Genomic DNA, 207178 nt, shown 5'->3' with positions numbered 1-207178 from the left:
CATGCCGCCGCCGGGGCCGCCCTGGCCACCCTGGCCGCCGCCTGGGCCGCCGCTCGGCATGCCGGAGGGGTTGCCGCCGGGCGCGCCCGACGGCTGTGCGGTCGCGTTGCCGGTGGGGCCGCCCGAGGGGGCGCCGCTCGGCATTCCGGAGGCGTTGCCGGTCGGGGCCTGACAGTTCTGCTGCTGACCCGAGTTGCCACTGTTCGAGGTCGACGACGAGTCGCCCGAGCCACAGGCCACCAGGGCGAGGGGCGAGAGCGCCAACAGGGCCACTGCGGGGAGAAGACGCACACGCTTCATGAGAGACAGCTCCAGGGAGGATGAGGAAGTCCTGAGGCCCGGAACTCAACCAACGGCCCTTAGGCCTTTCTTGGGGCCCCACTGTCCCCCGCCTGTGTGCAGGGCAAAGCGCGGCTAAAGCACCCCGTCCGACCTGGGCTTCCCCTGCGGCCTTCGACCTACTCGCTGGTACAAGCCCGTGACACGAGCGGCCACGCGGTCGGAGAACCGCAGGCGCGCCCCCGGGTGGGTCAGGACAACCTGACCCTGGCAAGTTGGCGCGACTGTGCCACCAACCTGTCGGCGCTGTCCCAGACCTCGGCGTCCTCCTCGAGGAAGCCGCCGGCGAGGTTGCGGGTGGTGATGGAGACGCGCAGCGGGCCCGGTGCCGGGCGGCAGCGGATGTGGACGGTGAGTTCGACCGTGGGCACCCAGCCCTTGAGGCCGATCTCGAAGGCGGTGGGCGGAAGCGCGTCCACGGCGAGGAGCAGGGAGAAGGGGTCGGCGTCGCGGCCGTCGGCGAGCCCGAACCAGGACCGCATCTCGCCCTTGCCGGACGGGGCGCCGAGGGCCCAGCCCAGGGTCGAGGGGTCCAGCTTGAGCATCAGCCGGTCGGTGATGGCGGAGCTGCCCTCGACGGGGGCCGGACCGTCCTCGGGGCCGAAGCACTGGTCCACCGGCGGGATCGCGGGCGGCTTCGCCGACGTACGGACGTCGTCGGGAAGGGAGCCGAGGTCGCCGTAGGAGGCGAGGACGCGGATGCGCTCGACCTCCTTGCCCTCCTCGTCGTACTGGAAGAGCGAGGCCTGGCCGGTGGAGAGGGTGCGGCCGGTGCGGACCACGTCCGTGCGGATCACCGCGGGTCCGGGCTGGGACGCGGTCAGGTAGTGCGCGGAGATCGTGAACGGGTCGGCGTGCGGCAGGGCGTCCGCGAGGGCGCGGCCCAGGATGGCCAGCAGATAGCCGCCGTTGACGGCGCTGATGATCGTCCAGCCCGCGGAGAGGTCGATGTCGTAGACGCCGGGTGCGCGGCGGGTGACCGCGGTGTCCCGGTCGAACTCGCTGTCGCCGATGGTGACACGCGTGGCGGAGGCTGCTTCTGGCATGCCTGAACGGTACAACAACAAACTACTAAGCGGTAGCTTTTCTCGCGCTCCCCACAGGCCGGTCCAGGTGAGACCCGGGCAATTCTTCGGTAAGTGTCCGTACTCGTCCGTAAACCCGGGCCCCGGTGTCGCCCTCTACAGGGACATGAGCCTCACCGGGACCGCGTTCCTCTACACGCTGATCGTGCTGTCCGTCGTCGCCCTCGTGCTGCCGCTCGCCCTGTGGTCGCGGCTGCGGGGCCCCCGGATCGCACGCGCCGCCGCCCGTGTACTGATGGTGCTGTTCGCCCAGGGCACGGCCGTCGGACTCGTCTTCGCGGTGGTCAACAACCAGAACAACCTGTACGACAACTGGGCCGACCTGCTCGGCACCGGCAACCACGTCCAGCAGGCCGCGGACCTCGGCGCCGACGGCACCGGCGGTATCTCGCTGAAACGGTTGCCCAGGGTCGAGCAGCACTTCAGGAAGGCCACCGGACCCGGCATGCACGGGGTCCGGGTGACCCAGCTCAAGGGCCGGGTCTCGGGCGTGAACGCCGAGGTCTACGTCTGGCTGCCGCCGCAGTACGGCACACCCGCCTACCGGCACCGCAAGTTCCCCGTGGTGGAGCTGCTGTCGGGCTATCCGGGCTCGGCGAAGGCCTGGTTCGGGTCGCTGCACGCGGTGAACCAACTGCGACCGCTGATGCGGGAGGGCCGGGTGGCGCCCTTCATCCTGGTCGCCCCGCGCATGAACCTGCTGGCCGGGGTGGACACCGGCTGCGCCAACATCACGGGCACGGTGAACGCCGACACCTGGCTCAGCGTCGACGTGCCGAAGATGGTCACCGACAACTTCCGTGCCCAGGCCGGTCCCGCGGGCTGGGCGGTGGCCGGCTACTCGGCGGGCGGGCACTGCGCGACGAAGCTCGCCGTCGCGCACCCCGACCGCTACCGGGCCGCAGTCAGCATGTCGGGCTACAACGACCCGATCGGCGAACGCAATTCGCTGGCCGCCGAGACCCCCGCCCTGCGCCGCGCCAACAATCCCTACGTGCTGCTGCGCGAGGCCCGCACGCCACCCGCGATCGCGCTCTACCAGTCCGGCCAGCCGGGCGACGGCTACGAGGCGGCCGCCGGTCTCGAACAGATCGCCAAGGCGCCGACCACCGTGCACGTCGTCTACGTCCCGAAGAGCGCGGGCGGCCACAACATGGCGCTGTGGCGGCCGCAGGTGGTCCCGGCGTTCCGGTGGCTGACCGAGGAGATGGGGCTGCTGCGCGGCCGGGCGGGCACTACTCCTCACGCACGGTCGAGCGCCGGTTCCACGCCCGCGGAGCTCGCCAGTGGAACCGCATCGCGAGCAGGCGCAGTACGAAGGCGGTGAGGGCCGCGAGCCCACTGGTGAACGGGGAGAGAACGTCGTACCGGATGCACAGGGCGGCCATGGTGGCGCCGACGATCGCCGGGACCGCGTACAGGTCGCGGTCCCACCGCAGCAGCGAGGGCACCTCGTTGGCGAGCACGTCCCTCAGGACACCGCCGCCGACGGCGGTGGCGAGGCCGAGGGTGGCGGACTGGGTGAGGCCGAGCCCGTACTCGTAGGCCTTCGTCGTCCCGGCGACGCAGAACAGGCCGAGGCCGGCCGCGTCGAAGACGTTCACACCGGCCTGGATGCGCTCCACGTGCGGGTGCAGGAAGAAGACCAGCAGGGCGGCGAGCAGCGGGGTGATGAAGTACCCCAGGTCCGTGAAGGCGGCGGGGGGTACCGCGCCGATGATCAGGTCCCGGAACAGCCCCCCGCCCAGCGCGGTGACCTCGGCGAGTACGGCCATGCCGAAGACGTCGAAGTTCTTGCGGACGGCCAGCAGCGCGCCGGAGATGGCGAACACGAAGATGCCGACGAGGTCGAGCGTGTGCTGGACGGAGGGGCTGAACAGTTGCTGGAGCACACCGCATTCTTGCGCAGGGGCTGTTACAGGGCCGGCTTGCCCGTCGTGAAGAGCCAGGTGCGGAACAGGTCGTCCAGTTGCTGTCCGCTGACCTTCTCCGCGAGCCGGATGAAGTCGGCGGTGTCGGCGTTGCCGTAGCGATGGAGCGCGGTCCAGGCCGGCAGCAGCTTGAAGAACGCCTTGTCGCCGATCCGTTCGCGCAGCACCTGGAGGGTCATCGCGCCGCGCTGGTAGACCGCGGACGCGAACATCGTGTCGCGCTGCGGGTCGCCGACGGTGATCTGCCAGAACGCGTTGTCGGCGGGGCGGGCGTCATAGCCGGCGAGGAAGGAGTCGTGGGCGCTGCGGGTGCCCCTGTGCTCGGCCCACAGCCACTGGGCGTAGGTGGCGAAGCCCTCGTTGAGCCAGATGTCCTTCCAGTGCGCGACCGAGACCGAGTCGCCGAACCACTGGTGGGCGAGCTCGTGCACGATGGTGGTCTCGTTGCGCACCGCCGAGTACACCGGCTTCGACTGCACCTCCAGCGAGAACCCCGCCTGCGGCATGTCGTCGACGATCGCGCCGGTCTCCTCGAAGGGGTACGGCCCGAAGACCTGCGACCAGTAGTCGGTGGCCTCGGCGGTCACGCCGTACACGTCGACGTTGTTGCTGTTCTGCAGCACCGGGTCGATGGCGGTGTAGATGGGGATGCCGCCCGGCGTCTTCCCGGTGCGGACGTCGAACTTCCCGATGGTGGCGGTCGCGAGGTAGGTCGCCATCGGCTTCTTCTCGCGCCAGTGGGTGTACGTCGAGCCGCCCTTGTCGTACGTCGACACGAGCCGGCCGTTGGAGACCGCGGTCAGGCCCTTGGGGGTTTTGATGCGGATGTCGTAGGTGGCCTTGTCGGAGGGGTGGTCGCTGGACGGGAACCAGGTGGAGGCGGCGTTGGGTTCACAGGCGACGAAGACGCCGTCGGGGGTCTTCATCCAGCCGTAGTCGGAGCCGAAGACGATCGGGCCGCTGAGGGGTTCGGGGACACCGCCGTAGGTGACGGCGACCGTGAAGTCGTGGCCCTTGCGCAGGGATTGGCGCGGGGTGATGCGTATCTCGTCGCCGTCGCGGGTGAACTGGGCGCGTCTGCCGTTCACTTCGACTCCCGTGACCTCGAGTTTCTGGAGGTCCAGGTCGAAGGACGAGAGGTTCTGGGTGGCGCGGGCGGTGAGTGTCGTACGGCCGTCCAGACGGTCGGTGTCCGGGTTGTACGCCACGTCGAGGGTGTAGTGGCGGGCGTCGAAGCCGCCGTTGCCGAGGAGTGGGAAGTAGGGGTCGCCGATGCCGGGGTCGCCGGCGGCGGGGCCTGGTGAGGCCGCGATCACAAAGAAGGAAGCCGCCGCGGTCGCGACGGCTCCTAAGCGTGCCGAACGGGAGAGTCCCATCGTGTCGTCCCTTCGAGCGTGCGCCGATAAGTCGGACACGGACGACTCTTCACTCTCCCGTTCGGGCATGTGCATGACTTTGCCAACTCGTCATGCGTTACTTGTCGGTTGACTCCTGACCGGGGTCTTCCGGTTCGTCGGTCGGCTGCGGGTTGGTGGGGGCTGGTCGCGCCCGCGCGGCGGTAGCCGCAGATTCAGCTCCGCCCCGCGCCCCTGAGTCGGCCGACTCGCCCGTCGTGAGAGGTGCGGTGGGTGTGGTCTTGGCGCCTGGCCCCGTCTTCGCGGCCACTGCCTCGGTATCCGCCGCGACCACTGCCTCCGGCTTCTCCGCCAGGACCTCCTCCGCGACCAGTTCGGCCGCCTCCTTGGCCACCGACAGGAGCACGGTGTCCTGCGGGGCCTGGTCCGCGAAGTTCTCGGGGTGGTGGCAGGCCACGCGCTGGCCGGGGCGCAGCTCGACCAGCTGCGGCTCCGTGGTCTTGCAGATCTCCGTGGCCTTCCAGCACCTGGTGTGGAAGCGGCAGCCCGAGGGCGGGGAGATCGGGGACGGGACGTCGCCGCGCAGCAGGATGCGTTCCGACTTGGCGCCGCGGCGCTTCGGGTCCGGCACCGGGACCGCCGACATCAGGGCCTTGGTGTACGGGTGCATCGGCGCCTCGTACAGCGAGGTGCGGTCGGCGAGTTCGACGATCTTGCCGAGGTACATCACCGCGATACGGTCCGAGACGTGCCGTACGACGGACAGGTCGTGCGCGATGATCACGTACGTGAGGCCGAGCTCCTCCTGGAGGTCGTCCATCAGGTTCACGACCTGCGCCTGGATCGACACGTCGAGGGCCGAGACCGGCTCGTCCGCCACCACCAGCTTCGGCTTCAGGGCCAGTGCCCGCGCGATGCCGATGCGCTGGCGCTGGCCTCCCGAGAACTCGTGCGGGTAGCGGTTGAAGTGCTCGGGGCTCAGCCCGACCAGCTCGAGGAGGCGCTGGACCTCCTTCTTCACCCCGCCCTCGGGCTCCACGCCCTGCAGCCGGAACGGCGCCGAGACGATGCCGCCGATGGTGTGCCGGGGGTTCAGGGAGCCGTACGGGTCCTGGAAGATCATCTGGATGTCCCGCCGCAGCGGACGCATCCCGGCCGCGTTCAGCCGCGTGATGTCCTGGCCCTCGAAGTGGATCGAACCGCCGGTCGGCTCCTGGAGGCGGGTGATGACCCGGCCCATGGTCGACTTGCCGCAGCCCGACTCGCCGACCACGCCGAGGGTCTCGCCCTTGCGCACCTCGAAGTCGATGCCGTCGACCGCCTTGACCGCACCGACCTGGCGCTGGAGGACACCCTTGCGGATCGGGAAGTGCTTCTGCAGGCCCTCGACCTTGAGGAGGACCTCACGCTCTTCCGGAGCGGCGTCGGTTTTCTTCGTCTCACTCACAGCTTCGGCGCAATCTCTTCGGTCCAGATCCGCGTGCGGTCCTCCGGCGAGAGGTGGCACGCGGAGAAGTGCCCGCCGCCGACCTGCTGGAGCTCCGGGCGCACGGTACGGGTGACATCGCCCTTGGGGATGTCCGCGTACGGGCAGCGGGGGTGGAAGGCGCAGCCCGAGGGGACGTTGATGAGGCTCGGCGGCTGACCCTTGACGGGGATGAGCCGCTCGGAGGTCTCCCGGTCGATGCGCGGCATCGAGCCGAGCAGACCCCAGGTGTAGGGGTGCTGCGGCCGCTCGAAGACGTCGTCGACGCTGCCCCGCTCCACGCACCGGCCGCCGTACATCACCAGGACGTCGTCGGCGATCTCGGCGACCACACCCAGGTCGTGGGTGATGAGGACGACCGCGGAGCCGAATTCCTTCTGCAGATCCCGGATGAGGTCGAGGATCTGCGCCTGGACGGTGACGTCCAGTGCGGTCGTCGGCTCGTCCGCGATGAGCAGTTCGGGGTTGTTGACGAGCGCCATGGCGATCATCGCGCGCTGGCGCATACCGCCGGAGAACTCGTGCGGGTAACCGTCCACGCGCTTGGCCGGCTCGGGGATGCCGACCCGGTCGAGCATCTCGATCGCCCGCTTGCGCGCGATCTTCTTGCTGACGTTGTGGTGGACCCGGTACGCCTCCACGATCTGGTTGCCGATCGTGTAGTACGGGTGCATCGCGGACAGCGGGTCCTGGAAGATCATCGCCATCTCGCGGCCGCGCAGCCGGCGCACCTCGTCCGGGTCGGCGGAGACCAGTTCCTTGCCGTCCAGCCAGATCTCGCCGGACATCCGCACGTGCTTGCCCTGTGCGCCGAGCCGGTGCAGGCCCATGATCGCCAGTGAGGTGACGGACTTGCCGGAGCCCGACTCGCCGACTATGCAGAGGGTCTTGCCCTTCTCCACCTCGAAGCTGAGCCCGTCGACGGACTTGACCACGCCGTCGTCGGTCGGGAAGTGCACCTTGAGGTCGCGGACCGCGAGGAAGGCGTCGGGGGCGTTCCCCGGAGCCGGCTCGCCCAGGGCGGCACCGGTCTTGGAGAGTTCGGTCACGAGAGCCTCACCCGCGGGTCGGCGGCGGCGTACAACAGGTCCACCAGGAGATTTGCGATCACGACGAAGAATGCGGCGAGCAGGGTGACGCCGAGGATCGGGGGCAGGTCGTTGTCGGTGATGCCCTGCACCGCGTACTGGCCGATGCCGGGCAGCGAGAACACCGTCTCGGTGATCACGGCGCCGCCGAGCAGCAGGCCCAGGTCCATACCGAAGACGGTGATGATCGGGGTCAGCGCGGCGCGCAGCCCGTGCCGGGCCACCACGTTGCGCTCCCGCAGGCCCTTGGCGCGGGCCGTGCGGATGAAGTCCTCGTTCATCGTCTCCAGCATGCCCGAGCGGGTCAGCCGCGCGTAGATGGCGGAGTACAGCAGCGCCAGCGAACACCACGCCGGGAAGAGTGTGTTGGCCCACTGGGCCGGATTCTCGGTGAACGGTACGTAGGTTCGCCCGAAGATCGGCCACTGGTAGGTGAAGAGCAGCAGCGCCAGGTTGCCCGTGAAGAACATGGGCAGCGAGACCCCGGCGAGCGCGACACCCATGAAGGAGCGGTCGAAGAAGCTGCGGGGCTTGAGTGCGGAGATCACGCCGATCACCACACCGGACACCAGCCACATCACGGCGGCGCCGGCGGCCAGCGAGATGGTCACCGGAAGACGCGAGGTGAGCTGGGGCCACACCGCCACGTGGTTCTTGAAGGAGTAGCCGAAGCACGGCGCGTCACAGTGCGCCGTCGTGGGGCCCAGGTTGTAGGTGGCGCCGGACACGATCCCCTTGATGAAGTGCCAGTACTGGGCATACAGGGGCTCGTCCAGACCGAGGTTCTGCTTGACCGCGGCGATGTCGGCCTTCGTCGGACTCTTTCCGATGTACTGCTGCGCGAGCTGGTCGGCGGTCTGGCCGGCCATCCGCGGCAGCAGGAAGAAGATCGCGAAGGTGACCGCGGTGACGACCAGCAGCAGGATCACTGCCGCGAACGTCCGACGGAGGATGTACGAGATCACGGGGACCGGCGCTGGTGCCCGCGGGCCGTGAGGCCCACGGGCACCAATGCCTTCACCTGCCTTCCGGGGCTACTTCTTGGTCGTGCCGATGTTGAGGTAGTCGTACTGACCGCTGAAGGCCGACGTGGACACCAGGTTGGTGTAGCCGGACGGGCGGTACAGCAGGACCTTGAAGTAGGTCAGCGGGACGAGCGCCGCCAGGTCCATGGCGCGCTTGTCGATCTGCCCGTACAGGGCGTTGCGGGCGGTGTCGTCCTCGGTGGCGATGGCCTGCTCGAGCATCTGGTTGATCTGCTTGTCGTTCAGATACGAGAGGTTGGTGTTGCCGGACGCACCGATCGCGTCACCGTGCAGGATCTGCTGGAGGAAGCCGTAACCGGAGTTCCAGTCGGCACCCCACTGCATCATGTGCAGGCCGATGTTCTGCTTCTTGTCGAACGTCGGCACACCCGCGTAGTCGGTGAAGTACTTGCCCGACGGGTACTGCTTCAGGCTGGCGTTGATGCCGACCTTCTTCAGCGAGGCGATGATCGCGGTGGCCGCGTCGATCTCCTGCGGGCGGTCGCTGCGCGCCGAGAGGTTGGTGTTGATCGTCGTCTTGCCGCAGGCCTTCAGCTGCTCCTTGGCCTTGGCGACGTCACCCTTGTTGCCGGTGGTCGCGTAGACGTCGGCCTTCGCGTAGCCGGTGATGTCCGGGGGCAGGACGGTGGTGGCGATGTCACCGCGGATCGGGCCGCCCTCGGCGGTCTGCACGGAGACCTTGTCGATGGCGTACTCGACGGCCTTGCGGCACTCGACCTTGTCGAACGGCGCGACCTGGTTGTTGATCGCCATGTAGACCAGACGGCCACCGTAGGTGTTGTCCGTGTTGGCCTTCAGGCTCGCGTCGTTGACGACCTTCGCCTGGGTCGCGGCCTGAACACCGGTACCACCGAGGTCGATCGCGTCACCGGCCTGGACGTCCTGGTCGATCGTCTCGGCGTTGACCTTCAGCTTGACGACGATCTTGTCCGGGTACTGCTTGCGCAGCGGGTCGGTCTTCGCGTCCCAGTTCTCGTTCTTGACGAGGACGGCCTGCTTGCCCTCGTCGTAGCTCTGGAACTTGTACGAGCCCGAGGACACGATGCTCTTGACGTAGTCGATGCCGGTGTCCTTGGCCTGCGGGACCGGCGCCGTCTGCGGCGTCGCGACCAGGTAGTCGAACTCCTGGAAGGGACGGTTGAGCTTGAAGACGATCGTGGTGTCGTCCGGAGTCTGGATGGACTTCAGACCCTCGGCGCTCTTGTCCTTGTAGGGACCCTTGTACGCCTTGCCGCCCTCCATGAACTGCTGGAAGTAGTTCGGGCCGAGGGAGAGCACGTCACGCGCGAAGTTGGAGCGCTCGACGGCGTACTTGACGTCCTTCGAGGTGATCGGGGTGCCGTCCTGGTACTTCAGGCCGGAGCGGATCTTGTACGTCCAGGTCTTGCCGCCGTCGCTCGGCTCGCCCGCCTTCTCGGCGAGGTCCGGGACCAGCTTGTTGCCCTCCTCGCCCGGACCGGGCTGGAAGGTCATCAGCGGGCGGGCGTACAGCCGGCTGAGGTTGTACATGTAGGCGTAGTACGTGTTGCCGGGATCGAAGGAGTCCGGGACGTCGGAGTACTCGTACGTGACCGTCCCACCCTTCTGGGTGGAGGCATTGACGACGCCCTTGGTCGCTGCGTTGGCCCCAGCCGACTTGTTCCCGTCTCCACCGTTGTCATCGGCCTTGCTGCAAGCCGAGAGCAACAGGCTCGCACTGCCGATGGCCGCCACTGCGGCCAGCGCTGACCTTCGCATGATGGTCTGCTTCCCCTTATTGTCGGAAATCTTGTGGACTCTCACCGCGGCCGCGGGTCAGCGGCTGCGCGGGTCGAGAGCGTCGCGGAGACCGTCACCGAGCAGGTTGAACGCAAGGACGGTCACGAAGATGGCCAGACCAGGCACGATCATGAACTGCGGGTCGACCTGGTAGAAGTCGACGGCCTGGTTGAGCATGCCGCCCCAGGAGGCCTGGGGAGGCTGGATGCCGACGCCGAGGAAGCTCAGCGACGCCTCGAAGAGGATGTTGGTCGGGATGAGCAGCGTCGAGTAGACGATGATCGGGCCGACGAGGTTCGGCAGCAGCTCCCGGAAAAGGATGTACGGCCCCCTGGCCCCCATCCCGCGCGAGGCGTCGACGAACTCCCGCTCGCGCAGGGCCAGCGTCTGACCGCGCACGATGCGGCCCAGGTAGGGCCAGTTGAAGAAGCCGATGACGAAGATCAGCACGCTGATGTGCAGCGGCAGACCCTCGAGCCCGAAGGCACCGCCCTGGAGCGTGGCCGAGATGGCGATGGCGAACAGCAGCAGCGGGAACGCCAGGAACGTGTCCATCAGCCGGCTGATGATCGTGTCGACCCGCCCGCCGTAGTAGCCGGCGACCACGCCGAGCACGGCGCCGATCGTGTTGGACAGGATCGTGGCGCCGAAGGCGACGACCAGCGAGACCCAGGAGCCCTCGAGGATGCGGGTGGCGATGTCGCGGCCGAACTTCGGCTCCACACCGAGCGGGTGCGACCAGCTCATGCCGCCGAAGTCGCCCTTGGGCAGCGAGGTGTTGGGGTCGATCAGATCCTGGTGCAGGGCGTTCGGGTCCAGGCCGAACATGGCCTGGATGGGGCGGGAGAGCACCGCGAGGAGGATCAGCAGAATGACGATCACGCCACCGGCGACCGCCACCTTGTCCTTCTTGAACCGGGACCAGGCGATCTGTCCCAGGGAACGGCCCTCGATCTGCCCCTTGTCGACGCCGACGAGGACAGCCTCCGGCTGCGCCTCGGCCTGCGCCCCGGTGGTCTCGATCGGTGCGGTCACAGTGACCCGACCCCTCTCGCCGGTGGTGACCGGCCTACACCTGCCGTGGATTACGGCTTTGTCGACTTGCTCAGCTCGCAGGGAACGTCTGATCCTGCGCCTGCCTGGGGAGTCTTCAGCTTCGCTGCGATCACCCGCCAGGCCTGGCGAAGAAAGTATGCGTAACCGTGATGCAGTACGAGGGATTCCGTTATCCGAACAACGGGTAACGGCCCCCGGACGCATGCTAGCTGGGACATAGCGGTACAATGGGCGATCTTCGTGATGATCTGCCGCTATCTACGCGCGAAGAAATGTGGCCGTTACGTGGACGAGTCGAACGGGCCGTCATAGCTCTCAGTAACCGCCACGGGCCGGCGGGTAGCCGTACCCGGCCGCCGGGGCCTGCGCGGGGGATCCGTGGGCCTCGCGGTCGTAGAAGGGACGGGCGCCGGCGCGCATCCACAGCGCCACGGGGTCGTACTCGTCGGACATCGCCACGGTCGACACCGGGAGCCCGTCCGGGACGGCGCCGATGGACTGCTGCATCATCGCGCGCACCGAGTCCACGGCCGAGGGGCTGGTGTCGTAGACGTCCAGGCCGATCGCGAGATACGGCGCCCCGAGCGCCGGCTGCACCCAGGCCCGGCGCAGTGACCGGACCGCCGGGGTGCGGTGGGCGTTCTGCACGAGCAGTGCGTAGAACTGGGGGATCTCGATGCCGGGTTCCGACAGCCTGAGCGGCCCCGCGGGCTGACGCTCGAGGCCGGTGGCGATGCGGCGCAGATCGAGCCAGGGGATGCCGAGGCCGCCGCCGGGGGCGTGCGGGTTGAGCCAGAGGCCGTACTGGTCGGGGTAGAGGGTGCGGGCCACGTCGATGCCGTCGACCACTTCGTACGAGCGGTTCCAGCCGCTGGCACTCAGCTCCTGGGCCGAGGTCACACAGGGGGCGTAGCCGTAGCCGTCGACCTCCATGTTTCCGTACTGGGCGTCCGGGGAGCCGGCCTGGCCGTGCCACAGGAGCATCCAGATCTGGCCGGAGTTGGGGGTCGCCAGGGCGCGCAGCAGTGCCTCGTAGGCGTCGTAGCGCCCGGGGGTCACCTGGCGCAGCATGTGCTCGACCTGGTCGGTCGTGGTGGCGCTCACCCTGTATCGCCCCTTCTTGAAAGTTGCCCCGAGTACGGGACCAGCTTAAGCGCCCAGGAACCCGGGACCTGTGCGCCGTTGGCGGGTGCGGGTCGCCTGTCCTCGACAGGTTGTCCCACTAGCCCTGGATGTAGAAGGGGCGTACCTGTTCGCGCATCCAGTGGCCCACCGGGTCGTCCGCCACGTCCAGCAGAACCAGGTTGACCGGCCAGGCGACCGGAGTCGTCCCGAGGGCCCGGCCGAGGGCGTCCATCGGGAGCGTGCGCAGATCGCCCTCCCACTGGGAGAGTTCGACGCCCACGAACATCACCGGGTCGGCCGTTTCGATGGCGGCCAGGCAGCGGCGGGCCGTCAGGACCACGCCCGTGGCCGCGAACTCGGCGGACGCCGCTGCCAGGAAGTCGACCGGATCGTCCTGCCAGTCCGGCTCGTAGAGCTTGACCCGGCCACCGGTGTTGGGGCCGTCCAGCGGGGTGCGGCCCACGCGGCAGAGGTCGGCGACCGCGGCGGGCGGAAGGGGGACGCCGACCACCCCGTCGGGGTTCACCGCGATGCCCACGTGCGGGGGCAGGCCGCGGGCGAACTCGACCGCCGGGGCGATGGTGTACGACAGATGGCTGCCGACGACCTGACGGAGTTGCTCCTCGGAGCTGAAGACCGGGACGAAGGCCTGGCCCGCGATCTCCAGGGTGGGCAGGTCGAGGGGACCGCTGTGCGGACCACCGCCGTTCGGCAGGGGGATCCAGACAAAGCTGCGCCCGAGCACCTCGGTGATCCGGCCGCCCGCCGAGGGCATGCCGAGGGAGGCGGAGAGTACCTCCTCCAGTTCGTTGCCGGGCCATCCGCCGTGCGGATGAGGGTGCGGGTGTGCCGGTGCCGGAAAGTCCGCGGGAAGATCCGCCGGGAAGTCCATCTGTCTGACCGCCTGCTGTGAACCTACTGATGTGGCTGAAAGGCTAGCGGGTGCGGTGGAAAGGTGGCTCAGCCCGGCAAACCCGTCCGCCTCAGCCCGTGAAGTCGATCCGCCGCAGCACGTCCGCGGCGTCCCGGTCGATCAGCACCGCCGAACCGCAGCCCTGGGGCAGGTCACCGCGCTCCACGGAGCGGATCAGCCGGGCGGCCGCGCCCCGGTGCCGCAGGAAGGCGTACCGCGAGACGCCCCTGCCGCGCTCGCGCTGGCCCTCCAGCGCGGTGCCGGCCGTGACGTCGAGCAGCAGCAGATGCAGGGTGCCGCCCCGGCGCCGGGCCTCGCGGGCCAGCCAGCCGCGCACCCAGGCCTGGGTCCCGCAGTCGTGGACCACGATCCCCTCGCCGGAGCGCAGGGCGCTGTGGAGTCCGGCGAAGTGCGCGAGCCGCACCAGGGGGCGGTAGACGGCGTACGGCAGTAAGCGGGACAACCGGCCGTCCCAGCGGTCACGGGTGTCCTGGGAGTCGATCCGGATCCCGCCCACCGCACGCTTCATCAGCGTGGACTTGCCGCTGCCGGGCAGGCCGGTGATGACGACGAGGTCCTTGGGACCGAAGAGCAGGGCGTGCGGACTGCGGCCCGCGCGGTCGCGCAGGTCGCGGACGACCGGGGTCCCCCCGCGCGAGCGTGCGCCGCGGAGCTCGACGGCCGGGGCCGTGGGCTGCTCCGGCAGCGCGATGCCCGAGGTCGTGGCGTACGCCGTGGTCCTGTCCACCGTCATCGTCCTCCTCCGGGGTCGGGGTCTCCCTCCCCACCGAGCGTAAAGAGAAGGTAATGGACGATCTCTCGCTTTTCTGTAGTCGAACCGCCACAAGCCGGTTACAGAGACGGCCCTGCCGGACGCGTGCGCGGCGTGCAATGATGTCCGCGCCAACTGCATACCGGCCGCTTGAATCCGCGCGGGAGAGTCCCGGGTACGTGTACCCGGGCGCCGAAGGAGCAAGTCCCTCCCTTGAATCTCTCAGGCCCCGTTACCGCGCGGGCGAGGCACATCTGAAAAGCGGGCCGCCGACTCGAAGGCGGCCCCACCCACGGTGCAAGCCCGGATCATTTCGTGATCAGGGCGAACCTCTCAGGTTCCGATGACAGATGGGGAGGAAAGACCTCGCCCGTCATGCCTTGGATCCTTGGGAGACGACCGTCCGATGAGCAGTACCGAACCCCGTCGTACCGCGCTCGATGCCCTGCACCGCTCGCTGGGCGCGACCATGACCGACTTCGCCGGCTGGGACATGCCCCTGCGCTACGGCTCCGAACGCGACGAGCACAACGCCGTGCGGACGAAGGCCGGGCTCTTCGACCTCTCCCACATGGGCGAGATCACCGTGACCGGGCCGCAGGCGGCCGAACTGCTGAACTTCGCCCTGGTCGGCAACATCGCGTCCGTGGGTGTCGGCCGCGCCCGCTACACCATGATCTGCCAGGCCGACGGCGGCATCCTGGACGACCTGATCGTCTACCGGCTCGGCGAGACCGAGTACCTGGTGGTCGCCAACGCCTCCAACGCCCAGGTCGTGCTGGACGCGCTGACCGGGCGCGCGGCCGGCTTCGACGCCGAGGTGCGCGACGACCGGGACGCCTACGCGCTGATCGCCGTACAGGGACCTCAGGCGCCCGGGATCCTCGCCTCCCTGACCGACGCCGACCTCGACGGCCTGAAGTACTACGCCGGTCTACCGGGCACGGTCGCCGGGGTGCCCGCGCTGATCGCCCGCACCGGGTACACCGGGGAGGACGGTTTCGAGCTGTTCGTGGCGCCTTCCGACGCGGAAGCGCTGTGGCAGGCCCTGACCAAGGCGGGCGAGCCGGCCGGCCTGGTCCCCTGTGGCCTGTCCTGCCGGGACACCCTGCGCCTCGAGGCGGGCATGCCGCTGTACGGGCACGAGCTCTCCCGGGAGCTGACCCCCTTCGACGCCGGGCTCGGGCGGGTCGTGAAGTTCGAGAAGGAGGGGGACTTCGTCGGGCGCGAGGCGCTGGCCGAGGCCGCCACCCGCGCCGCGGAGAACCCGCCGCGCGTCCTCGTCGGCCTGATCGCCGAGGGCCGCCGTGTCCCCCGTGCCGGGTACGCCGTGGTCGCGGGCGGCGAGGTGATCGGCGAGGTCACCTCCGGCGCCCCCTCCCCCACGCTGGGCAGGCCGATCGCGATGGCGTACGTCGACCCCGCGCACGCGACGCCGGGCACGGCGGGTGTCGGTGTGGACATCCGGGGCAGTCACGAGCCGTACGAGGTCGTGGCGCTGCCGTTCTACAAGCGTCAGAAGTAGCCGTCGTAGGTGATGCTGAGCACAGAGTCGCTGCTCACGCGCGCCTTCCGCAGTCCCCCATTCATCAGCACTCCCCCGCGTACAGGAGAATTCAGACCATGAGCAACCCGCAGCAGCTGCGCTACAGCAAGGAGCACGAGTGGCTGTCGGGCGCCGAGGACGGCGTCTCGACGGTCGGCATCACCGAGCACGCGGCCAACGCGCTCGGCGACGTCGTCTTCGTCCAGCTCCCGGAGGTCGGTGACACGGTGACCGCGGGCGAGACCTGCGGCGAGCTGGAGTCGACCAAGTCGGTCAGCGACCTGTACTCCCCGGTCTCCGGTGAGGTCACCGAGGTCAACGAGGACGTCGTGAGCGACCCGGCGCTGGTGAACTCCGCCCCCTTCGAGGGCGGCTGGCTGTTCAAGGTACGCGTCGCGGAGGAGCCGGCCGACCTGCTCTCCGCCGACGAGTACACCGCCTTTTCCGCCGGCTGAGGAGTCCGCACCCGATGTCCGCACTGAACACGCCCCTGCACGAGCTCGACCCGGAGATCGCCGCCGCGGTCGACGCCGAGCTGGACCGCCAGCAGTCCACCCTCGAGATGATCGCGTCGGAGAACTTCGCTCCGCTCGCGGTCATGGAGGCGCAGGGCTCGGTCCTCACCAACAAGTACGCCGAGGGCTATCCCGGCCGTCGCTACTACGGCGGCTGCGAGCACGTCGACGTGGCCGAGCAGATCGCGATCGACCGTGTGAAGGAGCTGTTCGGCGCCGAGTACGCCAACGTGCAGCCCCACTCCGGTGCCTCCGCCAACCAGGCCGCCCTGTTCGCGCTGGCCCAGCCGGGCGACACGATCCTGGGTCTGGACCTGGCGCACGGCGGTCACCTGACCCACGGGATGCGGCTGAACTTCTCCGGCAAGCAGTTCGACGTGGTCGCGTACCACGTGGACGAGGCCGGTCTCGTCGACATGGCCGAGCTGGAGAAGCTCGCCAAGGAGCACCGGCCCAAGGTGATCATCGCCGGATGGTCGGCGTACCCGCGGCAGCTGGACTTCGCGGAGTTCCGCCGGATCGCCGACGAGGTCGGGGCGTATCTGTGGGTCGACATGGCCCACTTCGCGGGCCTGGTGGCGGCGGGGCTGCACCCGAACCCCGTCGAGTACGCGGACGTGGTCACCTCCACCACCCACAAGACGCTGGGCGGACCGCGCGGCGGGATCATCCTCGCGAAGAAGGAGTTCGCGAAGAAGCTGAACTCCTCCGTCTTCCCGGGCTTCCAGGGCGGTCCCCTGGAGCACGTGATCGCGGCGAAGGCCGTGTCCTTCAAGGTCGCCGCCTCGGAGGAGTTCAAGGAGCGCCAGCGGCGTACGGTGGACGGTGCGCGCATCCTCGCCGAGCGTCTGACGGCCGACGACGCCCGGGAGGCCGGGGTCGACGTGCTCTCCGGCGGCACCGACGTCCACCTCATCCTCGTCGACCTGCGCGAGTCCGAACTGGACGGCCGGCAGGCCGAGGACCGTCTCCACGAGGTCGGCATCACGGTCAACCGCAACGCCGTCCCGAACGACCCGCGCCCGCCGATGGTGACGTCGGGGCTGCGGATCGGCACGCCCGCCCTGGCCACCCGAGGCTTCACGGCCGAGGACTTCGCCGAGGTCGCGGACGTCATCGCTTCGGCGCTGAAGCCGTCGTACGACGTGGAGTCGCTCAAGGCCCGGGTGAAGGCCCTTGCCGACAAGCACCCGCTGTACGCCGGCCTGAACAAGTAGTTCCACGGTGGGGGCACCCGACGACGTGTGCCCCCACCCTTTTTGAAGGAGTGCCCGTGGCCATCTCGGTCTTCGACCTGTTCTCGATCGGCATCGGCCCGTCCAGCTCCCACACGGTCGGCCCGATGCGCGCGGCCCGTATGTTCGCCCGCCGCCTGCGCAACGAGGAGCTGCTTGCCTCCGTCGCCTCGGTGCGCTGCGAGCTCTACGGCTCCCTGGGCGCGACCGGTCACGGCCACGGCACCCCGAAGGCGGTGCTGCTCGGACTGGAGGGGGCCTCCCCGCGCACGGTGGACGTGGAGAACGCGGACGACCGGGTGGCGGAGATCAAGGCCGCGGGCGTCCTGAGGCTGCTCGGCGAGCGCGAGATCCCCTTCTCCTTCGACGACGACCTGGTCCTGCACCGCCGCAAGGCACTCCCCTACCACGCGAACGGCATGACGGTGTGGGCGTACGACGCCTCGGGCGCCGAGCTCATGTCGAAGACGTACTACTCGGTGGGCGGCGGGTTCGTCGTCGACGAGGACGCCATGGGCGCGGACCGGATCAAGCTGGACGACACGGCCCTGAAGTACCCCTTCCGCACCGGCGACGAGCTGCTGCGGCTGACCAAGGAGACCGGGCTGTCGATCTCCGCCCTGATGCTGGAGAACGAACGCGCCTGGCGCACCGAGGCCGAGATCCGCACCGGGCTGCTGGAGATCTGGGAGGTCATGCGGGCCTGCGTGCAGCGCGGCATGACCCGCGAGGGCATCCTGCCTGGCGGCCTTAAGGTGCGCCGCCGCGCCGCGGTGACCGCACGCCAACTCCGCGCCGAGGGCGATCCGTTGGCACACTCCATGGAGTGGATCACGCTCTACGCGATGGCGGTGAACGAGGAGAACGCGGCGGGCGGCCGGGTGGTGACCGCCCCGACCAACGGGGCCGCCGGCATCATCCCCGCGGTGCTCCACTACTACATGAACTTCGTGCCCGGCGCCGACGAGGAGGGCGTCGTCCGGTTCATGCTGGCCGCCGGTGCGATCGGCATGCTCTTCAAGGAGAACGCGTCCATCTCCGGCGCGGAGGTCGGCTGCCAGGGCGAGGTCGGCTCGGCCTGCTCGATGGCCGCGGGCGCCCTCGCCGAGGTCCTCGGCGGCTCCCCCGAACAGGTCGAGAACGCCGCGGAGATCGGCATGGAGCACAACCTGGGTCTGACGTGCGACCCGGTCGGCGGGCTGGTCCAGATCCCCTGCATCGAGCGCAACGGGATGGCCGCGGTCAAGGCGGTCACGGCGGCGAAGATGGCCCTGCGGGGGGACGGTTCGCACAAGGTGTCCCTCGACAAGGTCATCAAGACGATGAAGGAGACCGGGGCCGACATGAGCGTGAAGTACAAGGAGACGGCCCGGGGCGGGCTGGCGGTGAACATCATCGAGTGCTGAGGTGGACGATGTTTGCCCCGGCGCGAGCGAGCAGTAGCAACACGCCCCCCTGGCGGCAATTCACTCCATCCCGGTCATGACAGACCAGTACGGCGTGTCCCGCGGTCGGCGCAGGTTGCCGTGCCGCCCGAACCGTCGACCGCGCACAGCCGAGGTTCCGCCGCCACCATGTGGGGCATTATCAACTCCCGTCCCCCCACTCATCCTTCAGGGAGCCCCCACATGCTCCGCGGCATCGATGTCAGCGCCTACCAGTCGTCCACCTTCAGCACGGAGGGCCTCTCCTTCGTCTTCATCAAGGCGACGGAGGGCCGCTCCTACACCAATCCGAAGCTCTCCGCGCAGACCAAGCACGCCCGCGAAGCCGGACTGGTCGTCGGCTTCTACCACTTCCTCTGGCCCGGCAATCTCACCGCCCAGGCCGAGTACTTCGTCAAACACGCCCCCGAGAAAGGGGGTGACATCCTCGCGGTCGACTGGGAGACGACGGGCGACGGCACCCACGCGAGCAACGCGGAGAAGGACAGCTTCATCCGCAAGGTGAAGCAACTGCGCCCGAACAACCGGGTCCTTCTCTACTGCAACCGGCACTACTGGTTGGACGTGGACGACACGTCGTACGCCGGCGACGGCCTCTGGATCGCCGACTACGTCACGGCCGGCAAGCCCCGCATCAAGGCCAAGTGGCGCTTCCACCAGTACACCGACGACCCGGTGGACAAGAACGTCGCCGACTTCGCGAGCAAGGCGGCCCTGCGCGAGTGGGCTACCGACGCCTGACCGGTGCATGACCTGCGCCCTGATCGTAGGCTGTCCCCATGGGCGGGAAGATCGCTGCGGTCAGCAGCAACGGGACGTACTCCTTCACCAAGCCGAACCGCGAGAGCATCACGCTGCTCGCCGGGTTCGGTGTGGAGGGGGACGTTCATGGCGGAGCGACGGTCAAGCACCGGTTCCGGATGAAGAAGGATCCCTCGCAGCCCAACCTCCGGCAAGTGCATCTGATGCACGAGGAGTTGTTCGAGGAGCTCCGCGTGGCCGGGTTCGAGGTGGGTGCCGGGCAGCTCGGGGAGAACGTGACGACGCGGGGCGTCGACCTGCTGGGGCTCTCCGTGGGGACCCTGCTGCATCTGGGCGACGAGGCCGTCGTCGAGGTGACCGGCCTGCGGAATCCGTGTGCGCAGATCGACGGCTTCCGCAAGGGCCTGCTGAAGGAGGTCGTCGGGCGGGGCCCCGACGGGGGCGCCCGCTTCAAATCCGGGATCATGGGTGTCGTCGCGGTGGGAGGCGTGGTGCGTCCCGGGGACACCGTCGGGATCGAGCCGCCGGACGGACCGCACCGGCCGCTCGACATCGTGTGATCGCCCGGGGGCCGGTACGGCGACGGCTCCTCACCGCCGATCAGCCCGCGAACGGGTCCTCCAGCTCCGCCCGGAGAATCTCCGCCGCCCCCTCCGCGTCCCCGTCCGCCACCGCCCGTACCAGTGCCGCATGGGCCTCCTCCGCGGTGTTGGGGTCGTCGTCGCGCATGGCGGTCAGGGCCAGCAACTCGATCAGGCCCTCACGCAGGACGGGCGTGAACTCACTGAACAGGTCGGCGAGTACGGGGTTGTGCGCGGCCGCGACCACCGCCGCGTGGAAGGTGATGTCCGCGTCGACGAAGGCCGCGTCGGAGGAGGCGGAGGCGGCCCGCCGGCCCTCCAGCGCGCGTTCCATCGCCGTCACGTCCTCGGGGGTGCGGCGGCGCGCGGCGAGGCGGGCCGCGTGGACCTCCACCGCCATGCGGACCTCGTAGACGTCCGTGACCGCGGCCCGGCGCAGACGCGTGGGCCAGTCCTCCACCGTCCGTGTCGCGGTGACGAAGACTCCCGCGCCCTGTCTCGGCTGCACGAGCCCCGCCCCGGCCAGCGCCCGCAGCGCCTCGCGGACCGTGGAGCGGCCGACGCCCAGTTCCTTCGCGAGCGTGGTCTCACCGGGCAGCTTGGTGCCCACGGGCCAGTGGCCGGCGGTGATCTGCTCGCGCAGCCGCTCGGCGGCCTGTTCGACCAGGGGGCTGGGGCGGACGGGGCCCAGCGGCATCTGCGGTTCACCCACTCGTGCGAAGTAAGGGACGGTACTCGTGAATTCTCACTTGTCTGAGGACCTGACAGGTGGCTAGCCTACCGGCATGACGCTCAGCGGTCTCCTTCTTCTCGGCTGCCGCGGCGGGGCCTGACGCGACCGGCACCCCGCCGCGGGACGCCGTGCTGCCGGTCTCCGTCGACCGACCGAGCCGAAGGACACACCGTGACCTCCGTCTGGAACCCCCAGCGCCCCAGCCCCATGCCGTTCCACCGCTATCGCCCCTTCGAGGACCGCGTGAACGTACCGGTCGGCGAACGGAGTTGGCCCTCCGCCCGCATCGAGCACGCCCCCCTCTGGGTCCCGGTCGATCTGCGCGACGGCAACCAGGCCCTCGCCGAGCCGATGGACACCGCCCGCAAGAGCCGCTTCTTCGACCTGTTGGTGCGCACCGGCTTCAAGGAGATCGAGGTCGGCTATCCCTCCGCGAGCGGCACCGACTTCGACTTCGTACGGCATCTGGTGACCGGCGGGGCCGTCCCCGACGACGTCACTCCCGTCGTCTTCACGCCCGCCCGCACCGACCTCATCGACCGGACCTTCGACTCGATCGCCGGACTGCCGCGTGCCGTCGTCCATCTGTACATCGCGACCTCACCGGTGTGGCGGGACGTCGTCCTGGGCCGGGACCGGGAGGAGGTGTGGCGGACCGTGCGGGAGGCGGCCGAGCACATGGCACGGCGGGCCGAGGCACTCAAAGGCACAGCCGTCCGCTTCCAGTTCTCCCCCGAGACCTTCAACCTGACCGAGCCGGACTTCGTCCTGGAGCTGTGCGACGGACTGACGGAACTGTGGGACGCGAGCCCGGACCGCCCGGTCACCCACAACCTGCCCGCGACCGTCGAGATCGCCACCCCGAACGTCTACGCCGACCAGATCGAGTACGTCCACCGCCATCTGGCCCGTCGCGACTCCGTGATCCTCTCCGTCCACCCGCACAACGACCGCGGCACCGGCGTCGCCTGCGCCGAACTCGCCGTGCTGGCCGGCGCCCAGCGCGTGGAGGGCTGTCTGTTCGGCAACGGCGAGCGCACCGGCAACGTCGACCTGGTGACCCTCGCGATGAACCTGTACGCCCAAGGGGTGGACCCCGAGGTCGACTTCGGCGATATCGACTCCGTCCGCGAGACGGTCGAGCACTGCAACCGGCTGCCCGTGCACCCCCGCCACCCGTACGCGGGCGAGCTCGTCCACACCGCCTTCTCCGGCACCCACCAGGACGCCATCAGCAAGGGCCTCGCGCACCGGGCCGGGCACCCGGACGAGCCCTGGCAGGTCCCGTACCTGCCGATCGACCCGGCCGACATCGGGCGGACGTACGAGGCGGTGATCCGCGTCAACTCCCAGTCGGGCAAGGGCGGAACGGCGTATCTGCTGCGCACGCACCACGGCCTCGACCTGCCGCCCCACATGCGCGCCGACTTCTCCCGTGTCGTTCAGGAGGCCACCGACACGAGCGGCCGGGAGATGACCCCCAAGGAGCTGTACGAGCTGTTCAGGGCCACCTATCTCACCGAGGGCGAGGTAAGGCTGCACGACGGGACGGCGTACGAGGAGGCGCCCGGCGTCCACCGCTTCGTCGGCACGCTGGAGTGCCACGAGCGCGTCGGCGACCACGAGGGCACGGGCACCGGTCCGCTCTCGGCCTTCGTGGACGCGCTCGCCGGTGCCGGGTACGCCGTCGAGGTCGTCGACTTCGCCGAGGACGGCACGGCGGCCTACGCCGAGTGCCGCGTCAACGGCCGTACGACGGCCTGGGGCGCCGGTGTGGGTCCGGCCGCCGCCGTCCAGGCCGTGCTGTCCGCGCTGAACCGGGCGATGCGGTGACGGAGGTCCTGCGCACCGAGGACGTGCACGTCGTCCGGGACGGGAGGCCGATCCTCCAGGAGGTCTCCCTGACCGTCCGGGCGGGCGAGCACTGGGCACTCCTGGGCGCCAACGGCGCGGGCAAGTCCACCCTGCTCAGCCTGTGCGGCGCCCTGGTCCATCCCACCCGCGGCACGGTCGAGGTACTGGGCCGCAGGCTCGGCCGGGTCGACCTGCGGGAGCTGCGCGCCCACGTCGGTCACGTCGACCCGCGTCATCCCCTCACCGCACCCCTGAAGGTCCGGGACATCGTGCTGACCGGGCTCACCAACTCCGTTGCCCCGCTCCCCCGTTGGCGGCCGACGCAGGGGCAACGGAACAGGGCCGACCGGCTCATCGGCACCCTGGGCCTCGCCGAGTTCGGCGACGCGCGCTGGCCGACGCTCTCACAGGGGCAGCGCGGCCGTACGCTCATCGCCCGCGCGCATGGGGGTACCGCCCGGCTCGAGCGAAGCCGAGAGCTGGGGGAGCCCGAACCGCGGCTGCTGCTCCTCGACGAACCGGCGACCGGCCTCGACCTCCCGGGCCGCGAGCGGCTGATCGAGGCCCTGGACGCCCTGCGCCGGGAGCATCCGGCACTGGCGACGGTCCTGGTCACCCACCATCTGGAGGAACTCCCGGCGGGCACCACCCACGCGATGCTGCTGCGCGAGGGCCGGGTCCTCGCGCAGGGCCCGGCGTCGGACGTCCTGACCGGTGACCAGGTCGGCAAGTGCTTCGACCTGCCGCTGGTCCTGGAGCGCCACGACGGGCGCTGGACGGTACGGATCCGGGGCGGGGCATGACGAAGGGGGCGCTCACCGAAGCGTGCCGAAGCTCGCGGAGCGCCCCCCTCACCGTCGGCTCTACTTGTTCAGGAAGGCCCAGAACTCGTCGAACGACAGGAGCTTGTCGCCGTTCAGGTCGCGGCTCTTGATGATCGCCTCGGCGACCGACTCGGTCACGTTCCAGTCGCCGCCCTGGGCCAGGGCGGACTTGAACTCGGCGGCGGTGATGGTGCCGTCCCCGTCCGCATCGATCCGCTCGAACTGCTTGCGTGCTTCCTCGATGTCGATGTGCGCCACCGGTCCGCCCCTTTTCTTGCCTTTGTCGTGTCTCGCTGGCTTGCTGCCGCAGGTCAGATTAGCCGCCCGCGCCGACCTCCGGTGCGGCGCCCACCCGGGGAAAACCGCGGTGCCGTCCTCGATCGTGTCTGCGAAGGTGGGCCTTTCAGTGGGCGACGACTCGAGGAGCGGTGTGATGGAGACCTTGCGGGAGATTCTCGACGCGGCGGCCCGCGGCGTCTTCCCGCCCGCGGACGGCGGCACGACGGTCGTACCGCAGGAGTGTCACCGGGACGCGGGCGTGCTGTCCTTCACGGCACACTCGGTCGTCTTCACCGACGAGGACCCCGAGTGGGTCCACGCCACCCTGCGCGGCCTGGACTGCGACGCGCTGGCCGCGACGCTGAACCCGCGGTTCCTGGCCGCCTTCCTGGACCGGACCGGTCGCAGGTCCGAGACCATCGACGCGATGCTGGTCGCCGATCCGCTGCCGGGCGGACCGCCGCTCATGCTGAAGGAGATCGAGGACGCGAACCATCCCCGCATCGCCTACGCCCGCAGGCGGCGCGACGGCATCCGTGCCTGGACGGCTCAGGGCGGGGTGCTGGTGACGGGGCGCGGGGTCGGCGGCCGTCTGGAGGTCTCGGTGGAGGTGGACGAGGACGTACGGCACCGGGGGCTGGGGCGGGCGCTGGTGACCGCGGCCAGGCACCTCGTCACGGAACCGCTGTGGGCCCAGGTCTCACCGGGCAACGCCCGCAGCATGCGGGCGTTCCAGGCGGCCGGTTACCGTCCGGTGGGCGCGGAGGCGGTGCTGCTCGCCGCGACCCCGCGGGTGCTCGGCGGCTCAGCGGAAGATGCCGGTGTGACCGAGTGAGTACCGTCCCGGCTGCGGATACACCGCGAGTCCGTGCGGGCCGCTGCCGACCTTGACACGGGCCAGCTGCTCGCCGGTGCGGGTGTCGATGGCGTAGACCTCGGAGTTGTAGCGGCCGGACAGCCACAGGACCTTGCCGTCGGCCGAGACGCCGCCCATGTCGGGGCTGCCGCCCTGGGGAAGGTGCCACTTCTTGGTGAGCTTGTTCTGTGTGAAGTCGAAGACGGAGACGGTCCCTTCGCCACGGTTGGAGACGTACATCTCGCGTGAGTCGCGGCTGACGTAGAGCCCGTGGGCGCCCTTGCCGGTGGGCAGCAGCGTCGGCTTGCCGAACGTGTCGCCGTCCAGGACCCACATCCCGTCGGCCATCATGTCCGCGACGTAGAACCGCTTCCCGTCCGGCGAGACCTTGACGTCCTGCGGCATGGCCCCGTCGAAGGGGAGCTTCTGCTGCCCGATCACCTTCATCTTCTCGGTGTCGACCTTCAGCAGCTCACCGCTGAACTCGCAGGACACGATGAAGTACCTCCCGTCCAGGGAGAAGTCGGCGTGGTTGACGCCGTAGCAGCTGACCGGCACGGTCTTGACCCGCTCCATGGTGTGCGGGTCGCGGAAGACGAGCTCGCGGTCGAGGGAGGCCATCACGACCGCGTACTTGCCGTTGGGTGTGAAGTAGAGGTTGTACGGGTCGTGCACGTCGACCGGCTCGCCCGCCTTGCCGGTCCTCGGGTCGATCGGTGTGAGGGTGTTCCCGCGGTCGTTGTTGACCCAGAGGGTCTTCAGGTCCCAGGAGGGCACGACGTGCTGGGGCTGCCGCCCCACACGGATCGTCTCGATGATCTCGTACGTCTTCGGATCGATGACGGAGACCGTGTCGGACTCGGTGTTGGGCACATAGACCCGCGACGGGAAGTCCTTGACCACCGGCGACAGCTTGTTGGGCCGGTCGGCCGCGTACACGTCCTTCGGATCGAGGACGGGCGGCATGCCGGGCAGCCCCTGGTCCGTTTTCCGCACCGGTTTCACGGGGGCGGGCACGGCCGCCTTGGTGCCCGGGGCCTCGTCCGCCCGGTCCTTGGACTCGGTGCCGCAGGCGGCGAGGGCGACGAACGCGGCGCCCGCGATCAGGGCGCTCTTCACGAGGTGGCGCTTCATGGCAGTGGGAGGCATCAGCTGAACAGCTCCGTGGTGGTCACCGCGGCCAGGCCGCGCCGGTCGAGTTCTTCCAGTACGACGGGGAGGGCGGCGATCGTGTCGGCGTACCCGAAGTGCAGGCTCACCACGGACCCTTCGCGGATCTCGGAGAGGACCTTGCGGGCGACGACGGGGGCGCCGGGCGAGGTGAAGTCGAGGGAGTCGACGTCGTAGGAGAGGACGTGGGGGTAGCCGGCCTCCTGGGCCAGCCGCGTGACGAGGGGGGTGGCGACGGGCGTGCGGGAGGGCCGGAACCAGGTCCCGATCGACCCGGTGAGCCGCTTCAGTCGCTCCGCGCACCCGGTGATCTCCGCTGCGGCGTCGGTCTCCGACATCGCGTTGATGTCGAGGTGGCGCAGGGTGTGGTTGCCGAGGTCGTGGCCGCCGTCGAGAATCCGGCGGGCGAGGTCGGGGTGTGCGTCGAGCCATGTGCCCACGGCGAGGACGGTGACCCGGGCGCCGTACTTCTCGGCTTCGGTGAGCAGGGTGCGGGCGGTCGCGGGATCACCGGCACCGTGGAAGGTGAGGGCGACCCGGGGGCGGTCGCGGGGGCCGTGGGTGAGCTGGGCGGGGAGGGCGGGGAGGGCGGGGGCTGCCGCGCTGGGGGAACGGACTGGATGGGCGACGGCACCACTGCTGCTCGCACATCCCGCGGTCAGCGCCAGTCCGGCGGTGGCGAGCAGCACTGCCCGACGATCGGTAGCGGTCACCCGCCCCATTTAAGTGGTTATGACAGAGAATGCCGCTGATCGACCCACCGACTACCTGTCAGCCACCCGCATCTCGAACCAGGTTGTCTTGCCGCGAGGCAGCAGGTCCACGCCCCACCGGTCCGAGAGCTTGTCCACGAGGAACAGCCCTCGGCCGCTGACATCCATCTCCTGCACCGGCATCAGGCAGGGCAGCCCCCGGGAGGGATCCCGCACCTCTATCCGGATCCACCCCCGACGACGCCGCATCCGAAGACCGAACACCCGCGCCCCGGTGTGCCGCACCGCGTTCCCCACCAGCTCGGACACGAGTAACACGGCGTCCTCGGTCATCTTCGGAGTGAGCCCCCAGTGACGAAGAACGATCACCTGGGTCAAGCGCCGTGCGGCCGCCGCGGACTCCGGCCGGGACGGCAACGGAACCTCGGCCTCGGTGGGATTCCCGAACAGTTCGAGCGCCTTCAGTGCGTGCTCGTCCTCGACCGCCGGAGACCAGCGCGCCGTCGTCGTACGGCTGTCTCCCCGCGGCTGTTCGAAACCCTCCAGCCCCGCCATGCCCCCATCATGGCCGCCGACGGAGCCCTCTGTGGCCGTTCCTGACGAATACGCCCCCCGGAATGCGTCGTTCCGACGGCGCCCATCGGCATATGCCAAAGGCACTTCGGTGCCTTCGACAGCCCTGTTGACCTGCGGCGGAGGCTCACTGGGAGGCAATCGACCGGCTCCCTCGACAAGGCAGACTTAAGGTTGCGTTAAGGCTCCCATAAACAGCTCCTTCGAGGGACCCGGATCAGACACCGCGTCAATTGCAAGCGGTTCAGAGGAATTTCGCCTTGCCGGGGCCCTCCTCGACGAAGCTCTTCATGCCGCGTTCGCGGTCCTCCGTGGCGAACAGACCGGCGAACCAGTTCCGTTCCACCGCGAGGCCCGTCTCGATGTCGGTCTCCAGCCCGGTGTCGATCGACTCCTTCGCCGCGCGCAGGGCGATCGCCGGTCCCTGCGCGAGCTTGGCCGCCCAGGCGTGCGCCTGGGTGTACACCTCGTCGGCGGGCACGACCCGGTCCACCAGGCCCAGCGTCAGCGCCTCGTCGGCCTTGACCATACGACCCGTGAAAATGAGGTCCTTCGCCTTGGACGGGCCGACCAGCCGGGCGAGCCGCTGGGTGCCGCCCGCGCCGGGGATGAGGCCGAGCAGGATCTCCGGCTGCCCCAGCTTGGCGTTCTCCGCGGCGATCCGGAAGTCCGCGCACAGAGCGAGCTCGCAGCCGCCGCCCAGGGCGTAGCCGGTGACGGCCGCGACGACCGGCTTGGGAATGCGGGCCACGGCCGTGAACGCGTCCTGGAGGCCGCGGGCACGCAGGACCATCGCGGTGTGGTCCATGTTCTGCATCTCCTTGATGTCCGCGCCCGCCGCGAACACCTTCTCCCCGCCGTACAGGATCACGGCGCGCACGTCCTCGCGCCGCGTCGCCTCCTCGGCGAGCTCCTTCAACCGGTCCTGGGTGGCCACGTCCAGCGCGTTCATGGGCGGGCGGTCGAGACGGATGGTGCCGACACCTTCGGCGACTTCGAGATTCACGGTCATGCCAGCAGGTTAACGGCGACTAACGGTGACGGGCCGGGTGCGGTCGCTCACATTCGGCCGGGGGTCCGGGGGCTGCCCCCAGACAGACACAGCACGGCGACTAACGGTGACCGGCCGGGTGCGGTCGCTCACATTGCAGCGGCCCCGGTGCCGTGCATCGCACCGGGGCCGCTCATCATCGTAAGAACTACGCCTTCCACTTCTCCCACGACATGTTCCAGCCGTTGAGGCCGTTGTCCGCGGCGACCGTCGCGTCGTCGGAGTTCTGGACCACGACCACGTCACCGATCAGCGAGTGGTTGAAGAACCAGGCGGCCGGCACACCGCTGTCGTAGCCGCCCTTGACGTCACGCAGGCCCACGCAGCCGTGGCTGGCGTTGTAGTTGCCGAAGGCGTCGCCGCCCCAGTAGTTGCCGTGGATGAAGGTGCCGGAGTCGGTCAGCCGGGCGGCGTGCGGGACGTCCTTGATGTCGTACTCGCCGCCGTAGCCGACGGTGTCGCCGTTCATCCGGGTCACCGCGAGCTTCTCGCTGATGACCATCTGGCCGTTCCAGGTGTCGTAACCGGGCTTGCCGGTGGTGACCTTGATGGTCTTGATGGTCCTGCCGTCCTGGGTGACCTTCATCGTGTGCTTCTTGGCGTCCACGACGGAGACCTGGTTGCGGCCGACGGTGAAGGAGACGGTCTTGTCCTGCTTGCCGTAGACGCCGTCGCGGCCCTCGACCCCGTTCAGGTTGAGGTCGACGGTGACCTTGGTGCCTTCCTTCCAGTACTGCTCGGGACGGAAGTCCAGGCGGTCGTTGCCGAACCAGTGGCCCTCGACGTCGACCGCGGGCGAGGTCTTGATCGTGATGGCCTTCTCGACGTCCGCGGGGCTGGTGATGCCCCGGGTGAAGCGGATGGAGAACGGCATTCCGACGCCGACCGTCGAACCGTCCTCGGGCGTGAACGTGCCCGTGAAGGTGTTCTTCGGAGTCAGGGTGGTGAAGCCGGAGTCCTCGGCCGCCGTACGGCCCTTGGCGTCCTTCGCGACCGCGTGCACGGTGTAGGCGGTGCCGGCGGCGAGGTGGGTGGACGGCGTCCAGGAGGTGCCGTCGGCGGATATCTTCCCTGCTATCGCGGTGCCCTTGGCGTCCTTGACCTGAACCTCGGTCAGCTTGCCCTTGCCGGCACCGACCTTGAGCGCGCCGCTGGTGTCGACGGACTTCGCCCCGTCCTTCGGGACGATGGAGACGACGGCCTCGGACTGCTTCGTCTCGGTGGCGGACGAGTCGCCCTTCTCGGCCTTGGCGTCACCGGAACCGGAATCTCCCCCGCCGCATGCGGTGACCGCCAGCAGCAGAACGCCGAGTATCAGCGCCAGCAACCCCTTGGTCCCGCGCCCCCGCGCGTCAACCGACGCCCCCGATATCGGTCGCACGTTCAAGTCTTTCTCCCCTCGAAGGGCCTGGTCAGGCCCGCTCCCCAGCGCGTTCCACGAACGCGTTGGCGAATATTAACCGCAGAGATTTGAGCATCGTGTGAGTCCAAGGTCACCATTCCGTCCCAACTTCAACGGAAAGTTGGGCCGACCCGCCCCCCCCTGCCGGGTTACTTCACCGCACTGCCCGCCTTCCACTCCTTCCATCCCATATTCCAGCCGCCGAGGCCATTGTCAGGAGCGACCTTTTTGTCATTGCTGTGGACGACCTCGACGACGTCCCCGACCAGGCTGCGGTCGAAGAACCAGCCCGCCGGCGTGTCCGAGCTGCCGCCCTTCACATCCCTGAGGCCCACACAGCCGTGGCTGACGTTGACCCTGCCGGGGGCGCTCGGCGCCCAGTAGTTGCCGTGCAGGAAGGTCCCGGAGTCGGTCAGACGCAGGGCGTGCGGGACGTCCGGGATGTCGTACTCGCCGCCGAAGCCGACCGTGCGGCTGTTCATCCGGGTCACTTCGAGCATCTCGGTGACGACCATCTTGCCGTTGTACGTGGTCGTCTTCGGGGCGCCCGCGGTGATCGGCACGGTGGCGAGCAGTTCACCGTCCCGTCTGACCTGCATGGTGTGCCGGGCGGCGTCGACGAGGGAGACCTGGCTGCGGCCGACGGTGAAGGAGAAGGTCCTGTCCTGGAGGCCGTAGACGCCGGACGCCCCTTCCACGTCACGGAGTCCGAGCGCGACCGTCACGCGGGTGCCGGGTCTCCAGTAGTGCTCGGGGCGGAAGTCGAGGCGGCCGTTGCCGAACCAGTGCGGGCGGATCTCGACGGCCGGCTTCGAGGTGACGTGCACAGCGCGTTCGACGGCGGCGCGGTGCTGGATCTCCCGGTTGAACTCCAGGGAGACGATCATCCCGGTGCCGACGGTGGAGCGGTTCTCGGGGCTGACGTACCCGATGAAGCGTTCCTCGGGGACGTAGGTGGTGAACGTCGTGTGCCGGGCCGAGCGGCGGCCGTGGCCGTCCAGGGCGACCGCGTCGACGGAGTACTTGGCGGCCAGCGCCAGCTGTGCCTCGTCGGGTTCCCAGCGCAGGCCGTCCTCGGAGATGCGCCCGGGCACCGGGAAGTCCTGCGCGTCCTGGGACTTGACGACGGTGACCGACTCGAGGCGTCCGCTGGGGACCCGGATCCGCAGTCGCTCCTCGGGCGGCACGCCCTTGGTGCCGTCGTCGGGCGCGACCCTGATCACGTCCTCGGGCGCGGGAGGCTTCCCGAATCCACCGACACCGCCGATCCCGCCACCCCCGTCCGCCGTACAGCCGGCGATCCCGGCCAGCAGTCCTGCCCATGTCATTACGGCGGCCAGAACGGCCCCCGCGCGCCGAGCGCGCCCTTGTCCATGCGTCACGAGGAACCCAACGACCGGCCCCACCCTGGGGAAACGTAAGTACGAGCCCGTTCGTGCACCGGCCTCGCAGGCACCGGGAAGGCGGCCATGAGTCCGCTCTTCACCTTCCCCACTCAGAGTCCGCCCAGCGGCCCTGCCCGGGGAAACGTGAGTGCGAGGCAAGCGCTGGGCAGAACAGTGGGGAGAACGACGCGAGGGGGTGTCGCGGCCGGGACGCCGTGCGCCCTTTTCCGCGTTGCTCCATGAGCCGTGGGAGGCCGACCGGTGTCCAGCGCAGCCGAGCAGGAGGCGGTGACGGAAGCCGCCGAGGAGCGCCCCGCCTCGCTGGTGAACGGCGCGCGGCGCAAGGCGCCCGCCGTGCCGGTGTGGCCCGGTGCGCCGACACCGCTGGGCGCCCGGTTCCGGGTCGGCCCGGATGGGGTGGCGGGGACCAACTTCGCGCTGTGGGCGGGCGGGGCCGAGGCGGTCGAGCTGTGTCTGTTCGACGCGGACGGCAAGGAGACCCGGGCCCGGCTCACCGAACTCACCCATGAGATCTGGCACGGCTTCGTGCCCGGTGTCATGCCCGGCCAGCGCTACGGCTTCCGGGTGCACGGCCGCTGGGACCCGTGGACCGGCGGCCGCTGGAACCCCTCGAAGCTGCTCCTCGACCCGTACGCCCGCGCGGTGGACGGCGACTTCAGCCTGCCGCCCGAGGTGTACGGCCATGTCCGCGACTGGCCCCAGCAGCAGGTCGCGGACACCGTACGGGACGACCGGGACTCGGCGCCGTACGTCCCGAAGGGTGTGGTCGTCCACGATGACGACGACTGGGCCGAGGACCGTCGCCCGAAGACCCCGTGGGCCGACTCGGTGATCTACGAGGTGCATGTGCGGGGGTTCACCGCGCTGCACCCCGGCATCCCCGAGGAACTGCGCGGGACGTACGCCGGGCTGGCGCACCCGGCCGCGATCGAGCACCTCGTGAAACTGGGCGTCACGGCGGTCGAGCTGCTCCCCGTCCACCAGTTCGCGCACGAGGACCACCTGCTGCGGCGGGGTCTCAAGAACTACTGGGGCTACAACTCCATCGGCTACTTCGCCCCCCACGCGGGCTACGCGGCCTCCGGTACGACGGGCCAGCAGGTCGGCGAGTTCAAGCGCATGGTCCGCGCGCTGCACGAGGCCGGGATCGAGGTCATCCTCGACGTGGTCTACAACCACACGGCGGAGGCGGGCGAGCTGGGGCCCACGCTGTCCCTGAAGGGCATCGACAACCGCGGGTACTACCGGTTGCAGTCCGACGCCCGGCGCTACGCGGACTACACGGGCTGCGGCAACACCCTGCACGTGGTCCAGCCCCATGTGCTCCGGCTGATCACCGACTCCCTGCGCTACTGGGTGACGGAGATGGGCGTGGACGGCTTCCGCTTCGACCTGGCCGCCGCGCTGGCCCGTTCCATGCACGACGTGGACATGCTGTCCCCGTTCCTCGCGGTCATCGCCCAGGACCCGGTGCTGCGGCGCGTGAAGCTGATCGCCGAGCCCTGGGACGTGGGCTCCGGGGGCTATCAGGTGGGCTCGTTCCCGCCCCTGTGGACGGAGTGGAACGACCGCTATCGCAACGCCGTACGGGACTTCTGGCGGGGCGCCCTGCCGGACGTCAGGGATCTCGGGTACCGCCTCTCCGGTTCCAGCGACCTGTACGCCTGGGGCGGGCGCCGGCCGTACGCCTCGGTCAACTTCATCACCGCGCACGACGGCTTCACCCTGCGGGATTTGGTGTCGTACGAGCGGAAGCACAACGAGGCGAACGGCGAGGGCAACCGGGACGGCACGGACGACAACCGGGCCTGGAACTGCGGGACGGAGGGGGAGACGGACGACGAGCGGGTACGGGCGCTCAGGCGGCGGCAGTTGCGGAACCTGCTCACCACGCTGCTGCTGTCGACGGGTGTGCCTATGCTGGTCGCCGGCGACGAACTGGGCCGCACCCAGCGCGGCAACAACAACGCGTACTGCCAGGACAACGAGATCAGCTGGGTGGACTGGGGTCTGCTGGAGGACCCCGGCTGGAAGGCCCTGTCCGACCTCACCGCCCGGCTGATCGAACTACGCCACCGGCACCCGGTGCTCAGGCGCCGGGCGTTCTTCTCGGGGCGGGCCCACTCCGCGGACGGACTGCGCGACCTGGCCTGGTTCACGGCCCGCGGCACGGAGATGACGGAGCGGGACTGGTACGCCCCCGCCGCCACGCTCGGCATGTATCTGTCGGGGCGGGACATCCCCGGCCGGGACGAGCGCGGTGCGCCGATCGTGGACGACAGCTTCCTCGCCGTCCTGCACGCCGGGGACCGGCCGACGGGCTTCGTGCTGCCGGGGCCGCCGTGGGCGGAGCGGTACGAGGTGGTCGTCGACACGTCGAGGGAGGAGCAGGAGGAGGCGCCGGGCGTGGTGCACCGGGCGGGGACGTCGATCACGGTTCCGGCGCGGGCGGTGCTGCTGCTGCGGGTGGCCGGGTGAGACGACAGGAGGGTGCCGGACTGCCCGGCTAGCCGAGGATGCCCCGCTCGTACGCCGTCGCCACCGCGGCCGCGCGGTCCTTGACGCCCAACTTGGCGTACAGGTGGGTGAGATGGGTCTTCACGGTCGCCTCGCTGATGAACAGCTCGCGGGCGATCTCACGGTTGGAGGTGCCTTTGGCGACCAGGGCCAGCACCTCGCGCTCACGGGCGGAGAGAGGCTCGTTGCCGGGGGCCCTGGGAGCGCGCACCGCGGAGACCAGACGGGAGGCGACGGCCGGGGACAGGACCGTACGGCCCGCCGCCGCGGCCCGCACGGCCGTGAACAGCTCGTCGCGCGGGGCGTCCTTGAGGAGGTAGCCGGTCGCACCCGCCTCGATGGCGGGCAGGGTGTCGGAGTCCGTGTCGTACGTCGTCAGGACGAGGACCTTCGCGCGGGCCCGGGCACGCGTCAGCTCGCGGATGGCGTCCACCCCGCCGCCGCCCGGCATCCGCAGGTCCATCAGGATCACGTCGGGATCGAGAGCGGTCGCCCGCTCGACGGCCTCGACGCCGTCGGACGCCTCGCCGAGGACGGTGAAGCCGGGCGCGGACTCGAACATGCCGCGCAGACCGTCCCGTACGACGGGATGGTCGTCGACGATCAGCACCGAGATGTCACTGGTCATGGCGGACCAACGGTACGCGAGCCGACAGCGCGGTGCCGTGGCCCGGTTCGGACTCGACGGTGAGGGAGCCCGCGATGCGTTCGGCGCGGGCCCGCATGCCGTCGAGTCCGAAGCCGCCGGTGCGGGAGCGGGGCGCGACGGCGAGGGGGTCGAAGCCGACTCCGTCGTCGCGGATGTCGAGGATGACCTCGTCGCCCAGGAAGGTCAGGGTGACGCCGAGGCGGCCGGCCCTGGCGTGCCTGGAGGCGTTGGAGAGGGCTTCCTGGGCGATGCGCAGGAGGGTGGCGGAGACCTCGTCGTGGAGTTGCTCGGTGGTTCCGGCGACGGTGAACTCGGCGCGGATTCCGGTCCGTTCGCCCCAGTCGGCGACCGTGTTCTTCAGGGCCTGGGGCAGCCCGTCGTGCTCCAGCGCGACGGGGGCGAGGTTGTGCACCGAGCGGCGGGCCTCGCCGAGGCTGTGCCGGGCGAGGTCCATGGCGCGGTGAACGTGCTGGCGGGCCTGGCCCTCGTCGGGCGTGTTCACGACCACCTGGAGCTGGGCGATGATGCCGGTCAGGCCCTGGGCGAGGGTGTCGTGGATCTCGGCGGCGAGCCGCCGGCGCTCGTCCGCGACCCCCGCTTCCCTTGCCTGGACGAGGAGTTGGGCGTGAAGGGCGGCGTTCTCGTCGAGCGCCTGCTGCAGAGCCTCGATGGTCGAGGTGCGCTCGCGGGAACGCTGCTCCTCCTGCTCGGTGATGTGGGCGACCACCGACTGGAGACCGAAGTTGGCGGCCAGGAGCGCGGCGAACCCGAGCCACTGGGCCGTACTGTCCGGCATCAGCCCGCCGGCCTGCGCGCCCGCCACGGTGACCGCGCTCGCGAACAGTCCGAGCCGCCGCCACATGCCCGGGATCAGCTCGTCGGCGTCCATGTAGCCGGTGGCGGCGTAGAACGCGAAGAACGGGTTGAGCCAGGTCAGCACGAAGGCGATGGCCCAGCGCACGGCGTAGTACACGGTGCCGGCCCGGGAGGGGCTGCGGCCGCGCCTGACGCGGCGGTGCCGGGTGCCGTGCCACCACGTCTGGAGGACGATCGCGGCGCCGACCAGGGCCCCGACGAGATACCAGTCGACGGGACCGTCCATGATGCCCGCGGAGACCACCGCGAGGACGACACTCGTGCCCAGCAGCCCGTACGGCCCCCAGACGTGCAGCCGCTCCCAGTACCGGTCGATCCTGGCGTCCGACGCGTTCATCTGCCCAGTCTGCACGGCCCGTTCCTCACTCCCAGCGGAACCAGCGGGACGCGGCGGCCGTGAGCAGCACCGTCCAGGCGACGAGCACGCCCAGGTGGGTCCAGCCCGGCCAGTTTCCGGCCGCGGCCCGGTTCAGGGCTTCGGCGGCCGCGCCGAACGGGGTGTACCCGACGATCCGGGCGAGCGTGTTCGGCATGGTCTGCACCGGCGCCCACACGCCCGCGCAGAACATCGACGGGAAGAACACGGCGGACCCGATGGCACCGGCGATCTTCGTGGTCCGGGACAGCGCGGAGATCACCGCGCCCAGCGCGAGGGCCACCAGCACGGCCAGCACCAGCGCCAGCAGGTAGCCGGCGAATTGCTCGGGCAGTCGTACGGCGAAGGCGAACCGGCCGACGAGGAGGGCCAGCAGCGCGGACGCCAGGGCGGCGCCGCCGTAGACGGTCATCTGCGCGGTGAGCAGGGCGGTCGGGCGGACCGGGGTGGTGGACATGCGGCGCAGGATGCCGCGCTCGCGGTAGCCGGTGAGGGTCTGCGGCATGGATTGCAGGCCGCCGACGATCAGACCGAGGAGCACGGCCACCGGGACGTAGACGTCGATGGTCCTGAGGCCGCCGAGGTCGGCCTCGTGGTTCCGGAAGGACGGGATCGAGCCGAGGATCCCCAGGAGCAGGGTCGGGAACAGCAGGATCCAGAAGAGGGCGCCCGGTTCGCGCAGGAAGAGTCGGACCTCGGTCCGCAGTACGGCGGTGTTCATGCCGCGTCCTCCTGGGTCAGGTCGAGGAAGGCGTCGTCGAGGGTGGCGTCGACGACCCGGAGCTGGTGAGCGGTGACGTGCCGGCGGGCGAGCAGAGTGATCACGGCGTTCACGGTCTCGTCGGTGCCGGACAGGGTAAGGCGGCCGTCCCGGTCCTCGATGGAGGCGAGGGCGGGCAGCGTGTTCAGGTCGTGTGCGTCGAGCGGGGCCGAGGGGGTGAAGCTGATGACGGTGGCGCCGGCCGAGCGGTGGATGAGGCCCGCCGGGGTGTCCAGGGCGGCGATCCGGCCCTTGTCGATCACGGCGATCCGGTCGCAGAGCCGCTGCGCCTCCTCCATGAAGTGCGTGACGAGCAGGACGGTGACGCCGTTGGCGCGGATGTCCTCGATGAGCTCCCAGGTGTCGCGGCGGGCACGCGGATCGAGGCCGGTGGTCAGCTCGTCCAGGACGACGACCCGGGGATTGCCGACGAGCGCGAGCGCGATGAACAGGCGCTGCTTCTGGCCGCCGGAGAGCTTGCCGAACCGGGTGGTGAGCTTCTGGGTGAGGCCCAGGCGCTCGGCGAGCGGGCGCCAGTCGAGGGGCTTGTCGTGGAACGCGGTGTACAGCTCCAGGGCCTCGCGGACGGTGAGCTTGGCCTGGAGTTCGCTCTCCTGCAACTGGGCGCCGAGGACGCGGGCCACGCGCGCGTGGTCGGCGACGGGGTCGAGACCGGTGACCCTCACACGGCCCGCGTCGGGAATCCGCAGACCCTCGACGCACTCCACGGTGGTGGTCTTCCCGGCGCCGTTCGGGCCAAGAATTCCAAAAATCTCGCCCTCCTCGACGGCGAAGGAGACACCGTCGACGACGGCCCGGCCGCCGTAGGACTTGCGCAGTTCGCTGACTTCGATGACGGACATGGCATCAGCGTCCCGGCAGGGGCCCCGCCACCACATCGCCCGTCGCGCTCGACCCGGCATCAACCGATCGGCTGATGCGGCCGTACGACCCCTCGAACATGCAGGTCGTAGGACCAGCGGCCGATTCCGGTCCGGCCAAAACTAGGTGGGCGTTGTCAGTGCCGGTCCGTAGGCTCGCAGCTGATGTCCACGACACGTGCAACCACCAAGGACCGATCGGCGGCAACAACCCTGCTGCGTCTGTGGCCGTATGTGCGGCCGGCCCGCGCGCGGCTGGTCACCGCCGCGCTCGTGGCGATCCTCGCCTCCTGTACGGGGCTGGTGATCCCCCTCGTCCTGAAGTGGATGGTGGACGGCCCGGTCGCCGACGGGGACACGGCGGGCGTATGGCTCGGCGCGCTGTACCTGCTGCTGCTCGGGTTCGCGGAGGCACTGCTGTTCGGGCTGCGGCGATGGCTGGTGGCGAGACCGCTGTCCCACGTCGAGGCGGAGATGCGGGCGGGCCTGTACCGGCACCTCCAGCGCCTCCCGGTGGCCTTCCACGACCGCTGGGCGTCCGGCCAGCTGCTGTCCCGGGCCACCACGGACCTCATGCTCCTGCGCATGTTCCTCGCCTTCCCGCTGACCTTCCTGCTGGTCAACGCCGTGACGATCATCGTCGGCGTGATCATCATGCTGCTCCAGGACTGGACGCTGGGGCTGGTGATCCTGGGTCCGGCCATCCCCGTGATGATCACGTGCATGGTCTTCGAGAAGCGGTACCACAGTGTGGCGCGGCTCGCCCAGGACCAGGTCGGCGACCTCACGACGGTCGTCGAGGAGAGCGTGCTCGGCATCCGGATCATCAAGGGCTTCGGACGCCACCGTTCCCAGGCGCGGGCCTTTCGTGAACTGTCCGGGAAGCTGCGGGGAACCGAGCTGCGCAAGGCGGGACTGCTCGCCACGATCTGGGGCGTCATCACCACCCTCCCCGAGGTGGCCATCGGGGCCGCGCTGGTCCTGGGCTGCGTGCAGGTGGCCGATGGGGACCTGTCGGCGGGCACGTTGGTGGCCTTCCTGTCGACGGCACTTGCGCTCAGGTGGCCGGTGGAGTCGATCGGCTTCCTGCTGGCGATGACCCAGGAGGCGGCGACGGCGACGGAGCGCTATTTCGAGGTGATGAACGAATCACCGGAGCAGGAAGACGCGCCCCTCAGCCCCCACAAATCCGCGCCCGACGACGAAGGCCTCCGGTTCCACCAGGTCCGGTTCCGCTACCCCGACGCCCCCGAGGACTCCCCACCCATCCTCGACCTCATCGACCTCCACATCCGCCCCGGCGAATCCATGGCCCTGGTCGGCACGACGGGCAGCGGCAAGACGACTCTCACCGCCCTCGTCCCCCGCCTCCACGAGGTGACATCCGGCCACATCACCCTGGACGGCGAGGACATCACCGCCATGCCCAGAGAAGAGCTGCGCTCCATGGTGGCCGTCGCCTTCGAGGAACCCACCCTCTTCTCCGCCAGCGTCAAGGACAACGTCCTGCTGGGCATGGACGAAGGGGAACTGGACCGCGCCCTGTCCGTCGCGCAGGCGGACTTCGTGCACGCCCTCCCCCACGGCACCGACACCCAGGTCGGCGAACAGGGCCTCAGCCTCTCCGGCGGCCAGCGCCAACGCCTCGCCCTGGCCCGGGCCGTGGTCGGCAGGCCCAGATTCCTCGTCCTCGACGATCCCCTGTCCGCGCTGGACGTGCACACCGAGGCCGCCGTGGAGGCCGCGCTGCGCGACGTCCTCGCGGACACCACCGCCCTCATCGTGGCGCACCGCCCCTCGACCGTGCTGCTCGCCGACCGCGTCGCGCTGCTGTCCGACGGCCGTATCACCGCCGTGGGCACCCACCACGAACTGCTGCGCACCAACGCCGAGTACGCCCACCTCATGTCCGGCACCGGGGAAGCGGAGGACGACGACCGATGACGGCCCCCACCACCAACGCCCCCACGGCGGACGACGAACCCGAACTCCCCCGTCACCAGGACGCGGGGGACGCCTTCGACCGCGACCGCCTGCCCACTCCCCCGCGCGCCACCTCCCTCCTGCTGCGCTCCCTGCTCGCCCCGATGAGGGCACGGGTCACCCTCACCACGTTCCTGCTGCTGCTCCAGCAGGCGGCCGTACAGGCGGGCCCACTGCTGGTCGCGTACGCCATCGACCGCGCGGTTCCGGCGTTCCGGGACCACGACAACGGCCCGCTGATCGCGGTCGGCGCCGGCTATCTGCTGTCCGCGCTGGCCGCCGGCGGGCTCCAGTACGCGTTCATCCTGGTCTCCGCCCGCGTCAACCAGGACGTGCTGCTCGATCTGCGCGGCCGGATCTTCCGGCACGCGCAGGCGCTGAGCATCGACTTCCACGAGCGCTACACCTCGGGCCGGCTCATCTCCCGTTCGACGACGGACGTGGAGTCGCTGCGCGAACTGCTCAATGAGGGCTTGCAGGAACTCGTCACCGTCATCCTGTCCTTCCTCTACATCTCCGCCCTGCTGCTCTGGCTGGATCTCGCCCTCGGCGCGGTCGCGGTGGCGTCCTTCCTGCCGCTGTACCTGCTCGTGCGGGGCTACCGGCGGCGCGCGGGCCGGGTGTACCGGAAGCGGTCGACCGCGATCGCCGCCGTGATCGTCAAGTTCGTGGAGACGATGAACGGCATCCGGCCGGTGCGCGCGTTCCGCCGCGAGGCCGCCAACGACGCCGACTTCGCCGTACTGAACAGGCGGCACGAGCGGGTCAACGGCGACGCGCTGCTTGAGATGGCCCGCTATGTCGTCAGTTCCCGGCTGGTCGCCAACACGGCCGTCGCGGGGATCGTGCTGTGGGGCGCCTACCGGGTGGCGCAGGACTCGCTGGAGCTGGGTGTACTGGCAGCGGCGGTGCTGTATCTGCGGCGGCTGTACGACCCGATCGACCGGCTCGGGATGTTCCTGAACTCCTACCAGTCGGCGGCGGCCTCCCTGGAGAAGATCGCGGGTCTGCTCGCCCAGACCCCGACGGTGCCCGAGCCGGTGACACCCAGGCAGCTCCCGGCCCTCGAGTCGCAGCACCCGGGCCGCGAGGTCGTCTTCGACGGCGTCCGCTTCGCCTACCGCACCGGCGGCGAGGTGCTCCCCCGGTTCGATCTGACCCTGCCCGCCGGGCAGACGGTCGCGGTGGTCGGCTCGACCGGCGCCGGAAAGTCGACGCTCGCCAAACTCCTCGCCCGTTTCTACGACCCCTCGGACGGCCGCGTCCTCCTGGACGGCGTGGACCTTCGCGAGCTCGCCGTGCCCGAACTGCGGCGCGGGGTGGTCATGGTGACGCAGGAGGCGTTCCTGTTCTCCGGCACGGTCGCCGAGAACATCGCGATCGGCCGGCCGGACGCCACCCGCGAGGAGATCGAGCAGGCGGCGAAGGCGATCGGCGCGCACGACTTCATCAGCGCCCTGCCCGACGGCTACGACACGGACGTACGCAAGCGGGGCGGCCGTATCTCGGCGGGTCAGCGCCAGCTCGTGGCGTTCGCGCGGGCGTTGCTCGCCGATCCGGCGGTGCTGATCCTGGACGAGGCGACCAGCTCGCTGGACATCCCGGGCGAGCGGTCCGTGCAGCGTGCGATGGGGACGGTCCTGAAGGGCCGTACGGCCGTGGTGATCGCGCATCGGCTGTCGACCGTGGAGATCGCCGACCGGGTACTGGTCATGGAGCACGGCAGGATCGTCGAGGACGGCACACCGGCCGAACTCGTCGCGGACGCGGGCCGGTTCGCGGATCTGCACCGGGCCTGGCGGGACAGCCTCGCGTGAATCGACAGGGGGACAGGTGATCGACGCGTACGAGGACCCCGGCACGCCCGACGTCCGGGGCGGCTGGCGGTATCTGTGGTGGCTGGTGCGCTGCCAGCCCGGGCGGTCCGTCGCCGGGGCGCTGCTGGGCAGCTCCTGGATGGTGCTGCTCGCGGCGACGCCGTATCTGATGGCGAAGGCGATCGACGAGGGTCTGGAGCCGGGCGACTGGGCGGCGCTCGCCGGCTGGTGCTTCGCGCTGTTCGCGGTCGGCTCCTTCAACGCCTGGCTGAGCATCATGCGGCACCGCACGATGACCCGGGTGCGGATGGACGCCAACTTCCGCACGGTCAAGGTGGTCGTCGGACAGGCGGTCCGCCTGGGCGCCGCCCTCTCGCGCCGGACCGGGGCGGGGGAGGTCGTCACGATCGGCGTGGGCGACGTGCAGACGATCGCGGGCGCATTGACGGTCGTCGGCCCGGGCGTCGGCGCGTGCGTCGCCTATCTGACGGTGGCCGCCCTGCTGGTCTCGGTCTCCCCGGTCCTCGCGGCCGTGGTCCTGCTCGGCATCCCGGCGATCGTCCTGCTCGTCGGCCCGTTCCTGTCCCGCCTCCAGGGCGCCGAGACGGAGTACCGCGACCGCCAGGGCGTCCTCACCTCCCGCATCGCCGACCTCGCGGGCGGCCTGCGTGTCCTCAACGGACTCGGCGGCAAGGGCCTGGTCGCCGACGCCTTCCACCGCGACAGCCAGCACCTGCGGGCCCAGGGCTACCGGGTCGGCGCGGTCACCAGCTGGGTCCAGGCCCTCGGCGTGGGCCTGCCCACCCTGTTCCTCGCCGTGGTCACCTGGCTCGCGGCCCGCCTGGCCGCCCAGGGCGAGATCACCGTGGGCGAGTTGGTCGCGGTGTACGGCTATGTCGCGGTCCTGGTGGGCCCGGTGGCGTTCTGGGTGGAGTGCGGCTACCAGCTGAGCCGGGGAGTGGTGGCGGCGAGAAGGGTCGTACGGTTCCTGCGCCTGGAGCCGATGGAGGACCGGGGCACACGGGACGCTCCCGCGGAGCCCTCGGTCCTGCACGACCCGGAGTCGGGCGTCCGCGTCCTGCCGGGCCGCCTGACGGCACTGGCCTGCGCGAGGCCCGCGGACACGGCAACGGTTCTGGACCGTCTGGCCCGGTACACCCCGTCAGCGGCGACGTGGGGCGGAGTACCGCTGAACGAGATCCGGCTGCCCCAGATCAGAGAGCACATCCTGCTGGCGGACCACGAGGCGGACCTGTTCGCGGGCACACTGCGCGAGGTGATCACGGGCGCGGACTGCGACCCCACGGCCGCCCTGCACGCAGCCGTGGCAGACGACATCGTCCAAGGTCTCCCGGACGGCCTCGACTCCCCCATGGACGCCCAGGCCCGCAACCTCTCGGGCGGCCAACGTCAACGCATCCGACTGGTGAGAGCCCTGCTCGCCGACGCAGAAGTCCTGCTCGCCGTCGAACCGACCTCCGCCCTGGACGCGCACACGGAAGCCCTCGTGGCCGGACGCCTACGAGAAGCCCGCCAGGGCCGCACCACAGCCGTCACCACCACCTCGCCCCTCGTACTGGACCACGCCGACGCGGTCCACTACCTGGTCGACGGCAAACTCGCGGCGACCGGAACCCACCAGCAACTCCTCACCGAGGAACCGGGATACCGCGCCCTGGTCGCCCGAGACGCGGAGGTCATGAAGTGAGCACGGGTCACCTGCCGGTCGCCGATCCCGTGACCGTGCGGCGGGCCGCGGTCCGGCTGGTACGCGCCGACACCCGCGCCTTCACCGCCGTACTCGCCCTGAACGCGCTCGCCGCCCTCAGCGGTCTGGCCGGACCGTGGCTGCTCGGCCGGATCATCGACGAGGTGCGCGCCGGGGAGGGCGTGGCGGCGGTGGACCGGCTCTCGCTCGTCCTCGTGGTGTGCGCGAGCACCCAGCTCGTCCTCGCCCGCTGGGCCCGCTACGTCGGTCACCGCTTCGGCGAACGCACCCTCGCCCGCGTCCGCGAGGAGTTCGTGGAGCGCACCCTGGCCCTGCCCGCCTCTGTCGTGGAACGCGCCGGCACCGGCGACCTCACGGCCCGGGGCACCGCCGACGTCTCGACCGTCGGCACCACGCTCCGCGACGCGGGACCCGAACTCCTCATCAACTCCGTGCAGTTCCTGTTCCTGCTGGCCGCGGTGTTCGTCCTCGACCCGCTGCTCGGTGCCGTCGGTGTGTTCGGTCTGCTGCCCATCTGGTTCGTGCTGCGCTGGTATCTGCGGCGGGCGAGGGACGGCTACCTGGCCGAGGGCGCCGCCACCTCCGACGTCGCCGAGATCCTCGCGGCCACCGCGTCCGGCGCCCGCACGGTCGAGGCGCTCCGACTCGAGAAGCGGCGCGTCCGGGCGAGCCGGGACGCCCTCGACACGGCCCGCCGCACCCGCCTCTACACCCTCTACCTGCGTAGTGTGTTCTTCCCTGTGGTGGAGGTGGCGTACATCCTGCCCGTGGCCGGTGTGCTCCTGGTCGGCGAGGTGCTGCACGCGCAGGACATGCTGAGCCTGGGGTCGGTCGTCGCCGCTGCCCTGTATCTGCGTCAGATGGCCACCCCCCTCGACGAGATCCTGATGCGGATCGAGCAACTCCAGTCCAGCGGTGCCTCGTTCGCCCGCGTGGAGGGCCTCGCCGCGGCCCCGCGGGCCTCCGCCGAGAACTCCCCCGCCCCCGCCGACGACCGCTTCGACGTCACCGCCGCGCGCTACTCCTACGGCCGCGGCAGTGAGGTCCTGCACGGCGTCGACCTGACCGTGCGCCCCGGTGAACGGCTGGCCGTCGTGGGCCCTTCCGGCGCCGGGAAGACCACCTTGAGCAGGCTGCTCGCGGGTGTCGACGCGCCGACCTCCGGATCGGTGACGGTCGGCGGGGTCCCTGTCGTCGGCCTCGACCCCGAGCAGCTGCGCCGCCAGGTCGTCCTGGTCACCCAGGAGCACCACGTCTTCCTGGGCACGGTCCGCGACAACCTCCGTATCGCCGAACCCGGCGCCGACGACGAGGAGTTGTGGGCCGCCCTGACCGCGGTGGGAGCCGACGGGTGGGTACGGGAGCTGCCGGAGGGGCTCGACACCGCGCTCGGTGACGACGGTTGCCGTACGGACGGTTCGCAGGCGCAGCAACTCGCCCTGGCCCGGGTGGTGTTGGCGGACCCCCACACACTGATCCTCGACGAGGCGACCGCGCTCCTCGATCCCACGACCGCGCGGCACACCGAGCGCGCCCTGGCCGCCGTGCTCGAAGGACGGACGGTGATCGCGATCGCGCACCGGCTGCACACCGCGCACGACGCGGACCGGGTGGCGGTGATGGAGAACGGCCTGCTGACGGAGCTCGGCACGCATGAGGAGCTGGTGGCGGCGGACGGGGCCTACGCGGCGCTGTGGGGGTCGTGGCACGGGGACCGGCCCCCGGTGTCCGGCCAGGGTGGAAAGTCCGTATAGCGAACATGAACTCCCGGACAACGAACGATTTCCGGCCAAGTTCCTGACGCGCTCCTGACAGTACGGGCTTTCCGGTGCCACGCTTCCCACGGCCGCTTCACAGCAACCTCACAGATCTCTCGCTGTGTTCTGATCCGCGGCCTCCGCACCTCGTTCCGCGTACCGCCCGGACGGTCGACCCACCGTCCGGTCTCCCCTGGCCGCGCGATCCGCGGCCGCGCAGAAGGAGTCAGTGTTGAGAGACAGGTCCTCCCACAGACGCACCCCCCACACCCTGCACCGCAGGGCCGCCGCCGTGGCCCTCGTCGGTGTCTCCGCCCTGATCGCCGCGGCGGTCCAGTCGGGCGCCGCCACCGCGGCCCCCGAGAAGGCAACGTCGGCCGCGGGCAAGGTGATCCCGGGCGCCGAGTCCCTCAAGCTCACCCCCGCCCAGCGGGCCGAGCTGATACGCGAGGCGAACGCCACCAAGGCGGACACCGCCAAGGACCTCGGCCTGGGCGCCAAGGAGAAGCTGGTCGTCCGTGACGTCCTCAAGGACGGCGACGGCACGCTCCACACCCGCTACGAGCGCACCTACGACGGTCTGCCCGTCCTCGGCGGCGACCTGGTCGTGGAGACCGCGAAGTCGGGGGCGACCGAGGCGGTCGTCAAGGCCACCCAGAAGGCCATCAAGCCGGCCACGACCACGGCCGCGCTGCCCGCCGCCAAGGCCGAGACGCAGGCGCTGAAGGCGGCGAAGGCGGCGGACGCGAAGATCCCCAACGTCAACCGCGCCCCGCGCAAGGTCATCTGGGCCGGCAACGGCACGCCGACCCTGGCGTACGAGACGGTCGTCGGCGGCCTCCAGGAGGACGGCACCCCGAACGAGCTGCACGTCGTCACGGACGCGGCGACCGGCGCGAAGCTCTACGAGTACCAGGGCATCGAGACCGGCACCGGCACCACCATGTACAGCGGCACGGTCACCCTCGGCACCACTCAGTCCGGGTCGACGTACAACCTGACCGACGGGGCGCGCGGCGGCCACAAGACGTACAACCTCAACCACGGCACCTCCGGCACCGGCACCCTCTTCTCGGGCCCCGACGACGCCTGGGGCAACGGCAGCGCCTCCAACGCCGAGACGGCCGGCGCGGACGCGCACTACGGTGCCGCGCTCACGTGGGACTACTACAAGAACGTGCAGGGGCGTTCGGGTATCCGCGGTGACGGGGTGGGCGCGTACTCCCGGGCCCACTACGGCAACAACTACGTCAACGCGTTCTGGGACGACAGCTGCTTCTGCATGACGTACGGCGACGGGTCGGGCAACACCCACCCGCTGACGGCGATCGACGTGGCCGGTCACGAGATGACCCACGGCGTCACGTCGAACACCGCGGGGCTCAACTACTCGGGCGAGTCCGGCGGACTGAACGAGGCGACCTCCGACATCTTCGGCACGGCCGTCGAGTTCTACGCCAACAACTCCTCCGACGTCGGTGACTACCTCATCGGCGAGAAGATCAACATCAACGGCGACGGCACCCCGCTGCGCTACATGGACAAGCCGAGCAAGGACGGCGCGTCCAAGGACAGTTGGTACTCGGGGATCGGATCGGTGGACGTCCACTACTCGTCCGGCCCGGCGAACCACTTCTTCTACCTCCTGTCGGAGGGCAGTGGCACCAAGACCATCAACGGTGTCACCTACAACTCCCCGACCTCGGACGGCCTCCCGGTCACCGGCATCGGCCGGGACAAGGCGGAGAAGATCTGGTTCCGCGCGCTGACCACGAAGTTCACGACCACGACCAACTACGCGGCCGCCCGCACCGGCACCCTCGCGGCGGCGGGTGAGCTGTACGGCACGACGAGCGCCGAGTACACGGCCGTGGCGAACGCCTGGGCGGGCGTGGCGGTCGGCTCGCGGCCCGGCGGTGGCGGCGGTGGCGGCACCTCGTTCGAGTCGACCACCGACGTATCGATTCCGGACAACGGGGCTGCGGTCAATTCGCCTGTCACCGTCTCAGGGCGTACCGGCAACGCGCCCTCGAACCTCGCGGTCGCGGTCGACATCGTGCACACCTACATCGGTGACCTCCGGGTGCAGCTGATCGCCCCGGACGGTACGGCGTACACGCTGAAGGCGTACGGCACGGGCGGCAGCACCGACAACCTCAACACCACGTACACGGTGAACGCATCCTCCGAGGTCGCCAACGGGACCTGGAACTTGCGGGTCCAGGACAACGCGGCCCAGGACACCGGCTACATCAACAGCTGGAAGCTCACCTTCCCGTAGACCGGCAGGACCGACAGGCACACGGACAGGCGCCGCCCCGGTGGTTCGACTCCCCGGGGCGGCGCCTCTTTTTGCCATCCCATGACTGACGGCTTGTTGGGGCTTTGCCCAGGTCAACCGGGTTTACATCGCTGCAATGTTCACCCACTGGTCGACTTTCGGCCAACATCACTTGAGGGTCATGACATGTACGCGCCTTGATGCCACGCTTCCTCACAACCGCCGCACAACTTCACGACCACCCCGGAAGGCAACCCCACGCCCTCCGGGCTCCCCCACGAAGGAGCTTGTGTGACCCCCCTCTACGCGCGTCACAAGCGCACCACCCTGGCCATCGCCACCGCCGTCGCGGCCGGGGCCCTGCTCGCCACCGGTCTGACCACCGGCAGTGCCGCCGCCGCAACCCCGGCGGAAGGCTCCAGCAAAGCCACTCCCGCGGGCGCCCCGGTCCAGCTGTCCGCGGCCGCACGCACCTCGCTCATCAAGGAGCAGCAGGCCGAGGCCGGCTCCACGGCCCGCGAGATAGGTCTCGGCGCCAAGGAGAAGCTGGTCGTCAAGGACGTCGTGAGAGACGCCGACGGCACGGTCCACACCCGCTACGAGCGCACCTACGACGGCCTGCCCGTCCTCGGCGGCGACCTGGTCGTCCACGAGTCGAAGTCCGGTGCCACCGAGGGCGTCTCCAAGGCGACGAAGGCCACCATCAAGGTCGCCTCGCTGACCCCCAAGGTCACCGTCGCCAAGGCCGAGACGCAGGCGCTGACCGCCGCCAAGGCCGCGGGCTCGGACAAGGCCGCGGCCGACGGCGCGCGCAAGGTGATCTGGGCCGGCTCGGGCACCCCCGTCCTCGCCTACGAGACGATCGTCGGCGGCTTCCAGGACGACGGCACCCCGAACCAGCTGCACGTCATCACCGACGCCGCCACCGGCAAGAAGCTCTACGAGTACCAGGGCATCGAGAACGCGACCGGCACCGGCAAGAGCCTGTACTCGGGCACGGTCAGCCTGGAGACCACCCTGTCGGGCTCGACGTACCAGCTGACCGACGGCACGCGCGGCAGCCACAAGACGTACAACAAGTCCCACGGCACCAGCTCGTCGGCGGGCACCCTGTTCACGGACGCCGACAACACGTGGGGCACCGGGGCCGCCTCCAGCTCCACCACCGACCAGACGGCGGCCGTCGACGCCGCCTACGGCGCGGCGGAGACGTGGGACTTCTACAAGTCCACCTTCGGCCGCAGCGGCATCAAGAACAACGGCGTCGGCGCCTACTCCCGCGTGCACTACGGCAACCAGTACGTGAACGCGTTCTGGGACGACAGCTGCTTCTGCATGACGTACGGCGACGGTGAGGGCAACGTCAGCCCGCTCACCTCGCTGGACGTGGCCGGCCACGAGATGAGCCACGGCGTCACCGCGAACACGGCGGGCCTGAACTACTCCGGCGAGTCCGGCGGCCTCAACGAGGCCACCTCGGACATCTTCGGCACGGGCGTGGAGTTCTACGCCAACAACTCCAACGACGTCGGTGACTACCTCATCGGCGAGGAGATCGACATCAACGGCGACGGCACCCCGCTGCGCTACATGGACAAGCCCAGCAAGGACGGCGGCTCGGCGGACTCCTGGTCCTCGTCGGTCGGCAACCTGGACGTCCACTACTCGTCGGGCGTGGCGAACCACTTCTTCTACCTCCTCTCGGAGGGCAGCGGCGCCAAGACGATCAACGGCGTGTCCTACAACTCGCCGACGTCCAACGGCTCCACGGTCACCGGCATCGGCCGCGCCAAGGCCCTGCAGATCTGGTACAAGGCGCTGACGACGTACTTCACGTCGACGACCAACTACAAGTCGGCGCGCACGGGCACGCTCTCCGCGGCGTCCGCCCTGTACGGCTCCACCAGCACCGAGTACAAGGCGGTGGCCGCGGCCTGGTCCGCGGTCAACGTGAGCTAGTCCGCAGGAGGCTCGACGGGCGGTACCCGGGACGAAGGCAGCTCCGGGTACCGCCCTACTCTTGGGTCCCATGTCCTTCACGTACGACGACGTCGGCGCGACCCGGCGGAGCGGCTTCTGCCCGCCCGGCTTCCACCCCCTGCATGTACGCACCCGCATAGGGGAGGGTCACGACGTCTTCCGGAAGGCCTCCGAGGCGGTCCTGACCTGGGAGATGCACCGCGCCCTGGGCGTGGGCATAGACGCCACCGCGGACCGCGCGGCCCCCGACGTGGACGTCACGGTCACCCTCGCGGGCGTCATCAGGGCTCCCTGCCGGGTCGTCTGGACGGTCGAGGAACACCGCCGCGCGGGCTGGGCCTACGGCACCCTTTCCGGCCACCCCGAATCCGGCGAGGAGTCCTTCGTCGTCGACCGCACGGGCGACGGCACGGTATGGCTGACGGTTTCGGCGTTCAGCCGCGCCGCGAAGTGGTACGCCCGGGCGGGCGGCCCGGCGACCCGGGGCCTGCAGCACGCGTACGCGCGAAAGTGCGGGTCGGTGCTGCGGAAACTGTGCGGCGGGGAGGACGCGGGCTGAGCGAGCCCGCCCGCGCCCCCGCGGTTCACCGCAAGAGCACCCCCGCCCCCTCCACCACGTCCTCCGAAGGCACCGCCACCAGCCCCAGCTCCGCGCCCGACACCAGCAACCGGTGCGAGGGCAGGATGCGGACCGTGTAGCCGAAGGGTCCCGTGCGGTCCAGGGACAGCGGGCCCTCGTAGACCCACCGCCCCTCCGCGTCCGGGCCGCCGACCGACTTCAGCGGGACCGTCGCCGCGTCCGCGATGCGGTCCTCCTCGTCGACCCGGCCGGAGACCGCCTGGACCTCCACGTCGTCCGGGCCCAGGGCGCCGAGGCCCACGTGGACCCTGAGGCCGAGCGTGGTGCCGAGTTCGGCCGTGGTCGTCGCGGCCGTGGTCTCCACGTGGTCGACCGTCACCCCGTGCCACTGCGCCCGCACCCGGGACTTCCACTCCGCGAGCTCGCGCGCCACGTCCGGGGCCATCGTGCGGTGGGCGTGGGCCGCGGGGGCGTAGAGGCGTTCGACGTACTCGCGGACCATGCGGCCCGCCAGGACCTTCGGGCCCAGCAGGGTGAGCGTCTGGCGGACCATCTCGATCCAACGGTCGGGGAGGCCTCCCTGTCCCTGCTCGTAGAAGCGGGGGGTCACCCGCTGTTCGAGCAGTTCGTAGAGGGCGTCGGCCTCTATGTCGTCACGGCGGTCGGGGTCGGTCCCCACACCGTCCGCCGTCGGGATCGCCCAGCCGAAGTCGGGCTGGAACCACTCGTCCCACCACCCGTCGAGGACGGAGAGATTGAGGCAGCCGTTCAAAGCCGCCTTCATCCCGCTCGTTCCGCAGGCCTCCAGCGGCCGCAGCGGGTTGTTGAGCCAGATGTCGCAGCCCGGGTACAGCTTCTGCGCCATCGCCATGCCGTAGTCGGGCAGGAAGACGATCCGGTGGCGCACCCGTGGGTCGTCCGCGAACCGCACCAGCTCCTGGACCAGGCGCTTTCCGCCGTCGTCCGCCGGGTGCGCCTTGCCGGCCACCACGATCTGGATCGGTCGTTCGGGGTGCAGCAACAGGTCCATCAGCCGGTCGCGGTCCCGCAGCATCAGGGTCAGCCGCTTGTACGACGGGACGCGGCGCGCGAATCCGATCGTGAGGACGTCGGGGTCCAGCACGCCGTCGATCCAGCCCAACTCCGCCGTACCGGCGCCGCGTTGCCGCCAGGACGCCCGCAGCCGGTCCCGTACCTCCACCACCAGCTGCTCCCGCAGTGAGCGGCGCAGCTCCCAGACGTCCTGGTCGGGGATGTCGCCCACGGCGTCCCAGCGGTCCGAGCCACCGACGGTCAGCGCGTCCTCGGTGCGCTGGGCGCCGATCTGCCGGGCGCCGAGCCGGAACACCTCGGGCGCGACCCAGGTCGGGGCGTGCACCCCGTTGGTCACGGAGGTGATCGGCACCTCCTCGGGGTCGAATCCCGGCCAGAGTCCGGAGAACATCTCCCGGCTGACCTGCCCGTGCAGCAGCGAGACGCCGTTGGCGCGCTGGGCGAGGCGCAGGCCCATGACGGCCATGTTGAAGAGGTTGGGTTCGCCGCCGGGGTAGGTCTCCATGCCCAGCGCGAGGATCCGGCCCACGTCCATGCGCGGGAGCTCGGCGTCGGCACCGAAGTGCCGGGCGACCAGCTCCCGGTCGAAGCGGTCGATGCCGGCCGGGACGGGCGTGTGCGTGGTGAAGACGGTCCCCGCCCGGACCGCCTCCAGGCCGGCGTCGAAGTCCAGTCCCTGGTCGCAGAGTTCGGCGATCCGCTCCAGACCGAGGAAGCCGGCGTGCCCCTCGTTGGTGTGGAAGACCTCGGGTCCTGCGTGGCCGGTCAGCCGGCAGTACGTCCGTACCGCGCGGACACCCCCTATGCCGAGGAGCATCTCCTGGAGCAGACGGTGTTCGCTGCCGCCGCCGTAGAGCCGGTCGGTCACCCCGCGTTCGCCGAGGTCGTTCTCCTCGACGTCGGAGTCCAGCATCAGCAGGGGCACCCGGCCGACCTGGGCGAGCCAGATCCGGGCGTGCAGCTGCTTGCCGCCGGGCAGGGCCAGCGACACCTGGGCCGGGGTGCCGTCGGCCTCCCTCAGCAGCGCCACCGGCAGTTCGTTGGGGTCCAGGACCGGATAGTGCTCCTGCTGCCAGCCGTCCCGGGACAGGGACTGGCGGAAGTAGCCGTGGCGGTACAGCAGACCGACGCCGATCAGCGGTACGCCCAGGTCACTGGCCGCTTTGAGATGGTCGCCGGCCAGGATGCCCAGACCGCCGGAGTACTGCGGCAGGGCGGCCGTGATGCCGAACTCGGGCGAGAAGTAGGCGACGGCGGCGGGGAGTTCACCGGGGTGGGTCTGGTACCAGCGCTCCCCGGTGACGTAGTCGTGGAGATCGTCGGCGACCGCGGTGAGCCGGCGCAGGAAGCGGCGGTCCTCGGCGAGTTCGGCGAGCCGGGCGGGGCGCACGCTGCCGAGCAGCCGTACGGGATCACCGCCCGACGCGGCCCAGTGCTCCGGATCGACGGACTGAAAGAGATCACGGGTCTCCGTATGCCAGGACCAACGCAGATTGCGCGCCAGGTCGCTCAGCGGCCGGAGGGGTTCGGGCAGGACAGGTCGGACGGTGAATCGACGGATAGCCTTCACTTGCCACCTCAGCGCGTTCGCTGGAGGACGCACGGCGGTGTGCGTCGTCGTCTCCGCCAACGGTATCTGCGTTGCCGTCGCCCGTGGTGAGGGCTGCGCCGCAGGATCGGTCCGGAAATCGCCGCAACCCCCTCACGTCCCCCATAGCCGATATGGCCGATTCCCTCCCCGCAGGCGTCCTTGTGGTACTTCGCACCACACGAGAGGCTTCCCCATGGCGTGCCGGCCGACGCCGGGTGGACCCGGCGGTCCGCGGCTGCCGCACGCCGTGTTGAGGAGGGGAACTCAAGTCATGGCACGGACGCGAGATCGGCGTCTGCGCTGGGTGGGGGGCCTGACCGCGGTGAGCTGCGCTGCCGCACTTTCGGCCATCACCCTGCCCGCGCACGCCGCACCGGAGGGGCGGATACTCGGCGCCGGAGAGCCCGGTTCCGTCAGCGGGAGTTACCTGGTGACACTCAAGGGGGGAACGAAGGCTCCGTCGGCGACCGGAAAGGGCCTCGCCGAGAAGTACGGGGCGAGAATCAGCCATACCTATGGCACGGTACTCAACGGCTACGCGATCCGGGCCGACGCGAGACAGGCCAGACAGCTCGCGGCGGACTCCCGGGTCGCCTCGGTCGTCCAGGACACCCGGGTGACCCTGGAGCGCACCCAGAAGAACCCTCCGTCCTGGGGTCTGGACCGCCTCGACCAGCCGAGGCTGCCGCTGGACAGGTCCTACACCGGGCCCGCGTCCGCGGGCGCCGGGACGACGGTGTACGTGATCGACACCGGCATCCGGATCTCCCACAAGGACTTCGGGGGCCGGGCGTCCTACGGCTGGGACTTCGTCGGGAACGACGGATCGGCGGGTGACGGCAACGGTCACGGCACCCACGTGGCGGCCATCGTCGCCGGCACCGGGTACGGCGTCGCCAAACGGGCGAAGGTGGTGGCCGTACGCGTTCTCGACAACACCGGATCGGGCACGACCGCGCAGGTCATCGCCGGTATCGACTGGGTGACGAAGAACGCGCGGAAGCCGGCGGTCGCCAACGTCAGCCTGGGCGGGATCCACAGCGCCCAGCTGGACGCCGCCGTCCGCGCCTCCATCGCGTCCGGGGTGACCTACGCGGTTGCCGCGGGCAACGACGGACTGTCGGCGGGGCTCTACTCCCCCGCGGACGTACCCCAGGCGATCACGGTCGGCGCGACCGACACGAAGGACACCCGGGCGGGCTTCTCCAACTACGGATCCGCCGTCGACCTGTTCGCACCGGGGGTCTCGATCACCTCGGCGGGCATCACCGGCGACACCGCCAGGGCGACCTTCTCGGGTACGTCGATGGCGGCCCCGCACGCGGCGGGCGCGGCCGCGCTGTATCTCGCCGACCACCCGAGGGCCACTCCGGCACAGGTCGGCAAAGCGCTGGTCAAGCTGGCGGTATCCGGGAAGGTGTCCGGCCGGGGGGCGGGTTCACCGGACAAACTTCTCCAGGTGCCGGGTTCCTAGGGGGAAGCGTCCGCACACCGGCCCCGTTCGGCAAGAACGGGGCCGGTTTGTGTAAAGACATACGCGTGAGTAGTTAACAAAGTGCCGGATTGCCCACCCGAATAGGGTGGGAAGGCTCCTGCGGTACGGCGCTCGGGTAGGTTCACCGGTACGCCACGCAGGACCCCCTCCCCACATCCATCCGCCCACCCGAAGATGACGCGGACAGGAGCGGTCATGCCCGCCACGCACCATTCGTCAGCACCCCCGACGTCCAGCACCGACGCGTCCACCACGCGTCCCGTCGACCCCGGACCACCGCGCCTGGAGCAACCCTCCACACCGCAGGGACCGGCCACGACCGTCGGGCGTATACCCGTCCTCGACGTGCGTCCGGTCGTCCAGCGCGGACGCAGGCCCGCCAAGGCGGTCACCGGCGAAACGTTCGAGATCTCGGCCACCGTGTTCCGTGAGGGTCATGACGCGGTCGCCGCCAATGTCGTACTGAAGGATCCGGAGGACCGCGCCGGACCCTGGACCCCCATGCGGGAACTGACCCCTGGCACCGACCGGTGGGGCGCCACCGTCACCGCGGGCAGCCCGGGGCTGTGGACCTTCACCGTCGAGGCCTGGGGCGACCCCGTCACGACCTGGCGGCGCCACGCCCAGATCAAGATCCCGGCGGGCATGGACACCGAGCTGGTCCTGGAGGAGGGCGCCCGGCTCTACGAGCGCGCCGCGGCCGGAGTCCCCGACGACGGGCGCAACGGCGTGCTCCTCTCGGCCATCCGCGCCCTGCGCGACGAGTCCCGGCCCGCCGCCGCCCGGCTCGCGGCCGCGTTGACGCCCGAGGTGGACGCGGTGCTGGCGCGTCATCCGCTGCGGGAGTTGATCACGGCGTCGGAGACGCTGCCGCTGCTGGTGGAGCGGGAGCGGGCGCTGTTCGGGTCGTGGTACGAGTTCTTCCCCCGTTCGGAGGGCACGCCCGAGCGGCCGCACGGCACGTTCCGGACCGCGGCGCGCCGGCTGCCGGCGATCGCGGCGATGGGGTTCGACGTGGTCTACCTGCCGCCGATCCATCCGATCGGCAGCACCTTCCGCAAGGGCCGCAACAACACCCTGTCCGCGGGCCCGGACGATGTGGGCGTGCCGTGGGCGATCGGCTCACCGGAGGGCGGCCACGACGCCGTCAACCCGGACCTGGGCACGATCGAGGACTTCGACTGGTTCGTGCAGCAGGCCGCCGAGCAGGGTCTGGAGATCGCGCTGGACTTCGCGCTGCAGTGCTCGCCGGATCATCCCTGGGTGCACAAGCACCCGGAGTGGTTCCACCACCGCCCGGACGGCACCATCGCGTACGCGGAGAACCCGCCGAAGAAGTACCAGGACATCTACCCGATCGCCTTCGACGCCGACATGGACGGTCTGATCGCGGAGACGCTGCGGGTGCTGCGGCACTGGATGGACCACGGGGTGCGGATCTTCCGGGTGGACAACCCGCACACCAAGCCGGTGGTGTTCTGGGAACGGGTGATCGCGGACATCAACGCCACCGACCCGGACGTGATCTTCCTGGCCGAGGCGNGAGGCGGCCTCCTACATGCGGCCGAACTTCTTCGCCAACACCCCCGACATCCTGCACGAGTTCCTCCAGCACGGCGGCCGCCCCGCGTTCGCGCTGCGCGCGGTACTGGCCGCGACGCTCTCGCCGACCTGGGGCATCTACTCCGGCTACGAACTCGCGGAGAACACCCCGGTGCGGGAGGGCAGCGAGGAGTACCTGGACTCGGAGAAGTACCAGCTCAAGGCCCGCGACTGGGACACCCCCGACAGCATCGCCCCCCTGATCACCCAGCTCAACACCATCAGGCGGGACAGTCCGGCCCTACGGCAGTTGCGCGACCTCCACTTCCATCACGCGGACAAGGACTCGGTGATCGCGTACTCGAAGCGGAGCGGCTCGAACACGGTTCTGGTGGTCGTGAACCTCGATCCGCACCACACCCAGGAGGCCACGGTCTCGTTGGACATGCCGCAACTCGGCCTGGAATGGCACGAGTCGGTGCCGGTGCGCGACGAGCTCACCGGTGAGACCTATCACTGGGGCAGGACGAACTACGTGCGTCTCGAACCGGGCACTCGCCCCGCGCACATCCTCACCGTCCTGCGACCGTCCACCCCGCAGATCGGAGGGTCACCCACAACATGATCGTCAACGAGCCCGTCCACGACACCTTCGAGGACACCCCTGCCAAGGACCGGGACCCGGACTGGTTCAAGCGGGCCGTCTTCTACGAGGTCCTCGTCCGCTCCTTCCAGGACAGCAACGGCGACGGCGTCGGCGACCTCAAGGGCCTGACCGCCAAACTCGACTACCTGCAGTGGCTCGGTGTCGACTGCCTGTGGCTGCCGCCGTTCTTCAAGTCACCGCTCAGGGACGGCGGTTACGACGTCTCCGACTACACCGCCGTGCTGCCGGAGTTCGGTGACCTCGCCGACTTCGTGGAGTTCGTCGACGCCGCCCACCACCGCGGCATGCGCGTGATCATCGACTTCGTGATGAACCACACCAGCGACCAGCACCCGTGGTTCCAGGAGTCCCGGGCCAACCCCGACGGCCCCTACGGCGACTACTACGTGTGGGCCGACGACGACAAGCAGTACCAGGACGCCCGGATCATCTTCGTCGACACCGAGGCCTCCAACTGGACCTTCGACCCGGTCCGCAAGCAGTACTTCTGGCACCGCTTCTTCTCCCACCAGCCGGACCTCAACTACGAGAACCCGGCCGTGCAGGAGGAGATGATCTCCGCGCTGAAGTTCTGGCTGGACCTCGGCATCGACGGCTTCCGTCTCGACGCGGTGCCCTATCTGTACCAGGAGGAGGGCACCAACTGCGAGAACCTCCCGGCGACCCACGAGTTCCTCAAGCGGGTCCGCAAGGAGATCGACGCCTCCTACCCGGACACGGTGGTGCTGGCGGAGGCGAACCAGTGGCCGGAGGACGTCGTCGACTACTTCGGCGACTTCGAGAGCGGCGGCGACGAATGCCACATGGCGTTCCACTTCCCGGTCATGCCCCGCATCTTCATGGCGGTCCGCCGGGAGTCCCGCTACCCCGTCTCCGAAATCCTCGCCAAGACCCCGGCCATCCCGTCGAACTGCCAGTGGGGCATCTTCCTGCGCAACCACGACGAGCTGACCCTGGAGATGGTCACCGACGAGGAACGCGACTACATGTGGGCCGAATACGCGAAGGACCCGCGTATGCGCGCCAACATCGGCATCCGGCGGCGGCTCGCCCCCCTGCTCGACAACGACCGCAACCAGATCGAGCTCTTCACCGCCCTGCTGCTGTCCCTGCCCGGCTCGCCGATCCTCTACTACGGCGACGAGATCGGCATGGGCGACAACATCTGGCTCGGCGACCGCGACGCCGTACGCACCCCCATGCAGTGGACACCGGACCGTAACGCAGGGTTTTCCTCCTGCGACCCCGGGCGGCTCTATCTGCCGACCATCATGGACCCCGTCCACGGTTACCAGGTCACCAACGTCGAGGCGTCGATGGCGTCGCCCTCGTCGCTGCTGCACTGGACCCGCCGGATGATCGAGATCCGCAAGCAGAACGCCGCCTTCGGCCTCGGCTCCTACACCGAGCTCCCGTCGTCGAACCCGGCGGTGATCGCGTTCCTGAGGGAGTACGAGGACGACCTGGTCCTGTGCGTGCACAACTTCTCACGGTTCGCGCAGCCGACGGAGCTGGACCTGAGTGCCTTCAACGGACGGCACCCGGTCGAGCTGTTCGGCGGGGTACGGTTCCCGGCCATCGGTGAACTGCCGTACTTGCTGACCCTCGCCGGGCACGGTTTCTACTGGTTCCGGCTCCGCAAGGAAGCCGCCTAGCCGACGAGGACCCGGGCGAGGCGGTTTCCACCGCCCCGCCCGGGGCACGCATCAGTAACACCCCGATCAGCCAGCCCGGGGAAAGGACGCCACGCCATGTCGGAAGCCGTCACCCGCACCGCCACGACGAGTCCAGGCCTCCTCGCCTCGCTTGATCCACTTCTGCGCGAGTGGTTGCCGCGGCAGCGCTGGTTCGCGGGCAAGGGACGCCCGGTCACCGGATTCTCGCTGGTGGCGGCCACCGAGCTGCTGCCGCCCACCGCCAAGCTCGGCCTGTACCACCTGCTCGTCCGCGCCCACCAGCCACTCACCATGGGCGCCCCGCCGCACCCCGGGGACTGCTACCAGCTCCTCATAGGCGTGCGCGAGGCGCTGCCGCCCCGGCTGGCGCCCGCGCTGATCGGCCACGTCGAGGAGGGCCCGCTCACCGGCCGTACCGCGTACGACGCCCTCTACGACCCACTGCCCGCCGAACTGCTCCTGGAAGCGATCCGCTCCGGGAACCGGATCGGCGGGCTGTCTTTCGAGCGGGACCCGCAGCAGGAGATCCGGGAGGGTCTGGTGGCCCGGGTGATGACCGCCGAGCAGTCGAATTCGTCGATCGTCTACGGAGATACGTTCATCCTGAAACTCCTGCGCCGGATCGTGCCCGGCGTCAACCCCGACCTGGAGCTGCCACTGGCGCTGGCCGGGGAGGGCTGCCCCCGGGTGCCCGCGCCGACGGGGTGGCTGCGGACGGAGCTGGCCGGGGAGCCGTACACCCTCGCTGTGCTCCAGCCCTTCGTGCAGGGTGCTTCGGACGGCTGGGAGCTGGCCCTGCGGGAGCTCGCCAAGGGCGAGGACTTCGGTGCCGAGGCGCACGCGCTCGGGCGGGCCACCGCCGAGGTGCACACCGCGCTCGCCCGGGCGCTACCGACCGTGACACTCGGCCACCAGCAGCTGCACCTGCTCGTCGACGGCATGATCGAGCGGCTGGAGGCGGCCGTACAGGCGGTCCCGGCGCTCCGGCCGTACGAGCCGGGCCTGCGCTCCGCCTTCACCGCGCTGGGTGATCTTGCCGCCGAGGGCAGCACCTGGACCGCGCAGCGCATCCACGGCGACCTCCACCTCGGCCAGTGTCTGCGCTCGGCCGCCGGGCACTGGTCGCTGATCGACTTCGAGGGCGAGCCGTCCAAGTCGCTCTCCGAACGCCGGCTGCCGCAGCCCACGGCCCGGGACATCGCCGGGATGCTGCGCTCCTTCGACTACGCGGCACACTCGACCGACCTGCCGGTACCGGGCTGGGCCGAGGCGTGCCGGGCCGCGTACTGTTCCGGATACGCCGAGGTCAGCGGCGTGGACCCGCGAACCGATCCGGTACTGCTGCGCGCCTACGAGACCGACAAGGCGATCTACGAGGTCGTCTACGAGGCCCGGCACCGCCCGGACTGGCTGCAGGTGCCGATGGCCGCGGTGGCGCGGTACGCGACAACCGACCTGATCTGACCGACCCGACTCCCGCCGAGGAGGCTCACCCGTGACTCCGCCCACCCCCAGCGGTTCGGACCCGAAGAAGACTGTGAAGAAGAAGGCCGCGGAGAAGGCAGTGACCACGAAGGCCTCGGCGAAGAAGGCTGAGCCGGTGGCCAAGAAGGCGCCCGCGAAGAAGGCCGGTGCCGGGAAGGCCGCTGCCGATGCGGCCGGCATCGTGAAAGCGGTTGCCAAGAAGGTCGGTGCCAAGAAGGCCGACGCCGAGAAGGACGGCGCCCAGCGGGCAGTCACCAAGAAGGCGCTGGTCAAGGATGCGGCCGTCGACAAGCCTGTCGTGAAGAAGGCCACCGCAAAGAAGGCAGCCGTGAAGAAGACGACGGCGAAGAAGGCCGTGGCGAAGAAGGTCACCGCCAAGAAGACCGTGGCGCCGAGCGCGGTCGCCGAGGACACCGTCGTGGAACCGGTCGAGCCGGTCGCTGTCGAAGAGGCCACCGCCCCGGTTCCCGCGTCCGTTCTGCCGACGGAGACACCCGTCTCCCCCGCCCTCGACGGTGGCGACCGCGAACGGTTGCTGTCCGGCACCCACCACGACCCGCACGGGGTGCTCGGTGCCCACCGGGTTCCCGGCGGGGTGGCTTTCCGGACGTTCCGTCCCTACGCCCAGGCCGTCACGGTCGTGGCCGGGGAGGTGCGCGCCGAGCTGCACGACGACGGCGACGGCTTCTTCTCCGGCCTGCTGCCCCTGAGCGAGGTCCCCTCCTACCGGCTGCTCGTGGCGTACGAGGAGACGGTCCAGGACCTGGAGGACGCGTACGGCTTCCTGCCCGCGCTGGGCGACCTCGATCTGCATCTGATCGGCGAGGGCCGGCACGAGCAGCTGTGGACGGCGCTGGGCGCCCGGCCCATGACCCACCAGGGCGTGACGGGAACCCGCTTCACGGTGTGGGCGCCGAACGCGCGCGGAGTGCGGGTGGCGGGCACCTTCAACTTCTGGGACGGGTCGGCGTTCGCCATGCGCTCGCTCGGCGGCACCGGTGTCTGGGAGCTGTTCGTGCCCGGTGTCGGCGAGGGCGAGCTGTACAAGTTCGAGATCACCCGCCCCGACGGTTCGAAGACCCTGCGCGCGGACCCGCTGGCCCGCCGCACGGAGGTACCGCCCAACACGTCCTCGATCATCCATGCCTCGCACCACGAGTGGGGGGACGGGGAATGGCTGGCGAGCCGGGCGGCCGGCGCTCCCGCCCACGAGGCCCCCTTCTCGGTCTACGAGATCCATCTCCCGTCCTGGCGCCCCGGCCTGACGTATCGTCAGCTCGCGGAACAACTGCCCGCCTATGTCAAGGAGATGGGCTTCACCCACGTCGAGCTGATGCCGGTCGCCGAGCACCCCTTCGGCGGCTCCTGGGGCTACCAGGTCACCGGCTTCTACGCGCCCACGGCCCGCCTGGGCACCCCCGACGACTTCAAGTACCTCGTCGACGCCCTCCACCAGGCCGGCATCGGCGTACTGATGGACTGGGTGCCCGCCCACTTCCCGCGCGACAACTGGGCGCTCGCCGAGTTCGACGGGCGCACCCTGTACGAACACGAGGACCCGCTGCGCGCGGCCCACCCCGACTGGGGGACGCTGGAGTTCGACTACGGCCGCCGCGAGGTCCGCAACTTCCTGGTGGCGAACGCCGTCTACTGGTGCGAGGAGTTCCACATCGACGGCCTGCGGGTCGACGCGGTCGCCTCGATGCTCTACCTCGACTACTCGCGCGAGCCGGGCCAGTGGGTGCCGAACGTGCACGGCGGCCGGGAGAACCTGGACGCGGTGGACTTCCTCCAGGAGATGAACGCGACGGTCTACCGGCGGGTCCCGGGCGTGGTGACGATCGCGGAGGAGTCAACGGCCTGGGACGGGGTCACCCGCGCGACGCACCACATGGGACCGGGCGGCTTCGGCGGCCTCGGCTTCGGTCTGAAGTGGAACATGGGCTGGATGCACGACTCGCTGGACTACATGTCCCACGAACCCGTGCACCGCAAGTACCACCACCACGAGATGACGTTCTCGATGGTGTACGCGTACAGCGAGAACTACGTCCTGCCCATCTCCCACGACGAGGTCGTCCACGGCAAGAAGTCACTGGTCTCGAAGATGCCGGGCGACTGGTGGCAGCAACGCGCCAATCTCCGCGCCTACCTGGCCTTCATGTGGGCCCACCCCGGTAAGCAACTCCTCTTCATGGGCCAGGAGTTCGCCCAGGGGGCGGAGTGGTCGGAGGCGCACGGTCCCGACTGGTGGCTGCTCGACCCGGCGTACGGCGCGGAGGCCGACCACCGCGGCGTCCGCGACCTGGTCCGCGACCTGAACGTCGTCTACCGCCACACCCCGGCCCTGTGGCAGCGCGACACGGACCCCTCGGGCTTCCAGTGGATCGTGGGGGACGCGTCCGAGGACAACGTCTTCGCCTTCCTCCGCTACGACGCGGAGGGCTCCCCACTCCTCGCGGTCTCCAACCTCTCCCCGGTGGTCCGCCCCAACTACCGCCTGGGCGCCCCGGACGACGTCCCGGCCTGGCTGGAGTCCCTCAACACGGACACGGCCAAGTACGGCGGCAGCGACGTGACCAACCCGGAGATCGTGAAACCGGACCCCCAGGCATGGCACGGCCGCCCGGCCAGCATCCAGCTCACCCTGCCGCCCCTGGCGACGGTGTGGCTGCGGCCGGCGTAGAGCCGGCCGGGCCGGCCTCGGCGGTCATGGCGGGACCTGTTACGGCTCGGTGATCCCCGGTACGGAGGTGTCGGCCAGCGCCTTCGGCAGCCGGCCCGTGTGCAGCACCCCCAGCCGCTGGGTCGCCCGGGTCAGCGCCACATAGAGGTCGCTCGTGCCGTACAGGCCCGGCTCGACCACGAGCACGGAGTCGAATTCGAGCCCTTTCGACTGACGGGGGTCCAGGAGTACGACGGTCCGCGTCAGGTCCGGCTCCGCACCCGCGGTCACCCCGTCGAGCCGGGCCGCCAGCCTGCGGTGCAGATGGCGCGGGGCGATGACCGCGAGCCGCCCCTCGGCGGGGGTCAGCTCCTTCACCGCCTCCGCGACCGCGCCGGGCAGGTCGTCGGTGGCACGCACCCATGGCCGTACCCCTGTCGACCGCACCGAACTCGGCGGCTCGAACCCGGGGTCCGAGGCGCGCACCACGGCGGCCGCGAGTTCCATGATCTCGGCCGGGGTGCGGTAGTTGACGCCCAGCCTGGCGTGCTCCCAGCGGTCCTCGACGTACGGCTCCAGGATCTTCTGCCACGACCCCACGCCCGCCGCCTCCGCGGTCTGCGCCGGGTCGCCGACGAGGGTCATCGAACGGGTCGGGCTGCGCCGCATGAGCAGCCGCCAGGCCATCGGCGACAGCTCCTGCGCCTCGTCGACGATGATGTGCCCGAACGCCCAGGTGCGGTCGGCCGCCGCGCGCTCGGCGGCGCTGCGGTGGTCGTCCTCCTCCTGCCGCTCGGCGAACCGCTCGGCGTCGATGATGTCGTGCGCGGACAGGACCTCGGAGTCCTCCTCGTCCTTGTCGTCGAACTCGTAGGTCCGCGAGGCGTACGACACGTCCAGCACGCCCTGCGCGTACGCGACCTGCGTCTCCCGCTCGCGTTCGGCCCGGGCCCGGGCCAGCCGTTCGTCCACGCCGAGGAGTTCGGCCGCCTCGTCGAGCAGGGGTACGTCCGCCACCGTCCAACCCCGGGTCACCGGGCGGCGGATGGCGGCCGCGTCCTCGTCGGGGAGGTAGCCGACCGGATCGGCGAGGAAGTCCGCGACCAGCCGCTGCGGGGTCAGACGTGGCCACAACTGGTCGATGGCGGCCCAGACTTCGGGATTCTCGGCGAGTTCGTCGCGGATCTGTGTGATGTCGCTCGGGTCCAGCAGGTTGGTCCCGTCGAACGGATCCGTGCCGATGCGTTCGGCGACCATGTCGGTGAGCGTGTTGAGGATGTGGCCCTCGAAGTGCTCACGGGCCACGTTGTGCGGCAGCCGGGCGGCCCGGGTGCGCTCACGGGCGACCTTCACCAGACCGTCGTCCAGCATGAGGATCTCGCGGTCGTGCTCGATCGCGATCACCGGGTCGGGCAGGGCCTGCCAGTCGCGTACGACATCGGCGAGGACGTCCGCCATGGCGGCGCGCCCCTTCACCGCGGCCGCCGCGCGACTGTCGGTCGCCGTCGCCTTCACACCGGGGAAGAGCTCCCCGACCGTCGCGAGCAGCACGCCGGTCTCGCCCAGCGAGGGCAGCACCTCGCCGATGTAGCCGAGGAAGGCGGGGTTGGGGCCGACGATCAGCACGGCACGCTTGGCCAGCAGCTCCCGGTGTTCGTAGAGGAGATACGCGGCCCGGTGCAGGGCGACGGCCGTCTTGCCGGTGCCCGGACCGCCCTCGACCACCAGCACCCCGCGGTGGGGGGCGCGGATGATCTCGTCCTGCTCGGCCTGGATGGTCTGCACGATGTCGCTCATGCGGCCGGTGCGCGCGGAGTTGAGCGCGGCGAGCAGCACGGCGTCGCCGGTCGGGTCCTCGTGGCCCGTCCGTTCCTGGTCGCCCAGGTCGAGGATCTCGTCGTGCAGGTCGGTCACCCGGCGGCCCTCGGTGCCGATGTGCCGGCGGCGGCGCAGGCCCATCGGGGTGTGGCCGGTGGCCAGGTAGAAGGGGCGGGCGACGCCGGCCCGCCAGTCGATGAGGATCGGGGTGCGTTCGGCGTCCTCGGTGCGCAGTCCGATCCGGCCGATGTGATGGGTGGTGCCCGAGGTGAGGTCGATCCGGCCGAAGCAGAGCGAGCCGTCGACCGCGTTCAGCGCGGCCAGCAGCCCCGAGCGCTCGGCGACCAGGATGTCCCGCTCGAGGCGCGCCTGCTGGGGGGTGTTGCCCTGGGCGAGCGCGTCCGTGACGGAGACCTCGGTGTCGCCGCGCAGGGCGTCCACATGTGCGTACAGCCCGTCGATGAATTCCTGCTCCTGACGCAATTCATCGTCCGGAAAACCGGTGTTTGACAATTCCACTCCCGCCCGGATATACTGTGCTCACTGAACTTCTTTGCGACTCAATTCTCATTAGGTCGCGAATCATTGAATATACGCAGAGAAATCCCCCGGGCGCAATCGCCCGGGGGATTTCTCTGTAATGCGTCAGCTCACAGGACGTCCGTCAGCTCCTCCAGCAGCCGCCGCTTGGGCCTCGCCCCCACCATCGACCGCACCGGCTCCCCGCCCCGGAACACCATGAAGGTGGGCATCGACAGCACCTTGTAGGCATTCGTGGTCAGCGGATTGGTGTCGACGTCCAGTTGGACCACCTTGAGCCGCTCGCCCTCCTCAGCGGCGAGAGCCGTGAGCACCGGCTTCATCTGCCGGCACGGCGGACACCAGTCGGCGGTGAACTCCACCAGCACCGGCAGTTCCGAACCGAGCACCTCCGTCTCGAAGTCCGTGTCGGTCACCTCTGCCACACCCGCTGCTCTGATCACCTGTGGATCCCTCCCAGTTCGCACTGCGGCTCCGGACCCCCCGGAACCTCCGCGTCGGCGGCCAGCCCGTCACGCGCCCGCTCGGCCCGCTCGAGCTGCTGCCCGACCTGGGCGCGCACGGTCTGCAACTCACCGATCAGCGCGTCCAGTTCACCGAGCTTGCGGCGGTAGACCACGAGCGAGGCGGGGCACCCATCGCCCTCGGGGTGACCGGCCCGCAGACACTCCACGAACGGCCGCGTCTCCTCCAGGTCGAACCCGAAGTCCTGGAGCGTCCGGATCTGCCGGAGCAGCTTCAGGTCGTCCTCGTCATAGGTCCGGTATCCGTTGTCGCCACGCCGCGCGGGCAACAGGCCCCGCGCCTCGTAATAGCGCAGCGTCCGCGTCGTGGTCCCGGCCCGTGCGGCCAGCTCGCCGATTCGCATACCTACGAACGTAGTCCTTGACGCCGACGTCAAGGCAAGAGCGGTTCCCACTGCACCGGTGCGTGCGCCGGGCAGGGATCGGTCCGTCGCGGCGCACCAGGTGGGAATCGGTCCGTCCTGGCGCAGGTGACCGCAACTCCCCAGGGGCGCGGGGAACTGCGCGACCAGCCCCCACCGGGCCGCACTCGCCCGGCCACCGAACCCGGCACCCCCGTAGGCGCCCCGCCCAAGCCCAGCGCAGCCACCCGCGGGGAACCGCGCGACCAGCCCCCACCGGCCCGCACTCGCCCGGCCACCGAACCCGGCACCCCCGTAGGCGCCCCGCCCAAGCCCAGCGCAGCCACCCGCGGGGAACCGCGCGACCAGCCCCCACCGGGCCGCACTCGCCCGGCCACCGAACCCGGCACCCCCGTAGGCGCCGCCCGCTCCGGGAGATCACCCGCCCGTGGTCCCAGGGGTGCCCCCGGGACCCCGACCCGATGCGCTGAGCTCGCTCAGTCCGCCCGCCTCCTCCACCTCCAGCAGCGACGCGCTCTGCCGTTCCGCCTCGAAGGCCCGGTGGCCGCCGCGGAGGCCGAACAGGCGCTTGGTCAGCAGGATGTAGAGGACGGCGAGGACGTTGAGGAACAGGGTGGCGATCTTCAACCAGCTGATGTGCTCGGTGAGTTCGTAGATCTCCAGCGGCAGGAACGCGGCGGTCGCGACCACCGTCAGGTACTCCGCCCAGCGCTTGGCGTACCAGAGCCCGACCGCCTCGACGAGCTCGATGAGGGCGTACGCAAGGAGCAGCACGGCCACGAGGACAAGGGTGTGGTGCTCGTACCCGAACGTCTTCTGGACGGTGTCGACGACCGGCGAATGGTCGAGGTCGTAGTGGAAGTGCCTGAACACCGGCCGGAAGACGTCCAGGTACTCGTCGAAGAGCCGGCGCACCGCGTCCTGGCTGTTGCTGAACTTCCACACCGCCACCGCGGCCAGCACGATGAACACCCCGCGCACCGCCCGCTCGATCGCGAGGAAGCGAAGGACGAACAGATCCCTGAGCACCTTGCCGCGCGGCACGAGGGGCGCGTGGTCCGCGGGTCCCGAGCCGTGCGGGTCGCCGAGGGCGAAGTCGCCGCAGCGCAGGCAGCGCCACGCCCCGCCCAGGGCGGTCTCGGCGTACAGCCGGTCCCGGAGGAGGGGTTCGTCCGGCGCGTACGTCACATGACCGCGACGCGCACAGGTGCGCCGGTCCCAGTCGATCTTCATCCCCCGTGTGCCTCCGATGGAAGAGCGTGCCGTCCGGGGACGGCACGCTAGTGGGGCCGGGTAAGAGTTCGGTGAGTCAGCGGGTGCCGACCAGCTCCTTCTCCTCCGCGTCCCGAGATGCGGGCTCCGCGGACTTCCGGCCGGGCAGCAGCACCGCGACCAACACCGTCCCGACGCCCAGCACGATCGCCCCGATGAGGCTGGTGTGCGCGACCGCGTCGGAGAAGGACGAGCCGACCGCGTCCGCCAGCTGCCGGGCACCCGAGGCGAGCTGTCCGGCCTGTGCCTTCAGCTGGGCCGCCTGCTGCGGGTCGGTGGCCCCGGCGGCCTGAGCGGCGACCTGCTGGGCCTTCTCGCCGATGCCCTGCGCGACCGTGTATCCGGCGCCGACCGAGTCCCGCGCCGCGTCCAGCGTCGAGGCGGGGAGCCTGCTGCCCGCGGTGGCGTCGGAGAGGTGGTCCGAGTACGACGTGGCCAGCAGCGAACCGAGGATCGCGATGCCCAGCGAGCCGCCGAGCTCGATCGAGGTGTCGTTCACCGCGCCGCCGACGCCCAGTTCGGACTCGGGGAAGGCTCCCATGATCGCGTCCGTGGCCGGCGAGAGGGCGAGCCCGATCGCCAGGCCCAGCACCATCAGGGGCGCGACGAGATCGCCGTACGACGAACCGGCGTCGATCCGGGTGAGCAGTGCGAGGGCGGCCGTACCGCCGACCATGCCCGCGGTGACCGTCCACTTCATACCGACCCGCGGGGTGAGGAACCCGGTCAGTGCCGAGCCGACGAAGACCGCGCCGGCCAGCGGCAGCATGCGCAGGCCGGTCTCCAGGGCGCCGTAGCCGAGCACGAACTGGAGGTGCTGGGTGAGGTAGTAGAAGGCGCCGAAGACGGCCAGGAAGAACAGGGCGACGGCGAGGTTGGAGGCCGCGAAGCCGCGGTCGGTGAAGCGGCGGACGTCGACGACGGGGCGCGGGTGGCGCAGCTCCCACAGGACGAAGAGCACCAGACCGACGGCCGCGACCCCGGCGGCGACGAGAGCCCTGGCGTGCCAGCCGAAGTGCGGGCCCTCGATGGTCATGTAGACCAGGGCGCCGATCCACACGACCGACAGCAGACCGCCGACGTAGTCGATACGACCGTGCTTCGCGGCCTTGGACGGCGGGACCAGGACGAGCGCGGCGACGACGGCGACGGCCGCGATCGGGACGTTGATCAGGAACGTGGACGTCCAGGCGTGGTGCTCCAGGAGCGCGCCCGCGACCAGCGGACCGGCCGCGATCGCCACGCCCGAGGTGGCGGTCCACACGGTGATCGCCTTGGCGCGTTCACCGCGCGGGAAGGTCGCGGCGAGCAGGGACAGCGTGGCCGGCATGATCATCGCGGCGCCGGTGCCCATCACCGCGCGGGCCGCGATGACGGTCGCGGCACTGTCGGCGAGGTAGCCGAGGACCGCACCGCCGCCGAAGACTCCGAGCCCCAGCAGGAGTGCGCCGCGGCGGCTGTACTTGTCGCCGATCGCGCCGAACAGCAGCATCAGCGCGGCGTACGGGACGGTGTAGCCGTCGATGACCCACTGGAGGTCGGCGCTGGACAACCCGAGGTCCTCGGTCATGTCGGGGGCCGCGACCGTGAGGGCGGTGTTCGCCATCACGATGATCAGCAGGCTGAGGCAGAGGACGAGGAGTGCCCACCAGCGGCGGGCGTAGGGGCGCTCCATCTTCTCGACCGGTTCGGTCATGACGAGTCGCATGGCAGGGGTGGCCTTCCTCGGCAGACTTGCACAGGGGTGTGCATTTGCTCAACACTGTGCAATGTACGCCCTCTGCACAACCATGTGCAAGTTCAGCCGGGAGGGGCACAATGACGCCCATGACCACGGGCCACTCACCTCGCGCCGAAGCCAACCGCCGCCACATCCTGGATGTCGCACTCGCCGAGCTGCTGCGCGACCCCGACGCGTCCATGGACCAGATCGCGCGCGCCGCGGGCGTAGTACGGCGGACCGTGTACGGCCACTTCCCCAGCCGTGAGGCGCTGATCAGCACGCTCGTCGACGGGGCCGTGGAGGCGGTGGCGGCCGCCGACGCGGCGGGACGCGAGGGGATCGACGATCTGGCGCAGGCCGTGGCGGGCTCCGTGCTCGAGGTCTGGAAGGTCGCCGACCGCTATCGCATCCTGGTCTCACTCGCCCAGCGCAGCGTCACCATGGAGGGCATCATCGAGCGGCTCGCCCCCGTGCGCCAAGCGTCCACCGAACTGCTCCAGCGCGGCCTGGACGAGGGCGTCTTCGTCTCACCGCTGCCCGCGCCCGCGCTGGCGTACGTCCACGAGCAGATGATGTTCGCGGTGATGGAGGCGGTGAACCACGGGCTGCTGGACGCGCGGGAGGCGGGCCGCTCCGCCGCGGTCACCGTTCTGACCGCGGCGGGCGTACCCGCCTCTCTGGCCACCGCGCTGGTGGCGAAACTGCGCGACTGATTCCTCTGTGGGGGTCCGGGCGGCCGAGCTACGGGGGAGTACTCGGCCGCCCGGGGCGGGAGCCGGGCCCGGGTTCAGGTCGGGCCCGGCTCGGCTCTGTGTGGCCGTACGGCCGGCGGTCCGCCGCCGCTCAGGCCTTGGCCAGCTCCTTCTCGCCGCCCTGCTCGGGGATGTCCGCCGTGACCTCGTCGTCGTGGTCGAGGAGCGTCTTCTCGTCGAAGGGCAGGTGACCGGCGAGCACCTGGTCGACGCGCTCGCGGTCGATCTCCTTGGTCCAGGTGCCGATCAGGACGGTGGCGACCGCGTTGCCCGCGAAGTTGGTCAGGGCGCGCGCCTCGCTCATGAAGCGGTCGATGCCGACGATCAGGCCGATGCCGTCCACCAGGGCGGGCTTGTGCGACTGGAGACCGCCGGCCAGGGTCGCGAGGCCGGCGCCGGTGACACCGGCGGCGCCCTTCGAGGCGACGAACAGGAAGAGCAGCAGCGGGATCTGCTCGCCGATCGACATCGGCGTGCCCATCGCGTCGGCGATGAACAGCGACGACATGGTCATGTAGATCATGGTGCCGTCGAGGTTGAACGAGTAGCCGGTCGGGATGGTGATGCCGACCACCGGCTTGCTGACACCCAGGTGCTCCATCTTCGCGATGACCCGCGGCAGCGCGGACTCGGAGGAGGAGGTCGACAGGATCAGCAGGAACTCACGGCCCAGGTACTTGAAGAGCGTGAGGATGTTCAGGCCCGCGATGATCCGCAGCAGGGCACCGAGCACGATGAAGACGAACAGGAAACAGGTGATGTAGAAGCCGACCATCAGGAGCGCGAGGTCCTTGAGCGCGTCCACGCCCGCGGAGCCGACGACGGCGGCCATCGCGCCGAAGGCACCGACCGGGGCGGCCCACATCACCATGCCGAGGACCCGGAAGACGAGCCGCTGGATGTGCTCGACACCCCGCAGGACCGGCTGTCCGACCGGGCCCATGGCCTGCAGCGCGAAGCCGACGAGCAGGGCGACCAGCAGGGTCTGGAGCACCTCGCCCTCGGTGAAGGCGGAGACGAAGGTCGTCGGGATGATGCCGAGCAGGAACTCGGTGGTGTCCTTGGCCTCCGCGTCGACCTGCGCATGGCCGACGTCCTTGACCGCGTCGGTCACGGCGAGGCCGGTGCCCGGGTCCAGGATGTTGCCGACGACCAGGCCGATGCCCAGCGCGACCAGCGACATGATCGTGAAGTAGAGGAGCGCGATACCGCCGACGGCGCCGACCTTGGCGGCCTTCCGTACCGATCCGATACCGAGCACGATCGTGCAGAAGATGATCGGCGAGATCATCATCTTGATCAGGTTCACGAAGCCGGTACCGATGGGCTTGAGCTCCACGGCGAAGTCGGGCGCGACCAGGCCGACCGTGATACCGAGGGCGACCGCGACGATCACCGCGATGTAGAGGTAGTGGGTGCGGTCCTTTTTGACTGCGGGTGCCGTATCGGGGGTGCTGGCGGCCACGGCTGCCCTCCTTGACGTCGTCGTCGGCATGACCGGCGTGCGGCTCACGTCCGGGCTTTTGAAGGAATGCCGTGACTATCTCCCGCCCTGTGAGGGCGGTCACCCTTCCGTTCATTTAGTTCACAATCAGCCAGGGAGGCACACTGACGGCATGCGCATCCCCGTACCGAGACCCCGCAGCCTCGCGGCCCAGCTCTTCGCCATGCAGGCCGTGCTGATCGCCGTGGTCGTGGCGGGGTACGCGCTGTTCACGTACGTCAGCGACCGGGGCCAGGCCGAGGACGCCGCGCGCGTTCAGGCCAGGGCGGTGGCGCGGGCGGTCGCGGACTCGCCGTCCGTGCGGGAGGCGATCGGCACGCCGAAACCGACGGCCGAACTTCAGCCCTACGCGCTGCGGGTCATGGCCGACACCGACGTCGACTTCGTCACGATCATGAGTCCGCAGGGCATCCGCTGGACCCACCCCGACCCGGACCAGATCGGCAGGCACTTCCTCGGCAACACCGAGCGCGCGCTCAAGGGCAAGACCTTCACGGAGACCTACACCGGCACCCTGGGCGCCTCGGTCCGCGCGGTCACCCCGGTCAAGGACGACAACGGTCGCGTCATCGGCCTGGTCAGCGCCGGTATACAGGTCGAGAAGATCAGCGAGCGGGTGCAGGGCCAGCTCACCGCCCTGCTCGCCGTCGCGGGCGGCGCGCTCGCGCTCGGTGCCGTCGGCACGTACGTCATCAACGCCCGTCTGCGCCGCCACACCCACGGCATGAACGCGGCCGAGCTCAGCCGGATGCACGACTATCACCAGGCCGCCCTGCACGCGGTACGCGAAGGGCTGCTGATGCTGGACGGGCAGTACCGTGTCGCGCTGATCAACGACGGCGGACGGGAGTTGCTGGGCGTGTCCTCTCAGGACGGGGTGATCGGGCGGTCGGTGGCGGATCTCGCGCTGCCGGCGCCGCTGACGGGTGCGCTGCTCTCCTCGGAGCCGCGGGTCGACGAGGTGCACCTGACGTCCTCGCGGGTGCTGGTCGTCAACACCTCCCCGGTCTCCGGCGGAGAGCAGCGGGGCACCGTGGTCACCCTGCGCGATGTGACCGAACTGCAGTCGCTGATGGGCGAGTTGGACTCCGAGCGGGGCTTCACGCAGGCGTTGCGCTCCCAGGCCCACGAGGCGGCGAACCGGCTGCACACGGTCGTCTCCCTGATCGAACTGGGCCGAGCGGAGCAGGCGGTGGACTTCGCGACCGCCGAACTGGAGCTGGCGCAGGCGCTGACCGACCAGGTCGTGGCGGCGGTGGGCGAGCCCGTCCTGGCCGCCCTGCTGCTGGGCAAGACCGCGCAGGCGAACGAACGCGGCGTGGAGCTGGTCGTGTCGGAGGACAGCCGCCTGGACGACGGGTTGCTGCCGGAGAGCCTGCCGGCCCGGGACCTGGTCACGATCCTCGGCAACCTCATCGACAACGCGGTGGACGCGGCGCAGGGCAGCGTGCGGGCGCGGGTGACGGTGACGGCGTACACGGAGGGCACGGGCGGGCGCGGGCTGGTCCTGCGGGTCTCGGACACCGGCGCGGGCGTCGACCCGGCCCACGCCGAGGCGGTCTTCCGGCGCGGGTTCTCGACGAAGCCCGCGGGTCCCGGCGGGCGCGGGCTCGGCCTGGCACTCGTCCGACAGGCGGTCAACCGCTGCCAGGGCACCCTGACCGTGGCGGAGGCGGAAGGAGGCGGCGCGGAGTTCGAGGTGCGACTGCCCCTGGGAAACGACTCCGGGGCCCCGGAGAACGCCAGGGCCGTCGATGCCCCGACGCCTCCCGTGCATGCCACCACCACGGCGAACGCCAGCACCCCCGGGGACACGACCACTCTCGAGAGCGCCACCGTCCCTGCGGGCACGACCACTCCCGAGACCGCCACCGCCACGGAGAGCGCCACCGTCCCTGCGGACACGACGGATCCCGAGAACGCCACCGCCACGGAGAGCGCGACCATCCCTGTGGACACGACCGCCACAGAGAGCGCGACCATCCCTGTGGACACGACCGCCCCCGAAAGCCTCGCCACCCACGAAGACACGACCACGCCCAAGGCCGCCACCGCCACGGAGAGCGCCACCGTCCCTGCGGACACGACCGCTAAGGAGAGCGCCACCGCTCACGAGGGCATGACCACTCCCACGCACGCCACCACCACGGCGAACGCCACCACCCCCCAGGACACGACCACCCCCAAGAGCCCCACCACCCACGAGCACGCCACCACCCCGCAGGCCGCCACCACCCCCGAGAACACAACGGCCCCCGAAAGCGCCCCCACCCCCGAACACGCCATCGCCCCGAGAAACTCCACTGCCCCCAAGGCCCGCCGGCCCACAGACAGCGCTACCGTCCCCCACGGTGCCGCGGCCCCCGGAGGCGACGTATGACCACTCAGCAGCCCATCCGTGTCCTCGTCGTCGAGGACGACCCCGTCGCCGCCGACGCGCACGTCCTGTACGTCAACCGTGTCACCGGGTTCGCGGCCGTGGGCAAGGCCCACACGGGTGCGGAGGCACGCCGGCTCCTGGATCGCACGGCCGTCGACCTGCTCCTGCTCGACCTGCATCTGCCGGACGGGCACGGCCTCCAGCTGGCCCGTCAGCTGCGCGCGGCCGGACATCAGGCGGACGTGATAGCGGTGACCTCGGCCCGGGATCTGACGGTCGTCCGCGAGGGCGTCTCGCTGGGGGTCGTGCAGTACGTGCTGAAGCCGTTCACCTTCGCCACCCTGCGCGACCGGCTGATCCGGTACGCGGAGTTCCACGCGTCGGCCGGTGAGGCGAGCGGTCAGGACGAGGTGGACCGCGCGTTGGCCACGCTGAGGGCACCGGGCCCGGCCGCCCTGCCGAAAGGGCTCAGCGCGCCGACCCTGGAGCGGGTGACGGTGGCCCTGCGGGACTGCGCCGAGGGGCTCACGGCGACCGGCCTGGCCGAGGTGGTCGGGATCTCCCGGATCACGGCCCGCCGCTACCTGGAACATCTGGTCGACGCGGGCCGGGCGGCGCGCAGTCCGCAGTACGGGACGGTGGGGCGGCCGGAGTTGCAGTACCGGTGGGTCAGGGGGCAGGGGCAGCAGTAAGTCCGAGCCCGTGCACGGTCATTGACGGGACTAGACCACTCCTCTTACGTACAGGCAGCTCGCCGCGTTCTCGATCGTCTACTCGACGTTGGTGATCCTGCTGTACGTGCTGATCGCGCGGCGGCTGGGCGGGGGCTTCGCACTGGGCGGGGCGGTCAAGGGCTGACGTGGCGGTCAAGGGACGACCCGGGGCCGTCTCCCCGACGGCTGGACACGGCTGCCACTCCACACGGAGGGCCGAGGCCACAGACCCGGAGCACGGCTGCCGCCCGACGGACGCGGTCAGGGTTCACGGGGCGTCAGCCGGTCGCTGGGCCGGCGCGTGGTCACTCCGCGGGCAGCACCCCCGGCCGGAACGGCTCCACCCCCACGACCCTGCGCACCCGCACCGGCTCGATCAGCAGCGTCACCCGCCGCTCCCCCTCGATCAGCCAGGGATACCGCTCCTCGCCGATGTACTTCTGTGTGAGCCGGTCCATGGAGCGCTCCGCCTCCTCGCCCTCCACGAACCGCACCACCCGACCCCGGATCTCGACGCGGTCGTAGGGGTTGCCGGGGTCGTGGTGGGAGAGGGAAACGTTCGGATTGCGCCGCAGGTTTTGTTCCTTCACACGTCCGATTGCCGTGTTGACCATGACGTACTCACCTTCGAGATCCGCCCACATGGGCGAGACCTGCGGCGCTCCGTCCGGACCGACGGTCGCCAGATGCCAGAAGTTCGGCGCCAGCAACCGCTCGCGAATATGCCCCTCTACCTTGCCATTCACTTCGTACACGAAGATCACACCTCTTTCCGGCCACCCGTCCGGGCACCCGGCGCCATCCTCGCCACCACGCCCGCACGCCGACAGACGATCTTCGGCCAGCCCGAATACGCGCTCGAAACCGTAGATTCCTACAATCCGTGATCCTGGCCGAACAGACCGTAGTCAGCGGACGTCCGCTTCCCTAACTTGTGGGCCGTGCGCCGACCGCCAGCCCTGCCGAACCAGCCCGGACCGCCCTTCGACAACCTCACCGCCCGCAGACTCCGTGTCGCTCTCGGCATGGGGCCCGAGCACGTGGCCTACGGGCTGCGGGTCTCGTACGGGCTCCCCTACGTCACGCCGGATCTCGTCGTCGCCTGGGAGCGCGGGATCGTCTGCCCCACCAGTCCTGAACTCACCGCTCTCGCGGGCGTGTTGTGGTGCTCACCCGGTGAACTCATCGGCCGCCCCCGCACCCTGCGCGAGCACCGCGTCGCGCGCGGCATCGCCCCCGAGGACGTCGCCCGTGCCGTGGGACTCGAACTGCTCACCTACCTCGGCATGGAGGAGCACGACGAGTGGCGCGGCACCGACCGTCAGTCCGCCGCTCTCGCCGGCCTGCTGGAGCTGAGCCTGCCGGACTTCGTCGCCGTCACGGGACGCGAGAAGCGGCTCGCCGAGTGTCTGCACGGCGCGGTCGGCACCCGCTGGCAGGCCTACGTCCGCCAGGTCGCGAAGATCGTGCCCCTGGACCGGCGCCTGGTGGAGGAGACCCTCATGGATCTGCACCGGCAGTACCAGGGGCAGATGGTGTCCACCCTGAGCTGGGGCGGGGTCGGCGAGCGCTCCGGCCAGGCCGGCCAGGAGTTCCTGGAGGAGATCGTGGAGCGCTTCTGGGAGGCGGTCGAGAGACGGCCGTAGAACAGCGGCCGCCCGGACGTATGCCTAGAAGACCGACTCCGCCTCGTCCATCCGGTCCTTCGGGACCGTCTTCAGCTCGGTGACCGCCTCGGCGAGCGGCACCATCACGATGTCGGTGCCCTTGAGCGCGGTCATCCTGCCGAACTGGCCCCGGTGCGCGGCCTCCACCGCGTGCCAGCCGAAGCGGGTGGCGAGGACCCTGTCGTACGCGGTGGGCACGCCGCCGCGCTGCACATGCCCGAGGATGACCGGCTTGGCCTCCTTGCCGAGCCGGCGCTCGAGCTCGTACGCCAGGGCCGTGCCGATGCCCTGGAAGCGCTCGTGGCCGAACTGGTCGATCTCGCCGTGGCCGTAGTCCATGCTGCCCTCGGCGGGGTGCGCGCCCTCGGCGACGCAGACGACCGCGAACTTCTTGCCGCGGGCGAAGCGCTCCTCGACCATCTTGACCAGGTCGGCCGGGTCGAAGGGGCGCTCGGGCAGGCAGATGCCGTGGGCGCCGGCGGCCATGCCGGACTCCAGGGCGATCCAGCCCGCGTGCCGGCCCATGACCTCGACGACCATCACGCGCTGGTGGGACTCGGCGGTGGTCTTGAGACGGTCCATGGCCTCGGTGGCGACACCGACCGCGGTGTCGAAGCCGAAGGTGCGGTCGGTGGAGGAGATGTCGTTGTCGATCGTCTTCGGAACGCCGACGACCGGGAGACCGGCGTCGAACAGCATGCGCGCGGCCGTGAGGGTGCCCTCGCCGCCGATCGGGATCAGCGCGTCGATGCCGAACTCGTGGATCATGTCGGAGGCGCTCTCGCACGCCTCGCGCAGCCGGTCGCGCTCCAGGCGGGAGGAGCCGAGGATGGTGCCGCCGCGAGCCAGGATGCCGCTGACGCTGTCCAGGTCGAGGGCGCGGTAGCGGCCGTCCAGGAGGCCGGAGTAGCCGTCCTCGAAGCCGATGACCTCGTCGCCGTAATTGTCGACCGCTCGGTGCACGACCGACCGGATCACTGCGTTCAGACCAGGGCAGTCGCCGCCTGCGGTGAGAACTCCGATACGCATCGTGCTGTGTCTCCTGCTCGCTGTTGATACCGGTGAGCCAATTCCGATTGTTTCACGTCCCGCACGGCGCCGACGCACCCCGTGCTGACGGGCGCCTTATCCATCGTCCGGGGTACTGTCAAGAGGGTTTCCGCTCACCTCGGTGGGCGATTTTCATGACAGCGACTTTTCCCAAGGCGATGGAACGGAGATCACGCGTGACCCGCAGCGTGTACGTGACGGGGATCGACCGCGGCGACGGCCGCCAGGTCGTCGAGCTGGGGGTCATGGAGCTGCTGACCCGCCAGGTCGACCGCGTGGGGGTGTTCCGGCCGCTGGTGCACCACAGTCCCGACCGGCTCTTCGAACTGCTGCGCGCCCGCTACCGGCTCACCCAGGACCCCGCCACCGTCTACGGCCTCGACTACCACGAGGCCTCCGCGCTGCAGGCCGAGCAGGGCACCGACGAACTGGTCTCCACCCTGGTCGACCGCTTCCATCTGGTGGCCCGCGACTACGACGTCGTCCTGGTCCTCGGCACCGACTTCGCCGGCACCCAACTCCCGGACGAGCTCTCCCTCAACGCCCGGCTGGCCAACGAGTTCGGCGCCTCCGTGATTCCGGTCGTGGGCGGCCGGGGGCAGGCCGCCGAGTCGGTGCTCGCCGAGACCCGCAACGCCTACCGGGCCTACGACGGTCTGGGCTGCGACGTCCTCGCCATGGTCACCAACCGGGTGGCCCGCCAGGACCGGGACGAGATCGCCGAGCGGCTCTCGGGCCGGCTGCCCGTGCCCTGTTACGTCGTGCCGGACGACCCCGCCCTGGCCGCTCCCACCGTCGCCCAGATCGGACAGGCCCTCGGCGCCCGGGTGATCCTCGGCGACGACTCCGGGCTCGCCCGGGACGCCCTGGACTTCGTCTTCGGCGGCGCGATGCTGCCGAACTTCCTCAAGGCCCTGACCCCGGGCTGCCTGGTGGTCACCCCGGGCGACCGGGCGGACCTGGTCGTCGGCGCGCTCGCCGCGCACAGCGCCGGCACCCCGCCGATAGCCGGTGTGCTGCTCACCCTCAACGAGGTCCCGGGCAACGACATCCTCACCCTCGCCGCCCGCCTGGCCCCCGGCACCCCGGTGCTCTCGGTGGCCGGCACCAGCTTCCCCACCGCCGCCGAACTCTTCGCGCTGGAAGGGAAGCTGAACGCGGCCACGCCCCGCAAGGCGGAGACCGCGCTCGGTCTCTTCGAGCGGTACGCCGACACCGTCGACCTCGCCCGCCGGGTCTCCGCGCCGAGCAGCGACCGCCTCACCCCGATGATGTTCGAGCACAAGCTCCTGGAGACGGCCCGTTCCGACAAGCGCCGTGTCGTCCTGCCCGAGGGCACCGAGCCGCGCGTCCTGCACGCCGCCGAGGTCCTGCTGCGCCGGGGCGTGTGCGACCTCACCCTGCTCGGCCCGGTCGACCAGATCCGCAAGAAGGCCGCCGACCTCGGCATCGACCTCGGTGACTGCCAGTTGATCGACCCGGCGACCTCCGAACTGCGCGACGCCTTCGCCGAGAAGTACGCGGCGCTCAGGGCCCACAAGGGCGTCACGGTGGAGCTGGCCTACGACGTCGTCTCCGACGTGAACTACTTCGGCACCCTGATGGTCCAGGAGGGCCTCGCCGACGGCATGGTGTCCGGCTCGGTGCACTCCACGGCGGCGACCATCCGCCCGGCCTTCGAGATCATCAAGACCAAGCCGGACGCCGACATCGTCTCGTCGGTCTTCTTCATGTGCCTCACCGACAAGGTGCTGGTGTACGGCGACTGTGCCGTGAACCCCGACCCCGACGCCGTGCAGCTCGCCGACATCGCCATCCAGTCGGCCGCGACCGCCGAGCAGTTCGGTGTGGAGCCGCGGATCGCGATGCTGTCGTACTCCACCGGTACGTCGGGGTCGGGCGCCGACGTCGACAAGGTGCGCGAGGCGACCGAGCTGGTACGGCAGCGGCGGCCCGACCTCAAGATCGAGGGGCCGATCCAGTACGACGCGGCCGTCGAGCCGACCGTGGCCGAGACCAAGCTGCCGGGCTCCGAAGTCGCGGGCCAGGCCAGCGTGTTGATCTTCCCCGACCTCAACACCGGTAACAACACCTACAAGGCCGTGCAGCGTTCGGCCGGCGCGATCGCCGTCGGGCCGGTGCTCCAGGGGCTGCGCAAGCCCGTCAACGACCTGTCCCGGGGCGCCCTCGTCTCGGACATCGTCAACACCGTCGCCATCACGGCGATCCAGGCCCAGACCCCGACCCCCGCCACAGAAACGGCCACCGCACAGTGAGTGCCACGCGCGTCCTCGTCCTCAACTCCGGCTCCTCCTCGGTGAAGTACCAGCTGCTCGACATGCGGGACAGCAGCCGGCTCGCGATGGGGCTCGTCGAGCGCATCGGTGAGCAGTCCTCTCGGCTCAAGCACACCCCGCTGGCGACCGGCGGGGACCCGCGCGAGTGGACCGGCCCGATCGCCGACCACGACGCCGCGCTGAAGGCCGTGGCCGAAGAACTGTCGAAGGACGGGCTCGGCCTCGACTCCCCCGAGCTGGCCGCGATAGGCCACCGCGTGGTGCACGGCGGCAAGACCTTCACCGAGCCGACGGTGATCGACGAGACAGTGCTCGCCGAGATCGAGCGGCTGATCCCGGTCGCCCCGCTGCACAACCCGGCCAACCTCACCGGCATCCGCACGGCGCGGGCGCTGCGCCCGGACCTGCCCCAGGTCGCCGTCTTCGACACGGCGTTCCACACCACGATGCCGGAGTCGGCCGCGCGCTACGCGATCGACGTGGAGACCGCCGACGCGCACCGCATCCGGCGCTACGGCTTCCACGGCACCTCGCACGCGTACGTGTCCCGGGCGACCGCGAAGCTGCTGGGCAAGGCACCCGAGGACGTCAACGTGATCGTGCTGCATCTCGGCAACGGCGCGAGCGCCTCCGCGGTCCGGGCAGGCAGGTGCGTGGACACCTCCATGGGGCTGACGCCTTTGGAGGGACTCGTGATGGGTACGCGCTCCGGAGACATGGATCCCGCCGTCATCTTCCATTTGATGCGTGTTGGCAAAATGTCCACGGACGAGATCGACACTCTCCTCAACAAGAAGAGCGGGTTGATCGGGTTGTGCGGGGACAACGACATGCGGGAGATCCGCCGCCGGGTCGACGAGGGTGACGAACAGGCGAAGCTCGCATTCGACATCTACATTCACCGGTTGAAGAAGTACATCGGCGCCTATTACGCGGTGCTCGGCCGCGTGGACGCGATCGCGTTCACGGCCGGGGTCGGGGAGAACGCGGCACCGGTGCGCGAGGCCGCCGTGGCAGGCCTGGAGTCCCTGGGCCTGGCGGTGGACGACGCGCTGAACGCCGTACGGAGCGACGAGCCGCGACTGATCTCGCCGGCGGACGCCCGGGTGGCGGTGGCCGTGGTGCCGACGGACGAAGAATTGGAAATCGCTACACAGACCTACGCGCTGGTCGAAGAAGAAAGCAACTGAGGAGTAACCGCAACTGAGCGCGGCCCCGCCCATTTGTATCTTCCGCCAGACGGAATATTCCGCAGCGAAACAAACCGATAGGATCGCCCCATGCGCCGTTCGAAAATCGTCTGTACTCTCGGCCCCGCGGTCGACTCCCACGAGATGCTGGTCTCGCTGATCGAAGCCGGCATGAACGTGGCCCGTTTCAACTTCAGCCACGGCTCGCACGCCGAGCACCAGGGGCGGTACGACCGCGTCCGTGCCGCCGCCAAGGAGACCGGCCGGGCCATCGGTGTCCTCGCCGACCTTCAGGGCCCCAAGATCCGCCTGGAGACCTTCGCCGAGGGTCCGGTGGAGCTGGAGCGCGGTGACGAGTTCGTCATCACGGCCGAGGACGTCCCCGGTGACAAGACCATCTGCGGGACTACCTACAAGGGCCTGCCCGGTGACGTCTCCCGCGGCGACCAGATCCTCATCAACGACGGCAACGTCGAGCTGAAGGTCCTGGACGTCGAGGGCCCGCGGGTCAAGACGATGGTCATCGAGGGCGGTGTCGTCTCCGACCACAAGGGCATCAACCTGCCCGGCGCGGCCGTGAACGTCCCGGCACTGAGCGAGAAGGACATCGAGGACCTCCGCTTCGCGCTGCGCATGGGCTGCGACATGGTCGCGCTGTCCTTCGTCCGGGACGCCAAGGACGTCGACGACGTCCACCGCGTGATGGACGAGGAGGGCCGCCGGGTCCCCGTCATCGCCAAGGTGGAGAAGCCGCAGGCGGTGGACAACATGGAGAGCGTCGTGATGGCGTTCGACGCCGTCATGGTGGCCCGTGGCGACCTGGCCGTCGAGTACCCGCTCGAGAAGGTCCCCATGGTGCAGAAGCGCCTCATCGAGCTGTGCCGCCGCAACGCCAAGCCGGTGATCGTGGCGACCCAGATGATGGAGTCGATGATCACCAACTCCCGCCCGACCCGCGCGGAGGCCTCCGACGTGGCCAACGCGATCCTGGACGGCGCGGACGCGGTCATGCTGTCGGCGGAGTCGAGCGTGGGCGCGTACCCGATCGAGACCGTCAAGACGATGTCGAAGATCGTCGTCGCGGCCGAGCAGGAACTGATGTCGAAGGGCCTGCAGCCGCTGGTCCCCGGCAAGAAGCCCCGCACCCAGGGCGGTTCGGTGGCCCGCGCGGCCTGCGAGATCGCCGACTTCCTCGGCGGCCGCGGCCTGGTGGCCTTCACCCAGTCCGGCGACACCGCCCGGCGCCTGTCGCGCTACCGCGCGCAGCAGCCGATCATCGCCTTCACCACCGACGAGAACACCCGCAACCAGCTGGCGCTCAGCTGGGGCGTGGAGTCGCACGTGGTGCCGTTCGTGAACACCACGGACGAGATGGTCGACATGGTCGACCAGGAGATCGCCAAGATCAACCGCTTCAACCCGGGCGAGATCGTCATCATCACCGCCGGCTCGCCCCCCGGCGTCGCGGGCACGACGAACATGCTGCGGGTGCATCACCTAAGCGGCGCGGCGCAGTAGGGCCTTCCCCGTACGGCAGTGAGGGCGCCCCCTGTGACGGGGGGCGCCCTCAGTCGTTGCTGGAGACGGGGGTTGGGAACTGCTGCTGGTGTACTGAGCAGGAGTGACTTCTGGTGAGTGTGAGTGCGCGCTGGGGTGCCGTGCGGCGGCTGGGCGCGGTTGGTTCGGGAGGGTCTTCTCCGCTTGAGGGATGCGTTGTGGGCCTTCGTTCTCGCGTGGGAACGGGAGTTCTTGGGTCGAATGGGTGACCTTTGCTGGGCCTGCTCGTTGACTGCCGTGACGGAGTTCTTCGGCCGGGCGGGGGTGACGGGGTGGGCGGGTTGCGGGAGCTGGCGGCGTCGTTCGTGGTGCCCGGTCCGGCCGGGGTGGCCATCCGGGACCGGCTGCGGGTGTCGGATGCGGATGCGGCGGTGCTGGCTGAGGTCGGCGTGTTCCTGGGTTCGCTGGCGGCCGGGGATCTCGCAGAGCGCTCCCGACAGAGGCTGGCACATGATGCGGCCTCCTGGGCGGTGCGCAAAAGGTCGCTGACAGGGAGGTCGTCGGCGCGCTGGGCGGGCAGTATCACCAAGGCCAGCCACGACCAGTGGGCGCTGGCCCGGCGCGGGCAGGCCGCCCACATGGCCTGGCTGCGCAGGCAGATCGCCTCCATCGAGGCGCGGCTGGCCCGGCCCTTGGGGGCCAAGGCCGACAAGCGGGCAGGGCTGGCGCGCGGGTATGCCACGCGGGGCGAGTGGCACGCCAAATCTCGCCGCCTGCAGATGCTCAAGGACCGCCTCGCGGTGATGGAGGCGGACCGGGCGGCGGGCCGGGTACACGTGGTGCGCGGCGGCAAACGCCTCGCGAACACCCGCCACCACCTTGCGGCGGCCGGACTGGACGAGCAGGTGTGGCGGGAGCGCTGGCAGGCGGAGCGGATGTTCCTGGCCGCCGATGGCGAGTCCGGCAAACGCTTCGGCAACGAAACGATCCGCGTCACCGAGACCGGACAGGTCTCCCTCAAGCTCCCGGCCCCGCTGGCCCACCTGGCCAACGCCCCGCACGGCCGCTACCTCCTCGACGCCACCGTACGATTCCAGTACCGCGGCGCGGAGTGGCTGGACCGGGTCACCGTCAACCGGGCGATGGCCTACCGCATCCACCACGACACCGGGCGCGGCCGCTGGTACATCACCGCGTCCTGGCAGCGCGCCGCCGCTCCGCTGCTGCCGCTTCAGGTGGCGCTGGCGCGGGGGGTAGTGGGGGTGGACATGAACGACGACCACCTCGCCGCCTGGCACCTCGATGTACACGGCAACCCGGTCGGCGAGCCGCAGCGCTTCTTCTACGACCTCACCGGCAGCACCCAGCATCGGGACGCGCAGATCCGGCACACGCTGACCCGGCTGCTGCACCACGCCCGGCGTTGCGGGGCCGCCGCGATCGCCATCGAGGACCTCGACTTCACCGACGGCACCAGTCGCGAGCAGCACGGCCACAACAAGCGTTTCCGCCGCCTCCTCTCCCGCTTCCCCACCGCCAAACTCAAAGCCCGGCTGGTGTCGATGGCCGCCGAGCAGGACGTCGCCGTCGTGGCGGTCGACCCCGCCTACACCTCCCGCTGGGGCGCGCAGCACTGGCAGAAACCGCTGACCACCCCTACCCGCAAGATTTCCCGGCACGATGCGGCAAGCATCGCGATCGGGCGACGCGCCCTCGGACATCCGATCCGGCGACGGACGACACCGCCCCACGGCGACCAGAGTGATCGTCGTGGGCATCGGACCGTCCAGGCCCGACCGGACACCCGCAGGCGTGAGGAAACCCGCCCCCGTATCCCCGGACCACGGACGGATCCATGTCACCGGACACGGAGCGAAAGCGGGCGACCAGGACATCCAACACCGTTCGGGATGTCCGCAGTGACCAGATATGGGTCCAAGACCCACTCCTGCTCACTGATTAGAAACGGTTACGGCAGTGCTTCAGCCACCCGTGCCCACTCCTCGACCTCGCTCCAACGGGGATGATCCGCGAGATGCGCGGCCAGCGGCCTCACCGTGGCGAGCAAACGTCGGATCATCCGAAGCTCCAGGATCCGCTCACGGAACGTCAGGATGTCGTCCGGTTTCACCTCCCGCCACCACGAGGCCGATCTGTCGGCCTCCTCCACGCACATGGGCATGGCGGCGAGCGCGCGTTCGAGCACGGCCTCGGGGTCGAGCAATGCGACACCAGCACGCGGCCCCATGTGGTCCAGGAGCCAGGACCGCAGCCACAGGTCCCGTAGCAGCCACTCGTTGCCCTGCTCGCCGACGGACCGCTTGGCAGCCGTCAGCAGCGCCGCCCACGCGTGCCCGATCTCGCCCCACTGCTCCTCGGTCAGCCGGATCGGCCCGTCCGGACGGACCTGAAGCCGGGCGGCGAACTGCTGGGCTGCGGCCATCCACTGGCTCACGTCTCCGTCGACCGTGGCGACGCCCGGCGCCGACCAGCGACGCACATGGCCGTCGAGGTCGAGCCGGTCGAGGTCCTCGAAGGCCCCGGTCACCCGAACATCACCCCCGCCACCTCGAACATCTCCTCGCCGAGCTGTTCGGCACCGCCGCCCGCGGCCCAGAACGGGTCGCCCGGCTTGAAGAAGTACCCGCTGTGGGCGTCGATCTCCAGCCCGAAGTATTTGCCGCCGCCCGCCAGCTGACCCACTTGATCTTTCCGCTGTCCATGTCGATGTACTTGCCCCAGTTCGCGGAACCCGGCTTGGCCGGGCGGATGCCCAGCCGCTCGGCGGCGAGGGCTGCGCCCTCGTTGTCGGCCGCCGTGCCGCCCGCGGCCTGCGCGGCGGCGCCCTCGGCGGCGGCCTTGGCCTGCGCCCCGGCCTCCTGCGCGGCGATGCGCCGGAACTCGGCCTTGGCGGCGTGCGCCAAGGCGCGAGCTGAAGGGGTTTACGGGAGGGACTCGGCGGTCCCCATGGGGCCGTGTACGCGCTGAGGGCGCCCCCTGTGAAGAGGGCACCCTCAGCGTGTTGTGCGGCTCCCGGAAAGGTCTGTGAGGTGGTGGGCGGTGGTCAGCTCTCGCTGTACTGCCTCATGCCGGGCACGGTCAGCGTCCCGCCGTACTGGGCGGCCTGCTGGACCGTCACATTGGTGAAGTAGATCAGCGGGATGTTCAGCGGCGGAGGGCTGTCCGGGCTGAACGTGATCGGGATCAGCCCCAGCAGGTTGCCGGAGATGCTCTCGGTGTACATGATCGTCTTGCCGCCGGTGATCGTGGACGTCGTACCCTTGCCCGCCTGCACGTGGTACGTCGTGCCCTGCTCGGTGACGGTCTGGTGGAGGTCGCCGATGTCGGTGCCGCCGGAGATGACGTACTTCAGCACCTTCTTGGTCTGACCGCTCGCGGTCCTGACCTTGACGACACCCTGGTAGTCGGCTCCCTTGAGCAGCAGCGAACTGGCCTTGAGGGTCCAGGCCTTGTCCGCCACCGTCACACCGGGCTCGGTGTCGCCCACTTCGTCCGTGGCGGCCGGGCAGTCCTCCGGGTCCGTGCCGGCACTCGCCGACGGGCTCGGGGAGGCCGTGGCGTCCGCCGCCGCCTCAGCGGCCGCCTTGGTGGTGTCCTCCACGGCCTTGGTGGTGTCCGTCGCCGCCTTGGACGCCGTGTCGGTGGTGTCCTTCACGGTGTCCTTCACCGTGTCGGTGACCTTGTCGGTCGTCTCCTTGACGGTGTCGTCCGCGCTCTTGGACGCCGAGGCCGAGGGGGTCGGCGTAGGGCTGGCGCTGGACGCGTCGCCGGAGCCGGAACCGCCCGTGAAGATCCCGGTGATCGCGTCGCCGATGTCCGTCAGGAGGTTGCCGTCATCGCTCGCGGAGGCCGACGGGGACGGCGTGGCGGTGTCGGAGCTGCCGGTGCCGGAGGAGGAACTGCTCTCCTCCTTGCTCGGCGAGGCGGAGGCGGACGGCGTGGGCGTGGCCTTGTCGTCGGAACCTGAATCCGACGAGGAGGAGCCCGAGCCCGAGCCGGAGTCCGACCCCGAGCCGGAGGAGGCCGACGGGGACGGTGTCGCCGTGGGGTCGTCGGTGGACGGTGACGAACTCGCCGAGGCGGACGGGGAGGCGCTGCCGCTCAGTGCCGCGACGCAGTCCTTGTACTCGTCCGCCGTCAGGCTCTTCGCGGTCGGCGCGTCGTCGGCCAGCGCGAGCGTCGGCGTGAACCCGATGCCCATGAGCACGGCCGTCGGCATCGCCGCCATGGCTATCGCCTTGCCGGCGGGCACGTGGAACCTGTTGAACAGCGGCTTCTTGGGTGCCGCGTGGCGGGGCCCGGATCTCGCACGGGACGCGTCCACGTCAGCCCCGTGGGTCACCTCGTCAGCCGGCACTGTGCCTCCCGTTCGCCCCGTTGACCGGGCTCGTTCCTGACAGATCGTTCGGCTCGCCCACCGGGTTCACCGGCCGCAGGAGCGTGGTGTCGTAGTCCGTGGCCTCGGGAGCGCCGTCCTCACCGGTCGTGTCCTGCTCGGCCGACTGCTCCGCGGGCGGTGCGCCCGGCGCCCACGCCACGGCCATCGCCCCGCCGAACAGCGCGAGCAGGAAGCCGACGATGAAGCCGCCGAAGTTGGAGACGGGGAGGGACACCAGCCCGAGCATGATCGCCGCGACACCCGCGAAGGTGCGTACGTGCTTCTGGAACCAGAGGGTGATGCCCAGGACGACGAGCAGTACGCCGATGATCAGGGATCCTGCGCCCGCCGTGGTGGCCATGGCGATGGTCAGGCCACCGAGCTTGAGGTGCGCGTACGGGAAGTACATGATCGGGAGGCCGCCGATCATGACCAACAGTCCCGCCCAGAACGGGCGGGTGCCCCGCCAGGCGCGGAACTGCTGCCTCCGGTGGGCGAACTGGCCGGGCGCGGCAGGACTCTCGGCGCTCATGGAAAACAGCTCCCTGGTGCGGCGTTGCTCTTGATGACGGTGTTTCGCGATGAAGAAAGTGGGGGGATGTGAAGGCGACGGGCGGGAGATGGCGGGCGGGGGACCGTAACGGCTCCCCCACCCGTCACTGAGCGCCTAGTAGCACTCGATCCCGGCGCCGCTGCCCCAGCTCAGCCCCATGTGGAGACCGGAGAGCTTGAAGGTGCCGGCCGTGGTGGCCCACGCCGTCTGCTTCACATCGGTCAGCACGGCCTTGTCGGCCTGCTGGGCGAACCCGAACGGGTTGGCCTTCTCCCCGCTCTTGGGCTTCGGGGTGTTCCCGCTGGTGGTCCCAGCCGGGACGCCGATGTTGATGCCCGAGAACACGGCATTATCCGCGTCGAGGTTGGCGACATCGATGTAGATCTGGTCGGCCTCGACGTCCGTGCCCTTGTCACCCGCGGTCAGCTTCAGGGTGACTGACTTGTTCAGGAACGGAACCGGGGTGACCACGGACTGACACATGTCGGTGATGGTGGCGTGACTGAACGCCGAGACCGACACCGGGTGCGCCTCGTCCTTGCCCTCAAGACTCTTGCCCGAGTCTATGGAGCCGTACTGGTTCATGTCGTAGCCGACGAGCTGGCCCGCCCGGACCTTGAACTCCTGCCCCGACACACTGAACGACGCGGCAAGCGCGCCCTGCGCGAGGGCCACACCTATCACTGCCGTGGCGGCAACGCTGGGCACCATCACCACAGCGAACCGCTTCCATCTTGTCCCGCCACGCACCTGGGACTCCATATTTCCTCCTTCTCGGACGTACATCTCCTGGCCCTGACTGCCCCTGTCGAAAGGACGGCTCAGCCGGGCAGGGATGGGAGAAGTGCTACGTCCTCGGGAAGGAGAGCGCCCGCACTCGGAGGCGCGAACCGCGCACCGATCACCGGCGATCACCCCCGAGCGACACAACCACTGGTCGCGCCTGACACGCATCACGCACAACCTTGCTGGACAGGCTCCGCCGGATGGGCGAAGACCCCCCTGTCCAAGAGCCGGCGCACCTGCCGCCGGCCCTGCTCGGTGGGGACCCAAGGAATCCCGCCACCCAACCGGCTGCCGGGGTACGGGAAAGGACCGAGCGTCGCCGATCGTGGTGCATTCTCGCCGCCCGCACAAGGGGCTTCGTTACTCGGTAGTAACGGCCGGATAACCGAACAACGACCCGCTGGTCTCGGTCGACGACGCTGGGTGGCAAACGGGGGGAGGACAAAGCGGTTTATGGATGGACAGAAACCGACAGATCAAGGGCTCTGACTTACTGGAAGTAACAGCGGCCGCGTTTACCAAGTTTTGGTAAAGCGCGGCCGCAGTGACGTTGTCCCGGCAAATCTTTCACTCGGGCAACACATGCTGTCGTGTTTAGCAACTGGTCAGAACCGGGCTCGCACCCCGCTCCGACCCCCGCTCAGAACAGGGCGCGGGAGAGGGCCCTACGGGCCGCCGAGACCCGCGGGTCGTCGGCGCCGACCACCTCGAAGAGCTCAAGTAGCCGAATCCGTACGGTGTCCCGCTCGTCACCGGCCGTGCGTTGCACGGTGTCGATGAGCCGCCCGAACGCGTCCTCGACATGACCGCCGACCAGATCCAGGTCGGCGGCGGCGATCTGCGCCTGTGCGTCACCCGGCTTCTCGGCCGCCTCCTTGCGCGCCTGCTGCGGATCGAGGCTCTGCACCCGCTGGAGCAACTCGGCCTGGGCGAGCCCCAGTTTGGCCTCGCTGTTGCCGGGGTCGTCACTCAGTACGTTCTTGTACGCCTGGACGGCACCGCCGAAGTCCCCTGCGTCCAGGGCGCGTACGGCGGCTTCGAGGAGTGTGTCGTACGGTCCCGCGGGAACGGCCGCGGGCTGCGGGGCGGCGCCCGGCTCGGCGTCCGGGTCGACCGCGAGACCGGTCAGCCCGAAGCGCTCCTCGGCGACCTGCACCAGCTGGTCCAGGGTCTGCTGGATCTGCTCCCTGCCTGCCGCGCCCTGGAAGAGCGGCAGGGCCTGGCCGGCGACGACGGCGAACACGGCCGGGATGCCCTGCACCCCGAACTGCTGCATCAGCATCTGGTTGGCGTCGACGTCGATCTTGGCGAGGAGCAGGCGCCCGTTGTACTCGACGACGAGCTGCTCCAGGAGGGGGCTCAGCTGCTTGCAGGGCTCGCACCACTCGGCCCAGAAGTCGATGACGACCGGGACCTCGGTGGACCGCTGCAGGACATCGCGCTCGAAGCCCGCCTCGTCTACGTCGATGACGAGATCGGCCGGGGAGACGGCACCCGGGCCGCCGCCCTGCCGTGCGGCTTCGGCGCGCGCCTGCTCCGCCTTCGCCTTGGCCTCCTGGGCCGCCTTCACCGCGGCGAGGTCGACGACTCCGCTCATGGACATGTTCCGTGGCTGCATGCGTCTATCCTCCCCCGTGGGAACGCGTCTGTGAAAAGCGATGTGAAAGCCGGTCGTGCAGCGCGGCCCTGACGCCGGGTCCCCACCCCACGCCGTGCGTACCACCACTCGCGTACGTCCGTCGCGAGCTTTCGCTACGAGTCGTAGCGTAATGGCACCGAGTGCCTGCCCGGTACCCCACCCCGGTGATCTCTCTCACTGCGACCGAGAACCGCCGGTTATGGTCGGAGGATGCAGAGCCGCACCCCCGCCCCCCGCGCCACAGGACGCCCGCGCAGCGCCGCCGCGGACACCGCGATCCTCGCGGCGACGAGGGCGGCGCTGGTGGAGCTGGGCTGGTCGAAGCTCACGCTGGGAGATGTGGCTACCCGTGCGGGAGTCGCGAAAACCACCCTCTACCGCCGTTGGGCCGGCAAGAACGAGCTCGTCGTCGACGCGGTGGCCGAACTCTTCGACGAACTCGAACTCCCCGACAGCGGGACCCTCGCCGCGGACATCGAGGGCGTGGTCCTGCAGTTCGCGGCGATCCTGGCGCGACCGGAGGCCCAGAACGGGCTGATGGCGGTGGTGGCGGAGTCGTGCCGCGACGACGCGCTGCGCGAGCGCATCCGGTCGTCGATCGTCGACCGGCAGAAACGTCTGGTCCTCGAGGGCCGGGAACGCGCCCAGGCGCGCGGCGAACTCCCGCCGGAGGCGGACCCCTCGGAAGCGGCCCGCACGGTCGACCTGATCTTCGACATGGTGGCGGGAGCGGTGGTCCACCGCACGCTGGTCAGCGCGGAACCGGCGGACGAGACCTGGGTCCACGGCTTCACCCAGGTGCTGCTGACGGGCTTGGCGGGGTCGGCCGTGGACTGAGGCGCGCGGGCGGGGTCAGAACCCCGCCGGCTCCGTGTACACCCCCCACTCGTCCCGCAGCACCCCGCAGATCTCCCCGAGGGTCGCCTCGGCCCGCACCGCGTCCAGCATCGGCTCGATCATGTTGGACCCGTCGCGGGCGGCAACGAGCATGCCGTCCAGGGCAGTTCGCACCGCCGCCTCGTTACGGGCAGCCTTACGAGCGCCCAGCACCCGCACCTGCTCCCGCTCCACCTCGTGACTCACCCGCAGGATCTCCAGATCACCGGTGACCGAGCCATGGTGGACGTTCACCCCCACGACCCTCTTCTCGCCCTTCTCCAGGGCCTGTTGGTACCGGAAGGCCGACTCGGCGATCTCGCCCGTGAACCAGCCGTCCTCGATGCCGCGCAGGATGCCGGAGGTGACCGGCCCGATGGGGTGCTGCCCGTCGGGGTGCGCCCTGAGCCCGCGCTCCTTGATCTGCTCGAAGATCTTCTCCGCCTCCGCCTCGATCCGGTCCGTCAGCTGCTCGACGAACCAGGAACCGCCCAGCGGGTCGGCCACGCTCGCCACCCCGGTCTCCTCCATGAGCACCTGCTGGGTGCGCAGTGCGATCTCCGCGGCCTGCTCGGAGGGGAGCGCGAGCGTCTCGTCCAGTGCGTTGGTGTGCAGGGAGTTGGTGCCGCCCAGGACCGCGGCCAGCGCCTCGACCGCCGTACGCACCACGTTGTTGTACGGCTGCTGCGCGGTCAGCGAGACACCCGCGGTCTGGGTGTGGAACCGCAGCCACTGCGCCTTCTCGGAGCGCGCCCCGTACACGTCCCGCATCCACCGCGCCCAGATGCGCCGCGCCGCCCGGAACTTGGCGATCTCCTCGAAGAAGTCGACGTGCGCGTCGAAGAAGAAGGAGAGTCCGGGCGCGAACACGTCGACGTCGAGGCCGCGCGACAGCCCCAGCTCCACGTACCCGAACCCGTCCGCGAGCGTGTACGCCAGCTCCTGCGCGGCCGTCGAACCGGCCTCACGGATGTGGTAGCCGGAGACGGACAGCGGCTTGTAGGCGGGGATGCCGGCCGCGCAGTACTCCATCAGGTCGCCGATCAGGCGCAGATGCGGCTCGGGCTGGAAGAGCCACTCCTTCTGAGCGATGTACTCCTTGAAGATGTCCGTCTGGAGCGTGCCGTTGAGGACGGCGGGATCCACGCCCTGCCGCTCGGCCGCGACCAGGTACATGCAGAAGACGGGGACGGCCGGGCCGCTGATCGTCATCGACGTCGTGACGTCACCCAGCGGGATGTCCTGGAACAGGACCTCCATGTCCGGCGCCGAGTCGACGGCGACCCCGCAGTGCCCGACCTCGCCGAGGGACCGGGGGTCGTCGGAGTCCCGCCCCATCAGCGTCGGCATGTCGAAGGCGACCGACAGGCCGCCGCCTCCGTTGGCGAGGATCTTCTTGTACCGCTCGTTGGTCTGCTCGGCGTTGCCGAACCCGGCGAACTGGCGGATGGTCCAGGTCCGCCCCCGGTAGCCCGTCGGATACAGCCCGCGCGTGAAGGGGTACTCCCCCGGCCACCCGATCCGCTCGAAGCCCTCGTACGCGTCCCCCGGCCGTGGCCCGTACACCGGCTCGACGGGGTCTCCGGAGAGCGTGCTGAAGTCCGCCTCCCGCTTGCGCGAGGCGTCGTACCGGGCCTGCCAGCGTCGGCGGCCCTCTTCGATGGCGTCAGCGTCCATACCATCGAAGGTACTAGGACGTCCAAGTAAACGTCGAAGAACGACCGCCGTACGCGTGCCGTACGGCGGTGCGGGTTACGCCTTGACGGGCGCCGGAGCCGCTTCGGTGAACTTGCCCTCCAGCTCGCGGCTGATCTTCCGCTCCACGAAGAACGCGGCCGTCGGAATGGTCCCGGCGAGCAGCACCCACACCTGCTTGAGGATGGGCCACCTCGCCTTGGAACCCAGGTCGAAGGCGAAGACGAGGTAGACCACGTACAGCCAGCCGTGCGCGATGGCGACGACACGGGTGACGTCCGCGGCGCCGTCGATGTCCAGGCCGTACTTGGCGATCATGCTCAGGCACAGCAGGACCAGCAGCACACCGGTGACGTAGGCCAGGACGCGGTAGCGGGTCAGCACGCTCTTTTTCATGCCTACGAGCGTAACCACGCGTTCCGGGCGATCTTCCCGCGGGTCAGTCCTCGTCGAAGTCGTGCGCGGCGACCCTCAGCGGCCGCAGCATCGCGAAGATCTCCGCGCACTCCTCGGCGTCGTACACGCCTAGCCCGAAGTCCATCGCCATGAGGTCCCGCGTGGCGGCCTCGACGGCCTCGCGGCCCTTGTCGGTGATGGAGGCGAGGGTGCCGCGGCCGTCGTTGGGGTTCGGGCGCTTGTCGACCAGACCGGACCTGACCAGGCGGTCCACGGTGTTGGTGACCGAGGTGGGGTGCACCATGAGCCGCTCGCCGATCTTGGACATCGGCAGCTCGCCGGCCTTGGAGAAGTTGAGCAGCACCAGTGCCTCGTACCGCGCGAACGTCAGCCCGTACGGCTTGACCACCGCGTCGACCTCGGCGAGCAGGATCTGGTGCGCGCGCATGATCGAGGTGATCGCGGCCATGGACGGCACGTTTCCCCAGCGCTGCTTCCAGAGTTCGTCGGCGCGGGCGATGGGGTCGAAGGGAAGACTGAGCGGCTTCGGCACGGCAACGACCTTACCGGCCGGTCACATCGTGGTCAGCACCGTCTCGCCTTTCAGACGGTTGCCTCCGGCGGTGGGGCGGGGTGCGGGTCGGTGGGGGCGGGCGTTTTTGCGCAGTTCCCCGCGCCCCTGAATGCCTGCGGCGGCCCGCTGCTGTCCAGTGGGGGCGGGTGTAGCGCGTGCGGGTGTGTGGTGGGTCGGGGCCGGGGTGGGGGGTGTCCGTCCTCGGTCCGGCGGTTGCTGCGTCTTGAGTAGTGCTCGGTAACGGACGCCGGCCGCTGCGGGCGGACACCCCCCACCCCGCCCCCTGCGCGCCGTACGCGGCCAACGGCCCATCGTGGTGCGCGGTGCGGCCAACAGCCCATCGTGGTGCGCGGTGCGGCCAACAGCCCATCGTGGTGCGCGGTGCGGCCAACAGCCCATCGTGGTGCGTGAGGTGGAGATCGGTCCGTTGCGGCCGGGCGACTGCAACTTCCCAGGGGCGCGGGGAACTGCGCGACCAGCCCCCACCGGCCCGCAGCCGCCCGACAACCTCACCCGGCACCCCCGTAGGCGCCCGGCCTAAGCCCCGCGCACGCAACCCGTCACCGACATCACCAGGGAGTACAGGGATGTCGTGGCCGCGACGAACATGCGGTTCCCCTTCGGTCCGCCGAACGTCACGTTGGCCACCCGGTCCGGGACGCGGATGCGGCCGATCAGCGTGCCGTCGGGGTCGTAGCAGTGGATGCCGTCGTCCAGGGCGGCGGCCCACAGTCGGCCCTCGTCGTCGAAGCGGATGTTGTCGAAGTGGACGCCCCCGCGGGCCTCGGCGAAGACCTTGCCGTCCGAGAGTGTGCCGTCGGCGTGGATGTCGTACTCGTGGATCCGGGCCGCCCGCGAGTCGGAGACGTACAACCGCTGCTCGTCGGCGGAGAGGATCACGCCGTTGGGCCCGTCCAGCCCGTCGGCGGCGAGACATACCTCGCCCGTGGCCGGATCGATCCGGTACACATGGCACGCGCCGATCTCGGACTCGGCACGGTGCCCCTCGTAGTCGCTGAGGATCCCGAAGTCCGGGTCGGAGAACCAGATCGTGCCGTCGGAGCGTACGACGGAGTCGTTCGGGCTGTTCAGGCGCTTGCCCTGATAGCGCTCGGCCAGCACGGTCACCGTGCCGTCGGGCTCGGTTCGGGTGACGCGGCGGTTGCCCTGTTCGCAGCTGACGAGGCGGCCCTGGGCGTCGACGGTGTTGCCGTTGGTGTTGCCCGCCGGGGTGCGGAAGACCCCGACCGTGCCGGTGGCCTCGTCCCAGCGCAGGAGGCGGTCGTTCGGGATGTCGCTCCAGATCAGCTGCCGCCAGGCGGGCAGGTACAGGGGTCCCTCGGCCCAGCGGCAGCCGTCGTACAGGACCTCCAGCCTGCTGTCGCCGTTGGTACAGGGACGGAAGCGGTCGTCCAGGATCTCGTAGAGGCTGTCGGAGCCGGGCATGGTGTCCTCCTCGGGTCGGGGGCGGGACGGGTCAGCGGCGGCCGGTCCTGCGCAGGTGGTGGCGCACCGCGCGCTGGGCGACCGGGCCCAGGTCCTCCAGCGCGGCGACGAGCACGCCGAGTTGCTCCAGGGCGTCCAGGGCCGCGGTGGCGCCGGGGGCGTCGACCCCTTCGTACAGCTCGATGCCCACGAAGGAGGCGGCCACCGCCCGGGCCAGGCCCGCGGGGTCGGCGAACTCACCGAAAGGCGTGGCGGCGAGGACTCTGGTGAGGACCTTCTCGATCTCGGCCATCCACAGCTCCAGGCCCGCCGCGGTGGCCGGGCCGAGGGTGGCGTGGGTCTGGGCGCCGGCCAGCAGCTGGCCGAGGAGGGCCACGTGGCCTCCGGCGCGCTCCTCCTCGTGGACCTTGCGTCCCACCGCGAGGAGTTCGGACAGCGAGGTCACGGCGGCCAGCCGCTCCCGGTAGCGGGCCACCGCGCGCTCCGCGCCGTAGCGGCAGGCCGCCGCGAGGAGTTCGTCGACCGAGCCGAAGTGGTAGAAGACCAGCGCCTGATTGACCCCGGCGGCCGCCGCGACCGTACGGGCGGAGGTCTTGGCGATGCCCTGTTCGGTGAGGACACGCAGGGCGCCCTCCAGGAGTTTGGCCTTCGTCTCCAGGGACTTCGCGGACTCGGGACTCACGCGCGCACCTCCTCGCGCACGGGCCGCAGGCCGGGGCGCACTCCGCATGTCGCGATGTCGCTGTACGTCGCCTCGAAGGAGCCCTCGTAACCGAACAGCGGGCCGAAGTACCGGTTGACGACCCGGACCCGGATGCGGAAACGACCTGCCTTGTCGTCGTACGACTCCCGCACCTCCGCCGTCGCGCCGATCAGCTCGGGCACCCGGACGTCCACCACGCCCTCCCGGAACCGGTGCTCCCCGGAGCGGATCAGCAGCGAGCCGTCGGGCTCGGCGTGGAAGTGAAGCTCGCTGGCCAGGTGCTGGTGGGTGCCGAGGTAGTCGAGGACGCGGTCTCCCTTGGGGCTCAGCACCATCTGGGCGTCGAAGCGGTGGGGACGGCCGGGCAGGTGGAAGGTGCGCACGAAGGTCACCGTCTCACGACCGTAGGTGTCCGCGTAGGGAACGTTCTCGATCACGAACGGCACGCTCCGCCCCGGTCTCGGCACCAGGATGTTGCGGGTCGCCCCGAGGGCCAGGAAGGGCTTCACGAAGGCCCCGCCGTGCCAGACGCGGTCCATCACACCCCGGCCGGTGCACGCCTCACCGGTCGTCAGGCCGACCGAGAAGCGGCGCTGGAGCTGGGGGTGCAGGCGGTCGAAGTCGGCGCCCATCACGGTGCGGAACATCGAGGTCATCGCGGGGTCTCCAGGGTACGAAGGACACGCGGCGCACGCACGCGCGTGGCGGGCCGGCGCAGACAGCGGCGGGCGGCCGGGGTGCCGGGCAGGGGTGGCGTGAACAGGGCCAGCGAGATGACGACGGCGAGGAACAGGGGCGAGAGGTAGGCCATCGACGCCGCCAGGGGGCCGAAGAGGTGCAGGAGGCGCTCCAGGCCGAGTCCGGTGGCGCCGGCGATCACGACGAGGGCGCGGACGAGGAGCTCCGCGAGCCAGTACCGCAGCGCGCGCTCCGGGGTGATCCCGCGCTCCAGCCACAGGCGCAGCCGGTCGAAGGACCAGGCCGTCGCCCAGCCGATCAGGGGGCGGAAGAGCAGGCGGTCGGCCACGGCGCCGACACGGCCCCAGCGCGTGCGGTAGTCGTATCCGGTGAGGAAGGTGACGCCGTCGCCGTCGGGGAGGTAGCGCCAGTAGCCGCTGCCCTCCGCCAGGAGCGAGAGCGGGTGCGGGGAGGAGAAGCGCAGGGCGGAGGTACGGGTGCCGTCGGGGCGTTCCCGCTCCCCCGCGGAGACCCCGGTACCGGCGACGGTGAGACCGGGCAGCACGCGCGTGGCGTACCGGAAGCGCTGCGGCTCGCCCTCCGCGCGCGGGAGGTAGGCGATCTGAGTGAAGCGGAGGTCCCAGCGCTGGTGCTGGGACGGCTCCTGCGTCCGGGTCCAGAGATCGTCGAGATCGGCGCGAATGCGTGCCTCGATGTAGAGCCCCATTGAATCCCCCAGGCGAGCCCGCAATTTGAGCGACTGCTCAAACAATCCGAGGACGAACGTACACGCTTTTGAGCGATCGCTCAAACAGGAGGCACGAGAAAACCCCGGCCCGCGCGGGCCGGGGTTCGTGGTGAGGCCGGGTCAGTCGGCGAGGTGCCGCTCCACCGTCTCCACCTTGGAGGTCAGACCGTCCGTCACTCCGGGGCGGACGTCCGCCTTGAGCACCAGCGAGACGCGCGGCGCCCGCGCCTCCACGGCGGCCACGGCACGCTTGACGACCTCCATGACCTCGTCCCACTCACCTTCGATCGAGGTGAACATGGCGTCGGTGCGGTTCGGCAGCCCCGACTCCCGGACGACCCGCACGGCGTCGGCGACATACTCACCCACGTCCTCGCCGACCCCCAGCGGGGTCACGGAGAAAGCGACGATCATGCGCCCACCACCCCTTCCTTCGCCGTGCGGGCGCGCGAGGCGATGACAGCGTCCTCGGCCTCACGCTTGAGCCTGCGCTCGGCGAAGAAGCCACCCGTGGGCAGCACGGAGAGCACGAAGAACCAGATGCCCGTCTTCGCGGACCACTTGGTGCGGTTCCAGGCGTCGAGCCAGAAGATCACGTACAGGATGAACAGGACGCCGTGGACCATGCCCATCACCGGCACGGCGTTGAAGTCCGTGGTCCGCTTCAGCACCGAGCAGACGAGCAGGAGCAGGAACGAGACCGCCTCGGGAGCGGAGACCAGGCGGAGTCGTCGGATGGCGGAGGCTGTCTTGAGGTCCACGGGTCACCTTCGGTGGGAGGTACGTCGACAGTTTGTGAACGCACGCACAAGCGTTCGCCCATTGTGACAAACGATCCCGGAAGCCGCGGCACGGGGTCCGACAGTTCCCCGCGCCCCTGGGTCGGACAGGTGCACGCACGTACAGCCGCGTACGGCGCGCAGGGGCCGGGGTGGGGGGTGTCCGCCCGCAGCGGCCGGCGTCCGTCACCGAGCACTGTTGAAGCAGCCGAACCGCCGGACCGAGGACGGACACCCCCCACCCCGGCCCCGACCCACCACACACCCGCACGCGCTACAAAGACCCCCACCGGACAGAAACAGGCCGCCGCAGGCACCCAGGGGCGCGGGGAACTGCGCAAAAACGCCCGCCCCCACCGACCCGCACCCGCACCCGCACAAGCCGCCGCACGGCACTACGCCCCCTAAGGAACCTCTCAGGGTGCGCCTCCACCCCCAGGTGCTGTCGGCAAGGGCTTGCGCCAGCTACCTTCACTCCGTGGCGATGTTTCGACTTCAAGGCAGCAAGGTGCTCGCCGTCGACATGACCGGGGACGCCGTGAAGGCGAAGAACGGCTCGATGGTCGCGTACGACGGGCAGATGGCATTCAAGAAGATGAGCGGCGGTGGTGAGGGGATCCGGGGCATGGTCACCCGGCGCATCACCGGCGAGCAGATGACCGTGATGGAGGTGTCCGGGCGCGGGACGTGCTGGTTCGCGGACCGGGCCTCTGAGATCAACCTCGTCAGCCTCCAGGGGGACAAGCTGTACGTGGAGTCGAGCAATCTGCTCGCGACCGACGGCGGACTCAGGACCGGCACCAGCTTCACCGGGCTGCGCGGCGCCTCGCAGGGCAACGGACTGTTCACGACCACGGTCGAGGGCCACGGCCAGGCCGCGATCATGTCGGACGGCCCGGCGGTCGTCCTGCGGGTCAGCCGCCAGTACCCCCTGACCGTCGACCCCGGCGCGTACATCGCGCACCAGGGGAACCTGAACCAGTCCTTCCAGTCCGGTGTGACGTTCCGCACGTTCATGGGCGAGGGCGGCGGCGAGGCCTTCCAGATCCGCTTCGAGGGCGACGGCCTCGTGTACGTCCAGCCCAGCGAGCGGAACACGATCGCGGGGGATGTGTGACATGCCCTTCACCGAGATCAACTCCAAGATGGTCGAGGCGACCGTCCTGCCGGGCCAGCGGCTGTTCAGCCAGCGCGGCGCGATGCTGGCGTACAAGGGCGAGGTGTCCTTCACCCCGAACCTCCAGGGCGGCCAGGGCGGCGTCATGTCGATGATCGGCCGCCGCGTGGCCAACGAGGACACTCCCCTCATGACCGTCGAGGGCAGCGGCACCGTCCTGTTCGGACACGGCGGCCACCACGTCCAGATCATCAACCTCACCGGCGACACCCTGTACGTCGAGGCGGACCGCCTGCTCGCCTTCGAGGGCACTTTGCAGCAGGGCACCATGTTCATGGGCTCGCAGGGCGGCGTCATGGGCATGGTGCGCGGCCAGATCAGCGGCCAGGGCCTCTTCACGACCACGCTGAAGGGACACGGCTCGGTGGCCGTCATGGCCCACGGCGGTGTCTTCGAGGTCCCCGTCACCCCGCAGCGCCCGGTCCACGTCGACCCACAGGCCTACGTCGCCCACCACGGCGACGTCCGCAACAAGCTGTCGACGGCGCTCGGCTGGCGAGACATGGTGGGCCGCGGCTCCGGCGAGGCCTTCCAACTGGAGCTCAGTGGGAACGGCGTGGTGTACGTCCAGGCCTCGGAGGAGAAGCTGTGAGCCACTACCCGGGGGCGGGCCCCACCGTGTACGACCCCATGACGCTGCCGTCGGACGACAACGTCAACAACTACACCTTCTGCGTGGAGCTCAAGGGGAGCCAGTGGTTCCTGCAGAAGGGGAAGATGATCGCCTACTACGGCCAGATGGATTTCAACGGCATCGGACACGGCCGCCTCGACGGTCTCATCCGTACGTCCTTCCATTCGCCTCTGCACGCGAGCGACTGGGTCGTGGCGCAGGGCTCGGGCAAGATGCTCCTCGCCGACCGGGCCTTCGACGTGAACTCCTACGACCTCGAGAACGGCAACCTGACCATTCGCTCGGGCAACTTGCTCGCTTTTCAGCCAAGTCTCGCGCTGAAGCAGTCGATCGTGCCTGGCTTTCTGACTCTCATCGGAACCGGAAAGTTCGTGGCCGCCTCCAACGGGCCGGTGGTGTTCATGGAGCCCCCGATCCGGGTGGACCCGCAAGCGCTTGTGGGCTGGGCGGACTGCCCCTCGCCGTGCCACCACTACGACCACGGCTACATGGCGGGCCTGATGGGCGGTCTACGTGCGATGACGGGCCTGGGCGGGGCCTCCGGCGAGGAGCACCAGTTCGAGTTCGTGGGGGCCGGCACCGTACTGCTCCAGTCGACGGAGGTCCTGATGGCCGAGCAGGCCGTCGGAGCGACTCCGCAGCAGGCCGGAGTACCCGGTGGCCAGGGGGTACCCGCAGGCCATCCCCAGCAGCCGGGGGCACCGCGCCTTCCCGGACAGCTGGGGGACCTCCAGCGTCGCTTCGGGCTGTGAGCGGTAGTCTGCGGAGTGTGACATCGAACGCGTGCGCACAGTCACACCACCCTCATTAGTTCGCCTTTCAACCTTTTAGGTAGACTTCATTCATGGAGACCGAGACGGCCACGCGCTGGCTGACCGATGCGGAGCAGTGCGCCTGGCGCACCCACCTGGAGGTCAACAGGCTGTTGACGTATCAGCTCGAAAGGGACCTTCAGCCGTTCGGCCTGACGATGAACGACTACGAGATCCTCGTCAATCTCTCCGAGTCGGAGGGCGTACGGATGCGGATGAGCGATCTCGCCGCCGCCACCCTCCAGTCCAAGAGCCGGCTCTCGCACCAGATCACCCGCATGGAGAACGCGGACCTGGTCCGGCGCGAGAACTGCGAGTCCGACCGCCGGGGCCTGTACGCGGTCCTGACCGAGCACGGCATGGAAACGATGAAGAAGGTCGCGCCCCATCATGTGGCGTCTGTGCGGAGGCACTTCATCGACCTCGTGCCTACTGAGTCCCTGACAGAACTGGACAAGGCCCTCAAGCCGATCGCGGACCATTTGCGGGGGCAGCGAGGGCGCCCCTGACACCGGGGCCCGATCAGGCGATCGGCAGGCGGAGTTCGAACAGAGCTCCGCCTGTCGGCGCGTCACGGACCGTCAGCGTCCCACCGTGCCGGGCGGCGACATCACGGGCGATGGCGAGACCGAGCCCGGCGCCGCCGTCGTCCCGGGCCCGCGCCTCGTCCAGTCGCACGAACCGCTCGAAGATCCGTTCCCGGTCGCCAGCAGGCACCCCGTCGCCGTCGTCACCGACCTCGACCACTGCATGCCGGTCACCGTCCCGTCGTACCGTCACCACGATCGCCGACCGCGCGTGCCGCTCCGCGTTGTCCAGCAGGTTGTCGAGGACGCGCTGCAACTGCCCCCGGGACCCCGCCACTTCGACGGCATCGACCCGCACCGTCACCCCGGCCCGCCCGGCGGCCCGTTCCCGGGCCAGTGCCGCCAGCTCGACCCGCGCGCCGGCGTCCCGCTCCCCCGCGTCCAGGCGGGCCAGCAACAGCAGGTCCGCCGCGAGGTGCTGCAGCCGTACCGTGTCCTCGACCGCCCCGTCCAGGTCCAGCAACCCGGGGTGCGCGGCGGCCACTTCGAGCTGGGTGCGCAGCGAGGCGATCGGGCTGCGCAGCTCGTGCGAGGCGTCGGCGACGAACCGGCGCCTGCGCTCGACGGAGGTCTCCAGCGCGGCCAGCGTCTCGTTGGTGGTGCGGGCGAGACGGGCCACCTCGTCGTGGGTGTCCGGCACCGGGACGCGGCGGGCGAGGTCCTCGGAGGCGGTGATCGCCGCCATTTCCCGGCGGATGGCCTCGACCGGACGAAGGGCGCGACGAGTGACCGTCCAGGTCACCCAGGCGACCACCGCGAGGAGCACCGGCAGGCCTACCAGCATGACGGTGGCGGCGGTGTGCACCGCGTCCTGCTGGGCCTGGAGCGAGGCACCGGCGTACACCCGGACCTTGCGGTCGCTCCGGTCCGTGACCTCGACCTGGGCGAACCGGTACGCGACGCTCGCACCGTCCACGGTGGCCCGGCCCTGCCCGTGCCAGGTGACCTCGCCGACCTCGCCGATCTCCGGGTCGTCCCCGTCGTCCCGCCCCGCGTCGGGGCTCGGTACCGGAGTGACCTCCGGGGCGCCGGTGCCGCCGACGGCCTCCAGATCCTCGCTCACCGCGAGCACCCGCCCGTCCCGGTCGACCACCTGGACCGGATGGTCCTCGTCCAGGTCCAGCTCCCGGTACGGCACGCCCTGCGCGATCTGCGCCGCCACGTCGCGGGCGGCGCTGTCGGCGGCCGTGTCCGCCTGGCCCGCGAGGTTGCTGCGCAGCGACAGCAGGACGACGGCGCCCGCGGCGACCAGGGCCACGGCCACCACCGCGGTCGCGGCCAGCGTGGCCCGGGCCCGGACCGAGCCGAACAGCCGCCTCATCTCGCGGCCTCCAGCCGGTACCCGGCACCGCGGACCGTGCGGATGAGGCCCGCGTCCAGTTTCCGGCGCAGGGTGCTGACGTACACCTCGACGATGTTGGGGTCGCCGTCGTACGCGAAGTCCCAGACGTGCTCCAGGATCCGCGCCTTGGAGACCACCTCGCCGGCCCGCACCGCGAGTTGCTCCAGGACCGAGAACTCCTTGGCGGTGAGCGTGACCTCGTCGCCGTCGAGGAAGACCCGGCGGGCGGCGGTGTCGATCCTCAGCCCACCGAGTTCCAGCACCGGCGACGCCCCGGCGCCCTGCCCGCGTCGACGCAGCAGCGCATTGATCCGGGCCACCAGGACGACGTAGGAGAAGGGCTTGGTCAGATAGTCGTCGGCACCGGTGTCCAGACCCTCGGCCTCGTCGTACTCGCCGTCCTTGGCGGTGAGCATCAGGATCGGCACCTCGTGGCCCGCGGCGCGCAGGGCGGCGCAGATCCGGTAGCCGTTGAGGCCGGGCAGCATGATGTCGAGGATCACCAGGTCGTACGACCCCTCGGTGGCCCGGTGCAGCCCCTCCCGGCCGTCATGGACGACGTCGACGGCGTAGCCCTCGGCCGTCAGGCCCTTGGCCAGGGACAGGGCGAGGCGGCGTTCGTCCTCGACGATCAGCAGGCGCATTCGTACAGGGTGGCAAACGGAACCTGAAGACACCTTCAGGAGGGTTCAGGTCCCCTTCAGCTCCCCTCCCGCAGCTTGGTTGTCGTCCAAAGCGAACGAAGCAGAACGGCTCCGGAGGAATCCTCATGAAGCGCAACATCGTCATCGCCACCCTCACCGCCGCCGCGCTGGCCACCGGCGGCACCGTCGCGGCGTTCGCCGCGGGCGACGACGCGGCGACGGCGACGCAGCGCCACACGAACACGGGCGCCCGGGCCGACGACGACGCCTCCGAGGACCGTACGGCGCTCTCCGGCGGCAGCATCACCGCGGCCGAGGCGATCTCGGCCGCCCTGGGGCACACACCGGGCACCACCGTCTCGGCCGACCTCGACGACGACGGCGCCACCGCGTGGGAGGTGACCGTCGTCAAGGGCGACGGCACCGAATACGACGTGCGGATCGCCCCGGACTCCGGCAAGGTGCTCGGCGCCCAGCGGGACACCGACGACGACAACGACGGCGAAGACCGCGCCGAACTGGCCGCGGTGAAGGGCGCGCAGACCGACGCCCGCGAGGCCGCGCGGGCCGCCGCCGTGAAGGGCACGGTCACCGAGGTCGGCCTCGACGACGACAACGGCGCCATGGCCTGGACGGCGGACACCGTCAAGGACGGCAGGCACAGCGAGTGGAAGGTCGCCCTCGGCTCGGGCAAGGTCACCCAGGACCGCGACGAGGACTGACCCGGACGTCATACGGAGGACCGACCCGGCCGTACGAGAGCCGCACCCGCGCGAAGGGCGCCCCTCCCCCGGGCGCCCTTCGCCATGACCAGCACCGCCGTCACGGCGACCGCCCCGCCCGTCACCGCGAAACACACGGCCACCGGCAGCTGCCCCGCCAGGGCTCCCGCCGCGGCCGTTCCGCCCGTACTCCCGGCGTTCACGGCCGTGTTGACCCACGCGCCGGCCTGGGTGCGGGACTCGGGGGCGACCGCCGCGTCGGCGACGAGATACGCGGTGGTGAGGGCGGGCGACACGAAGAACCCGGCGCCCGCCATGACCAGGGCGAGGGTGCCGAGGCCCGGTGCGAGCCCGGCGCCGAGGAGCGCGAGGCCCAGGCAGGCCGTCAGCAGCGCCAGCCGGGTCCTGGCGGGCGTTCTCCAGTTCACCGCGCCGTTGAGTATCCCGCCGACCGCGCTTCCGGCCGACAGCGCGGCCAGCACCCACGCCACGCTCGCGCCGCCGTGGTGATGCCGCTCGGCGAACACGACGACGAGCAGGTCGAGCACACCGAGCGCGACGCCCACGGCCGCGGCGGCCACGACGGGACGGCCGACCCGCCGCAGGACGCGCCGGCCGCCGCTGGACCGCCGTGGAGAAGAGCCCGCGGGACGCACTGCCCGTACCACGGGCGACCGTACGAAGCCGGTCGTCCCCGCCACCATCAGGGCGGCGCCGGCGACGATCCCCACGGCCGGCGCGGCGGCCCCGACGAGGACGCCCACCAGCAGCGGGCCCGAGACGAAGAGGAGTTCCTCGGCCACCCCGTCGAGGCTGTACGCCCGCTGCAGCAGCGCCTTGTCGTCCTGGGCGAGGCGTGCCCACACGGCCCGCATGGTCGGTCCGAGCGGCGGGACGCAGGCTCCCGCGAGGGCGGTGAGGGTGCCGAGGAGGACAGGGGGCGCGCCGGGGCGCCAGACGGCCGCGGTGAGCAGGGCGAGCAGCAGGACGTGCGCCGAGAGCATGGGGACGAGCGCCCGCGGCGGCCCGAAGCGGTCGATCAGGGCGGCCCTTGCGGGCGCCAGGAAGACGACGGTGGCGCCGAAGAGTGCCATCACGGCACCGGCCACCGCGTACGAGCCCGAGGCGCGGGTCACGGCGAGCATCACGGACAGCGGGACGACGCCGTACGACAGCCTGCCGAGCAGGGCGGTGGCGAAGGTGCTGCGGGCATGCGGAATGCGCAGCACCCGCGCATAGGAGGCAGACATGGGTGAGTTCCTCGACGGAGGCGTGGCAGGGGACACCGAGGAGTCACGGGAGCGGTGTGCTCGAACCGTGGCTCGGTGCGGCCCTACGCCAAGGAGAGGAACATGACGGTCAACGTACCAGGGGCTCAGCCCTGGGTCAGGCCTTCGACCAGCTCGTCCGCCGCGCGGTAGGCGTCCAGTTCGCCGGCGACGATCCGCTCGGCGAGCGCGTCCAGGCGCCGGTCGCCCCTGAGGTCGCCGATGCGTTCGCGCAGGGCGGTGACGGCGATGGTCTCGACCTCGTGGGCGGCGCGGCTGCGGCGGCGCTCGGCGAGGACGCCGCGCTCCTCCATCCAGGCGCGGTGTTTCTCCAGGGCCTCCACGACCTCGTCGACGCCCTCGGCGCGGGCGGCGACCGTCTTGACGATCGGCGGGCGCCAGTCGCCGGGGCCGCGGGACTCCCCCAGGCCCAGCATGTGGTTGAGCTCGCGGGCGGTCGCGTCGGCGCCGTCCCGGTCGGCCTTGTTGACGACGTACACGTCGCCGATCTCCAGGATTCCGGCCTTGGCGGCCTGGATGCCGTCGCCCATCCCGGGGGCCAGCAGCACCACGGACGTGTCCGCCTGGGCGGCGATCTCCACCTCGGACTGGCCGACGCCGACCGTCTCGACCAGGATCACGTCGCAGCCGGCCGCGTCCAGGACCCGGATGGCCTGCGGGGCGGCCCAGGCGAGACCGCCGAGGTGGCCGCGGGTCGCCATGGAGCGGATGTAGACGCCGGAGTCGGAGGCGTGCTCCGACATGCGCACCCGGTCGCCGAGCAGGGCACCGCCGGAGAACGGCGAGGACGGGTCGACGGCCAGGACGCCGACCCGTCTGCCCTGCTTGCGGTAGGCGGTCACGAGAGCCGAGGTGGACGTCGACTTGCCCACCCCGGGCGAGCCCGTCAGGCCCACCACGTACGCGTTGCCCGTGAGCGGGGCGAGTGTCGCCATGACCTCCCTGAGCTGCGGGGACGCCCCCTCCACGAGGGAGATCAGCCGGGCCACGGCCCGCGGGCGGCCCTCCCTGGCCTGGGCCACCAGGGTGGAGACGTCCTGCATCACAGCTCCGTTCAGATGGGCGACGTACGAGGACTCAGGCCTTTGGTACCCGCACGACGAGCGCGTCACCCTGACCGCCGCCACCGCACAGCGCGGCCGCGCCGACCCCGCCGCCGCGCCGCTTGAGCTCCAGGGCGAGGTGCAGGACGAGCCGGGCGCCGGACATGCCGATGGGGTGGCCGAGGGCGATGGCGCCGCCGTTCACGTTCACCTTTTCGGTGGATACGCCGAGATCCTTCATCGACTGGACCGCGACGGCCGCGAACGCCTCGTTGATCTCGATCAGGTCGAGGTCGGAGACCTCCAGGCCCTCCTTCTTGAGGGCGTGCAGGATGGCGTTGGACGGCTGGGACTGCAGGGAGTTGTCCGGACCCGCCACATTGCCGTGGGCGCCGATCTCGGCGATCCAGTCGAGACCGAGCTCCTGCGCCTTGGCCTTGCTCATGACGACCACGGCCGCCGCCCCGTCCGAGATCTGCGAGGAGGTTCCGGCGGTGATGGTGCCGTCCTTGGTGAACGCGGGGCGCAGCTTGCCCAGGGACTCGGCCGTGGTGTCGGCGCGGATGCCCTCGTCCTTGCTGAAGACGACCGGCTCGCCCTTGCGCTGCGGGATCTCGACCGGGGTGATCTCGGCCTCGAAGACGCCGTTCTTCTGTGCGGCGGCGGCCCGCTGGTGGGACAGGGCGGCGATCTCGTCCTGCTCGGGGCGCCGGATGCCGAGGCGGGTGTTGTGCGTCTCCGTCGACTGGCCCATGGGGATGTTCTCCCAGGGGTCGGTCAGGCCGTCGTGGGCCATCGCGTCGAGCATCTCGATCGCGCCGTACTTGAAGCCCTCGCGGGACTTCGGGAGCAGGTGGGGCGCGTTGGTCATGGACTCCTGGCCGCCCGCGACGACCACGTCGAACTCGCCGGCGCGGATCAGCTGGTCGGCCAGCGCGATCGCGTCGAGGCCCGAGAGACACACCTTGTTGATGGTCAGCGCCGGGACGCTCATCGGGATGCCGGCCTTGACCGCGGCCTGGCGGGCCGGAATCTGACCCGCGCCGGCCTGCAGGACCTGGCCCATGATGACGTACTGCACCTGGTCGCCACCGATCCCCGCACGGTCGAGGGCGGCCTTGATCGCGAAGCCGCCGAGGTCGGCTCCGGAGAAGGACTTCAGCGAGCCCAGCAACCGTCCCATGGGCGTACGGGCGCCCGCGACGATCACCGAGGTCGTGCTGTTCGATCCAGACATGAGGTGCGATCCCCTTACCGGCTGCACTGCCGAGGAGTGAACGAGGGTTTACTTCGAATGTACTGAGTGGCACTCCGTGCCGTCATCGCCCCGTCGGTGTGATCGCGCGCACGTTGCGTAACCATCGTAAGAGCGCTGCACTGACAACATGCTGACGCGAATCGACCACATCGGAATCGCCTGCTTCGACCTCGACAAGACCGTCGAGTTCTACCGGGCCACCTACGGCTTCGAGGTGTTCCACTCCGAGGTCAACGAGGAGCAGGGCGTGCGCGAGGCCATGCTCAAGATCAACGAGACCTCCGACGGCGGCGCCTCCTACCTGCAGCTTCTCGAGCCGACCCGCCCCGACTCGACCGTCGCCAAGTGGCTGGACAAGAACGGCGAGGGTGTCCACCACATCGCTTTCGGTACGGCGGACGTGGACGCGGAGGCCGCGGACATCAAGGACAAGGGCGTACGCGTCCTGTACGAGGAGCCGCGACGCGGCTCCATGGGGTCACGGATCACCTTCCTGCACCCGAAGGATTGCCACGGAGTACTGACAGAACTGGTCACTTCGGCGCCTGTTGAGTCACCTGAGCACTGACCCTCGTACATATGGGCCGGTAGGGTTGGGGGCGGTCGCCGCTCTTCCCAGGGCGACCGGGTCCTGCCCATGACGGCAGAACCGAGCCGGGGTCCGGGTTTCGGGGGGCGAGCGGCGGGCAGCAGCCCATGCTCCGCCGTTGATCTGACACCATTCCCCGGGGGCCCCGTTCGGCGGATGGACAGGGCTCGTCAGGAGAGACTTGCGACCAGGGGACGGATGGGACCGCGCAGTGCGGGGCTACGAACGCCAGGAGCGAGAGCCGGCGGCTGACGTCGACCACCTCTCTCGGTTCGAGGCCGAGATGGAGCGGCTGAAGACCGAGCGGGAAAAGGCGATCCAGCACGCCGAGGACCTCGGCTACCAGGTCGAGGTGCTGCGCGCCAAGTTGCACGAGGCGCGGCGCACCCTCATGTCCCGGCCCGAATTCGGCGGCGGGGACATCGGCTACCAGGCCGAACAGTTGCTGCGCAATGCCCAGATCCAGGCCGACCAGTTGCGCCAGGACGCCGAGCGCGAACTGAGCCAGGTCCGCGCCCAGACCCAGCGCATCCTCCAGGAGCACGCCGAGCAGGCCGCGCGTCTGCAGGCTGAGCTGCACCAGGAGGCCGTCACCCGCCGCCAGCAGCTCGACCAGGAGCTGGCAGAGCGCCGGCAGACCGTCGAGTCGCACGTCAACGAGAACGTGGCGTGGGCCGAGCAGCTGCGCGCTCGCAGCGAGTCGCAGGCCCGACGGCTCCTGGAGGAGTCCCGTGCCGAGGCCGAGCAGGCCATGGCGGCCGCCCGCGCCGAGGCCGAGCGGGTCACCTCCGAGGCCCGCCAGCGTCTGCAGAGCGAGGCCGAGGCCGCCCGCACGGAGGCCGAACAGCTGCTGCGCCGCGCCCGCGCGGACGCCGAGCGCCTGCTCGACGCCGCCTCCACGCAGGCCCAGGAGGCCACCGACCACGCCGAGCAGCTGCGCACGTCCACGGCGACCGAGTCGGACAGCGCCCGCCGCCAGGCCACCGAGCTCAGCCGGGCCGCCGAACAGCGGATGACCGAGGCCGAGGAGGCGCTGCGCAAGGCGCAGGCCGAGGCCGAGAAGGTGCTCACCGAGGCGAAGTCGGCCGCCGAGAAGACGCTCGCGAGCGCGGAGTCGGCCAACGAACAGCGCACCCGTACGGCCAAGGAACAGGTCGCCCGGCTGGTCACCGAGGCCAGCCAGGAGGCCGAGGCGACCAAGGAGGCCGCCGAGCAGATCGTCGCGGACGCCCGCGCCGAGGCCGAGAAGATCGTCACCGAGGCCGCCGAGAAGGCCCGCACGCTCACCGCCGAGGAGAGCGCGACCCAGCTGTCCAAGGCGGCCAAGACCGCCGAGGACGTCCTCAACAAGGCACAGGAGGACGCGCAGCGGACCACCAGGGCCGCCACCGAGGAGGCCGAGCGGATCCGCCGGGAGGCGGAGACCGAGGCGGACCGGCTGCGCGCCGAGGCGCACGACATCGCCGAGCAGCTCAAGGGCACGGCGAAGGACGACACCAAGGAGTACCGCGCCAAGACGGTCGAGCTGCAGGAGGAGGCCCGCCGGCTGCGCGGCGACGCCGAGCAGCTGCGCGCCGACGCGGTCGCCGAGGGCGAGAAGATCCGCGCGGAGGCCCGCAAGGAGGCCGTCCAGCAGATCGAGGAGGCGGCGAAGACCGCCGAGGAGCTGCTCTCCAAGGCGAAGGCGGACGCCGACGAGCTGCGCCAGACCGCCACCACGGACAGCGAGAAGGTCCGCACCGAGGCCATCGAGCGCGCCACCGCGCTGCGCCGGCAGGCCGAGGAGACCCTGGAGCGCACCCGCAACGAGGCCGAGCGGCAGCGCGCCGAGGCCGTCGAACTGTCCGAGGAGATCACAGCCGCCGCCGAGCGGGCCGCGGGCGAGCTGCACGAGGAGACCGAGCGGGCCATAGAGGCCCGCCGTGTCGAGGCCGCCGAGGAACTGACCCGGCTGCACGCCGAGGCCGAGGAGCGTCTCGCCGCCGCCGAGCGGGCCCTCACCGAGGCCCGTGAGGAGGCCGCGCGGATCCGCCGCGAGGCCGCCGAGGAGAGCGACCGGCTGCGCGGCGAGGCCGCTGAGCGGATCCGCACCCTGCAACAGCAGGCCGAGGCGGAGGCCGACAGGCTGCGCACCGAGGCCGCGTCCGACGCGTCGGCCTCCCGTGCCGAGGGTGAGGCCGTCGCCGTACGGCTGCGTTCCGAGGCCGCCGCGGAGGCGGAGCGGCTCAAGACCGAGGCGCAGGACACCGCGGACCGGGTCCGTGCGGAGGCGCGCGCCGCCGCCGAGCGGCTCGCCACCGAGGCGTCCGAGACGCTGTCCGCCGCCCAGGAGGAGGCCGACCGGCGCCGCCGGGAGGCCGAGGAGTATCTCGGCTCGGCTCGCCAGGAGGCCGACCAGGAGCGTGAGCGGGCCCGCGAACAGAGCGAGGAGCTGCTGGCCTCGGCGCGCAACCGCGTGGAGGAGGCCCAGGCCGAGGCCGTACGGCTGGTCGAGGAGGCGGACCGGCGGGCCGGCGAGATGGTGTCGGCCGCCGAGCAGCACGCCCAGCAGGTGCGGGACTCCGTCGCCGGGCTGCACGAGCAGGCGCAGGAGGAGATCACCGGGCTGCGTTCCGCCGCCGAGCACGTGGCGGACCGTACCCGGCGCGAGGCTCAGGAGGAGGCCGACCGGGTCCGCTCGGACGCCTACTCCGAGCGGGAGCGGGCCAGCGAGGACGCGGCCCGGATCCGGCGCGAGGCCACCGCGGAGACGGACGCCGCCAAGTCCCTTGCCGAGCGCACCGTCTCGGACGCGATCGCGGAGGCGGAGCGGCTCAGGTCGGAGTCGTCCGAGTACGCCCAGCGGGCGCGCACCGAGGCCTCGGACGCCGTCGCCCAGGCCGAGCAGGACGCCTCCCGGACCCGGGCGGAGGCCCGCGAGGACGCCAACCGCATCCGCTCGGACGCGGCGACGCAGGCCGACACCCTCATCACCGAGGCGCGCAACGAGGCGGAGCGGCTCACCGAGGAGACCATCAACGACACCGACCGGCTGCGGACGGAGACCGTCGCCGAAGCCGAGCGGGTGCGCGCCGAGTCGGTCGCCAAGGCCGAGCAGCTGATCGGGGAGGCCTCCGGGGACGCGGAGCGGCTGCGTGCCGAGGCCGCCCAGACGGTCGGGCAGGCCCAGCAGCACGCGGAGCGGATCCGTGCCGAGGCCGAGCGGGTCAGGGCGGACGCGGCGGCCGCGGCCGAGGAACTGGTCAACTCCGCGCGCGCGGAGGCCGATCGCACCCTCGACGAGGCCCGCAAGGACGCCAACAAGCGGCGTTCCGAGGCGGCCGAACAGGTCGACACGCTCATCACGGAGACGGCCGCCGAGGCGGACAAGCTGCTCACCGAGGCACAGCAGCAGGCTCTCAAGACGACCGCGGACGCGGAGGCGCAGGCCGACACCATGGTGGGCGCGGCCCGCCACGAGGCCGACCGGCTGGTGTCCGAGGCGACCGTCGAGGGCAACGCGCGTGTGGAGAAGGCCCGCACGGACGCGGACGAACTGCTCGTCGGTGCCCGCCGGGACGCCACCGCGATAAGGGAGCGCGCGGAGGAGCTGCGCGACCGGATCACGGGCGAGATCGAGGCGCTGCACGAGCGGGCCCGCCGTGAGGCCGCGGAGACCATGAAGTCGACCGGCGACCGCTGCGACGCGCTCATCAAGGCCGCGGAGGAACAGCTCGGCAAGGCCCAGGCGAAGGCCAAGGAGCTGGTCTCGGAGGCCAATTCGGAGGCCGGCAAGGTGCGTATCGCCGCGGTCAAGAAGGCCGAGGGGCTCCTCAAGGAGGCCGAGCAGAAGAAGGCCACCCTGGTCCGGGAGGCCGAGGAGCTCAAGGCCGAGGCGATCCGCGAGGCGAAGCGCACGGTCGAGGAGGGCAAGCGCGAGCTCGAGGTTCTCGTCCGCCGCCGTGAGGACATCAACACCGAGATCTCCCGTGTTCAGGATGTCCTGGAGGCGTTGGAGTCCTTCGAGGCCCCGTCGGCGGGCAAGGACGGCGGCGTCAAGGCGGGAGCCGCGGTCGGCGCCCCTCGTTCGGGTAAGCCCTCGGACAGCTGACCGACTGGTCGGAATCCGGTCCCGTCTGGGGCCTTTGACCAAGTTTTTGGCAAGCCGTCCCGGGGTTAGCCACTCAAAAGGGGTGTCATTCTCCAGATCAAACACGTATCCGCTCGATGACACACCGCTTAGGCCCCTAGGATTCCCCCTATCACCTCACCGGTCTCATTTGACAGGAACCCCATGAGCGACACTTCCCCCTACGGCTTCGAGCTTGTGCGGCGTGGGTACGACCGCGCTCAGGTGGACGAACGGATCTCCAAGCTCGTCTCCGACCGTGACAGCGCTCTCTCCCGCATCACCGCACTGGAGAAGCGCATCGAGGAGCTCCACCTCGAGACGCAGAACGCCCAGGCCCAGGTCTCCGACGCAGAGCCGTCGTACGCCGGCCTCGGCGCGCGTGTCGAGAAGATCCTCCGCCTCGCCGAGGAGGAGGCCAAGGACCTGCGCGAGGAGGCCCGTCGCGCGGCCGAGCAGCACCGCGAACTCGCCGAGTCGGCGGCCCAGCAGGTCCGCAACGACGCAGAATCGTTCGCTGCGGAGCGCAAGGCCAAGGCCGAGGACGAGGGCGTCCGGATTGTCGAGAAGGCCAAGAGCGACTCCTCTCAGCTCCGTCAGGAGGCGCAGAAGGACGCGCAGCAGAAGCGTGAGGAGGCGGACGCCCTCTTCGAGGAGACCCGCGCCAAGGCCGCGCAGGCCGCCGCCGACTTCGAGACCAACCTCGCCAAGCGCCGCGAGCAGTCCGAGCGCGACCTGGCCTCGCGTCAGCAGAAGGCGGAGAAGCGTCTCGCGGAGATCGAGCACCGCGCGGAGCAGCTGCGCCTGGAGGCCGAGAAGCTGCGTACCGACGCCGAGCGCCGCGCCCGCCAGACGGTGGAGACCGCGCAGCGCCAGGCCGAGGACATCGTGGCCGACGCCAACGCCAAGGCCGACCGCATCCGTTCGGAATCCGAGCGGGAGCTCGCGGCCCTGACGAACCGTCGCGACTCGATCAACGCCCAGCTGACGAACGTCCGCGAGATGCTCGCCACGCTCACGGGCGCCGCGGTGGCCGCCGCCGGCACCCCGGCCGACGACGAGCCGATCTCCCGTGGGGTTCCGGCCCAGCAGTCCCGGTAACACCGCCTGACGGCACATCAAGGCCCGCACCTTCTCCCCCGACAGGTGCGGGCCTTCGGCGTGTCCGAGGGCTCGCAGTGCACGAGGGGAAGGAAGACGTCGTCGACGATCAGGCCGGCCGCCGGGGGGCCGACCGCGCTCGGCCGCCCGCCGTGGCGGTACGGCTTCGACATTATTTGCCTCTCTCGTCGGTCTCCGTTTGCCCATACGATTGGCATCTGCCGACCCCCGCACCTAGCGTGGTCCGCATGATCGAGCTAGCGGGGTTGACGAAGCGGTACGGCGAGAAGGTGGCGGTCAACAATCTGACCTTCACCGTCAGACCCGGCATCGTCACGGGCTTCCTCGGTCCCAACGGCGCCGGCAAGTCGACCACCATGCGGATGATGCTGGGCCTGGACCGGCCCACCGCCGGGGACGTCCGCATCGACGGCAAGCACTACGACCAGCTCAAGGACCCGCTCACGTACATCGGCGCCCTGCTGGACGCAAAGGCCATGCACGGCGGGCGCAGCGCCTTCAATCACCTGCTGTGTCTCGCGCAGAGCAACGGCATCCCGAAGCAGCGGGTGCACGAGGTCCTCGACACGGTCGGTCTCACCGCCGTCGCGAGGAAGAAGGCCAAGGGTTTCTCGCTCGGCATGGGCCAGCGGCTCGGCATCGCGGGCGCGTTGCTCGGTGACCCGCAGATCCTGATGTTCGACGAGCCGGTCAACGGGCTCGACCCCGAGGGCATCCACTGGATCCGCAACCTGATGAAGTCCCTTGCCGCGCAGGGCCGTACGGTCTTCGTCTCCTCCCATCTCATGAGTGAGATGGCGCTGACCGCCGACCACCTCGTCGTCATCGGCCAGGGCCGGCTGCTCGCCGACACCTCCATGGCCGACTTCATCGCGCAGAACTCGCGGTCCTACGTCCGGATCCGCACCCCGCAGCGCGAGCGGCTGCTCGACGTGCTGCACGCGGCCGGGGTCACCGTCGTGGAGACGGGGAACGGCACGCTGGAGGTCGACGGAAGCAAGTCCGAGTACATCGGCGAGCTGGCCGCGCAGCACCAGATCGTGCTGCACGAGCTGAGTCCCCAACAGGCCTCCCTGGAGGAGGCGTTCATGCAGCTGACCGCGGAGTCGGTCGAGTACCACGCCCACAGCGACACACCCGTCGACGCACCGCTGCCGCCCCAGCAGCGGTGGGGCGACGCCTGGAAGGGGAAGTGACCATGGCGGCGACCCAGGTCATCCGCTCGGAGTGGACCAAGATCCGGTCGGTGGCCTCCACGGTGTGGACGCTCTCCCTCGCCGTGGTCGTCACCATCGGGCTCGGCATCCTGATCTCGGCCCTGTCGAAGAACGAGTTCGACAACATGAGCCGCGAGGACAAGCTCTCCTTCGACCCGACCTTCATCAGCTTCGCCGGGATGAGCCTCGGGCAGCTCGCGATGATCGTGTTCGGGGTGCTCGTCGTCTCGAACGAGTACAGCACCGGCATGATCCGGACCTCGCTGGCCGCCGTGCCGCAGCGCGGCAGCTTCCTGGTCAGCAAGATCGCGGTCGCCACCGGGCTCTCGCTGGCCGTCGGTCTCGTCACCAGCTTCGTCACGTTCTTCCTCGGGCAGGCGGTGCTCGGCTCGCACCGGGCGGAGATCGGTGACCCGGGCGTACTGCGGGCCGTGATCGGCGGCGGCGTCTACATGACCCTCATCGCGATGTTCTCGATGGGCGTCGCCGCGATGCTGCGCTCGCCGATGCTGTCGCTGGGCATCCTGATGCCGTTCTTCTTCCTCATCTCCAACATCCTCGGCAACGTCTCCGCCACCAAGAAGATCGGCCGGTTCCTGCCGGACCAGGCCGGCAGCAGGATCATGCAGGTGGTCACCCCGATCGACGACGACACTCCCTACGGCCCCTGGGGCGGGCTCGGGATCATGGCGCTGTGGGTGGCCGCCGCACTGATCGGCGGTTACGTCCTGTTGAAGAAGCGGGACGCGTGACGCGCCGAGCCTTTGCTTTCATTTGAGCGGAACCGTCAGCGCCCCGATAAGCTCCTAACCCTTACGGGGGGCGTGTGCCCCGCTGTCCTGAACCTTGCGATGGGTGCGGAGCATGATCGAGGCAGTCGGCCTGACCAAGCGCTACGGCGACAAGACCGCTGTGTACAACCTTTCCTTCCAGGTGCGTCCCGGTGCCGTCACCGGCTTCCTGGGCCCCAACGGCTCGGGCAAGTCGACGACCATGCGGATGATCCTCGGCCTTGACAACCCCACCTCGGGGCAGGTGACGATCGGCGGCTACCCCTATCGCAGGCTGCCCAACGCGGCCCGGCAGGTCGGTGCGCTCCTCGACGCCAAGGCCGTGCACGGCGGGCGGGCGGCCCGTAACCACCTGCTGTGCCTGGCCCAGCTGTCCGGGATCCCGGCCCGCAGGGTGGACGAGGTGCTGGGCGTGGTCGGCCTCCAGGACGTGGCCAGGAAGCGTTCCAAGGGCTTCTCCCTCGGCATGGGGCAGCGGCTGGGGATCGCGGCCGCGCTGCTCGGCGACCCGCAGGTGCTGCTCTTCGACGAGCCGGTCAACGGGCTCGACCCCGAGGGCATCCTGTGGGTGCGCAACCTGATGAAGGCGCTCGCGGCGGAGGGCCGCACGGTCTTCGTCTCCTCCCACCTCATGAGCGAGATGGCGCTGACCGCCGACCATCTCATCGTCATCGGACGCGGACAGCTGCTCGCCGACATGAGCATCCAGGACTTCATCGCCGCGAACTCCGCGGGCTTCGCGCGGGTGCGGACGCCGGACACCGAGCCGCAGCTGCGCGAGAAGCTGTCCTCCGCGATCACCGAGGCGGGCGGGCACGTCCTGCCGGAGCAGGACGGGGCGCTGCGGGTCACGGGGCTGGCCCTCCCCCGCATCAGCGACATCGCGCACGACACGGACGTACGCCTGTGGGAGCTGTCGCCGCACCAGGCCTCGCTGGAGGAGGCCTACATGCGGATGACGCAGGGCGCGGTGGACTACCGCTCGACCATCGACCAGAAGGCGGGCCTGATGCAGCCCCTCCCGCCGGGGACGCAGCCGCCCATGCCGGTCCCGGGCCAGGGCCAGCCGGGCTGGTACGCCCCGCCGCCGCCCCAGCAGGGCGGTCAGCCGTTCACGGGCCCGCAGGGCCAGGCGCCGACGGGCCCGTACGGCGGTCCCGGCACCGGCACACCCAATCCGTACGCCCAGGCGGGCCCCGCGGCCCCCCAGGGCCAGGCTCAGCCGCCCTTCCAGCCTCCCGCGGCTCCGCTTTCCGCCGCTCCGCCCGGAGCCTTCCCGGCCGCACCGGCGCCGCAGTCGCAGGCCTCCGCACAGAGCGCCGCGCCGGCGCCGCAGGCATCCGCTCCCGCCACCCCGACCAAGCCCGAGGACGTCCGATGAGCACCCCGCAGCCCTCGATGCCGCAGGCCCAGGCCGCCGTGCCGAACCGGCAGCCGGCGAACGGGCCGTCGTACCCCGGCTACACCTCGCCGATCCCCGTCGTGCGCACCCATCTCGGGAACGCCATCGCGTCGGAGTGGACGAAGATCCGGTCGGTGCGGTCGACGATCTGGACGCTGGGCGTGTTCGTGCTGCTCGTGATCGGGATCGGGCTGGGGGTCGCCGCGCTGGTCGCCGCCAACGCCTCGACGGAGAGCATCCGGGACGAGAACCCGCTGTCGTTCGGCTTCTTCGGGGTGCTGCTCGGCAGCATGTGCGTCATCACGCTCGGGGTGCTGACCACGGCCTCGGAGTACGGCACCGGAATGATCCGTACGACGATGGTCGCCTGTCCCTCCCGCGGCCGTATCCTCACGGCGAAGGCGGTCGTGTTCTTCGCCGTCGCCTTCGTGACCACCCTGGTCTCGGTCCTCGTCGTCGCCCTGGCGGACGTGGCGCTGCTGGACGGCGCCCGGACTCCGACCGGCCAGGAGTGGCTGAAGGGCACCATCGGGATCTCGCTCTACATCGCCCTGCTCGGCCTGTTCTCGCTGATCATCGGCTCGATCATCCGGCACTCGGCGGGCGCGATCACCATCATGATCGGTGTCGTGCTGGCCCCGCTGGTCATCGCGCTGTTCATGTTCTCGCAGTCGCTGGAGGGCCTGCGCCAGGGGCTGTTCGAGTACTCCATCCCGAACCAGCTCAGCGTGTTCTACTCCAACTCCCTCACCGAGACCGGCCCCTCGGGCTGGGACCCGCTGTGGATCATCGTCGGTCTGACGGCCGTCGCGTTCGCCGGCGCCTACGCCCTGCTGGAGAAGCGGGACGTGTAGAACAGCCCTAGAACCTAGGCGCGTTACGGGACCGCTGCACCCGCGTGGTGCGGCGGTCCCGTGCGTTCCAGCACGCCTTGTGCCAGTGTCTGCGCTCGTCGACACCCGAGTGGTCCGGCCAGGCCACGACGTGCGGGACACCGTCCGGGATCATCTGGTCGCAGCCCGGACACCGGTACGTCTTGCCCTGCGCGCTCGCCCCAGCCACATGCCGGACGTTCCAGTCCTCGCCCTGCCAGTGCGTCGAGGACTGGAAGCCGCCGTAACGGCCGGAACGGTCGTCCTCGGCACTCCGGCCGGCCGAGTCCGACGAACCGGAACCCTTGGGTCGGTTGCGACGCGGGGACACAGGACACCTCACGGGGCTATACAGGGAGCAGGGACCGTGTCCAGCCTACGCGGCAGGAGGCGGGGTACGCGTAGGGCACCAACCCCCACAAGTGCCCCTCCGGGGCGACTCATTCTGCAGACAATCGGCAAATCTCTCCGCCAGGCCGTGTCCTCGGCACGTGTCAGGAGGTTATGCCGGGTGGGGGAGCTCCGTGTCGGAGCCAAGGAAGCAGGAAGAGCACATGCACGTTGGAAGTTTCGTGTTGGCGGCCCAGTTCCCGGGGCAGGGCCAGGGGGAGGCGCTGCACCGCGCGGTCCGCTCGGCCGAGGTCGCGGAGGAGGCCGGGCTCGACGCGGTCTGGCTGGCAGAACACCACTTCGTGCCGTACGGCACCTGCCCGTCCGCGATCACCCTGGCGGCCTTGCTGCTGGGCCGCACCCGCCGTATCCGCGTCGGCACCGCCGTGAGCGTGCTGCCCACGGCCCACCCCGTCGCCCTCGGCGAACAGGCCGCGCTGCTGCACATGACGAGCGGCGGGCGCTTCTCGCTGGGCGTGGGCCGCGGCGGTCCGTGGGTCGATCTGGAGGTCTTCGGGTCGGGTCTCCAGGCGTACGAGCAGGGGTTCCCGGAATCACTCGATCTGCTGGTGCGCTGGCTGCGCGAACCCTCCGTCGGAGCCGACGGCGAGCGCTTCCGCTTCCGTGAAGTTCCCGTCGTACCAAGGCCGTCGGAGTCGCTCACGGAAGCGGAGGGTCCCGAGGTGATCGTCGCCTGCACCTCCCCGGCGAGCGTCCGGCTGGCCGCCGAGCGCGGGCTGCCGATGCTGCTCGGAATGCATGTCGGGGACGAGGAGAAGGCGGAGATGGTCGCCCTGTGGCGCAGGCACGCGCGCACCGCCGGACACGCGCCGGAGAAGGTCCTGGACGCGCCCCATGTCTCGGCCGGCGTCTGCCAGCTCGCGGACCGGCGCACGGACGCGGTGGAGGCCCTGGTGAAGGCGATGCCGGGCTGGCTCAGGCAGGGACTCGGCGCCCATGTCACGGTCGACGGCCGTGCCCGGCAGATGCGCGATCCGGTGGCCTACACCGAACTGCTCTGCGGGCTGCACCCGGTGGGGACCCCGCGGCTCGCCGCCGACCGCCTCGCGGCGACCAGCGAACGGACGGGTGTCTCCCGCTTCGCCCTGCTCGTCGAGGGCTCGGGCGATCTGGCGGCCACCGAGGAGAACGTACGGCGGCTGGGTGCGGAAGTGCTGCCGCATCTGACCTGAAAGGAACAACCCTGCCCGGCGGGAGCTTGCCGCCCCGGTACTGATGCACCTCCCGCGTACGGAGCGGCAAGCAAGCGGCACCGCCTCAGCAGTCCCGGAACTCCGGAGACTGGTTCAGCAGCTGACTGCGCACCGAGGTGAAGCGGACCAGCGTCTCGTCGACCGAGGAGTCCAACGGGAACACCGCCACCCGGTGGCAGTTCTGGAAGGCCAGCCGCACACCGAAGTGCCGCTGCAGCGCGCCGCGTATCGCGTCACTCGCAAGCGCACGCAGCAGCTGACCGCGTGCCTGCTCGTCCGGCGGGGGCGTCTGGTTGTCGGCGAAGTTGCCGCCGTCCACCTTCAGCTGGGCCACCAGGGAGCTGATCATCTCCCATGCGTAGGGCAGGGAGGTCCGGACGCAGTCGACGAATTCCGCTTCGTCGACCTCGCCTCGCTCGGCCTTCTCGAGTAGGGCCGGTGAGACGTCGAGCGACATGGGTTCTCCTCTCGCACCCCCGATTTCTCAGGGGTTGCCGGACAGATGAGGGAGTTCGCGCTGCCGGACACGCTCAGTACACGCCTCGCGACCTCCCGTTTACTACGGTAGGCAACCGCCGGTGACGGCACCAGGAGAATGCGAACAAAGGGCACTCCCAACAGGCCCACAATCGGCCACAAGTGAACAGGGTTTCTCCACAGCCTTACGGGCCGAATCGCGTGGACATGCGCCCGTCGAGTAGCGTTGCCGACCATGCGTCTCGTCATTGCCCGGTGTTCCGTCGACTACGCGGGCCGGCTCACCGCCCACCTGCCCTCGGCCCCCCGTCTGATCCTGGTGAAGGCCGACGGCAGCGTCTCCATCCACGCCGACGACCGGGCCTACAAGCCCCTGAACTGGATGTCGCCGCCCTGCACGTTGAAGGAGGGGACCGGCGACGAGGAAGGCGTCTGGACCGTCATCAACAAGGCGGGCGAGAAGCTCATCATCACGATGGAGGAAGTCCTCCACGATTCCTCGCACGAACTGGGCGTGGACCCCGGCCTGATCAAGGACGGCGTGGAAGCACACCTTCAGGAGCTGCTCGCCGACCGCATCGAAACGCTCGGCGACGGCTACACCCTGATCCGCCGCGAGTACATGACGGCCATCGGCCCGGTCGACATCCTGTGCCGGGACGCCGACGGCCAGACGGTCGCGGTGGAGATCAAGCGGCGCGGCGAGATCGACGGCGTCGAGCAACTCACCCGCTACCTCGACCTGTTGAACCGGGACCCCCATCTGGCCCCGGTCCGCGGCATCTTCGCCGCCCAGGAGATCAAGCCCCAGGCCCGTGTCCTCGCCACCGACCGCGGCATCGGCTGCCACGTCATGGACTACAACGCGCTGCGGGGCATCGAGGACGACAAACTGCGGCTGTTCTGACAGCGCCACTTCCTCTACGACGACGAGGGCCGGGTCCGATACGTGGACCCGGCCCTCTTGTGTCGCGCTGTGCGTCAGATGACCTGCGCCGAGCTGCTCGGCGAGTTCACCGCGCTGCTCTGCGGGGCACTGGCGGAGCTGCTGGTCTCCACCGGGGTGGTGGAGGCGGGGCCGCTGGCCGAGTTGGAGTTGGTGGGGGTCGTATTGGTCGGGGTGGCCGTGGGCGTGCTCGACGGCGGTTCCGACGTGCCGGACGGCGGCGACGACGGGGACCCGGAACCCGTTGGCGTGGACGGTGTCGACGGCTTCGTCGTCGACGGCTTGGGGGTCGTCGGCTTCGGCGAACTCGGCGTGCCGCTCCCCGGGCGCTGCGTCCCACTCGGCTTGTCCGAAGGCTCCGCCGCATCCGTGGGCGTCGGATCGTCCGAAGTCCCCCACGTCCCATCGGGTCCCGGGTCGGTCGGGCGGGACGTGGCCGTACCCGTGTCGCCCTTGCCGTCGTCGCTCTTCGGGACGTCCGCGCCGAGGTTGCCGTCGTCGATGCCGACGCTGGCCGACGGGTTGACGCCCACCTCGTTGGACGGGGAGTTCGGGTCGTTGTCGGAGGTGGCGCCCAGCGTCACGACCGTACCGAGCACCGCGACCAGCAGCGCACCCGCGCCGGCCGCGACGAGGTTGCGCTTGGCGAGGCCCTTGAGTCCGCCCCGGGCCTTGCGCGAGGGCGCGGGCGTGGAGGGCGAGCGGTGGACGACGATGGTCTGCGACTCGGCCGGCGGCTGGAGCGGCGGGAAGGCCGCGGGGACACCCCCGGGCGGTGAGGCGGACTCGTCGTACCGGGCGTCGGGTATCTCCTCGCCCGCCATCGCGCCGAGGCCGGCCAGGCCGGGCGCGGTGCCGTCCCGGTCGGAGACCAGGGTGAGGGCGCGGCGGCCCGCGACGGTGCCGCGCTTGTCGGCGAGGGCGCCGCGCAGGCCGATGGAGGCCTCCAGCTCGGCGCGGGCCCGGTCGAGCTGTCCGCCGCAGAGCGCGAGGATGCCGAGCTCGTGGTGGAAGTAGGCCTGTTCGGACACCTCACCGGCCAGCCGGGAGGCCTCGGAACCGGCCCGCAGAGAACGCTCCCAGGCCCCCCAGTGGCCGCCGGCGGCGAACGCGGGCGCCGCGGTGCGGGCCAACTGCACGGTGGTGACCTCCTCGCCCTCGATGGGCGCGGTGGTCGCCGGGACCAGGACGGCGAGGGCGGCGAGCAGGGCGTCGGCCTCGGCGCACACCCGCTCGGGGGTGACCGAGGGGTGTCCGGCCCACCAGCCGTAGTGCTGGGCGGCGGTGAGGGCGGGGGTCTGGATGTCGTCGCCGTATCCGGCGGCCTCCAGCTGGGTGAGGACACCGGCGGCGAGCCGGTAGCGGGAGCCGACCGGGGAGACCAGACCGCAGTGCGCGAGCTCGCCGAGTGCGGCGTCCGCGTGGGTGTCGCCGACCAGTGCGGGCAGGTGCGCCTGGTGGGGCACCTCGCCGCCGAGCGCGACGGCGAACCGCAGGGTGGCGCGCGCGGACTCGCTCAGCCGGGAAGCGAGCAGCGGGGCCGGTGCCGCGGCCTCGCCGAGTGCGGGCAGGGGTATCTCCTCGCCCTCGTCGGGAGCGAGCTGGGCGTCGACCGGGGCCGCGTCCGCGAAGACGCCGAACTCGTCGACGGCGTTCGCCCCGGCCCGCATCCGGTCGCGCTGCCTGAGCAGAGCACCCGCCTGGACGAAGCGCAGGGGCAGCCCCTCGGACTCGAACCAGAGGTCGCCCGCCCAGTTCGACTCCTCTTCCGTCAGCACCCGGCCGACGGAACGCTCCAGGAGCTCCACACCGTCGGCGCGCTCCAGGCCGCTGAGGAAGATCTCCTCGACGGCGGAGTCGGCCGAGGGCGCGGGCACGTCGGGCGTGGCGCCGATCACGAACGCGCACTCGGGAGTGGCGTCCAGCAGTTCGTCGAGGGCCGCGCCGCCGAACTCGATGTCGTCGAGGACGACGACCGCGCCGACCTCCCGGACCAAGGCGAGCAGCTCGTCCCGGTCGGGTCGGTGCAGGGGCGAGCTGAAGACGGCGTAGAAGAGGTCGTACAGCAGCTCGCTCGCCGTGCGGTGGAAGCCGGTGAGGCGGACCACTCCGTCGGGGGCGAGGTCCGCGCAGTCCTCGGCGACGAGGTCGAGGAGGCTGGTGCGGCCGGAGCCGGCGGGGCCGGTCAGGCGTACCGAGCGGCCTCGGGCGAGCAGCCGCACGAGTCGTTCGCGCTCGTCCTGGCGGGCCAGGAGCGACAGCGGGGTGCGGGTCGGTCCGGGCGGGACCGGCGGGCGGGCCGCCCGGTCCACCTCGGCGCGTTCGGCGGCGCTGTATCTCTCGGGCCGTCCGGGCCGCTCGCCGGGCGGGCAGGCCTCTATCTCGCTGCCGTCGACGGGATTGACGGTGAGCAGGAAGTCACCGGCGACGAGCTGCACGGTGCGAGCGAGTGCGGGCGAGTGCTGGCCGAAGTCCGATGTGAGGGAGTCCCTGGGAGGCCGCTGACGCGGCGAGCCACCGTCGTCGTCATGGCCGTACTCCTCGGGTCCCCGGTTGTTCGGGTCCATAGGTTCAAGCCCCCCAAAAGCGTCTCGTGTGCCGTCAGTGGCCCCTCCCGGCCTGCAGCACACTGCGCTGTCGCTTCTGGTCCGGGCCCGCTGGAAGGGATGCAGACAGCGGGCGACCGAACCCTAAACCTTCGCTCAGTATCTACGACAGCCCGGGGTCCCGCGCCGTCCGAGACGTCACAGTCTCGTGAGGATTGCGCGCGGGATACGTTTCGCCTGGGTGGCCGGGGTCACACGCGGGGCAGTGACTCCACCCCGATGCCGCCCTCGATCGCCAGGATCCGGTGCAGCCGGGTGGCGACCAGGAGGCGCTGCATCTGCGGCGGTACGTCGCGCAGCACCAGTCGGCGACCGCAGCGGCCGGCCCTGCGGTGTGCTCCCATGATCACCCCGAGCCCGGTGGCGTCCCAGGAATCCAGCTCGGACAGGTCCAGCACCAGGTCTCCGACTCCGTCGTCGACGGCCGAGTGCAGGACCGTACGGGCGTCCGCCGCGCTGCGGACGTCGAGGCGGCCCCCGACGACCAGCTCGGCGTGGTCGCCCCTGATGTACATATGCGCTCCCCGTGAGTGCGTGTAGTACTCCACGATCTGATGTCCAGTGATGACACCTCTGACTGCGTTGGGCGGTCAGAGGTTGCCGTCTGTGAGCGAACCGATACCGAATTCACCCTTCGGTGTGAAACCCGAGGGGCTTGTGCGGTTTCAGTGCTTGTAGAAGCCCTGCCCGCTCTTGCGTCCGATGTCACCGGCGTCCACCATCCGGCGCATCAGCTCCGGCGGGGCGAACTTCTCGTCCTGGGACTCGGTGTAGATGTTGCTGGTGGCGTGCAGCAGGATGTCGACGCCGGTCAGGTCCGCCGTGGCGAGCGGTCCCATGGCGTGGCCGAAGCCCAGCTTGCAGGCGAGGTCGATGTCCTCGGCGGTCGCGACGCCCGACTCGTAGAGCTTGGTCGCCTCGACGACGAGGGCGGAGATGAGACGGGTGGTCACGAACCCCGCGACGTCCCTGTTCACGACGATGCAGGTCTTGCCGACCGACTCGGCGAACTCCCGCGCGGTGGCGAGGGTTTCGTCGCTCGTCTTGTAGCCGCGGACCAGCTCGACGAGCTGCATCATCGGCACCGGCGAGAAGAAGTGCACGCCGACGACGCGCTCCGGGCGCTCGGTGGCCGCCGCGATCTTGGTGATCGGGATCGCGGAGGTGTTGGAGGCGAGCACGGCGTCCGCACGGACGATCTTGTCGAGCGCGCGGAAGATCTCGTGCTTGACCTCGAGCTTCTCGAAGACGGCCTCGACGACGATGTCGGCGTCGGCGGCCGCGTCCAGGTCGGTGGTCGCGGTGATCCGGGCGAGGGCGGCGTCGGCGTCGTGCGCCTCCAGCTTGCCCTTGCTCACGAACTTGTCGTACGAAGCTTTGATACCGTCGGTGCCGCGCTTCAGCGCCTCTTCGGTGACGTCCCTCAGGACCACGTCCCAACCCGCCTGGGCGGAGACCTGGGCGATGCCGGAACCCATCAAGCCGGCGCCGATGACGGCGAGCTTCCGTGCCACTGTTGCGACTCCCCTTTGAAACGCCTTACACCCTGTTTACGTTGCCTCTTCGGCGGACCCTAGCGCTCGTGAGGTGCTGTGTGGCCGGTTAGTAATGCGCGTCACGTCTCATCTGACGGACGTCACACCGGCAGGCGTCACTAGTGGTCTCGTACGGCGTAGTTGAGCACCTTATCGCTCAACAACTCCTCCATGTCGTCGAGAAGCGCGAGCGTCTCTCGTGACACTTCGTCCGGTTTGCGCCCGGCGACCATCTCCCGTCCGATGCTGCCCATGACCGTCTGGTGGAGCCAGTTGATCTGACCGGCGATCAGAGCGGGCAGCGGATCGCCGGGCGCGGCGCCGGTCTCCTCGCGCAGGGTCGTCTCCAGGTTCTCCTGGACCTCCTGCTGGATGCTCCACAGCCGGGAGCGGAGCGTCGGCGCGTCCTGGACGACCCGCATGAAGCGGTCGTAGCCCGCCAGCAGGCCGACCCGCGGCGACACCGCCTCGACCTCGCCGCGCAACTCCCTCAGTACGGCCGCGGCCGCCGACTCCCCGACGTCCCGGCCGCGCACCCAGCGCGAGAGCCGGTCGACGATGCCCTTGCTGCGGTCGAGGAAGAGGTCCTCCTTGGCCGGGAAGTAGTTGTAGACGGTGTTGACGGAGACGTTCGCGGCGTCAGCGATCTCGGCGACGGTCACCGCGTCGAACCCCCGCTCGATGAACAGGCCGGTCGCGACGTCCGAGATGTACTGCCGGGTCTGCCGCTTCTTCCGCTCCCTGAGCCCCTCTGCCATGTCCCGATCCTAACCGTTCTTGGGCTTCCTTGATTTTTGGAGCCATTGCAAAATTTCAGGGACTCTGTTTTTCTGGCTTCATGGCTACCGTCATCAGCGCGGCCGGACTGGCCCGCGCCTTCCAGACCAAGCACGGCCCCGTCGAGGCCGTCCGCGGTATCGATCTCACCGTCCGCGAGGGCGAGATCCTCGGCTTCCTGGGCCCGAACGGCGCCGGGAAGACGACCACCCTGCGGATGCTCACGACCCTGTTGGCACCCACCGGCGGCGCGGCCACCGTCGCCGGCTGCGACCTCGCGACCGACGCCGCGGGGGTGCGGCGGGCGTGCGGATACGTGGCCCAGTCGGGCGGGGTGGATCCCCAGATCTCCGTGCGGGAGGAACTGGTCACGCAGGGGCGGCTCTACCGGCTGACAAAGGACCAGGCCATCGCGCGCACCGCGGAGCTGGCGCGCGACCTCGGCCTCACCGAGCTGCTCGACCGCAGGTGCGGCACGCTCTCCGGCGGCCAGCGCCGCCGACTGGACATCGCGATGGCACTCACGCACCGACCGAAGGTGCTGTTCCTCGACGAGCCGACCACCGGACTCGACCCCGCCAGCCGCGCCGACCTGTGGGAGCTGATCCGCCGTCTGCGCGACGAGTACGGCACGACCGTCTTCCTGACCACCCACTACCTCGACGAGGCCGACGCCCTTTCCGACCGTCTGGTGATCGTCGATCAGGGCGTGGTCGTGGCGGAGGGCACACCGGCCAAGCTGAAGCTGGAGTTCGCGGGCTCGATCGACGCCTCGCTCCAGGACACCTTCCTCGCGATCACCGGCCGCAGCGCCACGCCGACCGACGCCGCCCCCGTAGCCGTATAGGGACCCCATGCTTCTCCAGGACACCGCTCTCATCTACGGCCGCTACCTCCGCCAGTCGCTCCGCTCCCGCATCGCCCTGCTCTTCGGCGTGCTGACGCCGCTGCTGTATCTGCTGTTCTTCGGCCCGCTGCTCACCGATCTGCCGCTCGGCGGACGGGGTAGCTCCTGGCAGGTCCTCGTGCCCGGGCTGCTGCTCCAACTGGGGCTGTTCGGGGCGCTGTTCGCCGGCTTCCTGATCATCATCGAGAAGAGCCAGGGCGTGGTGGAGCGGATGCGGGTCACCCCCGTGAGCCGGCTCGCCCTGCTCCTGGGCCGGGTGCTGCGCGACGCCACGGTGTTCGTCTTCCAGGCAGTGCTGCTGGTCCTCGCCGCGGTGGCGATGGGGCTCCGGGCCCCGCTGGCCGGGGTGCTGATCGGCTTCGCGTTCGTCGCCCTGCTGACCGTCTCGCTGGCCTCGCTGTCGTACGCGCTGGCGATGAAGGTCCGTACACCCCAGGAGTTCGGCCCGCTGATCAACGCCGTGTCGATGCCGTCGATGCTGCTGTCCGGCCTCATGCTCCCGATGACCCTCGGCCCGTCCTGGCTGGACGTCTTCTCCCACGTCATGCCGCTGCGCTATCTGGTGGACGCCATGCGGGACGCGTACGTCGGCTCCTACGCGACGCCTCACATGCTGTACGGCGTCGTGGTCGCCGTGGCCCTCGCGGGACTCGCCGTGACGGTGGGCACACGGGTCTTCCGGACGTCCGGGGCGTAACTACGCTGACCTCATGGTCAATCTGACGCGCATCTACACCAGGACCGGCGACCAGGGCACCACCGCCCTCGGCGACATGAGCAGGGTCGCCAAGACCGATCCGCGGATCTCCGCCTACGCGGACGCCAACGAGGCGAACGCGGTGATCGGCACGGCGATCGCCCTGGGCGGCCTCGAGGAGGAGGTCGTCAAGGTCCTCACCCGTGTACAGAACGACCTGTTCGACGTCGGAGCCGATCTCTCGACGCCGGTCGTCGAGAATCCCCAGTTCCCGCCCCTGCGTGTCGAGCAGTTCTACGTCGACAAGCTGGAGGCGGACTGCGACCGCTTCAACGAGCGGCTGGAGAAGCTCCGCTCCTTCATCCTGCCGGGCGGCACCCCGGGCGCGGCCCTGCTCCACCAGGCCTGCACGGTCGTACGCCGCGCCGAGCGCTCGACGTGGGCGGCGCTGGAGGTCCACGGAGACCACATGAATCCGCTCACGGCGACCTACCTGAACCGCCTGTCGGACCTGCTCTTCATTCTTGCCCGTACGGCCAACAAGAATGTCGGCGACGTCCTGTGGGTACCTGGCGGCGAACGCTAGCAACGACTCCCGTCCGGCCGGGGGTCCGGGGGTCGCCCCCCCCGGAAGATGCAGCATTCTTGCCCGCACGGCCAACAAGGAGGTCGGCGACGTCCTGTGGGTACCTGGCGGCGAACGCCAGCAACGACTCCCGTCCGGCCGGGGGTCCGGGGGTCGCCCCCCCCGGAAGATGCAGCATTCTTGCCCGCACGGCCAACAAGGAGGTCGGCGACGTCCTGTGGGTGCCTGGCGGCGAACGCCAGCAACGACTCCCGTCCGGCCAACAAGGACGTCGGCGACGTGCTCTGGGGCCCGGGCGGGGAGCGTCAGCGCTCGCGCTTGGGGAACAGCGTGTAGTTGCCGGCGATGACCAGGTTGATGCCGATCAGCCAGAGCATGCGTTGCTGCCAGGCGCGCAGCGAGTCGGTCTGCCCGTCGCCGACGCACCAGACCGCGGCTTGGAGCAGAGCCACGGCGACCACCGCGGCGAGGATCCAGCGGCCCGCGACCTTCCACTCGTGAACGGCGCGGGCCGTGCCGTACCTCGGCGGCCGCACCGGCGGCGGGCCACCCGCGAACCGGTGGGCGACCCGGGCGTCCGCCCACTTGATCGTGGAGTGACCGAGGCCCACGGTGAAACCGATGTAGACGGCGGCCAGGCCGTGCCTCCAGTCGGGCTCGGCACCGTTCCTGAGGTCGATCGCGGTGACCGCGAACAGCACGAGCTCCAGCAACGGCTCGCACAGCAGCAGGGCCAGCCCGACGCGCGGCATGCGCAGCCCGTAGCGGAAGGTCAGCCCGGCTGCCAGCAGCACCCAGAAGGCCACCTCACACGCGACGATCAGTGCGACGATCACGACAGCTCCTTTCGTCCGTTCTCCAGGCTCCCGGCGCGCGCGGTCCCTTTCTTCGTCGCCGGTGACGAAACCGCCGTACATCGAAAGATGCAGTCCAGGACCGTTCCCGGGCATCACGCGCGGTGTGCGGACACCGTGTTGGATGGAGTCATGGCCCTCCCCCGCCCGCACCGCTTCGACGTGTACATCGCGGTCGGAAGCCTGCTCGGCGGTCTGCTGCTGGTGGGCATCGGCCTGGGCACTCGGCCGTCCAGTGACCCGATCACCCTCTTCGACGGCCCCTGGCCGGTCCTCGTACCGCTCACCGTGCTGGCCGGTTGCGAACTGATGCGCCGGACGGCGCCCCGCACGGCCCTGCTGACCGGCACCGTGGCGATCTGCGCCGACCTCGTGACCCAGGGCAATCTCGCCACGATCCTGATGTTCACCGACGTCGTCTACGCGGCCGTGCTGTACGGCCCCCTCGCCTCGGCCCGCCGCATCCAGTGGATCACCGGGCTGCTGACCGTGGCCGGGACGCTGGTGCCGTTCGCGGTGTGGCGGGTGCCGGAGGCGCTGCTGATCGGTGTGGTCGTCGGGGTCGTGGCGTACGCGCCCGCCGCCACCGGGTGGATCGTGCGCAACCACCGTGACGCCGCCGAGGCCGCCCGGCTGCGTGCCGAACAGACCGCACTGCTCGCCGAGATGGACCGCGCCCAGGCCGTCACCGCCGAACGCGCCCGAATGGCACGGGAGTTGCACGACATGGTGGCCAACCATCTGTCGGCGATCGCCATCCACTCCACGGCCGCGCTGTCCATCGACGACCCCGCGACCTCCCGGGAGGCCCTCTCGGTGATCCGGGAGAACAGCGTCGACGGGCTCGCCGAGATGCGCCGGCTGATCGGCATCCTGCGCGCCGGCGACCACGAGCCCGCCGCCGTCCCGACCCTCGACGGTCTCACCGCCCTCGTCGACGGCGCCCGCGCCAACGGCCTGGACGCCACTCTGGACGCCCGCCACCACGACGCCGTGCCCGCTCCCGTCGAACTCGCCGCCTACCGCATCGTGCAGGAGTCCCTGACCAACGCCCTCAAGCACGCGTGTCCGGGCCGGGTCACGGTGGGCCTCGCCCAGCGGGACGGCGAGCTGACCGTCACGGTGAGCAGTCCGTACGGCGACCGGGACGGACCCCGCGCCCCCGGCTCCGGCGCCGGGCTGGTCGGGATGCGCGAGCGGGCCGCGTTGCTCGGCGGCACGTTCGACGCCGGTCCCGACGGGCCGCACTGGACGGTACGCGCCACCCTGCCCCTGCGTGAAGGAGTCCCCGAATGATCCGCGTCCTCGTCGCCGAGGACCAGTCCGCCGTCCGCGCCGGGCTGGTCCTCATTCTGCGCAGCGCCCCCGGCATCGAGGTGGTCGGCGAGGCGGCGGACGGTGAACAGGCGGTGGCGCTGGCCCGCGAGCTGCGGCCGGACCTCGTGCTGATGGACGTTCAGATGCCGCGCCTGGACGGGGTGTCGGCGACGCGGCAGGTCGTCGGGGAAGGGCTCGCGGACGTCCTGGTGCTGACCACCTTCGATCTCGACGAGTACGTGTTCGGGGCCCTGCGGGCCGGGGCCGCCGGTTTCCTGCTGAAGAACACGGAGGCCAAGGACCTCATCACCGCCGTGCACACGGTGGCGCGGGGCGAGGGAATCGTCACCCCTGCCGTCACCCGGCGTCTGATCGCCGAGTTCGCCGCCAGGCCGGTCCGCGGGACGAGCGCCGACCCGGCGGTCCTGGACACCCTCACCCGCCGGGAACGCGAGGTGCTGTCCTGTCTCGGGGAGGGCCTGTCCAACGCCGCGATCGCCGGCCGCCTCGACATGGCGGAGGCCACGGTGAAGACGCACGTCAGCCGTCTGCTGGGGAAGCTGGAGCTGCGCAGTCGGGTGCAAGCAGCCGTACTGGCACAGGAGTTGGGCGTCTAGTTGCGTCTTGCACCAGAGTGGTCCAGACCTATTGACCTGTGGTCCAGACCTTTCTATTCTCGCGGCACCGTGGGTGTGAAGGCTCAGTCACGCCCCCAACTCCCCTAGGAGGCGCACCATGCGCTTCAGACACAGAGCCGCGGCAGGGTTCGCGACGCTGTTGCTCCCCATCGCCGGCCTGGTCGGCCTCGCGAGCCCCGCCCAGGCCGCGAGCACCGCCACCGCCACCTACGCCAAGACCCAGGACTGGGGCACCGGCTTCGAAGGCAAGTGGACGGTGAAGAACACCGGGACCACCAGCCTCAGTTCCTGGACCGTCGAGTGGGACTTCCCCTCCGGCACCTCCGTCACCTCCGCCTGGGACGCCGACGTCACCTCCTCCGGCACCCACTGGACCGCCAAGAACAAGTCCTGGAACGGCACCCTCGCCCCCGGCGCCTCCGTCTCCTTCGGCTTCAACGGCACCGGCTCCGGCTCCCCGTCGGGCTGCAAGCTCAACGGCGGCAGTTGTGACGGCGGCTCCACTCCGGGGGACGCGGCACCGTCCGCCCCCGGCACCCCCACCGCCTCCGGTATCACCGACACCTCGGTGAAGCTGGCCTGGAGCGCGGCCACCGACGACAAGGGCGTCAAGAACTACGACGTGCTGCGCGACGGTGCCAAGGTGGCGACCGTGACGACGACCTCGTACACGGACACCGGTCTGACCGCCGGCAGCGACTACTCCTACACGGTCCAGGCCCGTGACACCGCCGACCAGACGGGACCCGCAAGCGGCGCGGTCGCCGTGCACACCACCGGCGGCACCACCGACCCGCCGCCCACCGGCTCCAAGGTCAAGCTCGGCTACTTCACCGAGTGGGGCGTCTACGGCCGCAACTACCACGTCAAGAACCTGGTGACCTCGGGCTCCGCCTCGAAGATCACGCACATCAACTACGCCTTCGGCAACGTCAAGGACGGCAAGTGCGTCGTCGACGACACCTACGCCGCCTACGACAAGGCGTACACCGCCGACCAGTCGGTCTCGGGCGCCGCCGACACCTGGGACCAGCCGCTGCGCGGCAACTTCAACCAGCTGCGTGAGCTCAAGGCCAAGTACCCGAACATCAAGATCCTCTACTCCTTCGGCGGCTGGACCTACTCCGGCGGCTTCGCGCAGGCCGCGGCCAACCCCGCCGCCTTCGCCGCCTCCTGCAAGTCGGTCATCGAGGACCCGCGCTGGGCGGACGTCTTCGACGGCATCGACATCGACTGGGAGTACCCGAACGCCTGCGGTCTGACCTGCGACACCAGCGGGGCCGCCGCCTTCAAGAACCTGATGGGAGCGCTGCGTTCGGAGTTCGGCTCCAACTACCTGGTCACCGCGGCCATCACGGCCGACGGCTCCTCCGGCGGCAAGCTCGACGCCGCCGACTACGGCGGCGCCTCCCAGTACGTCGACTGGTACAACGTGATGACGTACGACTACTTCGGTGCCTTCAACGCCCAGGGCCCGACCGCCCCGCACTCGCCGCTGACGTCGTACGCCGGCATCCCGCAGGCGGGCTTCAACTCGGCCGACGCGATCGCCAAGCTGAAGTCGAAGGGCGTCGCCTCGAACAAGCTGCTGCTCGGCATCGGCTTCTACGGCCGCGGCTGGACCGGCGTCACCCAGGCCGCTCCCGGAGGCTCGGCGACCGGCGCGGCACCCGGCACCTACGAGGCGGGCATCGAGGACTACAAGGTCCTCAAGACGTCCTGCCCCACCACCGGCACCGTCGCGGGCACGGCCTACGCCTACTGCGGCAACAACTGGTGGTCCTACGACACCCCAGCGACCATCGCCGGCAAGATGACCTGGGCCAAGAACCAGGGCCTGGGCGGCGCGTTCTTCTGGGAGTTCAGCGGCGACACGGGCAACGGAGAGCTGGTGAGCGCCATCAACAGCGGACTGTCGTAACCGGGTCGCCAAGCGACATTGACGCTCCCCCAGACTTCGTCCGGGGGGACCCCCACCCAGCGAGTGAATGTGGCTACGCCACATTCACTCGCTGTCCGGGCGGGGCTGCCTCCAGCCACGCGAGGAAACCGGTCAGCGCGTCGTCGCTCATGGCGAGTTCGAGACGCGTGCCCCGGTGCACACAGGTCAGGATCACGGCGTCGGAGAGGAGGGCCATCTCCTCCTCCCCGTCGGGGAGACGGCGGCCGGCGACCTCGATCGCGGCGCGCTCCAGCACCCGGCGCGGGCGATAGGCGTAGGAGAAGACGCGGTACCACTCGACGCGGTCACCGTTGTAGCGGGCGACGCCGTAGCTCCAGCCTTTGCCGCTGGTGTCGGTCTTCTCCGGCACGTCCCAGCGCAGGGAACAGTCGAAGGTGCCGCCGGAGCGCTGGATGAGTCTGCGCCGCAGACCGAAGACGAACAGCCCCAGCACCACCAGGGCCACGACGATTCCGCACACAGTCAGAGCGAGGACCATCGACACCGACCTCCTCGTCTCCTAGGTACCTTCAATAGGTAACGGAACGGAAAAAACATCCAGATCTGCCTCAGCCGCGACCGGCTCCGGATCACTCCGGTGCCGGCCGCGGCTGAGGAACGTCATACGGCTCCGCGCTGGTTCAGCGCGACGTCGCCGCACGCAGTCGTACGTCCGCGCGACGCTCGGCGGCGGCGTCGCCCTCCGCCTTCGCGCGCTCCAGCTCCCGCTCCGCGCGCTGGACGTCGATCTCGTCCGACAGCTCGGCGATCTCGGCCAGCAGCGACAGCTTGTTGTCCGCGAACGAGATGAAACCGCCGTGCACCGCGGCGACGACCGTTCCACCATCACTCGTACGGATGGTCACCGGGCCCGACTCCAGCACACCGAGCAGCGGCTGGTGACCGGGCATGACGCCGATGTCGCCGGACGTGGTGCGCGCGACGACCAGGGTGGCCTCGCCGGACCAGACCTCTCGGTCGGCCGCGACCAGCGCGACGTGCAGCTCAGCAGCCAAGGTGGCTCCTCGGGTCACCACCCGACTCTCATCGCCGGGTGTTATTGGCAAGTCTAGTAGGGCGCCGAGCACCAAGGTGTCGGGGCCCACCCCGGAACGCGGCCGGGGGTCTGGGGGTTGTCCCCCAGGAGATGCGGCAGTGGGCGTGAATGAGGGGGCGGGACGTACCCCGCCCCCTCAAGCGTGAACCACAGGGTTCACTCAGAACTCAGTGGCTTCAGGAGACGCCGAGCTCCTTGGCGTTGGCCTTGAGGTCCTCGATGCCACCGCACAGGAAGAACGCCTGCTCCGGGAAGTGGTCGTAGTCGCCGTCGATGATCGCGTTGAACGCGGTGATCGACTCGTCCAGCGGCACGTCCGAGCCGTCCACGCCGGTGAACTGCTTGGCGACGTGGGTGTTCTGGGACAGGAAGCGCTCCACGCGGCGGGCACGCTGGACGACCAGCTTGTCCTCCTCGCCGAGCTCGTCGATACCCAGGATCGCGATGATGTCCTGGAGGTCCTTGTACTTCTGCAGGACCCCCTTGACACGCATGGCCGTGTTGTAGTGGTCCGCCGAGATGTAGCGCGGGTCCAGGATCCGGGACGTGGAGTCCAGCGGGTCCACGGCCGGGTAGATGCCCTTCTCGGAGATCGGACGGGACAGCACCGTCGTCGCGTCGAGGTGGGCGAACGTGGTGGCCGGGGCCGGGTCGGTCAGGTCGTCCGCGGGGACGTAGATCGCCTGCATCGAGGTGATCGAGTGACCACGGGTCGAGGTGATGCGCTCCTGGAGGAGACCCATCTCGTCGGCCAGGTTCGGCTGGTAGCCCACCGCGGAGGGCATCCGGCCGAGCAGGGTCGAGACCTCGGAACCGGCCTGCGTGAAGCGGAAGATGTTGTCGATGAAGAACAGCACGTCCTGCTTCTGCACATCGCGGAAGTACTCCGCCATGGTCAGACCGGCGAGGGCCACGCGCAGACGGGTGCCCGGGGGCTCGTCCATCTGACCGAAGACCAGCGCGGTCTTGTCGATGACGCCCGACTCCGCCATCTCCTCGATGAGGTCGTTGCCCTCACGCGTGCGCTCACCGACACCGGCGAACACGGAGACACCGTCGTGGTTGTTGGCGACGCGGTAGATCATCTCCTGGATGAGCACCGTCTTGCCGACGCCGGCACCACCGAACAGACCGATCTTTCCACCCTTGACGTACGGGGTGAGAAGGTCGATGACCTTGACGCCGGTCTCGAACATCTCGGTCTTCGACTCGAGCTCGTCGAAGTTCGGAGCCTTGCGGTGGATGCCCCAGCGCTCGCCCTCGTACTTCTCGTCGGTGTTCAGCACCTCACCGAGGGTGTTGAACACCTTGCCCTTGGTGAAGTCGCCGACCGGCACGGTGATGGAGGCACCCGTGTCGGTGACCGCGGCCTGGCGGACCAGACCGTCGGTGGGCTGCATGGAGATGGTGCGGACCAGGCCGTCACCCAGGTGCTGGGCGACCTCCAGGGTCAGCGTCTTCTTCGCGCCGTCGAGGGCCGGGTCGGCCACCTCGACGTGCAGAGCGTTGTAGATCTCCGGCATCGCGTCGACGGGGAACTCCACGTCGACGACCGGGCCGATGACCCGGGCGACGCGGCCCGTGGCAACGGCCGTCTCAACTGTCGTCGTCATTACCTGTCACTCCCCGCGGACGCGTCGGCCAGGGCTGCGGAGCCGCCGACGATCTCGCTGATTTCCTGGGTGATTTCGGCCTGGCGGGCCGCGTTGGCAAGTCGGGAGAGGCTGGTGATCAGGTCTCCCGCGTTGTCGGTGGCCGACTTCATCGCGCGCCGCGTGGCGGCGTGCTTGGAGGCGGCCGACTGGAGCAGCGCGTTGTAGATACGGCTCTCCACGTAGCGCGGCAGAAGGGCGTCGAGGACGTCCTCCGCCGAGGGCTCGAAGTCGTACAACGGGAGGATCTCGCCCTGGGGGGCGGCATCCTTCGCCACGTCTTCGAGGCTGAGCGGGAGCAGACGGTCGTCGAGCGCCGTCTGCGTCATCATCGAGACGAACTCGGTGAAGACGATGTGGAGCTCGTCCACGCCGCCCTCGGCCGTGTCCTTCTCGATGGCCTCGATCAGCGGCGCCGCGACCTTCTTGGCGTCCGCGTACGTGGGCTGGTCGGTGAAGCCGCCCCACGACTCCGTGATCTTGCGCTCACGGAAGTTGTAGTGCGCGACACCACGGCGGCCGACGATGTAGATCTCGACCTCCTTGCCCTCGCGCTCCAGCCGCTCGGTGAGCTTCTCCGCCGTCTTGATGGCGCTGGAGTTGAAGGCACCGGCAAGACCACGGTCGCTCGTCAGGAGCAACACCGCGGACCGCACGACCGTCTCGGCCTGCGTGGTCAGCGGGTGCTTCGTGTTCGAGCCGGTACCGACCGCCGTGACCGCACGCGTCAGTTCCTGCGCGTACGGCGTGGACGCCGCCACCTTGCGCTGCGCCTTGACGACGCGCGAGGCGGCGATCATCTCCATCGCCTTGGTGATCTTCTTGGTCGCGGTGACGGATCGGATGCGACGCTTGTAGACCCGGAGCTGGGCTCCCATGAGTCAGGTCCCTTCCGTCGTCACTTGGCCGTGGCGGCCGGCGCGTCTTCGCCGAGAAGCTTGCCGTCCGAGGTCTCGAACTGCTTCTTGAACTCCGCGATGCCGTCGGCGATGGCGGTGAGCGTGTCGTCCGACATCTTGCCGCCCTCCTTGATGGAGGTCATGAGGCCCTGCTCCTTGCGGTGCAGGTACTCCAGCAGCTCCTTCTCGAAGCGGCGGATGTCGGAGACCGGGACCTCGTCCAGCTTGCCGGTGGTGGCCGCCCAGATGGAGACGACCTGGTCCTCGGTGGCCATCGGCTGGTACTGAGCCTGCTTGAGCAGCTCGACCAGTCGCTGACCGCGCTCCAGCTGCGCCTTCGACGCGGCGTCCAGGTCGGAACCGAAGGCGGCGAACGCCTCCAGCTCACGGTACTGCGCGAGGTCCAGGCGCAGACGGCCGGAAACCTGCTTCATCGCCTTGTGCTGCGCGGAACCACCGACTCGGGAGACGGAGATACCGACGTTCAGCGCGGGGCGCTGACCGGCGTTGAACAGGTCCGACTCCAGGAAGCACTGGCCGTCGGTGATGGAGATGACGTTGGTCGGGATGAACGCCGAGACGTCGTTGGCCTTGGTCTCGACGATCGGCAGACCGGTCATCGAGCCGGCACCCAGCTCGTCGGAGAGCTTGGCGCAGCGCTCCAGCAGACGGGAGTGCAGGTAGAAGACGTCACCCGGGTAGGCCTCACGCCCCGGCGGGCGACGCAGCAGAAGGGACACGGCGCGATAGGCGTCGGCCTGCTTCGAGAGGTCGTCGAAGATGATGAGGACGTGCTTGCCCTCGTACATCCACTGCTGGCCGATGGCCGAACCGGTGTACGGCGCCAGGTACTTGAAGCCGGCCGGGTCGGACGCCGGGGCGGCGACGATGGTCGTGTACTCCAGCGCGCCGGCCTCTTCCAGGGCGCCACGCACGGAGGCGATGGTCGAGCCCTTCTGACCGATGGCGACGTAGACGCAGCGGACCTGCTTCTTCGGGTCGCCGGAACGCCAGTTGTCGCGCTGGTTGATGATCGTGTCGACGGCCAGGGCGGTCTTGCCGGTCTGACGGTCACCGATGACCAGCTGACGCTGGCCGCGGCCGATCGGGGTCATCGCGTCGACGGCCTTGTAGCCGGTCTCCATCGGCTCGTGCACCGACTTACGGGCCATGACGCCCGGAGCCTGCAGCTCAAGCGCGCGACGACCGCTGGTCTCGATCTCGCCGAGGCCGTCGATCGGGTTGCCGAGCGGGTCGACGACGCGGCCGAGGTAGCCCTCGCCGACGGCCACGGAGAGGACCTCACCGGTACGGGAGACCGGCTGACCCTCCTCGATGCCGCTGAACTCACCGAGGACGACGCAGCCGATCTCGCGCTCTTCCAGGTTGAGCGCGAGGCCGAGGGTGCCGTCCTCGAACTTCAGCAGTTCGTTGGCCATGGCCGAGGGCAGACCCTCGACCTTCGCGATGCCGTCGCCGGCAAGGGTGACCGTACCGACCTCCTCGCGCGAGGCCGCGTCCGGCTTGTACGACTGGACGAAGTTCTCCAGCGCGTCCCGGATCTCCTCCGGCCGGATCGTGAGCTCCGCCATCTGGGTTCCCTGCTCTCCTTGTTGGGCCCGAAGTTTCACTTTGGGGGTCTGGGGTCGGCCCCCAGGATTCTTCATGTACGGCCCAACCAGGGCCGTCGTAAGTACGTACTGCTATGAAGTTGCTGTCAGCCCGCCAGGCGGCGGCCGGCGTCCTCGATGCGGTCCGCGATCGAGCCGTTGATGACCTCGTCGCCGACCTGCACCCGGATCCCGCCGAGGACCTCGGGGTCCACGTCGAGGTTGAGGTGCATCTGGCGGCCGTAGAGCTTCGCCAGGGCACCGCCCAGACGCTGCTTCTGCTGGTCGCTCAGCGGAACCGCCGAGGTGACGACGGCCACCATGCGGTCCCGGCGCTCGGCGGCGAGCTTGGACAGGGACTCGAGGCCCGCCTCCAGGCTACGTCCCCGGGGCGCGGCCACAAGGCGCGTCACCAGACGTTCGGTCGTCGCATCGGCGCGGCCGCCAAGCAGGCTGCCGAGCAGCCCACGCTTGGCCGGGGCCGTTGCGGCGCGGTCGGTCAGCGCGGCGCGCAGCTCGGTGTTCGAGGCGACGATCCGGCCGAACCGGAACAGCTCGTCCTCGACGTTGTCGAGCTTGCCCCGCTGCTGCGCGGCGGTGAGGTCGGCGGCGTCGGCCAGCTCCTCCAGCGCGTCCACCAGGTCACGCGAGCGCGACCAGCGGGAGCGCACCATGCCGGACACCAGGTCGGTGGTGGGACCGCCGACCTGCGTGCCGATCAGGCGCCGGGCCAGTTCGGCCTTGGCCTCGCCGGGCTGCGCCGGGTCGGTCAGGACCCGACGCAGCGACACCTCGCGGTCGAGCAGCGCGGTGACGGCGGCCAGCTCGTCGGCGAGCGAGCCGGCGTCCACGGACGTGTTGTCCGTCAGCGCGTCGAGACGCTCGCGTGCGGCTGCCAGGGCATCGCGGCTCGCTCCGTTCATCGCGCGGCCTCGGCCTTCTCCTCGAGGTCACCGAGGAAGCGGTCGATCACGCGGCTCTGCCGGGCGTGGTCCTCGAGGGACTCACCGACGAGCTTGCCGGCCAGGTCGGTGGCGAGCTTGCCGACGTCCTGGCGCAGCGCGGACGCGGCGGCCTTGCGGTCGGCCTCGATCTGCGCGTGACCGGCGGCGACGATCTCCTCGCGCTGCCGCTGGCCTTCCGCGCGCATCTCGGCGATGAGCGTGGCGCCCTGCTCCTGAGCCTCCTGGCGCAGGCGCGCAGCCTCGTGGCGGGCCTCGGCGAGCTGTGCCTTGTACTGCTCAAGGACGCTCTGGGCCTCGGTCTGCGCGGCCTCGGCCTTCTCGATACCGCCCTCGATGGCCTCACGACGCTCGTCCAGAACCTTGTTGATGTTCGGGAGGAGCTTCTTGGCGAGGAAGCCGAAGACGATGACGAAGGCGATCAGGCCGATGACGAGCTCGGGGATCGGCGGGACGAGGGGGTTTTCCTTCGCCTCGGCCGCCAGAATGAGCATCTGGCTCATGTCAGTGCCTTTCGTCTAGTGGGCTGTCGCTGAACGGCAGATCACTGGCCGTAGACGAACGGCATGACCAGACCGATGAGGGCGAGCGCCTCACAGAAGGCGAAGCCGAGGATCTGGTTGGCACGGATCAGGCCGGCAGCTTCGGGCTGACGGGCAAGAGCCTGGGTGCCGTTGCCGAAGATGATGCCGACGCCGACGCCGGGACCGATGGCGGCGAGGCCGTAGCCGATGGAGCCGAGCGAACCGGAGACGGCAGCGAGGGTCTCAGTGGCAGCCATGCTGATTCTTCCTTATCTGTACGGACCGGCGGGGGTTGGCCGCCGGACACCAAGGGGGGTTCGGGAGGCGGTGCTCAGTGGTGCTCGGCGAGCGCGCCCTGGATGAAGGTGCAGGTCAGCAGCACGAACACATACGCCTGCAGGGCCTGGATGAACAGCTCGAAGGCCGTCATGACGATCACCATGATGAACGAGACGCCCGCGTAGGCGATCCCGATGCCGTTGAGCAGGTACCAGCTGGCGATCGTGAAGAGCAGCAGCAGGGTGTGTCCCGCGAACATGTTCGCGAAGAGTCGCACGGCGTGGGTGAACGGCCGGACGAGCAGGTTGGAGAAGAACTCGATCGTCATGGCCAGCGGGAGAACCGGGCCGAGCGACTTGTCGTAGCCGGTGAAGTTCTTGAAGGCGCCGACGAATCCGTGCCGCTTGAACGTCAGCGAGACCCAGAGGATGTAGACGATCGCCGCGAGGACGATCGGGTACGCGATGATCGAGGTCACCGGGAACTGGGCGACCGGGACGATCGACCAGAGGTTCATCATCCAGATGAAGAAGAACAGCGAGACGACCAGCGGTACGTACTTCTCGCCTTCCTTCTTTCCGATGGTCTCGTAGACGACACCGCGGCGGATGAAGTCGTAGCCGGACTCGGCGACCATCTGCAGCTTGCCGGGGACGACCTTCGGCTTGCGGAAGGCGGCCCAGAAGAAGCCGACAACGATGACCGAGCCGATCAGCGCCAGCAGCATCGGCTTGTTGAAGTACACGTTGCTGTCGCCGTCCCCCAGGAGGGGCTCGAACAGGAACGAGTGCAGGCCGGGTGCCGGGAAGCCACAACCGTCGAAGATGTGGCAATCGGTCTCGAAGGCGAGCACCTGCGTCGGGTCAGCACTCACCGCGGGCTCCTTCAGCGTGGCGCATAGGTACGGCAACCTCGTTGTGTCGGCGCGGCGCGCAGCCGCGGTTCGGCACTGGACTGGTGTAACGGATGTGGGGGCGGCCGGGGGGCATCGAGCCTCGCGTTCGAGCAGGCGTCAGCTCGGATGCCCGCGCCCGCGATGCCGCAGTTGGCACCGGACGATAGCAGGGTCTCTCAGTCGCATTTATCCCGGCCCTACCTCTCACGACGAGTGCCCCGTTTTTTCGGGCTTGGTGCCCGAATCGGGTTCGACGTAGAGGATCTTGGACTTCATGTGGGCGCGGGCCTGTGCGGCGATCCAGGTGAGGGTGCCGACGACGAGCGTGAGAGCGAAAGCCTTGGGGTTGAACAGCGTGGTGTTCTTGAACACCGCGACGAAGACGAACAGCAGCAGGATCTGAGTCGTGTAGAGCATCAGGCCCATTGCCTGGAACAGGTGCGGAAGCGATTTGGCAGTGCGCTGCAGGACGTAGAGACCGATGCCCATGAAGAGGATCACGATCAGCGTCGCCACCCCCGCCCCGATCGCACCCTTGCCACCGGCGACCACACCACTGACGACGGCGGCAACAGCGCCGACGGCAGCCGTGGGCACGGCGGCCTGAGCCAGGATCCGGACGTCGTTGGACGGCATGGCGGCAACTCCGCTTTCAAAGGGGGGGTGTGTCGTCATGGACGAGCGTAGTCCCGGGCTGAGGGTGACCCTCACGCCGGTGGACCGTCGCACTAACGGTCCTTCGGCTCCGCCCTGGGTTCTCGTGAACCGTATCACAAACTATTTGATGCGGTCTTTACCTAGAAGGTGTGCTCGCTGTCACACATGAGAGTGAACCTGCGCGTCTGTGCGGAAACGTGGCCGACTTGTCTGATATAAGGGCAGTTTGTCGCCCCGTAGAACTCCCACGCGTTGGCAATGCTTTAGTCAGATTCTTACCTTGCGCGTCAGCGCGAGGTCTCGGCCTTACGCCTCTCCGGAGCGTGCGACCGAGCCCTCAGCGCGGTCGCACCGTTGACACCCGCCACCCCGACGGCGACCGGAGTGCGCTGTTCCACCTCCACGGACTCCACGGAGTCCACGACCACGGGACGCCGACGGCGGTAGCGCGGCGGCACGACGGCCTGGGCCCACATCGGCACGCGCGGGGTGAAGCGCGGCAGCAGGAGCAGCACGAGACCGATCGTGCTGAGGAACACGACGCCGAGCACGATCCACATGGACGCGGAGTTCACCGAGTAGGCGAGCGAGCCGAACGCGATCAGCGCCGACCAGAAGTACATGATCCACACCGCGCGGCTGTGCGAGTGCCCGATCTCCAGGAGCCGGTGGTGCAGGTGCCCTCGGTCGGCGGCGAACGGCGACTGGCCGCGCCAGGTGCGGCGCACGATGGCCGAGATCAGGTCGGCGGCCGGCACCGCGATGATGCTCAGCGGCAGCAGCAGCGGAATGTAGACAGGGACCGTCTGGTGCACGGCCGCCTTCTCGGACCCGGCGAACAGCTTCAGCGCGTCCGGGTCGATCTGCCCGGTGATGGAGATCGCGCCCGCGGCCAGCACCAGTCCGATGAGCATCGAGCCGGAGTCGCCCATGAAGATTCTCGCGGGGTGCATGTTGTGCGGCAGGAAGCCCAGGCACATGCCCATCAGGATCGCCGAGAACAGCGTCGCCGGTGCGGCCGCCTCGATGCCGTACGAGTACCAGATCCGGTAGGCGTACAGGAAGAACGCCGCCGCCGCGATGCAGACCATGCCGGCCGCGAGACCGTCGAGGCCGTCGACGAAGTTCACCGCGTTGATGGTGATGACGACGAGCGCGACCGTCAGCAGGGTGCCCTGCCACTGGGTCAGCGCCACCGAGCCGACACTGGGGATGGGCAGCCACAGGATCGTCAGACCCTGCATGACCATCACGCCCGCGGCGATCATCTGGCCGCCCAGCTTGATCAGGGCGTCGATCTCGAACTTGTCGTCCAGGACACCGATCAGCCAGATCAGGGCCGCTCCGGAGAGCAGGGCGCGCGGTTCGTTCGACTTCTCGAAGACCTCGCTGAGGTTGGTCAGGTGGTCGGCGACCAGCAGGCCCGCGCACAGTCCGAAGAACATGGCGATACCGCCGAGCCGCGGAGTCGGTTCCCGGTGCACGTCACGGGCCCTGATCTCCGGCATCGCTCCGGCCACGATCGCGAACTTCCGTACCGGCCCTGTCAGCAGATACGTCACCGCGGCCGTGATGCAGAGCGTCAGCAGGTATTCACGCACAGGCTTCCCCACAGGTCTCGCTGGCCATCTCAGCCCCACACCCTAGCGACGCACGCATATGGTTGGGGACTTCCGGGTAGAGCCGATGGTTGCACGTGCGGCTGTGCCCACAGGTGCGGATACCCTCGCTCAGGCCGGATACGGCGGAAATCCGCCGACCAGATCCCGCACTTCTTCACGTGCCCTGACGCTCTCGACCTCGCCGCGCACAACCCCCGCGAGCAGGGCGGCGACCTTCTCCATCTCCTTCTCGGCCATGCCCTGGGTGGTGACGGCGGCCGTGCCGAGGCGCAGTCCGCGGGTGTCCGCGTGAGGCAGCGCACAGCAGTCGAGCACCAGGCCGGCGGCCGCGAGCCGTCCCCTCGCCGCGCGTCCGTCGACGCCGAGGGGCGCCGGATCGGCCGTCACGAGGTGGGTGTCGGTCCCCCCGGTGGTGACGACGAGCCCCTCGTCGACCAGCGCGGCCGCGAGGACCCTCGCATTGGCCACCACCTGACGGGCGTACGCGGCGAACGACGGTGTCGCCGCCTCGCCGAACGCGACCGCCTTGGCGGCGATGGTGTGCATCTGCGCGCCGCCCTGCGTGAACGGGAAGACGGCCCGGTCGACCCGCTCGGCCAGTTCACCACCGCAGAGGATCATTCCGCCGCGGGGGCCGCGCAGCACCTTGTGCGTGGTGGCGCAGACGACGTCGGCGTACGGCACCGGACTGGGCGCCGCTCCCCCGGCGACGAGCCCGATGGGGTGGGCGGCGTCGGCGATCAGATACGCGCCCACCTCGTCGGCGACCTCGCGGAAGAAGGCGTAGTCGATGTGCCGGGGATAGGCGATGGAGCCGCACACGATCGCCTTGGGCCGGTGGGTGCGGGCCAGTGTCCGGACCTGGTAGTGGTCGATGAGCCCGGTCTCGGCGTCGACGCCGTAGGGGACGAAGTCGAACCAGCGGCCGGAGAAGTTGGCGGGCGAGCCATGGGTGAGGTGGCCGCCGTAGGGCAGGCCGAGGGCGAGGACGGTGTCGCCGGGGCGCAGGAGGGCGGCGTAGGCGGCCAGGACCGCCGAAGAGCCGGAGTGGGACTGCACGTTGGCGTGCTCGGCGCCGAACAGGGCCTTCGCCCGCTCCACGGCGAGCCGCTCGGCGACGTCGACGATCTCGCAGCCGCCGTGGTGCCGGGCGCCCGGGTAGCCCTCGGCGTACTTGTTGGCCAGCGGGGAGCCCAGCGCGGCCAGTACGGCCGGGGAGCAGAAGTTCTCGGCGGCGATGAGCTGAAGCGTCGACGACTGCCGGTGGAGCTCCCCGAGCAGGATCTCGGCCAGCTCGGGATCCTGCCGCGTGAGGACGTCGGCGGTCTGGGGCGCATGGGTGACCGACATGGTGGACTCCGGGCGTCGACGATGACGTACGTCCAATGTAGGCCCGGTGCCTGTGCGGTGCCCGGTCGTTACGCCCTTGCGGGTACACCCGTGAGCACGGTGACGACAGGCTCCAGCGCCTCGTTCAGCCCCATCCCCAACGCGCCCTGCGTCACGCGCGCGCAGGAACCCCGGTCAGCGCCGTCACCACCGGATCCAGCGCCTCGTTTATCTCGTCCCCGATCGAGCGGAAGAAGGGCAGTGGGGCTCCGTACGGGTCGAAGACCTCGTCGGCCTCGGCGGTCGGGGCCAGGAGCCACCCGCGTAGAGCCGCCGCCGCGCGGACCAGGGCGCGTGCGCGGATCACCAGGCCCTCCTCGAGGGGCGGCAGGGTCGCCGGGTCTATCGCCTTCACCAGACGGGTGAACTCCTTCAGCGTGAAGGTGCGCAGGCCCGCCGAGTGGCCCATCGAGATCACCTGCTGACGGTGGTCGCGGGTCGCGGTCAGGACCAGGTCCGCCATGATCACGTGTTCGTCCAGCAGTTCCCGGCCCATGAAGCCGGAGGGGTCCGCGCCGAACTCGGCAAGCACGGTCTCCGCGTTGGCCTCCATGGGCGCGCCCTCGTGGCCCCAGGTCCCCGCGCTCTCCACAACGACCCCGCCCCACAGCGGGTCGCCGAGCCGGTCCGCCAGGGCATGCCGGGTCAGCCGCTCGGTGATCGGCGAGCGGCACACGTTGCCGGTGCTGACGTGGAGGATGCGGAAGCTGTCACGCGGGAGCCCCGTGAAGGTCCGCGTCTCTTCCCCGTCCCATATGCCACGCCCCGCGTCAGGGGCCGTCAATTCGCCACCTCGAGGTCGGGTACGACCTTCCTGAGCTCGTCCGCGGAGATCGCGCCCGCGCGCAGCAGCAGGGGCACCTCGCGGGTGACGTCGACGATCGAGGAGGGGACGTTGCCGGGGGTCGGGCCGCCGTCGAGGTACACGGAGACCGAGTCGCCGAGCATCTCCTGGGCCGCGTCACAGTCCTCCGGCGCCGGGTGGCCCGTCAGGTTGGCGGAGGAGACCGCCATGGGGCCGACCTCGGTCAGCAGCTCGATGGCGACCGGGTGCAGCGGCATACGGACGGCCACCGTGCCCCTGGTGTCACCCAGGTCCCACTGCAGGGACGGCTGGTGCTTGGCGACGAGGGTGAGCGCGCCCGGCCAGAAGGCGTCGACGAGCTCCCAGGCCAGCTCGGAGAAGTCGGTGACGAGACCGTGGAGGGTGTTCGGGGAGCCGATCAGCACGGGGGTCGGCATGTTGCGGCCCCGGCCCTTGGCCTCCAGGAGGTCGGAGACGGCCTCGGAGGAGAACGCGTCGGCGCCGATGCCGTACACCGTGTCGGTCGGGAGGACCACGAGCTCGCCACGGCGGACGGCGGACGCGGCTTCGCGCAGACCGGTCGTGCGGTCGGTCGCGTCGTTGGTGTCGTATCGCCGTGCCATATCTAGCGGGCCTCCTCGTACACGTACTGCTCTGAAGTCTTGGGAGTGCGGCTCACGGCATCGCCCTGCGGGCCGTCGCGAACCTGGGGCGCTTGTTGAGGTCGGGGTGGTCGGCCGCGTCGGCCCAGCCCCGCTCCTCTGTGAAGATCCACGGCACCTGGCCGCCCTGGGTGTCGGCGTGCTCGATGACGACGACACCGCCCGGGCGCAGGAGCCGGTGTGCGGTCCGTTCCAGACCGCGGATGAGGTCGAGGCCGTCCTCCCCCGAGAACAGGGCGAGTTCGGGATCGTAGTCCCGCGCCTCGGGAGCGACGTACTCCCACTCGGTGAGCGGGATGTAGGGCGGGTTGGAGATGACCAGGTCGACATGGCCGTCGAGGTCGGGGAAGGCGTCCAGGGCGTTGCCCTGCCGCAGGTCGACCCGCGACCCCTCGACGTTCTTACGGGTCCACCGCAGGGCTTCCTCGGACAGCTCCACGGCGTGCACGCGCGAGCGCGGGACCTCCTGGGCCAGGGCGAGCGCGATGGCGCCGGAGCCGGTGCACAGGTCGACGATGCACGGCTCGACGACATCCATCGCGCGGACGGCGTCTATGGCCCAGCCGACCACGGACTCGGTCTCCGGCCGCGGCACGAACACACCGGGCCCCACCTGGAGTTCGAGGTACCGGAAGTAGGCGAGCCCGGTGATGTGCTGGAGCGGCTCACGCTGCTCACGGCGCGCGATGGTCTCCCAGTAGCGGGCGTCGAAGTCCGCGTCCTTCACGGAGTGCAGCTCGCCCCGCTTCACGCCGTGCACGAACGCGGCGAGCTCCTCCGCGTCGTTGCGCGGCGAGGGCACGCCGGCGTCGGCCAGCCGCTGGGTGGCCTGGGCCACCTCTGCGAGCAGCAGGTTCACGCAAGTCCTCCGTGTCGTACTCGGTACTCGGTCGTGCGTAGGTACCTCTTTACGCGGCCGCCAGCTTCGCCGCCGAGTCCGCGTCGACGCAGGCCTGGATCACCGCGTCGAGGTCGCCGTCCAGGACCTGGTCCAGGTTGTACGACTTGAAGCCGACACGGTGGTCCGAGATGCGGTTCTCCGGGAAGTTGTACGTACGGATCTTCTCGGAGCGGTCGACGGTGCGGACCTGGCTGCGCCGGGCGTCGGCGGCATTGCGCTCCGCCTCCTCCTGCGCCGCCGCGAGCAGCCTGGAGCGCAGGATACGCAAGGCCTGCTCCTTGTTCTGCAGTTGGCTCTTCTCGTTCTGGCAGGAGGCGACGACTCCGGTGGGAATGTGCGTGATGCGCACGGCGGAGTCGGTCGTGTTGACGGACTGCCCGCCGGGTCCCGAGGAGCGGTAGACGTCGATGCGGAGGTCGTTGGGGTTGATCTCCACGTCGACCTCCTCCGCCTCGGGGGTGACCAGCACGCCGGCCGCGGAGGTGTGGATACGGCCCTGGGACTCGGTCGCCGGGACGCGCTGCACGCGGTGCACGCCGCCCTCGTACTTCATCCGGGCCCAGACGCCCTGCCCGGGCTCGGTGGCGCCGTTTCCGCCCTTGGTCTTCACGGCGACCTGGACGTCCTTGTAGCCGCCCAGCTCGGACTCGGTGGCGTCGATGATCTCGGTCTTCCAGCCGACGCGCTCGGCGTAGCGCAGGTACATGCGCAGCAGGTCGCCGGCGAACAGCGCGGACTCGTCGCCGCCCGCGCCGGCCTTGATCTCGAGGATGACGTCCTTGTCGTCGCTGGGGTCGCGCGGGACGAGGAGAAGCCGCAGCTTCTCCGTCAGCCCGTCGCGGGCCTTCTCCAGCTCCTTGACCTCGGCGGCGAACTCCGGGTCGTCGGCGCCCAGTTCGCGCGCGGTCTCGATGTCGTCGCCGGTCTGCTTCCAGGAGCGGTACGTGGCGACGATCGGGGTGAGCTCGGCGTAGCGCTTGTTCAGCTTGCGCGCGTTGGCCTGGTCGGAGTGGACCGACGGGTCGGCGAGCTTCGTCTCCAGGTCGGCGTGCTCACCGACGAGTTCCTCGACGGCCTCGAACATCTCAGGGCTCCTGTACTGCGGATGAAGGGGGAAGGCGGGCGACCAAAAACGCCGGTCCCGGCGCACTCCGAGGAGTGCGGCGTGGACCGGCGCTGGTGGCTCGCTACTTCTTGGCAGCAGCCTTGCCGAAGCGGGCCTCGAAGCGGGCCACACGGCCACCGGTGTCGAGGATCTTCTGCTTGCCCGTGTAGAACGGGTGGCACTCGGAGCAGACCTCGGCACGGACGGTGCCGCTCTGGATCGTGCTACGGGTGGTGAACGACGCGCCACAGGTGCAGCTGACCTGCGTCTCGACGTACTCGGGGTGGATGTCGCGCTTCAAGGTGTCTCCTAGTTTCGGGAGGGCGCCGGGTCGCCATCGCGGATTGCGGGGGCGTGAACCGGGACCGACGTACCAGTCTGCCAGCACTGGCCGCATCCCCCAAAACGAGGGGGCCCCGCGATCTATTCCCAGCGCTCGGCAAGCGGTGTCCTACGACGTGACGACGCCCTTGGCCTGGCCCGTCGCGGTGCCTTCGGTGGCCGACTTCGGGATCGTCCGGTCGTTCTCCAGGGCCGTCCAGATCTGCTTGGCCTTGGTCTCCTGCACGATCACGCGGTTCGGGTTCGCCGGGTCGTAGCGGACCGGCATCGTGACCATGGTCATGCCCGACGGGCTGATGTGCTGGAGGCCGCTCGCGAAGGAGACCAGGGAGTTGACCGAGCCGAGGTCGGAGTCGGTGGTGACGGCCTTGGTGGCGGTGTTCGCGAGGTCGTACAGCTTCTTGGGGCTGGTCAGCACGCCGACGCTCTTGACCTGCTTGACCAGCGCCTTGATGAAGGCCTGCTGGAGCTGGATACGGCCGAGGTCGGAACCGTCGCCGACGCCGTGCCGGGTGCGGACGAGACCGAGGGCCTGGGCGCCGGTGAGTTCGTGCGTGCCGGCCTTGAGGTCCAGGTGGCTGTCGGTGTCCTTGATGTTCTTGGTCGTGGTGACCGTGACCCCGCCGAGTTCGTCGACCAGCTTCTCGAAGCCGCTGAAGTCGACCTCCAGGTAGTGGTCCATGCGGATGTCGGTCATGGACTCGACGGTCTTGACGGCACAGGGCGCGCCACCGGTCGTGTACGCGGAGTTGAACATGACGTCCGAGGCGGCGTCGTGCTCCTTGCCGTCGGTGTCGGTGCACTGCGGGCGGTCGATCAGGGTGTCGCGCGGTATGGAGACCACGGTGGCCTTCTTGTGGCCCTCGTACACGTGGATGATCATCGCGGTGTCGGAGCGGGCACTGCCGTCGTCGGTGCCGCCGCCGAGCTTCTTGTTGGAGCCGGAGCGGGTGTCCGAGCCCAGGACGAGGATGTTCTCGGAGCCGTTGTCGGCCTTCGTGGGCCTGTCACTGCCGAGGACCTGGTCGATGTCGACGCTCTTGATGTTGCCGTTGAGCTTGAAGTACAGGTAACCCGCCCCGGTACCGCCCAGCACGACGATCCCCGCGGCGACCCAGGCCGTGATCAACAGGCCCTTTCGCCCCTTGCTGCGGGGTTTGCGACGACGTCCCTTGCCACTGCCCTCGACTGACATGCGCTCCTCGAATCTCGTCCGGTCGGTTACCCCCTGTTTTCAGGGTCAGGCGCGGTCAGTACCGCTCCATCTTCGCTCCGCCTGGTCAGACGGCGAAACTCGACAAAGGGTTGCACAACGCAGAGTGCCCATCGCGTACGGCGATGAGCACTCTGCGTAGTCGCGTGAGTGGGTCAGGCCGCGCTCACCTGCTGTTTCACCCGAAGATGTCGTACTGCTGGAAACCGGTGCCCAGTGACTTCGCTGTGCCGAAGATCTCGCTGGTGGCCTTCCCGGTGCCCGGGTAGACGTAGAGCGAGCCGCTGGCGTTGCGGATCAGGAGGTCCGCCTTGCCGTCGCCGGTGAAGTCGCCGACCGCGTCGAACGCGTTGTAGCTGGGCCAGCTGCGCACCTTGACTCGGGCCGCGAAGGCGCCCGTGCCGGACTTGCCCGCGCCCTTGTACAGGTAGACGGCGCCGGTGCTCTTGTTGCGGGCGATCAGGTCGGCCTTGCCGTCACCGTTGAAGTCGCCGTGGCCGACCAGCGCGTTGTACTGGCTCCAGCCCCCGCCGACCCGCGACGGCGAGCTGAAGGTGCCGTTGCCCTTGCCCGGGTAGATCCACAGGACACCGGAGCTGTCGACCGAGATCAGGTCGGGCAGGTAGTCGCCGGTGACATCGCCGGGGGCGATGATCCGGGTGCGGGTCTTCCAGTTGGTGAAGATCTTCGTGCTGACCCAACTGCCGTCGTCACGCGCGCTGTTGAGCACGAAGTGATCCCAGTAGACCGCGCCGGCGGTGGTCCGGTAGACCCAGTCCTGGAAGCCGTCCCGGTTCAGGTCGGCGGACCGGACCAGGTTGACGCCGCTCCAGTCGCCCAGGGACTGGCGGGTGGCCAGCGAGGTGCCCTTGGAGTCCAGCTCGTAGCCCACCTTGGTGGAGGACTTGCGGGCGTAGATGTCGGCCTTGCCGTCGGTGTAGCTGAGGTTGCCGTCGTCGATCTGCGTGTAGGCCGCGCCGACGTACGCGCTGACCTTGGCGAAGACGCCGTAGGAGCCCTCGACGACACAGTCGTGGCCGGGCACGCCGTCGTCGGCGCTCCAGGAGACGACACCGACGATCCGGCCGGCGACGACCAGCGGGCCGCCGGAGTCGCCGTTGCAGATGGCCGTCGTACCGGTGTCGCTGCCGGTGGCGGGCTCGCCCGCGCAGACGTTGTGGCCCTTGATGTACATGCTGCCGTAGGCGCCCGCGCAGGTGGCGTCCGACTGGATCGGCAGCGAGGCCGTCTTCAGCGTCTCGGAGATGTCCTGCGTGGTGGAGCTGGTGCGGCCCCAGCCGTAGACCTTGGCGGTCTTGGCGGCCGTGCCCGTGTACGAGGTCGTGTCGGTGTTCGTCGTCAGGCGGATCGGGGTCGCCTTGACGGGGGCCGCCAGGGTGAGGACCGCCACGTCGTTGTCGATCGTGGTCGCGTTGTACGACGGGTGGTTCCACTGGCGCAGGACGGCGGTGGCCTGGCCGCCGTGCAGGTCGGTGTTGTTGTCGGCGTCGGTGGTCGGCAGCACGGTGGCGCTGGTGACGACGACGCCGTACTTGGCCCAGTTGTAGCCCTTGACGCAGTGCGAAGCGGTCAGGATCTTCGTCGGCGAGACGACCGAACCGCCGCAGAAGAAGCCGAGGTCGTCGCTCTCGTCGGTGGTGCCCTTGTCGTCGTAGTACCAGAGCTGCGTCATGTACGGCGCGCTGCTGATGGTGGTCGTCGTACCGCCGATGATCTTCGGGCCGGCGGTCGTGGCGGTGGTGCTCGCGCTGCGGGACGACTTCTTGGTCGTCTGGCCTGCGATGTCGTCGCCGGCCTCGGCGCCCACGATGCGCTTCTTCAGCGTGGCGAGCGACGGCTGGCTGACGACGGGCTTCGCGGTCGGTGTCGGCAGCGCGGTGGCCGCGCCGGCGGACGTCGTCAGCACCGCGGCGGTCACGGCGGCGGCGATGCCGGCCGCGGCGACGGGCAGGGCGAAACGTATCCGGCGTCTGTGCCGACCGGCTCCAGGCATGGGCGTACCCACTGAAGTCCCCCCTCGGGATCAGAAGTTCGGACGAATGTCGAATGCGAGTCCGAAGAGCGCGATCGTACAGCGACCCACTGACAACGCGGAGGGCCGCCCCCTGACAGCAGGGGGCGGCCCTCATTCCGAACGCTTGACGTCAGTCGCCGTTGCCCGGCGTCGGCGTCGTCTTCTGGATCTGCATCAGGAACTCGGCGTTCGACTTCGTCTGCTTCATCTTGTCGAGAAGCAGCTCGACCGCCTGCTGCTGGTCGAGGGCGTGCAGCACCCGGCGCAGCTTCCATACGATCCCGAGCTCGTCGGGAGCGAGCAGGATCTCTTCCTTACGGGTACCGGACGCGTCGACGTCCACCGCCGGGAAGATCCGCTTGTCGGCGAGCTTCCGGTCGAGCTTGAGCTCGGCGTTGCCGGTGCCCTTGAACTCCTCGAAGATGACCTCGTCCATGCGGGACCCGGTGTCCACCAGCGCGGTGGCGAGGATGGTCAGCGAGCCGCCGTCCTCGATGTTGCGGGCCGCACCGAAGAAGCGCTTCGGCGGGTACAGGGCGGTCGAGTCGACACCACCGGACAGGATGCGGCCGGAGGCGGGCGCGGCGAGGTTGTACGCACGGCCCAGACGCGTGATGGAGTCGAGCAGCACGACCACGTCGTGGCCCAGCTCCACCAGACGCTTGGCACGCTCGATGGCGAGCTCGGCGACCGTGGTGTGGTCCTCGGCCGGGCGGTCGAAGGTCGAGGAGATGACCTCGCCCTTGACCGACCGCTGCATGTCGGTGACCTCTTCCGGACGCTCGTCGACCAGGACGACCATCAGGTGGCACTCGGGGTTGTTGTGCGTGATCGCGTTGGCGATCGCCTGCATGATCATGGTCTTGCCGGTCTTCGGCGGGGCCACGATCAGACCGCGCTGGCCCTTACCGATCGGCGCGACGAGGTCGATGATGCGGGTGGTGAGGATGCCGGGGTCCGTCTCCAGACGCAGGCGGTCCTGCGGGTACAGCGGCGTCAGCTTGTTGAACTCCGGGCGGCCACGGCCGTGTTCGGGCGCCATGCCGTTGACGGAGTCGAGCCGCACCAGCGCGTTGAACTTCTCGCGGCGCTCGCCTTCCTTGGGCTGACGCACCGCACCGGTGACGTGGTCGCCCTTGCGCAGGCCGTTCTTGCGGACCTGGGCGAGGGAGACGTACACGTCGTTGGGGCCCGGCAGGTAGCCCGACGTACGGATGAAGGCGTAGTTGTCGAGGATGTCCAGGATGCCCGCGACCGGGATCAGGACGTCGTCCTCGTTGATCTGCGGCTCGCCCGCGCCACCGATCTCGTCACGGCCACGACGGCCACGACGGTCCCGGTAACGGCCCCGACGGCCGCGGCGGCCGCCGTCGAAGTCGTCGTCGTCCTGCGGACCGTTGTCACGCTGCTGACGGTCCTGGCGGTCGGGACGGCCGCCGCCCTGCTGCTGGTTCTGCTGCTGGCGCTGACCGCCCTGGCCCTGCTGGTCGTCGCTCTTGCGGCGGTCCCCGCGGTCTCCGCGGTCGCCACGCTCCCCGCGGTCACGGCCGCGGTCGCGCTCACGGCGGTCGCGGCGGCCACGGCCTTCGCCGTCACCGGCGTCGCCCTGCGGCTGCTGCGCCGGCGTCTCGGCCTTGGGCTCGCTCTTCGCCTCGGCCACGACCGTCTCGGGGCTGCCCCCGGGGGCACCGGCCTCGGCGGTGGCACGGCGACGACGGCGCTCGGTGGGAGCGTCGTCCCCCCCGCGCTCGGCGGCCGGCTGTCCGGGGATCTCGATCTGCTGCTGGGCCACGGCCTTCTCGGCGGGGGCCTCGGCCTTCGCCTCCGCCTTCTTCTCGGCGGCATCGCCCGTACGGGCCTTGGAGGTGGCGCGGCGCTTCGGCTTGGTCTCGGTGGCGTCCCCGGCGGCGGCCGATGCGACCTTGGGAGCCGCGGCACCTCCCCCGGCCTGCGCCTCCTTGATGACCTCGATCAGCTGGCTCTTGCGCATACGCGCGGTGCCCCTGATGCCGAGGCCGGATGCGACCTGTTGCAGCTCGGCCAGCACCATGCCGTCGAGGCCGGTACCGCGGCGCCGCCGGGAGCCGGCACCGGTGGCAGGCGCGGAGGCGTCCGTGGAGGGCGCGGCAGCGGTCTCCTCGACACGTGCGCCCATCAGATCGGTGGTGTCGCTCACGAAGGGTCCTTCCCTGGAGCGGACGTCGGCCTGTCTGGCTCGGCGACCGTTTGTGCTGTCCGACGTCGGTCCCATCCTTGTGGACCGTGCCGGGGCGGTGGTCCGCCTGAGTGGCGGAGGAATGTGGTGACGGCGCTTCCGAGAGCCGTGGCACTGAGTGTCCGTGTCACGTGGCTTGGTCACACCGGTTCCGGAGCGTGCCCGGCAAGTCGCTCAGTGCTCGCGTACGAGGTACTGCCCATGTACGTCGTACGGAACGCTGTGCGGCTTGGGAGGCTCCCGGAAGAATGTCTGTCCCGGACGGGGACGTGAAGCACCTCGCCATGGTGGGGTCGGGTGCAGACTTGAGATTAACACTACCGGATCCAACAAACATTCCCCCTCTCGAAATCCGGCACACGCCGGATCTCACATGTCACTGGCGGCCGCGAGCGGGAGCACACAGGCCCCCTGGGCGTCGAGCTCCAGCCGGTTGGCTGCCCAGCCCCCGCCCGCCAGATGGGCCACCTTGTCGGCGCTGTCGGCGTCGACCAGCGCGAGCACGGTGGGCCCTGCACCTGAGATGACTGCCGGGACTCCGTCGGCCCGCAGCCGCTCCACCAGCGCGGCGCTCTCCGGCATGGCCGGAGCGCGGTACTCCTGGTGGAGACGGTCCTCGGTGGCCGGCAGCAGCAGCTCGGGGCGCCTGGTGAGGGCCTCTACGAGCAGCGCGGCACGGCCGGCGTTGGCGGCGGCGTCGACGTGCGGCACGGTGCGCGGGAGCAGTCCGCGCGCGGTCTCGGTCAGGACGGGCTTTCCGGGCACGAAAACCACCGGAACGATGGAATCGTCGGGCTCCAGCCTGATCGCCCGGGCGGCACCGGCCTCCATCCAGGCGACCGTGAAGCCGCCCAGCAGACACGGGGCCACGTTGTCGGGGTGGCCCTCGATCTCGGTGGCGAGCTCCAGGAGCGCGGTGTCGTCGAGCCGGGCCTCGCCGCCTATGGTCACGGCGCGCGCGGCGACGATTCCGGCGCAGATGGCGGCCGAGGACGAGCCGAGGCCCCGGCCGTGCGGGATGCGGTTGGCGCAGACGATCTCCAGGCCGCGCGGCTGGCCGCCCAGCAGGTCGAAGGCGGTGCGCAGGGAGCGTACGAGAAGGTGGTTTTCGTCACGCGGGAGCGTCTCGCTCCCCTCCCCCGCGATGTCGATGTGCAGCCCTGAGTCGGCCACCCGGACGACGACGTCGTCGTAGAGCCCCAGCGAGAGGCCGAGGGCGTCGAAGCCCGGGCCGAGGTTGGCGCTGGTGGCGGGGACGCGCACCCGGACGGCGGCGGCGCGGAATGCGGGACCGGCCATCTCTCGATGACTCTCCTTGAGCTGCGTGATTGTCGAATGACATTCGATGACGTACGAAGACCCGGCCGACCGCGGAGACGACGCGGCACCCCGCTGTACGCGAGGGCATATGCAGCGGGCGGGTTCGGTACAGCCTATCGAAGGAAGGTTCTGTGGCGACATAGGGCGCACAGGAGGCGCACGATGCGTGTCGTAAGCCCCCTGTGCACCCCTCCTGGGGATTCCCCGCTCGGACGACGCGGACCGGCTTCTCAGGCGAGCCCGAGGCGCTCGGCCGCCGTGGCCGCGTCGACCGGGACGGTGACCGGCTGCGGGGCGCCCGCGACGGCCCAGTCCGGGTCCTTGAGGCCGTTGCCGGTGACCGTGCACACGATCCGCTGGCCCGGGTCGACCTTGCCCTGCTCGGCGGCCTTCAACAGACCGGCCACGGACGCGGCGGAGGCGGGCTCCACGAAGACACCCTCCTGAGCGGCCAACAGCCGGTAGGCGCGCAGGATCTCACGGTCCGTCACCTCGTCGATGAACCCGCCGGACTCCTCCTTCGCCGCGAGGGCGTACTGCCAGGAGGCCGGGTTGCCGATACGGATGGCGGTGGCGATGGTCGAGGGGTCCTTGACGATCTCGCCGCGCACGATCGGGGCACTGCCGGAGGCCTGGAAGCCCCACATCCGGGGCGTCTTGGCGGCCACCCCGTCGGCGGCGTACTCCTTGTAGCCCTTCCAGTACGCCGTGATGTTGCCGGCGTTGCCGACCGGGAGGACGTGGATGTCGGGCGCGTCGCCGAGCATGTCGACGATCTCGAAGGCGGCGGTCTTCTGGCCCTCGATGCGCACCGGGTTGACCGAATTGACCAGCGCCACCGGGTAGTTGTCGCTCAGCGCACGGGCCAGGGTGAGGCAGTCGTCGAAGTTTCCGTCGACCTGGAGGATCTTCGCCCCGTGGATGAGCGCCTGGCCCATCTTGCCGAGCGCGATCTTCCCGCGCGGAACGAGTACGGCGGAGACCATGCCCGCGCGTACGGCGTAGGCGGCGGCGCTCGCCGACGTGTTGCCGGTGGAGGCGCAGATGACCGCCTTCGCGCCCTCCTCCTTGGCCCGCGTGATCGCCATGGTCATACCGCGGTCCTTGAAGGACCCGGTGGGGTTGGCGCCCTCCACCTTGAGGTGGACCTCGCACCCGGTGCGCTCGGAGAGCACCTGCGCGGGCACGAGGGGCGTGCCGCCCTCGCGGAGCGTCACGACCGGCGTGGTGTCGGAGACGGGCAGCCGGTCCCGGTACTCCTCGATGATTCCGCGCCACTGGTGGGTCATTGCTCGTTACTCTCCTTCAACCCGCATGATGCTGGCGACACCCCGCACGGTGTCGAGCTTGCGCAACGCCTCGACGGTCCCGCCCAGGGCGGCGTCGGACGCGCGGTGCGTGACGACGACGAGGGATGCCTCGCCGTCCTTCCCCTGCTGCCGAACGGTATCGATGGACACCCCGTGCTCGGCGAACACGGTCGCGACCTGGGCGAGAACACCCGGTTTGTCCGCCACATCGAGGCTGATGTGGTAGCGCGTGACGACCTCGCCCATGCCCGAGACGGGCAGGGCGGTGTACGCGGACTCACCCGGTCCGGTCGTGCCGCTGAGCCGGTTGCGGCAGACGGCGACGAGGTCGCCGAGGACGGCGGAGGCGGTGGGGGCGCCGCCCGCGCCCGGGCCGTAGAACATCAGCTGGCCGGAGGCGTCGGACTCGACGAACACGGCGTTGTACGCGCCGCGCACGGAGGCCAGCGGGTGGCTCAGCGGGATCATCGCGGGGTGCACGCGCGCGGTGACGGACTGCCCGTCCTCGGCCCGCTCACAGATGGCGAGCAGCTTGATGGTGCAGCCCATGTTCCTCGCGGAGGCGAAGTCGGCCGCGGTGACCTCGGTCATGCCCTCGCGGTAGACGTCGTCGAGACGCACGCGCGTGTGGAAGGCGATTCCGGCGAGGATGGCGGCCTTGGCGGCGGCGTCGAACCCCTCGACGTCGGCGGTCGGGTCGGCTTCCGCGTACCCGAGCGCCGTGGCCTCGTCGAGGGCCTCCTGATAGCCGGCCCCCGTGGAGTCCATCTTGTCGAGGATGAAGTTGGTCGTTCCGTTGACGATGCCGAGCACCCGGTTCACCTTGTCGCCGGCGAGGGACTCGCGCAGCGGACGGATCAGCGGGATGGCACCGGCGACGGCGGCCTCGTAGTAGAGGTCCTTGCCGTGCTGTCCGGCCGCCGCGTGGAGGGCGGCGCCGTCCTGGGCGAGGAGCGCCTTGTTGGCGGAGACGACGGAGGCGCCGTGCTCGAAGGCGGTGGTGATGAGGGAACGCGCGGGCTCGATCCCCCCGATGACCTCGACCACCACATCGATGTCCCCGCGTTTGACGAGGGCGGTGGCGTCGGTGGTGACGAGTTCCTGCGGAATGCCCTCACGGAGCTTGGCGGGCCGCCGTACCGCGACCCCCGCGAGCTCGACGGGTGCCCCGATCCGGGCGGCGAGGTCGTCGGCGTGCGTCGTCATGATGCGCGCCACTTCTGAGCCGACCACTCCACAGCCCAGCAGCGCCACCTTCAGCGGACGCGTACGCATCATCCGACCTCGTTTCCTCATACCGTCTACGGTGGGACCAGTCTCACTCACCGGACGGGAGTTTCTGCCCCTCGTCCGGATTATGAGACATCTATTTCATTTGTCCGGGGGCGGAAGACCGAAGATCTTCCTTCGCCGCTTTCCTTCGCCGCTTTCCTTCTTCGTTTTCCTGCGCCGCTTTTCCCGTCATCCGACGTCGAGCCGCAGAAGGTCCTCCTCCGTCTCACGGCGGACGATGACCCGGGAGGCGCCCTCGTGGACGGAGACGACCGGCGGACGCAGCACGTGGTTGTAATTGCTCGCCATGGAACGGCAGTAGGCGCCCGTCGCCGGTACGGCGATGAGGTCACCCGGTGCCAGGTCGGCCGGCAGGAACGCGTCCTTGACCACGATGTCCCCGCTCTCGCAGTGCTTGCCGACGACGCGGGCGAGCATGGGCCCGGCGTCACTGGTCCTGGACACGAGGGCGACGCTGTACTCGGCGTCGTACAGCGCGGTGCGGATGTTGTCGGACATGCCGCCGTCGACGGAGACGTAGGTGCGCAGCCCGTCGAGGGGCTTGATGGTGCCGACCTCGTAGAGCGTGAAGGCGGTGGGGCCGACGATGGCGCGCCCGGGCTCGACGGAGATCCTCGGGGTCCGCAGCCTGGCGGCCTCGCACTCCCTCGTGACGATCTCGGTCAGCGCCTTGGCGATCTCGTGCGGCTCACGGGGATCGTCGTCGCTGGTGTAGGCGATGCCGAGGCCACCACCGAGGTCGATCTCCGGAAGCTCGACACCGTGCTCGTCACGGACGTCCTTGAGCAGTCCGACCACGCGATGCGCGGCCACCTCGAAGCCGGACATGTCGAAGATCTGCGACCCGATGTGGGAGTGGATCCCGATGAGCTCGAGACCGTCGAGCTGCAGCGCCCGCCGTACGGCCTCGGCGGCCTGTCCGCCGGCGAGCGGAATGCCGAACTTCTGGTCCTCGTGGGCGGTGGCGATGAACTCGTGGGTGTGGGCCTCGACGCCGACAGTGATCCGGATCTGGACCCTTTGGCGCTTCCCCAGGCTCTGGGCGATGTGCGCGACGCGGACGATCTCCTGGAAGGAGTCGAGGACGATGCGTCCGACGCCGCTCTCGACGGCCCTGGTGATCTCTTCCCCGGACTTGTTGTTGCCGTGGAAGGCGATGCGGTCGGCGGGCATGCCGACGGACAGGGCGGTGGCGAGCTCGCCGCCGGAGCAGACGTCCAGGTTGAGCCCCTCCTCGTGCAGCCAGCGCACGACGGCCCGGGAGAGGAACGCCTTTCCGGCGTAGAAGACGTCGGCATCGGCCCCGAAGGCACCGCGCCACGCACGCGCCCGGGCCCGGAAGTCGGCCTCGTCGACGACGTAGGCGGGGGTGCCGTGCTCCTCGGCGAGGGTCTTGACGTCGATGCCGCCGACGGTGACGACGCCGTCCTCGTCACGGCCGACCGTCTGGGCCCAGACCTTGGGGTCGAGGGTGTTGAGATCGGCGGGCGGGGCGGAGTAGTGACCCTCGGGAAGGACGTCGGCGTGCCGGGGCCCGGCGGGGTGTGCGGAACGGCTCATCTTCTTGACTGGCTCTCTAGAGGTGTTCGGGTGCGTCGATGCCGAGCAGGGACAGGCCACCGGCCAGCACCGCCCCGGCGGCTTCGGCGAGCGCGAGCCGGGCACGGTGGGCGGCCGAGGGTTTCTCCGCACCACGAGGAAGGACGACGGCGAGAAAGGGGAGGACGGCATCGGCGACGGTGACGAGGTGCCGGGCCAGGCGGTCGGGGGCGTGGTGCGCGGCGGCCGCCTGGAGGATGCGGGGGTGATCGGCGAGGGTGTGCCGTAGGGCGGTCGTGTCGTGTGTGCCCTGTACGACGGTCTCCGGTACGGCTGCGTCTGTGCCCGGTAGGACCTGTAGGTGCAGGTCCGGGTCCCCGGGCTCGGCGTGGAAGCCCAGGTCGGCGGCGTTGCGGGTGAGGGCCCGGGTGCGGGCGTGGGCGTAACGGACCCGGAAGAGAGGGTTGCTCTCGCGCTGGACCAGGTGGTCGGCGGTGATGCGGGGCCGGTCGTGGAGGGCGGGGTGAAGAAGCGCCCAGCGGGCGGCGTCCCGGCCGAGGGGGGTGGGATCGGCGGGGGCCGCCGGTACGGGACGCACGTTGACGTCGAGGGGGGCGGGGGCGTCGGGGGTGCCGTATGCGTCGACGTCGACGCCGAGGATGTCGGCCCACTCGGGCTCGGGCCTGCCGGCACAGCTGGTGCGGACGAGGGCGCCCTGGGAGCGGAGGATGCGGGCCACGGCGTCCATGACGACGACGGCGCGGACCTCGTGGGGAGCGTGCAGCTGCACGAGCCGGCCGGTGGGCCGGTCGGCGTGACCGTACCGGTGACCGCTCAGCAGGATCTCCCGTACCAGGGCCGTCTCGGTCCCCCGCAGGCTGATGTTGAGAAACCCGGGTCCGGTGACGACGACGTCGCGGATGCCGTCCGTCCGGACGAGGCGCTCCCGGAGGATCTCGGCGACCCGAAGCGGCGGCTGCCCGGCGGGGCGGGCGAGCTGGAGGGCGACGTTGGTGGCGTAGTCACCACAGCCACCGGGCCCGGGGGGCGTGACGCTGGTCCGCCCCGGCACGGCCACGTCCAGCTCCCCGTCATCGACAGCACGACGCACCGCGCGCAGCACGGTACGGGAGAGCTCGACGGGGGTCACGGGACAAGCGTATGGGAGGAGGGGGGTGGGAGGGCGAGCGGGTTTGGGCGGGGGTCCGGGATGTGGACGGTCGACTTTCGCGGGCGGGGGGACAGGGGATGTCCGCCTTATGGGGAGGTCAGTGTGTGTCGCTGGGAACCGCTGCCCCAAGGCGCTGTGATCAGCCGCCGGCGCGACCGGCCCGCTCGGTCTCCCCGCCCCCGAGGACACCACCGACCAGACGACCGTCCTCGACACCGGAACCGGGGGCTCGCCCTTGCGCGCTCTGCTCCATCAACTGCCGTACGAGCTGTACGAGTTCGGCGGGCTCGAAGGGCTTGGCGAGGAAGGCGTCGACGCCGACGTCGAGACCGCTGTCGACCTCGTACTGCGTACAGGCACTGACGATGGCGAGGGGAAGGTGAGCCGTCCGGGGGTCGGAACGCAGCCGCGCGGCGGTCCGCAGCCCGTCCAGCCGGGGCATGACCACATCGAGGGTCACGACATCGGGACACACCTGATGAACGACATCCAGACACTCGACACCATCGGCCGCGGTCACGACCTCGAGACCCTCCAGCTCGAGATTGACCCTGATCAACTGCCGGATGACCTTGTTGTCGTCCACAACAAGCACCCGACCCGACGCGCCTGGCACAACTCGAGAGTAGGTGCGGACCGGCCACCGCGTCCGGGTTTTCCCCACTTCCACCCCGCCCGTGAACCCACACCCGGTGCACCGCCGCGAAACCCGTTCCTGATCACCCCGAGGGAGCTGGTAGTGTTCTACCCGTCGCCGCGAGCCACCAACTCCGCGCCCGACACGCCCCCGTAGCTCAGGGGATAGAGCAACGGCCTCCGGAGCCGTGTGCGCAGGTTCGAATCCTGCCGGGGGCACCCTGTATGAGGTGCCCAAAGACCCCGTCACCAGCGGAAACGCTGAGGCCGGGGTCTTCGCGTATGTGCAGCCGTATGTCGGGGTCCGTGGACTATTCGTGGACACGATCTTGAGGCGTTGTCCCTGGTCAACCTCGGGAACGGCGAAGGCCCCCGGACGCATCCAGGGGCCGCACCGTGCAGAGGTGCCGTTCGCTAGTCGGCCGTGACGCCCCAGTAGCCGATCTGCTCGGGTCGGCCGTCACTGTAGAGCACCGTGCAGTTTCCTTGAGCACGGCCCGGGAAGGCCAGCCGCTCGGAATCGAGGGCGTCGTCCCACTCCTCGTATGTGGGCCGGCCTTGGGGAGCCCACGCGCGCACTTCGTCGTCAGTCAGCGGCCGCATGAACGGACCGTCGTCGGTATCCGTGGCGCCGATCATGAGGGGGAAGTCCAGCACAGTGCACGTGCCGCCAGTGAAGATGTACTCCTGCCACTCCGGGTCGCGCCACAGTTCTTCGACGGATCGACCCACGAAGCCATGGTTGTCCCCTGCCAGGGTCTCTTCCTGAGCCTGCCGGAATGCAACCGCCAGGTCCTGCTGATACGGGCCCGTGTGGCTCCATGCGTTGCCGCCCATCGCCGTCCCCTCCCCATCTGAACTGCTCGAACGTAACCGCAGAGTAGGAGACGGCGCCGACAGCGCACTGCTCTTGATCATTCGTACTCGCGCAACAGCTCTTCGATCTTGCGGTTGGCGACCTCCTGCCGACCGTCGATGCACTTGGCGTAGCGGCTCAGCAGGACCTCAACGCTGTTGCCCGCATGTTCGGCGACCTCGGTTGCGTCGGCCCGGAGTTGAGCCAAGTAGACAGCGCCGAGTGCCGGAGGTCGTACGGACGGGCGGCGAGCGGGGAGGCGAAAGCGGCCGGCAGGAGCGCCAGCGCGCGAGCTTCCTGCCACACCCGGAAGTACGTCGACGAGCCGACCACTCCCCCGCGTTCGTTGGTGAAGAGCCGTCCGTCGTCGGCCACGCCGAAGGTATCGATGTGGTCCCGCAGGATCGCGACGAGGTGAGGCGGGATCGGCACGGGCCGGACCTCTTCCACGGGCCGGTTCTTGAGTCCCCGGTCGTCGTGCGTCTCGCCGGAGTCGGTCCACCGCTTACCGCTGGGACGAGTGTTGTTCAGCAGTGCCGTTCCCCATCCCTTTTCCGGAAGCTTGAGGCCTGCCTCCTCACGGCCCTGGCGGGTGTTGCAGTCCTCTTACTGCGCTGAAGCTAGCCAAGCCGCCAGTGTGCCCCCGACGTGCCTGTTCCTGAAGTGCGTCGGGGGCTACCGCGGGACATCGGGGAGCACGCGCGGAATGCCCAAGTCGGCGTCTCTCCAGTTCAGGCGACATCCGCATACGCGATCTTCCAAACAGGTGCTCTGGTCCGAGCCAGCAAGGGCACTCGTTCATTGAGATTCCTCCGGCCACGAATACGAGATACAGGTCCTGGCGGGGGTGATGCCCTTGGCAGAGAGGGCGGTCCCCTGCCACGATCAAGCCGTGTTCAACGTGGAGAAGATCGCGAGGTGGGCGAAGGCCTTCCTCGACGTAGTGGGTGGTCCTGCACTCGGTCTGATGCTGCTGTCCCTCGGCATTCAGACCTACCGCAACGGTGGATCCGTAGGTTGGCCCATCGCGGGATCCGCTCTGCTCTTGATCAATTTGTGGGTGGCCTGGCGACGAGTCGCCCAACTCAGGAAGCCGACGTCAGCGGCGTAGCCCACGCGCAGATAACCGCCCATCCGCTGTCTGCTGCCCAAGGGACGAAGGTCGCAGAGCCTAGTGCTCCATGTCCTGCTGTCGGGGTCCGTCACGCACACACGACCCTCGTGGACCATCCGTGGACAAGCAACCGACAAGCGCTCAGCAGGGAGGCCGTGACCTGCGCATGCCCGGGACCGAAAAGCCCTCCGGAGCCGTGCCGGCAGGTTCGAATCCTGCCGGGGGCACCTTGGATCAGGTGCCCAAAGACCCCGTCACCAGCGGAAACGCTGAGGCCGGGGTCTTCGCGTATGTGCGGCGGCTGTGTGTCGGGGCTCAGCCGACTTCAGGCCAGGTCTCTGGTGGTTCCAGTTCAGTCTGGCGCTCCACTTGGCGCTCGTTCTCGGTCCGCAGACTCGTCAACCAAGGCCAGAGATCGGGTAGCGGTTGCCCCGAGCAGACAAGGCGGTTCTCGATGCGGCACCCCTACCCCTGGAACGGATCTGGCGGGCAGACGCCGTAGACCGTCACTCGGCCTTCGGACAGCGCGATCCACCGGTACTCCGCCGGCACTGTGTGGGCCAGCGGCTCCATGCCCGGCTCCAGAAGCACCAAGTCATGCTCCCGCGGCGCCACGCGCTCGGTCGGCAGACCGCAGTACTCGCAGCGTGACTCCCTACCCTCCGACCTGCGCGGTCCTTCGTTTGAAGCCCCCGTACCGCGAGGGTCGACAGCCCGGGGTTCCGCCATTCCTGACACCTCGCGCAACGCGGAAAGGTCGAGCCGCAGTTGTCGACCGTCGGTGCGCGGCCCGGAGTCCCCGACCCAGTTCGGCGCGCGGTGTCCGCGCCGGTGCTGGGGTCCGGTTGGAGTACGTCGCCTGGGCGAGCCGCGCGATCCAACCGGCAGCTTGCCTACCCGCGGCGCTTGTCCAGTTCGATGGCCAGTGGTGTGGCGGTGAACATCGAGGAGTACGTGCCCACTGCGAGGCCGATGAGGAGGGCGAGGGCGAAGTCGGTCAGGGTGTCGCCGCCGAGGACGGCCAGGGCGGTGAGGATGAATGCGGCGCCCATGCCGGTGTTGACGGTGCGGGGCAGGGTCTGCAGGAGTGCCTGGTTGGCGATGCGGGCGAAGGGCGTCTTGCGGTCATGGCGGCCGAGTTCCCTGATCCGGTCGAAGACGACGACGGAGTCGTTGACGGAGTAGCCGATGACCGTCAGCAGCGCGGCCAGGAAGACGCCGTCGACGGGTTTGCCGAGCCAGGCGAAGACACCGATGAGGATCACGACGTCGTGGGCCAGGGCGGCGACCGCCGAGGTGCCCAGGAGCCAGCGGAAGCGTGCCGCGAGATAGATCAGTTGGGCGGCGAGGGCGACAGCGAGGGCGATGAGGGCGCCTTGGCGTAGTTCCTTGCCGAGGCTGGGTCCGATGGCCTCGTCGCGGATCTTGTCGGCCCGGTGGGTCAGGGCGGTGATGGTGTCGGTGACGGTCGCCGCCTGGGTGTTGCTCAAGTGGTGGGTACGGACGGTGAGCTGGTTCTCGCCGGAGGTCTGGACGACGGCCCGGGGGAATCCCGCGTCGGCGAGCGCGGTGCGGGCCCGGTCGGCGTCGACAGGGGTGGCCGTGGTGTATTCGATGAGGCGACCGCCGGTGAACTCGACGCCGAAGTCGAGGCCGCGCACCGCGATGCCGCAGGCGGCGAGGACGAGGGTGGCGGCGGAGGCGGCCAGCCATCGGCGCGGGTGGCGCATCAGGTTCGGGTGGGTACGGGCGAGGCGATCGCGGACGGTGCCGGTGTGGGCGATGCCGGTGAGGCGGGGGCGGCGGCGCAGACGGGGGCGGGCGACGGCGTGGTCGGCCAGGGCCCGGGTGATGACCAGGGCGCTGAACATGGAGGCGAGGACGCCGATGCCCAGCGTGACGCCGAAACCGCGCACGGGTCCGGAGGCGAGGAAGAACAGCAGGCCGGCGGCGATGAGGGTGGTGATGTTGGAGTCGGCGATCGCGCTGAAGGCCCTGCGGAATCCGGCGGTCAGGGACGACCGTGGGGTGGGGCGGTGGCGGGAGGCGTACTCCTCGCGGGCGCGTTCGAAGACGAGCACGTTGGCGTCGACCGCCATGCCGATGGCCAGCACGAAGCCGGCGAGGCCGGGCAGGGTGAGGGTGGCGCCGAGGGCAGCGAGGGCGGCGTAGGAGATGAGGCCGTAGCAACCCAGGGCGACGGTGGCCAGGGCGCCCATGAGCCGGTAGACGGCGATGATGAACAGCGAGGTCAGGGCGGTGCCGATGACGGCGGCCCAGGCGCTGGCCCTGATGGCTTCCGCGCCCAGGGTGGGACCGACGGTGCGCTGCTCGATGGTCTCCACCGGCACCGGCAGGGCGCCGCCGTTGATGAGCAGGGCCAGCTCTTTCGCTTCGCTGTCGTTGAAGGTGCCGGTGATCTGGGTGGAGCCGCCACTGATGCCGGACCGGCAGGCGACGGACGGGTCGACCTGCGGCGAAGAGATGATCTTGCCGTCCAGGACGATGGCCACACGGCGGGCCGGGTCGCCGGCCGCGTGGCAGGCGGCCTCGCCGGTCAGGCGGGCCCATCCCCGTTCGCCCGATCCCCTGAAGTCGACGGTGACGTGCCAACCGGCACCGCTGTGCTGGTCGAAGCGGGCGGCTGCCTTCTTGACGTCCTTGCCGGTCAGTGAGGGTGCCTGAAGGCGGAGAAGGCGGCCGGACTCGTCAGCCATGACCTGCTCGCGGGGCCGCTTGGGCAGCGGAGTCGGCAGGTCGTCGGCGTTGGCTGCCGACCCGAGGACCTGGTGGAAGGTGAGTTCGGCGGTGCGGCCGAGCACGTCGGCCGCCTTGCGGGGATCGTGCAGGCCGGGCAGTTCGACGACGATCCGGTCACTGCCGGAGCGGGCGATGCCGGGTTCGGCGACGCCGAGCGCGTCGATGCGGCCGCGCAGCACCTCCACGGTGCGGTCCGTCGCCTCGCCGTCGGCGTCGTCAGCGGCGGTCGGGCGGGTTTCCAGCACGATCTGCGTGCCGCCCCGCAGATCGAGTCCGAGGTGGACGGGCACGGTGAGCGCGACGTACAGGGACAGGGCAACGGCAGCGAGGGCGATCAGCCCTCTGATGTGCGGGGATCGGTTCACAACGGGCCTCCGGCAGGCACACCGCGGCCAGGGCAGTGACTGCGGTGAAGAAAGTGGAGCAAGGAGAGGAAGAGGTTCAGATGCCGGAGAGCGAGGGCGGTGCCCTCATCCCGTGTGGAAGTGCCGGTTGCTCCGACGCAGGTGGGTCTGCCGCCGAAGCCGGGGGCTGTGCGGGCCGGAGCGGGTCGGTCGCGGTGTTGTGTGACGCGCCCGGGGCGGAGACCGGCGGTACATGGCGCTCGCCCGTGGCATCCCGATGGCTCCGGACCGCGGCGGTGGAGACAGCCGGGTCCGGGCTGTCCGCGTACGGCTCACCGTGCGCCGACTCCTGCTCGGCCGCGAGCAGCGCGCCGGCCGGTGCACCGGGGTGTGTACTGCTCAGGGCGGACGGGCTGAGCAGAGCGACGAGGACGGCGAGCAGGACGGCCCACACCAGGCCCGGGCCGGGACCCCGGGTGCGCGAGGCGGTGTGCGCGAAGCGGGCCACCACCGCCCCCTTTCTCAGGCTTGGATGAGGCCGGCGCGGATCGCGTAGCGGGTGAGTTCCAGCCGGTCACGCAGGCCGAGCTTGTGCAGCAGGTTCTCCCGGTGCCGGTGGACGGTCTTGATGCTGATGAAGAGCATCTCGGCGATCTCCTTGGACGAGTGCCCCTCGGCCACGAGCTTGAGGACCTCCTCCTCACGTGCGGTCAGCACCTGGTCGGGCGGCTCCTCGCCGTGGCGGACCCGGTCGAGGTAGTTGCGGATCAGGGCGGTGACCGCACCCGGATACAGGAAGGGCTCGTCACGCATGGCGGCGCGGCATGCCGCCACCAGGTCGCGGTCGGCCACGGACTTGAGCACATAGCCGCCGGCGCCGGCCTTCAGCGCCTGGAAGAAGTACTGCTCGTTGTCGTGCATCGTCAGCATCAGCACCCGCACGCCGGGCTTGAGCGCGACCAGTTCCCTGGTGGCCTGCAGGCCGGTCATCCGGGGCATGGCGATGTCCATCACCGCCAGATCGACCTCATGGGTGCGGGCCAACTCGATGGCCTCCGCGCCGTCCCCGGCCTCGGCGACGACCTCCAGGTCCGGCTCCCGGTCGAGGATGAGCCGCACCCCGCGACGTACCAACGCGTGATCGTCGGCGAGGAGGATACGGATCACGGATGTGTGCGGCGTGGTCATGGCTGCTTCCTGAGGGGCACGGTGAGCCGGACCGTCGTACCGGCCTGCGGCTGGGAGGTGACATCCAGAGTGGCCCCGATCAGCAGGGCCCGCTCGCGCATTCCGCGCATTCCCGCTCCTTCGCGGGCCACCCCGGTACCGCGGCCGTCGTCGACGACGGCCAGCACCACCGTCTCGCCGGTGTGGCGCAGGCTCACCTCGACCCGGTCTGCCTCGGCATGACGGGCCGCGTTGGTCAGGGCTTCCTGGGCGACGCGGTACAGGACCAGCTCCGTCTGATGGTCCAGCGCGGGCAGGTCGGTCCCGAACCGACGCACCACACGCAGGCCTACGTGGGTGGCGAACTCGCTGGTCAGCGAGGTCAGCGCGCTGACCAGACCGAGGTCCTCCAGTACGCCCGGCCGCAGCCGACGCACCAGACGCCGTACCTCGTCCAGGCTTCCCCGGGTGATCTCCTGTACTTGCCGCAGTTCACCGCGCAGGGGCTCGTCGGCGTCGTCGGCGGCCCGCTCCAGCGACAGCAGGATCGCGGTCATGCTCTGGCCCACCTCGTCGTGCAGTTCCTGGGCGATGCGGCGCCGCTCTGCCTCCTGCGCGAACAGGGCGCGGGCACTGCTGGACGCCCGTTCGTGCTCGAGGCGCTCGAGCATGGCGTTGAAGGTGCGGATCAGTTCGGCGGTCTCACCGCGTCCCCCTTCCGGCAGCCGTTGTCCGGGACGCAGCAGATCGACGGTGGCCATCAGCCGGGTGAGCCGGTCGAGCGGGGCCAGGCCGATCCGCAGCAGGGCCGCGTTGGCGACCAGCATGACGACCAGGCCGGACACGAGGATGACCGCCTCGGTCAGTACCACCGGCACGGAGACGGTCACCGGTGCCCACAGCAGCAGCGCGGTGGCGCTTCCCAGTACCACCGCGTTGAGCGCGAAGATCCGCCAGAACAGGGACACCGGGATGACGCCTCTCTCCGTGTGACACGGCGCTGTCTCTACTGTCGGTCACCGCGCACCCCGAGCGTCAGCTGCGTTCACGGGTCCTGACCGGTCTGCCGTCCAGGCTGCCCGCTGCCGGTCCTCACGGCCATGGGCTCCAATGCCCATTTCGTTGCGCCTTGCCTGCCCACGCCGTGATGGGCCACGGGACATGCCACAGATGGGTATCGCGCCCGATGGGTTTTACGCGGCGTCACGGCCACGGTAGAGGCATGAACCGCCGCCCCTGACTCCCTGGCCGAAGCCGCCATCGCCTCGCCCAATCACGGAATCACGGAATCACGGAAGAAGGATCCGCCATGTCACTCGATACGACTCAGACCGAAGCCCATCGTGAGCGGCTGACGGCGCACGAGGCCCTCCAGCGCCTCGAACACGAACGTGCCGCCCGCCTCACCCAACTGCGGGCCATCCGGCAGGCCGGGACGGACGCCGAGGAACAGGTGACGTCCACGCACAAGGACACCTTGCAACGAGTCCTCACCGAGATCGAGGCCGCGTTCGTCCGCGTCCAGGACGGCAGCTACGGCACCTGCCGCAGCTGCACCAGGCCCATCCCTGTCGAACGCCTGGAAATCCTGCCCTACACGCCGTTCTGCGTGCCCTGCCAGCGCGACGCCGTCTGACAACCCCCATCCACCTTCCCTCTCCGCCCTGCCCAAGGGGTGAATCGGTGAACCACCAGATCATCGACGACCGCGACACCGCTCTCTCGATCGAGGACTTCGCCGCACTGCGCGCGAACCTGCACGAACAGCGCCTGTTCCGCCAGGAACAGCTGCAACAGCTCTCTGCCCCCGCACCGACCCGTGCCGACGCGCGTCTCGGCCGGCAGGCCTCCTCACAGATCGAGGTCCGCGTCCAACTCGCCGCCTCCGCCCGCATGGTCCTGGCCGACGTCGAAGCCGCCCTCACACGCATGGACCAGGGCCAGTACGGCAGCTGCCACCTGTGCCGCGGGCCCATCGCCCGCGAACGACTGATGATCGTGCCGCAGGCCCGCTACTGCGCACGCTGCCAGCAGGTCAGGGAGGCGGGCCGATGACCACCGCCCCCAGTCCCCGTCCCGTGGCGGCCCGGCACCGACCGTGGCCCTGGTGCCGACAGTGCACCGGCATCGCCCTCGACCTGGGCAGCGCCCGCACCCGTGCCTGGATGTCCGGACGGCGAAGCATCCTCGACGTGCCCACGGTGACCGCCGCGGGCGACAGCGCCACTCACCCCATCCAGCGCGGCACCATCGTCGACACCCCCGGAACCGCCCGCATGCTGAACCGGCTGCTCGGCCACCGCCTGCCCCGCTTCGGCAGCCCCTTGCTCATCCTGGCCACACCCGTACTGGGCGGCCTGGCCTACCGGGCCGAAGCCCGCACCGCCGTGGAGGTCCTGCGCCCGCGCACGGTACTGACCGTCCCCACCGCGCGCGCTGTGGCCATGGCCGCGGACGCCGACCTGACGCATCCCCTGCTCGTCCTGGACATCGGCGCCCACCTCACCGAGGTCACGCTCCTGGCCGACGGCGCGGTGACCGACGCCCGCCACACCGCCCTGGGCACCGGCGACCTGGACGGCCTCACCCCGCCTGCACGGATCACTGACGCGGTCGTCGCGATGGTGACCGCCATGCTGGACCAGGACCGCACCTCCCAGACGCTCGACGCCCTCCGGCGGGGCGCTCTCCTCGCCGGTGGGGGCGCGCTGCAACCGAACGTCACCTATGCCCTCAGCCACCGGCTCCGCGCTCCCGTGCGGTCCGTTCCCGCTCCGCACACCGCGGCGGTCCGCGGCGCCGCGAGACTCCTGCAAGCGGCCCACGCCCACCCCTCCGCCGCCGGCATCCCCGGCATCACGCACCCTCGGTGACCGGGCCGCGGTGAGCAGGTCGTTGAGTCGAGCGGGTCCGTTCGGCGTCGGGACCGACCGTTCGACGTGTCAAACGGATACGTAGGAGGAGTCGAGCAGGTCGAGCCGCGTGGTCCTCCGTCCACCGCCGACCTTCACGTGTCCCGGCTCGTCCGAGGCCGTCAGGGATGAAGGCGCTGTCAGTGCGTCAGTCCTGCTTTCCGCGGCCGGTGAGCATGTCGCGCAGGCGGTCGACCATGCCGGCGCCGGGTGCGAGGAGTTTGTTCGCGGGCGGAGTGTCCGGCGCGGACGGGTGCGGGCGGGTGGGAGCGTGCTGCTTGGCCGAGCGGACCTTCTCGCCGAGTTCCGCCAGAGCCTCGGCGGAACTGACCTCGGCCAGCATCGGGAAGAGCCTGTTCTCCTCGTCGCTGACATGCGCCGTGACGGAGTTCTTCAGCCGCAGGATCAGGGTGTCGAAGTTCCCGTCGCCGGGCCGGCAGCCTTCGAGTTCCTTGAGCATGCGCTCGACTTCTGCGTGGTCGGCGATCTCCTTGTCGGCGAGGTCGTCTCCCCCGTCGACGTACCGGCGCACCGCCGGGTAGAGGTACTCCTCCTCGGCCACCGAGTGCCGGATCAGCTCCATGGTGAGCTTGTCGGCCAGTTCACGTCGCTTCTCGTCGGCTCCCGGCAGCGCTTCGATCTGCGCGAAGAGGTCGTCCACCTCGCGGTGGTCCGTCGTCAGTTCCTGGATGACGTTTCCGCCGTGTCCCATGGGTTCTCCAGTGCTTGTCGTTTCCAGATACCTGCCACGCGCGTACCGACGGCCTCACGCCGGTCCGCCACTTCACTCCGGTGGCCGAGGCGGAATACCTGCCATCGATCGCCTTGCCGATCTTCGTCATGTGGGCTCGGCTGTGTGCGCCGCTCCTGCCGTGCGGGTACCTGCCGCCGCCCCGCACAAACCGACGACAGCCGACGCGACAGCCTTACCCGGGGCTTTTCGGGTGGTGCGGGGCGGGAACTCGCTGGTTCGTCCGAATCCGCCGGCGTTGAGGAGGCTGTCGTGACCGAACAACAGCACACCCAGCAGGACCCGACGACTCAGCACCCGCGTCCGGAGTTTCCGGCGCAGGACCAGCCGCACCCGGGCTGGACGGGGCCGATGGACCCGCCGCCCGATCATGGCGAGGAGTCCTACCGCGGCAGCGGCCGGCTGGAGGGCCGCAAGACCGTCATCACGGGTGGGGACTCCGGCATCGGGCGGGCGGTGGCGCTGGCCTTCGCCCGGGAGGGCGCCGACGTGCTGTTCACCCATCTGGAGGAGGAGGCGGACGACGCGCGTGAGACGTCCCGCCTCGTCGAGGACGCCGGCCGCAAGGCGGTCGCCGTCTCCTGCGACATCCGTGAGGAGGACAACTGCCGGGCGCTGGTGGAGCGCGCGGTCTCCGAGTTCGGGCGCATCGACGTGCTGGTGAACAACGCGGCGTTCCAGATGTCGCAGCCGGACGGCATCGAGGCCATTACGACCGAGCAGTTCGACCGGGTCATGCGCACGAACCTGTACGGGATGTTCTGGCTGACCAAGTTCGCCGTGCCGCACATCCCGGAGGGCGGCAGCGTCATCAACTCCACGTCCGTGCAGGCGTACAAGCCCAGTCCGCACCTGCTGGACTACGCGATGACGAAGGGCGCGATCGTGACCTTCACCCAGGGGCTGGCCCAGATGCTCGCGGAGCGCGGCATCCGCGTCAACGCGGTCGCGCCGGGTCCGGTGTGGACGCCGCTGATCCCCGCGACGCTGCCCGACACCGTGGAGTTCGGCAAGCAGAGCCCGCTGGGCCGTCCGGCCCAGCCCGCCGAGCTGGCCCCGGCGTACGTCTACCTGGCCTCTCAGCAGGCGAGCTTCGTCACCGCGGAGATCCTCAACGCGACCGGCGGCACGCCCCTGCCGTGAACCGCCGGCGGGCCGGGGCGCCGATCACCCGACGTGCCTGCGCGCACCCAGCGGGGCACAGCCAGCACTCGGATACGGAGTTTGGGCCGCTCCGGATTGGTGAGACGCCCCGGATGCACGAGCAACTTGTCACAGTCGCCCCTCGGGTAAGACCCGCAGCGCAGCGTCCGGCGGAGCGCGACGCCTACTTCGACAACATCAAGTATCTGGCGATCGTGCTGGTCGCTGTGGGACACGCGTGGGAGCCGTTGCGGGACGGGAGCCGGGGTGTCTCGGCGCTGTACCTGCTCGTGTACGCCTTTCACATGCCCGCGTTCATCGTCGTCTCCGGGTATTTCTCGCGGAACTTCGACGCCGGCCCGCAGCGGCTGCGGAGGCTGGTGACCGGGCTGGTCGTGCCGTACGTCGTGTTCGAGACGGCGTACACGTTCTTCACCCGGTGGACGGACCGGGTGCCGGACCGGCCGGTGAGTCTGCTGGATCCGCTGTACCTGACGTGGTTCCTGGTGGCGCTGTTCGTGTGGCGGCTGACCACTCCCCTGTGGCAGCGGGTGCGTCATCCGGTGCCGCTGGCCCTGGCCGTGGCGATGCTCGCCACCCTCACGCCCTCCATCGGCGACGACCTCGACCTTCAGCGGGTCCTGCAGTTCCTGCCGTACTTCGTGCTGGGTCTGTGTCTGAAGCCGGAGCACTTCCGCCTGGTCCGTCGGCGGACCGTACGGCTGGCGGCCCTGCCGGTGTTCGCGGTCGCCCTCGCGCTGGCCTACTGGGCGGTGCCGCGGATGAGCGGGGCCTGGTTCTACCACCGGGACAGCGCCCAGGAACTGGGTGCGCCCGCCTGGTCAGGGCCGGCGATGACGCTGGTCACCTTCGGCTGCTCGCTGGTCCTCGTCGGGTGCTTCCTCGCCCTGGTGCCCGGGCGGCGGACCTGGTTCACGGTCCTGGGCGCGGGCACGCTCTACGGCTATCTGCTGCACGGCTTCCTCATCCAGGGAGCCCGCTTCTGGGGCTGGTACGGGCCCACCTGGGTCCACGACCCGCTCGGCACGGCCGCGGCCGCCCTCGTCGCCGCCGCCCTCGTGACCGCCCTGTGCACCCCACCGGTCCGACGCGCCCTGCGAGGCCTGGTGGAACCGGACATGCGGTGGGCCTTCCGACAGCCCACGGCCCCACCGGGACGAGGTGAGCGGCCATACGCCGCAACGGCGCCGTGACCGCGCGGCGCACCCGGTCACCCTCGCCGCTGTAACCGCGCGACGGGGCCTTCCGACAACACCCGGCCCAAGCCGAGCGCACGCCGCAAAAACACGTGACCGCACGCCGCAACGGCACCACGACCGCACGGCCCGGGCCCGGTCACCCTCGCCGCCGCCTCCACCGTGACCGCGCGGTGCGCCTTCCGACAACACCCGAATCGAGCCGGGCGCACGCCGGAAAACACATGGCCGCACGCCGCAACGGCACCACGACCGCTCGGCAGGCCCAGACGACCTCGCGCCGCCGTGACCGCGCGGTGGGTCACGGAGGAGGACGACTTGGCCGTACGACGGGACGGCAGCTCGGAACGCCGTCCCGTCGTCCGTGGCGGCCCTACTTCGACGGCCTCGTGGAGACCGACGGGACCGGGCTCGGTACGGAGGTCGGCTCCGCCGGGACGGGGCTCGGGACGGTCGAAGCGTGCTGGTCCGGCACGACCGTCGGGACCGTGCTCGGTGCGGTACCCGGCGCGGACGGTACCGGGCTCGGCGCGGTCCTCGGCGCGGACGGTACCGGGCTCGGCTCGGACGGCCGTTTCGACGGCACGGGGGAAGGCACGGGCGAGGGGACGGCCGAAGGAGCCTCGGATGCCGAGGCCGGCGTCGGCTTCGGCGTGGTGGAGCCGGTCGCGGCGCCTGCGACGGCGGCCCAGCCCGCCACGGCCACGGCGCTTCCCGCGACGACGCCGATCACCAGGCGGCGGGTGGTTCGGATGCCATGACGCTTCGTCAAAACTGCTCCTCTGTCGGGGTGTCGGTTGCGTGAGAGGAGTACGGGACACCGGCCGGGACGGGTTGCACGCGGCGCCCGGAAACTTTTCTTCCGGGGGCGTGCAACCTCGCAGCGCCCCTCGCCGTACCTCTCAAGGACAGGTGTGATCGGTTCGGCGGAGGGTCGGCGGGTGCGGGAAGCAGTCCGGGAGCGGGAGTTCCGGGAGTTCGCCGAGGCCCGGCAGGGGCAGCTCAGGCGCAGCGCGTATCTGCTGTGCGGGGACTGGCACCAGGCCCAGGACCTCACCCAGACGACGCTGATGAAGCTGTACGCCTCCTGGGGCCGGGTCCGCCGCGACGGCAACGTCGAGGCATACGCCCGTACGATCCTCACCCGCGTCTTCATCGACCAGTACCGCAAGCGGAGCCGGCGGGAGGAGCCGACGGAGGAGCTGCCCGAGCCGGTGTCCGCCGAGCCACCGGTCACGCCCGAGCTGCGGCTGGTGATGCAGGCCGCGCTGATGGAACTGCCGCCCCGCTACCGGGCGGTCCTGGTACTGCGGTTCTGGGAGGACTGGAGCGTGGAGCAGACCGCCGAGGCGCTGCGCGTGACACCGGGCACGGTCAAGAGCCAGAGCGCCCGCGGGCTGGTCCGGCTGCGCGGGCTCGTCGAGGGTCTCGCGGGCGAGACGAGCGGGAGGTGAGGCGGCAGATGTACGACTCGGACGAGTACGGGGAGAGCGGTCGCGTGCGGGGCGCCTTCGAGGCCATCCTCGACGGCTCGCGGGAGCCGGTCCTGCCCAGCGTCACCGACGCGGCCGTTGCCGGCGGCCGACGGATCCTACGCCGTCGTACGGCGGTCTCGGGCGCCGTGGGAGCGCTGGTGGCCGCCGTCCTCACGGCCGGGGCGGTGGCCGCCCTGCCCGGCACGGAGCCCGACCGCTCCTCGGTCCCGATGGCCCCGGTGAGCAGCCCCCCGCCCACCACCACGGGCCCGGCACCGCCGTCGCCCGTCCCCTCCCGACCGTCGGCCGTTCCGACGCCCTCGGGCAACATGACCGGGAACGCGCCCGGGGACTCCCCCCGGACATCGCCTCAGCCGTGAGGACGTGAGGCCGCCGAGCCGCCGGGCCTGGGCAGCCGTGTGACAAGATGCTTCGGTCATGCCCCACCAGAAAGGGACGATTCCCATGTCCAGGGTCGAGCTGACCACTAATTTCGGCCGTATCGTCCTCGAGCTCGCCGACGCCGAGGCGCCCAAGACCGTCGAGAACTTCCTGAAGTACGTCGGCAACGGGCACTACGACGGCACGATCTTCCACCGGGTGATCAACGGCTTCATGGTCCAGGGCGGTGGCTTCACCCCGGACATGGTGCAGAAGCCCACGCTCGCACCGGTCCCGAACGAGGCCGACAACGGTCTGAAGAACACCGCGTACACCGTGGCGATGGCGCGCACCAGCGACCCGCACTCGGCGACCGCGCAGTTCTTCATCAACGTCTCGGACAACGAGTTCCTCAACTTCACGGCCAAGAGCCCGAACGGCTGGGGTTACACCGTGTTCGCCAAGGTCGTCGAAGGTCAGGACGTCGTCGACAAGATCAAGGGCGTGCGGACCGGCAGCAGCCGCGGTCACGGTGACGTGCCCACGCAGCCGGTGATCATCGAGTCCGCGAAGGCCGTCGACTGACCTCGCCGAAGGACTGACGCGACCTGCGCGGTGCCGACGGCAGTGCGCAGGTCATGCGGTCCGTTTGCGGGCGGTCGTCTTCTTGGCCGCCGTCTTCTTCGAGGTCGTCGCCTTCTTCGCCGACGCCGCCTTCTTCGTTCCCTGTGACGACTTCGCCGTCGTCTTCTTGGCCGCCGTCTTCTTCGTGGCGGACGTGGACTTCTTGCCACCGGTCTGCTTCGGCGCCGCCCGCGCCGACTTGCGCTGCGGCAGCCGAGTGACCTCCCCCGGCTCCTCGCCCCGGGACTCCTTCGCGTCCCGGACACTCTTCTCCAGCGCGGCCATGAGGTCGAGGACCTTGCCGCCCTTCGCCCGGTCGGGTGCCTCCGGAGGTGCCTCGCCCGCGGCCTTCGCGGCGACGACCTCCTCCAGTGCCTCGCGGTACTCGTCGTGGAGTTCGTCGAGGTCGATCTCGCCGAGGGTGTCCATCAGGGCGTCGGCGAGGTCGAGTTCCTTGTCGCTGACGGTGACCTTGGTGTCGGGAGCGAGTCCCTCGGGCGCGCGGACCTCGTCCGGCCACAGCAGCCCGTGCAGCGCGATGGCGTCCTCCACCACCCGCAGCATCCCGAGCCGTTCCCGTCCCCGCAGCGCGAACTTGGCGATGGCCACCTTGTTGCTGCGTTTGAGCGCCTCCCTCAGCAGGGTGTACGGCTTGGCGGCGGGGGCGCCGCCCGCCTGGAGGTAGTACGCGGCGTCCATCTGGAGCGGGTCGATCCGCTCGCCCGGCACGAACGCCACGATCTCGATCGTCTTCGCCGTCGGGAGCGGCAGATGGGCCAGGTCCTCGTCGGTGATCGGGATGATGGTGCCGTCGGCGTCCTCGTACCCCTTGCCGATCTCCGCCTGGCTGATCTCCCGGTCCTCCAGTTCGCAGACCTTGCGGTAGCGGACGCGGCCGCCGTCCTCGGTGTGGATCTGGCGGAAGGAGATCGAGTGGCTCTCGGTGGCGTTCACGAGCTTGATCGGGATGCTGACCAGGCCGAACGAGATGGCGCCGTTCCAAATGGATCTCACCGGCAGCACCCTTTCTGGCGTATTACGTAGTTTCATCTGATATGCGTGAGATTCTCATCGTATGACGCCGATCACAGAGGTGGAGGGGCGACGGCTCGCGCTCAGCAATCTGGAGAAGGTGCTGTATCCGGCCACCGGCTTCACCAAGGGCGAGGTGCTGCACTACTACGCCACGACGGCCGAGGTGCTGCTCCCCCATCTGCGTGACCGTCCCGTCTCCTTCCTGCGCTATCCGGACGGCCCCGAGGGTCAGGTGTTCTTCGCCAAGAACGTTCCGCCGGGTACGCCCGACTGGGTCACCACCGCCGAGGTGCCCCGCTCGGAGGGGCCGGCCCGGATGGTGCTCGTTCAGGACCTGGCGAGCCTGATGTGGGCGGCCAACCTGGTCACCGAGTTCCACACCCACCAGTGGCCGATCGGCACTCCCGACGAGGCCGACCGCCTGGTCCTCGACCTCGATCCGGGGCCGCCCGCGACGATCGTCGAGTGCTGCGAGGTCGCCCTCTGGCTCAGGGAGCGGCTGGCGGTGGACGGTATCGAGGCGTACCCGAAGACCGCGGGGTCGAAGGGGCTGCATCTGCTGGCGGCGGTGCGGGGGGCGTCGTCCGACCAGGTGTCGGAGTACGCCAAGCAGCTCGCCGTGGAGGCGGAGCGGGCGATGCCCCGGCTGGCCCTGCACCGGATGACCCGCAACCTGCGGCCCGGCAAGGTCTTCGTCGACTGGAGCCAGAACGCCGCCCGCAAGACCACCGCCACGCCCTACACCCTGCGGGCCCGGGCCCGGCCCCTGGTGTCGGCACCGGTGACCTGGACGGAGGTCGAGGAGTGCGGCACACCGGCCCAGCTGTCCTTCGAGGCCCCGGACATGGGCCCCCGCCTCCAGGACTACGGCGACCTCCTGTCCCCGCTCCTCGACAGCGAGCGTGCGGCACGGCTGCCGTGAGCGGGGCGCCTATGGGGGTGCCAGGTGCTGTCGTACGGCGGGTGCGGGCCGGTGGGGGGCTGGTCGCGCAGTTCCCCGCGCCCCTGGGGAGTTGCACTCACCCGCGCCACAACGGACCGATCCCCCCGCACCACGACGGACCGTTCGCCGCACCGCACGCCAGGACGGACCGTTCGCCGTACCACGCGCCACGACGGACCGGTCGCCGTACCGTGCGCCACGATGGACCGTTGGCCGCGTACGGCGCGAAGGGGCCGGGGTGGGGGGTGTCCGCCCGCAGCGGCCGGCGTCCGTCACAGGGCACTGTTGAAGCAGCCGAGCCGCCGGACCGAGGACGGACACCCCCCACCCCGGCCCCGACCCACCCACCGAACCCCACGCGCTACACCAGCCCCCACCGGACAGAAACAGGCCGCCGCAGGCACCCAGGGGCGCGGGGAACTGCGCAAAAACGCCCGCCCCCACCCAACCCGCACCGCTCCATCAGACCTTCGTCCACGTGTGCCGGTCCCGCGCCATCGCGTGCAGGGCCTCCACGTCCGCCGGCTTCAGCACGCCGCCGAGGCGGGCGAGGCCTTCGAGGTCCGTGTCGGCGAGGACGCGGACCCCACGGGGCGGCTGGGTGACCGTCACGGCCGTGGGGCCGACGAGGGCGAGGACCGGGTGGACCTCGGCCGTCAGGGCGTAGGAGGCGCGGTCGGCGTCGGCGCGGACGCGGCGCAGCAGCGGCTGCGGGTCGCGGCGGCCGAAGGCGACCATCGGGTCGGCGACCGAGACCCGCTGCCTGCGGGCGTACAGCGCGTGCACCGCGAACAGTCCGGCGGGACCGATCACCAGATGGTGGACGCGGTCGCCGCCGGGCAGCGGAACGGAGTGCAGGGTGTGCCAGCCCGCGCCGTCGAGACCGTCCAGCGCCTCACCCACGGTCTGTTCCGCCTCCAGCGCGCGCCGACGGGGGTCGCGGCGGATCAGGTGCGGGGAGCCGGGATCCCGGTCCAGGTCGACCAGGAGGGCCTCGCCGGGACGGTTGGGCGCGAGGTCGTCGTCCGGGTGGAGGCTGAGCCGGGCCAGTTCGGCCGGCGTCGGCACCGGGGGCGGGCCCACGGCCACCGGGCCGGCCAGGAAGGGCCCGAGGACATCGAGCACTTCCTCCCTGCGGTCCTCGCTCAGCAGATTGATCCGGGCCGCCTCACGGTCGTACCAGGCGATGTTCCTGCCGTCCGTGAGGCAGACGTAGAGCCGCTCCTGACCATGGCGCCAGGTCGGTACGACGCGCAGTCCGCTCATGCACCATCACCCCATGGTCCATGGGAACAGGCGGGGTGCTGCGCAGGCAAGAAGCCGGATACCTTTGGGGTGAGTCACCGTGAGTTGCAGGGCTTGGCGCAGGGGCTTGGGGAGGCGCTGTTGCGGACCCGCAGGAAGCAACCCGACGTACCGGCTCCGGACAGGGCGTGGGACGAGATCGTGCCCGGGCTGTGGATGGGCGGGCACGAGTTCCAGGGCATGTCCGGACAACGCGAGTTCGCCGTCGTACGGGACGAGTTCGAGGTCGTGCAGACGCTGCTGCGGCTGCCGGGCCACGGTCCCGATCCCGGCGTCGAGCACCATGTGTGGCCGATTCCGGACGGCCCGCTGGACGGCACCCAGCTCGCGGGCGTGATGCGTCTGGCGCAAGCCGCGAGCGAGGCGCTGGACGAGGGCCGCACGGTCCTCGTCCGCTGTTACCACGGATACAACCGCTCGGGTCTGGTCGTGGCGCACGCCCTGATCCGCAGGGGGCACACGGCCGACGAGGCGATCCGCCTGATCCGGAGCCGGCGCTCGCCGTGGGCGCTGCACAACGAGCTGTTCGTCGAGTACCTCCGGGCCGGCCTCCCGACGGCCCGGCTGCTGGAGGAGCTGACCGAGTAGGGCCGCCCGTAGGTGCCGGAAGGCAAAGAAGACTTCCACACGAATAATCTGTACGGGGGCCGACCCACGCCCACCGGTCCGACCCCAGGAGCACAGTGCCACCCGCCCGCCGCGCACCCCGTACGACCCGCGCCGTCGCCGCCGTCGCCCTGCTGCTCGCGGCCGCGTCGGGCTGCGGCGACGCGGGCGACCTGGTGGGAGCGGGTTCGACGCCGACCGCGATGAGCCCCGACCGGCTGTGGCCGCAGCTGACGCCGGCCTCCAGCCCGGCGTACACCATCGACGAGGTGGACACGCAGGTCGTCAAAGGCGTCTCCGTGCCCGGCGACGACATCCGCGAGGTGGACCCGGTCGCGGTCGTCCGCGCGGAGATCGGCTCGGACCCGGGCGTCTACACCGCGGGCGGCTACGACCGCACGGCCCGGCTCATGGCCGACTGCGCCAAGAGCGGCGCGGCCCGGCAGTCGTGCCCCGTCCTGCAGCCGTACTACCGCGACCTCACCGGCGACGGGCACGACGACCTGACGCTGGGTTTCCGCCAGCTGCCCGGCGACATCACCGCCGTACGCGTCTACACCGTGGCGAAGCACCGGCTGGTGCGGGTCATGCACTGGGAGGACGCGGTCAGCGGGGTCGAGCTGGCCGGGCGGTCGGTGATCATCCGCTCGCCGTCCGAGGTCGCCGGCTACGAGTACCGGCTGCAGTGGACCTGGGACCCGCAGCAGAAGGCGATGCTCCTCACCCACGACGAGATGCTCCGGACGGGCAAGAGCACCCGTGTCCCCAGCGGCTCGCCCAGCGCGTCCGCGAGCTCGCGATGAGACTCGCGCTGCCCCGCTGGTCCGGCACGCTGGCCGTGAAGGCCGCCGTCTTCATCACCGTGATGTGCTGCGCCCTCGCCGCGCTGCTCGGAGTCCTCGTGCATGTCTCGGTGACGAACCAGACCGTCGGCGAGGCCCGTGAGCTGGCGCTGAGCCGGCTGAAGGACGCGACCGAGGCGTACGAGGCCGGGGACACGCTGAAGTGGGACGCCGGCGTGGATCCACCTGATCTGCCGGGCTCGCTGCGGACGCTGGCGGTGGCCGGGGACCGCGGCACGATGGTCGGCGTGCACCGCGGGCGCCCCGTGATGTGGGCGGCGGGTCCGGCGGACGGGGACCGGTCGCTGGCCGTGGAGGTCGACTACTCGCAGAACGCGCGGACGATCGCCGCGCTCGACCGGGCGATCCTGTGGTCGTCGGCGCTGGCGATCACGGCGACGCTGCTGGTGGGCGCGTTCGCAGTGACCAGGGTGACGAAACGGCTGCACACGACCGCTCGGGTGGCCCGGCGGATCACCGCGGGCGACCTCGACGCACGGGTCGACGATCCCCGTACGAAGGATCCGTCACGGCCGCAGGACGAGGTGGCCGCGGTGGCCGCCGCGCTGGACTCCATGGCGATGTCCCTGCAGGGGAAGCTGCTGACCGAGCAGCGGTTCACGGCGGATGTCGCGCATGAGCTGCGGACGCCTCTGACCGGGCTGCACGCGGCCGCCGAGTTGTTGCCGCCGGGGCGGCCCACGGAGCTGGTGCGGGATCGGGTCGGGGCGTTGCGGACCCTGACGGAGGATCTGCTGGAGATCTCCCGGCTGGACACCGGGCGGGAAACCGTGGAGCTGGACACCGAGCCACTGGGAGCGTTGGCCGAGCGGGTGGTGCGCGCGTCCGGGACCGACACCGAGGTCGTCGTCGTGCGGGACCTTGCCGTGGAGACGGACCGGCGGCGGCTGGAGCGGGTGCTGGGCAATCTGGTGGCCAACGCGCATCGGCACGGCCGGGGTCCGGTGTCCTTGACGGTGGACGGGCCGGTGGTGACCGTTCGGGATCACGGGGACGGGTTCCCGCCGTATCTCATCGAGCACGGGCCGCAGCGGTTCCGTACCGAGGGCGGATCGAAGGGCCACGGCCTGGGGTTGACCATCGCGGTGGGGCAGGCGGAGGTGCTGGGGGCGCGCCTGTCGTTCGTCAACTCGGAGAACGGCGGGGCGGTCGCGACGTTGTTCCTGCGGTAGACGGCCCTGGGCCGGTTCTCCTATGGCTCAGTGTGAAAGGCGACCTGTGTACGGGGCTCCTAACGTGGCGAATAGTCAGGTTTGCACCCCCATCACGGAGGTCCCCCCATGTCCCTGCGCTCCCGTCTCTCCATAGCCGTGGCCGCCGGCGCCCTCGCCGCCACCGCCCTCGCCACGCCCGCCGTCGCCGGTGACGACCCGGACGACCCGCGCGACGACTGGGGACAGACCCAGCCCCAGGACCAGCCGGGCCAGAGCCAGAGCCAGGGTCAGGGCCAGGGTCAGGGTCAGGGCCAGACGCAGAACCAGGGCCAAGGCCAAGGCCAAGGTCAGGGCCAGGGCCAGGGCCAGGGTCAAGGTCAAGGCCAGGGCCAGGGCCAGGGCCAGGGTCAAGGCCAAGGTCAGAACCAGGGCCAGAGCCAAACGCAGAACCAGGGCCAAACGCAGAACCAGGGCCAGGGCCAGAACCCCAACCCCCGCCTGGCCAGAGGCGTCGTGACGGCCAGTTCGCTGGCGCTGCGCAGTTCGCCCTACCGGGGCGGCCGGATCATCCGGTGGGCCGAACGGGGCGAGGTCGTCTCGATCTTCTGCAAGACCAACGGCCGGAGCGTCCAGGGCAACCGCCAGTGGTACCTCCTCACGGACGGCACCTGGGCCTGGGGCCCGGCCCGTTACATCCGGACCATCGGAACGGCGCCACGCTGGTGCTGACTTCCCCGCACGCCAGGAGACATCACGTCCTATTTGGGTAAGTTCCGGACATGACCAAGGTCGGAACCACCGTGGCCCCCGCGGAGACCTCCGCTCCCTCGGTACGCCTGCCCCGGCGCCGTGGCATCGAGCTGGCCCTCATCGTCCTCGCCGTCCTGCTGTCGGTGTACGGCTACTGCGCTGTCGGCCTCGCCAAGAACGGCTCCGTCCCGCCCGGCGCCGCCGGTTACGGCGCCGGGCTCGGCGTGCTCGCGCTCATCGCCCACGGGGCCGTGCGCCTGAGGGCGCCGTACGCCGACCCGCTCCTGCTGCCGATCGGCGTACTCCTCAACGGCCTGGGCCTCGTCCTGATCTACCGCCTCGACCTGGAGACACCCGGGGACCGCGCGGCCCCCACCCAGCTCGTGTGGTCCACGGTCGGGGTGACCCTGTTCATCGTGGTCGTGCTGATGCTGCGCGACCACCGTGTGCTCCAGCGGTACGCCTACGTCTGTGTCGCCGCCGCACTGGTCCTGCTGACCCTCCCGATCCTCTTCCCCTCCGTGAACGGCGCCCGCATCTGGATCCGGATCGCCGGGTTCTCCATCCAGCCGGGCGAGTTCGCCAAGGTGCTGCTGGCGGTGTTCTTCGCCGCGTATCTCGCGACCAACCGGAACGCGCTGGCGTTCGCGGGGCGGCGGCTGTGGGGGCTTCAACTGCCCACCGGGCGGGTGCTGGGCCCGTTGCTCACCATCTGGCTGATCAGCGTCGGGGTCCTGGTCCTGGAGCGGGACCTCGGCACCTCGCTGCTCTTCTTCGGACTGTTCGTCGTTCTGCTGTACGTCGCCACCGGACTCACCGGCTGGATCGCGCTCGGACTGCTGCTGGCCGCCGTCGGCGCCTTCGCCGTGGGCTGGCTGGAGCCGCATGTGCACATCAGGGTGGAGGACTGGCTGCACCCCTTCGCGTCGATCGAGGCGGGCCAGGGGCCGAACCAGCTCGCGCAGTCCCTGTTCGCCTTCGCGGCGGGCGGGGTCCTCGGCACCGGGCTCGGGCTCGGCCACTCCGTCCTCATCGGCTTCGCCGCGAAGTCGGACTTCATCCTGGCGACCGCCGGCGAGGAGCTGGGCCTGGCGGGCCTCGCCGCGATCTTCCTGCTGTACGCCCTGCTGGTGGAGCGCGGCTTCCGGGCGGGCCTCGCCCTGCGCGACCCGTTCGGGCGGCTGCTGGCGATCGGACTCGCCTCGATCGTGGCGCTCCAGGTGTTCGTGATCGCGGGCGGGGTCGGCGGACTGATCCCGCTCACCGGCATGGCGATGCCGTTCCTCGCGCAGGGCGGCTCGTCGGTCGTCACCAACTGGGCGATCGTCGCCCTGCTGCTCCGGGTGAGCGACTCGGCCCGCGACCAGTACGACGGAAAGGAGAACCCGTGACGACGCGAGCCCCCAACATGGCCCGTTACATCCGGCACGCCGCCTGTTTCTGTGCCCTGCTGCTGGTGGCGCTCCTCGTCAACGCCGCCCGCGTCCAGGTCGTCCAGGCCCGCACCCACGGCGAGAACCCGGCCAACCGCCGCGAGACCATCGCCCGTTACGGCCGGGAGCGCGGCGACATCCTGGTCGGCGGGCGGCCGGTCACCGGATCCAGGGACACCGGGGAGCAGCTGCGCTACGAACGGACGTACACCGACGGGCCGTTGTACGCGCCGGTGACCGGCTTCGCCTCGCAGGAGTACGGCACGTCCTTCCTGGAGCACACCGAGGACTCGGTCCTCTCCGGCTCGGACCCGCTGCTGACGCCGTTCCCGCTGTGGAACGACTTCACGCGCAGCCGCAACCCGGGCGGGAACGTCGTCACCACGCTCAACAGGGCCGCGCAGAAGGCGGCCTTCCACGGGCTCGGCGGGCGCAAGGGCGCGGTGGCGGCGGTGGAGCCGTCGACGGGCCGTATCCTCGCGCTGGCGTCCTCCCCTTCGTACGACCCCGCGGCGCTGTCCGGGAACGACCCGCGGGTGGGCCGGGCCTGGGCCCGGCTCAACGAGGACGTGGACAAGCCGATGCTCAACCGGGCGGTACGCCAGACCTATCCGCCGGGTTCCACGTTCAAGGTGGTCACCGCGGCGGCCGCGCTGGACGCGGGTGTCATCGAGGACGTGGACGCGCCGACCGACTCGCCGGAGCCGTACACCCTGCCCGGTACCACCACCTCCCTCACCAACGAGTCCGAGGGCTGCGAGGACCTGTCCCTGCGGGAGGCCTTCCGGTGGTCGTGCAACACGGTGTTCGCGAAGCTCGGGGTGAAGGTGGGGGTGCGTCATATGACGGCCACCGCGCGCGCCTTCGGCTTCAACGACAACTCGCTGCGGATCCCCTTCTCGGTGGCCCGCAGCACCTTCGACCCGACCGTCGACAAGGCTCAGCTGGCCCTGTCGTCGATCGGCCAGTACAACACCCGCGCGACCCCGCTCCAGATGGCGATGGTCTCGGCGGCGGTCGCCAACGGCGGGCAGATCCGCACGCCCTATCTGGTGGAGCGGATGACGACGGACGACGGGGACACGGTGGCGACGGCGGGCTCGCGCCCGGTACGGCAGGCGATGTACCCGGCGACGGCCGCACGGCTGAAGGAGCTCATGGCCCAGGTGGTCACGGAGGGCACCGGCACCAACGCCGCCATCCCCGGCGCGGTCGTCGGCGGCAAGACCGGCACCGCCCAGCACGGCATCGGCAACTCCGGGACGCCGTACGCCTGGTTCGTGTCGTGGGCCCAGGGCAAGCAGGACATGGAGCCGAAGGTCGCGGTGGCCGTGGTGGTGGAGGACGCGTCGGCCGTCCGGGGGGACATCACGGGGGGCGGGATGGCGGCGCCGATCGCGCGGGCGGTGATGGAAGCGGTGCTCAACTCCAAGTAGTGAGACGGGGGTTGAGTCCTCCGGAACAACCGACCTAACGTTCGGTCCATGACTGGAGCCAACGCGTACCAACTCGCCCAGGTGAACATCGGCCGCCTCAAAGCCCCGCTCGACTCCCCGCAGTTGAAGGCCTTCGTCGACAACCTCGATCCCGTGAACGCCGACGCCGACAACGCCGACGGGTTCGTCTGGCGGCTGGAGGACGAGACCGGCGACGCGACGGACATCGCCGTCTTCGGCGACGAATGGCTGATCATCAACATGTCGGTGTGGCGGGACACCAACGCGCTGACGGCGTACATGTACCAGGGCCGGCACCGCGAGATGCTCGCCCGCCGCAGGGAGTTCTTCGAGCGCGTCCAGGAGGCCATGGTGGCCCTGTGGTGGGTCCCGGCCGGCCATCGCCCCACGGTCGCCGAGGCGGAGTCCCGCCTGCTGCACCTGCGTACGAACGGGCCCACCCCGTACGCGTTCACCCTGCGGACGCCGTTCCCGGCACAGGGGGCGGAGCCGGTCACGGCTCTGGAGATCCCGGACGATCTGGGCTGCTCGGTCTAGAGCGGCTTGCGCATCTCCGAGCGGATCCGGGCCGCCGTCGCCGCCGCCTTGTCCAGGTCGACCTCGACCGGGTCCAGGGTCATCGTGGCCGCCGTCAGCTCGGTCATCGCCGCGCCCGTGTTGCCGTCGCCCCAGGCGCAGATCGGAACCGTGATCTCCGTGCCGCCCTGGTCCGTCGTGAGGACCTCGCAGGTGACGGTGGTGTCGGCGCCGTCGGGGTGGAAGTCCTGCGGCGATACGGCGATCTGGGAACCCTCGCCCGCCGCCGCGCCGTTCAGCAGGCTCTCCCGCGCCCGGTCGGGGTTTTTGAACCGCCCGTACATGCCCGAGACCACGAGCGTGCCCTTGGTCGCGTCACCGCCCAGGCTGTACTGCCCGATGGCGGCCTTCGTGTCCTTGTAGCCGGAGGCGCCCTCCGCCTGGTCCTCGATCCTCCGAGTCGGAGAGGTCCTGGGCGAGTTCGTAGCGGCCGCCCAGCAGCGTTTTGGGCACGTCGAGGGAGTACTCGGCGTCCGGATAGCCGGCACCGCTCGACTCCTCCACCCCGCGCATGACCGAACCCGCCACCCCCAGGGCGACGAGTCCGCCCACGATGGCGAGGATCACCACGAGGGGGCGCCTTTTCGGGGGCGGAGCGACAGGCGGCACGCCCCAGCCGTACGGCTGCTGCTGAGGGTACGGAGTTCCGTACGGCTGCTGCTGGGGCGGCACGGGCGGTGCGCCGTACGGTTGTTGCTGACCGTACGGGCCCGGAGCGTAAGGGCCCTGCGGAGGCTGCGGAAACTGCTGGTGGTAAGGGTTCTGCGGCCCGTACGGACCCTGAGGCGTGGACACCTCAGTACGTTACTCCATGTGAGCGGCCCCCTCCTCGATCGCTTCACCCACCTCCGCGACCCGCTCCCGCTCCTCCGCCGCGAAGCGCTCCGCGTCCAGCTTCTCCGCGATCTCCTCGTCCTGGGCCATGAGGAGATCGAGGTTGGAGTCGCCCATCTCGAACACACCCATGTCGACGTAGGCCTGCTGGAGACGCTTGCCCCACAGGCCGATGTCCTTGACGCAGGGGACGATCCGGGAGAAGAGCAACTGGCGGAAGAGGGCGAGGAATTCGGACCGTTCGGCGTACTCCTCGGCCTCGGCCTTCGGGATGCCGAAGTTCTCCAGGACCTCTACTCCGCGCAGGCGGTCACGCATCAGGTAGCAGCCCTCGATGACGAACTCCTCGCGTTCGCGGAGTTCGGCGTCGGAGAGCTGCCTGTAGTAGTCGCGCAGCGCCATACGGCCGAAGGCCACGTGCCGGGCCTCGTCCTGCATGACGTAGGCGAGGATCTGCTTGGGGAGGGGCTTGTCGGTGGTGTCGCGGATCATGCCGAAGGCGGCCAGCGCGAGACCCTCGATGAGGACCTGCATACCGAGGTAGGGCATGTCCCAGCGCGAGTCGCTCAGCGTGTCGCCCAGCAGGGACTGGAGGTTGTCGTTGATCGGGTACAGCATCCCGATCTTCTCGTGCAGGAAGCGGCCGTAGATCTCCGCGTGCCGGGCCTCGTCCATCACCTGGGTCGCCGAGTAGAGCTTGGCGTCGAGGTCGGGGACGGACTCCACGATCCGCGCGGCGCACACCATCGCGCCCTGCTCGCCGTGCAGGAACTGGCTGAACTGCCAGGAGGCGAGGTGCCGGCGGAGCTCTCCCTTGTCCTGGTCGGTGAACTTGGCCCAGTACTTGGTGCCGTAGACGGAGATGGACTCGTCGGGGGTGCCGAGCGGGTCGTACGGGTCGACCTCGATGCTCCAGTCGATGCGCTTCTGCCCGTCCCACTGCTTGTCCTTGCCCTTCTGGTAGAGGGCCAGCAGGCGCTCGCGGCCGTCGTCGTACTCCCAGCTGAAACGGGCCTTGCCCGTCGCCGGTACCTGCCAGTGGGGGTCCCCGGGGTCCGTGGTGTACAGGTCGAAAGTCGGCATGTTCCGCAGGCTGCCCCTTCGTAGACGCCGGGTCAACAAGTCGTGCGCAAGGGATTGACGAGCTTGCTGACAAGCAGTCTCATAAGAGCCATGACGAGTCTGACAGAAGTCGACGCGCTCGAAGGGCTGCGTGACGCGCTCGGTCTGCTCAAGGACCGGGAGCAGGTCGCCGAGCGGCTGCTCGACTCCTCAAGGAAGCACTCCTTCGACCCGGACGAGGAACTGGACTGGGACGCGCCCTTCGAGGAGGGCAAGTGGTTCTGGCCGCCGGAGCTGGTCTCGCTGTACGACACCCCGATGTGGCGGCGGATGAGCGAGGAACAGCGGATCCTGCTCTCGCAGCACGAGGCCGCGGCGCTGGCCTCGCTGGGGATCTGGTTCGAGATCATCCTCATGCAGCTGCTGTGCCGTCACATCTACGACAAGGCGGCGACGAGTGCGCATGTGCGGTACGCGCTCACCGAGATCGAGGACGAGTGCCGGCACTCCAAGATGTTCGCGCGGCTGATCTCCCGGGGCGGGACGCCCTGGTATCCGGTGAGCCGGGGCCATCAGCAGCTGGGCCGGCTGTTCAAGACGATCTCCACGACACCCGGATCCTTCACGGCGACGCTGCTGGGCGAGGAGATCCTCGACTGGATGCAGCGGCTGACGTTCCCGGACGAGCGGGTGCAGCCGCTGATCAGGGGCGTGACGCGGATCCACGTGGTGGAGGAGGCACGCCATGTGCGGTACGCCCGCGAGGAACTGCGACGGCAGATGGTCTCCGCCCCGCGGTGGTCGCAGGAGTTCACCCGGGTGACGTCCGGGGAGTTCGCGCGGGTGTTCTCCGTGGCGTTCGTGAATCCGGAGGTGTACACGAACGTGGGCCTCGACCAGCGGGAGGCGCTGGCGCAGGTGAAGGCGAGCGGGCATCGTCGTGAGGTCATGCAGACGGGGGCTCGGCGGTTGACCGACTTCCTGGACGACATCGGGGTGCTGCGGGGTGTCGGGCGACGGCTGTGGAGGTCGTCGGGGCTACTGGCTTGACGGTCGGGTGCGGGCCCGGTGGGGGCTGGTCGCGCAGTTCCCCGCGCCCCTAACAGGTGGGTATTGCGAGGCACGTCTGACTGCACCCACTCAGGGGCGCGGGGCTGTGACATCAGCGGCTCCGCCGCGGGGCGCGACCAGCCACGACGTATCCGCAGGCGGCCGACTACCCTTCGAGGCATGACCCCATCCGCTCCCGCTTACCGTCGGCTGAGTGTCGAGGAGCGTCGGAGCCAGCTTCTCGAAGCCGCCCTCACCCTCTTCGCGCACCGGGTTCCCGAGGACGTCTCCCTCGACGACGTGGCGGAAGCCGCCGGAGTCTCCCGTCCTCTCGTCTACCGGTACTTCCCGGGCGGCAAGCAGCAGCTCTACGAGGCCGCCCTCCGCTCCGCCGCCGACGAGCTGGAGCAGTGCTTCGACGAACCCCGGGCGGGGCCCCCGCTCATCCGCCTCGCCCGCGCCCTCGACCGCTACCTGGCCTTCGTCGACGAGCACGACGCCGGTTTCAGCGCGCTCCTCCAGGGCGGCAGCGTGGTCGAGACGTCCCGGACCACCGCCATCGTCGACGGCGTACGACGGGCCGCCGCCGAGCACATCCTCAGCCACCTCGGCGTCACCGAACCCGGCCTGCTGCTGCGCATGACGGTACGGATGTGGATCACCGCGGTGGAGGCGGCCTCGCTGATCTGGCTCGACGAGGGCAAGCAGCCCCCGGTCGAGGAGCTGCGCGACTGGCTGGTCGAGCAGTTCGTCGCCGTGCTCTCCGTGACCGCGAACCGCGACCCGCAGACCGCCGCACTGGTCACGGCCCTCGCGGCGGATGGCTGACACTGGTGCGGTGAAGAGCGAAGACACCCCCTTCGAGGGCGGCCCCCTGGACGGCCGGGTGCTGCCCGTGCTGCTGGGACCCACGGGCCGGCCGCCGAAGACGTACCGCGTCCCCGTCCCCGACGCGGCCGGCGGCCCGCCCACCGTGCTGGTCTACCGCCTGGTGCCCAGGGGCCACTCCAGGATGGGGATCCAGAAGGGGTGGAAGTACGAGTACGACCCCGAAGGCAAGGTGGACAGGCCGAAGTGGCCCTGGTCCAAGCCCGACAGGCCGGACGACGGGCCGGACGACGGGCCGAACGACAAGCCGGCTGACACCGAAGGGTGACGACGTTGCGCCGAACCGCCCACCCGGCGCGCGAGGACACCGAGGCCGCCTGATGCTCACCGTGCGGAACAGAGGGGCTGCTCCGCACAGGAGGTGATGACGTGTCAGGAAGGGTTCTGCGCCTGGTGTGTACGGCGGCGGTGGCGGTCGGGACCGTCCTCGCGCCGCTGCCCGCGGCGGCCGTCCCGGAGCCGGAGCCGCGCGAGCGTTCCGTCGCCGATCTGGTGACGGATCTTCAGGGGCTGTACCGGGAGGCCGAGGAGGCCACCGAGGCCTACAACGCCACCGAGGAGAAGCTGAAGGAGAAGCGCGCGGAGGTCACCCGCCTCGACACGCAGCTCTCCAAGGCCCGCCTCTCCCTGCACGACGGCCGGGGCGCCGCGGGACGGCTGGCCCGGCAGCAGTACCAGAACAGCACCGACATCTCGCCGTACGTCCGCCTCCTGCTCGCCCGCGATCCCCAGCACGCTCTCGACCAGGGCCATGTCATCGGCCAGTTGGCACGTGAGCGGGCCGTGACGGTGGGCCGCCTGACCGGCACCGAGCACCGGGCCGGCGAACTCGCCCGCAGGGCGCGCAAGGCGCTCGACGACCAGCTCACGCTCGCGGCCCGGCAGAAGCGGGAGCGGGACGGCGTACGGGCGAAGCTCACCGACGTGGAGGAACTCCTCGCCTCCCTCACCGCCGAACAGCTCACCCGGCTGGCCGAGTTCGAGGAGAAGGGGGTCGAGAAGGCGCAGGAGGAGCTGACGACCTCCGGCGCCCTCGCGCAGGAGGACCACAAGCCCACCCCGAAGGGCGAGACGGCCCTGCGGTACGCCCGGCGGCAGCTGGGGAAGCCGTACGAATGGGGCGCGGAGGGCCCGAGGACGTACGACTGCTCGGGCCTGACGTCGGAGGCCTGGGCCCATGCCGGCACCCCGATCCCGAGGACCAGCCAGGAGCAGTGGGCGCGGCTGCCGAGGATCCCGCTGAAGAACCTGCGCCCCGGTGACCTGGTGATCTACTTCCCCAAGGCGACCCACGTGGCGATGTACGTGGGGAGGGGAAAGGTCATCGAGGCCCCGAGGACCGGCGAGCGCATCAAGATCTCCCCGATCGCGGCCCACCCGCTCCTCGGAGCCGTACGTCCGGACAGACGCGCCCCGAAGGGGCACGGGGAACGACACGACCGGCCGCAGACGGCCCGCACCCGCAAAGGTGACGATCAGCCGCCCGCCACGGAAGCCAGGTAGGCGCCCGCCTTCTCCGGCTCGTAGAAGAAGTTCTCGAAGTCGGCCGGGTCGTCGAAGCCGTTGGCGAACCGGTCCGCCACCGGCGGCAGCTGCCCGGCCGCGCCGATCAGATTCAGGATGTGCTCCGGCGGCGGCGCGAGCATCGCGTTCGTCCACTTGGTGACGTGCTGGGCGGTGGCCCAGTACCGCTCGAACGTCGCCCGCATCCACTCCTCGTCGAACTCCTTCTCCCCCTGGTCGAGAATCGACGCGAGATAGGAAGCCGCGCACTTGGCCGCGGAGTTGGAGCCCTGCCCGGTGATCGGGTCGTTGCCGACGACGACGTCGGCCACGCCCAGAACCAGTCCCCCACCGGGCAGGCGGCCTATCGGATTGCGCACGGTGGGCGCGTAGCGGCCGGCCAGCGTGCCACCGGCATCCGTGAGTTCGACGTTCGTGGCGCGCGCGTACTCCCAGGGCAGGAACTTCTCCATGAGTTCCAGGGTCAGGGAGAGATGTTCCGCCGGGTCCTTCACGCCGTTGAAGACGTCGAGCGGGCCGCCGGGTATGCCCTCCCAGAAGAGGATGTCGGCGCGCCCGGAGGTCGTGAGCGTCGGCATGACGAAGAGCTCGCCGACGCCGGGGACGAGGTTGCAGCGGACGGCCTCGGTCTCCGGGTGCTCGGGGCGCGGGCCCAGGCCGTGCACGTAGGAGACGGCGAGCGCGCGCTGCGGCTCGGTGTACGGGGAGCGCTCCGGGTCCCTCGCGAACATGGAGACCAGCTCGCCCTTGCCGGCCGAGACCAGCACGAGGTCGTACGTACGGGAGAAGTAGTCGAGGTCGCCGACCGCCGCGCCGTGGATGACGAGCTGGCCGCCGCGCTGCGCGAAGGTCTCCATCCAGCCGGCCATCTTGACCCGCTGGTCGACCGACTGCGCGTACCCGTCGAGCCTGCCCAGCCAGTCGATCGCGCGCTGCGAGGGCCCCGGGTCGAACGAGCCGGGAGCCGCCACCGAGACGCCGAGCCCTGCGATCTTCGGGGCCTGGGACTCCCAGAAGTTCAGCTGGAGATCGCGCTCGTGCTGGAGTGCCGTGTGGAACATGCACTGCGTCGACATGACCCGGCCGGAGCGGATCTCGTCCGCCGTCCGGTTGGACATCAGGGTGACCTCGTAGCCGTGCGACTGGAGGCCGAGGGCGAGCTGGAGTCCGGACTGACCGGCTCCGACGACGAGTATCTTGCGCATGCGGGGGCTGTTCTCCTACTCGGGGGTGACGTCCAGTGCGTGGCCGACCAGGGACAGGAGCGTCTCGATCACCGAGATCTTCCGTCGCGCGTCCATGATCATGACAGGTATGTGGGCGGGGATCGTCAACGCCTCTCGCACGTCCTCCGGTTCGAAGCGAGCACTGCCGTCGAAGTGGTTGACCGCGACGATGTACGGCAGTCCGCAGCTCTCGAAGTAGTCGAGGGCGGGGAAGGAGTCCTTGAGGCGGCGGGTGTCCGCCAGGACGACGGCGCCTATCGCGCCCCGCACCAGGTCGTCCCACATGAACCAGAAGCGCTCCTGGCCCGGCGTGCCGAAGAGGTACAGGACCAGGTCGTCGTCGAGCGTGATGCGGCCGTAGTCCATGGCCACGGTGGTGGTGACCTTCTCCGGGGTGCCGGTGAGGTCGTCGACCTGCTCGCTGGCCTCGGTCATCAGCGCCTCCGTCTGGAGGGGCTCGATCTCCGAGACGGTGCCGACGAGGGTGGTCTTGCCGACGCCGAAGCCGCCGGCCACGACTATCTTCGTGGCGATGGGGGCCCGGGTGCGGTCCGTCTGCCAGGACCTGAGGTTGTCGTCGGTCTCGACATCGACGAACGGGGTGACGCCGAACGCCTGGGAGGCGGCGGCGTCAGAGACGACGGAGTCCACTCAGCACCCTTTCCAGCAGAGCGCGGTCGGGACGGCCCGTACCGTGACCGGTCCCGGTGCCGTACACACGGATCTTTCCCTGGTCCGCGAGGTCGCTGAGGAGCACCCGGACCACGCCGAGCGGCATCTTCAGCAGCGCGGCGATCTCGGCCACCGTGCGCATCCGGCGGCACAGTTCGACGATGGCCCGCAGCTCCGGCATGACCGACCTCAGCGAGCCGTTGGTGAGCTCCTTGCGCTCCTCGGCGGCTTCGAGGGCCGCCGTGCTCGCCACGAAGGTCTCCACGAGGAGGACATGGCCGAAGCGGGTACGGCCGCCGGTGAGCGAGTACGGCCGTACCCGGGCGGCCTTGCGGTCACCGCCGCGGACCGGGAGCCCGGGCCTGTTCGTCATCGGACGCTCCCTGTCTCGTCGTTCTCCAGCGACTGGCGCAGCTCGCTGCGGAGTTCGGGGGTCAGGACGTGTCCCGCGCGGCCGACGAACAGCGCCATGTGGTACGCCACCACGCTCATGTCGCAGTCGGCGGAGCCGTGCACACCGAGCAGCGAACCGTCGCTGATCGACATCACGAACAGGCTGCCGTCGTCCATCGCGATCATGGTGTGCTTGGTCGCCCCGAAGTCCATGAGCTTCGCGGCGCCCAGGGTGAGGCTGCCGATGCCGGAGACGACGGTCGCGAGGTCGGCGGACGAGCCGCGCGGGCCGGAGGGTTTCGCCTCGCGGGCCTCGCGGGCCTCGGCGTTCCGCTCGGCGTCGGAGGAGAGCAGGAGCAGTCCGTCGGAGGAGACCACGGCGACGGACTGGACGCCGGGGACCTCCTCGACGAGGTTGGTCAGCAGGAAGTGGAGATTGCGTGCTTCACGACTCAGTCCGAAGGTACTGGGCGCGGTCAACTGCTTGCCTCCTCGGCTGTGCCCCCCGTGGCTTCTTCGGATGCGGTGCTGTGCGTCGCCGGCAGTCTGCTCTCGCCGGTCTGTTCCTTGATCTCCGCTTCCACGTCCCGGTATCCGGCCTCTGCCCCCCGGCGGAAGCCGCCCAGCCTGCGGCGGAGGGCGTCGGCGTCCACGGAGCTGTTCCGTTGACGGGGCGCCGGGACGGTGGGTGCGGTGATCTTGGGGGTGCGCTTGGGGAGGCCCTTGTCGGTGACGGGCTCCTCGTCGGCGCGGGCGTGTTCAGTCGCGGCTTCGGTCTCGGCGGCCGTGGGTCCGGGTGCCGACGGCTCCTCCGGTACGGGGTCCGGCTCCCCCTGTGCCGGGATCGGGGCCAGGACCATCGTCGTCTCGGCGGGGGACTCCGCCTCCGCGTGGCGTACGGCCTTCTCGGCCAGGTCCACGAGGGGGTCACCGCTCTGCGTACGGCCGCTCAGGACGTTGGAGTTGACCTCCGCGTCGGCGCCGGGGAGGGAGTGGGGCGCGCCGGTGACCGGGCCGGTGCCGGAGGCCGGCACGGCGGACGTGGGCGCGGCGGTGAGTAGGGACTTCGGGAGGACCACCACCGCGGCCACCCCGCCCTGCTTCTGCTCGCGCAGCTGCACCCGGACACCGTGCCGGTGGGCGAGCCGGGCCACGACGTACAGGCCCAGGCCGAGTCCCTCGTCACCCTCGTCGTACGACTCGTACGCGGCCTCGGGATCGAACTCGGCGAGGCGGGAGTTGAGGGTGGTCATCCGCTCGGCGGTCATGCCGATGCCCTCGTCCTGCACGGAGAGCATGACCTCGCCGCTCTCCAGGAGCCAGCCGGAGACCTCGACGGGCAGGTCTGGCGGGGAGAACGCGGTGGCGTTCTCCATGAGTTCGGCCAGCAGGTGCGAGAGGTCGTCCGCGGCGAAACCCGCCACGTGGGCGTGCGGCGGCAGGGCGGCGATGCGGACGCGCTCGTAGCGCTCGATCTCGCTGACCGCGGCGCGGACGACGTCGACGAGCGGGACGGGCCCGGCGCTCTGCTGCACGTGTTCCGTGCCGGCCAGGACGAGGAGGTTCTCGCTGTGGCGGCGCATGACCGTGGCGAAGTGGTCGAGCTTGAAGAGGGTCGCCAGGCGGTCCGGGTCCTGCTCGCGCTCCTCCAGGCTCTCGATGACGGCGAGTTGCCGCTCCACGAGGCCGAGGGTGCGCAGCGCGAGGCTGACGAAGGTGGCGCCGATGGTGGTGCGCAGCCGCTCCAACTGGGCTGCGGACTCTGCGAGTTCACCCTTGAGCTGCTCGCGCGCGTCCGCCATCTTCTGCCGCTGGCCGACCAGGTGCTTGCGGTCGGACTCCAGGGTGTTGATCCGCTCGGCGAGCGCGACGGTGTGCGCGTGCAGGGCGTTGACGGAGCGGACGACCTGAGCGAACTCGTCGTTGCGGCCGGTGAAGGAGACCGCTTCCTCGGCGGTCGGGTCCTCGGCCCCGGCGAGCCGGGCGGAACCGCGGCGCAGCACGGACAGGGGGCGGGTGAGGGTGCGGGCCATGGCGGTGGCGATGCCGACGGCCAGCAGCATCAGGGCGCCGAGGATCGCGACACGCAGCTCCAGCGTGGTGACGTCGTCGTCACGCAGCTGGGCGAGCTCCTTGACCCGGCGGTCGAAGAGCGCGGACTCGGCGCCGCGCATGAGGTCGACGCGGGCGGAGAGGGCCGCGTCGAGCTTGCTGGTGCTGGTGCCGAGTTCGCCGCCGGAGAGGGTGGGCTGGTCGGTCAGGGCGGCGAGGTACTTGTCGGCGGAGTTGACCTCGGGGCCGGTGACCGTGGAGTCGTAGCGCGCCTTGGCGGTGGCGGGCGCGGAGTCCTGGAAGTCGGCGAGGGCCGCGTCGGAACGCAGCCGGGCCTGCTGGGCGGCGGCGCTGAGCGCGTCGCGCTGAGCGGCGTCGGCCTTCGAGGAGACCTTCTTGGTGGTCGTCAGACCGGTGATCGGGTCGTAGTCGCTCTCGGTCGACGTCGGCACGCTGACCGCCGCGAGCAGCAGTCCACGGGTGGCGGCGGCCTGCTGCACGGCGGAGTCCAGCTCGGCGAGGGCGTAGGCGCCGGAGCCCGCGCGGGACGGCATCCTCTCGGCCAGTTCCTCGGCGAGCCGGTGCAGCTCGGTGATGGCGGCGGAGTAGGCGTTGTGCGCCTCGATGGCGGTGCTCTTGCCGGTGAGCGCGGAGCGTCGTACGGCGGCGATGTCGTCGAGGTCGCCGCGCAGGCCCGTGGACAGGTCGGTGTGGGCGCGCAGTTCCTCGACCTGGCGGTCGACGCGGGCGCTCGACTGCTCGCCGGGCGCCTTCGCCCCGGGCCGTCCGGCCGCGATGTAGGAGGTGACCTCGTCGCGTTCGTCGGCGAGCGAGTGGGCGAGGTCGAGGGCGTCCTGGGTCTGCTCGGCGAACGTCACCAGGTCCTGGGAGTCGTGGAGCTCCCCGGAGGCGGTGACGAGCGAGGGGACGCCGGCTCCGGCGACGGCGGCGGCCACGACGGCGACGGCGAGGATCAGCCGGGTGCGGACGTGGGTGGGGCGGCCCTTGCCGACGGGGGTCTCGGGGGCGCCGGGCGTGGCGGGTGTGCGCTCCCCGCCGTTGCCGGAGGCCGTCTGCTTGCCTGTGCGACGAGGCCGCGTCTTCTGCACCGCTGCTCGCATTCCTGAACTCGTGATACCCATGGGCCCGGGGTGACGCTCCGTCAACTGCTGTGCACACCGGGGTACGGTTCCCGACCCTCCCAGCGCCGGTGGGCGGTGGCCGCACATCGCCTGAGCCGCCACCCGAAGGAGTGAACCCCGGAGGGGAGTTGGCGGGCAAGTTCCTGCGGCACGCGCACGGACCTTGTACGGCAGGCCGGTTGGACGTCGGCGAAGACCGATGGCAATATTCGCCGCTACGCCTGCCCGGAGTGAACCATTCCACCCCAAACCTGGCGACTGACCTGCGCGAGTGCGTCAATTCCGCGGCTGTTGCCGCCCTTTGGCGAAGCTTGTGGAGGGCTCGTGCAGACTGGCCGAATGCGTACGGAACTTGTCTCGGAACCTGGTGATGTAAACCGCCCCAACGAGGACTTCGCGAGCGTCGCACTGCCCGCTTCCGGAAAGGGCGGCGTACTGATCGCCCTCGACGGGGTCACCCCGCCCGCCGGCCCGACGGGCTGTCTGCATTCCGTCCCCTGGTTCACGGCCCGTCTCGGCGGGGCGCTGACCGAACTGGCCGTTTCGCTCATGGATGTTCCCCTGGCCGAGGTGCTGTCCCGGGCCATCGCGCGCACAGCGGAGACACATGGTGAAGGTTGTGACCTTTCTCACCCGCGGACACCGCAGGCGACGGTGGTGATGGCGCGGTGGTCCCCGCAGACGGTCGAGTACCTGGTCCTGTCGGACTCGGCGCTGCTCGTGGAGGCACCCGACGGCACGGTCACGGCCGTCCTGGACGACCGCCTCTCCCGCCTCCCCCGCACCTCCCTGGCCACGGACGCCCTGATCGACGCCACCCTCCGCAACAAGGAGGGCGGCTTCTTCACGGCGGCGGCCGACCCGTCGGTGGCGGGGCGCGCGGTGACGGGGGTGCTGCCCCGATCGGCGGTACGCACCCTGGTGGCCCTGACGGACGGGGCGACCCGCTGGGTGGAGAAGTTCCACGAGGGCGGCTGGGGAGACTGCCTCAGCCTCGTCCGCAAGGAGGGCGCGCAGACACTGGTGGACCACGTCCGGAACCTGGAGCGGGCGGACGCGGAGACCCGGACACATCTACGCCGCAGCAAGACCCACGACGACGCGACGGTGGTGTACGCGGAGCTGTGAGAGGCAGCGCGACAATCCCGGCAGCGCCGACCGCCGAGGAGCCCCGCCGTCACCACGACGACGCGACGGTGGCGTACGCGGAACTGTGAGAGGCAGCGCGACAATCCCGGCAGCGCCGACCGCCGAGGAGCCCCGCCGTCACCACGACGACGCGACGGTGGCGTACGCGGAACTGTGAGGGTCTGCGCGGCAACTCCGGCCGCGCCGACCACCGAGGAGACATCCGCGAGCCGGCGTCCCGGGACGCCGTGTGCCGGCCGGGGCCCCTCCCGGCGCCCCCCTAGGTGGCCGACGAGTCCCGCCGCCGTGAGCTGCAGCTCTTGGCGACGCACGGGGTGCCCCCGGGCCAACCGGGTCCGGCGGTCCCTGCCGGCGGCACCCGCCGCCGTGAGCTGCCACTCCTGAGGACACACCGGGGTGCCCCGGGCCAACCGGGTCCGGAGCAGTCCCAGCCGACGACACCTGCCGCCGTGAGCTGCCACTCTTGGCGATGCGCCGGGGCGCCCCCGAGCCGACCGGGAAGGTCCGGCGGTCCCTCCTGGCGATGCGCGCCGACATGGTCACCAGACCCGCCACCGTGAGCTGCCACCTGAGGACGCAGCGGGGCGTTGCCGGGTCGTCCGGGCAAGTCCGGCGATGCCCCACGGGGTGATCGATGAGGCCCGCCGCCATGAGCTACAGCCCCTGGGCAATGCGCCGGGCACCCCGGGCCGACCAGGAAGGTTCGGCGGTTCCTCCCGGCGATGCGCGCCGACATGGTCACCAGACCCGCCACCGTGAGCTGCCACTCCGGAGGACACACCGGGGCGCCCCGGCCTACCGGGAAGGTCCCGCGTCCTTCCCGGTGACGTCCCCCGAGATGGACGACGAGGCCAGCGAGCTGCCACTCCTAGCGACGCACCGGGTCGTGTCTTTCGTCCGGATTACGGAGGCCGCTCCGGCACAGCACCCGGCGGCACCGCCACCGCCCTCGCCACCCGCACCGAGGCCCCCGGCGCCACCCGCCTCGCCCCGCCCGGATCGCCGCCCTCACCGCCAACCGGGCGATCGCCCGGACGGCCGGTTGGCTCACCCCCGGGGCTGTCCGCTGTCGGCCGTGCCCTCACGCGGGGTTCGGGAGGCCCGGCCAGGGGCTGATCCGCGACGACACGACCTGTCGGACGGCGGGCTTCCGGTCCGCGTCGCCGAGTACCCCGTACGGCCGTCCGTCCGCCGTCGAGCTCCCCGTCGGCCACTCAACCCACGGCAACCGGCGGCGGACTACTTCTCCATGCCGCGGTTCAGCTGGTGCAGCAGTCGCGCCAGTTCGGTGACCTCTCCCGGGTCCCAGTGCGCCAGCCGGCCCGCGTACCGGGCCCGGCGGGCGTCGCGGACCCGCTGTACCCGGGAGCGGCCCTCCTCCGTGAGGTCGACGAGCCAGGCCCGGCCGTCCGCCGGGTCGGGTGCGCGGGCGACGAGGCCCAGGTCCTCCAGGGCACGCAGCTGGCGGGACATCGTGGCCTTGCCGACGCCGATGTAGGCGGCCAGTTCCGTGGCGCGCTGACGGCCGCATTCATCCAGACGGACGAGCAGGCCGTAGGCCGCAGACTCCAGGTCGGGATGGACCTCGCGGGCCATCTCACCCTGGTTGGCCCGGGCGCGGCGCAGCAGGACGGTCAACTCACGTTCCAGCGCGAGGAATCCGGGCTGGTCCACACCGTGCGGCGCCACGTCGGCCCCGCCCAGGCTCCCGCCACCGTTTCCGTCTTCGTGCACGTCAGCCCCTGCCTTGGATATCCCGGTCGTGAAGGTTTCCGCCAAATTGCGCCATCACCGCGGCTCCGTAAGTATTTCGCAGGGCTGGACCAACGGCAGCCGCCGGTCCCGCTTCCCACCCCTCGTCGTCGTACGAAGCGTCTTGGCCGAGCAGCGGCTGGCATGCTCACGCCAGCCCGGCACGGCCGTCCCGTGTTCCCCCAACCGAGCATCACCGAGCCTTCGGAGGCACGCCATGCCCGTGCACAGACCCGGACCGATACGTCCCCGACGCCTCTTCGTCGTCGCACTCCTGCTCACCGCGTTCGCCCTGCTCCACCCGGCCGCCGCCCCGGCCGCCGAATCCCCCGAGGCCACCGCCACCCCGGCCCGCGGCTCCGCCCACATGGGAATGGGCGTCGTAGCGCATGACGGCCAGGACGGTCTGCCCGCCGGTACCCGTGCCACCCAGGCGGAGGGCGTCGACGTCGCCAGCTACCAGGGCAACGTCTCCTGGTCGACCCTGTGGAACAGCGGGGTGCGCTGGGCGTACACCAAGGCGAGCGAGGGGACGTACTACACGAATCCCTCCTTCAGCCAGCAGTACAACGGCTCCCACGACGTCGGCATGATCCGCGGCGCCTATCACTTCGCCACCCCGGACACCAGCAGCGGCGCGACGCAGGCCGACTACTTCGTCGACAGCGGCGGCGGCTGGTACCGGGACAACAGGACACTGCCCGGCACCCTCGACATCGAATGGAACCCGTACGGCGACGCCTGCTTCGGCAAGTCGCAGAGCGCGATGGTCACCTGGATCCGCGACTTCCTGAACCAGTACAAGGCGCGCACCGGCCGCAACGCCGTCATCTACACGGCCACCAACTGGTGGACCCAGTGCACCGGAAACTACGGCGGCTTCTCCGCCAACCCGCTGTGGATCGCCCGGTACGCCTCGACGGCGGGCACCCTCCCGGCCGGCTGGAGCTCGTACACCATGTGGCAGTACACCTCCTCCGGCCCGACGGTCGGCGACCACGACCGGTTCAACGGCGCCCTGGACCGCGTACAGGCACTCGCCGCCGGCTGACCCACCCCGGCATACGGCGAAGGCCCGGGCCTCCCTCACGAGAACCCGGGCCTTCACCTCATCCGGCAGCCGCGGGCCGAGCCCGCTGAGGACTACGGCCTCACGCCGCCACCGGAACCTCCGGCGTCGCCCCGTTGGTCGCCGGGGACAGCGCCAGCTCCAGGACCTGGCGGACGTCGGTGACGGCGTGGACGTCGAGCTTGTCCAGCACCTCCGCCGGGACGTCGTCCAGGTCGGCCTCGTTGCGCTTCGGGATGATGACGGTCGTCACCCCGGCGCGGTGCGCGGCGAGCAGCTTCTGCTTCACGCCGCCGATCGGCAGGACCCGGCCGGTCAGCGAGACCTCGCCCGTCATCGCCACGTCCGTGCGGACCAGGCGGCCGGAGAGCAGCGAGGCCAGCGCCGTCGTCATGGTGACGCCCGCGCTCGGGCCGTCCTTCGGGACCGCGCCCGCCGGGAAGTGGATGTGCACGCCCCGGTCCTTCAGGTCGCCGACCGGCAGTTCGAGCTCCGCGCCGCGCGACCGCAGGAAGCTCAGCGCGATCTGCGCGCTCTCCTTCATCACGTCACCCAGCTGGCCGGTCAGCGTCAGACCCGCCGCGCCCGTCTCCGGGTCGGCCAGCGACGCCTCGACGAACAGCACGTCTCCGCCCGCTCCGGTGACCGCGAGTCCGGTCGCCACCCCGGGGACCGCCGTACGGCGCTCCGCCGGGTCCTGGGCCGACTCGGGCACGTGGTGCGGCCGGCCGATCAGACCGCGCAGCTCCTGGTCCGTGACGGTGAACGGCAGCTTCCGCTCGCCCAGTTCGTGCTGGGCCGCCACCTTGCGCAGCAGCCTCGCGATCGACCGCTCCAGGGTGCGGACGCCCGCCTCGCGGGTGTACTCGCCGGCGAGCTTGCGCAGCGCGCTCTCGTCGATGACGACCTCGTCCTTGGCGAGCCCCGCCCGCTCCAGCTGACGCGGGAGCAGGTGGTCACGGGCGATGACGACCTTCTCGTCCTCGGTGTACCCGTCGAGCCGGACCAGCTCCATCCGGTCGAGCAGCGCCTCCGGGATCGCCTCCAGCACGTTGGCCGTGGCGAGGAAGACGACATCCGACAGATCGAGCTCGACCTCCAGGTAGTGGTCGCGGAAGGTGTGGTTCTGCGCCGGGTCCAGGACCTCCAGGAGGGCCGCCGCGGGGTCGCCGCGGAAGTCGGAGCCCACCTTGTCGATCTCGTCGAGCAGGACCACCGGGTTCATCGACCCGGCCTCCTTGATCGCCCGCACGATCCGGCCGGGCAGCGCGCCGACGTACGTCCGCCGGTGGCCGCGGATCTCCGCCTCGTCCCGTACGCCGCCGAGGGCGACACGGACGAACTTGCGGCCCATGGCGTGGGCCACGGATTCCCCGAGGCTGGTCTTGCCGACACCGGGCGGCCCGACGAGGGCCAGGACCGCACCGCCGCGCCGGCCGCCGACGACGCCCAGCCCCCGGTCGCTACGGCGCTTGCGCACCGCCAGGTACTCGGTGATCCGCTCCTTCACGTCCTCGAGACCCGCGTGCTCGGCGTCGAGGATCGCCTGGGCGCCCTGGATGTCGTACGCGTCCTCGGTCCGTTCGTTCCACGGCAGTTCGAGGACCGTGTCCAGCCAGGTGCGGATCCAGGAGCCCTCCGGGGACTGGTCGCTGGACCGCTCCAGCTTGTCGACCTCCTTGAGGGCGGCTTCCCGCACCTTCTCGGGCAGGTCGGCCGCCTCCACGCGGGCGCGGTAGTCGTCGGACTCCTCGCCCTCCTGCTCGCCGTTGAGCTCGCGCAGTTCCTTGCGTACGGCTTCCAGCTGACGGCGGAGCAGGAACTCCCGCTGCTGCTTGTCGACGCCCTCCTGGACGTCCTTGGCGATGGTCTCGGCGACGTCCTGCTCGGCGAGGTGGTCGCGGAGCTGCTGGGTGGCGAGCTTGAGGCGGGTGACCGGGTCGGCGGTCTCCAGCAGTTCGACCTTCTGCTCGGTGGTCAGGAACGGCGAGTAACCGGAGTTGTCGGCAAGGGTGGAGACGTCGTCGATGGCCTGCACCCGGTCGACGACCTGCCAGGCGCCGCGCTTGCGCAGCCAGGCGGTGGCGAGGGCCTTGTATTCCTTGACCAGTTCGGTGACGTGACCGGGCAGCGGTTCGGGGACGGTCTGGTCGACCGTGGTCCCCTCGACCCACAGGGCGGCGCCGGGGCCGGTGGTTCCCGCACCGATCTTCACCCTGCTCCGGCCGCGAATGAGCGCTCCCGGGTCGCCGTCGGCCAGCCGCCCGACCTGCTCGATGGTGCCGAGCACACCGGTGCCGGCGTATTCGCCGTCGATGCGTGGCACCAGCAGGACTTTCGGCTTTCCGGGTTCCGAGCGGGCGGCGGCCTGGGCGGCCTCCACCGCGGCGCGTACGTCGGTGTCGTTCAGGTCCAGCGGAACCACCATTCCGGGCAGCACGACCTCGTCGTCGAGCGGCAGCACGGGCAGGGTGAGCGGTGTGGACGTCGAAGCCATGATCTCCCCTTAGGCAGTCAAGTTGAGCTATGCCGACTCAATGCACCAGGGACTTCGAATGTTCCCGACCCCTTCGCGTGTTCGCTGTCGGCGATCACGGCTGCCGGAACCGCGGACTCGGACCTATGGTCATCCAGTAAGAGGCGCATGCCGCAAGAGACCATTACAGGGGGATGTCATGGACAGAGTCGTACAGGCGTGGGTGACGGGCTGGGTCGTGTCCCGCGGGGCGGCGACGCCGGAGCGTGAGCCGTGGGGGTTCACCGTCGACGTGGGGCAGCTCGCGCAGGTGTCGCGGCATGTGTTCGACGCGCTGGGCGACGACGTGGACGAGGGGGTCGTGCGCAAGGTGGCGGGCGGGGTGACGGGGGCCGGGGTGTGGCTCAAGGTGTTCCAGGACCCGGAGGTGGTCAGGCCCTGGCTGGACGAGGGCTGGTGGGTGGATCCCGAGCCGGGTTACCTGATGACGGTCCCGCTGACCACGCCGGCGCGAGGGACCGCCGCTCCCGACGGATACCGGCTGCGCACCTGGTCCGTCGGCGGCGTCACACGCGTCCTCGTCGCCGCGCCCGACGGTTCCCTCGCGGCGCGCGGTCAGGTCGCCCCGACCGGCGCGACCGCCGTCTTCGACCAGATCGAGACCGCGGCCGCCCATCGGCGCCGGGGCCTGGGCAGCGTCGTCATGCGCACGCTCCAGGCCGTCGCGGCCGACACGGGTGCCGAGACCGGCGTCCTCGTGGGAACACCGGCGGGGCGGGGGCTGTACGAGTCTCTGGGCTGGCATGTGGAGGCTCCGCTCACCAGTGCGAAGTTCGTGGGGCCGAACGCCGGGTGACCGTCCGTCGCCGCCCGCGGAAAACCCGGAGGCGACGGGGGACGGCCTCTGTCATGCTGCGCCGGTGATCGCCCCGATACTTCCGGTGGTTCCCGCCGGCCGCATGGCGGACAACGTCCAGCCGGTCCTGGCTCTTCCCGGCGGCCTGGAACTCCGGCCCTGGCGCATGACGGACGCCGATGCCCTGGTGGCCGCGAGCCACGATCCGGCCATCAGTCGCTGGAACCTGCTGCCGACACTGACCGAGGACGAGGCACGCGCGCGTATCGGGCGGATGCGGGAGCGGTGGGAGAGGGAGACGGCGGCGGTGTGGGCAGTTGCGCGGGAGAACGCGGGGGCCAAGGGGCGGGCGTCCCGAAGAGCACCGGCATCGGCCCCGCCGCCGGTCCGCGGGACGAGCACGCCCAGAACCCCCGCCCCGGCGACATCCTCGGCCTCGCCGCCTGGATCGACGTCGACCTCGACCGGGGCCACGCCGAGATCGCCTACTGGGTGCTGCCCGCCGGCCGCGGCATCGGCATCGCCGTCGAGGCCACCCGTCGGCTCACCGACTGGGCGCTGCACGATCTCGGCCTGCACCGCCTCACCCTCTGCCACGCCGTCGCCAACGAGTCCTCCTGCCGCGTGGCGGAGAAGGCCGGCTTCCCACTGGAGGGCACCATGCGCCACGCCCTCCTCCACTCGGACGGCCGGCACGACCAGCACCTCCACGCGCGCGTGCGGGGCGACGACCCGAATGACCTGGACCACCGAGACAACCGAGACGACCGGGGGAACGAACCACCATGACCACCGCGGACATGCAGCCCCTCCTCTCCGCCTACGACGACCAGATGCGCGGCGCTCCCCCGACCCCGCCCGCGGGGGTGACGTACGAGCAGGACGGGCCGCTGCTCAGGACCGTCGGCCAGTTCCGCGGGCTGGTGAGCGGGCCGCGCGACCTCGGTGTCGACGGCGGCGCGCTCGACGAACTCATCGCGCGGCAGCGTGACTTCTTCGCGGCACGCGGCGAGGCCGTCGAATGGAAGACCCGCTCCCACGACACCCCGGCCGACCTCACCGAACGACTCCGCGCGGCCGGTTTCGTGCCCGAGGAGCGGGAGACGGTACTGGTCGGCCGGGCCGCCGAGATGGCCCTGTGGCAGCCCGCGCCACCGGAAGGCGTCACGGTGCGCCGCGTCACGGCGGACGCGGACATGCGCCGGATCGCCGCGATGGAGTCGGCGGTCTGGGGCGAGGACTGGAGCTGGCTCGCCGACGACCTGATCGGCAGGGTCGGCACCGCGCCGGACGACATCGCGGTGTACGTCGCCGAGGCGGACGGCGAAGTGGTGTGCGCCGCCTGGCTGGTGTTCCGCCCGGGCACCGGGTTCGCGAGCCTGTGGGGCGGATCCACGCTCGCCGAGTGGCGGGGCAGGGGCATCTACCGCGCCCTGGTCGCCGTACGCGCCGCTCTCGCCGTCTCCCGAGGCGTCACCTATCTGCACGTGGACGCGTCCGACGACAGCGCGCCCATCCTGCGCAGGCTCGGCATGCACGCGGTGACCACGACGACGCCGTACGTCTGGACGCCCGCGGTTCGCTGAGACCGTGCCTAGGACCTGTCCGCGAGGGGCTGACGTGCACGGTGCCACCGCCGTACCGCCGGCCAGGTCGCGACGCCGATCGTCAGGGCGATCAGATGGCCCCAGTCGGTCATCGGGTCGGTGAACGCGATCAGGTCCGTCACCAGCATCCAGGCGAACACGGCGAGCAACGGCCGGCGCAGCCACGGCCCGAGCAGCCCCGCCAGCGCACCGAGGCTCGCGGCGACGCCGAAGCTGACCCCGTAGTCGAGACGGTGCAGTGAGCTGGCGGGCAGATGCCCGACCAGGACCGCGAGGCCTATGGGGACCTCGGTGGCGAGGGTCGCGCCGATATGCCCGAGCAGGAAGACACCGGCCGTGCGCATCCCACCGATCCGCCGCTCCAGCGCGGTGAGGACGAACAGCAGGGCAACGGCGTACGGCGAGAGGATCCCGCCCGCGATCCACAACGCGCTGGCGACCAGCACCAGTACGGGCGTCCGCACGAGGTGGGCGACATCGGTGCTGGAGCCCTGGTGCAGGGTGTGCACGAGGGCGGGGTCCAGCTGCGCGGCGACGAGCGAGACGACGGTCAGGACGGCGCCGTAGAAGAAGGTGAACGGGGTCCCGACCGGGGCGGGGAACAGCCGCCGGAGGCGGAGGACGCGAAGTCGGGTGTCCGGAACGGCCGTTGCCAGAGATGTCACGGGAGTCTCGGCGGCACCCGTCCCGCAGCGTTCCCGCTGCCGGGGCAACCCGTCGAGCAGTCCCGCCACCGGCACAGGGGAGGGCGCGTCGTCGGAAGGAGTGGCAGGCACGGTCCGTTCCAAGGTGAGCTGCTCCTTCCGTTTCACTCACCCCAGCCTTCGCGTCCGACCCGCCCCCTGTCTGTGACCTGCGCCACCTCACCCCCCATTCACAGTGACTTCTCAAGAAGTTCCGCCCCGGACTCCGTACCTGCCAGGATGGGCCGATGCCCACCTCGTACGACATTCCCGAAGTCCTGGACCGTCGCGAGGGCCCCTACGGGGAGGTGGTTCTCCGGCGCCACGGCGAGTTGCTCCAGATCATCGCCAACGGCTGCTTCCTGATGGACACCTCCGACGGACGCTCGGAGCGGATGCTCGTCGACGCGGCGCTCGCCGCCCTCGACGACCGCCCCGCCCCACACGTCCTCATCGGCGGCCTCGGCGTCGGCTTCTCGCTCGCACACGCGGCCGCGAACCCGCGCTGGGGGCGGATCACGGTCGTCGAGCGGGAACCGGCGATCGTCGACTGGCACCGCGCGGGCCCGCTGTCGGCCCTCTCGGCCGAGGCGCTCGCCGATCCCCGGACGAAGATTCTGGAAACGGATCTAGTCGGATTCGTCAATGAGACATGCGCCACTTTTGATGCGCTGTGCCTCGACATCGACAACGGCCCCGACTGGACGGTCACGGACGGCAACCACGGGCTCTACGCGCGTACCGGACTCACAAGCTGCGCAAGGGTGTTGAAGCCGGGCGGGGTACTGGCCGTGTGGTCGGCGAAACCCTCTGCGGAATTTGAGGGATCCCTATCAAATGCCGGGTTCCAGCAGGTACGTACCGAGGAGATCCCCGTTGCCCGGGGCGTACCGGACGTCGTGCATCTCGCCGTCCGACCTGGATAGCAAAGGGGTGATGACTCCCCGTACTCTGCTTCCCTACGCCGATCATTCAAGCGTCAATCGCAGTCATGCGCAGACAAGGAATCACCCCACATGGTTCCGGAAAGCACTCCCCAGGGGCGGGCGATGGAGCAGACACACACCTCCCACAACGGCACGACGGCCACTCCGGGCGCACAGCGCCGGGTTCTGGTCGTCGAGGACGATCCGACGATCGTCGACGCCATCGCGACCCGCCTGCGCGCCGAGGGATTCCTCGTGCAAACGGCGGTCGACGGTCCGTCGGCGGTGGACACGGCAGAGGCCTGGCAGCCGGACCTGCTGATCCTCGACATCATGCTGCCCGGCTTCGACGGTCTCGAGGTCTGCCGCCGTGTGCAGGCCGCCCGTCCGGTGCCGGTGATGATGCTCACCGCGCGGGACGACGAGACCGACATGCTGGTCGGGCTCGGCGTCGGCGCCGACGACTACATGACCAAGCCGTTCTCGATGCGCGAGCTGGCCGCGCGCGTGCACGTCCTGCTGCGGCGGGTCGAGCGGGCCGCACTGGCCGCCGCGACGCCCCGGTCCGGCATTCTCCGGCTCGGCGAGCTGGAGATCGACCACGCGCAGCGTCGGGTACGGGTGCGCTCGGAGGACGTGCACCTGACGCCCACCGAGTTCGACCTGCTGGTGTGCCTGGCGAACACCCCGCGCGCGGTGCTCTCCCGTGAGCAGCTGCTGGCCGAGGTGTGGGACTGGGCGGACGCCTCCGGCACCCGCACGGTCGACAGCCACATCAAGGCACTGCGCCGGAAGATCGGCGCCGAGCGGATCCGCACGGTGCACGGCGTGGGCTACGCCCTGGAGACGCCGACGCCATGAGCGAGGGTCCGGCCGGCCGGAGAAGCCCCAAGGAACCCTGGGGCGGCGTAAGCCCGTTCTCGATCAAGACGAAGCTGGGTGCCCTGGTCGTCATCGCGGTCCTCATCACGACCGGGCTGATGATGATCGCGATGCGCACGGCGACGGAGCTGCGCTTCATCACGGTCTTCTCGATGATCGCCACACTGCTCATTACGCAGTTCGTGGCGCATTCGCTCACCGCGCCGCTGGACGACATGAACGCGGTCGCCCGGTCCATCTCGCACGGCGACTACACCCGCCGGGTGCGCGAGAACCGGCGGGACGAGCTGGGCGACCTGGCCCAGACGATCAACCGTATGGCGGACGACCTGGAGGCCCAGGAACGCCAGCGCAAGGAACTTGTGGCAAATGTCTCCCATGAGCTGCGCACGCCCATCGCGGGCCTGCGCGCGGTGCTGGAGAACATCGTCGACGGGGTCACCCAGGCCGACCCCGAGACCATGCGCACGGCCCTGAAGCAGACCGAGCGGCTCGGCCGGCTGGTGGAGACGCTGCTGGACCTGTCCCGGCTCGACAACGGCGTCGTACCGCTGAAAAAGCGCCGTTTCGAGGTGTGGCCGTACCTGTCGGGCGTGCTGAAGGAGGCCAACATGGTCGCCACCGCGCGCGCGGGCATCGCCTCCGGGTCCGGCAGCCACACCCGCAACGACGTCCATCTGCACCTCGACGTGTCCCCGCCGGAGCTCACCGCGCACGCCGACCCGGAGCGCATCCACCAGGTCGTCGCCAACCTCATCGACAACGCGGTCAAGCACAGCCCGGCGCACGGCCGGGTGACGGTCAAGGCGCGGCGCGGGTCCCTGCCGGAGTCGCTCGAGCTGGAGGTGCTCGACGAGGGCCCCGGCATTCCGCGCTCGGAGTGGCACCGCGTCTTCGAGCGGTTCAACCGCGGTCAGGTCAGGCGCCCGCACGGGCCGGGCAGTGACGGCGGCACCGGGCTCGGGCTCGCGATCGCCCGCTGGGCGGTGGATCTGCACGGCGGCCGGATCGGAGTGGCCGAATCCGATCGGGGCTGCCGGATCCTTGTCACCCTTCCAGGACTTCCATCTCTGCCAAGTTGACGTAAAGTTCGAAGCGGAGCCACAAGATCCATCTCTGTTCCGCGCCGACGGACACGTGTGATCAGGCAGAGGGCCGCGCCACCGTCGCGCACGGCCCCGCCCGGCGCTTCCCTCACGTGGACTCCCGCAGCGGAACTACGCTTGTTTCCCGCCATTTCCACCCCTGAAACCCGCTGTTTGATGTGACTTACACGACGATGGACCGGCCCGGCCTGACCTTCACGGTCTTGGGGGCGTAGCCTTTATTTCCGCTGTCCATCACCTTGTGAGAAGCGGAAGAGGGCGGTTGCCGCCGTGTCGCCACAGTCCCCCAGTAACTCGAGCATCTCGACCGACGCAGACCATGCGGGCAAGAACCCCGCTGCCGCGTTCGGCCCGAACGAGTGGCTCGTCGACGAGATCTATCAGCAGTACCTCCAGGACCCGAATTCGGTAGACCGTGCCTGGTGGGACTTCTTCGCCGACTACAAGTCGGGGGCCGCCGCTCCGGCTGCGGCGGGTACCGCGGCCGCGGGGGCCGCGGAGACCACCACCGCGGCCGCGGCCGCACCGGCCCCCACCGCTCCGGCTCAGGCCGCC

At 70.2% G+C, this 207178-nt stretch carries 186 protein-coding genes, 1 tRNA gene, 7 pseudogenes and 1 riboswitch; of the genes and pseudogenes, 87 read left to right on the top strand and 107 right to left on the bottom strand.

The features are described from left to right. Both BFN33_RS42960 and BFN33_RS42955 read right to left on the bottom strand, forming a co-directional pair. The coding region (locus tag BFN33_RS42960) for a hypothetical protein (RefSeq protein ID WP_069765653.1) at window positions 1-300 on the bottom strand (300 nt) is incomplete at its 3' end. Between the two features lie 230 nt (window positions 301-530). Beyond that, window positions 531-1385, bottom strand: a complete 855-nt coding sequence (locus BFN33_RS42955; RefSeq protein WP_069765652.1) for a thioesterase family protein — start codon at window positions 1383-1385, stop codon at window positions 531-533. A 145-nt stretch (window positions 1386-1530) separates the two neighbouring features. Between BFN33_RS42955 and BFN33_RS42950 the strand changes: the two genes are divergently transcribed. After that, window positions 1531-2751: an esterase family protein gene (locus BFN33_RS42950; protein WP_069765651.1), complete on the top strand. Its 1221-nt coding sequence runs from the start codon at window positions 1531-1533 to the stop codon at window positions 2749-2751. On the opposite strand, the gene BFN33_RS42945 is transcribed toward BFN33_RS42950, so the two are convergent. The 10 genes from BFN33_RS42945 to BFN33_RS42900 all read right to left on the bottom strand — a co-directional run bounded on the left by BFN33_RS42945 (window position 2660) and on the right by BFN33_RS42900 (window position 13936). Further along, on the bottom strand, window positions 2660-3316 hold the full coding sequence (locus BFN33_RS42945) for a trimeric intracellular cation channel family protein (RefSeq protein ID WP_069765650.1): 657 nt from the start codon (window positions 3314-3316) through the stop codon (window positions 2660-2662). The two genes, BFN33_RS42950 and BFN33_RS42945, sit on opposite strands and share 92 nt — an antisense overlap. Before the next feature lie 23 nt (window positions 3317-3339). Further along, a complete protein-coding gene (locus BFN33_RS42940) occupies window positions 3340-4731 on the bottom strand; it encodes a M1 family metallopeptidase (protein WP_069765649.1) in 1392 nt (463 codons plus the stop codon). Between the two features lie 97 nt (window positions 4732-4828). After that, window positions 4829-6157 carry an ABC transporter ATP-binding protein gene (locus tag BFN33_RS42935; RefSeq protein ID WP_069765648.1) on the bottom strand — a complete coding sequence of 443 codons (1329 nt, stop codon included), beginning with the start codon at window positions 6155-6157 and terminating at the stop codon, window positions 4829-4831. After that, window positions 6154-7245 (bottom strand): ABC transporter ATP-binding protein, encoded by a 1092-nt coding sequence (locus BFN33_RS42930; RefSeq protein ID WP_069765647.1) that lies wholly within the window; start codon window positions 7243-7245, stop codon window positions 6154-6156. Before BFN33_RS42930 ends, BFN33_RS42935 begins: the two co-directional genes overlap by 4 nt. After that, window positions 7242-8249 carry an ABC transporter permease gene (locus tag BFN33_RS42925; protein ID WP_062045730.1) on the bottom strand — a complete coding sequence of 336 codons (1008 nt, stop codon included), beginning with the start codon at window positions 8247-8249 and terminating at the stop codon, window positions 7242-7244. The genes BFN33_RS42930 and BFN33_RS42925 overlap by 4 nt, the downstream gene beginning before the upstream one ends. A gap of 69 nt (window positions 8250-8318) precedes the next feature. Then, window positions 8319-10067: an ABC transporter substrate-binding protein gene (locus BFN33_RS42920; RefSeq protein WP_069765646.1), complete on the bottom strand. Its 1749-nt coding sequence runs from the start codon at window positions 10065-10067 to the stop codon at window positions 8319-8321. Window positions 10068-10124: 57 nt separating this feature from the next. Further along, window positions 10125-11123, bottom strand: coding sequence for an ABC transporter permease (locus tag BFN33_RS42915; RefSeq protein ID WP_069765645.1), 999 nt, complete (start codon window positions 11121-11123; stop codon window positions 10125-10127). 336 nt (window positions 11124-11459) lie between these two features. After that, complete coding sequence (locus BFN33_RS42910; protein ID WP_176742613.1) at window positions 11460-12215, bottom strand: enhanced serine sensitivity protein SseB C-terminal domain-containing protein; 756 nt, start codon at window positions 12213-12215, stop codon at window positions 11460-11462. A 151-nt stretch (window positions 12216-12366) separates the two neighbouring features. Continuing rightward, window positions 12367-13161 carry an enhanced serine sensitivity protein SseB gene (locus tag BFN33_RS42905; RefSeq protein ID WP_069765643.1) on the bottom strand — a complete coding sequence of 265 codons (795 nt, stop codon included), beginning with the start codon at window positions 13159-13161 and terminating at the stop codon, window positions 12367-12369. A 91-nt stretch (window positions 13162-13252) separates the two neighbouring features. Beyond that, window positions 13253-13936: an AAA family ATPase gene (locus tag BFN33_RS42900; RefSeq protein WP_069765642.1), complete on the bottom strand. Its 684-nt coding sequence runs from the start codon at window positions 13934-13936 to the stop codon at window positions 13253-13255. 169 nt (window positions 13937-14105) lie between these two features. After that, window positions 14106-14202: riboswitch (glycine riboswitch) on the top strand. A gap of 158 nt (window positions 14203-14360) precedes the next feature. On the opposite strand from BFN33_RS42900, the gene gcvT reads away from it, so the two are divergent. The 6 genes from gcvT (at window position 14361) to BFN33_RS42870 (ending at window position 20017) form a co-directional block, all read left to right on the top strand. Then, entirely contained in the window at window positions 14361-15479 is a 1119-nt protein-coding gene (gcvT, locus tag BFN33_RS42895; protein WP_069765641.1) for a glycine cleavage system aminomethyltransferase GcvT, read from the top strand. 98 nt (window positions 15480-15577) lie between these two features. Further along, on the top strand, window positions 15578-15955 hold the full coding sequence (gcvH, locus tag BFN33_RS42890; protein WP_007384830.1) for a glycine cleavage system protein GcvH: 378 nt from the start codon (window positions 15578-15580) through the stop codon (window positions 15953-15955). A 14-nt stretch (window positions 15956-15969) separates the two neighbouring features. Continuing rightward, complete coding sequence (glyA, locus tag BFN33_RS42885; RefSeq protein ID WP_062045723.1) at window positions 15970-17232, top strand: serine hydroxymethyltransferase; 1263 nt, start codon at window positions 15970-15972, stop codon at window positions 17230-17232. A gap of 56 nt (window positions 17233-17288) precedes the next feature. Further along, window positions 17289-18656 carry an L-serine ammonia-lyase gene (locus BFN33_RS42880; RefSeq protein WP_069765640.1) on the top strand — a complete coding sequence of 456 codons (1368 nt, stop codon included), beginning with the start codon at window positions 17289-17291 and terminating at the stop codon, window positions 18654-18656. A 222-nt stretch (window positions 18657-18878) separates the two neighbouring features. Then, window positions 18879-19436, top strand: coding sequence for a glycoside hydrolase family 25 protein (locus BFN33_RS42875; RefSeq protein WP_069765639.1), 558 nt, complete (start codon window positions 18879-18881; stop codon window positions 19434-19436). Window positions 19437-19474: 38 nt separating this feature from the next. Continuing rightward, the gene (locus BFN33_RS42870; protein WP_069765638.1) at window positions 19475-20017 is read left to right on the top strand and encodes an MOSC domain-containing protein; all 543 of its coding nucleotides are present in this window, start codon (window positions 19475-19477) and stop codon (window positions 20015-20017) included. Between the two features lie 40 nt (window positions 20018-20057). On the opposite strand, the gene BFN33_RS42865 is transcribed toward BFN33_RS42870, so the two are convergent. Beyond that, on the bottom strand, window positions 20058-20735 hold the full coding sequence (locus BFN33_RS42865) for a FadR/GntR family transcriptional regulator (RefSeq protein WP_069765661.1): 678 nt from the start codon (window positions 20733-20735) through the stop codon (window positions 20058-20060). A gap of 243 nt (window positions 20736-20978) precedes the next feature. Here BFN33_RS42865 and BFN33_RS42860 point away from each other — a divergent pair, with 243 nt between their 5' ends. After that, a complete protein-coding gene (locus BFN33_RS42860) occupies window positions 20979-22604 on the top strand; it encodes a 2-isopropylmalate synthase (RefSeq protein ID WP_069765660.1) in 1626 nt (541 codons plus the stop codon). Then, window positions 22601-23428, top strand: a complete 828-nt coding sequence (locus BFN33_RS42855) for an ABC transporter ATP-binding protein (protein ID WP_069765637.1) — start codon at window positions 22601-22603, stop codon at window positions 23426-23428. The genes BFN33_RS42860 and BFN33_RS42855 overlap by 4 nt, the downstream gene beginning before the upstream one ends. A 60-nt stretch (window positions 23429-23488) precedes the next feature. Here the strand turns inward: BFN33_RS42855 and BFN33_RS42850 are convergent, their stop codons facing one another. After that, entirely contained in the window at window positions 23489-23707 is a 219-nt protein-coding gene (locus tag BFN33_RS42850) for an EF-hand domain-containing protein (protein ID WP_020121116.1), read from the bottom strand. A 175-nt stretch (window positions 23708-23882) separates the two neighbouring features. Between BFN33_RS42850 and BFN33_RS42845 the strand changes: the two genes are divergently transcribed. Further along, on the top strand, window positions 23883-24563 hold the full coding sequence (locus BFN33_RS42845; protein WP_069765636.1) for a GNAT family N-acetyltransferase: 681 nt from the start codon (window positions 23883-23885) through the stop codon (window positions 24561-24563). Here the strand turns inward: BFN33_RS42845 and BFN33_RS42840 are convergent. From BFN33_RS42840 to BFN33_RS42815, 6 genes are all read right to left on the bottom strand, one after another. Next, the gene (locus BFN33_RS42840; RefSeq protein WP_370743374.1) at window positions 24534-25733 is read right to left on the bottom strand and encodes a YncE family protein; all 1200 of its coding nucleotides are present in this window, start codon (window positions 25731-25733) and stop codon (window positions 24534-24536) included. The genes BFN33_RS42845 and BFN33_RS42840 overlap by 30 nt on opposite strands. Then, the gene (locus BFN33_RS42835; RefSeq protein ID WP_069765634.1) at window positions 25733-26476 is read right to left on the bottom strand and encodes a polysaccharide deacetylase family protein; all 744 of its coding nucleotides are present in this window, start codon (window positions 26474-26476) and stop codon (window positions 25733-25735) included. The genes BFN33_RS42840 and BFN33_RS42835 overlap by 1 nt, the downstream gene beginning before the upstream one ends. Before the next feature lie 42 nt (window positions 26477-26518). Next, on the bottom strand, window positions 26519-27022 hold the full coding sequence (locus BFN33_RS42830) for an ATP-binding protein (protein ID WP_069765633.1): 504 nt from the start codon (window positions 27020-27022) through the stop codon (window positions 26519-26521). A 262-nt stretch (window positions 27023-27284) separates the two neighbouring features. Continuing rightward, on the bottom strand, window positions 27285-28052 hold the full coding sequence (locus tag BFN33_RS42825; RefSeq protein ID WP_069765632.1) for an enoyl-CoA hydratase/isomerase family protein: 768 nt from the start codon (window positions 28050-28052) through the stop codon (window positions 27285-27287). Between the two features lie 187 nt (window positions 28053-28239). Next, entirely contained in the window at window positions 28240-29478 is a 1239-nt protein-coding gene (locus BFN33_RS42820) for an Ig-like domain-containing protein (protein WP_176742610.1), read from the bottom strand. A 164-nt stretch (window positions 29479-29642) separates the two neighbouring features. Next, the gene (locus BFN33_RS42815) at window positions 29643-30875 is read right to left on the bottom strand and encodes an Ig-like domain-containing protein (protein WP_069765630.1); all 1233 of its coding nucleotides are present in this window, start codon (window positions 30873-30875) and stop codon (window positions 29643-29645) included. Window positions 30876-31139: 264 nt separating this feature from the next. Here BFN33_RS42815 and glgX point away from each other — a divergent pair, with 264 nt between their 5' ends. Continuing rightward, on the top strand, window positions 31140-33377 hold the full coding sequence (glgX, locus tag BFN33_RS42810; RefSeq protein WP_069765629.1) for a glycogen debranching protein GlgX: 2238 nt from the start codon (window positions 31140-31142) through the stop codon (window positions 33375-33377). Between the two features lie 28 nt (window positions 33378-33405). Here glgX and BFN33_RS42805 read toward each other — a convergent pair whose 3' ends face one another. Genes BFN33_RS42805 through BFN33_RS42790 form a run of 4 tightly spaced genes read right to left on the bottom strand, consistent with a single transcriptional unit; the run spans window position 33406 to window position 36940 of the window. Beyond that, complete coding sequence (locus BFN33_RS42805) at window positions 33406-34044, bottom strand: response regulator transcription factor (protein WP_057616264.1); 639 nt, start codon at window positions 34042-34044, stop codon at window positions 33406-33408. Then, window positions 34034-35278: a sensor histidine kinase gene (locus BFN33_RS42800; RefSeq protein WP_069765628.1), complete on the bottom strand. Its 1245-nt coding sequence runs from the start codon at window positions 35276-35278 to the stop codon at window positions 34034-34036. The genes BFN33_RS42805 and BFN33_RS42800 overlap by 11 nt, the downstream gene beginning before the upstream one ends. A 25-nt stretch (window positions 35279-35303) precedes the next feature. Next, on the bottom strand, window positions 35304-36038 hold the full coding sequence (locus BFN33_RS42795; protein ID WP_069765627.1) for an ABC transporter permease: 735 nt from the start codon (window positions 36036-36038) through the stop codon (window positions 35304-35306). Next, on the bottom strand, window positions 36035-36940 hold the full coding sequence (locus BFN33_RS42790; RefSeq protein ID WP_069765626.1) for an ABC transporter ATP-binding protein: 906 nt from the start codon (window positions 36938-36940) through the stop codon (window positions 36035-36037). The genes BFN33_RS42795 and BFN33_RS42790 overlap by 4 nt, the downstream gene beginning before the upstream one ends. Window positions 36941-37123: 183 nt before the next feature. On the opposite strand from BFN33_RS42790, the gene BFN33_RS42785 reads away from it, so the two are divergent. The 7 genes from BFN33_RS42785 (at window position 37124) to BFN33_RS42755 (ending at window position 49064) form a co-directional block, all read left to right on the top strand. Continuing rightward, on the top strand, window positions 37124-38902 hold the full coding sequence (locus BFN33_RS42785; protein ID WP_069765625.1) for an ABC transporter ATP-binding protein: 1779 nt from the start codon (window positions 37124-37126) through the stop codon (window positions 38900-38902). Continuing rightward, window positions 38899-40758, top strand: a complete 1860-nt coding sequence (locus BFN33_RS42780) for an ABC transporter ATP-binding protein (RefSeq protein ID WP_069765624.1) — start codon at window positions 38899-38901, stop codon at window positions 40756-40758. Before BFN33_RS42785 ends, BFN33_RS42780 begins: the two co-directional genes overlap by 4 nt. Window positions 40759-40774: 16 nt before the next feature. Beyond that, the gene (locus BFN33_RS42775; protein WP_069765623.1) at window positions 40775-42466 is read left to right on the top strand and encodes an ABC transporter ATP-binding protein; all 1692 of its coding nucleotides are present in this window, start codon (window positions 40775-40777) and stop codon (window positions 42464-42466) included. Next, window positions 42463-44241, top strand: a complete 1779-nt coding sequence (locus BFN33_RS42770; protein WP_069765622.1) for an ABC transporter ATP-binding protein — start codon at window positions 42463-42465, stop codon at window positions 44239-44241. Before BFN33_RS42775 ends, BFN33_RS42770 begins: the two co-directional genes overlap by 4 nt. A gap of 235 nt (window positions 44242-44476) precedes the next feature. Beyond that, on the top strand, window positions 44477-46525 hold the full coding sequence (locus tag BFN33_RS42765; protein WP_069765621.1) for a M4 family metallopeptidase: 2049 nt from the start codon (window positions 44477-44479) through the stop codon (window positions 46523-46525). Between the two features lie 291 nt (window positions 46526-46816). Continuing rightward, window positions 46817-48484: a M4 family metallopeptidase gene (locus BFN33_RS42760; protein WP_069765620.1), complete on the top strand. Its 1668-nt coding sequence runs from the start codon at window positions 46817-46819 to the stop codon at window positions 48482-48484. 70 nt (window positions 48485-48554) lie between these two features. Next, window positions 48555-49064, top strand: coding sequence for a DUF1990 domain-containing protein (locus BFN33_RS42755; RefSeq protein WP_069765619.1), 510 nt, complete (start codon window positions 48555-48557; stop codon window positions 49062-49064). Between the two features lie 25 nt (window positions 49065-49089). Here BFN33_RS42755 and BFN33_RS42750 read toward each other — a convergent pair whose 3' ends face one another. Further along, a complete protein-coding gene (locus BFN33_RS42750) occupies window positions 49090-51708 on the bottom strand; it encodes a glycosyltransferase family 1 protein (protein ID WP_069765618.1) in 2619 nt (872 codons plus the stop codon). 292 nt (window positions 51709-52000) lie between these two features. On the opposite strand from BFN33_RS42750, the gene BFN33_RS42745 reads away from it, so the two are divergent. The 6 genes and pseudogenes from BFN33_RS42745 to glgB all read left to right on the top strand — a co-directional run bounded on the left by BFN33_RS42745 (window position 52001) and on the right by glgB (window position 61280). Continuing rightward, complete coding sequence (locus BFN33_RS42745) at window positions 52001-53203, top strand: S8 family peptidase (protein ID WP_069765617.1); 1203 nt, start codon at window positions 52001-52003, stop codon at window positions 53201-53203. Window positions 53204-53419: 216 nt separating this feature from the next. Continuing rightward, window positions 53420-54766: pseudogene (locus tag BFN33_RS54925) on the top strand (maltotransferase domain-containing protein); the annotation flags it as partial. Between the two features lies 1 nt (window position 54767). Further along, window positions 54768-55391: alpha amylase C-terminal domain-containing protein (locus BFN33_RS54920; RefSeq protein ID WP_370743373.1), on the top strand; the 624-nt coding region annotated here is incomplete at its 5' end. Continuing rightward, the gene (gene treS, locus BFN33_RS42735; RefSeq protein WP_069765616.1) at window positions 55388-57088 is read left to right on the top strand and encodes a maltose alpha-D-glucosyltransferase; all 1701 of its coding nucleotides are present in this window, start codon (window positions 55388-55390) and stop codon (window positions 57086-57088) included. The genes BFN33_RS54920 and treS, both read left to right, overlap by 4 nt. Window positions 57089-57184: 96 nt before the next feature. Further along, a complete protein-coding gene (locus BFN33_RS42730; RefSeq protein ID WP_069765615.1) occupies window positions 57185-58573 on the top strand; it encodes a maltokinase in 1389 nt (462 codons plus the stop codon). Between the two features lie 31 nt (window positions 58574-58604). Then, window positions 58605-61280 carry a 1,4-alpha-glucan branching enzyme gene (gene glgB, locus BFN33_RS42725; RefSeq protein WP_079141320.1) on the top strand — a complete coding sequence of 892 codons (2676 nt, stop codon included), beginning with the start codon at window positions 58605-58607 and terminating at the stop codon, window positions 61278-61280. Between the two features lie 39 nt (window positions 61281-61319). On the opposite strand, the gene BFN33_RS42720 is transcribed toward glgB, so the two are convergent. From BFN33_RS42720 to BFN33_RS42700, 5 genes are all read right to left on the bottom strand, one after another. Then, complete coding sequence (locus tag BFN33_RS42720; protein WP_079141319.1) at window positions 61320-63608, bottom strand: UvrD-helicase domain-containing protein; 2289 nt, start codon at window positions 63606-63608, stop codon at window positions 61320-61322. 119 nt (window positions 63609-63727) lie between these two features. Further along, window positions 63728-64060, bottom strand: coding sequence for a co-chaperone YbbN (locus BFN33_RS42715; RefSeq protein WP_280862492.1), 333 nt, complete (start codon window positions 64058-64060; stop codon window positions 63728-63730). Continuing rightward, on the bottom strand, window positions 64057-64485 hold the full coding sequence (locus BFN33_RS42710) for a MerR family transcriptional regulator (protein WP_069765613.1): 429 nt from the start codon (window positions 64483-64485) through the stop codon (window positions 64057-64059). The genes BFN33_RS42715 and BFN33_RS42710 overlap by 4 nt, the downstream gene beginning before the upstream one ends. Before the next feature lie 435 nt (window positions 64486-64920). Further along, window positions 64921-65736, bottom strand: a complete 816-nt coding sequence (locus BFN33_RS42705) for a DUF2127 domain-containing protein (protein WP_069765612.1) — start codon at window positions 65734-65736, stop codon at window positions 64921-64923. Window positions 65737-65812: 76 nt separating this feature from the next. Then, a complete protein-coding gene (locus tag BFN33_RS42700) occupies window positions 65813-67483 on the bottom strand; it encodes an MFS transporter (protein ID WP_069765611.1) in 1671 nt (556 codons plus the stop codon). A gap of 110 nt (window positions 67484-67593) precedes the next feature. On the opposite strand from BFN33_RS42700, the gene BFN33_RS42695 reads away from it, so the two are divergent. Further along, window positions 67594-68211 (top strand): TetR/AcrR family transcriptional regulator, encoded by a 618-nt coding sequence (locus tag BFN33_RS42695; protein ID WP_069765610.1) that lies wholly within the window; start codon window positions 67594-67596, stop codon window positions 68209-68211. A gap of 130 nt (window positions 68212-68341) precedes the next feature. On the opposite strand, the gene BFN33_RS42690 is transcribed toward BFN33_RS42695, so the two are convergent. Beyond that, window positions 68342-69745, bottom strand: a complete 1404-nt coding sequence (locus BFN33_RS42690) for a cation:dicarboxylate symporter family transporter (protein WP_069765658.1) — start codon at window positions 69743-69745, stop codon at window positions 68342-68344. 121 nt (window positions 69746-69866) lie between these two features. Here BFN33_RS42690 and BFN33_RS42685 point away from each other — a divergent pair. The 3 genes and pseudogenes from BFN33_RS42685 to BFN33_RS54915 all read left to right on the top strand — a co-directional run. Then, window positions 69867-71483 (top strand): annotated as a pseudogene (locus BFN33_RS42685) (ATP-binding protein); the annotation flags it as partial. A gap of 647 nt (window positions 71484-72130) precedes the next feature. After that, window positions 72131-72826 carry a response regulator gene (locus tag BFN33_RS42680; protein WP_069765609.1) on the top strand — a complete coding sequence of 232 codons (696 nt, stop codon included), beginning with the start codon at window positions 72131-72133 and terminating at the stop codon, window positions 72824-72826. Window positions 72827-72869: 43 nt separating this feature from the next. Beyond that, a pseudogene (locus BFN33_RS54915) lies at window positions 72870-72992 on the top strand (carbohydrate ABC transporter permease); the annotation flags it as partial. A gap of 160 nt (window positions 72993-73152) precedes the next feature. Here BFN33_RS54915 and BFN33_RS42675 read toward each other — a convergent pair. Continuing rightward, entirely contained in the window at window positions 73153-73611 is a 459-nt protein-coding gene (locus BFN33_RS42675; RefSeq protein ID WP_079141318.1) for a PPOX class F420-dependent oxidoreductase, read from the bottom strand. A 177-nt stretch (window positions 73612-73788) separates the two neighbouring features. On the opposite strand from BFN33_RS42675, the gene BFN33_RS42670 reads away from it, so the two are divergent. Then, the gene (locus BFN33_RS42670) at window positions 73789-74493 is read left to right on the top strand and encodes a helix-turn-helix transcriptional regulator (RefSeq protein ID WP_088245504.1); all 705 of its coding nucleotides are present in this window, start codon (window positions 73789-73791) and stop codon (window positions 74491-74493) included. A gap of 24 nt (window positions 74494-74517) precedes the next feature. On the opposite strand, the gene BFN33_RS42665 is transcribed toward BFN33_RS42670, so the two are convergent. After that, window positions 74518-75543, bottom strand: coding sequence for an ATP-dependent 6-phosphofructokinase (locus BFN33_RS42665; RefSeq protein ID WP_069765607.1), 1026 nt, complete (start codon window positions 75541-75543; stop codon window positions 74518-74520). Window positions 75544-75740: 197 nt separating this feature from the next. Here BFN33_RS42665 and pta point away from each other — a divergent pair, with 197 nt between their 5' ends. From pta to BFN33_RS42645, 4 genes and pseudogenes are all read left to right on the top strand, one after another. After that, window positions 75741-77840, top strand: a complete 2100-nt coding sequence (pta, locus tag BFN33_RS42660) for a phosphate acetyltransferase (RefSeq protein WP_069765606.1) — start codon at window positions 75741-75743, stop codon at window positions 77838-77840. Further along, window positions 77837-79051, top strand: a complete 1215-nt coding sequence (locus BFN33_RS42655) for an acetate kinase (protein WP_069765605.1) — start codon at window positions 77837-77839, stop codon at window positions 79049-79051. The genes pta and BFN33_RS42655 overlap by 4 nt, the downstream gene beginning before the upstream one ends. A 90-nt stretch (window positions 79052-79141) precedes the next feature. Continuing rightward, window positions 79142-80569 (top strand): pyruvate kinase, encoded by a 1428-nt coding sequence (pyk, locus tag BFN33_RS42650; protein WP_069765604.1) that lies wholly within the window; start codon window positions 79142-79144, stop codon window positions 80567-80569. Between the two features lie 311 nt (window positions 80570-80880). After that, window positions 80881-82511: pseudogene (locus BFN33_RS42645) on the top strand (IS200/IS605 family accessory protein TnpB-related protein). A 6-nt stretch (window positions 82512-82517) separates the two neighbouring features. On the opposite strand, the gene BFN33_RS42640 reads toward BFN33_RS42645, so the two are convergent. The 6 genes from BFN33_RS42640 to BFN33_RS42615 form a co-directional block, all read right to left on the bottom strand. Further along, window positions 82518-83096, bottom strand: coding sequence for a hypothetical protein (locus BFN33_RS42640; protein ID WP_069765603.1), 579 nt, complete (start codon window positions 83094-83096; stop codon window positions 82518-82520). Continuing rightward, complete coding sequence (locus BFN33_RS53490) at window positions 83093-83251, bottom strand: hypothetical protein (RefSeq protein ID WP_176742609.1); 159 nt, start codon at window positions 83249-83251, stop codon at window positions 83093-83095. Before BFN33_RS53490 ends, BFN33_RS42640 begins: the two co-directional genes overlap by 4 nt. Before the next feature lie 361 nt (window positions 83252-83612). Then, window positions 83613-84926 carry a hypothetical protein gene (locus tag BFN33_RS42630; RefSeq protein ID WP_069765601.1) on the bottom strand — a complete coding sequence of 438 codons (1314 nt, stop codon included), beginning with the start codon at window positions 84924-84926 and terminating at the stop codon, window positions 83613-83615. Then, the gene (locus BFN33_RS42625; protein ID WP_069765600.1) at window positions 84916-85479 is read right to left on the bottom strand and encodes a DUF6114 domain-containing protein; all 564 of its coding nucleotides are present in this window, start codon (window positions 85477-85479) and stop codon (window positions 84916-84918) included. Before BFN33_RS42625 ends, BFN33_RS42630 begins: the two co-directional genes overlap by 11 nt. A 135-nt stretch (window positions 85480-85614) precedes the next feature. Then, window positions 85615-86262, bottom strand: a complete 648-nt coding sequence (locus tag BFN33_RS42620) for a DUF6230 family protein (protein ID WP_069765599.1) — start codon at window positions 86260-86262, stop codon at window positions 85615-85617. A gap of 664 nt (window positions 86263-86926) precedes the next feature. Further along, window positions 86927-87904 (bottom strand): tetratricopeptide repeat protein, encoded by a 978-nt coding sequence (locus BFN33_RS42615; protein ID WP_069765598.1) that lies wholly within the window; start codon window positions 87902-87904, stop codon window positions 86927-86929. Between the two features lie 231 nt (window positions 87905-88135). Between BFN33_RS42615 and BFN33_RS42610 the strand changes: the two genes are divergently transcribed. Continuing rightward, window positions 88136-88762 carry a TetR/AcrR family transcriptional regulator gene (locus BFN33_RS42610; protein ID WP_069765597.1) on the top strand — a complete coding sequence of 209 codons (627 nt, stop codon included), beginning with the start codon at window positions 88136-88138 and terminating at the stop codon, window positions 88760-88762. Window positions 88763-88777: 15 nt separating this feature from the next. Here the strand turns inward: BFN33_RS42610 and BFN33_RS42605 are convergent, their stop codons facing one another. The 9 genes from BFN33_RS42605 to BFN33_RS42565 form a co-directional block, all read right to left on the bottom strand. Then, the gene (locus tag BFN33_RS42605) at window positions 88778-90478 is read right to left on the bottom strand and encodes a methylmalonyl-CoA mutase (RefSeq protein WP_069765596.1); all 1701 of its coding nucleotides are present in this window, start codon (window positions 90476-90478) and stop codon (window positions 88778-88780) included. 75 nt (window positions 90479-90553) lie between these two features. After that, window positions 90554-90892, bottom strand: a complete 339-nt coding sequence (locus BFN33_RS42600; RefSeq protein ID WP_069765595.1) for a DUF3817 domain-containing protein — start codon at window positions 90890-90892, stop codon at window positions 90554-90556. A 43-nt stretch (window positions 90893-90935) separates the two neighbouring features. After that, window positions 90936-91445 (bottom strand): MarR family winged helix-turn-helix transcriptional regulator, encoded by a 510-nt coding sequence (locus BFN33_RS42595; RefSeq protein ID WP_069765594.1) that lies wholly within the window; start codon window positions 91443-91445, stop codon window positions 90936-90938. 558 nt (window positions 91446-92003) lie between these two features. Continuing rightward, a complete protein-coding gene (locus BFN33_RS42590) occupies window positions 92004-92912 on the bottom strand; it encodes an SMP-30/gluconolactonase/LRE family protein (RefSeq protein WP_069765593.1) in 909 nt (302 codons plus the stop codon). Between the two features lie 31 nt (window positions 92913-92943). Continuing rightward, window positions 92944-93594, bottom strand: coding sequence for a TetR/AcrR family transcriptional regulator (locus BFN33_RS42585; protein ID WP_069765592.1), 651 nt, complete (start codon window positions 93592-93594; stop codon window positions 92944-92946). Further along, window positions 93591-94271, bottom strand: a complete 681-nt coding sequence (locus BFN33_RS42580; protein WP_069765591.1) for a DUF4166 domain-containing protein — start codon at window positions 94269-94271, stop codon at window positions 93591-93593. The genes BFN33_RS42585 and BFN33_RS42580 overlap by 4 nt, the downstream gene beginning before the upstream one ends. Next, window positions 94268-95020 carry a hypothetical protein gene (locus BFN33_RS42575; protein WP_069765590.1) on the bottom strand — a complete coding sequence of 251 codons (753 nt, stop codon included), beginning with the start codon at window positions 95018-95020 and terminating at the stop codon, window positions 94268-94270. Before BFN33_RS42575 ends, BFN33_RS42580 begins: the two co-directional genes overlap by 4 nt. A gap of 141 nt (window positions 95021-95161) precedes the next feature. Next, on the bottom strand, window positions 95162-95455 hold the full coding sequence (locus BFN33_RS42570; protein ID WP_069765589.1) for an MTH1187 family thiamine-binding protein: 294 nt from the start codon (window positions 95453-95455) through the stop codon (window positions 95162-95164). Next, window positions 95452-95802, bottom strand: coding sequence for a DUF3817 domain-containing protein (locus BFN33_RS42565; protein ID WP_069765588.1), 351 nt, complete (start codon window positions 95800-95802; stop codon window positions 95452-95454). The genes BFN33_RS42570 and BFN33_RS42565 overlap by 4 nt, the downstream gene beginning before the upstream one ends. 502 nt (window positions 95803-96304) lie before the next feature. Between BFN33_RS42565 and BFN33_RS42560 the strand changes: the two genes are divergently transcribed. The 4 genes from BFN33_RS42560 (at window position 96305) to BFN33_RS42545 (ending at window position 98952) form a co-directional block, all read left to right on the top strand. Continuing rightward, on the top strand, window positions 96305-96937 hold the full coding sequence (locus tag BFN33_RS42560) for an AIM24 family protein (protein ID WP_069765656.1): 633 nt from the start codon (window positions 96305-96307) through the stop codon (window positions 96935-96937). A 1-nt stretch (window position 96938) separates the two neighbouring features. Further along, on the top strand, window positions 96939-97589 hold the full coding sequence (locus BFN33_RS42555; RefSeq protein WP_069765587.1) for an AIM24 family protein: 651 nt from the start codon (window positions 96939-96941) through the stop codon (window positions 97587-97589). Continuing rightward, window positions 97586-98383, top strand: a complete 798-nt coding sequence (locus BFN33_RS42550) for an AIM24 family protein (protein ID WP_069765586.1) — start codon at window positions 97586-97588, stop codon at window positions 98381-98383. The genes BFN33_RS42555 and BFN33_RS42550 overlap by 4 nt, the downstream gene beginning before the upstream one ends. A gap of 92 nt (window positions 98384-98475) precedes the next feature. After that, window positions 98476-98952 (top strand): MarR family winged helix-turn-helix transcriptional regulator, encoded by a 477-nt coding sequence (locus BFN33_RS42545; RefSeq protein ID WP_069765585.1) that lies wholly within the window; start codon window positions 98476-98478, stop codon window positions 98950-98952. Between the two features lie 13 nt (window positions 98953-98965). On the opposite strand, the gene BFN33_RS42540 is transcribed toward BFN33_RS42545, so the two are convergent. Both BFN33_RS42540 and BFN33_RS42535 read right to left on the bottom strand, forming a co-directional pair. After that, window positions 98966-100351 carry a cell wall metabolism sensor histidine kinase WalK gene (locus tag BFN33_RS42540; protein ID WP_069765584.1) on the bottom strand — a complete coding sequence of 462 codons (1386 nt, stop codon included), beginning with the start codon at window positions 100349-100351 and terminating at the stop codon, window positions 98966-98968. Next, complete coding sequence (locus BFN33_RS42535; protein WP_069765583.1) at window positions 100348-101016, bottom strand: response regulator transcription factor; 669 nt, start codon at window positions 101014-101016, stop codon at window positions 100348-100350. The genes BFN33_RS42540 and BFN33_RS42535 overlap by 4 nt, the downstream gene beginning before the upstream one ends. A gap of 125 nt (window positions 101017-101141) precedes the next feature. Here BFN33_RS42535 and BFN33_RS42530 point away from each other — a divergent pair, with 125 nt between their 5' ends. Beyond that, entirely contained in the window at window positions 101142-101738 is a 597-nt protein-coding gene (locus BFN33_RS42530; RefSeq protein WP_069765582.1) for a PepSY domain-containing protein, read from the top strand. Between the two features lie 8 nt (window positions 101739-101746). Here BFN33_RS42530 and BFN33_RS42525 read toward each other — a convergent pair whose 3' ends face one another. The 3 genes from BFN33_RS42525 to BFN33_RS42515 all read right to left on the bottom strand — a co-directional run bounded on the left by BFN33_RS42525 (window position 101747) and on the right by BFN33_RS42515 (window position 105307). Next, window positions 101747-102988 carry an MFS transporter gene (locus BFN33_RS42525; RefSeq protein WP_069765581.1) on the bottom strand — a complete coding sequence of 414 codons (1242 nt, stop codon included), beginning with the start codon at window positions 102986-102988 and terminating at the stop codon, window positions 101747-101749. A 125-nt stretch (window positions 102989-103113) separates the two neighbouring features. After that, the gene (meaB, locus tag BFN33_RS42520) at window positions 103114-104070 is read right to left on the bottom strand and encodes a methylmalonyl Co-A mutase-associated GTPase MeaB (RefSeq protein WP_069765580.1); all 957 of its coding nucleotides are present in this window, start codon (window positions 104068-104070) and stop codon (window positions 103114-103116) included. A 34-nt stretch (window positions 104071-104104) separates the two neighbouring features. Then, window positions 104105-105307 carry an acetyl-CoA C-acetyltransferase gene (locus tag BFN33_RS42515; RefSeq protein ID WP_069765579.1) on the bottom strand — a complete coding sequence of 401 codons (1203 nt, stop codon included), beginning with the start codon at window positions 105305-105307 and terminating at the stop codon, window positions 104105-104107. A gap of 148 nt (window positions 105308-105455) precedes the next feature. Here BFN33_RS42515 and mce point away from each other — a divergent pair, with 148 nt between their 5' ends. The 7 genes from mce (at window position 105456) to BFN33_RS42480 (ending at window position 115411) form a co-directional block, all read left to right on the top strand. After that, window positions 105456-105896, top strand: coding sequence for a methylmalonyl-CoA epimerase (gene mce / locus BFN33_RS42510; RefSeq protein WP_020136539.1), 441 nt, complete (start codon window positions 105456-105458; stop codon window positions 105894-105896). A gap of 232 nt (window positions 105897-106128) precedes the next feature. Further along, complete coding sequence (gene scy / locus BFN33_RS42505; RefSeq protein WP_069765578.1) at window positions 106129-110007, top strand: polarized growth protein Scy; 3879 nt, start codon at window positions 106129-106131, stop codon at window positions 110005-110007. 183 nt (window positions 110008-110190) lie between these two features. Then, on the top strand, window positions 110191-111126 hold the full coding sequence (locus tag BFN33_RS42500; protein WP_069765577.1) for a cellulose-binding protein: 936 nt from the start codon (window positions 110191-110193) through the stop codon (window positions 111124-111126). Between the two features lie 248 nt (window positions 111127-111374). Further along, window positions 111375-112343: an ABC transporter ATP-binding protein gene (locus BFN33_RS42495; RefSeq protein WP_069765576.1), complete on the top strand. Its 969-nt coding sequence runs from the start codon at window positions 111375-111377 to the stop codon at window positions 112341-112343. A gap of 2 nt (window positions 112344-112345) precedes the next feature. After that, window positions 112346-113116 (top strand): ABC transporter permease, encoded by a 771-nt coding sequence (locus tag BFN33_RS42490; protein ID WP_069765575.1) that lies wholly within the window; start codon window positions 112346-112348, stop codon window positions 113114-113116. A 112-nt stretch (window positions 113117-113228) separates the two neighbouring features. Further along, window positions 113229-114536 carry an ABC transporter ATP-binding protein gene (locus tag BFN33_RS42485; protein ID WP_069765574.1) on the top strand — a complete coding sequence of 436 codons (1308 nt, stop codon included), beginning with the start codon at window positions 113229-113231 and terminating at the stop codon, window positions 114534-114536. Beyond that, complete coding sequence (locus BFN33_RS42480; RefSeq protein ID WP_069765573.1) at window positions 114533-115411, top strand: ABC transporter permease subunit; 879 nt, start codon at window positions 114533-114535, stop codon at window positions 115409-115411. The genes BFN33_RS42485 and BFN33_RS42480 overlap by 4 nt, the downstream gene beginning before the upstream one ends. A gap of 7 nt (window positions 115412-115418) precedes the next feature. Here the strand turns inward: BFN33_RS42480 and BFN33_RS42475 are convergent, their stop codons facing one another. Beyond that, window positions 115419-115760, bottom strand: a complete 342-nt coding sequence (locus BFN33_RS42475) for a hypothetical protein (protein ID WP_037721485.1) — start codon at window positions 115758-115760, stop codon at window positions 115419-115421. Between the two features lie 223 nt (window positions 115761-115983). On the opposite strand from BFN33_RS42475, the gene BFN33_RS42470 reads away from it, so the two are divergent. Beyond that, window positions 115984-117012: an LLM class flavin-dependent oxidoreductase gene (locus BFN33_RS42470; RefSeq protein ID WP_069765572.1), complete on the top strand. Its 1029-nt coding sequence runs from the start codon at window positions 115984-115986 to the stop codon at window positions 117010-117012. A gap of 85 nt (window positions 117013-117097) precedes the next feature. Here the strand turns inward: BFN33_RS42470 and BFN33_RS42465 are convergent, their stop codons facing one another. Next, window positions 117098-117490 (bottom strand): SCO5389 family protein, encoded by a 393-nt coding sequence (locus BFN33_RS42465; protein WP_007384741.1) that lies wholly within the window; start codon window positions 117488-117490, stop codon window positions 117098-117100. Window positions 117491-117745: 255 nt separating this feature from the next. On the opposite strand from BFN33_RS42465, the gene nucS reads away from it, so the two are divergent. Then, window positions 117746-118417, top strand: coding sequence for an endonuclease NucS (gene nucS, locus BFN33_RS42460; protein WP_069765571.1), 672 nt, complete (start codon window positions 117746-117748; stop codon window positions 118415-118417). A 74-nt stretch (window positions 118418-118491) separates the two neighbouring features. Here the strand turns inward: nucS and BFN33_RS42455 are convergent, their stop codons facing one another. The 4 genes from BFN33_RS42455 to BFN33_RS42440 form a co-directional block, all read right to left on the bottom strand. Beyond that, complete coding sequence (locus BFN33_RS42455; RefSeq protein WP_069765570.1) at window positions 118492-121023, bottom strand: ATP-binding protein; 2532 nt, start codon at window positions 121021-121023, stop codon at window positions 118492-118494. Between the two features lie 230 nt (window positions 121024-121253). Continuing rightward, window positions 121254-121577: an STAS domain-containing protein gene (locus BFN33_RS42450; RefSeq protein WP_031040714.1), complete on the bottom strand. Its 324-nt coding sequence runs from the start codon at window positions 121575-121577 to the stop codon at window positions 121254-121256. 150 nt (window positions 121578-121727) lie between these two features. After that, complete coding sequence (locus BFN33_RS42445) at window positions 121728-122576, bottom strand: 3-hydroxyacyl-CoA dehydrogenase family protein (protein ID WP_069765569.1); 849 nt, start codon at window positions 122574-122576, stop codon at window positions 121728-121730. A gap of 140 nt (window positions 122577-122716) precedes the next feature. Beyond that, window positions 122717-123355, bottom strand: a complete 639-nt coding sequence (locus tag BFN33_RS42440; protein WP_069765568.1) for a TetR/AcrR family transcriptional regulator — start codon at window positions 123353-123355, stop codon at window positions 122717-122719. A gap of 80 nt (window positions 123356-123435) precedes the next feature. Here BFN33_RS42440 and BFN33_RS42435 point away from each other — a divergent pair, with 80 nt between their 5' ends. The 4 genes and pseudogenes from BFN33_RS42435 to BFN33_RS52385 form a co-directional block, all read left to right on the top strand. Next, window positions 123436-124221 carry an ABC transporter ATP-binding protein gene (locus tag BFN33_RS42435; RefSeq protein WP_069765567.1) on the top strand — a complete coding sequence of 262 codons (786 nt, stop codon included), beginning with the start codon at window positions 123436-123438 and terminating at the stop codon, window positions 124219-124221. Window positions 124222-124228: 7 nt separating this feature from the next. After that, window positions 124229-124978 (top strand): ABC transporter permease, encoded by a 750-nt coding sequence (locus BFN33_RS42430; RefSeq protein WP_069765566.1) that lies wholly within the window; start codon window positions 124229-124231, stop codon window positions 124976-124978. Between the two features lie 13 nt (window positions 124979-124991). After that, window positions 124992-125564: a cob(I)yrinic acid a,c-diamide adenosyltransferase gene (locus BFN33_RS42425; RefSeq protein WP_069765565.1), complete on the top strand. Its 573-nt coding sequence runs from the start codon at window positions 124992-124994 to the stop codon at window positions 125562-125564. Between the two features lie 55 nt (window positions 125565-125619). After that, window positions 125620-125682, top strand: a pseudogene (locus tag BFN33_RS52385) (cob(I)yrinic acid a c-diamide adenosyltransferase); the annotation flags it as partial. A 187-nt stretch (window positions 125683-125869) separates the two neighbouring features. Here the strand turns inward: BFN33_RS52385 and BFN33_RS42420 are convergent. Beyond that, complete coding sequence (locus BFN33_RS42420; protein ID WP_069765564.1) at window positions 125870-126400, bottom strand: hypothetical protein; 531 nt, start codon at window positions 126398-126400, stop codon at window positions 125870-125872. 150 nt (window positions 126401-126550) lie between these two features. On the opposite strand from BFN33_RS42420, the gene BFN33_RS42415 reads away from it, so the two are divergent. From BFN33_RS42415 to BFN33_RS42405, 3 genes are all read left to right on the top strand, one after another. Then, window positions 126551-127714 carry a sensor histidine kinase gene (locus BFN33_RS42415; RefSeq protein ID WP_069765563.1) on the top strand — a complete coding sequence of 388 codons (1164 nt, stop codon included), beginning with the start codon at window positions 126551-126553 and terminating at the stop codon, window positions 127712-127714. Beyond that, the gene (locus tag BFN33_RS42410) at window positions 127711-128352 is read left to right on the top strand and encodes a response regulator transcription factor (RefSeq protein WP_069765562.1); all 642 of its coding nucleotides are present in this window, start codon (window positions 127711-127713) and stop codon (window positions 128350-128352) included. The genes BFN33_RS42415 and BFN33_RS42410 overlap by 4 nt, the downstream gene beginning before the upstream one ends. A 118-nt stretch (window positions 128353-128470) precedes the next feature. Further along, window positions 128471-130294, top strand: coding sequence for a glycoside hydrolase family 18 chitinase (locus BFN33_RS42405; protein WP_069765561.1), 1824 nt, complete (start codon window positions 128471-128473; stop codon window positions 130292-130294). A 73-nt stretch (window positions 130295-130367) separates the two neighbouring features. Here BFN33_RS42405 and BFN33_RS42400 read toward each other — a convergent pair whose 3' ends face one another. The 26 genes from BFN33_RS42400 to BFN33_RS42275 form a co-directional block, all read right to left on the bottom strand. Beyond that, a complete protein-coding gene (locus BFN33_RS42400) occupies window positions 130368-130814 on the bottom strand; it encodes a DUF2550 domain-containing protein (protein ID WP_069765560.1) in 447 nt (148 codons plus the stop codon). Between the two features lie 142 nt (window positions 130815-130956). After that, a complete protein-coding gene (locus tag BFN33_RS42395) occupies window positions 130957-131331 on the bottom strand; it encodes a F0F1 ATP synthase subunit epsilon (RefSeq protein WP_037721615.1) in 375 nt (124 codons plus the stop codon). Between the two features lie 217 nt (window positions 131332-131548). After that, window positions 131549-132985: a F0F1 ATP synthase subunit beta gene (gene atpD, locus BFN33_RS42390; protein WP_062045591.1), complete on the bottom strand. Its 1437-nt coding sequence runs from the start codon at window positions 132983-132985 to the stop codon at window positions 131549-131551. Beyond that, entirely contained in the window at window positions 132985-133902 is a 918-nt protein-coding gene (locus tag BFN33_RS42385) for a F0F1 ATP synthase subunit gamma (protein WP_069765559.1), read from the bottom strand. Before BFN33_RS42385 ends, atpD begins: the two co-directional genes overlap by 1 nt. Before the next feature lie 20 nt (window positions 133903-133922). After that, window positions 133923-135515 carry a F0F1 ATP synthase subunit alpha gene (gene atpA, locus BFN33_RS42380; RefSeq protein ID WP_069765558.1) on the bottom strand — a complete coding sequence of 531 codons (1593 nt, stop codon included), beginning with the start codon at window positions 135513-135515 and terminating at the stop codon, window positions 133923-133925. A gap of 125 nt (window positions 135516-135640) precedes the next feature. Beyond that, window positions 135641-136456 carry a F0F1 ATP synthase subunit delta gene (locus BFN33_RS42375; protein WP_069765557.1) on the bottom strand — a complete coding sequence of 272 codons (816 nt, stop codon included), beginning with the start codon at window positions 136454-136456 and terminating at the stop codon, window positions 135641-135643. Beyond that, a complete protein-coding gene (locus tag BFN33_RS42370; RefSeq protein ID WP_069765556.1) occupies window positions 136453-136998 on the bottom strand; it encodes a F0F1 ATP synthase subunit B in 546 nt (181 codons plus the stop codon). Before BFN33_RS42370 ends, BFN33_RS42375 begins: the two co-directional genes overlap by 4 nt. Window positions 136999-137039: 41 nt before the next feature. Then, a complete protein-coding gene (locus tag BFN33_RS42365; protein ID WP_033285402.1) occupies window positions 137040-137276 on the bottom strand; it encodes an ATP synthase subunit C in 237 nt (78 codons plus the stop codon). A gap of 74 nt (window positions 137277-137350) precedes the next feature. Continuing rightward, window positions 137351-138187: a F0F1 ATP synthase subunit A gene (gene atpB / locus BFN33_RS42360; protein ID WP_079141321.1), complete on the bottom strand. Its 837-nt coding sequence runs from the start codon at window positions 138185-138187 to the stop codon at window positions 137351-137353. A gap of 210 nt (window positions 138188-138397) precedes the next feature. Then, complete coding sequence (locus BFN33_RS42355; protein ID WP_069765554.1) at window positions 138398-138829, bottom strand: hypothetical protein; 432 nt, start codon at window positions 138827-138829, stop codon at window positions 138398-138400. A 308-nt stretch (window positions 138830-139137) separates the two neighbouring features. After that, the gene (locus BFN33_RS42350; RefSeq protein ID WP_069765553.1) at window positions 139138-140451 is read right to left on the bottom strand and encodes an MraY family glycosyltransferase; all 1314 of its coding nucleotides are present in this window, start codon (window positions 140449-140451) and stop codon (window positions 139138-139140) included. A 129-nt stretch (window positions 140452-140580) separates the two neighbouring features. Next, window positions 140581-141822 (bottom strand): serine hydroxymethyltransferase, encoded by a 1242-nt coding sequence (gene glyA / locus BFN33_RS42345; protein ID WP_069765552.1) that lies wholly within the window; start codon window positions 141820-141822, stop codon window positions 140581-140583. Window positions 141823-141973: 151 nt separating this feature from the next. Then, on the bottom strand, window positions 141974-142645 hold the full coding sequence (locus tag BFN33_RS42340; protein ID WP_069765551.1) for a protein-tyrosine-phosphatase: 672 nt from the start codon (window positions 142643-142645) through the stop codon (window positions 141974-141976). Continuing rightward, complete coding sequence (locus tag BFN33_RS42335; protein ID WP_069765550.1) at window positions 142642-143289, bottom strand: L-threonylcarbamoyladenylate synthase; 648 nt, start codon at window positions 143287-143289, stop codon at window positions 142642-142644. The genes BFN33_RS42340 and BFN33_RS42335 overlap by 4 nt, the downstream gene beginning before the upstream one ends. Before the next feature lie 52 nt (window positions 143290-143341). Beyond that, entirely contained in the window at window positions 143342-144187 is an 846-nt protein-coding gene (gene prmC / locus BFN33_RS42330) for a peptide chain release factor N(5)-glutamine methyltransferase (RefSeq protein ID WP_069765549.1), read from the bottom strand. Window positions 144188-144236: 49 nt separating this feature from the next. Further along, window positions 144237-145313, bottom strand: a complete 1077-nt coding sequence (prfA, locus tag BFN33_RS42325; protein ID WP_069765548.1) for a peptide chain release factor 1 — start codon at window positions 145311-145313, stop codon at window positions 144237-144239. Between the two features lie 103 nt (window positions 145314-145416). Beyond that, the gene (rpmE, locus tag BFN33_RS42320; protein ID WP_069765547.1) at window positions 145417-145635 is read right to left on the bottom strand and encodes a 50S ribosomal protein L31; all 219 of its coding nucleotides are present in this window, start codon (window positions 145633-145635) and stop codon (window positions 145417-145419) included. Between the two features lie 150 nt (window positions 145636-145785). Continuing rightward, complete coding sequence (locus BFN33_RS42315) at window positions 145786-146871, bottom strand: LCP family protein (RefSeq protein ID WP_069765546.1); 1086 nt, start codon at window positions 146869-146871, stop codon at window positions 145786-145788. 196 nt (window positions 146872-147067) lie between these two features. Then, on the bottom strand, window positions 147068-148903 hold the full coding sequence (locus BFN33_RS42310; protein ID WP_069765545.1) for a trypsin-like serine protease: 1836 nt from the start codon (window positions 148901-148903) through the stop codon (window positions 147068-147070). 151 nt (window positions 148904-149054) lie between these two features. Then, window positions 149055-151100, bottom strand: a complete 2046-nt coding sequence (gene rho / locus BFN33_RS42305) for a transcription termination factor Rho (RefSeq protein WP_069765544.1) — start codon at window positions 151098-151100, stop codon at window positions 149055-149057. Between the two features lie 408 nt (window positions 151101-151508). Then, on the bottom strand, window positions 151509-152438 hold the full coding sequence (gene thrB / locus BFN33_RS42300; RefSeq protein WP_069765543.1) for a homoserine kinase: 930 nt from the start codon (window positions 152436-152438) through the stop codon (window positions 151509-151511). Between the two features lie 251 nt (window positions 152439-152689). Further along, window positions 152690-153748 carry a threonine synthase gene (gene thrC, locus BFN33_RS42295; RefSeq protein ID WP_069765542.1) on the bottom strand — a complete coding sequence of 353 codons (1059 nt, stop codon included), beginning with the start codon at window positions 153746-153748 and terminating at the stop codon, window positions 152690-152692. A 6-nt stretch (window positions 153749-153754) separates the two neighbouring features. Then, entirely contained in the window at window positions 153755-155047 is a 1293-nt protein-coding gene (locus BFN33_RS42290) for a homoserine dehydrogenase (RefSeq protein WP_069765541.1), read from the bottom strand. Between the two features lie 183 nt (window positions 155048-155230). Next, window positions 155231-156622 (bottom strand): diaminopimelate decarboxylase, encoded by a 1392-nt coding sequence (lysA, locus tag BFN33_RS42285; RefSeq protein WP_069765540.1) that lies wholly within the window; start codon window positions 156620-156622, stop codon window positions 155231-155233. A gap of 16 nt (window positions 156623-156638) precedes the next feature. Continuing rightward, window positions 156639-157751, bottom strand: coding sequence for an ArgS-related anticodon-binding protein NrtL (gene nrtL / locus BFN33_RS42280; RefSeq protein WP_069765539.1), 1113 nt, complete (start codon window positions 157749-157751; stop codon window positions 156639-156641). 160 nt (window positions 157752-157911) lie between these two features. Continuing rightward, complete coding sequence (locus BFN33_RS42275) at window positions 157912-158358, bottom strand: response regulator (protein WP_069765538.1); 447 nt, start codon at window positions 158356-158358, stop codon at window positions 157912-157914. Between the two features lie 197 nt (window positions 158359-158555). Here BFN33_RS42275 and BFN33_RS42270 point away from each other — a divergent pair. Beyond that, a tRNA-Arg gene (locus BFN33_RS42270) sits at window positions 158556-158627 on the top strand. A gap of 195 nt (window positions 158628-158822) precedes the next feature. Here the strand turns inward: BFN33_RS42270 and BFN33_RS42265 are convergent. The 7 genes and pseudogenes from BFN33_RS42265 to BFN33_RS42235 form a co-directional block, all read right to left on the bottom strand. Beyond that, complete coding sequence (locus tag BFN33_RS42265; RefSeq protein WP_069765537.1) at window positions 158823-159245, bottom strand: hypothetical protein; 423 nt, start codon at window positions 159243-159245, stop codon at window positions 158823-158825. A gap of 77 nt (window positions 159246-159322) precedes the next feature. Next, window positions 159323-159834, bottom strand: a pseudogene (locus tag BFN33_RS53740) (site-specific integrase); the annotation flags it as partial. 1009 nt (window positions 159835-160843) lie between these two features. After that, window positions 160844-161107 carry a DUF6083 domain-containing protein gene (locus tag BFN33_RS54910; protein WP_256123025.1) on the bottom strand — a complete coding sequence of 88 codons (264 nt, stop codon included), beginning with the start codon at window positions 161105-161107 and terminating at the stop codon, window positions 160844-160846. A 164-nt stretch (window positions 161108-161271) separates the two neighbouring features. Beyond that, complete coding sequence (gene secD / locus BFN33_RS42250; RefSeq protein WP_069765536.1) at window positions 161272-163503, bottom strand: protein translocase subunit SecD; 2232 nt, start codon at window positions 163501-163503, stop codon at window positions 161272-161274. Between the two features lie 76 nt (window positions 163504-163579). Then, window positions 163580-163990: a hypothetical protein gene (locus tag BFN33_RS42245; RefSeq protein WP_141758056.1), complete on the bottom strand. Its 411-nt coding sequence runs from the start codon at window positions 163988-163990 to the stop codon at window positions 163580-163582. Between the two features lie 14 nt (window positions 163991-164004). Further along, window positions 164005-164670, bottom strand: a complete 666-nt coding sequence (locus tag BFN33_RS42240) for a response regulator transcription factor (RefSeq protein ID WP_069765534.1) — start codon at window positions 164668-164670, stop codon at window positions 164005-164007. Next, window positions 164667-165617 carry a sensor histidine kinase gene (locus BFN33_RS42235; RefSeq protein ID WP_069765533.1) on the bottom strand — a complete coding sequence of 317 codons (951 nt, stop codon included), beginning with the start codon at window positions 165615-165617 and terminating at the stop codon, window positions 164667-164669. The genes BFN33_RS42240 and BFN33_RS42235 overlap by 4 nt, the downstream gene beginning before the upstream one ends. A 341-nt stretch (window positions 165618-165958) precedes the next feature. Between BFN33_RS42235 and BFN33_RS42230 the strand changes: the two genes are divergently transcribed. Genes BFN33_RS42230 through BFN33_RS42220 form a run of 3 tightly spaced genes read left to right on the top strand, consistent with a single transcriptional unit; the run spans window position 165959 to window position 167522 of the window. Continuing rightward, window positions 165959-166285, top strand: a complete 327-nt coding sequence (locus tag BFN33_RS42230; RefSeq protein WP_069765532.1) for a TraR/DksA C4-type zinc finger protein — start codon at window positions 165959-165961, stop codon at window positions 166283-166285. A 47-nt stretch (window positions 166286-166332) separates the two neighbouring features. Further along, a complete protein-coding gene (locus BFN33_RS42225) occupies window positions 166333-166704 on the top strand; it encodes a TraR/DksA C4-type zinc finger protein (protein WP_069765531.1) in 372 nt (123 codons plus the stop codon). Next, complete coding sequence (locus BFN33_RS42220) at window positions 166701-167522, top strand: rod shape-determining protein (protein ID WP_069765530.1); 822 nt, start codon at window positions 166701-166703, stop codon at window positions 167520-167522. Before BFN33_RS42225 ends, BFN33_RS42220 begins: the two co-directional genes overlap by 4 nt. Before the next feature lie 187 nt (window positions 167523-167709). Here the strand turns inward: BFN33_RS42220 and BFN33_RS42215 are convergent, their stop codons facing one another. Beyond that, window positions 167710-168273 carry a hemerythrin domain-containing protein gene (locus BFN33_RS42215; RefSeq protein ID WP_069765529.1) on the bottom strand — a complete coding sequence of 188 codons (564 nt, stop codon included), beginning with the start codon at window positions 168271-168273 and terminating at the stop codon, window positions 167710-167712. A 291-nt stretch (window positions 168274-168564) separates the two neighbouring features. Here BFN33_RS42215 and BFN33_RS42210 point away from each other — a divergent pair, with 291 nt between their 5' ends. From BFN33_RS42210 to BFN33_RS42185, 6 genes are all read left to right on the top strand, one after another. Continuing rightward, the gene (locus tag BFN33_RS42210; RefSeq protein WP_069765528.1) at window positions 168565-169455 is read left to right on the top strand and encodes an SDR family oxidoreductase; all 891 of its coding nucleotides are present in this window, start codon (window positions 168565-168567) and stop codon (window positions 169453-169455) included. Window positions 169456-169568: 113 nt separating this feature from the next. Next, on the top strand, window positions 169569-170669 hold the full coding sequence (locus tag BFN33_RS42205; RefSeq protein ID WP_069765527.1) for an acyltransferase family protein: 1101 nt from the start codon (window positions 169569-169571) through the stop codon (window positions 170667-170669). A gap of 227 nt (window positions 170670-170896) precedes the next feature. Continuing rightward, window positions 170897-171433, top strand: coding sequence for a hypothetical protein (locus BFN33_RS53480; RefSeq protein WP_069765526.1), 537 nt, complete (start codon window positions 170897-170899; stop codon window positions 171431-171433). 180 nt (window positions 171434-171613) lie between these two features. Then, window positions 171614-172126 (top strand): SigE family RNA polymerase sigma factor, encoded by a 513-nt coding sequence (locus BFN33_RS42195; protein ID WP_069765655.1) that lies wholly within the window; start codon window positions 171614-171616, stop codon window positions 172124-172126. Window positions 172127-172134: 8 nt separating this feature from the next. Further along, the gene (locus tag BFN33_RS42190; protein ID WP_069765525.1) at window positions 172135-172527 is read left to right on the top strand and encodes a hypothetical protein; all 393 of its coding nucleotides are present in this window, start codon (window positions 172135-172137) and stop codon (window positions 172525-172527) included. Window positions 172528-172612: 85 nt separating this feature from the next. Beyond that, window positions 172613-173113 carry a peptidylprolyl isomerase gene (locus BFN33_RS42185; protein WP_069765524.1) on the top strand — a complete coding sequence of 167 codons (501 nt, stop codon included), beginning with the start codon at window positions 172613-172615 and terminating at the stop codon, window positions 173111-173113. 51 nt (window positions 173114-173164) lie between these two features. On the opposite strand, the gene BFN33_RS42180 is transcribed toward BFN33_RS42185, so the two are convergent. Next, window positions 173165-174202, bottom strand: a complete 1038-nt coding sequence (locus BFN33_RS42180; protein ID WP_176742607.1) for a Ku protein — start codon at window positions 174200-174202, stop codon at window positions 173165-173167. Between the two features lie 25 nt (window positions 174203-174227). On the opposite strand from BFN33_RS42180, the gene ligD reads away from it, so the two are divergent. After that, on the top strand, window positions 174228-175109 hold the full coding sequence (ligD, locus tag BFN33_RS42175) for a non-homologous end-joining DNA ligase (RefSeq protein WP_069765523.1): 882 nt from the start codon (window positions 174228-174230) through the stop codon (window positions 175107-175109). A gap of 483 nt (window positions 175110-175592) precedes the next feature. Here ligD and BFN33_RS42170 read toward each other — a convergent pair whose 3' ends face one another. Then, window positions 175593-176396 carry a nuclease-related domain-containing protein gene (locus tag BFN33_RS42170; RefSeq protein WP_069765522.1) on the bottom strand — a complete coding sequence of 268 codons (804 nt, stop codon included), beginning with the start codon at window positions 176394-176396 and terminating at the stop codon, window positions 175593-175595. A 120-nt stretch (window positions 176397-176516) separates the two neighbouring features. On the opposite strand from BFN33_RS42170, the gene BFN33_RS42165 reads away from it, so the two are divergent. From BFN33_RS42165 to BFN33_RS42155, 3 genes are all read left to right on the top strand, one after another. Further along, the gene (locus BFN33_RS42165) at window positions 176517-177023 is read left to right on the top strand and encodes a dual specificity protein phosphatase family protein (RefSeq protein ID WP_069765521.1); all 507 of its coding nucleotides are present in this window, start codon (window positions 176517-176519) and stop codon (window positions 177021-177023) included. 95 nt (window positions 177024-177118) lie between these two features. After that, entirely contained in the window at window positions 177119-177844 is a 726-nt protein-coding gene (locus BFN33_RS42160; protein WP_069765520.1) for a hypothetical protein, read from the top strand. Next, window positions 177841-179076 carry a HAMP domain-containing sensor histidine kinase gene (locus BFN33_RS42155; protein WP_069765519.1) on the top strand — a complete coding sequence of 412 codons (1236 nt, stop codon included), beginning with the start codon at window positions 177841-177843 and terminating at the stop codon, window positions 179074-179076. Before BFN33_RS42160 ends, BFN33_RS42155 begins: the two co-directional genes overlap by 4 nt. A gap of 75 nt (window positions 179077-179151) precedes the next feature. Here BFN33_RS42155 and BFN33_RS55715 read toward each other — a convergent pair whose 3' ends face one another. Further along, window positions 179152-179475: a hypothetical protein gene (locus BFN33_RS55715; RefSeq protein WP_370743370.1), complete on the bottom strand. Its 324-nt coding sequence runs from the start codon at window positions 179473-179475 to the stop codon at window positions 179152-179154. A gap of 96 nt (window positions 179476-179571) precedes the next feature. On the opposite strand from BFN33_RS55715, the gene BFN33_RS55710 reads away from it, so the two are divergent. From BFN33_RS55710 to BFN33_RS42135, 4 genes are read left to right on the top strand one after another with little or no spacing between them, the layout of a single operon-like run. Next, a complete protein-coding gene (locus BFN33_RS55710) occupies window positions 179572-179787 on the top strand; it encodes an SH3 domain-containing protein (protein ID WP_370743369.1) in 216 nt (71 codons plus the stop codon). 50 nt (window positions 179788-179837) lie between these two features. Continuing rightward, complete coding sequence (locus BFN33_RS42145; protein WP_069765517.1) at window positions 179838-181199, top strand: FtsW/RodA/SpoVE family cell cycle protein; 1362 nt, start codon at window positions 179838-179840, stop codon at window positions 181197-181199. A 17-nt stretch (window positions 181200-181216) separates the two neighbouring features. Further along, window positions 181217-182677, top strand: coding sequence for a penicillin-binding transpeptidase domain-containing protein (locus BFN33_RS42140; RefSeq protein ID WP_069765516.1), 1461 nt, complete (start codon window positions 181217-181219; stop codon window positions 182675-182677). Window positions 182678-182725: 48 nt separating this feature from the next. Beyond that, on the top strand, window positions 182726-183235 hold the full coding sequence (locus BFN33_RS42135; protein WP_069765515.1) for a DUF3291 domain-containing protein: 510 nt from the start codon (window positions 182726-182728) through the stop codon (window positions 183233-183235). Here BFN33_RS42135 and BFN33_RS54905 read toward each other — a convergent pair. Continuing rightward, window positions 183232-183762, bottom strand: coding sequence for a hypothetical protein (locus BFN33_RS54905; RefSeq protein ID WP_256123024.1), 531 nt, complete (start codon window positions 183760-183762; stop codon window positions 183232-183234). The two genes, BFN33_RS42135 and BFN33_RS54905, sit on opposite strands and share 4 nt — an antisense overlap. A gap of 316 nt (window positions 183763-184078) precedes the next feature. Beyond that, window positions 184079-185191, bottom strand: coding sequence for a ferritin-like domain-containing protein (locus tag BFN33_RS42125; RefSeq protein ID WP_069765514.1), 1113 nt, complete (start codon window positions 185189-185191; stop codon window positions 184079-184081). 90 nt (window positions 185192-185281) lie between these two features. On the opposite strand from BFN33_RS42125, the gene BFN33_RS42120 reads away from it, so the two are divergent. The 4 genes from BFN33_RS42120 (at window position 185282) to BFN33_RS42105 (ending at window position 188611) form a co-directional block, all read left to right on the top strand. Then, window positions 185282-186220, top strand: a complete 939-nt coding sequence (locus tag BFN33_RS42120) for a diiron oxygenase (protein WP_057612148.1) — start codon at window positions 185282-185284, stop codon at window positions 186218-186220. A 180-nt stretch (window positions 186221-186400) separates the two neighbouring features. Further along, window positions 186401-187048 carry a TetR/AcrR family transcriptional regulator gene (locus BFN33_RS42115; RefSeq protein WP_069765513.1) on the top strand — a complete coding sequence of 216 codons (648 nt, stop codon included), beginning with the start codon at window positions 186401-186403 and terminating at the stop codon, window positions 187046-187048. Window positions 187049-187058: 10 nt separating this feature from the next. After that, on the top strand, window positions 187059-187376 hold the full coding sequence (locus tag BFN33_RS42110; protein WP_069765512.1) for a hypothetical protein: 318 nt from the start codon (window positions 187059-187061) through the stop codon (window positions 187374-187376). Window positions 187377-187477: 101 nt separating this feature from the next. After that, window positions 187478-188611, top strand: coding sequence for an NlpC/P60 family protein (locus BFN33_RS42105; RefSeq protein ID WP_079141312.1), 1134 nt, complete (start codon window positions 187478-187480; stop codon window positions 188609-188611). On the opposite strand, the gene BFN33_RS42100 is transcribed toward BFN33_RS42105, so the two are convergent. The 5 genes from BFN33_RS42100 to BFN33_RS42080 are packed head-to-tail and all read right to left on the bottom strand — an operon-like array spanning window position 188584 to window position 194084. After that, a complete protein-coding gene (locus BFN33_RS42100) occupies window positions 188584-189837 on the bottom strand; it encodes a styrene monooxygenase/indole monooxygenase family protein (protein WP_069765511.1) in 1254 nt (417 codons plus the stop codon). The genes BFN33_RS42105 and BFN33_RS42100 overlap by 28 nt on opposite strands. A 15-nt stretch (window positions 189838-189852) precedes the next feature. Then, complete coding sequence (locus BFN33_RS42095) at window positions 189853-190509, bottom strand: ATP/GTP-binding protein (RefSeq protein WP_069765510.1); 657 nt, start codon at window positions 190507-190509, stop codon at window positions 189853-189855. Further along, complete coding sequence (locus BFN33_RS42090; protein ID WP_069765509.1) at window positions 190490-190903, bottom strand: DUF742 domain-containing protein; 414 nt, start codon at window positions 190901-190903, stop codon at window positions 190490-190492. The genes BFN33_RS42095 and BFN33_RS42090 overlap by 20 nt, the downstream gene beginning before the upstream one ends. Further along, window positions 190900-191403, bottom strand: a complete 504-nt coding sequence (locus BFN33_RS42085) for a roadblock/LC7 domain-containing protein (RefSeq protein ID WP_069765508.1) — start codon at window positions 191401-191403, stop codon at window positions 190900-190902. The genes BFN33_RS42090 and BFN33_RS42085 overlap by 4 nt, the downstream gene beginning before the upstream one ends. Next, on the bottom strand, window positions 191400-194084 hold the full coding sequence (locus tag BFN33_RS42080) for a nitrate- and nitrite sensing domain-containing protein (protein ID WP_069765507.1): 2685 nt from the start codon (window positions 194082-194084) through the stop codon (window positions 191400-191402). The genes BFN33_RS42085 and BFN33_RS42080 overlap by 4 nt, the downstream gene beginning before the upstream one ends. A 372-nt stretch (window positions 194085-194456) precedes the next feature. On the opposite strand from BFN33_RS42080, the gene BFN33_RS42075 reads away from it, so the two are divergent. Next, a complete protein-coding gene (locus BFN33_RS42075; protein ID WP_069765506.1) occupies window positions 194457-195245 on the top strand; it encodes a protein phosphatase 2C domain-containing protein in 789 nt (262 codons plus the stop codon). 1260 nt (window positions 195246-196505) lie between these two features. Here the strand turns inward: BFN33_RS42075 and BFN33_RS42070 are convergent. Beyond that, window positions 196506-197000, bottom strand: coding sequence for a MarR family winged helix-turn-helix transcriptional regulator (locus tag BFN33_RS42070; protein ID WP_069765505.1), 495 nt, complete (start codon window positions 196998-197000; stop codon window positions 196506-196508). 235 nt (window positions 197001-197235) lie between these two features. On the opposite strand from BFN33_RS42070, the gene BFN33_RS42065 reads away from it, so the two are divergent. Then, window positions 197236-198069, top strand: a complete 834-nt coding sequence (locus tag BFN33_RS42065; RefSeq protein WP_069765504.1) for a lysozyme — start codon at window positions 197236-197238, stop codon at window positions 198067-198069. A gap of 100 nt (window positions 198070-198169) precedes the next feature. Here the strand turns inward: BFN33_RS42065 and lon are convergent, their stop codons facing one another. Beyond that, the gene (gene lon, locus BFN33_RS42060) at window positions 198170-200584 is read right to left on the bottom strand and encodes an endopeptidase La (RefSeq protein WP_069765503.1); all 2415 of its coding nucleotides are present in this window, start codon (window positions 200582-200584) and stop codon (window positions 198170-198172) included. A gap of 178 nt (window positions 200585-200762) precedes the next feature. Here lon and BFN33_RS42055 point away from each other — a divergent pair, with 178 nt between their 5' ends. From BFN33_RS42055 to BFN33_RS42045, 4 genes and pseudogenes are all read left to right on the top strand, one after another. Continuing rightward, window positions 200763-201419, top strand: a complete 657-nt coding sequence (locus BFN33_RS42055; protein WP_069765502.1) for a GNAT family N-acetyltransferase — start codon at window positions 200763-200765, stop codon at window positions 201417-201419. Beyond that, window positions 201367-201714: pseudogene (locus BFN33_RS55705) on the top strand (GNAT family N-acetyltransferase); the annotation flags it as partial. The gene BFN33_RS42055 and the pseudogene BFN33_RS55705, both read left to right, overlap by 53 nt. Next, entirely contained in the window at window positions 201705-202208 is a 504-nt protein-coding gene (locus tag BFN33_RS42050) for a GNAT family N-acetyltransferase (RefSeq protein ID WP_370743368.1), read from the top strand. The pseudogene BFN33_RS55705 and the gene BFN33_RS42050, both read left to right, overlap by 10 nt. Further along, window positions 202205-203005 carry a GNAT family N-acetyltransferase gene (locus BFN33_RS42045; RefSeq protein ID WP_069765501.1) on the top strand — a complete coding sequence of 267 codons (801 nt, stop codon included), beginning with the start codon at window positions 202205-202207 and terminating at the stop codon, window positions 203003-203005. Before BFN33_RS42050 ends, BFN33_RS42045 begins: the two co-directional genes overlap by 4 nt. Window positions 203006-203013: 8 nt before the next feature. On the opposite strand, the gene BFN33_RS42040 is transcribed toward BFN33_RS42045, so the two are convergent. Further along, on the bottom strand, window positions 203014-203802 hold the full coding sequence (locus BFN33_RS42040; RefSeq protein WP_256123023.1) for a rhomboid-like protein: 789 nt from the start codon (window positions 203800-203802) through the stop codon (window positions 203014-203016). Between the two features lie 155 nt (window positions 203803-203957). Here BFN33_RS42040 and BFN33_RS42035 point away from each other — a divergent pair, with 155 nt between their 5' ends. The 4 genes from BFN33_RS42035 to BFN33_RS42020 all read left to right on the top strand — a co-directional run. Then, complete coding sequence (locus BFN33_RS42035; protein ID WP_069765499.1) at window positions 203958-204635, top strand: spermidine synthase; 678 nt, start codon at window positions 203958-203960, stop codon at window positions 204633-204635. Window positions 204636-204758: 123 nt separating this feature from the next. Next, on the top strand, window positions 204759-205496 hold the full coding sequence (locus BFN33_RS42030; RefSeq protein ID WP_057612257.1) for a response regulator transcription factor: 738 nt from the start codon (window positions 204759-204761) through the stop codon (window positions 205494-205496). Beyond that, window positions 205493-206599 carry an ATP-binding protein gene (locus tag BFN33_RS42025; protein ID WP_069765498.1) on the top strand — a complete coding sequence of 369 codons (1107 nt, stop codon included), beginning with the start codon at window positions 205493-205495 and terminating at the stop codon, window positions 206597-206599. The genes BFN33_RS42030 and BFN33_RS42025 overlap by 4 nt, the downstream gene beginning before the upstream one ends. Before the next feature lie 294 nt (window positions 206600-206893). Next, window positions 206894-207178, top strand: a 285-nt coding sequence (locus BFN33_RS42020) for a hypothetical protein (protein WP_141758054.1), incomplete at its 3' end; no start/stop codon positions are given.

The sequence above is a fragment of the Streptomyces sp. LUP47B genome, from assembly GCF_001746295.1.
GTDB lineage: Bacteria > Actinomycetota > Actinomycetes > Streptomycetales > Streptomycetaceae > Streptomyces.
Note: the sequence above shows the minus strand (reverse complement) of the source record. Positions and strands in the feature narration are given on the sequence as shown.

What these genes read in the sequence shown, in the direction of transcription:
- BFN33_RS42955 (WP_069765652.1), bottom strand. Translation starts at nt 1,385, where the DNA reads ATGCCAGAAGCAGCCTCCGCCACGCGTGTCACCATCGGCGACAGCGAG.
- BFN33_RS42950 (WP_069765651.1), top strand. Translation starts at nt 1,531, where the DNA reads ATGAGCCTCACCGGGACCGCGTTCCTCTACACGCTGATCGTGCTGTCC.
- BFN33_RS42940 (WP_069765649.1), bottom strand. Translation starts at nt 4,731, where the DNA reads ATGGGACTCTCCCGTTCGGCACGCTTAGGAGCCGTCGCGACCGCGGCG.
- BFN33_RS42920 (WP_069765646.1), bottom strand. Translation starts at nt 10,067, where the DNA reads ATGCGAAGGTCAGCGCTGGCCGCAGTGGCGGCCATCGGCAGTGCGAGC.
- BFN33_RS42910 (WP_176742613.1), bottom strand. Translation starts at nt 12,215, where the DNA reads ATGCTGCGCCAGGTGACCCCCGGGCGCTACGACGCCTACGAGGCACTG.
- BFN33_RS42905 (WP_069765643.1), bottom strand. Translation starts at nt 13,161, where the DNA reads ATGGACTTCCCGGCGGATCTTCCCGCGGACTTTCCGGCACCGGCACAC.
- BFN33_RS42900 (WP_069765642.1), bottom strand. Translation starts at nt 13,936, where the DNA reads ATGACGGTGGACAGGACCACGGCGTACGCCACGACCTCGGGCATCGCG.
- gcvT (WP_069765641.1), top strand. Translation starts at nt 14,361, where the DNA reads ATGAGCAGTACCGAACCCCGTCGTACCGCGCTCGATGCCCTGCACCGC.
- gcvH (WP_007384830.1), top strand. Translation starts at nt 15,578, where the DNA reads ATGAGCAACCCGCAGCAGCTGCGCTACAGCAAGGAGCACGAGTGGCTG.
- glyA (WP_062045723.1), top strand. Translation starts at nt 15,970, where the DNA reads ATGTCCGCACTGAACACGCCCCTGCACGAGCTCGACCCGGAGATCGCC.
- BFN33_RS42875 (WP_069765639.1), top strand. Translation starts at nt 18,879, where the DNA reads ATGCTCCGCGGCATCGATGTCAGCGCCTACCAGTCGTCCACCTTCAGC.
- BFN33_RS42870 (WP_069765638.1), top strand. Translation starts at nt 19,475, where the DNA reads ATGGGCGGGAAGATCGCTGCGGTCAGCAGCAACGGGACGTACTCCTTC.
- BFN33_RS42865 (WP_069765661.1), bottom strand. Translation starts at nt 20,735, where the DNA reads ATGCCGCTGGGCCCCGTCCGCCCCAGCCCCCTGGTCGAACAGGCCGCC.
- BFN33_RS42860 (WP_069765660.1), top strand. Translation starts at nt 20,979, where the DNA reads ATGCCGTTCCACCGCTATCGCCCCTTCGAGGACCGCGTGAACGTACCG.
- BFN33_RS42845 (WP_069765636.1), top strand. Translation starts at nt 23,883, where the DNA reads ATGGAGACCTTGCGGGAGATTCTCGACGCGGCGGCCCGCGGCGTCTTC.
- BFN33_RS42840 (WP_370743374.1), bottom strand. Translation starts at nt 25,733, where the DNA reads ATGCCTCCCACTGCCATGAAGCGCCACCTCGTGAAGAGCGCCCTGATC.
- BFN33_RS42835 (WP_069765634.1), bottom strand. Translation starts at nt 26,476, where the DNA reads ATGGGGCGGGTGACCGCTACCGATCGTCGGGCAGTGCTGCTCGCCACC.
- BFN33_RS42830 (WP_069765633.1), bottom strand. Translation starts at nt 27,022, where the DNA reads ATGGCGGGGCTGGAGGGTTTCGAACAGCCGCGGGGAGACAGCCGTACG.
- BFN33_RS42825 (WP_069765632.1), bottom strand. Translation starts at nt 28,052, where the DNA reads ATGACCGTGAATCTCGAAGTCGCCGAAGGTGTCGGCACCATCCGTCTC.
- BFN33_RS42805 (WP_057616264.1), bottom strand. Translation starts at nt 34,044, where the DNA reads ATGACCAGTGACATCTCGGTGCTGATCGTCGACGACCATCCCGTCGTA.
- BFN33_RS42800 (WP_069765628.1), bottom strand. Translation starts at nt 35,278, where the DNA reads ATGAACGCGTCGGACGCCAGGATCGACCGGTACTGGGAGCGGCTGCAC.
- BFN33_RS42795 (WP_069765627.1), bottom strand. Translation starts at nt 36,038, where the DNA reads ATGAACACCGCCGTACTGCGGACCGAGGTCCGACTCTTCCTGCGCGAA.
- BFN33_RS42790 (WP_069765626.1), bottom strand. Translation starts at nt 36,940, where the DNA reads ATGTCCGTCATCGAAGTCAGCGAACTGCGCAAGTCCTACGGCGGCCGG.
- BFN33_RS42785 (WP_069765625.1), top strand. Translation starts at nt 37,124, where the DNA reads ATGTCCACGACACGTGCAACCACCAAGGACCGATCGGCGGCAACAACC.
- BFN33_RS42780 (WP_069765624.1), top strand. Translation starts at nt 38,899, where the DNA reads ATGACGGCCCCCACCACCAACGCCCCCACGGCGGACGACGAACCCGAA.
- BFN33_RS42755 (WP_069765619.1), top strand. Translation starts at nt 48,555, where the DNA reads ATGTCCTTCACGTACGACGACGTCGGCGCGACCCGGCGGAGCGGCTTC.
- BFN33_RS42745 (WP_069765617.1), top strand. Translation starts at nt 52,001, where the DNA reads ATGGCACGGACGCGAGATCGGCGTCTGCGCTGGGTGGGGGGCCTGACC.
- treS (WP_069765616.1), top strand. Translation starts at nt 55,388, where the DNA reads ATGATCGTCAACGAGCCCGTCCACGACACCTTCGAGGACACCCCTGCC.
- BFN33_RS42730 (WP_069765615.1), top strand. Translation starts at nt 57,185, where the DNA reads ATGTCGGAAGCCGTCACCCGCACCGCCACGACGAGTCCAGGCCTCCTC.
- BFN33_RS42710 (WP_069765613.1), bottom strand. Translation starts at nt 64,485, where the DNA reads ATGCGAATCGGCGAGCTGGCCGCACGGGCCGGGACCACGACGCGGACG.
- BFN33_RS42705 (WP_069765612.1), bottom strand. Translation starts at nt 65,736, where the DNA reads ATGAAGATCGACTGGGACCGGCGCACCTGTGCGCGTCGCGGTCATGTG.
- BFN33_RS42700 (WP_069765611.1), bottom strand. Translation starts at nt 67,483, where the DNA reads ATGCGACTCGTCATGACCGAACCGGTCGAGAAGATGGAGCGCCCCTAC.
- BFN33_RS42695 (WP_069765610.1), top strand. Translation starts at nt 67,594, where the DNA reads ATGACGCCCATGACCACGGGCCACTCACCTCGCGCCGAAGCCAACCGC.
- BFN33_RS42690 (WP_069765658.1), bottom strand. Translation starts at nt 69,745, where the DNA reads ATGCCGACGACGACGTCAAGGAGGGCAGCCGTGGCCGCCAGCACCCCC.
- BFN33_RS42680 (WP_069765609.1), top strand. Translation starts at nt 72,131, where the DNA reads ATGACCACTCAGCAGCCCATCCGTGTCCTCGTCGTCGAGGACGACCCC.
- BFN33_RS42665 (WP_069765607.1), bottom strand. Translation starts at nt 75,543, where the DNA reads ATGCGTATCGGAGTTCTCACCGCAGGCGGCGACTGCCCTGGTCTGAAC.
- pyk (WP_069765604.1), top strand. Translation starts at nt 79,142, where the DNA reads ATGCGCCGTTCGAAAATCGTCTGTACTCTCGGCCCCGCGGTCGACTCC.
- BFN33_RS42625 (WP_069765600.1), bottom strand. Translation starts at nt 85,479, where the DNA reads ATGAGCGCCGAGAGTCCTGCCGCGCCCGGCCAGTTCGCCCACCGGAGG.
- BFN33_RS42620 (WP_069765599.1), bottom strand. Translation starts at nt 86,262, where the DNA reads ATGGAGTCCCAGGTGCGTGGCGGGACAAGATGGAAGCGGTTCGCTGTG.
- BFN33_RS42615 (WP_069765598.1), bottom strand. Translation starts at nt 87,904, where the DNA reads ATGCAGCCACGGAACATGTCCATGAGCGGAGTCGTCGACCTCGCCGCG.
- BFN33_RS42610 (WP_069765597.1), top strand. Translation starts at nt 88,136, where the DNA reads ATGCAGAGCCGCACCCCCGCCCCCCGCGCCACAGGACGCCCGCGCAGC.
- BFN33_RS42605 (WP_069765596.1), bottom strand. Translation starts at nt 90,478, where the DNA reads ATGGACGCTGACGCCATCGAAGAGGGCCGCCGACGCTGGCAGGCCCGG.
- BFN33_RS42600 (WP_069765595.1), bottom strand. Translation starts at nt 90,892, where the DNA reads ATGAAAAAGAGCGTGCTGACCCGCTACCGCGTCCTGGCCTACGTCACC.
- BFN33_RS42590 (WP_069765593.1), bottom strand. Translation starts at nt 92,912, where the DNA reads ATGCCCGGCTCCGACAGCCTCTACGAGATCCTGGACGACCGCTTCCGT.
- BFN33_RS42580 (WP_069765591.1), bottom strand. Translation starts at nt 94,271, where the DNA reads ATGACCTCGATGTTCCGCACCGTGATGGGCGCCGACTTCGACCGCCTG.
- BFN33_RS42575 (WP_069765590.1), bottom strand. Translation starts at nt 95,020, where the DNA reads ATGGGGCTCTACATCGAGGCACGCATTCGCGCCGATCTCGACGATCTC.
- BFN33_RS42570 (WP_069765589.1), bottom strand. Translation starts at nt 95,455, where the DNA reads ATGATCGTCGCTTTCTCCGTGACCCCGCTGGGGGTCGGCGAGGACGTG.
- BFN33_RS42560 (WP_069765656.1), top strand. Translation starts at nt 96,305, where the DNA reads ATGTTTCGACTTCAAGGCAGCAAGGTGCTCGCCGTCGACATGACCGGG.
- BFN33_RS42555 (WP_069765587.1), top strand. Translation starts at nt 96,939, where the DNA reads ATGCCCTTCACCGAGATCAACTCCAAGATGGTCGAGGCGACCGTCCTG.
- BFN33_RS42545 (WP_069765585.1), top strand. Translation starts at nt 98,476, where the DNA reads ATGGAGACCGAGACGGCCACGCGCTGGCTGACCGATGCGGAGCAGTGC.
- BFN33_RS42540 (WP_069765584.1), bottom strand. Translation starts at nt 100,351, where the DNA reads ATGAGGCGGCTGTTCGGCTCGGTCCGGGCCCGGGCCACGCTGGCCGCG.
- BFN33_RS42535 (WP_069765583.1), bottom strand. Translation starts at nt 101,016, where the DNA reads ATGCGCCTGCTGATCGTCGAGGACGAACGCCGCCTCGCCCTGTCCCTG.
- BFN33_RS42530 (WP_069765582.1), top strand. Translation starts at nt 101,142, where the DNA reads ATGAAGCGCAACATCGTCATCGCCACCCTCACCGCCGCCGCGCTGGCC.
- BFN33_RS42525 (WP_069765581.1), bottom strand. Translation starts at nt 102,988, where the DNA reads ATGTCTGCCTCCTATGCGCGGGTGCTGCGCATTCCGCATGCCCGCAGC.
- meaB (WP_069765580.1), bottom strand. Translation starts at nt 104,070, where the DNA reads ATGCAGGACGTCTCCACCCTGGTGGCCCAGGCCAGGGAGGGCCGCCCG.
- BFN33_RS42515 (WP_069765579.1), bottom strand. Translation starts at nt 105,307, where the DNA reads ATGTCTGGATCGAACAGCACGACCTCGGTGATCGTCGCGGGCGCCCGT.
- mce (WP_020136539.1), top strand. Translation starts at nt 105,456, where the DNA reads ATGCTGACGCGAATCGACCACATCGGAATCGCCTGCTTCGACCTCGAC.
- BFN33_RS42500 (WP_069765577.1), top strand. Translation starts at nt 110,191, where the DNA reads ATGAGCGACACTTCCCCCTACGGCTTCGAGCTTGTGCGGCGTGGGTAC.
- BFN33_RS42495 (WP_069765576.1), top strand. Translation starts at nt 111,375, where the DNA reads ATGATCGAGCTAGCGGGGTTGACGAAGCGGTACGGCGAGAAGGTGGCG.
- BFN33_RS42490 (WP_069765575.1), top strand. Translation starts at nt 112,346, where the DNA reads ATGGCGGCGACCCAGGTCATCCGCTCGGAGTGGACCAAGATCCGGTCG.
- BFN33_RS42485 (WP_069765574.1), top strand. Translation starts at nt 113,229, where the DNA reads ATGATCGAGGCAGTCGGCCTGACCAAGCGCTACGGCGACAAGACCGCT.
- BFN33_RS42480 (WP_069765573.1), top strand. Translation starts at nt 114,533, where the DNA reads ATGAGCACCCCGCAGCCCTCGATGCCGCAGGCCCAGGCCGCCGTGCCG.
- BFN33_RS42470 (WP_069765572.1), top strand. Translation starts at nt 115,984, where the DNA reads ATGCACGTTGGAAGTTTCGTGTTGGCGGCCCAGTTCCCGGGGCAGGGC.
- BFN33_RS42465 (WP_007384741.1), bottom strand. Translation starts at nt 117,490, where the DNA reads ATGTCGCTCGACGTCTCACCGGCCCTACTCGAGAAGGCCGAGCGAGGC.
- nucS (WP_069765571.1), top strand. Translation starts at nt 117,746, where the DNA reads ATGCGTCTCGTCATTGCCCGGTGTTCCGTCGACTACGCGGGCCGGCTC.
- BFN33_RS42455 (WP_069765570.1), bottom strand. Translation starts at nt 121,023, where the DNA reads ATGGACCCGAACAACCGGGGACCCGAGGAGTACGGCCATGACGACGAC.
- BFN33_RS42450 (WP_031040714.1), bottom strand. Translation starts at nt 121,577, where the DNA reads ATGTACATCAGGGGCGACCACGCCGAGCTGGTCGTCGGGGGCCGCCTC.
- BFN33_RS42440 (WP_069765568.1), bottom strand. Translation starts at nt 123,355, where the DNA reads ATGGCAGAGGGGCTCAGGGAGCGGAAGAAGCGGCAGACCCGGCAGTAC.
- BFN33_RS42435 (WP_069765567.1), top strand. Translation starts at nt 123,436, where the DNA reads ATGGCTACCGTCATCAGCGCGGCCGGACTGGCCCGCGCCTTCCAGACC.
- BFN33_RS42430 (WP_069765566.1), top strand. Translation starts at nt 124,229, where the DNA reads ATGCTTCTCCAGGACACCGCTCTCATCTACGGCCGCTACCTCCGCCAG.
- BFN33_RS42425 (WP_069765565.1), top strand. Translation starts at nt 124,992, where the DNA reads ATGGTCAATCTGACGCGCATCTACACCAGGACCGGCGACCAGGGCACC.
- BFN33_RS42415 (WP_069765563.1), top strand. Translation starts at nt 126,551, where the DNA reads ATGGCCCTCCCCCGCCCGCACCGCTTCGACGTGTACATCGCGGTCGGA.
- BFN33_RS42410 (WP_069765562.1), top strand. Translation starts at nt 127,711, where the DNA reads ATGATCCGCGTCCTCGTCGCCGAGGACCAGTCCGCCGTCCGCGCCGGG.
- BFN33_RS42405 (WP_069765561.1), top strand. Translation starts at nt 128,471, where the DNA reads ATGCGCTTCAGACACAGAGCCGCGGCAGGGTTCGCGACGCTGTTGCTC.
- BFN33_RS42400 (WP_069765560.1), bottom strand. Translation starts at nt 130,814, where the DNA reads ATGGTCCTCGCTCTGACTGTGTGCGGAATCGTCGTGGCCCTGGTGGTG.
- atpD (WP_062045591.1), bottom strand. Translation starts at nt 132,985, where the DNA reads ATGACGACGACAGTTGAGACGGCCGTTGCCACGGGCCGCGTCGCCCGG.
- BFN33_RS42385 (WP_069765559.1), bottom strand. Translation starts at nt 133,902, where the DNA reads ATGGGAGCCCAGCTCCGGGTCTACAAGCGTCGCATCCGATCCGTCACC.
- atpA (WP_069765558.1), bottom strand. Translation starts at nt 135,515, where the DNA reads ATGGCGGAGCTCACGATCCGGCCGGAGGAGATCCGGGACGCGCTGGAG.
- BFN33_RS42375 (WP_069765557.1), bottom strand. Translation starts at nt 136,456, where the DNA reads ATGAACGGAGCGAGCCGCGATGCCCTGGCAGCCGCACGCGAGCGTCTC.
- BFN33_RS42370 (WP_069765556.1), bottom strand. Translation starts at nt 136,998, where the DNA reads ATGAGCCAGATGCTCATTCTGGCGGCCGAGGCGAAGGAAAACCCCCTC.
- BFN33_RS42365 (WP_033285402.1), bottom strand. Translation starts at nt 137,276, where the DNA reads ATGGCTGCCACTGAGACCCTCGCTGCCGTCTCCGGTTCGCTCGGCTCC.
- BFN33_RS42355 (WP_069765554.1), bottom strand. Translation starts at nt 138,829, where the DNA reads ATGCCGTCCAACGACGTCCGGATCCTGGCTCAGGCCGCCGTGCCCACG.
- glyA (WP_069765552.1), bottom strand. Translation starts at nt 141,822, where the DNA reads ATGTCGGTCACCCATGCGCCCCAGACCGCCGACGTCCTCACGCGGCAG.
- BFN33_RS42335 (WP_069765550.1), bottom strand. Translation starts at nt 143,289, where the DNA reads ATGGCACGGCGATACGACACCAACGACGCGACCGACCGCACGACCGGT.
- prfA (WP_069765548.1), bottom strand. Translation starts at nt 145,313, where the DNA reads ATGTTCGAGGCCGTCGAGGAACTCGTCGGTGAGCACGCCGACCTGGAG.
- BFN33_RS42315 (WP_069765546.1), bottom strand. Translation starts at nt 146,871, where the DNA reads ATGTCAGTCGAGGGCAGTGGCAAGGGACGTCGTCGCAAACCCCGCAGC.
- BFN33_RS42310 (WP_069765545.1), bottom strand. Translation starts at nt 148,903, where the DNA reads ATGCCTGGAGCCGGTCGGCACAGACGCCGGATACGTTTCGCCCTGCCC.
- thrB (WP_069765543.1), bottom strand. Translation starts at nt 152,438, where the DNA reads ATGGCCGGTCCCGCATTCCGCGCCGCCGCCGTCCGGGTGCGCGTCCCC.
- thrC (WP_069765542.1), bottom strand. Translation starts at nt 153,748, where the DNA reads ATGACCCACCAGTGGCGCGGAATCATCGAGGAGTACCGGGACCGGCTG.
- BFN33_RS42290 (WP_069765541.1), bottom strand. Translation starts at nt 155,047, where the DNA reads ATGATGCGTACGCGTCCGCTGAAGGTGGCGCTGCTGGGCTGTGGAGTG.
- lysA (WP_069765540.1), bottom strand. Translation starts at nt 156,622, where the DNA reads ATGAGCCGTTCCGCACACCCCGCCGGGCCCCGGCACGCCGACGTCCTT.
- BFN33_RS42265 (WP_069765537.1), bottom strand. Translation starts at nt 159,245, where the DNA reads ATGGGCGGCAACGCATGGAGCCACACGGGCCCGTATCAGCAGGACCTG.
- BFN33_RS54910 (WP_256123025.1), bottom strand. Translation starts at nt 161,107, where the DNA reads ATGGCGGAACCCCGGGCTGTCGACCCTCGCGGTACGGGGGCTTCAAAC.
- BFN33_RS42240 (WP_069765534.1), bottom strand. Translation starts at nt 164,670, where the DNA reads ATGACCACGCCGCACACATCCGTGATCCGTATCCTCCTCGCCGACGAT.
- BFN33_RS42230 (WP_069765532.1), top strand. Translation starts at nt 165,959, where the DNA reads ATGTCACTCGATACGACTCAGACCGAAGCCCATCGTGAGCGGCTGACG.
- BFN33_RS42220 (WP_069765530.1), top strand. Translation starts at nt 166,701, where the DNA reads ATGACCACCGCCCCCAGTCCCCGTCCCGTGGCGGCCCGGCACCGACCG.
- BFN33_RS42215 (WP_069765529.1), bottom strand. Translation starts at nt 168,273, where the DNA reads ATGGGACACGGCGGAAACGTCATCCAGGAACTGACGACGGACCACCGC.
- BFN33_RS42205 (WP_069765527.1), top strand. Translation starts at nt 169,569, where the DNA reads ATGCACGAGCAACTTGTCACAGTCGCCCCTCGGGTAAGACCCGCAGCG.
- BFN33_RS53480 (WP_069765526.1), top strand. Translation starts at nt 170,897, where the DNA reads ATGGCCGCACGCCGCAACGGCACCACGACCGCTCGGCAGGCCCAGACG.
- BFN33_RS42190 (WP_069765525.1), top strand. Translation starts at nt 172,135, where the DNA reads ATGTACGACTCGGACGAGTACGGGGAGAGCGGTCGCGTGCGGGGCGCC.
- BFN33_RS42185 (WP_069765524.1), top strand. Translation starts at nt 172,613, where the DNA reads ATGTCCAGGGTCGAGCTGACCACTAATTTCGGCCGTATCGTCCTCGAG.
- BFN33_RS42180 (WP_176742607.1), bottom strand. Translation starts at nt 174,202, where the DNA reads ATGAAACTACGTAATACGCCAGAAAGGGTGCTGCCGGTGAGATCCATT.
- ligD (WP_069765523.1), top strand. Translation starts at nt 174,228, where the DNA reads ATGACGCCGATCACAGAGGTGGAGGGGCGACGGCTCGCGCTCAGCAAT.
- BFN33_RS42170 (WP_069765522.1), bottom strand. Translation starts at nt 176,396, where the DNA reads ATGAGCGGACTGCGCGTCGTACCGACCTGGCGCCATGGTCAGGAGCGG.
- BFN33_RS42155 (WP_069765519.1), top strand. Translation starts at nt 177,841, where the DNA reads ATGAGACTCGCGCTGCCCCGCTGGTCCGGCACGCTGGCCGTGAAGGCC.
- BFN33_RS42145 (WP_069765517.1), top strand. Translation starts at nt 179,838, where the DNA reads ATGACCAAGGTCGGAACCACCGTGGCCCCCGCGGAGACCTCCGCTCCC.
- BFN33_RS42140 (WP_069765516.1), top strand. Translation starts at nt 181,217, where the DNA reads ATGGCCCGTTACATCCGGCACGCCGCCTGTTTCTGTGCCCTGCTGCTG.
- BFN33_RS42135 (WP_069765515.1), top strand. Translation starts at nt 182,726, where the DNA reads ATGACTGGAGCCAACGCGTACCAACTCGCCCAGGTGAACATCGGCCGC.
- BFN33_RS42125 (WP_069765514.1), bottom strand. Translation starts at nt 185,191, where the DNA reads ATGCCGACTTTCGACCTGTACACCACGGACCCCGGGGACCCCCACTGG.
- BFN33_RS42120 (WP_057612148.1), top strand. Translation starts at nt 185,282, where the DNA reads ATGACGAGTCTGACAGAAGTCGACGCGCTCGAAGGGCTGCGTGACGCG.
- BFN33_RS42115 (WP_069765513.1), top strand. Translation starts at nt 186,401, where the DNA reads ATGACCCCATCCGCTCCCGCTTACCGTCGGCTGAGTGTCGAGGAGCGT.
- BFN33_RS42100 (WP_069765511.1), bottom strand. Translation starts at nt 189,837, where the DNA reads ATGCGCAAGATACTCGTCGTCGGAGCCGGTCAGTCCGGACTCCAGCTC.
- BFN33_RS42090 (WP_069765509.1), bottom strand. Translation starts at nt 190,903, where the DNA reads ATGACGAACAGGCCCGGGCTCCCGGTCCGCGGCGGTGACCGCAAGGCC.
- BFN33_RS42075 (WP_069765506.1), top strand. Translation starts at nt 194,457, where the DNA reads ATGCGTACGGAACTTGTCTCGGAACCTGGTGATGTAAACCGCCCCAAC.
- BFN33_RS42065 (WP_069765504.1), top strand. Translation starts at nt 197,236, where the DNA reads ATGCCCGTGCACAGACCCGGACCGATACGTCCCCGACGCCTCTTCGTC.
- lon (WP_069765503.1), bottom strand. Translation starts at nt 200,584, where the DNA reads ATGGCTTCGACGTCCACACCGCTCACCCTGCCCGTGCTGCCGCTCGAC.
- BFN33_RS42055 (WP_069765502.1), top strand. Translation starts at nt 200,763, where the DNA reads ATGGACAGAGTCGTACAGGCGTGGGTGACGGGCTGGGTCGTGTCCCGC.
- BFN33_RS42045 (WP_069765501.1), top strand. Translation starts at nt 202,205, where the DNA reads ATGACCACCGCGGACATGCAGCCCCTCCTCTCCGCCTACGACGACCAG.
- BFN33_RS42035 (WP_069765499.1), top strand. Translation starts at nt 203,958, where the DNA reads ATGCCCACCTCGTACGACATTCCCGAAGTCCTGGACCGTCGCGAGGGC.
- BFN33_RS42030 (WP_057612257.1), top strand. Translation starts at nt 204,759, where the DNA reads ATGGAGCAGACACACACCTCCCACAACGGCACGACGGCCACTCCGGGC.
- BFN33_RS42025 (WP_069765498.1), top strand. Translation starts at nt 205,493, where the DNA reads ATGAGCGAGGGTCCGGCCGGCCGGAGAAGCCCCAAGGAACCCTGGGGC.